Below are 223,360 nucleotides of genomic sequence, written 5' to 3'. Positions count from 1 at the left end.
TCGCTAATGTCCATCTCCACCGCCACGGGCTCAGACATGACCAGCGGTTCGCTTTTCAGCAAAGGCAGGCCAAGGATCGCCAGCAGCAGCAGCGCGACGTGCAGGACGACTGAAAAGATGATGGCCGGACGCATGGGATCGGTCTGGCTTCCTGCTAGCGACGGGCCGGGGTGTCAGGCAATTGCGCGATCAGCGACACCTTCTTGTAGCCGGCGCTGCTGATCGCCCCCATGACCTCGACGATGCGGCCATAGGCCAGGGACTTGTCGCCCCGCACGAAAATGCGCGCGTCGGGGTTGTTCTGGCTGATGGCGGCCAGGCGCGGCACCAGGTCGGTCAGGTCCGTCTTGGTCTCGTTGAGGTAGACGTCGCCGTTGTCGCGGATGGACACGACCAGCGGTTCATCCTGGCCCGGGACGGCCGGGGCCTTGCTTTTGGGCAGGTCGACCGGCACGCCCACGGTCAGCAGGGGTGCCGTCACCATGAAGATGATGAGCAGCACCAGCATGACGTCCACCATGGGCGTCACGTTGATGTCGGCCATGGGGCGCGCGCGGCGGCGCCCCCGGCCGGTGGACTGCTTTCCCGATAGCGACGCGCCCATGTCAGCCCCGCTCTTCCAGGTGGCGCTGCAGGATGGCGCTGAATTCTGTCACGAATGAGTCCAGCCGGTCGCCGAAGCGGGCGATGTCGGAGGAGAACTTGTTGTAGGCGATGCTGGCCGGGATGGCCGCCACCAGGCCCAGGGCCGTGGCGAACAGCGCCTCGGCGATGGAGGGGGCCACGACCGCCAGGCTGGTGTTGCCGGCCGCCGCGATGCTGGTGAAGCTGTGCATGATGCCCCACACCGTGCCCAACAGGCCGACGAAGGGGGCGTTGGACCCGACGGTGGCCAGCACGGTGATGTAGCGTTCCGTCTGGGCCATTTCGCGGCTGACGGTCACGGACATGACGCGCTCGATGCGCTGGGCCAGGTTGGCGCGCATGGCGCCGGAGGAGGTCAGCCCGCGTTCATTGGCGTGACGCCATTCACGCATGCCGGCGGCGAAGGTGGCGGACAGCGGATCGCCGGGGGCCTTGCCCACCTCTTCATACAGCTGATCCAGCGAACCGCCGGACCAGAACTGCTCCTCGAAATCGGCGGCGGCGGCCTTCATGCGGCGCAGCTTGATCGACTTGTCGAAGATGATGGCCCACACCCAGACCGAGGCCGCCAACAGCCCCAGCATGATGGCCTTGACCAGCCAGTTGGCCGTCATGAACAGGCTGAGGGCCGACAGGTCCGCCGCCGGATTGGCGCCCAGGGCCACGAAATTCATGATCTGATGCTGCATCGCCACTCTCACTCTTCAGACGGGGCGTCCGCCGACGCGCCGTCACCCTTCGAATTGATCTTTTCGCCGGCGCCGCGGTCCTTTTCCTCGCCGCTTTCGCGGCTGGCACCCAAACGGGCGAAGGCCTGCGCCACAGGCGTTGGGACCCGCACCGCCCGGCCTTGGGCGTTGATGCAGGCCAGTGTCAAAGTCAGCCGGACCAGGACCTGATCGTCTTCCGTGGCCTGGCCGGCTGTCACGATGCCACCACTTTGTGGCCGGTATATGGTCTGTTCCGCTAAAACCGTGGCACCGGTGACACTGATGATGCGGCTGCGCACCAGAAGTGTGTCCTCCAGGCGGGCCGGGGCCAGGAAATCCATGGTGCAGCGGCGCACGGCGAAGGCGACGCCGGTCGTCGCCACTTGCTCCGCATGCGGCACGCCCAGCACCCGCAGCATCTCCGTCCGCGCCCGCTCGGCATAGCGCAGGTAGTTGGCGTGGTAGACGATGCCGCCGGCGTCCGTGTCCTCGTAATAGACACGGACGGGGAAGTGGTGGACGTCGCCCACCATGTGGCCGGAGAGATGGCCCCCAAGCAGGTCAAGGGCCTCAGACATCCAGCCCCTCCTCCGCATCCGGCCCTTCCACATCCATGGGGCCCAGCAGGTCCAACTGGCGCGCCGGGGTGGCAGGGGCGGGCAGGCCCAGATAGCGATAGCCCATGTCGGTCAGCAGGCGGCCGCGCGGGGTGCGCTGCAGCAGGCCCTGCTGGATCAGATAGGGCTCGATCACCTCTTCCAGCACGTCGCGCTGTTCCGACAGGGCGGCCGCCAGCGTCTCCACCCCCACCGGGCCGCCGCCGTAATTGTTGGCGATGCAGTTGAGATAGCGCCGGTCCATGGCGTCGAAGCCCAGCCGGTCGACCTCCAGCCGAGTCAAGGCGATGTCGGCCGCGCGGGCGTCGATCTCGGTGGCGCCGGCCACGGCGGCGAAGTCGCGCACCCGGCGCAGCAGGCGGCCGGCCACGCGCGGCGTACCGCGCGAGCGGCGCGCGATTTCCAGCGCCCCTTCCGGCAACAGCGTCATGTCCAGCAGGCGGGCAGCGCGGCCGACGATCAGCTGCAGCTCCTCCGGCTCATAGAACTGCATGCGCAGGGGAATGCCGAATCGCTCCCGCAAGGGGCGGGTGATGAGGCCGGAGCGGGTGGTGGCGCCCACCAGGGTGAAGGGCGGCAGGTCGATGCGGACGGAGCGCGCGGCCGGCCCCTCACCGATGATGAGGTCCAGGTGGAAATCCTCCATGGCCGGATAGAGGATCTCCTCCACCGCCGGCGACAGGCGGTGGATCTCATCGATGAACAGCACATCGTGCGGCTGCAGATTGGTCAGCAGGGCCGCCAGGTCGCCCGCCTTGGCGATGACCGGGCCGGAGGTGGCGCGGAACCCCGCCCCCATCTCCTTCGCCACGATCTGGGCCAGCGTGGTCTTGCCCAGGCCGGGCGGGCCGAACAGCAGCACATGGTCCAGCGACTCGCCCCGTGAGCGGGCGGCCTGGATGAAGATGGACAGGTTCTCACGCACCTGTTTCTGGCCGGTGAAGTCGGCCAGGGACAAGGGACGCAGCGAAACGTCCTGCCCATCGCCCGCGGCCCGTTCGCGGCTCACCAGACGGTCCGACTCCGGGCCGCTCATGCGCTCAGTTCCTTGAGGCCAGCGCGAATCAGTTCGGAAACGCCGGCCTCAGGGCCCAGACGGGCGGCGCAGGTGGTGACGGCGGCGAAGGCCTCCAGCCGCTTGTAGCCCAGGTTGACCAGGGCGGAGACGGCATCAGCTACGGCGCCGTTGGCGGCGGGCGCGGCGGCCGCGTCCGTCTTGCCGGCCGGCGTGCCGGCCAAGGTGGGGGCCAGCGCCAGCGACGGCACCTTGTCCTTCAGTTCGCTGATCATGCGGGTGGCGAGCTTGGGCCCCACGCCGTCGGCCTGGGTCAGCGCGGTCTTGTCCTGGGCCATCAGCGCCTGGGCGATCTGCTCCGGCGACAGCACGGACAGCACGGCCAGGGCGACGCGGGCGCCCACCCCCTGCACCGTGGTCAGCAGGCGGAACCAGTCCCGCTCCGCCACGTCGGCGAAGGCGAACAACTGCATCTTGTCTTCCGACACCCACATCTCGGTCAGGACCGAGACGGCCTCCCCCACCCCGCCCAGGCGGCGCAAGGTGCGCGAGGAGGCGGAGACGAGATAGCCCACCCCACCCACGTCGATGATGGCCCAGTCCAGGCCGGTGCTGTCGAGCAGACCCTTGAGTTTCGCGATCATCTTGCCGCCCCCGCCATGATGCCGCCCACCAGGCGCCGGGTCTGGCTGTGGTGGGCGTGGCAGATGGCCACGGCCAGGGCGTCGGCCGCGTCCGCCTTGGACAGTTGGAAGCCCGGCAGCAGCATGCGTACCATGGCCTGCACCTGCGTCTTGTCGGCGTGACCGGCGCCCACCACCGACTTCTTCACCAGGTTGGGCGGGTACTCCGACACGGGCAGCCCCTCGCGCGCCGGGGCCAGCAGGGCGATGCCCCGCGCCTGCCCCAGCTTCAGGGTTGAGACGGGGTTCTTGTTCACGAAGGTCTCTTCCACCGCCGCCTCGTCCGGCGTCCAGGTCCGGATGACGTCTTGGAGCCCCTCATAAAGGGTGACGAGACGGCGGGCCAGGTCGTCCCGGTCGTCGGAATGCACGACCCCGTCGGCGACATGCGTCAACCGGTTGCCGGAAACGTCGATGACGCCCCAGCCCATGTTGCGCAAGCCCGGATCAAGGCCCAGCACGCGGATCGACCGATCCCCCATGGCCGCCGTCCCCCTTCCCGTCCGGCTTAGCCCAGCTTCTCCAGAAGCTCCGGCGACAGCTCGAAGTTGCCGATGACGTTCTGCACGTCGTCGCTGTCGTCCAGCACGTCCAGCAGCTTCAGCAGGCTCTGCGCCGCGTCTTCCGATGGGGCCACCGTGTTCAGCGGCTGCCAGGTCAGCTTGGCGCCTTCCGGCGCGCCGAACTTGGCTTCCAGCGCGTCGCGCACCTCGCCCAGGCTGTCGATGCCGGTGATGATGGAGTGGCTCTCCTCATCGCTGCTGACATCGTCGGCGCCCGCCTCGATGGCGGCCTCCAGCACGGTGTCGGCATCCGCCACGCTGGCCGGATAGGTGATCAGGCCGATGCGGTTGAACATGAAGCTGACCGAGTTGGTCTCACCCAGCGTGCCGCCGTGCTTGGAGAAGGCGGAACGCACTTCCGAGGCGGTGCGGTTGCGGTTGTCGGTCAGCGCCTCGACGATCAGCGCGACGCCGCCGGGGCCGTAGCCCTCATACCGCACCTCATCGTAATTGGTGTCGTCACCGGCGCCGGGCGTGCCCTGCTTGATGGCGCGGTCGATGCGGTCGCGCGGCATGTTCTGCACGCGGGCAGCCTGGATGGCGGCGCGCAGGCGCGGGTTATGGTTGGGATCGGGCAGGCCCGCCTTGGCGGCCACGGTGATTTCACGCGCAAGCTTGTTGAACAGCTTGGACCGCTTGACGTCCTGGGCGCCCTTGCGGTGCATGATGTTCTTGAACTGTGAATGTCCAGCCATGGGACCCTGAACTCTATATGGGGTTGAGCGGGGGTATATCCGGGCAGCTTGTACCACATGTTGTGGCATCAGGCACGCCCAGGGACAGGCCTGGGGGCGAAGCTTGCCACAGGCTTGTCACAGGACCGTGCTTTCCGTCCGAGTTACGGCCGCTTTATGGCGGAATTCCGGCGGCGGCGCCAAGGAGGTTTCTGCAATGCTAACCGGAAAGGCGGCAGGCAACAGGGCGAAAGTGCGGCCGACTCAGGCCAGCTTGGGCATCGCCTGCGACAGGCGGCCGCCCACGCGCACCGCCTCGGCCCGCAGGGCCAGGCCGGTGCGATCATCCGTTTCCACGAACACGCCGCAAACGCTGACGGTGGCATCGTTTTCCGCCGGAGTCAGGCGGTCGGTCGGCAGCTTGCGCGTCAGGCGCAGCACCGCCGCCTCCTTCTTCATGCCGATGACGCTGTCATAGTCGCCACACATGCCGGCGTCGGTCTGATAGGCGGTGCGGCCGTTCAGGATCTGGGTGTCGGCCGTGGGCGTGTGGGTGTGGGTGCCCACCACCAGGGTGACGCGGCCGTCGCAGAAATGGCCCATGGCCATCTTCTCCGACGAGGCCTCGCCATGCACGTCGATGACAATGGCATCGGCGGCGTTGGGACCCAGGCGATAGGTGCGCAGCACCTTCTCCACCGCGGCGAAGGGGTCGTCCAGGGCATCCATGAACAGGCGGGCCATGACGTTGACCACCAGCACCTTGCGCCGGCCGTCACGGGTGGGCAGCAGCGAGGCGCCGCGACCGGGCGTGCCCTCCGGATAGTTCAGAGGGCGCAACACGTTGGGCAGGCGGTCGATCTGACCCACCAGTTCCTTCTGGTCCCAGACGTGGTTGCCGGTGGTCAGGCAATCGACGCCGGCGGCGAAGAACTCCTGCGCGATCTTCTCGGTGATGCCAAAGCCGCCGGCCGCGTTCTCGCCGTTCACGATGACGAAGTCCAGCGCCAGCGCCTTGCGCAAGTCCGGCAGATGCCGCAACACGCCGTCACGGCCGCTGCGGCCCACCACGTCACCCAGGAACAACAGACGCATGACTTCCTCAACCCCGAAAGCGGTCAGCGCTTGCGCCGCTGCCCGGCCCGAACGGCGTAGCGCTCGGTGACGATCCAATCCAAACCCTGGTCATGCGCGTCGCAGGGCACCTTGTCCAGTTCCTGATCGGCGAAGGCAATGCCCACCGCCTGGATGGCATGCTCGCGCCGCAGCAGAGCCAGGGTACGATCATAGAAACCGGCGCCATAGCCCAGGCGCCGCCCCCGGCGGTCGAAGGCCAACAAGGGCACCAGCACCACGTCGGGCACCACGGCACCGCCACCGGGCGCCGCCTCTTCCATCGGCGCCGGCACGCCCATCACGTCGGGCGACAGCAGGGTGCCGGGCAGCCAGCGGCGGAACAGCAAGGGCTGGCCCTTGGCCTGGCAAACGGGCAGCGCCGCCTTCACCCCGGCCGCGACCACCCGGTGCATAAGCGGGCGGGGATCGATCTCATCCCCCACAGGCCAATAGAAGGCGATGGTGAGGCCCACCGGGGCTAGGCCGTCGGTGATCCGGGGCAGCGCGCCCAGGAAATTGTCGGCCAGCGCCTTGGACGCCGCGGCACGGTCCAGTTCCAGCTCCGCACGCACCCGGCGGGCCGAAACCCGCACCGCCTTCTTGGCGGCGCGCGCCGCCTCCTCCGTCAGCAGGGCCGCCGGACCCGTGGCCGATGTAGCGGTACCAGGGGCCGGGGAAACGTCGTGGGTACGGGAGGGTGTGGCGGTCACGGGCGGATAGGGTCCCTCGAAGGACAGGCCCCGGCATCATGCGGGGCAAGAGGGGGAAGGGTCTGGAAGGAGCCGCGACGGCCGATGGACAAGCGTATCCTCCACGGCCTGCCAAGGCAGGTGGGAGCCATATGTCCGACACCACGGCGTCGGCAGGGACAGCCCCCTAGAGGATTGGGTATCGGCCCTGGGGATAAAGCATCCTGTCGAACCGCGCAGCCCCGTTCCAGAAAGCTAATTTAGGAGCGATCAAGCCGCGCTGCAATGTCTTCGATGCGTTTGGCCAAGCTATCGACGGCCGCGATGACGCTATCGTCCTCTGCGCGGGGCGCAGGGGTCGCCTCCTGCACCGGGGCCGGCACGGGCCGGCGCGGCCCCCCCAACTCGGCGCGCAGGTCGAAAATCTCATCCGCCAGCATAAGGGCGGTCAGCACCAGCAGCTGCGTCTCGCTGCCGCCGGAGGCGTCATGCGCCACCTCACGCAGGCGGGCATCGACATAGGAGCCAAGCTCGCGCAGGCGCTGTTCCTGGCCATCGTCGCAGGCCAGGCCATAGGGGCGTCCATTCAGGATGATGTCCACGCGGGCCATCTTCTAATCAGTCCTCCAGCACCGCACGCAACTGGCCGATGGTCCGGTCCAGCCGCTCCGACAAGGCCGCGGTCGCGGCCTTGGCACCCTGCTCCCGCCCTTCCGCCGCCGCCAGCGCCCGTTCCAGCTGGGCGATGCGGGCCTTGGCCGCCTCATCGACATCACTGGGAACGACCGCGGGCTGCGCCAGGCGTCGTTCCAGCGCCCCGTCCAGCACAAGGACGGCGGCATCCAGACGTTCCAGCGCGGTCTTCAGTCGTTCCATGGGACGAGACGGGTCCGATAGCCAATGGAAGGGAGGTCGGGTGCAAATAAGATGGATAAGCTCTGGCGTCGAATAAAGAAAGAAAGCGGTCGGGACCAGCGAAAAAACCGCGCCGACAGACGATTAGGCGCCGGCGCGGGGGCGACAGGATCATGAATGGCAAAGCGCGGCGGGAAAGACCCGCCGGATACAGGCGTTAACGCTGGCCGCGCTTGCAGTTTTTGGAGGGCCCCGGACCTTGACGCGGCAGGCGGTGGCGGTCATGGTGCCGCCCGCCCCTCGCGCCTGGACTGTGCGCGCACGACGCCCTTAAAGAAGGCGGTGCGGCGGCGCAACTCATCGGGAGCATCGGGCCCTGGATCGTCTCCCGGGAATGCCCTTCCCGTGGCAGTCGTCCCGGTTGAATCCGCCGGAGCAGGCGCCCTGTCGGCTGCCCTTCCGGCCTTCTGAGCACAGCGCATCCGCTTGATGAAAGGCCCTCTGCCCATGTCGTCCCAGCCCGCAACCGGAGATGTCGTCGGGGGCGTTCCCCACAAGGATCTCGCCACCGCCATCCGCGTCCTGGCCATGGATGCCGTGGAAGCGGCCAAGTCGGGCCATCCCGGCATGCCCATGGGCATGGCCGATGTCGCCACCGTGCTGTTCACCCAGTTCCTGAAGTTCGATCCCAAGCGCCCGGACTGGGCCGACCGCGACCGCTTCGTGCTGTCGGCCGGCCATGGCTCCATGCTGATCTACGCGCTGCTCTACCTCACGGGGTATGAGGACATCGACCTGGAGCAGATCAAGAAGTTCCGCCAGCTGGGCGCCCGCACAGCCGGCCACCCGGAATACGGCATGGCCCGCGGCATCGAGATGACCACCGGCCCGCTGGGCCAGGGCATTGCCACGGCCGTGGGCATGGCCCTGGCGGAGCGTCATCTGAACGCCCGCTTCGGCGACGCGCTGGTCGACCATCACACCTATGTCATCGCCGGTGACGGATGCCTGCAGGAAGGTGTGAGCCATGAGGCCGCCTCGCTGGCCGGCCACCTGGGCCTGGGCCGCCTGATCGTCCTGTGGGACGACAACAGCATCTCCATCGACGGCCCCACCAACCTGTCCCTGTCCGAGGACGTGAAGGCCCGCTTCGTCGCCTATGGCTGGGACGTGCAGGCCGTGGATGGCCATGACCCGGTGGCGGTCGCGGCAGCCATCGCCCAGGCCAAAACCACCAGCACCCCGTCGCTGATCGCCTGCCGCACCACCATCGGCCTGGGTGCCCCGACCAAGGCCGGCAAGAACTCCAGCCACGGCTCACCCCTGGGGGCGGCCGAGATCGCCGGCGCCCGCGCCGCCTACGGCTGGGAGCACGGCCCCTTCGAAATCCCGGCCCCCATCCTTGACACCTGGCGCCAATACGGCGCTCGGGGCGCCGCCGCCGCCGGCGCCTGGGACCAGCGCCTGGCCGCCGCCGACAACAGCCTGGGCACCGCCTTCAAGGCCGCCCAGTCGGGTGACGCGCCGGCCGAGCTGGACACCGTCATCGCCGCCTTCAAGCGCGCCACCAGCGAGGCCCGCCCCAGCGTGGCCACCCGCCAGGCCTCGGGCAACGTGCTGGACGCCATCTTCGACGTGGTGCCGGAACTGATCAGCGGCTCCGCCGACCTGACCGGGTCCAACAACACCCGCACCAAGGGTGTCGTCAGCCTGCAGCGCGACAAGTACGAGGGCCGCTACATCCACTATGGCGTGCGTGAGCACGCCATGGCCGCCGCCATGAACGGCATGGCCCTGCACGGCGGCCTGATCCCGCTGAGCGGCACCTTCCTGTGCTTCGCCGACTACAGCCGCCCGGCCATCCGCCTGGGCGCCCTGATGAAGCAGCGCGTGGTGCATGTCATGACCCATGACAGCATCGGCCTGGGCGAGGACGGCCCCACCCACCAGCCGGTGGAGCATATGGCGGCACTGCGCGCCATCCCCAACCTGCTGGTCTTCCGCCCCGCCGACCAGGTGGAGACGGCGGAGTGCTGGCAACTGGCGCTGCAGTCCAAGACCCGCCCGTCGGTCCTGGCGCTGACCCGCCAGAACCTGGCGACCCTGCGTGTCGAGCACACGGACGAGAACCTGGCCGCCAAGGGCGCCTATATCCTGCGCGAGGCCGAAGGCGGGGTGGCCAAGGTTGTGCTGCTGGCCACCGGCTCGGAAGTGGAGATCGCGGTGCAGGCGCGCGACGTGCTGCAGGCCGAGGGCGTGCCCACCCGCGTCGTCTCCATGCCCAGCTGGGAGCTGTTCGTGGAGCAGGGCGAGGCCTACCAGGCCCAGGTGCTGGGCGGTGATGACGTGGTCCGCGTCGGCGTCGAAGCCATGGTGCGCATGGGCTGGGACCGCTGGATCGGCCCCAAGGGCGGCTTCGTCGGCATGCCGGGCTTCGGCGAGTCGGGCCCGTACAAGGAGCTGTACCAGCACTTCGGCATCACCGTCGACGGCGTGGTCGCGGCCGCCAAGGCCCGTCTCTGAGTGAGTATCCAAGGCGGGGCCCAGGGAACCCAACCGGGAACCAATCCCGGGTCCCCGCTTTGACACGAGCGTCCGGATGAGACGTCCCACTATGGTAGGCCTGCCATGCAAGCCCCATAGCGCCTAAAACGACGGCATGACGTTTACCATCTTCAAGGTTTCAGCATAGCCGGCCCGGTCCCTCGGGCGGTTCAACGATGTCGGAGGAAGACACATGGCTGTTCGTGTTGCCATCAACGGGTTCGGGCGCATTGGCCGTCTGGTGCTGCGCGCCATTTACGAGAGCGGCCGCAAGGACGTCGAGGTGGTCGCCATCAACGACCTGGCCGACGCCAAGACCAACGCCCACCTGCTGAAGTACGACAGCGTGCACGGCCGCTTCCCCGGAACGGTCGAGGTGGTCGACGGCAACCTGGTGGTCAACGGCCACACGATCAAGGTGGTGCAGGAACGCGATCCGACCAAGCTGCCCTGGGGCGACCTGGACATCGACGTGGCCATGGAATGCTCGGGCATCTTCACCTCGCGCGAAGGCGCCTCCAAGCACCTGGCCGCCGGCGCCAAGAAGGTGCTGATCTCCGCCCCCGGCACGGATGAGGACATCACCGTCGTCTATGGCGTGAACCACGACAAGCTGACGCCGGAACACAAGATCGTCTCCAACGCCAGTTGCACCACCAACTGCCTGGCCCCGGTGGCCTACGTGCTGAACAATGCCATCGGCATCGAGCACGGCTTCATGACCACCATCCACAGCTACACCGGCGACCAGAACACGGTCGACACGATGCACAAGGACCTGCATCGCGCCCGCGCCGCCGCCCTGAACATCATCCCGACCTCCACCGGCGCCGCCAAGGCCGTGGGCAAGGTGCTGCCGGAGCTGAAGGGCAAGCTGGACGGCACCTCGCTGCGCGTCCCCACCCCCAACGTCTCGGTCGTGGACTTCAAGTTCGTGGCCAAGAAGGCCACCTCGGTCGAGGAAGTCTCGGCCGCCATCAAGGCCGCCGCTTCCGAGGGCCCGCTGAAGGGCATCCTCGGCGTCTATGCCGAGCCGCTGGTGTCCACCGACTTCAACCACGACCCGCACTCGTCCATCTTCGCCCTGAACGAGACCAAAGTCATCGACGGCACTTTCGTGCGCATCATGACCTGGTACGATAACGAGTGGGGCTTCTCCAACCGCATGAGCGACACCGCCGTCGCCCTGCACAAGGTTGGCTGATCCCAACCGGGATCGCGTAGGATGGGGCGCCGCGGCCATGCCGCGGCGCCCTTTTTCTTTCAGGATTTGAACCGCCGTGAGCCGCCCGATCCGCGTCCTGTGCCTGGATGACGCCCGCGCCGCCGTGGCGGCGGCCGATGGCGCGCCCGTGCGTCTGGTCAGCGCGCCGGACGCCGGCGGGGCGCTGGGCGCCGGGGGCTGGCGCGCCCTGCTGGATGCCATCACGGCGGAGTTTCCCGGCGCGCGCGTAACGGCCGTACTGGATTGCGGCGATGCCGCCGGCCATGCCATCGCCGCGCTGGCGCTGGGCATCCCCGACGTCGCCTTTTCCGGCGACGCGGCCGCCGCCGCGCGCCTGGCCGACATCGCCCAGTCCCTGGGCGCCCATCTGCATCCAGCGGAAGGGGTCGAAGCCCTGGACCTGAGGGGCCGGCGCGACCCGGTGGCGGCCAGCCGGGCGTGGCTGACGAGGATCTAACATTCAGCCCTTAGAACCAGATTACTATTATTGTCACTCGCCAATATTGAGCGAATTCACTTTCTGTTAAGGGCCGTCCATTTAAAATTGGTGGCAGCGGCCCCAGTCTCCATATCGACGCGCGCCTAGTCATCAACCTGGCGATTCATCGTCAATCGACCTATCCGGAAGGCTTGGCCGCGTGTACATCTAGCAGCGTGCCGGATGATGCCGGGATTTAGGGACCTGTTGTGCGGCAATTACGACAAATCCTGACCATTCTTGCGGTAACGCCCCTGGTCATTGCCACCACCGCCGGCGCGGCGCCCACGGGATGGGAACGGCTGCACGCAACCCTGTTCACCAACACCGGTCGCGAGGCCGGCCTGCCCCATCCCATCGCCATGGCCCTGGCGCAGGACAGTGACGGCTTCGTCTGGGTGGGTACCCAGGGCGGCCTGTCCCGCTATGACGGCTACCGCTTCCGCACCTTCCAACACCAGGACGGCATAGCCGGCAGCCTGCCAGGCAACGTCATCACCGCCCTGGTTCCCGCCGCCGGCGGCCGGCTTTGGGTATCCACCGCCACAGGCGGCATCGCGCGCTACGATCCGGCCACCGGGCAGTTCCAGGAGTTTCCGGAGCCGGCGGGCCTACCCGCGCGCGGCGGCGTGCTGAGCATGGTCGGTGATGGCGGCGACGGCGTGTGGGCCGGCACCAACTCGGGGCTGGAACATGTGGACGCCGCCGGCACGGTGACGCCGGAGGCGCACCATGCCGGGGACGCCACCTCGGCCCCCGGCGACCGCGTGCGCGCCCTGCTGCGCACCAGTGACGGCAGCCTATGGGTCAGTACCGTCACCGGCCTGATGCGCCGGGGACCCGGCGCCGCCGCCTTCACCCCCGTCCCCCTGTTGGACGCCCATGACCATGCGGTGACGGACGAGGTCATCGCCCTGACGCAGGACAGCGCCGGACGGGTGTGGTTCGCCACCGTACGCTCCGGCCTGGGCCGGGTACTGCCCGTCTCCGCCACCGCCTGGGGGCCCGCCCGCCTGGTGCCGGAGGCCAGCCCCCAAGCCCTGGGCGGTCCGCTGGTGTTCTGCCTGACCGAGGGGCGGCCGGGCGAGATCTGGGTGGGCCGGGTGGCCGGCGGCATCACCATCATCGACGCCGCCACCGGTGCGCTGCGCACCTTGCGCCACAATCCCCTGACCCCCACCAGCCTGGGGGACGACAGCGTCCACGCGCTGATGCGCGACCGCACGGGACTGTTGTGGGCGGCTACCAACGTGGGTGTCAGCCGCACCGATCTGCGCATCGACGCCGTCGATACCCTGCTGCCCGACTCAAGCGCGGGTGGCCTGCCCGACGCGAACGTCCTGGGCATCACAACCACCCCCGACGGCCGGGCCTGGATGGGATTCAAGGACCACGGCGCCGCCCTGCTGGATCCGGCCGCCGGCGTGGTCACGCCGCTGCCCCACGTGGCCGACCTGCCGGCGGGTGGTGTCGTCAGCATCACCAGCGCGCCGGATGGCGGGGTCTGGCTGGGGGCTGGCGCGGGGCGCGCCCTGTTCCGCCATGACCCCAGCAGCGGCCGGCTGGAGCAGCACCCCTTCCCCGGCCAGGTCGTCAGCCCCATGATCTATGGGTTGGCGGAAGGCGATGGCCTCTGGTTCGGCGCTGGCCCCCTGGTGCGCTATGCGCCCGCGACGGGAGAGGCCAAGGTGTTCCGGCACAGCGCCGACGACCCGGCCTCGCTGGTCGATGACAGCGTCAACGTCCTGCTGCCGGATGGCGCCGGCGGCCTGTGGGTAGGTACGCGGCGCGGCCTGGACCGCATGGATGGGGCCACCGGCGCCTTCAGCCACTACCTGCACGACCCGGCCGATCCCCACTCCCTGCCGGCGGATCTGATCACCACGCTGCTGATCGACCGCCGTGGCCGGCTGTGGCTGGGGACCCTGGGCGGGGGCATCGGCGTGCTGGAACGGCCGGCGGACCCGGACCATCCGCGTGGCGTCTTCCGGCGCCTGACCATGGCCGATGGCCTGCCCAACGACAATATCGGGACCCTTCTGATGGACGGCGGCGGCCGGGTGTGGGCCAGCACGGCCGATGGCCTGGCCGTCATCGATCCCGACACCTGGGCCACCCGGGCGTTGGGGCGAGCCGATGGCATCGCCATCCCCGCCTATTGGATTCACTCCGGCGCCGCCCTGCGGGACGGCAGCCTGATCTTCGGCGGCGGCGGCGGCGCGACCGTGGTGCATCCCGACCGTTTCAAGCCGAAAACCGAGCGGCCCCCAATCGTCGTCACCGCGGTGCGCATCGCCGGCCGGGCCGTGCCCACCGGCACCATGGCGGCGCCCGCGCCCATCCGCCTGGCCCCCGGCGACCGCAGCGTGGAGATCTCCTTCGCCGCCCTGGACTACACCGCGCCCGAGGAGGCCCGCTATGCCTACTCGCTGAGCGGTTTCGACGAGGATTGGACGGAAGCCGATGCCACACAGCGCACGGCCGCGTACACCAACCTGCCGCCGGGCCGCTACACCCTGCTGATCAAGGCGGGCGACCGGGCGGGCAACTGGTCCACCCCGGTCAAGGTGTCCATCAAGGTGCAACCCGCCTGGTGGCAGACACTGTGGGCCAAGCTGGCTGCCGTCGCGCTGGCGCTGGCCGGCGTCGTGGCCCTGGTGCAGGTCCGCACCGCCTACCTGCGCCGCCGCCGCGCCGTGTTGGAGGAGCAGGTGGCCCGCCAGACCCGGGATCTGCTGGCCGCGAACGAGCGGCTGAAGGATCTGGCCAACCGCGACCCGCTGACGGAAATCCACAACCGCCGCCATTTCATGGAATTGGCGGAGGCGGCGCTGACCCTGGCCCGGCCGATGGGCACGCCCGCCGCCCTGCTGATGATGGACATCGACCACTTCAAGCAGGTGAACGACACGCTGGGCCACAGCGCGGGGGACGAGGTGCTGCTGGCCGTGGTGGCCCGCATCCGCGCCCTGCTGCGCAAGACCGACGTCTTCGCCCGGCTGGGCGGGGAGGAACTGGCGCTGTTCATGCCGGATGCGGACGAGACCACAGCCCTGGCGGTGGCGGAGCGGTTGCGCCGGGCCGTGGGCGACACGCCCTATGACATCGAGGGGGCGGGCGTCATCGCCGTGACGGTCAGCATCGGCGTGGCCGCGGGCCCGCCCACCCTGCCGCTGAAAGAGCTGCTGGACCGGGCGGACCATGGCCTGTACGCCGCCAAACGGGCTGGCCGCGACCGGGTGGCGGCCGGCCACGCGAAAAACAAGGGGCCGGATGGCAACCGGCAATAACGCGGCGCGCGGCCCCAGCAAAATCACTAGTCGCTCATCGCTTTTGGCGGAAATCTGCCATGATCTCGCCCCGACCCTGGGGCAGATTGCCAAGCACCCGATGCTGGGATATCAACCCGGCATCACGCGTACAATAAACACAAACACTCAAAACAGACTCGGGGATACCGTAACCATGAAGCTGACCCGCCGCGTTAAGGAAATCCTTTCCTGGTACGAGAGCGACAATCCCGGCACCAAGGCCAACCTGGCCCGCATCCTGATGGAAGGCCGCCTGGGCGGCACCGGCAAGATGGTCATCCTGCCCGTCGACCAGGGCTTTGAGCATGGCCCCGCGCGCAGCTTCGCGCCCAACCCGCCGGCTTACGACCCGCACTACCATTTCCAGCTGGCCATCGACGCGGGCCTGAACGCCTACGCCGCCCCCCTGGGCATGCTGGAGCAGGGTGCTGCCACCTTCGCGGGCGCCATCCCCACCATCCTGAAGATGAACAGCTCCAACAGCCTGTCGCGCGGCGGCGACGCACCGGATCAGGCGGTGACCGCCACCGTGGCCGACGCCCTGCGCCTGGGCTGCTCCGCCATCGGCTTCACCATCTACCCCGGCTCCGACGCCATGTTCGACCAGTTCGAGGAGTTCCGCGAACTGTCGGCCGAGGCCAAGGCCTGCGGCCTCGCCACCGTGCTGTGGTCCTACCCGCGCGGCGGCGACCTGGACAAGGACGCCGAACTGGCGATCGACATCAGCACCTATGCCGCCCACATGGCGGCATTGCTGGGCGCCCACATCATCAAGGTGAAGCTGGCCACCGACCACCTGGGCAACAAGGAGTCCAAGAAGGTCTACGAGGCCAAGGGCATCGCCCGGTCCACCCAGGCCGAGCGCGTGGCCGACGTCATGCGCTCCGCCTTCAACGGCAAGCGCCTGGTGGTCTTCTCCGGCGGTGCGGCCAAGGGTGAGGACGCGGTGTTCGACGACGCCCGCGCCATTCGCGACGGCGGCGGCAATGGTTCCATCATCGGCCGCAACAGCTTCCAGCGCAGCCGTGAGGACGCGCTGGCCCTGCTGGACCGGATCGTTCGCATCTACCAGGGCAAGGAATAAGTTTTTGAAGGCTGATTGCCGTCTGTACCTGGTGACGCCGCCGGCCCTGGAGCCGGCGGCGTTCGCCGTAGACCTGGCCGCGGCCCTGGACGCGGGCGACGTCGCCTGCGTCCAGCTGCGCCTGAAGGATGTGGACGACGACACCGTGCGTCGCGCCATCGACGTGCTGCGCCCCATCGCGCAAAGCCGCGAGGTGGCCTTCATCCTGAACGACCATCCCCGCCTGGCCCGCGAGACTGGCTGCGACGGCGTGCATGTCGGCCAGGCCGACACGCCCTATCGCGAGGCGCGCAAGATCATGGGCGCCGAAGCCATCGTCGGCGTCACCTGCCACGACAGCCGGCACCTGGCCATGGTGGCGGGCGAGGACGGGGCGGACTACGTCGCCTTCGGCGCCTTCTTCCCCACCGGCACCAAGGAGACGGAGCACCGGGCCACGCCCGACCTGCTGACCTGGTGGCAGGAGATGATGGAAATCCCCTGCGTCGCCATCGGCGGCATCACGCCGGAGAATTGCGGCGACCTGGTGCGCGCCGGCGCCGACTTCCTGGCCGTGGTCTCCTCCATCTGGCATCACCCGGAGGGGCCGGGTGCTGCGGTGCGGGCCTTCAACAAGGCCATCGCGGAGGCGTGAGGAACACCCGGCGCCTATAGCGCCGGGATCACGTCGGTCTTGGAAAAGTCATCGCCAACGAAAAGCAGCGGCAGGTTGCGTTCCCACGCCAGGGATAGGCGTAACAATCGCCCATGTTCAGCCCCGCCGGGTGGACGCCCTTCCCCCAGCGATCATAGGCATCGGCGACACGGCGCGCCTCATTCGCGGTGATCGGAACCACGGTCATTGCCTGACGGCCAGCCAGGAGTTCCAACAGATCTCCAAGCCCTTTACGCCGCGCAACGATCAACGCCTCCGCCAGAGTTCCCGCGCTGATGAACATTTGATCGGCACGCTCCAGGCAAGCTTCGCATTCATCCGCCCGAGGACCATCCCGGATGATTTCGATCAACGCTGAACTATCCACCACGATGGATATCATCCGGGCAGGCCATCCTCATCGTAGAGAAAATCCTGACTCCGGACGGCATCGAATGCTTCTCCGCTTGAACGGCGCCGGGCTTCTTTCAATATTTCGCGCAGGAAGGCGTTACGCCGTTCCTTTTCCACCTGCCATTCCGCTTCTGACAATTGCGCAGTGACATCAGCTTCCTCTCGCGTGACGTAGTCGGCGATCGCGTCCGCAGCTAAAGCCGACTGCCCCCGCCGGGTCACAGTCGCGAGTCGGCTCAAGCGCGCCGTAACATCGGAAGGAAGCTCGACCACCAGTGTCGCATTAGGTGCCATACCCGACTCCCTCCACTATCGTTGCCCATGGAGCAACTCCACTATACGCCAGCCCTGCCAACGAGTCGAATCACCTCACGGCAGGGCCACCGGCGCCCACAGCACGTCGTCGATGCCGGCGGCGTTGGTGGTCAGCATGACCAGGCGGTCGAAGCCCAGGGCGATGCCGGCGCAGTCGGGCAGGCCGAACTCCAGGGCCGCCAGGAAATCGGCGTCGATGGGATAACGTTCGCCATACAGCGCCTGCTTCAAATCCATATCGGCCTCGAAACGAGCCTGTTGGACAGCCGGGTCTGTCAGCTCACCAAAGGCGTTGGCCAGCTCCACGCCGCAGGCGTACAGCTCGAACCGTTCCGCCACGCGGCCGTCCTCCGGCTTGGGCCGCGACAGGGCGGCCATGGAGACGGGGTAGTCGGTCAGGAAGGTCGGGCGGCCCATGCCCAGGTGCGGCTCGATGCGGTCCAGGCTGATGCGGAAGAACAGATCCTCCCAGCTGTCGCCGGCATGGCTGTGGATGCCCACGGCCGCGGCCGCCTGGGCCAGCAGGGCCACGTCGGGCCGGGCCGGGTCAGGCGCCGTCGCCAGCAGATCAATGCCGACATGACGCCGGAACGCCTCCTGCACCGTCAGCACCTCCCACTCCGCATGCGGATCGCAGCTGAGGTCGCCCCGGCGCAGGGTATCAACGCCGGCGGCGGCGCACAGCGCCCGGGTCAGGCCGATGCAGTCGTCCATCAGGTCGCGGTAACCGGCACCCACCCGATACCACTCCAGCATGGTAAATTCCGGGCTGTGGGTGGGGGAGCGCTCGCCGTTCCTGTAGACATGCGCCAGCTGGAAGATGCGCGGCAAGCCCGCCACCAGCAGCTTCTTCATGGTGAATTCGGGGCTGGTGTGCAGGCGCAGGGTCAGCCGGTCGTCCGGATGGCTGCCCACCAGTTCGGTGGCGAAGGCCACCAGATGCGGCTCCAGCCCCGGGGACACCTGCAGGGCCGGCGTCTCCACCTCCTCAAAGCCCCCATCCTCGAACCAGCGGCGCAGGGCGCGGGTCATGGCGCCGCGCGCCTTCAGGTTGGCGGCGCGCCGGGCCATGCGATCGGGGTGCCACCAGGGCTGGATGGGGGTCTTCATGGCTGGTGGTCCTTCCACGACAAGCGATATGCTGGGCGGCATACCGTTCCCACCTGCCGCTGTCGAGTCCCGTGGCCAAATCCACCCCTGTCAAAAAATCCAAGACCCCGCCCCCGGTGACGCCCAAGCCGGAGCCCAAGGCATCGGGCGCGGCGCCCAATGTCACCCTGCGCTGGGACGGTGCCCGCATCAGCGAATGGAATGCCCTGCTGAAGCGGGTGCCGCGCAGCAGCCTGACGCAATGCTTCGGCTATGCCACCGCCATGATGACGGTGGAGGGATGGAAACCGCGCCTGGGCATCTTCGAGCGGGACGGCCAGCCCATCGGCCTGGTGCTGGTATTGGAAAAGCGGCTGGCCCGGGCTGTGCGCGTCGCCAAGATCCACCGGGGCCCCCTACTGGCGCCGGAGGCTCAGGACTGGGGCATCGTGGGCGTGGCCTGTCGCCTGTTGCGGCAGGCCTACCCCACGGGCCTACTGCAGTGGCCCAGCGTCATCGCCGAGGTACCGGCCGGGCCCTTGGCCACCACGGCCCTGACATGGGCCGGCTGGCGCCACCAGCCCGGGCCCGGCTACCGCACCGTCTGGCTGGACCTGACGCCGGATGAAGCGACCTTGCGCGCGCGGCTGGACCCCAAGTGGCGCAACAAGCTGCGCCAGGGCGAGAAGTCGGGCCTGGTGGTGGAGGTGGACCGCGACGGCGCCACCCTGCCCTGGCTGTTGGAAAAGCATGAGGCGGATCGTAAGGAGCGCAAGTACCGCGCCGCCGGCAGCAAGCTGCTGACCCGCCTGCGCACCGTCATGCACAAGGACGGCGACGTGCTGGTCCTGCGCGCCCTGCTGGACGGCGAGCCGGTGGCCGGCGTGCTGATCTTCGGCCACGGCGTGGCCGCGACCTATCAGGTGGGATGGAGCGGCCCGGAAGGCCGCCGCACCCGTGCCCACCACCTGCTGCTGTGGCGGGCCTGCCTGGAACTGAAAGCCCAAGGCCGCGTCGCCTTCGACCTGGGCGGCCTGACGCCGGACGTGGAGGGCATCAACACCTTCAAGCGCGGCCTGGGCGGGGAGGAAGTGGAACTGGCAGGGGTGTGGAACTGAGGGACGCTGATCACATCGTCAAGACGATGCGGAATTGCGCCTGGTTGCGCATCATGCGGTCATAGGCTTGGCGGGCCTCCGCAAGGGGCACGGTCTCGACCAAGGCGCGGATATCCTGGAGCACGCTAAACGCCAGCGAATCCTCGCTTTCGATGGTCGTACCGGTCAAGGAGCCGCTGACGGAGACATCGTTCTGCACCAGCGCAAAGGGCGATATCTCGACGGGTTCCGCCCCCACCCCCACCACCATCAGCCGCCCATGCGGCGCCAAGCCAGCCACGAGGGGTGAAATGGCTTTGGGCGCCGTAACCGTCGAGACGATGACCCGGGCCCCGCCCAGAACGAGCAGCGCGGCGGCGGCGTCCTCGCCGGCACTGTTGATGTAATGGTGGGCGCCCAACGCCTTGGCCGGCCCTTCCTTCTCCCTACCCCGGGCGATGGCCACCGTGCGGAAGCCCATCTTGCGGGCGAACTGCACCGCCAGGTGGCCCAACCCGCCGACCCCATGGATGGCGACGATGTCGCCCGGCCGGGCGCCGGACTTCTTCAGCGCCTTGAAGACGGTAATGCCCGCACACAACAGGGGTGCCGCCTCGACTGCGGCCAGCGCGTCGGGAATGGAGACCAGGGCGTTCGCCTGCGCCAACATCATCTCGGCATAGCCGCCATCATGATGGACCCCCGTCCAGCGCTGGTCGCGGCAGGCGGTGAAATGACCTCGCCGGCATTCAGCGCAGCTGCCGCAATTTCCCGCCAGGAATCCAACCCCGACCCGCCGGTCGAGGGCCCAGCCGGTCACCCCCTCGCCCAACGCGTCGATGCAGCCCACCACCTCGTGACCCGGCACCCGGGGATAGACGATGTCGGTCACGCCACCCTCCACGGTCATGGCGTCGGTGTGGCAAATCCCGCACGCTTCCACCCGGATGCGGACCTGTCCTGGTCCAGGCGGGACCAGCGGCAGATCGACCATTTCCAGGTACCCGGGCCGGGACACCTGGATAGCCCTGTAAGTCTTGGCACTCATATCGGTCATTGAGGGATGACTCCCGTTCAAAGCGTGAATGGCCGGGGCACGCCCCGGTCCAGGGGTGTGAGGCGGGTGGCGGCGCCCAGGGTCGCGAAGGCGGTCGCCAATTCCGTGGCGCTCTCCTTGAAGTGCACCCATCCCTCGTTATGGACAGCGACCAGCGCAGCATCAGGAAAGGCATGCGCCGCCTCCAAAGCGTCGTTGCTGTCCATGGTCATGTGGAAACGGCCGCGCGGCTCCGCAGCGCCCGTGAACAGCATCACCACCTTGGGTGCGAACCGGCGGGCGACTTCGGCGGTGCCGCCGTACCAGACAGTGTCCCCGGTGACGTAGAGGGTGTCGCCCGGCTGGTCCAAGCCCAGCAGAAAGCCCACGACGTCACCGGAAATGGGCTCGATACCCACGGGTCCGTGGCGCGCCGGCGTGGCGGTGATGAACAGCCGGCGCCCATCGGCGGCCTGTAATTCCCGCGTTTCGAATGGCGCCAAACCCACGGCGTTGCCCTCCAGCCGCCCGGCGCCGGCCAGGGTGGTGTAGGTGACGGGCGTGGTGGGCAGCAGGGCCCGGCCAGCGTTGTCCAGGTTGTCGAAATGCTGGTCGTGGGTCAGGAGGACTCCATCCAGCAGACCAATCTCCCCTGGGGACAAGGCCGGGCCCGACGTCTTCTCGAACCGTACCGGCGCCTCCCGGTACAGGCCCGGCGGGTCGAAGGTCGGGTCGGTGAGCAGGCGAAAGCCGCCCACCTCGATCAGGGCGGTGGGACCGCCGACCAGGGTCAGCGTCAGGGTGTGGGCGGCCATGGGTGGGGGCGTCCTTTAGCAAGCGGGGTCCAGGCATGAATAGGCCATGGGCCCCTGAGAGAAAATTTGCTATTTTCCCACAATGGCTGATCAAATTCGCACAGGGACCGATTGGGAGGACATCCGTGTCTTTGTCGCGCTGGCTCGCCACGGCAGCCTGTCGGCGGCGGCACGCGCCCTGTCGGTAAATCACGCCACGGTGGCACGGCGGGTCGCCTCCCTGGAGCAAACGCTGGGCAATCGGCTGGTGGAACGGCGGCCGGACGGCTATGTCCTGACGCTCGCCGGCCAACGGGCGCTGAACGCCGCCACCGACATGGAAATTGCCGCCGCGACCTTGGGCCGAGATAGCGCCGAGGCGGGGCCGCGAGGGCTGGTGCGGGTCAACGCAACGCCCGGCCTGACGCAGGGCTATCTAGTGGCCCGCCTGGCCACCCTGGCAGCGTGCCATCCCAGCCTGGATATCGAAGTAGCGTCGGATATACGTGCCGTCAGCCTGGAGCGGCGGGAAGCCGACATCGGGCTGCGCTTGGCCAAGCCGCAGGATGGCGATCTGATGGCCCGGCCAGTCGTGTCCATGGGGTTCGGGTTCTATGCTTCCCGGGACTGGTGCCGACAGTTGACGATGGGCGCATCCCCGAACTTCGTCGGCTTCGACGAAGCCAACGCCCATCTACCCGAAGCCATGTGGCTGGCACGCCACTTCCCCCGCGCTCGGATCGCCTTCCGCGCCGGCAACCAATTCGCCCAGGCAGCCGCCGCCCAAGCTGGGGCCGGTGTCGCCCTGCTGCCGCATTTTACCGGCCGGACGACGGAAGGACTGCTTGCCTGCCCTCTGGAACCAGCGCCACCGCCTCGGGAGCTGTGGATGGTAACGCGACGGCAAGATGGCAGGGCCCCCGCCGTCCGCGCGGTGACCGATTTCCTGGCGCAGCGGTTCCAGGAAGACCGGTCCCTGTTCGAGGATGGGGCCGCTTACCGCTGATCCAGCTTCAGCTCGATGCGGCGGTTGCGGGCGCGGACGTCGGGGGTGTCGCCCGGTTCCAGCGGCTGGAACTCACCGAAGCCGGTGGAGGCCAGGCGCTCCGGCGCCACGCCCTGCTGGATCAGGAACTTCACCACCGCCGTGGCGCGGGCCGAGGACAGTTCCCAGTTGCTGGCGAAGGCGGGGGTGTGGATGGGCACGGCATCGGTATGGCCGTCCACGCGCAGGATCCAGTTCAGGTCCTTGGGAAATTTCTTGGAGATGTCCAGCAGGGTCTTGGCCAGGCTGGCCAGCTGCTTGCGGCCCCGGTCGCCCAGCTCAGCACTGCCGCTGTCGAACAGCACCTCGGACTGGAAAACGAAGCGGTCGCCGACGATGCGAATGTCCGGCCGGTCACCCAGCACCTCGCGCAGCTTGCCGAAGAATTCGGAGCGGTAGCGGGCCAGTTCCGCCACCTTGCCGGCCAGCGCGGCGTTCAGGCGTTTGCCCAGATCCACGATCTGGACCTGCTGTTCCTTATCCTTCTGCTCCGACGCGGCCAGCGCGGCGTTCAGCTGCGCCAATTGCTGGCGGAGCGCCGCCAGCTGCTGGTTCAGCAGGTCGACCTGCGCCTTGGCCTGGGCGCTGACGTTCTTCTCGTTGTCCAGTTCCGCCTGCTTGGCGCCGGCGGCATCGGTCAGGGCCTGCACTTGCGCCGCCAGGTCGTCCTTGGCCTTGCCGGCCGCGTCGAGGTCTGCCTGCAGCTGGGTGTTCTTGGCGAGCGACGCCTGCAGCTGCTCCGTCAGGGCCGCCATGTCGGCGGCCAGCTTGGCCTTGTCCGCCTGCTCCATGGCCAGCTGGTCGGCCAGCAGCGCGATACGGCTGTTCAGCTGGGCCAGCGCCTCATCCTTGCCGTGCAGCAGGGAGGTGAGCGCGAACTGCGACAGCACGAACACCATCAGCAGGAAGACAATGACCATGACCAGGGAGGACAGCGCGTCCACCCAGCCGGGCCAGATATCGAGATGGCGGCGCGAGGCCCGCCGGCCGATTCCCGCCATGGCTTAGCGCTCCGCCCCTTCGCCCAGCGCCGCGATGGTGCGGGTCAGGATCTTGATTTCGGTGCGGATTTCCTGGGTGGACTGGACACGGCCGGTGGCCACCTCCTCCACCAGGCGGGCGAGGTAGAGGTCCAGGTTGCGCAGGTGGGCGCGGCTGGCATCGTCCATGCCGCCACCGCCCAGGCCCCCCGCCTGTCCCAGCTGGTCGGCCAGGCGCTGCAGCACGGGCCGCATTTCCATCTGGCCTTCCGCCAGGCGCACCATCAGCTGCTGTTCCGCCTTCATCTGGTCCGACAGGGTGGCCAGCCGTTCCGTCAGCGCCACCAGGTGGTTGTTGGCGTTGCGGCGGTTGTCCTCCCCCTGCGCCATCGTGTACTGCAGCTTCTCGATGTTCTCGGCGGTGGTTTCCAGCAGGGCCTGGATATAGGCCGGCACGGGCTGGTCGCCCACCTCCACCAGGCCGCCGCCGCCAATGCGGGTGGAACCGGCCAGCCAATCCTCCAGATCCATGTAGAAGCGGTTCTGCGCCTGCCCGGCCTGCAGCTCCAGGAAGCCCAGCACCAGTGAGCCGGCCAGGCCGAACAGGCTGGCGCTGAAGGCCGTGCCCATGCCGGCCAGAGGGGCCGCCAAGCCCTGCTGCAGTTCGGAGAAGATGGCGACCGCGTCGCCGTTGCCCATCTTGAGGCCGGAGATGACGCCGCCGATGGTGGAGACGGTCTGCAACAGGCCCCAGAAGGTGCCCAGCAACCCTAAGAAGATCATGAGGCCGATGAGATAGCGGCTGATCTCCCGGCTTTCGTCCAGGCGGGCGCTGACGCCGTCCAGCAGGGACCGGGTGGCGATGGCCGACAGGTTGAGGCGGCTGCCGTTCATGCCGGCCGTCCCGCCCCGGCCGCGGTCCCCCAGCATATGGGCCATGGGAGCCAGCAACCGCGGCTGGGTGGAGGTGGCGCCGCCGCTGCGGAAGGTCTCAAGCCATTCCACCTCCGGCCGCAGCATCAGGGCCTGGCGGAAGATGTAAAGGATGCCGATGGCCAGCGCGCCCAGGATCAGGCCGTTCAAGGCCGGGTTGGCCATGAAGAACCGTTCCACCTGCGGGTAGAGCACCCCCATCACCGCGGCTATGGCCGCCAGGAACACGCACATGCGGAAGAGATAGGGGGTGGGGCGCGACACGTTTTTTCCTTTATCGCTATCGCGGCTTACCCGGGCGGCTGCCACCGTCCCGGACCGCTTGGGAATGCTCAGTGGATGAAGGTCAGCTCCACCCGGTCGAAGGCCTCTGCCGGCAGGTCCGAGCCTTTGGCGGCCCCGCGCACGGCGTTCTTGTCGTCCTCATTGCCGTTGACGGACCCCATGGCGTAGATCACCAGGCGTTCCTTGGCCACGCCCAAGGCCATCAGGCGGTCCCGCACGGCCATGGCGCGGAACAGGGACAGGCGCCGGGCGGCGGCCTCCCTGTCCAAGGCCGGCAGGGGCGCGAACCCCCGGATCTCCAGCCGGCGGTTGGCATCCTGCCCCAGGCGTCCGGCGATGGCCACCAGGGCCGCCTCCTGTTTCTTGTCCAGGGTGGAGGACCCGGCGGCGAAGGGCACGGTCTGGTGATCGGCCTGGGTGGCGGGCGTGCCCTTCTCCACATGGGTGGTGCCGCGTGGGCGGATGTCCGTGGTGACGGGCGGGGCCGCGCCCTCCGGTTCCGCCGCATGACCTGGGATGGGGGTCGCCTCCGGCTTGGTCAGGGGCTTGGGCATGTCCGGCACGGGCACCACCTTGGGCTTGGGCGCCGCCGGCGCCCGGCCGATGGTAGGCACACCCAGCTCGCCGGAGGCGGGCGGCGTGGTCGCCTTGCCCGACTGGCTTTCCGTGGATTGGCCGGGCACGGCCGGCGCCGGGGGTGGCTTGGCCGCCTTCTGCTTGGTGGCCTTGGGCTTGGCGGCCGGCTTCGGCGCGGCCTGCTGGGTCTCGGCCTGGGCCCCTGCGGACGGGGCGGCGTCGGTTTGCGGCCCGGTGGCTTGCGGCGCGGTCGTCTGGGCGTGCACTGGCATCGCCAGCACTGCAACGGCTACGGCAACCACGGCGGGTAAGGAACACATCTTGAAACGACGCATGCGGGTGACGACTTTCAGCAGGCTGACTAGACCTTGGAAATGTGGCCGATCCATGTTCGGCGCAACCTTTTTATCACCCCTTGGTCCCGCCTGCGCTGTTTCGCAGCCCTGCCATACCCGTTCTTTGCCACCTAAACAGGGCTTGACGGATACGCCTAGTTTAGAATAGTTCTAAATTATCGATTGGCGCTGACGCCTATCCCGAAGGCCAGCCCACGCCAGACCACCGGCCAGGAGCCCACCCCATGTTGCCCCAGTCGCAGACCGCCGCCACCACTTCCGCCCACGCCTTCTCCTTCCAGCGCCTGGGCGGCAAGGGCGCCGTTCCGCTGGCCGCCTACGCCGGGCAGCCGGTGCTGGTGGTCAACACCGCCAGCAACTGCCGCTTCACCAACCAGTATGAGGATCTGCAGGCCCTGCACGCCAAGTACGGCCCCCGGGGCCTGGTGGTGCTGGGCGTGCCGTCCAATGATTTCGGCAAGCAGGAGCCAGGCTCGGCTTCGGAAATCGGCGCCTTCTGCCAGCGCAACTACGGGGTTGAGTTCACCATGGCCGATAAGGAAGTGGTGATCGGCGCCGAGGCCCATCCCTTCTTCAACTGGCTGGTCAACGTGGCGGGCGAGGACGCCGCCCCCCGCTGGAACTTCCACAAGTACCTGCTGGGCAAGGACGGCCGCCTGGTGCGCTATTGGTCCTCGGTCTTCCGCCCGTCCAACGAGGCCATCATCCAGGCCGTGGAGGCGCAGCTGGCTTAAGCACCGGCGCGGATGGATCAAAACGCCCCCGGAGCCGCTGGCGCCGGGGGCGTTTCCCTTTCAGAAGCGATAGCCCACCGCCGTGAAGGCGCGGGCGCTGGTGGCGTCGTAGGTGACTGGGCTGTCGGCGGCGTCGCCTAACAAGCGCTTCACCGACACGTCGCCCGTGACGAACCAGTGCTCGTTGAAACGGTACAGGGCGCCGACACCGGCGCTGACATCCTTGAAGCCGGAGCCGGCGGTGTAGGCCGCGAAGCGGGAATGGGCGGCTTGCACCGGCGTGACGCCGAAGTAGGTCTGCATGTAATTGTCATTGGCCCAGGTGGTGCCCACGTGCGGCGTCAGGATCAGATGGTCGGCCAGCTTGAACGGCAGGCCCGCACCGGCCGTCAGTACCACGCCGTCGTTCTGGTCGCCCGTGTACTTGGTGACAGACGCGTCCAGGCTGATGCGGCCCAGCTGATAGGCGCCGAAGAGCTTGACGCCCAGCGACGTGTCGATGTCGCCCAGGCCCTTGAGGCGGTCGTCACCGTTGCTGAAAAGGCCGTTGGTATTGCTGTCGTTCCGGCCGGGATCGAATGTCAGGGCGGCGCCGACACGCACATTGCCCTGGTGCCAATAGGCGCTGAGCCCCTCCGGCCCCAGGGCCAGCATGTCGTCATAGCGGATGGTGACCAGCGGCAACGGTGCCACCCGGTAATGGTCGCTGCCCTCGTAGTTTGGGCGCACGGCGACGCCGCCGCCGACGGTGATGTCCCAGACCGGCGGCTGGCGGGTCTGGGAAGCGGCAGGATCATCAGCCAGGGCCGGAACGGCGGAAAGGGTGGCGCCGGCCAGCAGCGCGGCGCCAAAAACGGAAACGGATGTGCGGGAGAGCATGGGGCGCGTGGCCTCTCGGCTTTGGGGAAACGGCGCCCGGCGGCCAGGCCCCAACCCGTCGGCCGCCGGAACGAGGCTGGACCCTAAGCCCCGATTCTTGACGGCTGATGTCGGCTTTGCTGCCGGACGGGCACAATGTGTCCGGCTTGAAACAATTGCCCGGGACAACGGACACAAAGCGAGGCGCCCGCGCGTGCTAGCATGCGGACCCATGACGTCCCTGCCCGCCCCACTGCCCGCCCCTGCCCAGCAGCCAACCCTGCTGATCGTCGATGACGACGAGGACATCCTGTCCCTGCTGACCCTGTTCTTCCAACGGCACGGCTATGCCGTGCGGGTGGCCGAGGACGGCGCGGGCATGCGGGCGGCCCTGGCGGCGGGCCCCATCGACCTGGTCATCCTGGACATCATGCTGCGCGGCGAGGACGGCTTCAGCCTGTGCCGGACCTTGCGCGCGGCGTCGCGCATGCCGGTCATCATGCTGACCGCCATGGCCGACCATACCGACCGCGTCGTGGGGCTGGAGATCGGCGCCGACGACTACCTGACCAAGCCCTTCGACGCGCGCGAGCTGCTGGCCCGGGTCAAGGCCGTGCTGCGCCGGACCGGCGAGGCCGCCGGCCAGCCCGTTGAAACCCGCCCCTGCCTCAGTTTCGCCGGCTGGCGGCTGGACGTGGCGCGACGGGAACTTCGGTCGGAGGATGGCACCCTGGTGCTGCTGTCGGGCGGGGAGTTCGACCTGCTGCTGGCCTTCGTAGAGCATCCCCAGCGTGTGCTGACCCGCGACCAGCTGCTGGACTTGGCGCGCGGCCAGAGCCACGCGGCTTACGACCGCAGCATCGACGTGCAGGTCAGCCGCCTGCGCCACAAGCTGGAGGATGATCCCAAGAGTCCGGCCTTGATCCGCACCGTGCGCAACGGCGGTTATATCTTTACGCCCCAGGTCCGCCGGCAATGAGATCACCCCCCTGGGAACCGACCTGGTCGCAGGACACCATCGCGCGGCGATTCGCCTTGACCATCATGGCGGCGGTGACCAGCGCAGCGTTGCTGAGTGGCATGGTCGTCAGCTTCGCCGGGGCCTGGCTGCAGCCGCCCGCCAACGACGCCGGGCTGGCACAGGCGGCCATCAGCATCACCCACGCCATCGACGTCGCTCCACCGGCACTACGGCCCGCCCTGGCCGCCGCTACGACCACACCAATCTATCGTGTCGAATGGCACCCGGTGGACGGTCCCCTAGCTGCAATGCTGCGCCAGAGGACCGGTCTGAATGATCTTCAGGAGCCGTTGGCGTGGCTGGCGGACCTGAACCCGCGATCCCTGATGTTCGCGGCGACGGTGGACAGCCCGGCAGCGGCGTACCTGCATCACGACTTCCTGTCCGACCCCCATCCCAGGTTCCTGGCGATACGGCTGAAAGACGACAGCTGGCTCATCTACGCGCACACCCACCGTAGCCGCGATGCCATCATCCGCGCCTTGCGTGCCGGCATCGTCCTGACCTTCCTACTGCTGTCGGCCGCTGCGGTGTCGCTGGTCGCCGCCCGGCAGCTGTCCCGGCCCATCGAGCGCATCGCCGATGCCGCCCGGCAATTTGGCACCAATCCCCAGGCCCCGCCCATCGCCGAGTCGGGTCCGCGCGAACTGCGTGGTGTCATCCGCGCCTTCAACGCCATGCAGGGGCAGATCCAGAAGTTCGTGGGCTATCGCACGGCCATGCTGGCCGCCATCTCCCACGATCTGCGCACGCCGCTGACGCGCATGCGCCTGCGCGGCGAGTTCGTGGAGGACGCGGAACAACAGGCGCGGCTGTTCCGCGACGTGGACGAGATGCAGGCCATGGTCGACGGCGCCCTGGCCTTTTTCCGCGACGACGCGAATGAGGAGGCGGTGACCGCCTTCGACCTGGGCGGCTTGCTGACCACCATTGCCGATGAATATGCCGACCAGGGCGTGGCCGTCGCCTACGAAGGGCCCAGCCATGCCGTCTATCGCGGCCGGCCCTTCGCGCTGAAGCGGGCCGTCACCAACCTGATCGAGAACGCGGTGAAGCACGCTACCCCGCCGGCGGTGACGCTGGAGCGGGTGCCGGGGGAGCAGGTGCCGGGAACGGTGGCCATTGTCGTGCGAGACAATGGCCCGGGTATCCCGGAGGACGCGCTGGAGCAGGTGTTCAGCCCTTTTTTCCGCCTGGACCGGTCACGCAACCGGGTGACCGGCGGCGTTGGCCTGGGCCTGACGGCGGCGCTGGCCATCGTGCGCGGCCACGGCGGCGACATCACTCTGAGCAATCGGCCCGGCGGCGGGCTGGAGGCGCGGGTGACCTTGCCCGCCGCCTGAACGACAATCGGCCCGGACGCTGACGCCCGGGCCGATCGCGAAAACCAGACGAAAACCGCAGGCGCTCAGCCGGCAGCCTTCTTCTTGCCGGCGTTGCGCAGCAGGGTGCCCAGCGGCAGATGCAGGTGGGAATTGGCGGCCAGCACGCTGGCGCCGCTCTGCGGAACCTTGCCGCCGCCGATCTCGGTGGCGAAACCGCCGGCCTCGGTCACCATCAGCAGACCCGCGGCCACGTCCCAGGGCTTCAGGTTGGTTTCGAAGAAGCCGTCGAAGCGGCCGGCGGCGACATAGGCCAGGTCCAGGGCGGCGGCACCCAGGCGGCGGATACCGGCCACCTCGCCCATCACCGCCTGCAGCTGCGGCAGGTAGGCGGCATGGTCGCCATGGCCCTTGAAGGGGATGCCGGTGGCGATCAGCGCGTCGGGCAGGTTGCGGCGGGCAGAGACGCGCAGACGGGTGTGGTTGAGGAAGGCGCCGGCGCCCTTCTCCGTCCAGAACATCTCATCATGCACCGGCTCGTACACCACGCCGGCGACGATCTCGCCTTCCTTTTCCAGCGCGATGGTGACGGCCCAGTGCGGCAGGCCGTGCAGGAAGTTGGTGGTGCCGTCCAGCGGATCGACGATCCAGCGGTGCGACGGGTCGCTGCCGGCCACGCTGCCCGCTTCCTCCAGCAGGAAGCCGAAGCTGGGGCGCGCCTTGGACAACTCCTCGCGGATGATGTTTTCCGACTTGCGGTCGGCGGCGGACACGAAGTCCGCCGGACCCTTGCGGGAAACCTGCAGCTGCTCCACCTCACCGAAGTCGCGCACCAGGGCGCGGCCCGCCTTCTCGGCGGCTTTGGTCATGACGTTGAGGATGGCGGAACGGGCGGCCATGGGGTGTCCCTTTTGATCTCATTACAGGCAGGTCCCCGGGGGACCGCCCTACCATAAAAGCCGAGAGCGAATTCCACCGGAAGGCGGAATTCGCTCTGGCAACGAACCAGCCGCCCGAGGGCGGCGGCGGGAAGGAAGCTTAGTCCTTCGCGCGTTCCATATATTCGCCCTCGGCGGTGCTGACCACCACGCGGGTGCCGGCTTCGATGTGCGGCGGAACCAGGATGCGCACACCGTTTTCCAGCACGGCCGGCTTGTACGAGGAAGAGGCCGTCTGGCCCTTCACCACCGGGTCGGCCTCGGTGATCCGCAGGGTCACGGTCTGCGGCAGCTCGACCGACAGGGGAGCACCCTCGAAGGTCTGCACCGTCACTTCCATGCCGTCGGTCAGGAAGACCTTGCCGTCGCCGACGACATCGCCGGGGATGGAGACCTGCTCGAAGGTTTCCTTGTCCATGAAGGTGTAGCTGTCGCCCTCTTCGGCGAACAGGAAGGTCATCTCATGTTCGTCCAGGCGGGCCCGCTCCACGCTTTCCTGGGTACGGAAGCGCTCGATCGTCTTGGTGCCCGTGCGCACGTCCTTCATCTCGATCTGGATGAAAGCGCCGCCCTTGCCGGGCTGCACGATCTGCGTCTTCACGACCACCCACAGCTTGCCGTTATTCTCCATAACGTGGCCGGGGCGCATGGTGTTGGCGTTAACCTTCATGGTGCTTCAACTTTAACCTGGGTGTTTGCGAGCGGCGCGGACCCTAGCAGCTTGTGGCCGGCCGGACAAGATCGGCCGAAATTCCCCGGGCGCATGCCCCTTCGGCGTTATCCCGCAAACGATGCTGTGGAATGCCCCAACCGCCATGAAACCGGCGCAGAAAAAGCCCGGCGGGTCGAAACCGGCCGGGCTTGGAAAGGTATGGGACGGGAAACAGGGAATGAGAAGAACTACAGGGAAACGAACTGGAACCAGCCTCAGGGCTTGATTCCTTAGGGTTTGATCAGGGCGCCCACGGCCGCACCACCGGCGGCGCCGATGGCGGCACCCGCCAGGACCGGGCCGCCGACGATGGCCGTCAGGGCGGCACCACCCGCGGCGCCGATGGCGCCACCGGACAGGGCGCGCTGCTGGCGGGCATTCAGACCGGAACAGCCGGCCAGCAGGGACCCGGCGACAACGACGACGACAGCTTTCTTCAACATGATGGCCTCACTGCTTCCAAGGCCGGGGCGGAACCAGGCAGGACTCCGCCCCGGGGGCCGGGCTTGATGCCGGCTAAATCATTGGGGTTAAGGGATTAGGGGGGTTAAGGGATTAGCGGATGGGAATGACCACGTTCAGGCCAGCCGACGGATAGTAGACCGGGGGCGGCGGCGGGGGCGCGTAGTACACCGGGGGCGGCACGTACACCGGACGGGGCGGGCCGTAGTAGTACGGCGGGGCCACGTAGACCCGCGGGCCACGATAGTAGTCGTGGTAGCGGTAGTAGTCACCATGGTGGTGACGCCAGTATTCGTCGGCGTTCGCCTTGGTCGCGGTCAGGCCGGATGATGCGGCGACCCCGACCACGACCAGTGCGGCAACCGCGGCAAAGCGCTTCACCTTCGCCAGACGCAGGAAATCGCTCGTCATGATCTTACCTCCAAAAAGGGGATGCTCGCTTGTCGGCTCGTGCCGTCATCGGCTTCCCATGGTTGGTATCCTGGAGGCGGATGTTGACGATTTAAGGGCGATGTTTGCCTTAATGCGACCGTAATTATGAATGGGCCGGGAACTTTACGCGCCCGGCCCATTCCCCAATAAGAACAATAGGTTATGCTCAGCGAACCACCTGTCCCGCGCCGCGTCCGCGCGGGTCGGACGCGGTTTGCAGCTCGGTTCCGATCACCTGCACGGCCTCCACATCGCCCATGTTCCAACCCTGGTTCACCAGCGTGTAGCCCATGGCCTTCAGCTTGTCGGCCTCCGGCCCCGTCAGCGGGGCGTAGGGGTCGTAATAGATGGTGTCCTTGGGCAGCAGTTGATGGTGCACCCGCTGGGCCGCCACCGCCGCCTGCAAGGGCATGTGGAAGTCATAGACGTCGCTCATCACCTGGAAGACGCCGGTGAAGATGCGGGAGCCGCCGGGCGTGCCCAGCACCAGGCTGACCTTGCCATCGCGGGTGACGATGGTGGGGGTCATGGAGGACAGCATGCGCTTGCCCGGCTGGATGGCGTTGGCGTCCTTGCCCACCACACCGAAGCCGTTGGGCACGCCCGGCTTGGCGCTGAAGTCATCCATCTCGTCATTCATCAGGAAGCCGGCGCCGCTGACCACCTCGCCGTTCCCGAACTCGAAATTCAGGGTGTAGGTGTTGGAGACGGCGTTGCCCCATTTGTCGACGACGGAAAAGTGCGTGGTCTCGTTGGGCTCCAGCCCCGGCTTCACGTCGGGTGTGGGGGAAATGGCGGTCGGGTTGACCTCCCCGGCCCGCTTGGCCAGGTAGTCGTCGCTGATCAGCTTTTCCACCGGCACCTTGTAGAAGTCCGGGTCGCCCAGGTATTCGGCGCGGTCGGCGAACACCCGCTTCTCGATCTCCGCCAGCAGGTGGATGTACTTGGCGGAGTTCAGCGGCACGTCCTTGAAATCCGCGGCGCGCAGTTCCTTCATCTTCAGCAGCTGGGCCAGCGCCTCCCCGCCCGAACTGGGCGGCGGGGCGGTGTAGACGACGTTGCCCTGCCAGGTGAACCGGATGGGCTCCCGCCACTTGGCCTTATAGTCCGCCAGGTCCTGCGCCGTGATCAGGCCGCCGTCCTTTTTCATTTGCGCGACCAGCAGCTGCGCCGTCTTGCCGGTGTAGAACTCCTTGGGCCCGTCCTTGGCGATGCGCTTCAGCGTCTCGGCCAGTTCCGGCTGGGTGAAGATCTTGCCCGGTTCCATCTTGCCGAAATACTGGGCGAAGTTGGTGCCCGCGAACTGCGCCATCATGTCGGTGCGGTAGGCGATGATCTTGTCGGACGGCAGGAAGCCCTTCTCCGCCAAGGTGATGGCCGGTTGGATGACCCGCTCCCAGGGCAGCGTGCCGAAGCGGTGGTGCGCCTCCCACAGGCCCATGACGGTGCCAGGCACGCCGGCGGCCTTGGCGCCCACCAGGCTGAGCTTGGGAATCACGTTGCCCTGGGCGTCCAGGTACATGGTGCGCGTCGCGGCCTTGGGCGCCACCTCACGGTAGTCGATGAAGTAGGGCTTGCCGTCCACGAACAGGGTCATGAAGCCGCCACCGCCGATGTTGCCGGCCTCGGGATAAGTGACGGCCAGGGCGAAGGCGGTGGCCACGGCGGCGTCCACGGCGTTGCCGCCGGCCCTCAGGATCTCCGCCCCGGCGCCCGTGCCGAAGGTGTCGGCCGAGGCCACGGCGCCACCCGACAGCAGGGCGGCCGGCGCGGTCGCCATGTCCTTGGCCTGGACCAGCGGCACGCCCCCAAACAGCGCGACGCCCAATACCGCCGCGCCCACCGCATTGACCCAACGCCGCGTGATGCCCTCGCCACTCTGCCGAGACCCCATCGGTCACCCCTCTTGTTCTGGAATCGTTGCCCGCCTGCCGGCTGGAAGGAACCAGCATGCCCAGGTCGCAGGCGAAAGATAAGATGATTTTGCGCTGCGGCATGATAAGCAGGGCTTGACGATTTTCTCATATATGGGAAATATTCCCATTATGGAACAGACGCCCGATCCCTTCGACCAACGTCTGGCTGCCCGCCTCGCCGGCCTGCGCCTGGAACGCGGCTGGACTCTGGAGACATTGGCGGAGCGTAGCGGCATCAGCCGCGCCACCCTGTCCCGGCTGGAGCGGGGGGAAACCAGCCCCACCGCCGCCTTGCTGGGGCGGCTGTGCACCGCCTACGAACGGCCTATGTCCCGCCTGCTGGCGGAGGTGGAGGCCGACCCGCAACAGTTCATCCCCCGCGAGTCCCAGCCCGTCTGGACCGACCCGGAAACGGGCTTCCACCGCCGGGGCGTCTCCCCACCCGCCAGCGGCTACATGACGGAGATGGTGGAGGGCACCCTGCCGTCCGGCGCCGTCATCGCCTACCAGGCGCCGCCGGTGGCGGGGCTGGAGCATCATTTGTGGATGCTGGCCGGGCGGCTCGACCTGGCCTTGGACGGTGTCACCCACGCGCTGTCGACAGGGGACACGCTGCGCTATCGCCTGATGGGCGGCAGCCGCTTCCACTGCCCCGGCCCGGACGCCGCGCATTACGTCATCGCCATTACCCGCCCCTGAGAAAGCCACTCGAGCCACCATGACCGCCCTGGCCATCCGCGAAATCCCCGCCGCCGAGTTGGACGCCCAGATCCCCGCCCTCAGCCGCATCCTGCATGCCTGCGTCCTGGGCGGGGCCAGCGTCGGCTTCATCCTGCCCTTCGCCGAGGACGAGGCCACCGCCTTTTGGCAAGGGCTGAGACCCGGCCTGGAGGCCGGCGGCCGGCGCCTGCTGGGCGCGTGGTTGGGGGACCGCCTGATGGGCACGGTGCAGTTGCTGCTGGCCGGCCCGCCCAATGGCCGCCACCGGGCAGAGGTGGCCAAGATGCTGGTCCATCCCGACGCCCGCCAACGCGGCATCGGCCGTGCGTTGATGGCCGCCGTCGAGGCGCTGGCCCAAACGGAGGGGCGCACCCTGCTGCTGCTGGACACCGGCAGTGATGAAGGCCGGGCGCTGTACCGCTCCGCCGGGTTCCAGGTCGCGGGCGACATCCCGGGCTATGCCATCCATGTCGATGGCTCGGCCCTGGCGACGACCATTCTGTACAAGCATTTAACAGGACCAATGCCGGAGAATTACGCGCACTGACGCGTGCCTAGCCGGCCAATTACCGGTATCCGCCAGTAAAAAATGTTGCGGTGCGTGCGTTTTCACCCCCGCACCCCCCGCCCCCGCCTTGCCGCCCCTGCGCACTAGGGTTAAGGTCGCAGCCGGTCCCGGCATGGCGGACCCGCGCCAAGGCCGGCGCGGGAATCGGCCCGAAGCACGCCGGACAGCCATGGATAGGGGCGGTTAAGGCGGCAATGGGTTTCACGCTGGCAGTCGGCACATTCCTACAGCATTTGATCAACGGCCTGACCCTGGGCGCCATCTACGGACTGATCGCCATCGGCTACACCATGGTGTACGGCATCATCCGCATGATCAATTTCGCCCATGGCGAGATTTACATGATCGGCGCCTTCATCGCCGTCACCACCTTCACCCTGTTGCTGGGGGCGGGCGTGACCTCGGTCCCGCTGGCCTTGGTCATCGTGCTGGCCATCTCCTGCACCTTCACCGCCGCCTATGGCTGGACCATCGAGCGCGTGGCCTATCGCCCGCTGCGCACGGCGCCCAAGCTGGCGCCCTTCATCTCCGCCATCGGCATGTCCATCCTGCTGCAGAACTTCGTCATGCTGACCCAGGGGGCGCGGTCGAAGTCGCTGCCGCCGGTCATGACGGGTGGCGTCACCCTGTGGCATGACGGCGACTTCAGCCTGGGCCTGACCAACATCCAGATGTTCATCATCCTGCTGACCGTGGCGCTGATGGCCGGGTTCACCCTGGTCATCAACCGCACCGCCCTGGGCCGTGCCCAGCGGGCGTGCGAGCAGGACCGGACCATGGCGGCCTTGCTGGGGATCAACGTCGACCGCACCATCTCCCTCACCTTCGTGCTCGGGGCCGGGCTGGCGGCGGTGGCCGGCGTCATGGTCACCCTCTATTACGGCGTCATCGACTTCTACATCGGCTTCCTGGCCGGCATGAAGGCCTTCACCGCCGCCGTGCTGGGCGGCATCGGCAGCCTGCCGGGCGCCATGCTGGGCGGCCTGCTGATCGGCCTGATCGAGGCCTTCTTCTCCGGCTACGTCTCCAGCGCCTACAAGGACGTGGCGGCGTTTTCCATCCTGATCCTGGTGCTGGTGGTCCGCCCCTCGGGCCTGCTGGGCCGTCCTGACATCGAGAAGGTGTGAGGTCATGGCCGCACCCATTCCCTCCCCCACTGGCCCCGCCATGCCCTTCGTGCACCGTCTGCGTGAGGCCGGCATCGCCGGCCTGGTCGCCATGGCGCTGGCCGTGCCCTTCCTGGGCCTGCGCACCGTCAACCTGGACCAGGGCCTGGTGGTGCAGGCCAACCTGGCCTATGTGCCCCTGGCCGGTGCCGTCGTCTTCCTGGGCCGGTTGATCCTCGGCCTGCTGGCGGCACCGCTGGCCAAGGCCGCGGCCCCCCTGGCAACGTGGCGCCAGCCGGCGGGCGCCCAGCGCCTGCGCCCTTGGGGCGGGCCGCTGCTGGTGCTGGCCGCCGCGGCCCTGCCCTTCCTGCCCTTCGCCAACCGCTATGTCATCGACCTGGGCACCACAGCGCTGATCTACATCCTGCTGGCGACGGGCCTGAACATCACCGTGGGCCTGGCCGGGCTGCTGGATCTGGGCTTCGCCGCCTTCTACGCCATCGGCGCCTATACCTGCGCCCTGACCACCACGCAGCTGCACTGGGGGTTCTGGCCGGCACTGGCGGCGGGAGGGCTGGCGTCCAGCCTGTTCGCGGTGCTGCTGTCCCTGCCCATCCTGCGGCTACGCGGCGATTATCTCGCCATCGTCACCCTGGGGTTTGGTGAGATCACCCGCATCGTCATCCTGAACTGGCAGGGCCTGACCGGCGGGCCCAACGGCGTGTCGGGCATCGCCCGGCCCACCCTGTTCGGCCTGACCTTCGACCGTCGCGCGCCGGCCGGCGGCCACACCTTCAGCGAGGTGACGGGCATCGCCTATGCCCCCGAACACCGGCTGATCTTCCTCTACCTGGTCATCCTGGCGCTGACCGCGCTGGCGGCCTACACCGTGGCCCGCCTGCGCCGCCTGCCCATCGGCCGCGCCTGGGAGGCGTTGCGCGAGGATGAGATCGCCTGCCGCTCGCTGGGCATCAACCCCACCATGGTGAAGGTTTCCGCCTATGCCACCGGCGCCCTGATGGGTGGCCTGGCCGGCTGCTTCTTCGCCGCCCGCCAGGGCTTCGTCAGCCCGGAAAGCTTCGGCTTCATGGAATCGGCCACCATCCTGGCCATCGTCGTGCTGGGCGGCATGGGCAGCCAGGCGGGCGTGATCATCGCCGCCTTGTTCATCGTCGTGCTGCCGGAACTGGCGCGCGGCTTCGCCGACTACCGCATGCTGGCCTTCGGCCTGGCCATGATCCTGATCATGATCTGGAAGCCCGGTGGCCTGCTGTCCGGCCGGCTGCCGACCATCCGGCTGTCCACCGCCAAGCCCAAGCCTGTGGCGGAGGCCGCCTGAAATGACCGAACCCCTTCTGGACGTTCAGGGCCTGACCATGCGATTCGGCGGCCTGTTGGCCGTGGACGGCGTGGACCTGACGGCGGAAAGCAACCGCATCACCGCTTTGATCGGACCCAACGGCGCGGGCAAGACTACCATCTTCAACTGCCTGACCGGCTTCTATAAACCCACGGCCGGCCGGCTGCTGCTGCGCCACCCGACCCGGGGGGCGATCGAGCTGCAGACGCTGAAGGGCTACGGCGTCGCCCGCACCGGCGTGGTGCGCACCTTTCAGAACATCCGCCTGTTCCCCAGCATGACCGTGCTGGAAAATCTGCTGGTGGCCCAGCACCAGGCGCTGATGCCCAGGTCCGTCTTCTCGCTGGCCGGCCTGCTGAACCTGAAGGGCTGGCGCGCCGCGGAAGAGGCGGCGGTGGACACCGCCCGCGACTGGCTGCGCCGTCTGGACCTGCTGGCGGTGGCGGATGAGGCGGCGGGCAACCTGTCCTACGGCATGCAGCGCCGGGTGGAGATCGCCCGTGCCATGAGCACCAACCCGCTGTTGCTGTGCCTGGATGAGCCGGCCGCCGGCCTGAACCCGCGCGAAACCCGGGCGCTGGCCGAGTTGCTGGCCGGCATCCGCGCCGAACACGGCATCGGCATCCTGCTGATCGAACATGACATGGGCCTGGTCATGGATATCTCCGACCACATCTTCGTCGTCGACCATGGCGCCCGCATCGCCGCCGGCACACCGGCCGAAATCCGCAATGACGAGCGGGTGATCAAGGCCTATCTGGGCGAGCCCGACGCAGATGACGCTGCCACCGCCGGCGGGGACGCGCACTGATGGCCGGCCCGCTGCTGCAACTGTCCGACGTCCACGCCAGCTATGGTCCCGTGCACGCCCTGCGCGGCGTCAACCTCACGGTGAACGAGGGGGAGATCGTCACCCTGATCGGCGCCAATGGTGCCGGCAAGTCCACCCTGCTGATGACCATTTGCGGCAACCCGAAGCCGACTCAGGGCCAGATCCTGTTCCAGGACAGAAGCCTGGTGGGTATCCCCCCGCACCTGATCGCGACCCAAGGCATCGCCCAGGTGCCGGAGGGGCGGCGCATCTTCCCGCGCATGACGGTGCTGGAGAACCTGCAGCTGGGCGCCACCCTGGCCGACCCCGCCCATTTCGCTGAGGATCTGGCCACCTGCTACGGCCTGTTCCCCATCCTGGAGAAGCGCCAGGCCCAGCGCGCCGGCACCCTGTCGGGCGGGGAGCAGCAGATGCTGGCCATCTCCCGCGCGCTGATGAGCCGCCCGCGCATGCTGCTGCTGGACGAGCCCTCGCTGGGCCTCGCCCCTCTCATCATCCGCCAGATCTTCCAGGTCATCGAACAGCTGAACCGGGAGCGCGGCATGACCATCCTGCTGGTGGAACAGAACGCCTATCACGCCCTGAAGCTGGCCCATCGCGCCTATGTCCTGGCCTCGGGCGAGGTGGTGCTGACGGGCTCAGGGCGCGAACTGCTGGCCAACGAGCAGGTGCGCGCGGCCTACCTGGAGGGCGGGGCGCATTGAGGAAAGGAAGCGGAATGAACATCGCCAGGACCTTCTTGAAGGTCGTTCTTTCTGTGATCGTCATTCTTCCGCTTACAGCAGGCCCCAAGAATGCCCGTGCTGAAACTTGGAGCAAGGAGGGCCTCACCATCATGCTACCCAGCGGCTATTCCCGGGGCACGGGCCGGCTGGCGGACTTATTCATAGGCGACGACGGCACGTCCTTTACCCTGAACGTGATGGCGGCGGAAAAAAGTGAGCCCCCAGAAGTCGCCGTGAAGAACCTTCACGATGGGGCATATCTCATGACAATCCCCATGTTCATTCATGGCCAGACAATTACCTCCCCGACCAAGGAGGAAACACTCCCGGACAAGTCTCTACTCATCTCAGTCGGCGGTGAGCAGCAACTCGGTGGTCAGCAACGATTTGGCCTATTCTTTCTCATCATTAGCCCTGATGGCAGGGGAGGACTGATCATGGCCTACGGGCCCGGTTCCGCCTCGGGGCAAATGGAAAAATTCAGGCAGATGGTCGTTAGTGCCCAATGGGCTAACTGACGACTTTCATCATTCGGACGCGTCGCCGATCCCCTTGGCTGCGTCGAACTGTAGCGCGGCCAAGCGGGCGTAGAGGCCGCCCTGGCGGATCAGTTCCTCATGCCGGCCGCTGGCGACAATCTTGCCCTTGTCCAGGACAATGATGCGGTCGGCGTTCAGCACGGTGGCCAGGCGGTGGGCGATGATGAGGGTGGTGCGGTCCTTCATCAGGGTTTCCAAGGCCAACTGCACCCCGCGTTCGCTCTCCGCGTCCAGGGCGGAGGTCGCCTCGTCCAGCAGCAGGATCTTCGGATTGCGCAGGATGGCGCGGGCGATGGCGATGCGCTGGCGCTGGCCACCGGAGAGGCGCACGCCCTTCTCACCCAGATAGGTGCCCAGCCCATCCGGCAAGGCCTCCAGGAAGTCCAGCGCGTGGGCGGCGCGGGCGGCGGCGCGCACCTCCTCGTCCGTCGCCTCAGGGCGGCCGTAGCGGATATTCTCCCACGCGTTGGTGGAGAAGATCACCGCCTCCTGCGGGACTATCCCTAAGCGGGCGCGCACATCCGCCGGGGTGGCCGTGCGCACGTCCACGCCGTCCACCAGCACGCGGCCGTCCTGCGGGTCGTAGAAGCGCAGCAGCAGCTGGAACAGCGTGGTCTTGCCAGCACCGCTGGGGCCGACGATGGCCACCGTCTCGCCCGGCGCCACCGTCAGGTCCAGGCCCTCCAGCGCGGCATGGTCGGGCCGGGCCGGATAATGAAAGCGCACACCCTCGAACGCCACGGTGCCGATGGCCGGGGTGGGCAGCGCCACCGGGTTGGGCGGAGCGACGATATCCGCCTTGGTCTCCAGCAGGTCCACCAGCCGCTCCATGGCACCGGCCGCCCGCTGCAGCTCACCCGTGACCTCGGAGATGGCGCCCACGGCGCCGGCGACCAGCACGGAATAGAAAATGAAGGCGGAGAGCTGGCCGGCGGAGATGCGGCCGGCCAGCACGTCGTGCCCGCCGATCCACAGGATGACGCCGATGGCCCCCATGACCAGGGAGATGATGATCATGGCCATCAAGGCCCGCACACGGATGCGGCGCACGGCGGTGGTGAAGGCGTCCTCCACCCGCTCGCCAAAGCGCGCCGTCTCTATGGCCTCATGCCCGAAGGCCTGGACGATGCGGATGCCGCCCAGCGTCTCATCCACCTGGGCGCCCACGTCGGCCACGCGGTCCTGGCTGGCCTTGCTGAGCTTACGCAAGGACCGGCCCAGGATGACGATGGGCAGCACCACCAGGGGCACGACGATCAGCACCAGGCCCGTCAGCTTGGCGCTGGTGATGGCCAGCATGATCAGGCCACCCATCAGCATCAGCGTGTTGCGCAGGGCGATGGAAACGGTGGAGCCCACCACCGTCTGCAGCAGCGTGGTGTCCGTGGTCAGGCGCGACAGCACCTCACCCGTGCGGGTCGATTCGAAAAATCCGGGCGACAGGGTCACCAGATGGTCGAAAACCGCCCGGCGGATATCGGCCACCACTCGCTCGCCCACCCAGGAAACGAGGGAGAATCGCACATAGGTGGACCCGGCCAGTACCAGGATGACACCCAGCATGACCAGCAGCGCGTGGTCAAGCAGCTGCGGATTGCTGGTGACGAAGCCCTGGTCCACCACGGCCTGGAGGCCGCGCCCCATGCCGATGGTGGTGGCCGCCGCCAACAGCAGGGCGATGCCGGCCCCCACCGAGTGCCAGATGTAGGGCCGCACGAAGGGCAGCAGAAAGGCCAGGGGCCGCAGGGACTTGCGCCCCGGGGCGGGTGTGCCCGGGGTGGGTGTCATGGTGGCGTCGGTCACCGGCGATGTTCCCAATCTGTCTGAGCGGGGCGCGGAACCGTCCCATTATTCAAGCGTCCCCGAACAATCAGCTTGGCCCCACGCGCGTGATGGCTTAGGTAATGCGTCCAAGGCCGTGGGGCAACCATCGCCAACCCTTTCCTTCATCGCCACGTGGCGTCAGCCATGCGTGGTTGTGGTGTCGTGCGCATGGGAAGCGCACGATCGGGTGTTGATCCCGGGGACGGTTTTGGCTATAAGCCCGGCTTCGCATTTCGAGATTTTTGTTTTGGGACTTGGGCGATCATGAAAGCTGACATTCACCCGGACTACCATGAGATCACCGTCGTCATGACCGACGGCACCTCGTTCAAGACCCGGAGCACCATGGGCAAGGCCGGCGACACGCTGCGCCTGGACATCGACCCGAAGTCGCACCCGGCGTGGACGGGCGTGCAGAAGCTGGTCGACACCGGCGGCCAGATCGCCAAGTTCAACCGTCGCTTCTCGGGCCTGGGCCTGAAGTAAGCCGCGGGCGGCCCACGCCGCGCGCTGTTGAGCTTTCAAAAAGAGCGTCCCATCCGGGGCGCTCTTTTTTGCTGCTTACGCGCCGCCCTTGCCTTAAGCCGGAAGTGCCCGCTGGCCTGCGACCGCAGGCCCCGGAGCTTTCTGGGGAGTGAAGCGGACTGGAAATCGAGGATAGCCAAGGCGCCGGATAGCGGCGCCCGGCGATTGAGGGAATAGGCCCAACTAAGCCACGCTGCGCCGGTACTGGTCTTCCAGACGCTCGGCGCGCATGTACAGGCTGTGGCTGCGTTGCAGCAGGGAGCGCAGGCCGGATGGCAGCTCACCGTTGTCGGGCCCCGAGGGGTCGCTGCAGATGGCCCCGCCGGACAGGGCGAACTGTTCGCCCAGCACCTGGTCGGCCGTCAGCTCATGGGCGTGCACGGCCTTCAGGGCCAGCAGCCAGGCCATGACCTGCGTCAGCCGGCTGGTGACACGCAGCGATTCGTAGCTGATCTGCAATCGGACCTGGGGCGGCAGCCCCCGCTGGTCCTTGGCTTCCTGGAATGCCACGTAATTGCGCGCCTCAACCAGGAGGGCCATCGTCTCCTCGTACGTCCGGTCGAAAAAGGCATTGGACTCGAGCAACGAGGAACCTTTCTCCGGGCTGGACCTGGATACCGCACGGGGGTGGTCCCATGGGCGTAACTCAGGCGGGGGCAACCCGGGCACGGACGACAACTGTAGGGTCGAAATGCCCAAACCCGCAATACGCGGCGGGCTGGGGTCACCTTCTGATCACAGACGGTGACGCTTCAGGGTGCCGCCAAAGGCTTAAATCTTTGGAAATAGGACAGCGGATTTCCAAGCTCGCGCGCCTTCCATTTTTCGGATTCCGGCCCCTATTGAAATCCGCGAAGGGCATTCACAGATGAAACTGCGTCGGCGGGAATGCCCAGGAGGGGTTCCTAGAGCCGGCATGAAACCCCACCCAACGGGACGGCCAGGATGGCGCCCAAGGGGCCCAGGGGTGATCGCTCTACCGGAGGATTATCATGCGCAGTTACGACCTGTCCCCGCTGTTCCGTTCCACCGTCGGTTTCGACCGCCTGACCCGTCTGATGGAGTCGGCGCTGAAGACCGAGGACCAGGGCAACGCCTACCCGCCCTACAACATCGAGAAGCGCGGGGACGACGATTATCGCATCACCATGGCGGTCGCGGGCTTCAGCCAGGAAGAGATCGACATCGTGACGCAGGAGAACGCGCTGACGGTCATCGGCAAGTCCCGCAAGGATGATCAAGCCGCCCCGCAGACACAGTACCTGCACCGGGGCATCGCCGCCCGCGCCTTCGAGCGGCGCTTCCAGCTGGCCGAGCATATCCGGGTGACGGGTGCGGCGCTGGAAAATGGCCTGCTGCACATCGACCTGGTGCGGGAGGTGCCGGAAACGGCCAAGCCGCGCCATATCCCGATCGCCAACCTGGGCCAGGCTTCGACCGCCCTGCCCACCGGGCAGACGGCCAACTAAGTCCTGTTCCAACCAGTTCCTGGCAAGGCTGGAAGGGTCCGGACGGGTGACCGCCCGGGCCTTGCAGCCAGCGTGATTTCAGGACGTAAAAATGGAAAGGGCCGCAGCTATTGCGCTGCGGCCCTTTCGCATTCCCAGCGGCGCCGGTTTTCCGGCTGCCTGATTTTGCCCGCCCGTTCAACCCGTACCAAACTTCGAAACGGACGGTATGCAGGGCACGCGGGCCAGTCAACCCACTTCCGCAACAAAGACCGCAGATCAGTCAACGCACCGTCACAATTTTGCCACATGGGAGGTACCCCAAAGCGGCAGGGGCAGGCTCATATTCTATTGATTCCAAATCGTTTTTCGCCCAAATCCAGCAGCGGTCAGGGCCGCCCCGATTTCCTCGAGAACAGCCGGATCATCGATGGTGGCCGGCATCGCCCAGGCCTCCTGGTCCGCGATCTTTTGCATGGTCGCCCGCAGGATTTTCCCTGAACGGGTTTTGGGCAGCCGCTCCACCACCAGGGCCTGGCGGAAGGCGGCGACGGGGCCGATGACCTCCCGCACCCGCTGCACCACCTCGGCCACGATGGTCTCGTGATGGCGGGTCACGCCCGCCTTCAGCACCAGGAAGCCCAGGGGTAGCTGGCCCTTCAGCGCATCGTGCACGCCGATGACGGCGCACTCCGCCACATCGGGGTGACCGGCCAGCACTTCTTCCATGGCGCCGGTGGACAGGCGGTGGCCGGCGACGTTGATGATGTCGTCGGTGCGGGCCATGATGAACAGGTAGCCGTCCTCATCGACATAGCCGGCGTCCGAAGTCTGGTAGAAACCCGGATATTCGGAGAGGTAACTGCGGATGAAGCGCTCCTCCGCGTTCCACAGCGTCGGCAGGGTACCCGGCGGCAGCGGCAGGCGTATGGTAACCGCCCCCAGGGTGCCCGCCGGCACCTCGTGCCCCTGCCCGTCCAGCACCCGCACATCCCAACCCGGCAGCGGCCGGGTGACGGAGCCATGCTTGACCGGCATCAGGCCCAGCCCTACGGGGTTGCCGGCGACCGGCCAGCCGGTTTCCGTCTGCCACCAATTGTCGATGACCGGCACCTTCAGGTGGGCTTCCGCCCAGCGCAGGGTGTCGCTGTCCGACCGTTCCCCCGCCAGATACAGCTGGCGGAAATAGCTGAGGTCATGCCCTTTGAGCAGCAGGCCCTCCGGATCCTCGCGCTTGATGGCGCGAAGGGCGGTGGGGGCGGTGAACAGCATGGCCACCTTGTGCTGGCTGATCACCCGCCAGTAGACGCTGGCGTCCGGCGTCCCCACGGGCTTTCCCTCATACAACACGGTGGTGGCGCCGTGCAGCAGCGGGCCATAGACGATATAGCTGTGCCCGACCACCCAGCCCACGTCGCTGGCGGCCCAGAACACCTCCCCCGGCTTTAGCCCATAAAAATGTTCCATGGTCCATTTCAGGGCCACGGCATGGCCGCCGTTGTCGCGGACCACGCCCTTGGGCTGGCCCGTCGTGCCGGAGGTGTACAGGATGTACAGCGGATCCGTGGCCGCCACCGGCACGCAATCGTGCGGCGTCGCCGTTTCGACCTCTGTCCAGTCGATGTCCCGGCCCGGTTTCAGGGGCGCCTGTTCCTGCGGCCGCTGCAGGATGATGCAGCGGGCCGGCTTGTGCGCCGCCTGGTCGATGGCGCTGTCCAGCAGGGGCTTGTAGGGAATGACGCGGGCGCCCTCGATTCCGCAGGAGGCGGAAACCACCACCTTGGGCTTGGCGTCGTCCAGGCGGGTGGCCAGTTCACGCGCGGCGAATCCACCGAAGACGACGGAATGGATGGCGCCCAGCCGGGCGCAGGCCAGCATGGCGACGACGGCCTCGGCCACCATGGGCATGTAGAGGATGACCCGGTCCCCCTTCCCCACCCCCTGGGCCGCCAACAGGCCGGCGAAGCGCGCCGTCAGGTCCAGCAATTCGCGATAGGTGTATGTGACCACGGTGTTGGTGATGGGCCGGTCATGGATCAGCGCCACCTGGTCCCCCCGCCCCGCCGCCACATGGCGGTCCAGCGCGTTCCAGCAGGTGTTCAGCTGCCCGCCGGCGAACCAGCGGAATAGGGGCGCGCGGCTATCATCCAGCACATGGTCCCAGGGGCGGATCCAGTCGATGGCCTGGGCCGCCTCCCCCCAGAAGCCTTCGGGGTCTTCCAGGGACCGGTTGTACACTTCCGCATAGCGTCCGCTCATCCACCTACCCCCCTTTGGGGGCCCCGTGGGACCCCTATTCTTGCTTGGTCCCGCCACCATCGCAGGACGCCCAGGGGACGACCATGAGACAGATCAACGGCCTGCGTTCATCCTACCGGCTCGGAGGCGCGGGCCAACACGAAACCGCCCCGCCCACCCGAAAGGACAGGGGGGTGCGGCAGCGGGCGGCATAGGGCGGGCGTGCATGTGGGATAGGGGCCCCGGCAACAAAGGACTTGAAAGGTAAGGCGATTCGGCCGGACGGCCTAGCCAGGCCTCCGCCACCCTCCATTTAAGAAGGGGAACGGCGCCATCTTGACGTCCAAGGTGGTGCCCCGTCAGACGGCACGTCAGATGATCGCCCGCCCCGCCGCGAAGCTGCTTTCGCGGCCCACCTGGCCATAGCAGCGGGTGAGCCAATCGCCGGCCGCGGCGCGTCCCATGTCACGCAGCTCGGTCAGGAAGCCCCAGTCGGCGTTCAGCTTGCTGGAGACGCCCAGGTCCGCCATGCCGGGCCCCGGCTCCACCAGGTGCAGGTAAACGGGACGCACGCCGGCCTCCGCCGGGTCGATGCCGTGGTCCGCGCACAGGCGGTTCACCAGCTCCAGCGACTTGAGCTCGCGCAACAGGGTGGCGTTGAAGCCGATCTCGCTCATGCGATCGACGATGGCGCTCGGTGCTGTGGGCACGGCGGGCCGCTGCAGCGGCGTCACCTGCACCACCAGGATGTCGGTCGCCGTGCAGTCATGCAGCAGGGGGTAGAGCGTGGGGTTACCCATATAACCGCCATCCCAGTACGGCTCGCCTTCGATTTCCACCGCCTGGAACAGGATGGGCACGCAGGCCGAGGCCAACAGCGCCTCGATGGACAGGTCCGCGCCCTTGAACACCCGTAGCTGGCCACGGTTGACGTTGGTGGCGCTGACGAACAGGCGCACGGTGTCGGACCGGCGCAGCACGTCGAAGTCGATCAGGCCGTCCAGCACATCGCGCATGGGGTTCAGGCCCAGCGGGTTGAACTGATAGGGCGACATCATGCGCACCATCATGTCCAGCCCAGCGTAGATGGGGGAATGGTCCAGGTTGCGCCGCCCGGCGCCGCCCGTCATCCAGTCCAGCCAGGTGGGCTGCAGCGGGCCGGTGGCGGAGCTTTTGGCCATGCGCCGCCATAGCCGGTGCAACAGGGCGCGCGCGCCCTCCGCCCCGCCGGTCAGCAGGCCATAGGCCAGCAGCGCGCCGTTGACGGCGCCGGCACTGGTGCCGCTGATGCCCTCGACATCCAGCCGGCCATCCTCCAACAGGCGGTCCAGCACGCCCCAGGTGAACGCGCCGTGGGATCCGCCGCCCTGCAGCGCCAGATTTAGGGTGCGCCGCGCCGGCGCCTCGGTTACCGGAGGGGCCGCCGGAGCCGGAGACACCGGTGTCGCCCGCCGCCGCCGCTTGGCCACATCGCCCGCAGAACCGTCCATACCGCCCCGACCCTCGAAGAAAAAGCGGCCCGGCATTGAAGGCGAAGCACAGAATTCACCGGTCCGCCGGGACCAACATGGTTAACAACTGCCTGGGCGTGTCGATAAAATGCCGCCCAATTCGTGAGGCAATTCATACCTCGATACGGGGGGCGGAACAAACCCGTCTTGAACAATGCTGAACCTGGGTTAAGGTTAGGTTAGTGACTTGGGACGCAATGGCATCCGGGCCCGCCCTCAGCAGGTGATGTCCGCCCGCCATCCTCAGCGATCAGGCGCTCCCGAGCATCATGACGAGGGAAAGACGGCCGTGGGCGACGTAGTCAACCTGAACCGGTTCCGTAAGCAGAAGGCCAAGGAAGAGCGGGCGGCCAAGGCGGCCGAGAACCGCGTCGTCCATGGCCGCACCAAGGCCGAGCGCACGGCCGAGCAGAAGCGCCACGACAGCCAGACGGCAGACCTGGACGGCAAGAAGCTGGAACCTGCGGACCAGGACGACTAGGGACAGTAGCCCGAATGGGTTCCACGCATCCCAGCCCAGGCGGCGATTGGCTCAGCTGTTCGCGGCAAAGGGCCGGAAGAAATTGATCGTGTTGCCATCAGGGTCGCGGAACAGCATGGAACGGTTGCCCCAAGGCATGTCCTTGGGCTGCTGCAGCCAGTGGGTTACAAGGGCGTCGATACGGTCACGCTCCCGATCGACGTCATCGACCTGAAATTCCAGGATCGCCGACCGGTTGGCACCGGCGACCCAGTTCCCACCATGCATGAATTCACAGGCCTTCCGGCTCACCAGCGCCAGGATCGCGCCCCCTGGCCGGAACTCCACATAATCGTCGTTTCCGACCGACGGGGTTGCCAGCAGCTTCTCGTAAAAAGCCGCGAGCCGCGGCACGTCATCGCTCACCAGGCGCGTATAGGCGAACTTCATGGGGGCTTCCTTTCGACTTGCAGGGTGGGCTCCGGGTCACGATAGTGGACGCAATCGTTCTTCTGGTACGCTACGGTAGCGTAGCGTTTCTTGTCAAGGAAGGAAGGGAGCCCCGTGTCGGTACCAACACAGACCGTGGACAAGAGGGTCGAGCGCTCAAAAGCGAAGGTGCTGGCCGAGACCTACCGGCAACTGGTGCAAAGCGGGATCGCCGGGGTGAGCGTCGATGAAGTCTCACGCATCTCAGGCATTTCGAAGACGACAATTTATCGCCACTGGCCTTCGCGGTCGGCCCTGCTGATCGATGCCTGTTCCCGGCTGGGGGGCACGCCCGTCGCGCCCGATACCGGCAGCCTGCGGGGGGATGCCCGGGCGCTGCTCTCCCATCTCGCCCATCAGCTGCAGACGGCGAACTGGGGTTCCGTTTATCCCTCGATCATTGACGCGGCGGAGCGCGACGGCGAGCTGAGCACCATGCAGGCAGCGCTGCACAAAACCTTCATGGCACCATTTGAGGCCATCATAGAACGCGCCAAGGCTAAAGGAGAAATCCCCCCGGGCCGCCTCACCAACGATGTCGTCGCCCTGCTGGTTGGGCCTTTCTTCTTTCGCCGCTGGTTCGCCAAGGAGGGGATGGACGACCGTTTCATCGACGCGGTCATCGAAGCGGCAATCCGGTAGTCACAGCCTAGGTAAACGCCCGCCCACGTCACCGCGGGCGGTTCACGTGCCCCATCTTGCGGCCTGGCCGCGCCTCCGCCTTGCCGTAGAGGTGCAGGCGGGCGCCGGGTTCGGCTAGCAGATCGTGCCACCGGTCGGCGTCGTCGCCGATCAGGTTCTTCATCATGCAGGGCGCCATGATGTCGGTGGCGCCCAGGGGCAGGCCGCAGACGGCGCGCACCAGCTGCTCGAACTGGCTGGTGGCGCAGAAATCCATGGTCCAGTGACCGGAGTTATGTGGTCGGGGCGCCACCTCGTTCACCAGCACCTGGCCGTCCGGCGTCACGAACATCTCCACCGCCAGCAGGCCGACGACGCCCAGCGCCTCCGTCAGCGTCCGGGCGATGCGCGCGGCCTCGGCCGCCACCGCCGGGGTCACGGCCGCCGGCACCAGCGTCTCATCCAGGATGCCCTTGGCGTGGCGGTTCTCCACCACCGGGAAGGCGGCCATGACGCCATCGGCGCGGCGCGCGACAATGACTGAAACCTCGCAGGCGAAGGTGACGAACCCCTCCAGCACGGCGCTGTCGGTGCGCAGCGCCTCCCAGGCCGCGACCAGGTCGCTGTCGGGCCCCAGGCGCACCTGGCCCTTGCCGTCGTAGCCCATGCGGGCGGACTTGAGGATCGACGGCGTGCCCAGGTCGGCCACGGCGGCGCGCAGGGAATCGACGCCGGTCACCGCACGGAAGGGCGCAGTGCCGATGCCGAGATTGTTGGCGAAGGTCTTCTCTTCCAGGCGGTCCTGGGCCACGGCCAGGACGTGGGCGCCGGGGAAGGTCGGCACCCGGGCTGCCAGGAAATCGATGGTGGCCGTGGGGATGTTCTCCCACTCCAGCGTCACGACGTCGACGGCCTTGGCGAAGGCCTCCAGCGCCGCCCAGTCATCGAAGGCCGCCAGGGTTTCAATCGATACCACCTGGGCGCAGGGGCTGTCCCCGTCCGGCCCGTAGGCATGGGTGCGATAACCCAGGTTGGCGGCGGCCAGCGCCGTCATGCGGCCCAGCTGGCCGTTGCCCAGCATGCCGATGGTCGAACCCGGCGGGACGACGGTGAGGGGGGAAAGGGTCATTCCTCGTCCCGGGGTTCCAGGGCCACGCGATCGGTCTGGGCGGCGCGCCAGGCGTCCAGGGCATCGGCCAGGCGCTTGTCGTTCAGCGCCAGCACGGCGGCGGCCAGCAAGGCGGCGTTGATGGCGCCGGCCTTGCCGATGGCCAGGGTGCCCACAGGGATGCCGCCCGGCATCTGCGCGATGGACAGCAGACTGTCCATGCCCTTCAGCGCGTGGCTTTCCACCGGCACGCCGAACACGGGCAGCGGGGTCATGGCGGCCGCCATGCCCGGCAGGTGCGCGGCGCCACCGGCGCCGGCGACGATGACCTTAAGACCGCGGTCGCGGGCGGTGGTGGCGTAGTCGACCAGGCGGTGGGGGGTGCGGTGGGCGGAGACGATGCGCGTCTCGAACGGGACGCCCAATTCCTCAAGCACGGCGGCGCCGTGGCGCATGGTCGCCCAATCGGACTGGCTACCCATGATGATGCCGACCAGCGGCGCGCTTTCAGGCTTCTGGCTCACCGGTGTTGCTCCCCCCGGACTAAAAGGAAGCGCCGGATTATAGGAACGGGAAGCGGCCTTGCAAGTGCCGGCACCGCATGCCGGCCACGCCCGGACGGGGCCTGTCCAGGATGGGAAATGACATCAAGCGATGATGTCGGGCAGCAGTTCGCTCTCCAGGCGCGCGATCAAGTCCTTGAGCAGCAGCTTGCGCTTCTTCAGCCGCTGAATCTGCAACTGATCCACCGGGAACTGGCCCGTCAGGCGGGTGATGATGTCGTCGAGGTCACGATGCTCCACCCGAAGCGTCGCCAGCTTCTCCTTCAGGGTGTGTTGTTCAGTCATCCGTGCCTTTTAGCGTTCGCTGATCTCGATCACCGGGCGATCTATACCAGAAATCCGGCGATAGGGGTGCTGCCTTTCGGCATGCCTCTCGGCGATTGCGGGCAGGTCCGGTTTTCCTCAAACTCACGTCTCGATCATCATTTCGTCAAGGGATGGGCACGGGTATGAGCAGCGGCAAGCGCATCGGCATCCTGACCAGCGGCGGTGATTGCGCCGGCCTGAACGCCGTCATCCGCGCCGTGGTCCACCGCGCCGTCACCACCTACAGCTGGCAGGTGCTGGGCATCGAGGAGGGCACACACGGGCTGCTGGACCGGCCGGTGCGCCACCGCGTGCTGTTGCCGGCGCATGTGGACGGGAACATCCTGCGCCAGGGCGGCACCGTGCTGGGCACGACCAACAAGGGCGATCCCTTCGCCTACCCCATGCCCGACGGAACGAAGAAGGACCGGTCGCAGGAAATCATCAGCGGCTGCAAGGAACTGGGCCTGGACGCGCTGATCGGCATCGGCGGCGACGGCAGCCTGGCCATCCTGCGCCGCCTGGCGCAGGAGGGCGGCCTGAACCTGGTGGGCATCCCCAAGACCATCGACAACGATCTGGGCCTGACCGAAGTCTCGGTCGGCTACGACACCGCCGTGGCCGTGGCGACGGAGGCGCTGGACCGCCTGCAGCCCACGGCCGCCAGCCACGCCCGCGTCATGGTGCTGGAGGTCATGGGCCGGGACGCCGGCCACATCGCGCTGGCCGCCGGTATCGCCGGCGGCGCCGACGTCATCCTGCTGCCGGAGATCCCCTGGACGGTGGACGGCGTGGCCAACCGCATCCGCCAGATTCGCGCCCAGGGCCGCAACTTCGCCCTGGTGGTGGTGTCGGAGGCGGCCACCCTGCCGGGCGGCGGCAAGGCCCGGCAGGAATTCACCGACGGACAGAAGCGCTATGGCGGCATCGGCAGCTATATCGGCCATCTGATCGCCGAGGCGACGGGGGCGGAAACCCGCGTCACCGTGCTGGGCCATGTGCAGCGTGGCGGATCGCCCAACCCCCGTGACCGGCTGATCGCGTCGGCCTTCGGCGTGCACGCCGTCGACCTGATCGCCCATGGCAAGTACGACCGTATGGTGGCCTGGTCCAACCGCAAGGTCATCGACGTGCCCATCGCCGATGCTATCAAGGCCTATGCGGCGGTGGAGGTGGACGGCACCCTTGTGCGCACCGCCCGGGGCCTGGGCATCTATGTGGGCGAGCCCATTGCCTAAGCCCCCCGAGTCCTTCTGGCCCTACGCCCTGGACGCCTATGCCCGGCCGGGCGTGGCCGAGGCGTGCCTGGCGGCGCAGGACGCGCACGGCGCCGACGTGCCGCTGCTGCTGTGGGGCGCCTGGGCGGCGGCGCGTGGCCACACCCTGACCGAGGCGGATCTGGCCGCCGCCGCGACAGCCGCCGCCCGCTGGCGCGCACCCGTCATCGCGCCGCTGCGCCAGGCCCGCCGCGCCTTGAAGGCGCTGGCCGCCAGCGCCGCCGAGAACGAGGCCCTGCGCCAGACGGTCAAGGCGGCCGAACTGGAGGCCGAACGGCTGTACATGGCGGCCCTGGAACGGCTGGCCGACGGCTGGCCGGCACCCACCCCATCATGCCAGCGGACCTTGCGCGACAATCTGGCGCGTCTGCTGCCGCCGGAAGCGGCCCCGGTTACAGAGCGGTTACATAAGGCGCTTTCCTGACGACGCGACGCCTATGGTACTGTCGCCTCCATCAAATCATTTCGCCTGTCATCAAATTTTCGGGCGGCCTTGATTTTGACCCCTTCGGGGTCCCTGGCCTGGTTGCCGTGGGCAGCGGCACCGGCCGACGAGGGGACCCCGCAGGGCCCAACGACAACAACAGACGATGGATCACATGTCCGGGGTACGCAGCCTTTCCACATCGGCGGCATTGGCCGCCCTGATCGCCGCCGCCGGCCTGGCCGGCTGCCAATCCACCGACAGCAGGGCACCCGCCCCCCCCACCGCCCAGCCGGCACCACCGGTCCAGGGCGCCAGCGTCCCGGCCGCCCCCGGCCTGCCGGTGGTCGATAACGACGTCAACCCCTGCGAAAACTTCTTCCTGCACGCCTGCAGCGTGTGGAACAAGCGCAACCCCATCCCGGCGGACCAGCCGCGCTGGGGCACCTTCAACAAGCTGGCCGACGACAACCTGGCCCTGCTGCACGACGAGCTGGAGAAGCTGGCGGCCCATCCGACGCCCGAGAGCCAGCGCGTGGGCGATTTCTACGCCGCCTGCATGGACGAGAAAGGCATCGAGGCGCGGGGCCTGGCGCCGCTGCAGCCCCTGCTGGGCCGCATCAACGGCCTGAAGAGCAAGAAGGGCCTGACCAGCCTGCTGGTCGACCTGCACATCGCCGGCGTCAACGCCTTCCACCGCGTGGGCCAGCAGCAGGACTACAAGGACGCGACCCAGGTCATCGCCGGTGTCTACCAGGGCGGCCTGGGCCTGCCGGACAAGCCCTATTATTTCCGCGACGACGAAAAGTCCAAGCAGCAGCGGGCCGCTTATGTCGCCCACATCCAGAAGATGATGGAACTGGCGGGCCTGCCCGACGCGGCCGCCAAGGCCCAGACGGTCATGGGCATCGAGACGCGCCTGGCCGACGCCTCGCTGGACCGCGTCGCCATGCGCGAGCCGGAGAACCGCTATCATCTCAAGACCGTCGCCGAGCTGCGGCAGCTGGACCCGGCCATCGACTGGACGGCCTACATTCACGGCGCGGGCGTGAAGCCGCCGGCCACGCTGAACGTCAGCAATCCCGACTACATGAAGCGGGAAAACGAGCTGATCCACAGCCTGAGCCTGGCCGACATCAAGACTTACCTGACGTGGCGCACCCTCAGCGCCTATGCCAACTGGCTGCCCGACGCCTTCGTGCAGGAGAACTTCAATTTCTATGAGCGCACCATGCGCGGCGCCAAGGAGATGAAGCCCCGGTGGAAGCGCTGCGTCAGCGCCACCGACACCGCCCTGGGCGAGGATCTGGGCAAGTACTTCGTCGCCCGCGCCTTCGGGCCGGAGAAGAAGGCCCGCATGCTGCAGATGGTGGCGGACATCCGCAAGTCGCTGGATGAGACCTTCCCCACCCTGACCTGGATGAGCAAGGAGACCCAAGCCAAGGCGCACGCCAAGCTGGACGCCTTCACCGCCAAGATCGGCTACCCCGACAAGTGGCGGGACTACAGCGCCCTGACGGTCAGCCGCGGCGACGCCCTGGGCAACGCCCTGCGGGCCGAGTCGTTCGAGTTCCACTACGACATGGCCAAGATCGGCAAGCCGGTGGACAAGGGTGAGTGGGGCATGACCCCGCCTACCGTCAACGCCTACTATTCCTCCACCCACAACGACATCAACTTCCCGGCCGGCATTCTGCAGCCGCCCTTCTTCGACAGCGCGGCCGACGATGCCGTGAACTACGGCGCCATCGGCGTGGTCATCGGCCATGAGATCAGCCACGGCTTCGACGACCAGGGCCGCAAGTTCGACGGCGACGGCAACCTGAAGGATTGGTGGACGGCCGACGACGCGGCCCAGTTCAAGACCCGGGCCCAATGCCTGGTCGACCAGTACGGCGGCTATGTCGCCGACGGCGACGTGAAGGAAAACGGCAAGCTGAAGCTGGGTGAGAACACCGCCGACAACGGCGGCATCCGTGTCGCCTACCGCGCCCTGATGGAACGGCTGGGGACGAAGAAGGATGAGAAGATCGGCGGCCTGACCGCGGCCCAGCGCTTCTTCTACGGCTTCGCCCAGGTCTGGTGCGGCGAGGCGCGTCCGGAGTACCGGCGCCTTCAGGCCCAAACCGACCCGCACTCCCTGGGGGAATACCGGGTCAACGGCACCCTCTCGAACATGAAGGAGTTCGCGGAGGCGTTTAACTGCAAGCCCACCGACAAGATGGTGGCCGGCGACAAGGCCTGCCGCGTCTGGTGACGGGCGTCTGACAGGGGCGCCGGTGCCACCCACCGGCGCCCCCTTTCATTTCAAAAAACACAACGAAGGTGGAGCACCCCACATGAGCAAGCCTATCGCGGGGATTCTGAACCGGGCGGCGCCCATCGCCCTGGCCACCGCCCTGGTGGCACTGCCTCTCGCGGCCCGGGCCGCCGACGCACCCAAGAAGGCGTCCGCCACCGAGGCGGCCCTGCCCCAGGTCGACGACTCGGTCGACCCCTGCCAGAACTTCTATCAGTACGCCTGCGGTCCGTGGATCAAGGCCAACCCCATCCCCAGCGACCAGTCGCGCTGGGGCAGCTTCAACGCCCTGCATGAGCGCAACCAGCAGATCCTGAAGACGGCGTTGGAAGACATCGTCGCCCATCCCTCCGCCGATAACCAGCGGGTGGGCGACTTCTACGCCGCCTGCATGGACGAGGCCGGGGCCGATGCCAAGGGCGCCGCCCCCATCCAGCCGCTGCTGGACCAGATCAAGGCCCTGCCGGGCAAGGAGCAGCTGCCGGCCCTGGTGGCCGCGCTGCACGACGTGGGCGTGGATGTGCTCTTCAGCTTTGGCTCGCAGGCGGACTTCCAGGATGCCCGCCAGGACATCGCCGTGATCGACCAGGGCGGCCTGGGCCTGCCCAACCGCGATTATTATGTCCGCGAAGGCGCCAAGTTCGACGGCATCCGCCAGGCCTATGTCGAGCATGTGTCGCGCACTTTCCAGCTGTTGGGCGACGCCAAGGCGGCGGCCGATGCCAAGGCCCAGGTGGTGATGCGCCTGGAAACGGACCTGGCCAAGGCCTCGCTGAGCCTGGCCGACCGCAACGACCCGCAGAAGGTGAACCACAAGGAGCCGGTGGCCACCCTGTCCACCCTGGCGCCGGGCTTCGCCTGGGCCGACTACTTCAAAGCCACAGGCGCGCCGGCGTTCCAGACCCTGAACGTGACGGAGCCCGACTTCTTCAAGGCGCTGCAAACCGTGCTGGCCGGCGCCTCGGCCGACGACGTGAAGACCTATCTGTCCTGGCATGTCGCCCACGCCTTCTCCAGCCGCCTGTCCAAGGCCTTCGTGGATGAGCGCTTCAGCTTCTATTCCAAGAAGCTGCGCGGCGTGGAACAGAACCTGCCGCGTTGGAAGCGCTGCGTCATGGAGACGGACAACGCGCTGGGCGAGGATCTGGGCAAGTATTATGTGAAGACCGCGTTCGGCGCCGGCCAGAAGGCCAAGATGCTGACGATGGTGAAGAACCTGAAGGCGGCGTACTCGGTCGATATCGACCAGCTGGACTGGATGAGCGCCGAAACCAAGAAGCGCGCGCACGAGAAGCTGGACGCCATCGTCGACAAGATCGGCTACCCCGACAAGTGGCGCGACTATTCCTCGGTCGTGACCAAGAAGGACGACCTGGTGGGCAACGTGGAACGCGCCACCGAGTTCGAGACCAAGCGCCAGCTGGCCAAGATCGGCAAGCCGCACGACCGGGCGGAATGGCTGATGAGCCCGCCGACCGTGAACGCCTATTACGACCCGACCGAGAACGACATCAATTTCCCGGCCGGCATCCTGCAGCCGCCCTTCTATTTCGCGGGTGCCGACGACGCCATCAACTACGGCGCCATCGGCGCGGTCATCGGCCATGAGATGACCCACGGCTTCGACGACCAGGGCCGCCAGTACGACAAGGACGGCAACCTGAAGGACTGGTGGACGGCCGATGACGCCAAGAAGTTCGAAGCCCGCGCCCAGTGCGTGGTGGATGAGTACGACGGATTCGTCGCCATCGACGACGTGCACCTGAACGGCAAGGCCACGCTGGGCGAGAACCTGGCCGACAATGGCGGCCACGCCATCGCCCTGAAGGCCCTGATGGCCACCCTGAAGGGCAAGGGCGCCAAGAAGGACGGCCGCTTCACCACCGAGCAGAAGTTCTTCCTGGGCTACGCACAGGTGTGGTGCAGCAACCAGCGCGACGACGCAAAGCGCGACCAGGCGATAACCGACGTCCATTCCCTGTCGGAGTACCGGGTGAACGGCGTCGTCTCCAACAATCCGGAGTTCGCCAAGGCCTTCAACTGCAAGGCCGACGCCCCCATGAACCGCGGCGCCAAGGCCTGCAAGGTCTGGTAAACGGCCGGGACCCCCGTGGCTTCCCCGGAAGCCACGGGCCGATTCTCCAAGGAAGAGCCCCGCCGGCCTGTGCTGGCGGGGCTTTTTCATGGCTGGGCGGCGATCACAGCCGAATCGCGCTCAAGCCGCAACAAATCCCAAAACCCCAAAACAAAAACCGCGCCTTCATTCAGGCGCGGTTTTTGGTTCCGATGGCCGGTGAACCGGCCACGGGGCAGAAACGCTTTATTAGCCCTGGCGGGCCTTGAAGCGCGGGTTCTGCTTGTTGATGACGTACACGCGACCCTTGCGGCGGATAACGCGGCAAGCCTTGTGGCGGGTCTTCATCGACTTCAGGGAGTTCACGATCTTCATGATTTGGACTCGGGCACTTGGATTGGATCACGGTTCGAGGCCGGGAAAATAGTAAGGGCCGGCCCCGCTGTCAACCTGAGTCATATCGTAAAATCGATCAGCTGATATCCGCCGGCTTCAACACGTAAAAACGATAGAGGCGGATGCCGGCATCCAGCACCGCCACGCGGCGGGCCCACAGCTCCACCTCCTCCACCACCGCGATCTTGGTCTCGTGATCCATGCTGTGCTGTTCCAGATGGGTCACCAGCCCCTGGATGGCGGTCAGGATCAGGCTGCGGTGCAGGTCGGACAGATCTTCGGTGATGCGGATGTCCAGGTTGCGCTGCTGCAGGCCCTGCGCGTACTGGTCCACCGTCCAGGGATGCGGCTCAACCGGTTCATGATCCAGCCAGCCCTTGAAGACGGGGCCGCTGGCCTTGGCCTTGTCCAGGACGTAGTCGGTGAACAGGAAATGGCCGCGCGGCTTCAGCGCCGCCTCCACCGCATCCAGCAGGCCGTCCTTGTTGCGGACGGTGTAGAAGCCCTCTTTGGCGAACACGGCGTCCACGCGCTTGGGCCAGGAGAAGGTTTCCGGGTCGAAGGGCTGGATGGGCGCCTGGCGGGCCATGCCGGCCTTGTGCGAGCGGAACATGCCGGCTTCCGCCAGCACGGGATTGGATTCCAGGCCCGTCACCCAGGCGCCGAACTGCGAGGCCATGCTGCGGGTGGACCCGCCCAGGCCGGCGGCCAAGTCCAGCACGCTCATGGCCGGGTTCAGGCCCAGGGGCTTGACCAGGGTGGGAATGTGTTCGTTGCCGCCGGGGGTGGCGTAGCCATCGCCCCAAATCTTTTCCGCCACCTGTACGCGGGTGGCCGTCCACAGGGGTTTGCCGGAGCGGTTCAGGGTGCGCCGGTCGGTGGAGGACTGGGGCGACTGCTTGGCGGAACCGCCCTGGGTGCCCGCCTCCCCCTGTTCCTCGTCGGCACGCGGACGGCGGCTGAGCACCGCAGCCAGGTCGTAGCCTTCCCACCAGGCGACAAAGCGATCCTTCAGGGTCGCTTGCGGCAAGGTCGCCGGTGGCAGCGCCGCACCCTTGGAGCCCTGCTGGGCAGACATGCGTGGAACCAGCCCCGTGGAACATTAATGCGGAAACATATTGTACAGTCATTGCGTGACGGTTGAAATGGCTATGCTGAAACGCGCGCCCGGTTTGAGGACGCCTGGACAGGGCGGGAATTGGCCCACCTTCCGCCGGCCCACGCCGCCAGCATCGCGAATACGCTACGGTTCCAGGCACTTGCGTTGCACACATGTTCTTCGCCCCGGGCGTTCCACCCGCCATACCAGGTAGGCCCATGACCGAGTCGGATCTCAACCGGGTGCTGCTCGTCGAGGACACCGCACCCCTGGCGCGGGTCTACACCGAATACCTGCATAGCGAGGGGTACGAGGTGGAGCACCAGGAGACGGGCACCCGGGCGCTGGAAAGCCTGCGCCTGCGGCAGCCGGGCGCCCTGGTGCTGGACCTGAAGCTGCCGGACATCGATGGGCTGGAGGTGCTGCGCGCCGCCCGGGAGAGCCACCCGGACCTGCCGGTCATCGTGGTGACGGCCCACGGCTCCATCAGCGTGGCGGTGGAGGCCATGCGCGACGGCGCCTTCGATTTCCTGGTGAAGCCCTTCACCGCCGCCCGCCTGATCGTCACCGTGCGCAACGCGCTGGAGCGGCGGCGCCTGACCCGCATCGTCGCCCATTACCGGCGGGAGTTGGACCGGGGCAGCTTTCATTCCTTCGTCGGCGCCTCCACCCCCATGCAGACGGTCTACCGCCTGATCGAAAGCGTGGCGCCCAGCCGGGCCAGCGTCTTCCTCACGGGCGAGAGCGGCACGGGCAAGGAGCTGGCGGCCGACGCCATCCACCGCTGCAGCCCCCGCCGCGACCATCCCTTCATTGCCATCAACTGCGCCGCCATCCCCAAGGATCTTCTCGAAAGCGAGATCTTCGGCCATGTGAAGGGCGCCTTCACGGGGGCGGTCAGCGACCGCGCGGGCGCCGCGCGCCAGGCCGACGGCGGCACCCTGTTCCTGGACGAGGTGTGCGAGATGCCAATGGAGCTGCAGGCCAAGATCCTGCGCTTCGTCCAGACCGGCACCTTCCAGCCGGTGGGCGCCACGCAGATGGAGAAGGTGGACGTCCGCTTCATCTCCGCCACCAACCGCGACCCGCTGGCCGAGGTGGCGGCCGGCCGGTTCCGCGAGGATTTGTACTATCGCCTGCACGTGGTTCCCATCCACCTGCCGCCCTTGCGGGAGCGGGAGGGCGACGTCTGCCTGATCGCCCGCCACTTCCTGGCGGACATGGCGAAGGAGGAGGGCAAGGCCTTTCAGCGCCTGGACGCTGACGCCGAATCGGCGCTGATGGCCTATGACTTTCCCGGCAACGTCCGCCAGTTGCAGAACATCCTGCGCAACGTGATCGTCCTGAATGACGGGGCCGCCGTCACCCGCGCCATGCTGCCGGAACCGCTGCGCAGCGCCACGGCGGATGCCGCCGTGCGCCGGAACCTGCCTGAGTCCGCCGTCACACCGTCCCCGGAGAGGCCGCCGGCCGCGCAGGCCGCCGCGGACCCGCTGGCCTCCTCAACTGAGATCGTGCCCTTGTGGCAGCTGGAAAAGCAGGCGATTCAACGTGCGCTTGCGCTGACGGGCGACGACGTGCCCCGGGCTGCCGCGCTGTTGGAAATCAGCCCATCGACCATTTATCGCAAGCTTCAGCAGTGGAAAATTAAGATCACCGGCTGATCAAAGAAGGGCCCCTATATCTTGGGCCCGGGCGTCAGAATTGCTACCCGTTATTGCGGCGCGTTCAGGTTGATGGCGCAAGTGCGCCCAGCGGGGCCCAGCTCCCTCCGAAATGACTTGAGCATCCGGCATCGCATGGCTGGTGCAGTCCCGTTTTTTTCGGTATAAGCTCCCACACAGGAGAGAATCCTGCGCAGCCAGATCCGGCTTGGGAGGGGCGCGTGTTAGGGCCTTTCCTTGCGACCGGTGCCCCCGGCCAAGCACTTTATCGACTACATTCGAGTTCAAATCACATGTATGAGCGCCGTTCTCCGCAGAGCCCGCAGATCACCCGCCGGGGCGTCAACGCCACCGTCAAGTGGTACAACCCCACGAAAGGTTTTGGTTTCGTGACCCTGTCCGACGGGTCGCCGGACGCCTTCTTGCACGCTTCCGTCGTGCAGGCCTTCGGCCATGACAGCCTGGCGGACGGCACCACCATCAATTGCGACCTGTCCCAGGGCCAGAAGGGCCCGCAGGTTGCCGCCATCCACAGCGTGGATGAGTCCACCGCCACCCCCGGTGGTGGCGGCGGCGGCATGGGCGGTGGCATGGGCGGCGGTCGCCGCGACAGCTTCGGTGGTGGCGCCCCGCGCCGCGCCGGCGGCTGGGAAGCCAGCGGCCCGACCGAGACCGTCGAAGGCACTGTGAAGTTCTACAGCGCCGACAAGGGCTTCGGTTTCGTGACCCCCGATGGCGGCGGGAAGGACGTGTTCGTCCACATCACCGCGCTGGAGCGTTCGGGCGTCCGCGCCCTGACGCCGGAGCAGCGGGTGCGCCTGACGACCAGCATGGGTCAGAAGGGTCCGCAGGCCAATCGCGTGGAAGTCCTCTGATCCATCCGATCTGGTAGAACGGGATTGACGGCGCCGGGAAGCCCCGGCGCCGGATTTCCTGTTTCCTGACAGATGGGTTCGTCCTCGACCCGCTGGCATCTGGCAATATCCATTTCGGGATCAGCCGGGCGCCGGCGTTGGGGAGCTTAATTCGCGGGCCGGAGACACGGAACGCGCCGTCCAACCGGACGGCGCGTTTTGTTTTGCCCGCATGGTAGCGGTAGCAGGGCGCGACGGCGTGACGCCCCCTCCCCTGGCCGCCTCTCCCCTGTTCCCTGGCCGGCGGCGGCATGCCATTGTTGCGGCATGCATAAAAAGCCCCGGCAGCCCGCCCCCGCCTTCACCCGCCGCCCATTCACCGCCGCCCTTCTGGCCGGCGCACTGGTCCTGGCACCGCTGGCGGCCGTCGGCCCGGCCCATGCCCAGGGTGGCGATCCGGAACTGGCCTCGCCCTTCACGCCACGGCCGGTGGTGCGCACCAAGTCAGACATGGTGGTGGCAGCCAACCCGCTGGCGGCGGAGGCCGGGCACGCCATGCTGCGGCAGGGCGGCAGCGCCGTGGACGCGGCTATCGCCGTGCAGCTGGTGCTGGGCCTGGTGGAGCCGCAATCTTCCGGACTGGGCGGTGGCGGCTATATGCTGATCTGGGATCCCAAGGCCAAGAAGCTGGTGTCCCTGGATGGACGGGAAACCGCGCCCGCGGGATCAACCCCCGACCGCTTCGTCGGCCCCGACGGCCGCCCCATGCCGTTGATGCGCGCCTTCGATGGCGGCCGCGCCGTGGGTACGCCGGGCATCCCCGCCCTGCTGGCGGAGGCGCACAAACGGTATGGCAAGCTGCCCTGGACCACCCTGTTCCAGCCGGCCATCCAGCTGGCCCGCGACGGCTTCGTCGTCAGCCCGCGCCTGGCCCTGTTGCTGAAGGGCCTGACGCCGCAGCTGAAGGACCGGCCCGACATGCTGGCCCTGTTCTTCCATACCGGGCCCGACGGCAGCCTGACGCCGCTGCAGGCGGGGGAGACTTTCCGCAACCCCGCCATGGCCCACACGCTGGAGGTGTTGGCCGCGCAGGGCCCCGACGCCTATTACCACGGCATCCTGGGCCAGGATCTGGCCAAGCACTTGGCTGACAGTGCCCTTCCGGCCAACACACCCGGGGGGGCTCCGGCCCTGGTCACCGCCCAGGATCTGGCAGCCTATAAGGTCGAGGAACGCGATCCCCTGTGCACGCCCTACCGCCAGTGGAAGGTGTGCAGCATGGGCCCCAGCAGTTCCGGCGGCATCGCCATCGTGGAGATGCTGGGCCTGCTGGAACATTTCGACATGAAGGGCCTGGGCAAGGACTCCCCCACCGCCTGGCACCTGATGGTGGAGGCCAGCCGCCTGGCCTACGCCGACCGCGACCTCTATGTCGGCGATCCCGCCTTCGTCACCGTGCCCAAGGGGCTGCTGGACAAGGGCTACCTGGCCGAGCGCGCCAGGCTGATCGACCCGGCGCACGCGGCCAAGGGCCCCGTGGCCGCCGGCGTGCCGCCGCAGAAGCTGGGCGCGCTGTACGGCCCCGGCTGGCAGGCGGATATTCCATCGACCTCGCACATGTCCCTAATGGACGACAGCGGCATGGCCGTGTCCTTCACCACCTCGGTGGAATTCGCCTTCGGCTCGGGCATGGCGGTGGACGGCTATGTGCTGAACAACCAGCTGACCGACTTCTCCTTCATCCCCACCAGCCCGGGCACAGGCCTGCCCGTGGCCAACGCTGTGGCGGCGGGCAAGCGTCCGCGATCCTCCATGGCGCCCACCATCGTCTTCGACGAGACTGGCAAGCCCATGCTGCTGGTCGGCTCGCCCGGCGGGCCAGCCATCATCGGCTATGTCGCGGAAACCATCGTGGCGGCGCTGGATTGGGGCCTGGATGCGCAGGAAGCCGTCAGCCTGCCGCGCATCGTCAACCGCAACGGCACCACCGCCCTGGAAAGCGGCCCCTGGGCCCCGTCCCTGAAGGCCGGGCTGGAAGCGCTGGGCCAGACGGTGGAGCTTAAGTCCATGCCCAGCGGCCTGCACGTCATCAAGCGCACGGCCACCGGCCTGGAAGGCGGCGTCGACCCCCGTCGCGAGGGTCTCGCCGCAGGTGATTGATTAAGGCTGATTTTTTAACTAGGCCGCGACTGCGGCCGCCGGAGCGAGCACCGAAGGGCGCAGCGAGGACAAGGCAAGCGGGCGCATGCCCGCGCCCGCCGCTTGAGGGGACTCAGATCAAACCTCAAGCCGCCGAGCGGGCGGCCTGGGCCATGATGTCGTTGGCGGTGGGCACGCGGCCCATGCCGGACTTCGCGCGCTTGGCCGCCATGGGCAGGATGGGGGCGGTGATGGTGCCGCCCTCGGCCGCACGGCGCACGCTGCGCGCCACCTTGCTGTAGGCGCCGGTCTCGATCTGGCGGATGCGTTCCTTGCTGACGCCGTAATGCTGGGCCAGCCGCTCCAGCGTCACCGGCTCATCCGCCAGGTTGCGGGAAATGAAGATGTGGCGCTCACGGTCGCCCAGCGCCTTCAGCGCATCCAGCATCAGGCCCTTGCGCTGGCGCAGCTCACTGCCTTCGGCCAGGCGGCTTTCCACCGATTCGGTGTCGTCCGCCAGCAGATCCATGGCCTCCTGGTCATTATCCTCGCCCATGGAGACATTCAGGGAGGCGACGGGTGTCGCGAAGCGATGCTCCATCTCGCGCACTTCCTCCACCGTGGCGTCCATCTCCACCGCGATGCGCTCCGCCTCCTCGTCCGTCATCATGCGGTCGTGGACGCCCAGCCGGCGCTGGGCCTGGCGCAGGTTGAAGAACAAGCGCTTCAGGGCGGCGGTGTTGCCCCCCTTCAGCATGGACCAATTGTGCAGGACGTAGGACTGCACCTCCGCCCGGATCCACCACAACGCGTAGGTGGCGAGGCGGAAGCCGCGCGACGGGTCGAAGCGCTGCACCGCCTTCACCAGGCCGATGTTGGCCTCCGACACCAGGTCGCCGACCGGCAGACCGGAGCGGGCATAACGGGAGGCGATCTTGATGGCCAGGCGCATATGGCTGTGCACCAGTTCATCGGCGGCGCGCTGGTCCTGGCTGGCGGTCCAGCGGTTGGCAAGCTCAAGCTCTCGCTCGGGCGACAGCATGGGGTAGCGGTTGGCCTGGGCCGTGTAGGCCCGCAGCAGGTCGACCGACTCAGAAGAGAATGAACCCATCGCCCGTCCCCTTTCAGTACCGTCCTGGCCGCATATCGGCGCCGGACTTGGCCCAGAGTGAGGTGATTGGGGCAGCAAATCCGACGCGCCCCGTTCACCATGCTGTCATCTTTTGCCGGGACATCTAAAGATTGGGTTAACAGCCTTGAACAAGCACGCGGCGTACCCAACGCCCTTTCCAACCGCCGCCGCGAACGGATGGTTCCGGCGCGCTTGGCCCCTGCGGCGGGCCATCCGAAGTGAATGTCATCATGCAAGCCTTGCCCGCCGTGCCCAGCTGCGGCAGCATCCCGGGATAAGCAATCACTAACCGCCGGGCCGGACGCCGCAGCGCCGCCGCCGGGGACACCTTGGGAGATGAGAAGATGAGTCAAGCCGCGGTCCTGGTGGAGGACGGGAACGGGGTCCGCACCCTGGTGCTGAACCGGCCGGAGAAGCGCAACGCCCTGACCGGAGCCATGTATTCGGCCCTGGCCGAGGCGCTGACCGGCGCCGCCACGGATGACGCCGTGGGCGCGGTGCTGATCCAGGGATCGGGCGGCAGCTTCACCGCCGGCAACGACCTGGCGGACTTCCTGGCCGGACCGCCGCTGTCGGCCGATACGCCGGTGATGCGCTTCCTGCGCGCGCTGGCCACATTCCCCAAACCCGTGGTGGCGGCCGTGGAAGGCCACGCGGTGGGCGTCGGCACCACCCTGCTGATGCATTGCGACCTGGTCTACGCCGCCCCCAGCGCGCACTTCGCCATGCCCTTCGTCAGCCTGGGCCTGGTGCCGGAGGCGGGATCCAGCGTGCTGGCCGCCCGCCTGCTGGGCCATCCCCGCGCCGCCGCCATGCTGATGGCGGGTGAGGCGCTGACGGCCGACGCGGCGGAGGCGGCGGGCCTCATCAACGCCGTCATCCCCACTGAAACGCTGTATGAGCATGCGGCGGCCAAGGCGGCGGCGCTGGCGGCCAAGCCTCGCGCGGCCATGGCCAACACCAAGGCGCTGATGCGCCATGACACGCCCCAGGTGCTGGAGGCCATGGCGCGTGAGGCAACCCTTTTCGCCCAGGCGCTGACCAGTCCCGAGGCCAAGGCCGCCTTCCTGGCCTTCCTGTCCAAGGGCCGCTGATCGGGGCTATCCCGCCCGTGTCCCTGAGCGTCGGGGATGCGGGCGGGCCACGCGCCGCAGGGCAACGTCGGTCGTGCTCGAACCAGAAACACAAAAGCCGCGCCCGGTTGCCCGTCGCGGCTCTAACGTATTGATTTTTCTGGGGAAGGATGGTGGGCGCGACAGGGATTGAACCTGTGACCCCTACCATGTCAAGGTAGTGCTCTCCCGCTGAGCTACGCGCCCATCCTTCGAAATCCGCCGATTTTTGCGGGGCCCCGTTGCCGGGGTCATCGGCGTGGGCGGCTGTGTAGCATCGCCCGCACCGGCTGGCAACCCTTCTGTTTCATCAAATCGAAAATTTTCTTCCCCGTGCCGCTGATGGGCGCAACGGTGCAGGGGAATGACGCATTCCAATGGAGCGGTGGGGTTCGCCTTCCCCGGCGGCGGGGGCGATACCGGCGACCGGGGCGGTTTACCGGCTGCGTGAAAGCCAGGGCGCGAAAACAGTACGCGTCGTTTGGGGCGCAGGATAGTCGGGTAGTCGAGCTTCCGCCCAGCGGACGGCGGCGGGAGGCCCGAGACCCGGAAATAAAGAAGGCCGCGCCTATCGGCGCGGCCTTGAGTTTAGGGAGGAAACGCCCAAGAAGTGCGTTACGACAGAACCACAATCGCGGCCATGTCGCACTGCACAATATGCCGATCGAGGGCCGGTTGATCAAGCGGAAAATGCACCACGGGCGAAGAATCTTGATTATTCAGTCCATTGCCCTGGTCCGGCGAAAATCGGCTTACCCCAACCGTTGTGCGACGCAACACATTGATTCAAGAGAACATCATGTAATTGCGTTACATCGCAGGAGGGGCCTATGCCCCAATTTTCTTACACCAATGATATTGACAGCGCTGTCGCCGCCACGCTCTAAGTCGGTGGCGGAAAACGCGCGCGGGCGGGGTTTGACCCCGGGCGCACACCCTATCTGTATAATGGGGTACGCACCCCGGCGGCCGGGCATAAGGCCGCCGGGTCGTTGGAACGGGAAGGAAACGGAAAAGGAAGGCGTCACCCATGCAGGGCCTCTCGCTCTTGGCGGACATCGGCGGCACCAACGCCCGGTTTGCCCTCTCCGAGTCCTCGGAAACGGCGCCGCACGACGCCCACGCCGCCAGCATCTCGGGCGTGCGCATCCTGCCCTGCGCCGACTATCCCTCACTGGAAGCAGCGGCGGAGGCCTATCTGGCGCTGGAAGCGCCGGGCGCCCGGCCCAAGCAGGCCGCCATCGCCCTGGCGGGCCCCGTGACCGGCGACCGCATCCGCATGACCAACCTGCCGTGGGAATTCTCGATCGACGGCGTGCGCCGCTCGCTGTCGCTGGACCGGCTGGAGGTGGTCAACGACTTCACCGCCGTCGCCCTGTCCATTCCCGCCCTGGGCCCCGACGACCGGGCGCAGGTGGGGGACGGTGCGCCCGTGGCGGACGCGCCCATCGCCGTCCTGGGCCCGGGCAGCGGCCTAGGCGTCTCGTCCCTGATCCCGCGCAAGCGCAGCAACGGTCAGCCCGGCTGGACCGCGCTGGCAACGGAAGGCGGCCACGTCACCATGGCCCCGGTGAATGACCGGGAATCGGCAATCCTGGCGGTGCTGCGCAAGCAGTTCGACCATGTGTCGGCGGAGCGCGTGCTGTCCGGTCCCGGCCTGGTGAACCTGTATGAGGCCGTGTGCCTGGCCGACGGCCGGGAGCCGGCGCGCCTGACCGCCGCCCAGGTCACGGCCGCCGCCACCACCCATGCCGGCGACCCGGCGTGCATCGAGGCGCTGGAGACCTTCTGCGGCATGCTGGGCACCGTGGCCGGCAACCTGGCCCTGTCCATCGGCGCGCGCGGCGGCGTCTACATCGCCGGCGGCATCGCGCCGCGCATCCTGTCCTTCTTCACCCACAGCCGCTTCCGCAAGCGCTTTGTGGAAAAGGGCCGCATGCGCGACTATCTGGGTCCCATCCCCACCTACGTGGTGACCCACCCGCTGCCCGCTTTCCTGGGCCTGACGGCCAAGCTGGACGGCTAAACAAACGAGCGCCACGGACCCCGCGGCGCTCGTTTGTTTTGGGCTCGGGGGCCCGCTTATCCGATCTCTGCATCCTCGGGCGGCGCCTCGCCCCAGCGGCGCAGGCGACCGCTGTCGATGTCGAACAGGTCCAGGATTCGGCCGACGGTGTGATCCACCAGGTCGTCCACGCTGGCCGGCCGGATGTACATGGCCGGCACCGGCGGGGCGATGATGGCCCCCATCTCGGCCAGCGCCGTCAGGGTGCGCAAATGGCCCAGGTGCAGGGGCGTCTCGCGCACCATCAGCACCAGGCGCCGCCGTTCCTTCAGCACCACGTCCGCCGCCCGGGTCAGCAGGCTGGAGGTCACGCCGGTGGCGATCTCGCTCATGGTGCGGATGGAACAGGGCGCGATGACCATGCCCAGGGTGCGGAAGCTGCCGCTGGAGATGGATGCCCCCACGTCGGCGATGGCGTGGTTGACGTCCGCCAGGGCCCGCACCTCGGCGGGCTTCATATCCGTCTCATGCGCCAGCGTCATCTCCGCCGACCGGCTCATCACCAGGTGGGTTTCGATGGGCAGGGGGCGCAGGATTTCCAGCAGGCGCACGCCGTATCGCACGCCGGAGGCGCCGCTGATGCCGACGATGAGGCGGGAGGGGGCGTTGGTCATGATGCTGGGATGTAGCGCCGCCCCGGCGCCGCCGTCCACCGGAATTGTTTTTGGATGAAACGAGGCCGATCAGGACGAACCCGCCATTATTTCCCGATCGCGAAGGGTCATGTCACGACAGCGGGCTAAAAGCGCCGCCATCGTGGACCTATGTTCATGGGCGTGCCGTTAACCATGGCCTCTCAAGCCATCCCCAGAAGGAACGGGTTCGACCATGACCACCACTCCCGATCTTTTCGCGCCCGCCCATATCGGCGCCATCCCCGTCGCCAACCGCATCGCCATGGCGCCCCTGACGCGGGCACGTGCCGGCATGGACGGGGTGCACACCCCCCTGGCTGTGGACTATTACCGCCAGCGCGCCACCGCCGGCCTCATCATCACCGAGGCCACCAACATCTCGCGCCAGGGGCGCGGCTACGCCTATACGCCCGGCATCTACACGCCGGAGCATGTGACGGCGTGGAAGGCGGTGACGGACGCCGTGCACCAGGCCGGCGGCCACATCGTGCTGCAGCTGTGGCACGTGGGCCGCATCTCCCACACCAGCCTGCAGGAAGGCGGGGCCGCGCCGGTGGCGCCCAGCGCCCTGCAGGCGGGCGGCGAGACCTATGTCGAGAACGGCTTCGCCCAGCCCTCACCGCCCCGAGCCCTGGAGACGGCGGAAATCGCCGGCATCATCGACGACTATCGCAACGCCGCCCGCAACGCCAAGGCCGCCGGCTTCGACGGGGTGGAGGTGCACTCCGCCAACAACTACCTGCTGGAGCAGTTCATCCGCGACAGCACCAACCACCGCACCGACCGCTATGGCGGCAGTGTGGAGAACCGCACCCGCCTGACGGTGGAGGTGGCCCAAGCCGTGGCCGAAATCTGGGGATCGGACCGTGTGGGCGTGCGCCTGTCGCCCATCACCCAGGCGGCGGGCAACACCCCCCTGGACAGCGACCCCAACGGCACCTATGGCTTCCTGGCCGAGCGTCTGGGCGAGCTGAACCTGGCCTATCTGCATTGCGTGGAAGGGCAGACGCGCGGGCCCAACGGCGCCCAGAACTTCGACTTCCAAGCCCTGCGCCGGAAGTTCGGCGGCGGCTATATCGCCAACAACGGCTATGACCGCGACCTGGCGGCCCGCACCATCGCCGAAGGTCGCGCCAACATGGTGGCCTTCGGCCGCCCCTTCATCGCCAACCCCGACCTGGTGCACCGCCTGAAAACCGGCGCGCCCCTGGCCCAGGCCCCGCAGGAGGCGTTCTACGGCGGCGGCGCCAAGGGTTACACGGACTGGCCGAGCGCGGCTTGATGCCGTTTGCCTCAAACACCGGCATGACATCCTCATGCCGGTGGGGTGGGCGCGAAAGGAAAAAGGGCGGCCTCGCTTGGGGCCGCCCTTTTCATTCACTTGAAGAAAGGGATCAGAGGATCAATCCTCGATCTCCTCGTGTTCCTCATCCTCCAGGGCCGCCTGCTCAGCGGCCAGGGCGCGATCCTCGGCGGTTTCCAGCAGGGTGGTGGTCTCCAGCTCCGGCTCGGGCAGGCCACGGCGGGCGCGGGACAGCGCCGCCTCCAGCTCACGCTGGCTGCACAAGCCCAGCAGCACGGGGCTGCGCGGCTTGATGTTGCTGGTGTTCCAGTGGGTCTTGTCGCGCACCGCAGCGATGGTCGGCTTGGTGGTGCCGATCAGGCGGGAAATGGCAGCGTCCGACAGTTCCGGATGATTCTTCAGCAGCCAGGCGATACCGTCGGGCTTGTCGCCACGCTTGGTCACCGGGGTGTAGCGCGGGCCCTTGGCGCGCGCGATCGGCTGCGGCAGGTCGTGGATGCGAATCTGCAGCTTCAGGTCCGGGTTCTTCTCGCAGCGCTCGATCTCATCCTTGGTCAACTCGCCGTTGCCCACCGGATCGCGCCCGACCATGCCGATCGCCACCTCGCCATCGGCGATGGCCTGCACTTCCAGCGAGTGCATGCCGCAGAATTCGGCGATCTGCTCAAAGGACAGCGCGGTGTTCTCAACCAGCCAGACCGCGGTCGCCTTCGGCATCAAGGGCAGTGCCATGCTTCCTCCTAACCCGTGGCGGAATGTCCCGCCAACACGCATCAAAACCCGTGAACAAGGTCGCGAAAAGCAATATCCGCCCGTCGCGCGGGCTGAAGGCCCCACGCAGCCGGACGGAAAACTGTGACGCGTACATGAGCTATATAGAGGCACGCGACGGGCGAGGCCACGCCTTTTTATGGGCTGGGCCTCACTTGTCGCGGCCTTTTCCCGACCTTAAACTGTCAAAACGATCTTCCCGACATGGCCGCTGCTTTCCATCAGCGCGTGCGCCGCCGCCGCCTCTTCCAAGGGGAAGGTCTTGAAGATGACCGGGCGAACCTCTCCTCGCGCCAGCAGCGGCCACACCTTTTCCGCCAAGCTGGCGGCGATGGCCGCCTTCTCCTCCGCCGAACGCGGGCGCAGCGTCGATCCGGTCAGGATCAGGCGCTTGGTCATCACCGGCGCCATGTTCAGCGTCACCTTGGCCCCGCGCAGGAAGGCGATGGTCACGTGGCGGCCCTGGTCGGCCAGGGCGTCGATGTTGCGCGGCACATAGTCGCCGCCCACCATGTCTAGGATGACGTCCACACCCCGGCCGCCCGTCGCCTCCTTCACCACGGCGACGAAATCCTCCGCCTCATAGTCGATGCCGCGCTCGGCGCCGATGTCCTCACAGGCCTTGGCCTTGTCCGGCCCGCCGGCGGTGGCGAAGACGCGGGCGCCGAAGGCCTTGGCCAGCTGGATGGCCGTGGTGCCGATGCCGCTGGTGCCACCATGGACCAGGAAGCTTTCCCCCGCCGCCAGCCGGCCGCGGTCGAAGACATTGGTCCAGACGGTGAAGAAGGTTTCCGGCAGGGCGGCCGCCTCCACCATGCTGAAGCCTTCCGGCACGGGCAGGCACTGGCCGGCCGGCGCCACGGCATGGTCGGCATAGCCGCCACCGTTGACCAAGGCGCAGACCGCGTCGCCCACGGTCCAGCCCGTCACCCCCTCGCCCAGCGCGGCGACGGTGCCCGCCACCTCCAACCCCGGCAGGTCGGATGCACCAGGGGGTGGCGGATAGCTGCCGGCGCGCTGCAGGCAATCCGGCCGGTTGACGCCGGCGGCGGCCACCCGGATCAGGATTTGGCCTGGGCCCGGCTGCGGCGTCGGCCGTTCGATGGGCTTCAGAACCTCGGGACCGCCGGGTTGGGTGATGGCGATGGCACGCATGGTTGCAGGATCTCCGCGACTACGTCCGGCGGGGGATGGTCCCCTCGCCGCTTGGGGTCTTGCACCATGTAGGCCCCCGGCGGCACAGTGACAACCGACACGCCGGAGGGCATACCCTCCACAGGAAAGGCAGCCGCCCCATGGACACCGACGACATCGCCCCGCCGCCGAGCCGCCCCAGCAGCTTCCTGGACATCGCCCGCCTGTCGGTGGGCGAACTGCGCGAATACCGCAACAGCCTGGAGGCGGAGATCGCGCGGGTGGACGACGCCATCAAGGCCAAGCAGGCCTCGCTGAACGCCGCCGCCGCGTTTTTCAAAAGCTAGCGGCGGCATGAGCTTTCGCCTCATGCCGCCGTAGGATGCGACCGCATCCGCCGGAGCTTTCCGGGAAGCCGAAGGCGAACTGGAAAACGAGGAAGCCAAGCCCGCGGATGCGGGCGCCCGGCGACTGAGGACTTTCCAATAATCAAACCGGGACGGCCTCGAACGTCGCTGTATCCAGGGTGAAGGTGCCGTCGGCCTCGATGGCGAAATGGCTGCGCACCATGTCCGCCATGCGGTCTTGCAGGGACCGGATGGCCGCCACGTGGCTGTCTGGCGGACTCATGCGGGCGATCCAGCTGGCGAACTCCAGGCGCAGGCGCCGCTGCGTCACGCGGCCCACCTCGAACCGCGCGTCAGCCAGTGCAGCCCGCCATTCCGCCACCGAATAATTGCGCACGTGCGACGGGTCGCGCAGCAGTTCGATCGACTGCAGGAAGGTGTCCAGCAGCGGCTGACCCGGCGTCACCACATCCATGAAGACGGCGATGCCGCGCGGCTTCACCACCCGCCGCGCCTCCCTCAGGCCCGCCCCCAGGTCCGGCCAGTGGTGGGCGCTGTATCGGCTGAACACCGCGCAAAAATGCGCCTCTGGCGCTGGCACGGCATCGGCCCGGCCCACCCGGGTCTCGATATTGGCCAGGCCCCGCCGTCCGGCCTCCACCGCCACGGCGTCCAGCATGTCGGGCGAAAGGTCGCAGGCAGCCACCTGGCCCACGTGCGGCGCCACGGTGAAGGCGACATGGCCGCCGCCACATCCCAGGTCCAGCGCCGTCTTATAGCCCTTGCCCGCCACCAGGTCGGCCAGCTGGCGCAAATCCTCGCCCTGGGCGTGGACGGCGCTGGCGACATAAGCGGCGGCCTGTGGCCCGAACTGGCCAGCCACCAGCGATTCCTGGTCGCGGCTCCCAACCGTTTGAGACGCGTGCTGGGTGGTCATTCCCTACTCCATTTCTTAGTCAAAGCTGCCCCGGTTCGGCGGGGTGGAGCGCCAGGGTGACAGAACCTTAAACTGGTACCAGATCCAGGTTTATACTGGTATCAATCGCTACCACCTTACCTTAAAGGCCCGCGCCCATGGACATCCTGGACACCTCGAAACGGCGCGAGCTGGGGGAGTTCGTGCGGGCGCAGCGGGAACGGCTGTCACCGGCGGCCCTGGGCCTGGCGCCCGGGCCCCGCCGCCGCACGCCCGGCCTGCGGCGGGAGGAACTGGCGCAGCTGAGCGGCGTCAGCGTCACCTGGTACACCTGGATCGAGCAGGGCCGCGACGTCTCCATCTCTCCCGCCGCCCTTGGCCGCCTGGCGGTGGCCCTGCGCCTGTCGGCGGCGGAGCGGGCCTATCTGTTCGACCTGGCGGGCAAGCGCGACCCGGACGGGGCCGCCGCCGGGGAAGACGCGCCGGTGCCGGCGGCGCTGGACGCCCTGGTCCGGGGCGTCCCATACCCGGCCTATCTGCTGGACCGGCAATGGAACGCTCTGGCCTGGAACGCGGCGGCGGCCCGCCTGGTCATCGGCTGGCTGGATCACGGCGAGGATCGCAATCAACTGCGCTACCTGTTCCTGGCCCCCGCCGCCCAGGCCCTGATCCCCGACTGGGCGGAACGGGCGCGGCGGGTGGTGGCGGAGTTCCGCGTGGACTACAGCCATCACCTGAACGATCCCGGCATGCGGGCCCTGGTGACGGACCTCAGCCAGCGCAGCCCCCTGTTCGCCGACCTCTGGCACGCCCATACCGTCACCGCCCGCGCCGGTGGCGAGCGCGCCTTCGAACACCCGACCGACGGCCCCCTGCGCTATGAGCAGCTGACCTTCGCCCTGGCAGGGCAGACGGATGTGAAGCTGGTGACGTTGGTGCCCATTGGGGTGCCCACCGGGCCGCCCATTGGGGTGGCGGCCGGTTGATCAGGCCGGGACCTTCCCCTTCACCCACAGCAGCGCCGCGACGCGCAGGGCGCTGGATAGGTTGCCGTCGCGGTTGCCGTCGATCTCCTCCACCAGGGCGTTGATCGACAGGCTGCGCGCCACGGCCATGTCCTTCAGCGTTTCCCAGAACGGCTCCTCCAGCGTGACACTGGTGGGGTGGCCGGCGATCAGGACGGAACGCTTGCGCAGGGTCATGCGGTGGCTCGCTGATGCTCGGTCACGGCGTCGACCACGGCATGGGTGAGGAAGGCCAGGTCGTCGGCGTCCATGGTGTAGGACGGGGTAAGGTAGACAATGCGGCCGAAGGGCCGCACCCAGACGCCCCGGTCGATCAGGCGCCGCTTCAGCCCGTTCATGTCGGCGATGCGCTCCAGCTCCACCACGCCGATGGCGCCCAGGGTGCGCACGTCCATCACGCCGGGCAGATCGCGGCAGGGCTCCAGGCCCACCGCCAGGCCCCGGGAGAGAGCGGCCACCTGGGCCAGCCTGGGCTCGCTCTCGAACAGGTCAAGGGAGGCGTTGGCGGCGGCACAGGCGAGCGGGTTGGCCATGTAGGTGGGGCCATGCATCAGGGCCGCCTGTGCGTTGTCCGACCAGAAGGCCTGAAACACCCGGTCGCTGGCCACGGTGGCGGCCAGGGCCATGGTGCCGCCGGTCAGGGCCTTGGACAGGGTGATGATGTCGGGCACCACGCCGGCGGCCTCGCACGCGAACATAGTGCCGGTGCGGCCGAAGCCGGTGAAAATCTCATCGAAGATCAGCAGCAGGCCATGGCGGTCGGCGGCGGCGCGCAGGGTGCGCAGCACCCGGGCGTCATGGAACAGCATGCCGCCCGCCCCCTGCACCAGGGGCTCCACCAGGATGGCGGACAGGGTGTGGGCGTGGGCGGCCAGATCACGCTCGAACCGCGCCGTCGACTCCTCGTCCACCGGCAGGTCCAGGATGAGATGTTCGGGCAGCAAGCCGGCGAACAGGCTGTGCATGCCTTCCTCCGGGTCGCACACCGCCATGGTGGCGATGGTGTCGCCGTGATAGCCGCCGCGGAAGGCCGCCAGCTTGGTGCGGCCGGGCACGCCCCGGTTCAGCCAATACTGCGTCGCCATCTTCATGGCGATCTCAACGGAGACGGAGCCGCTATCGCAGAAGAAGACGCGGTTGAGGTCGCCCGGCAGCATGGCGGCCAGGCGGCTGGCCAAGGTATAGGCCGGCTCATGCGCCAGGCCGCCGAACATGACGTGCGGCATGCGCGCCATCTGTTCGGCCACCTTCTCGCGGATGTGGGGGTGGTTGTAGCCGTGGCAGGCCGTCCACCAGCTGGCCACCCCATCCACCAGCCGCCGTCCATCGGCCAGGGTCAGGCGCACCCCCTCCGTCGCCACCACGGGCAGGGGCGGCAAGGCCGTCTTCATCTGGGTGTAGGGCAGCCAGACGTGCTGGCCGCCCCGCTCGAACCAATCGTTCCGGTCAGGAAACGATCCATGTGTGCCCATGATCAGTGGCCACACGCCCCGGAGCAGGCATCCGCGGCGTGGTGGGCGTGGTCCTCGTCGGTGCCGCCCTCTTCCACCACGTCCATGGTGGTCATGCCCAGGCGGGCCAGCAGCCGCTTGTCGTGGTCGGCCACCGGGTTGGCAGTGGTCAGCAACTTCGGCCCGTAGAAGATGGAGTTGGCGCCAGCCAGGAAGCACAGGGCCTGGGTCTCGTCGCTCATGCCCTCGCGGCCGGCCGACAAACGCACCATGGAGGCCGGCATGGTGATGCGGGCCACGGCGATGGTGCGCACGAAATCAAGGGCGTCCAGCGCGTCCTTGCCGCCCAAGGGCGTGCCGTCCACCTTCATCAGCATGTTGATCGGCACGCTTTCGGGATGCTGCGGCAGGGTGGCCAGGGTGTGGATCATGCCCACGCGGTCGGTCAGATCCTCGCCCATGCCCACGATGCCACCGCAGCAGACGTTGATGCCGGCCTCACGCACATTGGCCAGGGTATCCAGCCGATCCTGGTAGGTGCGGGTGGTGATGACGTTGCCGTAGTACTCGGGCGAGGTGTCGATGTTGTGGTTGTAATAGTCCAGGCCCGCCTCCTTCAGGCGCAGGGCCTGGCCGGCATTCAGCATGCCCAGCGTGACGCAGGATTCCATGCCCAGCGCCTTCACACCCTCGACCATGGCGCAGACCGATTCCAGATCCTGGTCCTTGGGGCTGCGCCAGGCCGCCCCCATGCAGAAGCGGGTGGCGCCGGCGTCCTTGGCGGCCTTGGCCTCGGCCAGCACCTTCTTCACCTCTATGAGCTTGGACGCCTTCAGGCCCGTCTCATGGTGCGCGCTCTGCGAGCAGTAGCCGCAGTCCTCCGGGCAGCCACCGGTCTTGATGGACAGCAGGGTGGAGATTTGGACCTGGGTGGGGTCGAAGCGACGGCGATGCACGGCGGCAGCCCGGAACACCAGCTCGGTGAAGGGCAGGTCGAACAGCGCCTGGATCTCGGCGCGCGTCCAGTCGGTGCGCACGTCGTCGCTCTCCAGGGCCGGGACGGAAAAAGCGGCGGGGCGGCTGATGTCGATGGCGGTCACGGGTGCGTTTCCTTGGGGGATACCGGGGCAATACCGGGGCCGGGCCGAAGCTCAAGGCCAGCCCGCACCTAACGGCAGCGGCGGGGACCGGTCAAGAAAAACCGGGGCGGCGCCGGCCGCCGGCGGATCTTGGGGAAACTTGGTGAGAGGCGACAGGCCCGGCGCGACAGATGATTGCGCGGCGGTGCTAGACCAGCGCCGTGAACACCGTTTCAAGAATTGAGATCACCACCTGGCCGATAATCTCGACCAGCCAGGACCAATCGTTCAGGCGTTCAGCCAGCCGGGACTCTTCCTCAGCCACAGGTGCCCCCCTTTACGCCCGCGCATCAAAATAGGGCGAGCAACAGCCCAAGCGTATTCGTAGGCTGAAATGGGCACGGAATTTGACACCCGCAACCCAGGCTCGGCACTTTCGCACGCGTATCGCGGACTCTTGCGGCTAAGCTCCGCCCAATCTGATCCGAACCGATGGCGCCTTCATGCAGTCCCTGACCGAATTCGCCGAGGCCAAGCTGGCCGAGATGGACGACGCCTCGCTGCGCCGCCGGCTGGTGGACAGCGACCGCGATGGCGAGGGCGGTCTGTGGATCACCCGCGGCGGCCGGCGCCTGCTGTCCTTCTCCTGCAACGACTACCTGAACCTGGCCCACGACCCCCGGGTGAAGGCGGCGGCCTTGGCGGCGGTGGAGCGGTACGGCGTGGGGGCCGCCGCCTCGCGCCTGGTGACCGGCAACCACCCGCTCTACACCGTGCTGGAGCAAAAGCTGGCGGCCTTGAAGGGAACGGAGGCGGCCTGCGTCTTCGGTTCCGGCTATCTGGCCAACGCCGGCATCATTCCCACCTTCGTGGGCCCCAAAGACCTGGTGGTGGTGGATGAGCTGGCGCACGCCTGCATCTGGGCCGGCGCCAAGCTGTCGGGCGCCACCCTGCGCATCTTCCGCCATAACGATGTGGACCATGCCGCCCAGGTGCTGGCCACCTACCGGCCGCGCCATGGCCGTGCCCTGCTGGTGACGGACGGCGTCTTTTCCATGGATGGGGATCTCGCCCCCCTGCCCGCCCTGGCCAGCCTGTGCGAACAGCATGACACCTGGCTGATGACCGACGACGCCCACGGCATCGGCGTGCTGGCGGAGGGCCGGGGCTCCAGCTTCGCCTTCGGCGACAAGCCGCTGGTACCGCTGCAGATGGGCACCTTGAGCAAGGCGGTGGGGGGCTATGGCGGCTATCTCTGCGCCTCCCAGGCGGTCATCGACCTGGTGAAGACGCGGGCGCGCACCCTGATCTATTCCACCGGCCTGCCACCCGCCACGGTGGCCGGCGCCATCGCATCGCTGGACATCATCCAGGGCGACCCCGACCTATGCGCCCTGCCCGTGGCCAAGGCCCGGCGATTCACCGCCCTGTTGAACCTGCCTTCCGCCGAAAGCCCCATCGTGCCCATCGTGCTGGGCGGCGCCGAAGTCACCTTGCAGGCCCAGCGCCTGCTGGAGGACGAGGGCCTGCTGGTCACCGCCATCCGCCCGCCCACCGTGCCGGCCGGCACCGCCCGCCTGCGCGTCACCTTCACCGCCCGCACGCCGGATGCGGAGATCGAGCGCCTGGCCGGCCTGATCCGCGACCGCGTGCTGCCGCTCAAGAGTGTCGAGAGCCCCAAATGACCGTCCCCGCTTTCTTCGTCACCGCCACCGGCACCGACATCGGTAAGACCTTCGTGACATCCGGCCTGGTGCGCCGCCTGCGCGCCAAGGGCATCGCCGCCACCGCCCTGAAACCCGTGGTCAGCGGGATCGACCTGGAGGATGCCGCCAGCCTGGCGGCCAGCGACCCCGCGCAACTGCTGTCCGCCATGGGCCGGCCGGTGACACCGGCCGAGGTGGCGCGCATCAGCCCGCACCGTTATGCCGCCCCCCTGTCACCCGACATGGCGGCGGCGCGCGAGGGCCGTCCCCTGGACGTGGACGGCATGATCGAATGGTGCCGGGAAAAGGCCGCCTTCGCCGCCGCCCCGCTGTTCGTTGAGGGTGTCGGCGGCGCTATGGTGCCGCTGGACGACAGCCGCACGGTGCTGGACTGGATGGTGGCGCTGGACCTGCCCTTGCTGCTGGTCACCGGCAGCTATCTCGGCACCCTCAGCCACACCCTGACCGCCCTGGACGTCCTGGCCCGCCGGGAATTGCGGGTCGCCGCCATCGCCGTCAGCGCCACCCCCGGCGCCACCGTGCCCCTGGCCGAGACGCTCACCACCCTCGCCCGCTTCGCCCCCGGCATCCCCCTGACGGCGATACCGAGGGTGGAGTGGGTGGAAGAGGCCGATGCGGCGTTCGATGCGCTACTGGCGGCGCTGGGGCTGTAGTTGGACCGATTGCCACAAACACCCACCTGTGGCATATTTATATTTAATGCCACCGGAGTTTAACGATGACGCTAAAATCGCAGCCAGCGACCATGGCCGCCAATGGGCGGCTGGTCGTCCCCTTGGAAGTTCGCCGGGCGGTGGGGCTGGAAGCCGGCGGTAAGTTGCTGGCCCGGGTCGAGGATGGGCGCATCGTTTTGGAAACCGTCGAAGCCGCCGTAGCCAGAGTACAAAAATTGGCGCGTCGTTATGGTTCACCCGACCGCAGCCTAGCTGATGAGTTGATTACAGAGCGTCGCGCAGAAGCTGCCCATGACTGACCAGCTTTTTGTTCTGGATGCATCTGCCGTTCTGGCTCTGATCAAAGCCGAACCTGGCGCTGATCAGGTTTTAGCCGCTCTATCCAATGCCTTAATCACCTCCGTCAATTTTGCGGAAGTGGTAACAAAACTACATGAAGAAGGCTGGCCCGCAGGGGACGCGGCAGATGCGGTACTATCGCTGGGCATTACCCTGGTCGATTTCACCGCCGATCATGCTGTTTTGACGGCCCAATTACGCCGCACAACCAAAGCTGCCGGCCTTTCCCTTGGCGACAGGGCTTGCTTGGCACTGGGACAGTTGCATCACGCCATAGTGCTGACCGCCGATACCGCCTGGCTTAAAGTGGCGCCTTCCCTGAATGTGGAAATCGTCGCCATTCGCCAGCCCCGCAGCTGACAATCTTTTTCGGCACCGCCTCAGCTCAGCGCCGTCTCCGCCCTGATCTCACGGATCAGGTTTTCCATGCGGCGCAGCAGGGCTTCGGCCACCTTGAGCGGCACGACCACCACGTCGTCCTCGGCATCGAAACCGCCCTGGCGGCGGATGACGATCTCATCGCGGGGGTTGGCGTAGACCGCCACGGCGGTGGCCATGTCAGCCACGATATTCCCCTGGTCCAAATGCCCCCATTGAAACGCGCCGGCCATATCGTCCTCCATCGCTGAGAATGCGAAAGAACAAACTAGGAACGATCAAGGCACAGAACAGGAATACAGGCAAGGGAAATTTTGCATTCCCCCTTTGCCCGCATCTCTGGATCAGCTGGGATGAATCATATCCTCAGGCTTCACCCAGGCGTCGAACTCCGCCTCGGTCAGGAAGCCCAGGGCCAGGCCGGCGGCCTTCAGGGTGGTGCCTTCGGCGTGGGCCTTCTTGGCGATCTTGGCGGCCTTGTCATAGCCGATATGCGGGTTGAGCGCCGTCACCAGCATCAGGCTTTCGTGCAGCGACCTGGCGATGCGATCCTCGTTCACCGTGATGCCCACCACGCAATTGTCGGTGAAGCTGACGGCGGCGTCGGCCAGCAGGCGGATGGACTGGGCCACGTTGTAGATGATGACGGGCTTGAAGACGTTCAGTTCGAAATGCCCGGTGGCGCCGGCGATGGTGACGGTGGTGTGGTTGCCCATCACCTGGGCGCACACCATGGTCATGGCCTCCGACTGCGTGGGGTTGACCTTGCCGGGCATGATGGAACTGCCGGGCTCGTTCTCCGGCAGGCTCAGCTCCCCGATGCCGCAGCGGGGGCCGGAGCCCAGCAGGCGGATGTCGTTCGCCACCTTCATGAGCGAGGCCGCCAGGGTGTTGAGCACGCCCGACACCTCCACCAGGCTGTCATGCGTCGCCAGCGCCTCGAACTTGTTGGGGGCGGTGACGAAGGGCAGGCCGGTCAGATCCGCCACCTCGGCCGCGAAGGCGGCATCAAAGCCCTTCTTGGCGTTCAGGCCGGTGCCCACCGCCGTGCCACCCTGGGCTAGGCGCAGCAACGCCGGCAGCGCCGCCTTAATCCGTTCCACCCCATAGGCCAGTTGCTGGGCATAGCCGGAGAATTCCTGGCCCAGGGTCAGGGGTGTCGCGTCCTGCAGATGGGTGCGGCCGATCTTGACGATGGCCTTGAACGCGTCGGCCTTGGCGGCCAGGGCGTCGCGCAGATGCTCCAGCGCCGGCACCAGGGTGCGGTGCAGTTCCACCGCCGCCGCGATGTGCATGGCGGTGGGGAAGCTGTCGTTGGACGACTGGCCCCGGTTCACATGGTCGTTGGGGTGCACCGGCTTCTTGGACCCCATCTCCCCGCCCAGCAACTCGATGGCGCGGTTGGAGATGACCTCGTTGGCGTTCATGTTGGTCTGGGTGCCGGAACCGGTCTGCCACACCACCAGGGGGAAGTGGTCGTCCAGCTTGCCGGCCGCCACCTCCGCCGCCGCCTGGATGATGGCCCGGCCCAGCGCCTCGTCCAGTTCGCCCAGCTTCACGTTGGCCTGGGCCGCCGCCTGCTTCTGGATGCCCAGGGCGTGGACCAGGGCCGGCGGCATGCGCTCCCCCCCGATCTTGAAGTTGCCCAGGGACCGCTGGGTCTGGGCGCCCCAGTAGCGGTCGGACGGCACCTCCAACGGGCCGAAGCTGTCGGTTTCGGTGCGGGTGCCCTGTTTGGCTTCAAGGACCATTTCGATGCTCTCCAGGCTGGTGAGGGGCGGAGTTTACCCGGATCCCCTCGGACCCCGCCATGTCAGCGCTTGTCGAGGATGTTGCCTATGGCGCCAAACACACCCCCCTCTTCCCGGGTTCCCACCAGGGAGGAGGCCAGCATGCGGCCGGCAAGCCTTGAGAAGGGCAAGCTTTGCAGCCACACCTTGCCGGGGCCCCGCAGCCGGGCGAAGAACAGGCCCTCGCCGCCGAACAGCATGGACTTGATGCCGCCCACCTGCTCGACATCGAAGTCGATGTCGGCGGTCATGGCGGCCAGGCAGCCCGTGTCCACGTGGATGACCTCCCCCGGCTGCAACGTGCGTTCCACCAGGGTGCCGCCCATGTGGATGAAGACAATGCCGTCGCCTTCCAGCTTCTGCATGATGAACCCGTCGCCACCGAACAGGCCGGTCAGGATGCGGCGCTGGAAATAGATGCCGATGGCGACACCGCGCGCCGCCGCCAGGAAGCTGTCCTTGTGGCAGATCAGGCGGCCACCGTAGTCGGCCAGCTTGAGGGCGGAGATGGTGCCGGGATAGGGCGCGGAAAAGGCCACCGTGCCCGGACCGCTGCCACGCTGGGTGAAGACGGTGGTGAACAGGGTGGAGCCGGAGAGCACGCGCTTGCCCGCGCCCCACAGCTGGTCCAGCACGCTGCCGCCGTCGCGGCTGGAACCGTCACCGAAGATGGTGTTCATGTCCACGCTGGCGTCCTTGTACAGCAGGGCACCTGCCTCGGCGATGGCGCTGTCGCCGGGTGCCAGGCTCACCGACACATACTGCATCTCATGGCCGTGGATGGTGTAGTCCAGGGCGCTGGCCGTGCCGGGCGGCGGCGGGGTGAACGGGTTGCCACCGCCGGCGAAGGCGCCCCAGATGCCGCCACCGCCCGGCGGAGGCGGGGGCGGCGCGGACGAGGCGGTGCCGCCATACAGCTCCGCCACCTGGCCCACGGGCAGCCAGTCGGTGAAGCCCTCCCGCCAGCAATGGGCGCCCGGATTGGCGCGGGCGAAGTTGCGCGCCGCCGCGTCATCCAGGGGACCCGCCTGTTGCTGACCGTTGTGGAAGAACCATTCCGTCATGGCAACGCACCCCTTCTCTGTTCAACCGGGCCGTTCGTGTCCCCCGCGGACCGGCCCCTTGGTATCGACCCCTTTTACCAAGATGGTGCCACCCTCACCAGCGCTGGCCCCATTCCCGCCGGCCATCTGGCCCCCTTTGCCGCAGGTTCGCGGCGTGACGGCGCCTTTGGGAATATTCCACCGGCCTGGGCGTCTTTCCAATAGGGCCGGCCCCGCGCCGGTCCTTCCCTGCTGAAGGACGCGCACATCATGATCACGGTCGGTTCGGGGCATTGGCGGGAATGGATGGGGCAGCTATGGTGCGGCCCGGCCCCCCGCTTCCGGTGGAGCCGGCTATGGCCGAGGCTGAAAGCGATGAGCATCTGGGGCAAGGTGGTGGGGGGTGTCGCGGGCTTTGCCATTGGCGGCCCGCTGGGCGCGTTGCTGGGCGTGGCCGCCGGCCATGCCGCCGATGCCTGGGCGTCGCAGCCGCCAGCCCCCCCGGGTCCGGACGGCCAGCCGGACCAGACCCGCAGCATGGCTTTCACCATCGGCGTCATCGTGCTGGGCGCCAAGATGGCCAAGGCCGATGGCGTGGTGGACCGCGCGGAAATCGACGCCTTCAAACGCGTGTTCCAAATTCCGGCGGAGGAGGCGCGGAACGTCGGCCGCATCTTCGACCTGGCCAAGCGCGACAGCGCGGGATTCGAACCTTACGCCCGCCAACTGGCCGGCATGTTCCGCGACCGGCCGACGGTGCTGGAGGATCTGCTGGGCTGCCTGTTCCACATAGCGTCGGCCGACGGCAGCCTGCACCCGGCGGAGCTGACCTTCCTGGCCGACGTCGCCCGCATCTTCGGCATTTCCGAAGCGACGTTCGAGGGCATCCGCCGCATCCACGGCGGCGCCGCCTGCGGGTATGAGGACCCGCTGGACGACCCTTACGCCGTGCTGGGTGTGCCCCGTACCGCCAGCGATGCGGAAATCAAGCTGGCCTGGCGCCAGGCCTTGCGCGACAACCATCCCGACACCGTCATGGCCCAAGGCCTGCCGGCGGAGTTCGTGGACGTCGCCACGAGCAAGACGGCCGCGCTGAACGCCGCCTATGACAAGATCCAGAGCCAGCGGGCCGGTGCGCCCGCCGGCCCGTACCCGTAACCCCGTATCCCCCAGTAACCCGTACCCTAGAGCTTATCGCTTCCATGGCCCCCACCCCGCCCATCGTCGCCCTGAAGAACGCCCACATCACCCTGGGCGCCACCATCCTGTTCGAGGGCGTGGACGTCGCCATCGGTCGCGGGGACAAGATCGCCCTGGTCGGCCGCAACGGCAGCGGCAAGTCCACCCTGCTGAAGGCCCTGGCCGGCGTCGTCGACCTGGACAAGGGCGAACGCTACATCCAGCCGGGTGCCCGCATCGGCTACCTGCATCAGGAACCGGACTTCAGCGGCCACGCCACGGTGGCGGACTTCGTCAGCGCCGGACTGGTGGAGGATGCGCCCTATCGCGTGCAGGCGGTGCTGGATGAACTGAACCTGCCCGGCGACCGCGCGGCCGCCACCTTGTCAGGCGGTGAGGCGCGCCGCGCCGCCATCGCCCAGGCCCTGGTCAGCGACCCCGACGTCCTGCTGATGGACGAGCCGACCAACCACCTGGATCTACCCACCATCGAATACCTGGAAAAGGCGCTGCAGGCCTTCCGCGGCGGGTTGCTGCTGATCAGCCACGACCGCGCCTTCCTGAACACCCTGGCGCGCAAGACCATGTGGCTGGACCGGGGCACCATGCGCGAGACGGAACGCCCCTTCGCCGAGTTTGAAGCCTGGCGGGACGAGGTGTTCGCCGCCGAGGACCTGGCCTACGCCAAGCTGGACCGCAAGATCGCGGTGGAGATGAAGTGGCTGCGCGAGGGCATCAGCGCCCGGCGCACCCGCAACATGGGCCGCGTCCGGGCGCTGCAGGGCTTGCGCAAGGAGCGGTCGGACCGCAACCGCCAGGGCCAGGTGAAGCTGGCGGTGTCGGACGCCGAGAACTCAGGCCGGCTGGTGATCGAGGCGACCAACATCGCCAAGAGCTTCCAGGATGGGGAAGGCAACACCCGAATCATCGCCCGCGACTTTTCCACCCGCATCCTGCGCGGCGACCGGGTAGGCCTGATCGGCCCCAACGGTGCGGGCAAGACCACCATCCTGAAGATGCTGATGGGCGAACTGGCGCCGGACAGCGGCACCATCCGCCTGGGCACCAACCTGGAGACGGTGGTGTTCGACCAGCGCCGGGCGCAGCTGGACCCCAACCAGACCATCCGCCAGGTGCTGCTGCCCTTCGGCGGCGACAGCGTGGTGGTGGGCGGCACGCCGCGCCATGTCGCCTCCTACATGCGGGACTTCCTGTTCGACGGCGGCATGCTGGAACAGCCGACCCGCGCGCTGTCAGGTGGCGAGCGCAACCGCCTGCTGCTGGCCAAGCTGTTCGCCCAGCCCAGCAACCTGATGGTGCTGGACGAACCGACCAACGACCTGGACATGGACACGCTGGACCTGTTGGAAGAGGTCTTGAGCGACTATCCCGGCACCCTGCTGCTGGTCAGCCACGACCGTGACTTCCTGGACCGGCTGGTCACCTCCACCATCGCGGTGGAGGGCGACGGCGTGGTGGCGGAATACGCCGGCGGCTACAGCGACTATCTGGTCCAGCGTCCGGCTCGCACGCCCGCCGCCAGCGCCACCTCCAGGGCGGCCGATGCCCCCAAGGCGGCGGAAGCGCCCAAAGCCAAGCGCAAGCTGGGTTACAAGGAGCAGCGCGAGCTGGACCAGCTGCCGGCCCTGATGGACAAGCTGGGCGACCAGGTGAAGAAGCTGGAGGCGAAGCTGGCCGACGCCACCCTCTACGCCCGCGATCCCGCCGCCTTCCAAAAGACCTCGTCCGACCTGGACAAGGCCCACCAGGACCTGGCCACGGCCGAGGAACGTTGGCTGGAACTGGAGGCGCTGAAGGAGGAGCTGGAGAGCGGCGCGTAAGGTTCTTCCTTGCATACCCGGCCATTGGCCGTACAATGCGGGAACGGAGAACATGATGGCCAGCCCTGCGACAGATACCCCTCAGCGCCGTGCCCGCAGCGAACGGCTGGAGGCGCGCGTCACCGCCGAGCAGAAGGATATGATTGAGCGCGCGGCGGCACTCCAAGGTCGGTCGATCACTGACTTCGTCCTGACCAGCGTGCAGGACGCGGCCCGACGCGCCATCGATGAACACCAGCGCCTGGAACTATCGCTGCGGGACAGCCGGGCTTTCGTCGAGGCGCTAAGCAAGCCGCAGCTTGTGAATGACCGGCTGCGCGACACAATTCGCCGGTATCGCGACGCTACCGGCGCCTGACGGTCGGAATGACGGCTTCCGATCCTGTCCTGCGTTCCCTGCGGATCGACGTGCTCGGCCCGCAGCATGACCGACGCCACTTTGCCAGCGGCGTAGATGCGCTTGACCGCTATTTCCAAACGCAAATAGGACAGGACGCCCGCAAGAACATTGCGGCGCCATTTGTTCTCCTTCTGCCAGACGGGACAGTCGCCGGCTATTACACCTTATCCGCCACCTCTGTGCACTTGGCGGATCTACCGCCGGAGACGGCTCGGAAACTGCCACGCTATCCGCTGGTGCCGGCCACGCTGCTGGGCCGACTGGCGGTGGATAGGCGTTTTCATGGCCATGGATATGGAGGATATCTGCTGGCGGATGCGCTGCGCCGTTGTCTGCGTAGTGAAATCGCGTCGTTTGCCGTGATCGTGGACGCCTATGACGACAACGCCCGCCGCTTTTATGAGGCCATGAGTTTTCTCGCCCTGCCCGATACACCCCGGAAATTGTTTCGGCCCTTGGCCGACATCGCGCCGCTGTTCCAGGAGAGCGGCGCGTGAGGCCGCTGGACGTCCTGCGGGCGCTGGTCGTGGTGGCCATCTGGGGAATCAATTTCTCCGTCTCGAAATTTGCGCTGCGCCAGTTCCATCCCATTACCGCCATGGCCATCCGCTTCGCGCTGGTGGCGCTGGTGCTGGTGCCCTGGCGGCGGCTGCCTTGGGCCCATGTGCGGCCGGTGCTGGCCTATTCCGTCGTGCTGGGCGGCCTGCATTTCCCCCTGGTGTTCAGCGGCCTGATGGGGTGCAGCGCCGCCGCGGCCTCCGTCGCCATCCAGTTGCAGGTGCCCTTCGCGTCGCTGATGGCGGCGGCGTTCTTCAAGGACAGGCTGGGCTGGCGGCGGGCGGTGGGCATGGCGGCGGCCATCGCCGGCGTCGGCATCATCGCCTACCATCCCGGCGGGACCGACGACCCCGCCCATCTGGGGCTGGTGGTGCTGGCGGCGGCGGCCTTCGCGTTTTCCAGCATTCAGCTGAAATGGATGCCGGCCATGGACCCGTTCACGCTGAACGGCTACATGGCCCTGTTCGCGGTGCCGCAGCTGGTGCTGATGTCCGCGGTGCTGGAGGATGGGCAATGGGCGGCCATCCAAGCGGCGCCGCCGGCGGCCTGGGCCTCGATCCTGTTCATGGCGCTGGTCTCCACCATCCTGGCCTATGTGCTGTGGTTCCCGCTGGTGCAGCGCTACGCCGTCAACCAGACCATGCCCTTCATGTTGCTGGTGCCGGTGTTCGGGGTGGCCGGCGGCGTCATCCTGCTGGGTGAGCCCTTGTCCTGGCACCTGGCGGCGGGCACGCTGGTGACCATCGCCGGCGTGGGCGTGGTTCTGCTGCGCCGCCCCCGCCTGGTGACGGCCCGAACGGCAAGTTGAGGACCCATGGCCCTGCGTGACCGCCCCTCCCCCAACCACGGCCCCCGGCCGGAGGGGACCAGCGTCGACATCCTGGTGCTGCACTACACCGGCATGCTGTCGGCCGAGGCGGCGCTGGATCGGTTGTGCGATCCGGCGGCGGAGGTCAGCGCCCATTATGTGGTGGAGGAGGACGGCACGGTCTGGCGCCTGGTGGGCGAGGGCCGCCGCGCCTGGCACGCCGGCCGGGGCGCCTGGGGCGGTGCCCAGGACGTCAACAATCGCTCCATCGGGGTGGAAATCGTTAACCCGGGCCACGAGTACGGCTACCGCCCCTTCCCGCAAGCCCAGATGCAGGCGGTCATTGAGCTGTGCCGGGGCATCCTGGCCCGCCAGCCCATCCCAGCCGGCAACGTGATCGCCCATTCTGACATGGCGCCCGCCCGCAAGCAGGACCCGGGCGAACTGTTCGATTGGCCGGGCCTGGCCCGCGCCGGCATCGGCCTGTGGCCAGCCACCGATGCCCGTGGGACGGCATGGGACGGGGGCGAGGCGCAGGTCGCGGCCTTGCTCGCGCGCCTGGGCTATGATCCGGCCATCGCATCCTTCACCGAGACGCTGATCGCCTTCCAGCGCCATTGGCACCCGGAAGCGCTGGGCCAACCGGCGGATGCTGAGACCGTGCGCCGGTTGCATAGCCTGCTGGCTCAATCCGGGCGCTGACCCCCGCCATCGGCGCTTGCATCGCCCGGTCGATGCGCCTAGGGTCGCCGCCTGCCAGACGGCCGGATGGCCGCCTTCCGACAATGGCGAAAGCCGTCGGGGGGAGGAAAGTCCGGGCTCCACGGAAGAACGGTGTCAGGTAACGCCTGGCGGGGGCGACCCTAGGGAAAGTGCCACAGAAAGCAAACCGCCTGCCGACCATCGCCTTCGGGGGATGATCGCCGGGTAAGGGTGAAAGGGTGCGGTAAGAGCGCACCGCGCCCCTGGCAACAGGGGCGGCACGGTAAACCCCACCGGGAGCAAGATCGAATAGGGGCGGCACGGCCGGGCAACCGGCCAAGCATCTTCCGAGCCGCCGCCCGGGTAGGTCGCGCGAGGCGCCTGGCGACAGGCGTCCCAGATGAATGGCCATCCCACGGCCGCCGCCCCTTCACGGGGGGACGGGCCGGAGGACAGAACCCGGCTTACAGGCCGTCTGGCAGATTCCCGTCCGGGCGGGCGGGGAAGGTGTTTCCCGGCGCCACCGCTTCCAGGAACAGCGGCACCAGCACGGGGTCGAAATGGCGACCCGCCTGGTCCTCAAGATACGCGGTGACCGCCTCCAGCGACCATGCCGGTTTGTACGGCCGGGGCGACAGCAAGGCGTCGTAAACGTCAACCAGGGCGACGATCCGTCCTTCCAGGGGAATGGCGGTGCCGGCCAAGCCCCGCGGATAACCGCTTCCGTCCCATTTCTCGTGATGCGTCATCGCGATGCTGGCGGCCAGTCGCAGCAGGGACGACCCGTTCGACCCGATGATTGCCGCCCCCCGTTCCGGATGGGTGCGCATGATGGCCAGTTCCTCGGCATCCAGCTTGCCGTTCTTGAGCAGGATGCGGTCGGGAATGGCGATCTTGCCGATGTCATGCATGGGCGCCGCCAGCCGGATGGCGCGGCACGCGTCATCGCTCCAGCCCAACGCGTGGGCCAGCGCCTCGGCAAGAAGGCCGATGCGCCGCACGTGCCCGCCGGTTTCCTGATCCTTGTATTCGCCGGCCACGCACAGCCGGTCCAGTATGGACGCCTGATCGACCAGGGCGATGTGGGTTCGCACCCGCGCACGCACCAGGGCGGCTGAAATCGGTTTGGTAAGGTAGTCGGTAGCGCCGGCCTCAAACCCCTTGGCCTCGTCCTCGACCGTGCCCATGGCGGACACGAAGATGATGGGGATGTGGCGCAGGTCGGGCTCGGCTTTAAGGCGGCGGCAAACCTCATAGCCGTCCATGTCCGGCATCATGATGTCCAGCAGGATCAGATCCGGCCGGTGCCTGCGCGCGGTGTCCAACGCCTGCTGCCCGCTTTTGGCGTACACCAGGGCGTAGTTGGCCGAAAGGATGTCCCGCAGCACGTGGAGGTTCACTGCCTCATCATCCACCACCAGGACTTTCCAGAGCTTATCCACGAGCGCCCTCCCCTTGATGACCGCCCTCGGCGGCCGCGCCCGCCATCGCGCCGGCCATGCCGGTGGCCAGGGCCCGCGCCTGCGCGAACTCGAAATCGGCCACCAAGCGGCGCAGCGGCAACAAGGCTTTCAGTTCCAACCCCGCTGGGCCCAGCCGATCCAGCACCGGCTCGATCAAATCGGGGTCGTCACTTTCCAGCACCTGGCACAACGCCGTCATTTCCTGGGCAAGCTGAGGCGTCGCCCTGGCCAGTGGCCCGACGCGGAGCCCCGGCGCCGGCATCGGTTCACCGCCGTCATGGGGCACCAGCTGCTGGGCCAAAGCACCCAGCGCGTCGAAATCGAGCGGCTTGGTCATGTAGGCCGTCATGCCCGCTTCCAGGCATTCCCTGCGTTCAGCGGGGCAGTCATTGGCGCTGAGCGCGATGACGGGCACGTGCCGGCCCGTCTCCCGTTCGAATTCCCGGATCAGGCGCACGGCGGCCTTTCCGCTCAGGCGCGGCATCTGCACATCCATGAGGATGATGTCGAACGCGTGCTGACGGGCCTTGTCCACCGCCTCCCGTCCGTCATGGGCCCGCGTCACGTCATGGCCTTGCGCCAACAGATAGATTTCGGCCAGTTCCAGGTTCTCCGGCACGTCGTCGGCCAACAATACCTTGAATCGCCTATAGGGCATTGCGTCGGGCCGCATCGCCACTTCCGGACAAAGGGACGATGGCGCGGAAAGCGCCGCCATCCGCGACGATGCGGCGGGCAAGGGGAGGCGCGCGCGGAATGTGCTGCCCACGCCCGGCTCACTTTCGACACCGACCGTGCCGCCCATCAAATCCGCCAGTTCCTTGCAGATGGATACACCCAGCCCCAAGCCACTGAAGCGGCGGGTCGCGGCATCGTCCATTTGATGGAAGCGATCAAAGACATGAGCCGCCTGCTGGGCCGTCAGGCCGACGCCGGTGTCGGCCACCGCGATTTCGACCATGCCGTGGGCCACGGGGCGGGCCTTCAGCAGGATCCGGCCAGCCTGCGTGAACTTGATGGCGTTCGCCAAAAGGTTGGTCACGATCTGGCGGACGCGGACAGGGTCGCCCAAGTGGGACAGGGGCAGATCGTCGGCATAGTCGAATTGCAGGCTGATATCTTTTTCGCGGGCCTTTTCCCGCATGAGATCGATGCAGGCCCGCAACTCACCCCGCAGATCGAATATCATCGGCTCTAGAGTCAGGCCGCCGCTCTGCAGCCGGGACAGGTCCAGGATGTCGTTGATCAGCGCCAGCAGGGACTTGGCGGCCTTGTGCGCCATCAGAAGCTGGCGCCGCGTCTCCATCCCCGTCTCCCGCTCCAGCACGAGGCCGATGAAGCCCAGCACGGCGTTCATGGGGGTCCGGATCTCGTGGCTCATATTGGCCAGGAAGCGGGTCTTGGCCTCGTTGGCCGCGCGCGCTTCCTTCAGCGCCCCCTCCAGCATGCGGTTGGCGGTGGCGATTTCGCGGGTCCGTTCAGCCACCTGGGCTTCAAGGTCGAGGCGATAGCGCTCAAGCTCTTGGGTTGCCCGCTTCCGCTCCCCGATGTCGCGGGCGATTTTGGACGCGCCGACGATCACGCCGCGGGTATCGCGGACGGGCGAGACCGTGAGGGAGACATCGACCCGCCGTCCGCCCTTATGACACCGCACAGTATCGAAGTGCCCGACGATCTCACCCTTGCGGATGCGATCCAGAATGCCCGCTTCTTCCGGCAGGAGCTCGGGCGGGAACAGGGCCGTTACCGGCCGGCCGATCACTTCCGCGGCCGTGTAACCGAACATGCGCTCCGCGCCGGGATTCCAGCTGGTGATCAGGCCGTCCAGGGTCTTGCTGACGATGGCATCGTCGGAGGAGGTCACTATCGCGGCCAATATGGCGCCGTCCCGCTGCGCGTCCGCCATCTCCTTCACCTTCCGCCGCCAGCCCGCCTCCATCTTTTCCTGGCGCCGCAGGATCGCGCGCCAAACGGCGGCACCGAGAACAGCGGACAGGAAAAATGCGGCCAATGGCATATACGTCCAGGCAGACAGCATAGGGACATGGGCACGCTCGTGCCCGGCCACAAAGGCCACGGCTATAGCCAAGCCCGCCACCGGCCAAGCAAAGAAACGGACCTTCCGCGTCGGCGGCACGCGCCCGTCCAACCCATCGGTTTCGATTTTCGTCTTGTCCATGGATCAGCCGTCCGTCCCTGGCGCCTTCAAAGGCGGTCGCCGGCCAATTGGTCGCACCTCTTTGCTTAATTTTATATTTCCGCCCTTTCCGTCAGAGCCCCATTGTTACTGGTTCAATGGCATAGGTTTGCTTAACCCACCAAAATTATGGGGTTCAAAGCACTCCAATCCTCCCCCCCGCCATCACATCACTGAAGACCGCCTGGGCGGGTCGCGAAAAAGCAGATCACCGTGGAGCGCGGCGCCACGCGCCAAGGACACGAGGCGGGGGAACATACCCCCGCCCGGCCCCGCCGCTCGGTGGGGCCAGCCAGCTGCGCCAACGAGATGGGCCGGTATGGGAAAACGCGCCGCGAATCCCGTGACTCCGTCCCGGGATGGGACGCCATGGGATTTCCGGCCGGTTTTGGGTGCCGTATGGGAATTTATGGGAAAGGGCGGTGAAAGCACCCTCGGCGCCTATATATCGCGGCCTATGACCTTTCCCTTACCATATTTGGTGCTGGGTCCTGAACCAACGAGTACTTGGGCCTAAAACTGGCCCCTGAATAACCAAGGTGGCTTATCCAAAAGATTTGGGCGCCGTTTCACTAACGGTTGCGCGGCCGACCCCCTTATCCACAGGATAGGTATCCCCTATCCGAAGGCTATTAGATTCGGCGGAAACCCACGAATATATGGGGGCGAGACCTACCCGTTCGATTTAGAGGCGCCGGCAAGAAGAACGTTTTCCACAACTGTGGAAAAACGCTGTGTGGACAAGCATTGAGCCGAGTCCTCCCATTGACGCCCATAAGTTCCCATGCTACCCCATATGGACCCAAAAACAGGGCGCGCATGCCTATCCGGTCTTACCCGGACGGGCGGCGCATTCTGAAACTGGGGCTGGTGCCGGATCGGGTGGGGCGCGGAGGCGCTGGAGACGCGGGGATCAATGGGCTTGTTCCTGTCCACATATGTGAACAAGGTCGACAAGAAGGGTCGGGTTTCAGTCCCGTCTTCCTTCCGCGGCGTCCTTGGTGGACAGACGGAGCTGATCGTCTTCCGGTCCCTGCAGGCCAACGCCATCGATGCCTGCAGCGTGGACTATATGGATCGCCTGTCCGAGGCGCTGGATAACCCCAACATGCCCGACGACATGCGCGACCTGATCGAGACCACGGTGTTCGGCGGCTCCGTCCGCCTGGCCCTGGATCCGGAGGGCCGCATCGTCCTGCCGGAAAACTTCCTGGCCTTCGCCGGCATCACCGAAGGTGCCGCCTTCGTCGGCCGCCGCCACACCTTCCAGATTTGGGATCCCGACGCCCTGTCCGCCCATGAGGCCGCCAGCCGCGACCGCAGCCGCGCCCAGAACATCTCGCTGTCCACCATCCTGGCCCGCACCAACTCGGTCCTGGCGGCCGGATCCAACGGCGGGGGTGCGCAATGAGCGAGACGACCACTTCCGCTGAGCCCCAGGTTCACATCTCCGTCCTGCTGGCCGAGGTGCTGGCGGCCCTGGCCGTACGCGACGGCGGCGTTTATGTCGATGGGACCTTCGGCGCCGGCGGCTATACCCGCGCCATCCTGGAAGCGGCGGATTGCCAGGTCATCGGCATCGACCGCGACCCCGCCGCCATCAAGCGGGCGGAGCCCCTGCTGGCCCGCTTCCCCGGCCGCCTGCGCATCATCGAGGGCCGGTTCGGCGACATGGCCGAGCTGCTAGCCGCCCACGGCATCGGCCCGGTGGACGGCGTGGCGCTGGACATCGGCGTCTCCTCCCCCCAGATCGACGACCCGGCGCGCGGCTTCTCCTTCCGCTTCGACGGCCCGCTGGACATGCGCATGAGCCTGAGCGGCCCCACCGCCGCCGACGTGGTCAACGACTACGCCGAAGCTGACATCGCCAACATCCTGTGGCGCCTGGGCGAGGAGCGCCTGTCCCGCCGCGTGGCCCGCGCCATCGTGGCCGCTCGCGCCACATCCCGAATCGAGACCACGGCGCAGCTGGCGGACATCATCCGCGGCGTCGTTCCCCGCTCCAAGAAGGACGGCATCGACCCCGCCACCCGCAGCTTCCAGGCCCTGCGCCTGCACGTGAATGACGAGCTGGGGGAGCTGGACCGTGGCCTGGCCGGGGCCGAACGGGTGCTGGCGCCCGGCGGCCACCTGGCGGTCGTCTCCTTCCATTCCCTGGAAGACCGGCGGGTCAAGGACTTCCTGCGCCAGCGCAGCGGGTCGGAGGGCGCGCCGTCGCGCCATATGCCGGCCGCCCACAGCGGCCCCGCCCCCACCTTCCGCCTTCTGGGCCGCAGCGGGGTTACCCCGGGCGAACCTGAACTTCGCCACAATCCGCGCGCCCGATCCGCTCGGTTGCGCGCCGCCGAACGCACCGACGCCCCCGCCTGGCCCATGGGAGAAGCAGCATGATAGGCAAGTCCACGCTCGTCTGGCTGTGCCTCGCCACCGTCGCCAGCGGCATCCTCTATCACACCAGCTACCGCGTGCAGGAGGAGCAGGAGCACCTGGCCTCCCTCAACCGGCAGATCGCGCAGGAGCAGCAGTCCATCCAGGTGCTGCGCGCCGAATGGGCCTACCTGAACGATCCCACCCGGCTGGAGCGCCTGGCGACCGAGCATTCCACCCTGCGCCCCACCAAGGCGGAGCAGATGGTGGCCCTGGCCGCCGTGCCCGTGAAGCCGGAGGCGCCCGCCCCGGTTCCCGGCGCGCCGGCGGATCAGGCGAAGCCTGTCCCGGCGCCGGAGTCCACCTACGTCGCCAGCGCAGCCCCGGCCGCCCCCACCGTGCAGGTCGCCATCGCCCAGGCCGCCCCGGCGCCCCTGCCCAAGGCCCAGGTCGTGGCGCTGAAGGCGCCGGACGTGCAGGCATCCGCCCCGGTGAAGGCCGCCGCCACCAAGCCGGCCCCCACCGTGAAGACGGCGAAGCAGCCTGAGCGGGTGGACAGCATCGGCGCCCTGATGGCCAGCCTGGACGCCGCCGACAAGGCCGGCGGCAAGGTCACCCTCGCCTCCGCCTCCGGCAGCGCCGCCAAGTCCAAGGCCAAGCCCATCCTGATGGCGGAGCAGACCTTGAGCGCCAAGCTGGGGGCCGCCCGATGAGTGACGCGCCCTTTTCGCTGACCGGTTTCGACATCGCGGGCATGGAGCGCATCCAGGCCCCCAGGTCGGAAGGCAGGGTCCGCCTGAACAACCCCACCAGCCACGCCTTGGAACAGGGCCGGTCGCGCCTTCTGGTGACGGCCGCCCTGTTCGCCTTGGTGCTGGGCGCCATCGGCGTGCGCCTGGCCGACACCATGGTGTTCAGCCGCGAGGCGGAACCGCCGGTGGCGGAGAACACCACCGCCCGCCCCCTGCCCGTCACCCGGGCGGAGATCACCGACCGCAACGGCGTGCTGCTGGCGACCTCGCTGGCCACCGCATCCGCCTATGCCGACCCCAAGCTGGTGATCGACGCGGAGGAGGCCGCCCGCAAGCTGGTGGCCACCCTGCCGGACCTCGACTACCGCCAGGTGCTGAAGGACCTGAAGGGCGACAAGCGCTTCGTCTGGATCAAGCGCAACCTGACGCCCCGCCAGGAATTCGAGGTCAACAAGCTGGGCATCCCCGGCGTGTTCTTCCAGCAGGAGGAGCACCGCATCTATCCGCAGGGCAGCCTGACCGCCCACCTGATCGGCCTGACCGGCATCGACAACAACGGCCTGATGGGCATCGAGCAGTCGTTCGACAAGCGCCTGCGCGAGAATTCGGAGCCGTTGCGCCTGTCCGTCGATGTGCGCCTGCAGCACATCGTGCGCAAGGAAATCACCCAGGCCATGCAGGACTTCAACGCCATCGGCGGCGCTGGCCTGATCATGGACATCAAGACGGGCGAAATCCTGTCGATGGTCAGCCTGCCGGACTTCGACCCGCAGAACCCCGGGGAGATGCACGACGAGTCGAAGTTCAACCGCGCCACCCTGGGCGTCTATGAGATGGGCTCGGTGTTCAAGATCCTGAACACCGCCATCGCCCTGGAAACCGGCACGGTGAAGCTGCACGAAACCTTCGACACCAGCCACCCGCTGAAGATCGGCCGCTTCACCATTCACGACGACGAGCCGGTCAACTACTGGATGGATGTGGTCGACATCTTCCGCAAGTCGTCCAACATCGGCTCCGCCAAGATGGCGGAGAAGTTCGGCATTGACGTGCAGCGGGAGTACATGGGCCGCTTCGGCATGCTGAAGGCCCCGTCGCTGGAGATCCCCGAGGTGGGCGGCCCGCTGGTGCCCAACCCCTGGCGCCCCACCACCCTGCTGACCGTCGCCTTCGGGCACGGCATCTCCGTCAGCCCCATCCAGATGTCCTCGGCCGTGGCCGCCGTGGTCGATGGTGGCATCATGCGCCCGGCCACCCTGCTGAAGCGCGACCCCAACGCCGAGATTCCCGAGACGCGGGTGATCTCGCCCCAGACCTCCGCCATCCTGCGCAAGCTCATGCGCCTGGTGGTAACCGAGGGCACGGGCAAGACCGCCTTCGGCACCGGTGAGCTGAAGGCGGCGGACACGCTGGACTATCTGGTGGGCGGCAAGACCGGCACCGCCGAGAAGGTCAGCGGCAAGGGCTACGCCCACAAGTCGCTGCGCACCTCCTTCGCCGGCGCCTTCCCCATGACCGACCCGCGCTATGTGGTGTTCGTCATGGTGGATGAGCCGCACGGCACCAAGAAGAGCTTCGGCTTCGCCACCGCCGGCTGGGTCGCCGCCCCCGCGGTGCAGCGCATCGTCTGGCAGGCGGCACCCCTGCTGGGGGTGAAGCCGGTGGTCCGCAACGATCCCGAGATTTTGCAGGCCATGACCATCAACTAACCAGCCCCCCCTGAAACCCACACGACAGGGCACCGCAAGGTGGGGGTCGACCGATGCCGGGCAGCGCGCTATCAACCCGCCCCGGCATCACGTGTGAGAGGGACCCTTGCGTCTGACCGATCTGATGGCATCGCGCACCGAAATCGCCGTATCGGCGCTGGCCCTGGAACGGGACCCCGAGATCACCGGCCTGACCGCCGACAGCCGCGCGGTCAAGCCGGGCATGCTCTTTGCCGCCATGCCGGGCAGCGCCCGGGACGGGCGGGACTTCATTCCCCAGGCGGTGGCCGCCGGCGCCGTGGCCGTGCTGGCGCCCAAGGGCACCAAGCTGCCCGAAGACCTGCCCCATCCCGTCAGCCTGATCGAGGACGCCAATCCCCGGCGGCGCTTCGCCCTGCTGGCGGCCGCCTTTTACAAGCGCCAGCCCGCCACCATCGCCGCCGTCACCGGCACCAACGGCAAGACCTCCACCGCGCAGTTCACCCGCCAGCTGTGGTCGCTGCAGGGGCACCAGGCCGGCGCCATGGGGACCCTGGGCCTGATCGCCCCCGGCTTCCCGCGTGAGGACAGCCTGACCACGCCCGACCCGGTGGCCCTGCACAGCACGCTGTCGCGCCTGGCCGAGGGCGGCATTACCCACCTGGCCATGGAAGCCAGCAGCCACGGCCTGGACCAGTTCCGCCTGGACGGGGTGCTGGTCACCGTGGGCGGCTTCACCAACCTGACCCGCGACCATCTGGATTACCACGGCACCATGGAGGCCTACTTCAAGGCCAAGGCCATGCTGTTCGACCGGGTGATGCCGCGTGGTGCTACCGCCGTGGTCAATGCCGACATCCCCGAGTTCCAGGCCCTTGCCGACCTGGCGCGCGCCCGCAAGCAGACCTTGATCGGCTTCGGCGAGCAAGGTCGCGAACTGGCGGTGAAGGCCCTGCGTCCCCTGCCCCAGGGCCAGGCCCTGACCCTGGAGGTCATGGGCACCCGTCACGACATCGTCCTGCCGCTGGTGGGCCGCTTCCAGGTGTGGAACGCCCTGTGCGCGCTGGGCATGGTCATCGGCAGCGGTGCCGAGCCGCAGGCCGCCGCTGGCCTGCTGTCGCAGCTGGACGGCGTGCGCGGCCGGCTGGAACTGGTGGCGACGCTGGACAACGGCGCCGCCGTCTATGTCGATTACGCCCACACCCCTGATGGGCTGGAGACGGTGCTGAACAGCGTGCGCCCCCATGCAGAGGGCCGCCTGTCCGTGGTCTTCGGCTGCGGCGGCGACCGCGACCGGGGCAAGCGCCCCATGATGGGTTCCATCGCCGCCCGACTGGCCGACCGCGTCATCGTCACCGACGACAACCCGCGCACCGAGATCCCCGGCGCCATCCGGGCCGAGGTGCTGGCCGGCTGCCCCGGTGCCACGGAGGTGGACGACCGCGCCGCCGCCATCGCGCTGGCCATTGGCGAGCTGAAGGCCGGTGACGTGCTGGTCATCGCCGGCAAGGGTCATGAGCAGGGCCAGATCGTGGGCAAGGAGGTGCGCCCCTTCGACGACGCCGCCGTTGCCCGGGGCGTCCTGGGCCTGAGTGGGGGCATGTCCCCGGGGGGTGCGGCATGACCGCGGCCCCGACCAAGACCGTGCTGTGGACGGCGGCCGATGCCGCCGCCGCCGCCAACGGGCGTGCTCAAGGCGCCGACTGGGCCGCCACCGGTGTGTCCATCAACACCCGCACCCTGAGCCCCGGCGACCTGTTCGTGGCGCTGAAGGGCCCCAACTTCGACGGCCACGCCTTCGTCGGGACGGCGCTGGAGCGCGGGGCCGCCGCCTGCCTGGTGAGCCAGGTACCGGATGGCCTCTCCGCCGACGCGCCCCTGCTGGTGGTCGACGACACGCTGGCGGCGCTGGAGGACTTGGGGCGGGTGGCGCGGCTGAACACCACCGCCAAGGTCATCGCCGTCACCGGGTCCGTCGGCAAGACCAGCACCAAGGAATTCCTGCGCACGGCGCTGGGCGGCCTGGGCCCCACCTTCGCCACTGAAGGCAACCTGAACAACCATCTGGGCCTGCCCCTGTCGCTCGCTAGCCTGCCGGCCGACGTGCGCTTCGGCGTGTTCGAGCTGGGCATGAACCACGCGGGTGAGATCGGCCCCCTGTCGCGCATGGCGCGGCCGGACATCGCCATCATCACCACGGTGGAGGCGGTGCACCTGGAGTTCTTCGCCTCCATCGAGGGCATCGCCGACGCCAAGGCCGAGATATTCGAGGGCATGTCCCGCCAGGGCACGGCCATCCTGAACCGTGACAACCCGCAATATGCCCGCCTGCTGGCCGCCGCCCGCACCCAGGGCATCGGCCACGTGCTGAGCTTCGGCGCCACCGCCGGGGCGGACGCCCGCCTGATCGACCTGGATCTGGGCCCGACCGGCAGCGACGTGACGGCCGAGATCCAGGGCCAGGTCATCCGCTACACCCTGGCCGTCCCCGGCCGCCATCAGGCGCTGAACAGCCTGGCCGTGCTGTTGGCCGTGTCGGCGGCCGGTGGCGATCTGGCCACCGCCGCCCAGGCCCTGGCCACGCTGGCGCCCGTCAAGGGCCGGGGGGTGCGCCAGACCGTGCCGCTGCCCACCCATCCGCATGGGGGCGGCAGCCTGATCCTGATCGACGAAAGCTACAACGCCAGCCCCGTGTCGGTGGCCGCCTCCACCGACGTGCTGGGCCATACCCAGCCGGGCCCCGGCGGCCGCCGCGTGGCGGTGCTAGGCGACATGCTGGAACTGGGCCCGGACTCTCCCAAGCTGCACGCCGGCCTGGCCGATGCGCTGGCGGCCGCCGACGTCCACCTGGTCTTCACCTGCGGCCCCAACATGCGCCATCTGTTCGACCGCCTGCCGCCTGAACGCCGGGGCGCCCATGCCCACACCAGCGCCGAGCTGGCGCCGCTGGTGGGCGCGGCGGTCCGCGCCAACGACATCGTCATGGTCAAGGGTTCCGCCGGCAGCCGCATGGCGCTGGTGGTCGATGCCCTGAAGGCTCTCGACAATCCGCCGCCTTCCTCTTCCTCACCCGCCGTCTCCGGGAGCTAAGACCCGCCCCATGTTGTTCAATCTGCTGTTCCCGCTGGCCGACGACTTCCAGCTTTTCAACCTGTTCCGGTACATCACGTTCCGGACGGGCGGGGCCATGCTGACGGCACTGATCATCAGCTTCGTCATCGGCCCGGGCGTCATCCGCTGGCTGAAGTCCATGCAGGGGTCGGGGCAGCCCATCCGCACCGACGGGCCGGAGACGCACCTGAAGAAGAAGGGCACGCCCACCATGGGCGGCCTGATGATCATGATCTCGGTCCTGATCTCCACCATTCTGTGGGTGGATGTGACCAACGCCTACACCTGGATCGTGCTGCTGGTGACGGTGGGCTTCGGCCTGGTCGGCTTCGGCGACGACTTCCTGAAGCTGACCAAGCGCAACACCAAGGGCCTGTCCGGCCGGGGCAAGATGGTGGCCATGATCGCCGTCTCCGGTGTCGCCACCGCCTGGTACCTGCATGTGGCGCAGAGCCCGCTGGACACCAGCCTGGCTGTGCCCTTCCTCAAGGACGTGCTGATCCCCCTGGGCTTCCTGTTCGGCCCCTGGGCGGTGTTCGTCATCGTCGGGTCCAGCCATTCGGTGAACCTGACGGACGGGCTGGACGGCTTGGCCATCGTGCCCATCATGATCGCCGCCGCCAGCTTCGGCCTGATCGCCTACCTCTCGGGCAACGCCGTCTTCGCCAACTACCTGCAGATCCATCACGTGCCCGGCACGGGTGAACTGGCGGTGTTCTGCGGCGCCCTGGTGGGTGCCGGCCTGGGCTTCCTGTGGTTCAACGCGCCGCCGGCCATGGTGTTCATGGGCGACACGGGCTCGCTGGCCATGGGCGGCGCGCTCGGCACCGTCGCCGTCATCACCAAGCATGAGCTGGTGCTGGCCATCATCGGCGGCCTGTTCGTGCTGGAAACCGTGTCGGTCATCGTACAGGTCGCCAGCTTCAAGATGACGGGCAAGCGGGTGTTCCGCATGGCGCCGCTGCACCACCACTTCGAAAAGAAGGGCTGGTCGGAGCCCACCGTCGTCATCCGCTTCTGGATCATCGCCGTCATCCTGGCCCTGGCCGGCCTGTCCACCCTGAAGCTGCGTTAAGCCCCGCCCATGTCCCAGCCCATCCTCCTCCCCTCCTTCAAAGGCCGCCGCGTGGCGGTGATGGGCTTGGCGCGTTCCGGCCTGGCGGCGGCGCGCGTGCTGGCCGCCAGCGGGGCCGACGTGCTGGCCTGGGACGATGGCGCCGGGGGCCAGAAGGCGGCGGAGGCCGCCGGCATCCCCCTGACCAACCTGCATGAGGCGGATCTTTCGGGTGTCGCCGCCCTGGTGCTGTCGCCTGGGATCCCCCACACCTTCCCGGCACCACATCCGGTGGCGGCCAGCGCCAAGGCCGCCGGCGTACCCATCATCGGCGACGTGGAACTGCTGCGCCTGGCCCAGCCGGACGCGGCCTACGTCGGCATCACCGGCACCAACGGCAAGTCCACCACCACCGCCCTGACCGGCCACATCCTGGCCCATGCCGGCCGCACCCTGGCCGTGGGCGGCAACCTGGGCATCCCCGTCCTGACCTTCCCGGCACTGGGTGAGGGCGACGTCTATGTTCTGGAGATGTCCAGCTATCAGCTGGAGCTGACGCCCTCCCTGGGTTTCGACGCCGCCGTGCTGCTGAACATCACGCCCGACCACCTGGACCGGCACGGCGGCATGGACGGCTACATCGCCGCCAAGCGCCTGATCTTCCAGGCGGATGCCCGCGACCCGTCCAAACCCCCGGCCGTCGCCATCCTCGGCGTCGATGAGCCCAACACCGCCACCATGGCCGACAGCCTGGAGAGGGAAGGCGGCCGCAAGGTCGTGCGCATCTCATCGGAACGCGTGGTCGCAGGCGGCGTGCACGCGGCGGACGGCGTGCTGGTGGACGACACCGATGGCCAAGCCCGAGCCGTGGTCGATCTGCGCCAGTGCGCCGCCTTGCCCGGCCGCCACAACTGGCAGAACGCCTGCGCCGCCTACGCCGCCACCCGCGCCGTGGGCGTGGCGCCCGAGGTGATCGCCGAGGCGATGCGCACTTTCCCCGGCCTGGTCCACCGCCAGCAGACCATCGCCACCCTCGACGGCATCCGCTTCGTCAACGACAGCAAGGCCACCAACGCCGACGCCGCGTCCAAGGCCCTGGGCTGTTACGAGGACATGTACTGGATCGTCGGCGGCAAGGCCAAGGAGGGCGGGCTCAGCGGCCTGGAACCCTTCATGGGCCGGGTGCGCCACGCTTTCCTGATCGGCGAGGCGACCGAGGAATTCGCCCCCTGGCTGGAGGGCAAGGTCAGCTATGGCCGCTACGGCACGCTGGACCAGGCCGTGCCCGCCGCCTACGCCATGGCCAGGGAAGCCATGAAAGCGAATGAGGCCGGCGGCACGGTGCTGCTATCGCCCGCCTGCGCCAGCTTCGACCAGTATCCCAATTTCGAGGTGCGGGGCGACGCCTTCGTCCGCATCGTGCGCCAGTTGGCCGACCAGTTGGAAACCGGAAAGGACGGGGCGTCATGATCACGCTGTCGCGTACCGACCAATCCGTCATCGGCCGCTGGTGGTGGACCGTCGACCGCTGGACCCTGGCCACCGTCTTCCTCATCGCCACCATCGGCGTGGTGCTGATCCAGGCCGCCAGCCCACCGGTGGCGGAGCGCATCGGCCTGGATAACTTCCACTTCATCCAGCATCACGTGATGATGCTGATCCCCACCCTGATCATCATGGTGGGCGTGTCGCTGCTGTCGCCCAAGGGCGTGCGGCGCATGGCCATGATCATGTTCCTGCTGTCGCTGGTGGGTGTGGCCCTGACCCTGGTGTCGGGCGTGCAGATCAAGGGCGCCACGCGCTGGATCCACCTGCCCGGCCTGTCGGTCCAGCCCTCGGAATTCATCAAGCCCGCCTTCGCCGTGGTCGCCGCCTGGCTGTTCGCCCAGGCCCGGCACACCAACAACGTGGTCTATTTCGGCGTCTGCATCGTCTTCTACCTGATGATCGTGGCCCTGCTGCTGATGCAGCCGGACCTGGGCATGACCTTCGTGGTCAGCGCCGTGTGGTTCGGCCAGTTCTTCATCGCCGGCCTGCCCATCCTGCTGGTGGCGGTGCTGGTGGTCTGCGGCCTGTCCGGCCTGGTGGGCGCCTATTTCCTGTTCCCGCATGTGCAGAGCCGCGTGAACCGCTTCCTGGATCCCGCCGCCGGCGACAACTATCAGGTCCAGCGCGCGCTGGACGCCTTCCAGCACGGCGGCCTGTGGGGCACCGGCCCCGGGCAGGGCACCGTCAAGATGACCATCCCCGACGCCCATGCCGACTTCATCTTCGCCGTGGCGGGGGAGGAGCTGGGCATGCTGTGGTGCCTGTTCATCGTGCTGCTGTTCGGCGTGGTGGTGATGCGCAGCTTCGCCCGGGCGTATGGCGAGCAGAGCCTGTTCGTCATGCTGGGCTCGGCGGGCCTGGCCATGCAGTTCGGCCTGCAGGCCTGCATCAATATGGCGTCCAGCCTGCACATGATGCCGACCAAGGGCATGACCCTGCCCTTCATCAGCTATGGCGGTTCCTCCCTGATCGCGCTGGGCATCGGCGTCGGCATGCTGCTGGCCCTGACCCGCAAGCGCTTCGGCCAGGGGGACCTGCCGTGACCGCTTCCACCATGGGCCCGATCGTCCTGGCGGCCGGCGGCACCGGCGGCCACCTGTTTCCGGCGGAAGCGCTGGCCCGCACCCTGCGCGCCCGGGGCCTGCCCGTCGTGCTGGTGACCGACACGCGCGGCCATGCCTTCGGCGAGGGACTGTCCGACATCCCGGTGCACCGGGTCAGCGCCGGCACGCCCGGCCGGGGACTGGTGTCCAAGGCGCGCACCGCCCTGTCCCTGCTGGCCGGCACGATGCAGGCCCGCCGTATTCTGAAGGATCTGAAGCCGGCCGCTGTGGTGGGCTTCGGCGGCTACCCCTCCGTCCCCACCGTGTTCGCGGCCCAGCGCCTGGGCATCCCCGTGGTGCTGCATGAGCAGAACGCCGTGATGGGCCGGGCCAACAAGATGCTGGCCGGCGGCGCGCGGCTGATCGCCACCTCCTTCCCCCAGGTCAGCGGCCTGCCCCGCCACGTGGCCAGCGTGCGCACCGGCAACCCCGTGCGCCCGGCCATCCTGGACCTGGCCAGCCGGCCCTACACGCCTCCCACCAGCACCCTGTCCGTCCTGGTGACGGGGGGCAGCCAGGGCGCCTCCGTCTTCAGCACCATCCTGCCCGCCGCCGTCGCCCGCCTGTCACCGGAGCATCGCCTGCGCCTGAGCATCAAGCAGCAGGCCCGGCCGGAGACCATGGAGCAGGCGCGGGAGGGGTACGCCGGCCTGGGCGTTGACGTGGAGTTGGCCCCCTTCTTCCGCGATATGGCCGGCCGGCTGGATGCCTGCCACCTGGCCGTTTGTCGTTCCGGTGCCGGAACGGTGGCGGAATTGGCCGTCGCTGGCCGTCCCGCCATCCTGGTGCCCTACCCCCAGGCCATGGACGACCACCAGACCGCCAACGCCAAGGCCCTGGTCGAGGCCGGCGGCGCCTGGCTGATGCCGCACGCCCAATTCACGGCCGAGGCCCTGGCCCAGCGCCTGGCCGCCTTCCTGGACGACCCGGCGCCGCTGGTGCTGGCGGCCGCCGGTTCCCGCTCCTTCGCCATTCCGGACGCGGCCGAGCGCCTGGCCGACGCGGTGCTGAACGTCGCCCGGGGCGGGAGGGTCGCCGCATGAGCACCCCTCGTAAGACAGGCTTCCCCAGGGTGCTGCCCTTCGCCTATGGTCCCGCCGCCGCGGGCTGGACCCGCGCGCATTCCCCCTATCGCAGCGGAGACGGCCAATGAGGGCGATGCCCCTGTCCATCGGCACCATTCATTTCGTGGGCATCGGCGGCATCGGCATGTCCGGCATCGCCGAAGTGCTGCACAATCTGGGCTATTCGGTCCAGGGCAGCGACCTGGCCGACAATTACAACGTCAAGCGCCTGCGCGACCTGGGCATTCCCGTGTCCATCGGCCAGCGGGCGGAGAATTTGGGCGACGCCGCCGTCGTCTGCATCTCCTCCGCCGTGAAGCGTGACAACCCCGAGGTCATGGCCGCCCGCGCGGCCCTGATCCCCGTGGTGCGGCGCGCCGAGATGCTGGCGGAACTGATGCGCCTGAAGTGGTCGGTGGCCATCGCCGGCACGCATGGGAAAACCACCACCACCTCGCTGGTGTCGGCCCTGCTGGACGGCGCCGGCTTCGACCCCACCATCATCAACGGCGGCATCATCAACGCGCTCGGCACCAACGCCAAGCTGGGCTCCGGCGACTGGATGGTGGTCGAGGCGGATGAGAGCGACGGCACCTTCACCAAGCTGCCGTCCACCATCGCCGTCGTCACCAACATCGATCCCGAGCACCTGGATTTCTACGGCACCTTCGACAAGGCCCGTGAGGCCTTCGACCAGTTCGTGCAGAACATCCCGTTCTACGGCTTCGCGGCGCTGTGCATCGACCATCCCGAGGTGCAGGCCCTGATCAGCCGGGTGGACCGCCGCATCGTCACCTACGGCTTCAATCCCCAGGCCGACCTGCGCGCCACCAACCTGCAGACCACGGTACAGGGCGCCTTCTATGACGTCGTCGTTTCCGACCGCGTGGCGGGGGAGGAGCGGACCATCACCGGCCTGCACCTGCCCATGTATGGCCTGCATAACGTCCAGAACTCGCTGGCCGCCATCGCCGTCGCCCTGAATATGGGCATCAACGACGACAGCATCCGCCAGAGCCTGGCCAAGTTCAGCGGCGTGAAGCGTCGCTTCACCAAGACAGGCGAGAGCAACGGCATCGTCGTCATCGACGATTACGGCCATCACCCGGTGGAGATCGCGGCGGTGCTGAGTGCCGCGCGCACCGCCGGCAATGGCCGCACCATCGCCGTGGTCCAGCCCCACCGCTACACCCGGCTGCAGAGCCTGTTCGAGGAATTCTGCACCTGCTTCAACGACGCCGACGCCGTCATCGTCGCCGACGTCTATGCCGCCGGCGAGACGCCCATCCCCGGCGTCGCCAAGGAAGCGCTGGTCGATGGCCTGCGCACCCACGGCCACCGCCACGCCCTGCCCCTGCCCTCGCCCGAGGCGCTGCCGTCCATGATCCGCGACATGGCGCGGCCGGGCGATCTGGTTGTTTGCCTGGGCGCCGGCAGCATCACCACCTGGGCCAACGCCCTGCCGGCGGAGTTGGACCGCCTGTTCGGCACCGCGATCCCCGGTTCACGCAACGGGGGGAGCCAGGGCTGACATGATGGCGGAACGGCGCATGACGGACGAGGGGGAAATCAGCCGGGGCACCGCCCTGCTGCGCCGCCTGCCGTCCGTGCGCGGCCGCCTGACGCCCGACGCCCCGCTGGGCCCCCTGACTTGGTTCCGCGTGGGCGGCCCGGCCGACGTGCTGTTCCGCCCGGCGGACGAGGACGACCTGGCCCAATTCCTGGCCGGCTGCCCGGCCGACGTGCCGGTCACCGTCATCGGTGTCGCCAGCAACCTGCTGGTTCGCGACGGCGGCGTGCGCGGCGTGGTCATCCGCCTGGGCGGCAGCTTCGCCCAGGTCTCCGTCGACGGTGGTCGGGTCCACGCCGGCGCCGGCGCCCTGGACCTGACCGTGGCGCAGACGGCGCAAGCGGCCGGCCTGTCGGGGCTGGAGTTCCTGTCCGGCATCCCGGGCACCATCGGCGGCGCCATCCGCATGAACGGCGGCGCCTATGGCGGCGAGACGGTGGACGTGATCGAGACGGCGGTGGGCATCGACCGCCAGGGCCGCCGCCGTGTCTACAGCCGCGACGACCTGCACCTGACCTACCGCCACTGCGGCGTGCCCGAGGACGTGATCTTCGCCGCCGCCACTCTGCGCGGAACGGCTGGCGACAAGGCCACCATCCAGGCCCGCATGGACGAGATCGCGGCCGCCCGGGCCGCCAGCCAACCCGTGCGCGCCCGCACCGGCGGCTCCACCTTCGCCAATCCGCCGGGCGAGAAGGCCTGGGCCCTGGTGGACAAGGCCGGCTGCCGCGGCCTGGTGGTCGGCGGCGCCCAGATGTCGGAAAAGCACGCCAATTTCATGCTGAACCTGGGCGACGCCACCGCGGCCGATATCGAGGCCCTGGGCGAGGAAGTGCGGCGCCGCGTTCTGGAGACGTCGGGCATCACCCTGCGCTGGGAAATACGCCGCATCGGGGTGCCCTTGGACCAGGGTTGAGCCGCCCGCGAATCAGTCCTGAGCGGGTGCGGCAATCGCTAAAGGCCGAGTCGATTTTCGACCCGTCCGGAGGACATAGGGAAGGACTACGGGTAGTTATACCCCGGTTGCACCGGCCTGGACATTTCAACGCTATAGCTAGCGGTTTTCAAAAAGAGGCGCCAAAAAACTCACAAAATGTTGCGTTTCCCAGCGGTTCTGCAAAGGTGGGCTATCCTCTAGGGATTGTGTCGCCTGGCTGAACCGCCTCAGCCGATAGGGAGCCGTTTGATGAGTGGTCACCAGCCTAAGCATGTCACCGTCCTGATGGGCGGGTGGTCTGCCGAGCGCGAGGTGTCGCTTGTCAGTGGCGCGTCCATCGTCACCGCCTTGGAATCCAAGGGTTATGTCGTACGCGCCGTGGATGTGCAGCGCGACCTGGCCGGCCTGCTGGCCGCGCTGACGCCCAAGCCCGACGTGATTTTCAACGCCCTGCACGGCCGGGGCGGCGAGGACGGCATGATCCAGGGCGTGCTGGAATATCTGGGCGTGCCCTACACCCATTCCGGCGTCATGGCCTCCGCCGTCGCCATGGACAAGGCCATGACCAAGCGCGTGCTGGGCACGGTGGGCATGCCCATCGCCCAGGACGTCATCGCCACCCGCGAGGCGGTGCTGGCCGGTCATGTCATGGAACCGCCCTACGTCATCAAGCCGGTGGACGAGGGCTCCAGCGTCGGCGTGCGCATCGTGCGCGCCGGCCACAACGGCCCCGCCATCGAGGCGGAGCACTGGGTCTATGGCGACACCGTCATGGTGGAGAAGTTCATCCCCGGCCGCGAGCTGACCGTGGGCGTGGTGGGCGACCGCGCCTTGACCGTGACCGAGATCGTGGCCAGCACCGAGTTCTTCGACTATACGGCCAAATACACCGAGGGCCACGCCGTCCACGTCTGCCCGGCCCAGATCCCGGCAGAGGTGGCGGAAGAAGCCAAGCGCCTGGCCCTGCTGGCCCACCAGACCCTGGGCTGCAGCGGCGTCAGCCGCAGCGACTTCCGCTGGGACGATGGCAAGCCCGGCGTCACCGGGCTGTGCTTCCTGGAGACCAACACCCAGCCGGGCTTCACGCCCCTGTCGCTGCTGCCGGAACAAGCGGCCTACGTTGGCCTCAGCTACGCCGACCTGTGCGGCTGGATTGTGGAGCACGCGGCATGCCACGGGTGACCCATCCCTCCAGCCCCGGCTTGTTCCCCGAGGGCGACAGCCCGCGCAGCCGCATCGCTTATGAGACGCGGCGGACGACGCAGAAGGCCGCCCAGGCCGCCAACCGCCGCCGCGCCGTGCCGCGCTGGCAGCAGTTCCTGGGCCGCCGGGCCACCGTCATCGTGCCGCTGGCCCTGGTCGGCGGCCTTGTGCTTTGGGGCTGGGCCAGCGGCAAGCTGGCCGCGGCCGGCAACGCGGTGGATTCCGCCTTCCTGGACGTGACCGCGCGCGGCGGCCTGCGCGTGCAGGAGGTGCTGGTCAAGGGCCGCAAGGAAACCGACGGCGCCCAGGTGCTGGCCGCCCTGGGGGTGGAGCGCGGGTCGCCCATCCTGGGCTTCGACCCGCACGCGGCTCGCAAGCAGCTGGAGCAGATCCCCTGGATCGCCAGCGCCCGCATCGAGCGGCGCCTGCCCGACACCCTGTTCGTCGTGCTGACGGAACGCCAGCCCATGGCCATCTGGCAGCACGAGCAGAAGCTGGCCCTGGTGGATGCCGAGGGCACGGTGCTGACCGACCATAACCTGGACCACTTCCCCAACCTGCCCATCCTGGTGGGCGAGGGCGCGCCCAAGCAGGGCCGCGCCCTGCTGGCGGCGCTGGCGTCAGAGCCCACCATCCAGTCACGCGTCGACGCCGCCGTGCTGGTGGGCGCCCGCCGTTGGGATCTGCACCTGAAGGGCGGCCTGGAAGTGCGGCTGCCGGAAGTGAATTTCGAGGCGGCCGTGCACCAGCTGGCCGCGCTTGAGGCGTCGGACAAGATTTTGGAGCGCGACGTCGTCGCCATCGACCTGCGTGTGCCGGACCGGCTTGTTGTCCAATCCTCGCCCGCCGCGATCGCGGCCAAGGCGGCGGCGAAGGCCGCGGACAAGAAGCGCCAGGCGGCGGCCCAGGCCGCGGCAAAGAAGAACTGAGGGCGGACCAGACCATGGCATTCACCGTAACCGGCCGGTCCAAGCCCAAGCGCGTGGCGCGCGGCGGCACCATCGCCGCCCTCGACGTGGGCAGCAGCAAGGTCGTGTGTTTCATCGCCCGGGTGGAGGAGCCCGGCTCCATCCGTGTGGTCGGCATCGGCCACCAAGTGTCACGCGGCGTGCGCGCTGGCGCCATCGTGGACATGGAGGCGGCGGAGACCGCCATCGGCACGGCCGTGCACGCGGCCGAGACCATGGCCGGCGAGCAGATCCGCGAGGTGCTGGTGGGCCTGTCCGGCGGGCAGCCGGAAAGCCAGACCTTGACCGTAGAGACGGGCATCTCCGGTTCCGAGATCACCGACCACGACCTGCGCCGCGCCCTGGCCCATGCCCGCAACCTGAACGTCTCGGCGGATGCGGAGCTGATCCATTCCATCCCCGTGGGCTATACGGTGGACGGATCCAGCGGCATCCGCGACCCGCGCGGCATGGTGGGGGAGCGGCTGGGCGTGCGCCTGCATGTGGTGACGGCCGCCGCCGGCCCGGTGCGCAACCTGAATTCCTGCGTTGGCCGCTGCCACCTGGGCGTGGAAGGCTTCGTCATGTCCCCCTTCGCCGCGGGCCTGTCCTGCCTGGTCGAGGATGAGATGGACCTGGGCGTCACCCTGATCGACATGGGCGGTGGCACCACCAGCATCTCCGTCTTCTTCGACGGCAAGATGGTGTGGACCGACAGCGTGCCCATCGGCGGCAGCCACGTCACCAGCGACATCGCCCGCGGCCTGACCACGCCGCTGGCCCATGCCGAGCGGTTGAAGACCCTGTACGGCAGCGCCCTGCCCGCCCCATCGGACGAGCGCGAGATCATCGACGTGCCGCAGATCGGGGAGGAGGACCGGGCCCAGGCCCACCATGTGCCGAAGTCCCTGCTGGTCGGCATCATCCAGCCCCGGCTGGAAGAGGTGTTCGAGTTCGTGCGCGGCCGCCTGGACGCCTCGGGCTTCGCCAAGCTGGCCGGCCGGCGCGTCGTCTTGACCGGTGGCGCCAGCCAGCTGCCCGGCATGCGCGAGCTGGCCCAGCAGGTGCTGGACAAGCAGGTGCGCCTCGGCCGCCCCTTGCGCATCGGCGGTCTGGCGGAATCCGTGGGCGGTCCCGCCTTCTCTGCCGCCGCGGGCCTGCTGGCCTACGCCGTCCAGCAACATGCCGAGGCCCCGGCCCTGGCGCCCCTGATGGAGCCCAGCGGCGGCGGCTGGCTGGGCCGCATGGGCAACTGGCTGAGGGACAATTTATGACCCCGGCAACCGCCCTCAAAAGATTCAGGCCCCCGCCATTGCGAACGCGATGTCCCGGCCGAAGACCGACGAACCCGACCCAAGACCTAACCGCACCGTATTCCGGACGCTCCGCAGAGGGGACAACGCCATGACCATCAAAGTCACCATTCCGCCGGTGGAAGTGCTGACCCGCCCGCGCATCACCGTGTTCGGTGTCGGCGGCGCCGGCGGCAACGCCGTCAACAACATGATCCGCTCCAACCTGGAAGGGGTGGAGTTTGTGGTCGCCAACACCGACGCGCAGGCGTTGACCGGCAGCGAGGCCACCAAGCGCCTGCAGCTGGGCAGCACCATCACCCGTGGCCTGGGCGCCGGTTCGCGCCCCGACGTGGGCCGCGCCGCCGCCGAGGAACAGCTGGAGGAGATCCTCTCCTACCTGGAAGGCACCAACATGTGCTTCATCACCGCCGGCATGGGCGGTGGCACGGGCACGGGTGCCGCCCCGGTGATCGCGCGCGCCGCGCGGGAACAGGGCATCCTGACCGTGGGCGTGGTGACCAAGCCCTTCCATTTCGAAGGCGCGCACCGCATGCGCATCGCGGAGCAGGGCATCAACGAGCTGGCCGGCTATGTCGATACGCTGATCATCATTCCCAACCAGAACCTGTTCCGGGTGGCGAATGAGAAGACCACGTTCGCCGACGCCTTCAAAATGGCCGACGACGTGCTGCACTCCGGTGTGCGCGGCGTGACCGACCTGATGGTCATGCCTGGCCTGATCAACCTGGACTTCGCCGACATCCGCACCGTGATGACGGAGATGGGCAAGGCCATGATGGGCACGGGCGAGGCCACCGGCGAGCGCCGGGCCGTGGAGGCCGCCGAGGCCGCCATCAGCAACCCGCTGCTGGACGATGTGTCGATGAAGGGCGCCCGCGGCGTCCTGATCAACATCACCGGCGGCTATGACATGACCCTGTTCGAGGTGGACGAGGCGGCCAACCGCATCCGCGACGAGGTCGACCCCGACGCCAACATCATCTTCGGCTCCACCTTCGACGCCCAGCTGGACGGCAAGATGCGCGTCTCCGTGGTGGCGACGGGCATCGAGACCCTGGCCGGCCAGCAGCCGCGCCAGCAGGCGGCCGCCCCGCAGCTGTCGGTGGTCAGCACCAACGCCGTGCGCCGTGCGCCCGCCCCGGCGGCCACGCCCTCGGTCAGCACGCCCGTCCGCCCGGCTGGCGCCAGCTACCACGCCGCCCTGACCCCCGCGCCGGTGGCGCCGACGGCTGCCGCCCCGGCGGTCCCGGCCCCCATGGCGGCGCCGCAGGTGGCGCAACCCGCGCCGCAGATGGCCGTTCCCACCCCGGCGCCCTTCACCCCGGCGGTCGAGCCGTCCCCCGCCCCGGTGGCGGCTCCGGCTGCCGAGGCGGCGCCGGAGCCGGTGGCCGAGCAGCCGGCCCCGCGGACGGAGGTGCCGATACGCGCCCCTGCCCCCGGCGCCCTGCGGGGTGAGCGCAGCGGTGCCGGCTTCATCCCGCCGCGCCCTGCCGACGCCGGCCCGCGTCTGGGCGCGCCCAACCCGGACCGCTACACCCCGCCACAGGCGGAGCCGCGCAAGAAGGGCATCTTCCAGCGCATGTTCGGTTTCGGCGGCGATGAGCCAGCCCCGGCTCCGCAGGTCCAGCACCCGCAGCCGGCGCCGCGGCAGCACGCCCCCGCTGCGCACTACGCCCCGCAGCAGCACGCGCCGCAGGTCCAGCACCCGCAGCCGGCGCAGCAGCACGCCCCGGCCCCGCAGGCGGCCCCCCGCCAGCAGCCGGCCGTGCATCAGGAACCCGGCCTGGGCCGCGCCCCGGGTGAAGACAGCTCGCTGGACATCCCGGCGTTCCTGCGCCGCCAGGCAAACTGACGGTATCGAATTGCCGTCACGCGTGTGACTGGCGTCACTGCATTGCATCATGTGAAGGGCCGCTTCCCGCAGGAAAGCGGCCCTTTTCATTTGCGGCAGAAAGAAGGCAAAATTGCATTTGTGCTCAAATAGATACGCATGCCCTCACGTAACATTCGGTAACAAAGAGTGATTTGAAGCCTGGCGCATCCATTGTTACTTAGGCAGCGTGACGTTCGGCTTTGGATGCACCGCAACACGCGGTTAAACACCGGGGCCAGCGTCACAGCCCAAGGCGGCAAGGCGGCGGGGTCGATCATTCGACCGCAAGCCGGACCGGTCGCCGGACGTGGAAGGCAAGGCACGCACATCGCGATTGAGGTGGTCACGGTTGGACCGCCCCGCCAGCCTCCCCCCGTCCGAACGCAAAGTCCCCGGTGGATATAACCCTGGGGCGCACGTGATGCAGGAAAGGCCCCGGCCCGACCGTATCACGGCCGAATAAGGAAGTTGGAACCGTGTACGCCGATCGTGAACCCACCACCGCCGCCCGCCAGCAGACGCTGAAGGCCCCCATCAACTGCACCGGTGTCGGTCTGCATTCCGGCCTGCCCGTTGCCATGACGATGCGCCCGGCGCCGGTGAACACCGGCATCGTCTTCCGTCGGGTGGACCTGTTGCGCGGTGGTGCCACCGAAGCCCAGGCGGCCGTGCCGGCCCGTTGGGACGCGGTGGTGGACACCCGCCTGTGCACGGTGGTCGCCAACGCCACCGGCGCCACGGTGGGCACGGTTGAGCATGTCATGTCGGCCCTGCGCGGCTGCGGCATCGACAACCTGTTCATCGACCTGGACGGGGCCGAGGTTCCCATCATGGACGGCAGCGCCGCCCCCTTCGTCTTCCTCATCGAGTGCGCGGGCATCATCCAGCAGGAGGCCGCGCGCCGTATCATCCGCGTGCTGCGCCCCGTGTCGGTGGTGGAGGGCGAGAAGGTCGCCACCCTGACCCCGGCCTCAGGCTCCAGCTTCGCGTTCGAGATCGACTTCGCCAGCGCCGCCGTCCGCCGTCAGGAAGGCTTCGTCCGCCTGGAAGCCGACAGCTTCAAGGATGAGGTGGCCGAGGCCCGCACCTTCGGCTTCCTGCAGGAGGTGGACATGCTGCGCCGCGCCGGCCTGGCCCGGGGCGGCTCCATGGACAACGCCATCGTCATCGACGGTGACCGCGTCCTGAACGAGGGCGGCCTGCGCTTCGATGACGAATTCGTGCGCCACAAGATCCTGGACGCCGTGGGCGACCTGTACATGGCGGGCTACGCCATCGTCGGCCACTACTCCGGCATCCGCTCCGGCCACGCGCTGAACAACAAGCTGCTGCACGCCCTGTTCGCCGACGCCTCAGCCTACGAGATCGTCGAGGAAATGGACGCCGCCTTCGTCCCGGCCTGGGAGCAGCCGCTGCTGGCCACCGCCTGATACTCGAATACCTGATACTCGAATAGACGAATCACGCCGCCGTCCGTCCGGCCAACAAGCACCAAAAACCAAACAAACACCAATCACTGAGCCTCAAACGAAAAGGCCTTCTTCCCCATCCGGGAAGAAGGCCTTTTCCGTTTCCGGCCGGGAAACCCGGCCGTCGGGTCTGGACAGTATTGGCGCCTCACAGCATGGCGTTGATGCACAGGGCCATGACGGCGGCGACGGACAGCATGCCGGCGGCCTCAACGAAGGCGGACAGGCGGGCGGCAAAACCGGTGGTGACGGTAGCGGCGGTCTGGTTAGCGGTAACGGTGGTCATGATCTTAATCCCCTTCTGAATGATGATCGCCGGTCGGGCGATGGTCGTTGATGAGAAGCGCGTGAGGTTTGGGTTCGGCTTACAGCATGGCGTTGATGCTGGCGGCGATCAGCAGGGCCACGGCCATCATGGCCACGCCCTCGACAACGGCGATGTCGGGCAACACCTTGAAAAAGCGGAAGGAAGCGGTGCGGCTGGAAGCGGCGAAGGCGGTCATTTCTCTCTCCATCAGGATCGTTGGTCGGTGATGTCCCTGTAAGAGCAAGGGCCGTGCCAACTCATCAAAATGGCGGAAATCCTGGGGTACGGGCCTTCACGCACCACCGCCGCGCCATCACACCGCCAGAATTTGGCCGCAATGACGATTTAGTGTTGAAATGGGCCATTTTATACTGTGCGGCGGTGAACACTGTCCGTTTGCGTACATCCCCACCTGTCCGCTGACGTACGGTTTGAGACGGGGCGCCGAGCGCTGTCACGGGTAAGCTGCTTGATCCCAAAGGCCGCGCGGGCCACTCCACCTATCGCATTCGCCCAGCCCAGAAGACGAGGATTCAGGACTTCCGGCGTCATTGGCAAGCCATCCGGGCGCTAGGAGGACCGGGGCATCTGGATTTTTGAAGAGGCTCACTACGGCGCCCCTGATGCGTAATGTCCCAAAAGCGAAAGGCCCTCTTCCCACGGGGGAAGAAGGCCTTTTCGTTTAAGCCGGAACCCCGGCCGGCGCGCCCCATCACGGCAGGGCGCGCAGATGATCTCAGGCATCACAGCATGGCGTTGATGCACAGGGCCATGACGGCGGCGACGGACAGCATGCCGGCAGCCTCGACGAAAGCGGACAGGCGGGCGGCAAAACCGGTGGTGACGGTAGCGGCGGTCTGGTTAGCGGTAACGGTGGTCATGATCTTAATCCCCTTCTGAATGATGATCGCTGGTCAGGCGACGGTCGTTGATGAGAAGCGCGTGAGGTTTGGGTTCGGCTTACAGCATGGCGTTGATGCTGGCGGCGATCAGCAGGGCCACGGCTATCATGGCCACGCCCTCGACGGCGGCGGTATCGGGCAACACCTTGAAAAAGCGGAAGGAAGCGGTGCGGCTGGAAGCGGCGAAGGCGGTCATTTCTTTCTCCATCAGGATCGTTGGTCGGTGATGTCCCTGTAAGAGCAAGGGCCGTGCCAACTCATCAAAATGGCGGAAATCCTGGGGTGCGGGCCTTCACGCACCACCGCCGCGCCATCACACCACCAGAATTTGGTCGTAAAGGCGATTTAGTGTTTAAATAGGTGATTCCATCTTGTGCGGTGGCGGACACTGTCCATTTCCGGACACCTGCAACCGTCCACCCCCGGACACCCACGCCGCTGGCCGAATGGAAGCCGGCCGCCCCTACCAACAGGCGGGCGGACGAGGGAAAGAACAGGCGATATATAGCCCAACAAGATGAACGCCGAGAAAAGCGAAAGGCCCTCTTCCCGTCTGGAAAGAAGGCCTTTTCGATTGCGCCGGAACCCCGGCTGGCGCGCCCATCACAGGGGGACGCGCGTTCCGATCAGCGATGTCACAGCATGGCGTTGATGCACAGGGCCATGGCACCGGCGACGGTCAGCATGCCGGCAGCCTCGACCAGGCTGGTCAGGCGGGCCATCAGGCCGGCGGTGGCGGTGCGGCGGGTGGCGGGCCGGTTGGCGGTAACGGTGGTCATGATTACTATCCCCTTTTCTTATGGACGGCCGCTGGTCAGACGGCAGCGATTGAATGGTTCCGGCTTAGAGCATGGCGTTGATGCTGGCGGCGATCAGCAGGGCCACAGCCGTCATGGCGACGGCCTCGATGGCGTCAATGCTGGGCAAGCCCTTGAAGAAGCGGAAAGAAGCGGTGCGGCTGGCGGTGGCGTAGGCGGTCATTGTCATCTCCATCAGGGTCGGTGTTTGGCGATGTCCCCATAAGAGCAAGGGGCGTGCCAATACATATGAATCTATTTATTTCAATGACTTATGCTGGAGCTCATCAACCAATAACGACGTCATCGTCATTAAATGGCGGCATCTGCAATTTATTGCCAAAATACACGACACCATCCTGTTCACCTCCGAACACTGTTCGTTTACGGACACTCATTCCGATCCGCACCAGCGACCCCAAAAAGCGAAAGGCCCTCTTCCCCGCGAGGGAAGAAGGCCTTTTCGGTTGTGCCGGCGATCCGGCCAGCGCCGCTCCCTTTATGACGCACAGGAGCGGCGCGCGTATCCCAGAGGGCGTTTACAGCATGGCGTTGATGCACAGCGCGATGACGGCGGCGACGGCCAGCATGCCAGCGGTTTCGACCACGGCGGCAGCGCGCGGCAAGACGGCGCTCAGGCGGTCGGCGAAGCTGGTGACGTTGCTGTTCGGGGCGCTGACGGTCCGGGTGCTCATGATTGCGTATCCCTATCTTCGTTCAATGTGTCTGGATCAAAGCATCGTGTTCACGCTGACGCTGATCACCAGCGCCACGGCCAGCATGGCGACGGTCTCGACCATCTCGGTGCTGGGCAGATACTTGAAGAAACGGAAGGAAGCGGTGCGGGGCGCGGCATTGAAGGACGACATCTTGATCTCCATCGGAGCGTGGTGGGTTGATGCCTGCCTTATCAGCAAGGGGTGTGCCAACCGCCGGAAGCCGCGGGATTCCGTCGTTCTTGGTTAAGGGTTTATGGATCGTTGACCAAGTCGCGCCATTAATTGGCCGCATTCGCCACATTTAGCGAATATGACTACCATTTCAGCGTCCGGAATCGCCCACTGTCCGTTTTCGGACAGATGGACCCGTCCATCGCCGCACAGCGGACCGCTGTCGACAGCCGCCGTCAGCCGCCGAACCACACCTTGGTATCGAGGTAGCGCGACGCCAGGAAGCGATAGAGGCGGCCGATCTCAAGCATCGCCTCGTCCTTCGCCGGATCCAGGGTCTTCCAGCGCTGGGGCAGGTCCTCCCAGGCCAGGGTTTCGAAGTGCAGGTTGTCCCGGTGCCGGCGCAGCATGGCGACAGTGCCCTCGAACTGCTTCAGCGCCGCCACGGCCTCGCCCGTGCCGGCCTCCACCTCATCGAACCAGGCGCGATACTTTTCCACCGGCACCTTCAGCAACGACTGGATGCGGCGCAGCTGGTGGTCCAGCTCGCGATCACCACGTGCCAGCTTCTGCATCTCGCGCAGCTTGCGGCCTATGTCGAACACCGGTTTGAAGTACTCCCGCAGCGCCTCCAGGAAGGCCAACTCGTTGGCCAGCACCTCCACCCTGTCCACCACCTCCTGCTTGCGCTCGGCGGCCACGCCGACCAGGGCGGCGATTTCGGCCGCCTGTTCGCGCATGCGGCGCTTGGCCTCCTCGCTCTCATCCAAGGCGGCGGTGGCGTCGGCGCGGGCGCCGGCGATGGCCTTCAGCAGCGACCCGCCGATCTTGATGAAGGCCAGGTCGCGGTGGCGGGACTCGATGGTCCAGGAGGCCGTTCCGTCCACGATTTCCGACGGGATGCGATCCCCGTTATGGATGATGCGCACGAAACGCAGGCTCTGCGCGATCATGCCCAGGAGCTGGCCGTCACCGCTTTCCGGAGAGATGGAAAACATCTGCGCCACCTGCCGCAGGGGAATGGCGCCCCGGGCATCGCCCAGGTCGATCTGCAGCACCGGCTCGCCATGGCTGAGCGTGAAAAAGGAATTGGGCAGGCACAACGCCGGATGCGCGAAGTTGAATTCCGTGATGCTGAGCTTGGCCGTCTTGTCGGGCATGGTGGTGAAAGGGTGTCCTGGAAAGGCGACTTAATAAAGTATCTAGCGGTTGCCCTGCCGTACATCCACCCCCGAACGCGGTCGGGTGTCGATGCCAAAATGCCCCGCCAGCCCCCATCCTATACACCCGTGTAGGTGACCTCAGAACGGAATGAATAGGGATCAGAACCATCTATTTCGCGGCCTCGAATTTTCTGGTTGATGGACATGGCCACTCATGCAACCTTCTGAACCATTCTCAATCCCAAAATTTTGGAGGCCTCCTTGATTCGTAACGTATCATCCCGCGCCCTGTATGCGCTGACCCTGCTTGCCGCGACGTTCCTTTTCGCCACCGCTTCCGAAGCAGGGGCCGCCACCTGGAACGGCTACATACCAAGCCCATACGTGTCTGATCTTGTCGCCCTATTTCACTTTATTTCCTGATAGTCCCTCAATTATTTAGAAACCGGGACGAAGCAGGATCAACGCAGGAAGTCTTTGGCCTGCTTCTTCATTTCCATTAAAGTCGCAGGCTCGCCTATTAGGCCAATACACCATAGGCATAAGGCGACAGCGGGCTCACCCATCCGCTTGCCACAAAAAAAATCGCTATTCGGTCGACAATGTGCCGCTTGGCGACGGGCGGTTGACCCGTGCTATAACACGCCGTCGCGCATCCCGCCGCCTATTCCGCTCCGAGAAGATGCCCTTGTCCTTCCTTCGCATTGCCTTGTCGCCCCGTCGCCTCCGCCGCCTGGTCCCGCTCACCGCCCCCCTGGCGCTGCTCGCGGTTGCGGCTTGCTCCAGCGACGAGAAGGAGGCGCCCTACATCGAACGCCCGGTGGAGCAGATCTACTCCGAGGCGGGCAACGCCATCGATCGCGGCGAATACCAGAAGGCGGCCCTGCTGTTCGGCGCCGTGGAACAGCAGCACCCCTATTCCACCTGGGCCATGCGCGCCGAGCTGATGGCCGCCTACGCCTATTACCAGGCCAACAAGTATGAAGAGGCCATCGGCTCGCTGGACCGTTTCATCAGCCTGCACCCCGGCAACCCCAACGTCGCCTACGCCTATTACCTGAAGGGCCTCTGCTATTATGAGCAGATCTCCGACGTGCGGCGCGACCAGACCCCGACCGTGCAGTCGCTGAAGTCCCTGGAAGAGGTCATCCGCCGCTTCCCCACCAGCCCTTACGCCCGCGACGCCAAGCTGAAGATCGACCTGACCCGCGACCATCTGGCGGGTAAGGAGATGGACATTGGGCGCTATTACCAGAGCGTGGGCCTGAACCTGGCCGCCATGAAGCGCTTCCGCCAGGTGGTGGACCAGTACCAGAGCACCAGCCACGTGCCGGAGGCCCTGCACCGCCTGGTGGAGGTCTACCTGTCGCTGGGCATGCTGGATGAGGCGCGCAAGGCCGCCGCCGTGCTGGGCTACAACTACCCGGGCAGCGACTGGTACCAGAACACCTACGACCTGGTGAAGGACCTGCCCAAGCCGCGCGTCATCCCGGTCAACCTGACGGCCCAGCCCGCCGATACGCCGGCGGCCACCCCGGCGGCCGGCCCCCGCGCCGGCGCGCCGGTCGCGGCCCCCGAGGGCCAGACGGCACCAGCTGTGGACAAGCCGGACGCCAAGCCGGCCGACCTGAAGGCGCCGGAGCAGAAGACGACAGACCAGAAGGCCGACGACAAGGGCGAGAAGCCCCGCCAGGAAAGCAAGGACCGCGGCTTCTTGGGTTGGCTTTTCGGCGATTAAGTCCTAGAAAAATCATATCCCGACAGCGGGGCTCCGGATCGGCGACAGACCAGTCCGGGGCCCTTGTCGTCTAAAGAGCGCCGTCTGAAGAGTATCGTCCCCAAGGCTCGCAAAACCGGGTGAGTTGCCATGCTGGCGTCCCTCTCGATCCGTGACGTGGTCCTGATCGAACGGCTGAACCTGTCGTTCGGCCAAGGCTTGTGCGTGCTGACCGGTGAGACCGGCGCCGGCAAGTCCATCCTGCTGGACGCGCTGGGCCTGGCCCTGGGCGGCCGGGGCGACAGCGGCCTGGTGCGCCACGGCGCCGACCAGGCGACGGTGGTGGCCGAGTTCGATCTGGCCGCGCGCGGGGCCAATGGGGGATCGGACCACCCCGCCCTGGCCCTGCTGCGCGAGCAGGACCTGGATGCCGACACCACCCTGGTCTTGCGCCGCACCGTCACCGCCGACGGTCGTTCCCGCGCCTTCATCAACGACCAGCCGGTGGGCGTGGCCCTGCTGCGCCGCGTGGGTGAGACGCTGGTGGAGGTGCACGGCCAATTCGACACCCACGGCCTGCTGAACCCCCTGACCCACCGCGACCTGCTGGACGACTACGCCGGGCTGGCGCCCAAGCGCGCGCAGTTGTCCGGCCTTTACCGCGCCTGGCAGGCGGCGGAGGCGGCCCGTGCCGATGCGGACCGCGAGGCCGCCCGTGCGCGCGAGGAAGAGGAATACGTCCGCCACGCGCTGTCCGAACTGGATGCGCTGGATCCCAAGGACAATGAGGAAGAGGCGCTGGCGGAAAAGCGCGCCGTCATGATGCACCGGGAAAAGCTGGTTGAAGCGCTGACGGGTGCGGCCGGCGACATCTCCGGCGAGCGGGGGGCCGAGCGCGCCATCGCCAACGCCCTGCGCCACCTGACCCGCGTGGCCGACAAGGCCGCCGGCCAGCTGGACCCGCTGATCGCCGTCCTGGACCAGGCGGCCGCCGAGATTGGGGAGGCCGCGCGCACCCTTCAGGTCATGGCCGGCGACATGGACCACGACGGCGCCAGCCTGGAAAAGCTGGAGGAGCGGCTGTTCGCCCTGCGCGCCTGCGCCCGCAAGCACGGCATCGGCGTGAGCGGCCTTGCCACCTTGCGCGCCGACTTCGCCCGCCGCCTGTCGCTGATCGAGGACCAGGGCGACCTGCTGACCCGCCTGGCCAAGGACGCCGCCGAGGCGAAGCAGGCCTACGCCGCCGCCGCGTCGTCCCTGACGGAGGAGCGGCGCCGGGTGGCCGGCAAGCTGGACCGGGCCGTCATGGCCGAGCTGGCGCCCCTGAAGCTGGAAAAGGCGCGCTTCGTCACCGCGGTCGAGCCGGTGGGTGAGGCCGAGTGGGGCCCCGGCGGCAGCGACCGCGTGGCCTTCACCGTCGCCACCAATCCCGGCGCCCCGCCGGGCCCGTTGGCCAAGATCGCGTCCGGCGGCGAACTCGCCCGCTTCATGTTGGCGCTGAAGGTGATCCTGGCCCAGGTCGGCACCGTGCCCACCCTGGTGTTCGACGAGGTCGACACCGGCATCGGCGGTGCCGTGGCCAATGCCGTGGGTGAACGCCTGGCCCGTTTGGGCGCCGGCCTGCAGGTTCTGGTGGTGACGCACAGCCCGCAGGTGGCGGCGCGCGGCCAGCAGCACCTGAACGTGCGCAAGCGCGTGGCCGCCGGCAAAACCACCACCGACGTGGTCATCCTGTCACCGGAGGAGCGGCGGGAAGAGATCGCCCGCATGCTGTCGGGCGCCGAGATCACCGCCGCCGCCCGCGCCGCCGCGTCCGAGCTGATGGCCGCCGGCTGAGCCGGCGCCGTTCCCTTCCGCCTTTCATCCCGAGTACTGCCATGGCCGCCAAGCAAGCCATCGACGCCCTGACCCCAGAGGATGCCCGGGCGGAACACGCCCAGCTGGTGGCGGAGATCGGCCACCACCGTGCCCTCTATTACCAGAAGGACGCGCCGGAAATTTCCGACGCCGACTACGACGCCCTGGAACGGCGGCTGGTGGCCATCGAGCAGCGCTTCCCTGAACTGGCCGGCGCCCACAGTCCCACGGCCACGGTGGGGGCCGCCCCCGCCGCCGGCTTCGGCAAGGTGAAGCACAAGGTGCCCATGCTGTCGCTGGGCAACGCCTTCGAGGATGAGGACGTCACCGATTTCGTCGCCAGCATCCGCCGCTTTCTGGTGCTGGACGAGGCCGCCCCGCTGGATTTCGTGGCCGAGCCCAAGATCGACGGCCTGTCCCTGTCCATCCGCTATGAGGACGGCCAGCTGGTGCAGGCCGCCACGCGCGGCGACGGGGCGGAGGGCGAGGACGTCACCGCCAACGTCCGCACCATCGACGACATCCCCAACACGCTGACGGGGCCAGTTTCCGGAAAGGGGGCCCCGGCCGTCCTGGAAGTGCGGGGCGAGGTCTATATGCGGCGCGAGGACTTCCTGGCGCTGAACAAGGCGCAGGCGGAGAAGGGCGAGAAGGTCTTCGCCAACCCGCGCAACGCCGCCGCCGGCAGCCTTCGCCAGCTGGACGCCAGCATCACGGCGGGCCGGCCCCTGCGCTTCTTCGCCTATACCTGGGGTGAGCTGTCGGAGCCGCTGGGCGCCACCCAGTCGGAGAGCCGCCAACGCCTGGCCGACCTGGGCTTCACCATCAGCGAGCCGTCGCGCCTGTGCCGCACGGCAGACGAGCTGCTGGACTATTACCGCTGGATCGGCGGCCAGCGCGCCACCCTGCCCTTCGACATCGACGGCGTGGTCTACAAGGTGGACCGGCTGGATCTGCAGGAACGCCTGGGCTTCCGCACCCGCACGCCGCGCTGGGCCACCGCTCACAAATACCCGGCGGAGAAGGCGCAAACCCTGCTGAAGGCCATCAGCATCCAGGTGGGACGCACCGGCGCCCTGACCCCGGTGGCGGAGCTGGAGCCCATCACCGTGGGCGGCGTGGTCGTCTCGCGCGCCACCTTGCACAACGAGGATGAGATCCGCCGCAAGGACGTGCGGGTGGGCGACACCGTCATCGTCCAGCGCGCCGGCGACGTGATCCCCCAGATCGTCGGCGTCGTGCCCAACCTGCGTCCGGCCGACAGCCATCCCTTCGAATTCCCCACCCACTGCCCCGCCTGCGGCAGCCTGGCCGTGCGCTCCGCCGCCGAGAAGGCGGACGCGGCGGCGGAAGTGGTGGCGGTGGAAAGCGGCCCCCCGGATGACGGCGCCGCCGTCGAGGGTGCGGAAGCGCCCGCCCCCGAGGAAACGGTGGCCGAGCCGGACGGCGTGGTGCGGCGCTGCACCGGCGGCCTGATCTGCCCCGCCCAGGCGGTGGAACGCCTGATCCACTTCACCAGCCGCCTGGCCTTCGACATCGAGGGCCTGGGCATCGAGCGCATGCGCCTGTTCCACAGCCAAGGCCGCATCCGCGAGCCGGCCGACATCTTCACCTTGGAGAAGCGCGAGAGCGAGCGCCTGGACCGCATCGTCACCATGACCGGCTTCGGCAAGAAGTCGGTGGAGAAGCTGTTCGCCGCCATCGAGGCCCGCCGCACCATAGGCCTGGACCGCCTGATCTACGCCCTGGGCATCCGCCAGGTGGGCGAGGCCACGGCCAAGCTGCTGGCCCGCCACTATCTGACGGTGGACCACTGGCGGGATGCCATGATCAAGGCGGCGGAGGAGCGGGCCGGCCAACCGACCGAGCGCAAGCCGGAGCTGGTGGGCGAGGCCTATGCCGAGCTGTGCGCCATCGAGCAGATCGGCGTGGGCGTGGCCGACGACATGATGGCCTTCTTCCGCGAGGAGCATAACCGCGCCCTGCTGGACCGCCTGCTGGCCCAGATCACCGTGGAGACCTACCAGCGGCCCACCACCACCGGGTCGCCGGTCGTGGGCAAGACCGTGGTCTTCACCGGCACGCTGGAGACCATGGGCCGCAGCGAGGCCAAGGCCAAAGCCGAGGGCCTGGGCGCCAAGGTAGCCGGCTCCGTCAGCGCCAAGACCGACTATGTCGTCGTCGGCGCCGACGCCGGCTCCAAGGCCACCAAGGCCCGCGAGCTGGGCCTGACCATCCTGACGGAACAGGAGTGGGTGGACCTGATCAGCGGCAAGACCGGTGCCCCGGAATAGTGGCGAAATCCACCACCCACCTGGCGTGAAGGACGATTAAATCGCCGTTCACGTTGGGTGGCCCCAGGGACGCCTCAGGATTCCTGCGGGTTTTGCAATTGGCACACCCCTTGCGACTAAGGCCGCAACCGGCCCGGCACGATGGGCCGGACCGACCCTGAAGCCCCCCGACATCATCCCGGGCGGCGCTTCCCGCCTTATCGTCAGGGAGACCCCGCTTATGTTCCGTATGCCCCACCGCCTGGCCACCCTGTCCCTGGCGCCGCTGGCCGCCGCCCCCCTGACCGCCGCGATCATCGCCTTCACCGCCAGCCCGGCCTACGCCGGCACCATCGGCCCGCAGACCCTGCATGGCCGCTCGCTGGAGCTGGAAGGCCTGGTGGCCAATGTCGAGATCACGGTGTCGTCCTCCGCCAAGGAAATCACCGTCACCGCCACCGGCGACGACGATCAGGTCAACCGCCTGTCCTTCCACAGCGAGGGTGACAAGGCCAAGGTGGAGCAGGAGCACCGACACCACGAGCATTACAGCGACCGCGACTTCATGAAGGTCAGCGTCACCATGCCCGCCGGCACCAGCCTGGCGATTGACGATTTCGTCGGTGACCTGACCGCGGGCGACCTGAACGCCGACCTGGCGATCGAGGACCTGCATTCCGGTTCCGTGACGGTCGGGCGGGTGCAGTCCGCCGCCCTGGACGTGACCGGCAGCGGCAACATCACCGTGGGCGACGTCGCCAAGGCCGTCTCGGTGGAGATCAAGGGCTCCGGCAAGGTGCGCACCGGCAAGACCAATGGCGAGGTGTCGCTGGAGATCAGCGGCTCCGGCAATGTCGACATGGCCTCGGTCAACGGCGCGGTGTCGGCCGAAATCCACGGTAGCGGTAACGTCACCATTCATGCCGGCAAGGCCGACCCGCTGTCGGTGGATATCGCCGGCTCGGGCGACTTCATCATGGACGGCGTCGCCACCAACCAGTCCATCAGCCAGCACGGCTCCGGCCAGGTGCGCATCCGCAACGCCGGGCATTGAGCCTCGTCCCATCCACGGGGTGGCGCTGCGCGGGGCAGCCCCACCCCATCAGGAAGCCCGCCGGGAAACCGGCGGGCTTTCGTCTTTGGCGCCAAGGGCCTAAGGTCGGCTTCCGCATACATGGCCACCCGGGAACCCCGCCGATGAAATACCTGCACACCATGGTCCGCGTCACCGACCTGGACGCCTCGCTGGACTTCTACGTCAACAAGCTGGGGCTGGAACTGGTGCGCCGCCGCGACTACGAGAAGGGCCGTTTCACCCTGGTCTACCTGGCGGCGCCCGGCTCGCCGGAGTCGGAGGTGGAGCTGACCTGGAACTGGGATCCGGAGGTCTATACCGGCGGCCGCAACTTCGGCCACCTGGCCTTCGCCGTTGACGACATCTACGCCACCTGCCAGCGGCTGATGGACGCGGGCGTCACCATCAACCGCCCGCCGCGCGACGGTCACATGGCCTTCGTCCGCTCCCCCGACCAGATCTCCATCGAGCTGCTGCAGGCGGGCGACGCCCTGCCCCCGCAGGAGCCCTGGGCCTCCATGCCCAACACCGGCACCTGGTAAATCACGTCACCGCCGCCGGCCCCGCAGCGCGCGGTTGCGGGGCCGGCCCGTTCATTCTATCCCTAGCCCATGCTGCTGCTGATCGTCCTGGCTGTGATGGGGGTGGGCCTGGCCCTGGCGCTGGTCGCCTGGCTGGCCACGCGCGGCCCGTCCGAAGCCGAAATCTTCCGCCGCTTCGACGCGCTGGAAGGCTTCACCATCACGGAACGCCACGCCCATGAGGGCACCGGCATCGCCGCCGACGAGGCACGCGGCCGCGTGGCCGTGATCGGCAAGGGCCTGGACAAGCGCCCGCCCGTGCTGCTGGCCGCCAAGGACCTGACGGCCTGGCGCTACCAGGCCAAGGACCAGCATTTTGAAATGACGCTGAAGACGCGCCGCTTCCCGCAACCCCTGGTCGTCAGTTTCCGCAAGCGCGCCACCGCCGACGAATGGCTGAAGATTTTCCGCAACATCGTCGAGGAGCGTTGACCTATCCCACAGCGCGGCCCGTACGGAAGTGCGAGACTCTGGGACCCCATACGTCTTAAGGTCATGATGAGGCGGTTGTACCGCCCGCTGTTTTGAACGCCCCGCGACCTAAAGGTTGGCATGACGCCCCCACCGTCCTCCGAGGCATCGTCGTCGTCCCGTACCCTGGCACAGTTCGGGAACGCATCGTCCGTCACCGGCGGAACGCCCCGCGATGGGAACGGCCAAGGAGGCGGCGCCCAGGCGCCGGGCATGGGGCCGGAGGATGGCAAGGCGGCCGCGCGCAAGAAGGTGCGGCTGCCGCTGCGCAAGCGCCTGTCCTACAAGCAGGCGCGCAACACCGCCCTGCTGACCCTGGCGCTGGGCATCATCCTGAACACCGCCCAGATCACCTACGACCTGTTCAACGTCGAGCAGCAGACCGACCAGCTGGTGCAGCAGGTGCTGAGCACGGCGCGCCAGCCGGCGGCGGAGGCGGCCTACGCCTTCGACCAGGCGCTGGCGGAACGGGTGCTGACCGGCCTGTTCGAGTACCGCCCCCTGTACCATGCCGTGATCTATGAGGATTTCGGCAACCAGCTGGCCGCCAAGGACCGGCCCGAGGCGGAGGGCGGCCTGAAGTGGCTGGCGGAAATCCTGCTGCCCCAGGAAAAGACCTTCTCCATCCAGCTGGTTATCGAGCGCCACCACCAGAACGTGGGCGTGCTGAAGGTCAGCGTCGACCGCTACCTGATCGCACTGGACTTCTTCCGCCGCTCGGCCATCGTACTGGGCGTGGGCCTGGTGTGGACGGTGGCGCTGGCCCTGATCCTGGTCGTGGTCTTCTACATCTCGCTGTCCAAGCCCTTCCTGCGGCTGACGCGCGGCATCGCCGCCGTGGACGCCCGCCGGCCGGCCGATCTGCTGCTGACCGTGCCGCCGCAGCACGCGGATGACGAGCTGGGCCTGCTGGCCAGCACCACCAACGAGTTGCTGCTGGAGTTCGACCGCGCCCTGGTGGAGCGCGAGCGGGTGGAGGCCCGGCTGCGCGAGCGCGAGACCCACCTGTCCGGCATCATGGACAACGTGGCCGATGGCATCATCACCCTGGATGAGGATCTGCGCGTCGCCACCATGAACCGCGCCGCCCACCAGCTGTTCGGGTATGAGCCCGGCCAGGCGGCGGGGCAGCCCTTCGTCAGCTTCATCGCCGACGAGGACTGGCCGCGGGTATCGATGGAGCTGATGACCAGCCTGCGGCGCCAGGGCGGCAGTCACGGCGGGGAGCAGCGGTCGGAGGTGCAGGGCCGCCGGCGCGACGGCACCGTCTTCGCCATGGCCTTCGGCGTCAGCCAGATGCGCCTGGGCAACCGCCGCACCGCCATCTGCGTCATCCAGGACATCACCCAGCGCAAGCGGTCGGAACGCGCCGTGCGCGAAAGCGAGGAGCGGCTGAAGCAGGCCGTCAGCGCCACCCGGTCCGGCGTGTTCGACGCCGACTTCGCCACCGGCCTGACGTGGTGGAGCCCCGAGTTCCTGGAGATGCTGGGCTACCCCGGCGGCGCCAGCCCGTGGCATGACAAGCCGCTGGAGGCCCTGCTGCACCCCGACGATGCGCCCGCCACCATGGGCACCATCGAGCGTTACCTGTCGGGCGAGAGCGGCGACTACCTCAGCGTCTTCCGCCTGCGCAAAAACGACGGCAGCTGGCTGTGGATCGAAGCGCGCGGCTTGGCCATCCGCGATGAACGGGGCCGCCCCCTGCGCTTCACCGGCACCATGACCGACGTGACCGACCGCAAGCGCTTCGAGGAGCAGTTGCTGTACGTCAGCACCCACGACCCGCTGACCGGCCTGGCCAACCGCACCCTGCTGCAGGACCGTCTGCAGCACGCCATCGCCCATGGCGCCCGCAAGGGCACCTCCGTCGCCGTGCTGGTCATGGATCTGGACCGGTTCAAGCTGGTGAACGACAGCCTGGGCAGCCAGGTGGGGGATAAGCTGCTGCGCGCCCTGGGGCAGCGCCTGGTGTCCTGCGTGCGCGCCGCCGACACCGTGGGCCGCATGGGCGCCGACGAGTTCATGGTGATCGCCGAGGATCTGCCGGAACCGCAGGTCGCCGCCCGCATCGCCGAGGCCATCCTGGTGGGCCTGACCCGGCCCTTCGCCATCGACGGCCAGCAGCTGTTCATCACCACCTCCATCGGCATCAGCCTGTTCCCCGGCGACGCGTCGGATACCGACGCCTTGCTGCGCGACGCCGCCACCGCCATGGACAACGCCAAGGCGGCGGGCGGCAACAGCTACCAGTTCTTCACCCCCCGCATGAACGAGGAGGCGGTGGCGCGGCTGTCCATGGAGCACGCGCTGCGCGAGGCCCTGGACCTGAACCAGTTCACGCTGCACTACCAGCCCAAGATCGACCTGGAGACGCTGCAGCCGGTGGGGACCGAGGCGCTGATCCGCTGGCACCATCCGGAGATGGGCTCCGTTTCCCCCGCCCGCTTCATCCCCATGGCGGAGGAGAACGGCCTGATCGTCCCCATCGGCGAATGGGTCATGCGCACCGCCCTGGCCCAGATCCGCGCCTGGCAGGAACAGGGGCTGCAGCCCCTGCCCGTGGCCGTCAACGTCTCCGTCCGCCAGGTCTCCTCCGGCCAGTTCGCGGAGCGGGTGCGCCAGCTGTTGCAGGAATACGGCGTGGGGCCCGAATTCCTGGAGCTGGAGATCACCGAGACGGCGATGATGTCCAACCTGGCCTATATCGCCGACACGCTGGCGGAACTGCGCTCCCAGGGCATTTCCATCGCCATCGACGACTTCGGCACGGGCTATTCCTCGCTGTCCTACCTGCGGCGCCTGCCCATCACCACGCTGAAGATCGATCGCTCCTTCGTGTCGGAGGCGACGTCCAACACCGACACGGCCGCCATCGCCGCCACCATCATCGCCATGGGCCGGCAACTGGGCCTGACCGTGGTGGCGGAGGGAATCGAGACCGAAGAGCAGCTGGACTTCCTGCGCCGGCACCAGTGCGACCAGCTTCAGGGCTTCTTCTTCTCAAAACCCCGCCCGGCGGACGACTTCTGCAAAACTTTTTTGAAGCCGACAAAGATGCACGCGGTCGCCTCCTGAACCCGGCTTGACGCCTACTGGCAACCCGGCAAACACCCCCTCGGAACGCCCCCGAGTCCGAGTTGAACGGCGTTGCAGATTTGCCCTATTGGGCGCGGAATCCCTTGATCCTGTTCATCAATGCTTGACGGCAACGCCCGGAAAACCGAGGCTTGGCGACAGAGGCTGGACGCGAGTCCCAGGCAAGAATGCCAGGGACGGTCGTGTCTTAAAAAAAACGTACAGGGAGGAAAGACGCATGGTGGCGAACGTCTTTGGGAAGTCGTGCCTGAAATCTCGTATTCTGGCGGGTGTGAGCGTCGCGGCGCTGGGCACATCGCTGTTCACCTCATCGCCGGCGCGCGCCCTGGACTTCAACAGCGGCGATCTTCAAGGCAGCTTCAACACCACCTTGACCTTCGGCGGCCTGATCCGCGTTCAGGAGCGTGACAAGAACCTGGTGGGCAAGGCCAACGGCGGCAACGCCTCCTCCATCAACCAGGACAACGGCGACCTGAACTATGGCACCGGCCTGGTGTCGACGACTGGCCGCATGACCAACGAACTGAAGCTGGACTACGACAACATCGGCTTCTTCGGCCGCGCGACCTTCTTCTACGACCCGATCAACAACGACGCCAACAGCACCTCGGCCGCCCGCACCGGCGCCTTCACGCTGAGTTCCACCGCGCGCGACCAGTCGGCGGCCTACGCCCGGCTGCTGGACGCCTACGCCTATGGCAATTTCGACCTGGGTGGCGGCACCTCGCTCAGCATGCGCGTCGGCAACCAGGTGCTGAGCTGGGGTGAAAGCACCTTCATCCCGAACGGCATCAACGCCATCAACCCGGTGGACGTCTCCGCCCTGCACCAGCCGGGCACGGAACTGAAGGAAGTCTTCCTGCCGGTGCCGATGATCAGCGCCAACCTGGGTCTGACCAACAATCTCAGCGTGGAGGCCTTCTACCAGTTCAAGTGGGAGAAGACGCTGCTGGATCCGGCCGGCACCTACTTCAGCAGCGACGACGCGCTGTCGCCGGGCGCCCGCTACCTGTCCCTGCCCTTCGGCAACCCGCTGGCCAAGGACAGCCCTTTCCAGGGCGCCATCGAGGCCAACGGCACGGTCAAGAACCCCATCCTGGGCCAGGTCACGCCCATCGCGCCCTTCGGCACCAACGTGCCGCGGCTGAACGATCACAACGGCCGCGACGACGGCCAGTTCGGCTTCGGCGTCCATTATTCCGTGCCGGAACTGGACGACACCGACTTCGGCATCTTCTTCCTGAAGTACAACAACCGGGTGCCGGACCTGTCGGTCAAGGTGGGCAGTTTCGGCGACTTCGCGTCCAATCCGGAAACGTTCAGCAACCACAGCGGCTACTTCGCCGACTACGTCAACGACATCAAGATGTATGGCGTCAGCTTCAGCACCAGTGTTGAAGGCGTCGCCATCCAGGGTGAATACTCGTACCGTCAGGGCCAGCCCCTGCAGTATGACGCCGTGGATGTCTTGCAGGCCATGCTGGCCGCCCCCTCGGTCTTCGGCTTCATCCAGACCGGCGGCCAGCAGGGCGCGGCCCTGGGTGCTCAGCAGGGTGCCGCCGCCGGCGCCGCGCAGGGCTTGGCCGCCGCCACCACCGCCTACCAGACGGCTGTGAACCAGGTGCTGGCGGTCGCCGCCCCGGCGCTGGTCGGCACCAACTTCACAGCGCTGCCGGCCCCGGTGCAGGCCGCCGTCCAGTCCGCCATCGCCGCCGCCGGCGGCCCGGCCTCGCTGGCTGCGGCCCAGGCCGCGGGCCAGGCCCAGGGTGCCGCCGCCGGCGCCAAGGCCGGTGCCACCGCCGGCGCCACCGCCGGCGCGCAACAGGCCGCCACGGCCGCCGCCCATATCTTCAACACCAATGCGCTGATCCAGCGCCTGGGTGGCATCCAGGGCACCACCACGGCGCAGATCGAGCAGAGCGCGTCGCGCCTGTTCGGGACCACCATCCAGGGCTATGGCCGCTACGACATCAGCCAGGTCCAGATGACCTTCACCAAGGACCTGCCGCCGATGATGGGTGCCAACCAGGTCATCCTGGTGGGCGAAGTCGGCGCCGATATCGTGCACAACATGCCGGATGGCGTGCACTTCAGCGGCACGGGCACCAACGTGGGCGGCAACGCCAACTTCCTGGGCCTGGGCGGCATGGAGAGCGTGGCCACCAGCGGCTTCGGCACCGAGTTCTCATGGGGCTATCGCCTGGTCGCCCGCTTCGACTACCTGAACGCCATCGGTGGCATCAACCTGATGCCCCGTGTGGTCTGGGAACATGACGTGCACGGCACCACGCCCCTGCCCGTGGGCACCTTCATCGACGGCCGCAAGGCCGTGTCGGTGGGCCTGACCGCCACCTTCCTGGACAAATGGTCGGCCGACGTGAACTACACCAACTTCTTCGGCGGTGGTGACTTCAACCTCATCAACGATCGTGACTTCATCAGCTTCAGCCTGAAGTACTCCTTCTAATCCTGCCGCCCCGTCACGGGACCGCTGGATTTCCCCCGGCGGCCCGTGACAGGGTCAGCATCCCTTTCCCGGTTTTATGGGCGCTGGCCACCGAGAGGCGGTCCGCGACTTGAATGATGAAATGCCGCCCCCTCGCCGCCCGGCTCGCCGCTGGCGCCCTGTCCCTGGCCCTGGCCTCCAGCCTCGCCCCCGGGGACAACCTAAGAGCGAGGGAGATGGCGGCCGGCGACAGCCCCTCATCATCCAACCTTAAGGTCACCGCACCCATCGCCGGGAAGACCCCGGCCGCCAATGCCCCCATCCCGGCGCTGCTGGCCCCTCTCGCCCCGCGCTCCCTGATCCTGGCCGGCACTCTCGCGGGCACGCGGCTGGTGGCGGTGGGGGAACGCGGGCATATCCTGCTGTCAGACGACAATGGCCACAGCTGGCGCCAGGTGCCCGCCCCGGCCAACGCCACCCTGACCGGCGTGCGCTTCATCGACGCCAGGCAGGGCTGGGCCGTGGGCCATGACGCCACCATCCTGCACACCGCCGACGGCGGTGAAAGCTGGACCCTGCAGAACTTCGCGCCCGATTGGGAACAGCCCCTGATGGATGTGCTGTTCGACGACGCCGACCACGGTATCGCGGTGGGCGCCTACGGTCTATTCCTGGAGACGGCCGACGGTGGCAAGACCTGGACCAAGCGCCGCATCACCGATGACGACCTGCACCTGAACGCCATCTTCGCCACCGGCGGCGACACCCGCATGGTGGTGGGGGAGGCCGGCGGCGTCTACACCAGCGCCGACAGGGGCCGCACCTGGACCAAGCGCCCCCTGCCCTATGAGGGCTCGCTGTTCAGCGGCGTGACGGTGGGCGACGGGACCGTGGTGGTCTTCGGCCTTCAGGGCCACGCCTTCCGCTCCACCGATGGCGGCCAGAATTGGCAGACCATAGACACCGGCACCAAGGCCGGCCTGATGGGCGGCGTCGCCACCCCCGATGGCCATGTCGTCCTGGTGGGCGCGTTGGGCACCGTGCTGAGCAGCAGCGACGGCGGCGCCAGCTTCAAGCTGACCTACCGCCCCGACCGCCTGGCGCTGGCCGATGCGGTCCGCGGCGCCGACGGCACCTTGATCCTGTTGGGCGATGAGGGCCCCAAGCTGATGGGCGCGCTGCCCTGACCGCCAGCGCTGCCCCGAACGGCGCGCCCTAGACCGCCTTTCCCCGGTTCCCCCGTTGCCCCCGAGTGCCCGATGACGTCCCTGCCCCGCATCCTCGACGCCCTGATCTTCCGCCACCGGCAGGTGGTGCTGGTGCTGTTCGCGCTGGCCACGGCCTTCTTCGCCTGGCAGGCCAGCCACCTGGCGGTGGACACGGCCTATGAGAAGCAGCTGCCGCAAGAACACCCCTATATGAAGACCTTCCTGCAGTATCAGAAGGAATTCGGCGGGGCCAACCGGGTCGTGGTGGCGCTGAGCGTCAAGAAGGGCGACATTTACACGCCGGAATTCTTCACCAAGCTAAAGCAGGTGACGGACGAGGTGTTCTTCATCCCCGGCGTGGACCGGGCCAGCGTCACCTCCCTGTTCACCCCCAATGTCCGCTTCATCGAGATCGTGGAGGATGGGTTCAGCGGCGGCAACGTCATCCCAGCGGAGTTCAAGGCCACGCCGGACTGGCTGAACGTGGTGCGCGGCAACGTGCTGAAGTCCGGTCAGGTGGGCCGTCTGGTGGCCGAGGACTTCACCGCGGCCCTGGTCAGCATCCAACTGCTGGACCGCGACCCCAGCACCGGCGCCAAGCTGAACTACATGGACGTGGCCAAGAAGCTGGAGGCCATCCGGGGCAAGTACGCCGATGACGCCGTGGACATCCACATCATCGGCTTCGCCAAGGCCATGGGCGACGTGGCCGACGGCACGGTGGGCGTCATCGGCTTCTTCGGCGTCGCCTTCGTCATCACCGCCATCCTGGTCTATGTCTACGGGCGGTCGTTCCGCATGACCGCCGTGCTGCTGGCCCTGTCGGTCGTCACCGTCATCTGGCAGCTGGGGCTGCTGGTGCTGATGGGCCTGGCCATGGACCCGATGTCCATCCTGGTGCCCTTCCTGGTGTTCGCCATCGCCATCAGCCATGGCGTGCAGAACGTAGGCACCATCACGCAAGAGATCGGCAAAGGGGCCGACGCCTTCTCCGCCGCCCGCATCAGTTTCCAGCGCCTGCTGGTGCCCGGCGCCAGCGCCCTGGTGGCCGACGCCATCGCCTTCCTGACCATCCGCATCGTCAAGATCCAGATGATCCAGGAACTGGCACTGTCTGCCTCGGTCGGCATGGTCATCATTGTCATCACCCACCTGATGATCCTGCCGGTGGCCCTGTCCTTCCTAACCTTGGGTGACAGCTACCGCCGCCGCGTTTCCGGCCAGGTGGACCGTTTCGACGCCGTGTGGAAGGTCTTCACCGTCTTCGCCCGGCCCAAGGGCGCCATCCCGGCCCTGATGATCGGCCTGGCCGTCTTCGCCTGGGCGCACCATGAGTCCGGCCGCCGCGTCATCGGCGATGCCGAGGCCGGAGTGCCCGAACTGTGGCCGGACAGCCGCTACAACAAGGATGCGGATTTCATCGCCGCCCATTTCGCCATCGGCGTGGACATCATCCAGGTCATCGCCGAGGCGCCGGCCAACGGCTGCATCGATTACAATGTCGCGTCCCAGGTGGACGATTTCGCCTGGCAGATGCGCAATGTGGACGGCGTGCAGTCCACGCTGTCGCTACCCCAGGTGATGAAGACCGTCAACATGGGCTGGAACGAGGGCAACCTGAACTGGCGGGTCCTGCCCCGCAACAGCCAGGTGCTGGTGCGCGCCGTCTCACCCGTCGAGACCTCAACCGGCCTGTTGAACGCCGACTGCTCCGTCATGCCCATCATGATCTTCACCAAGGACCATAGGGCGGAGACCATCGACCGCGTGGTCAAGGCGGTGGAGACCTACAACAAGGCCCATGGCACCGACGCCAAGGATAAGGGGCCCATCCACTTCCGCTTGGCCACCGGCAACGTCGGCGTCATGGCCGCCACCAACCAGGCGGTGACGGCGGCCGAGACACCCATGCTGCTGTGGGTCTACGGCACCGTGCTGGTGTTCTGTGCCCTCACCTTCCGTTCCGTCGTCGGCACCATTGCCACCGTGCTACCGCTGGTCGTCGTCTCTGTGTTGTGCGACGCGCTGATGGCCGAGCTGAAGATCGGCCTGAAGACCAGCACCCTGCCGGTCACCGCCCTGGGCGTGGGCATCGGCGTGGACTACGGCCTTTACATCTTCAACCGGCTGCAGTCCTACCTGAAGCACGGCCTGGGCTTCGCCGAGGCCTACTACAAGACCCTGCAGGAAACCGGCAGCTCCATCCTCTTCACCGCGCTGACCCTGGCGGTGGGCGTTGCCACCTGGTCCTTCTCCGCCCTGAAATTCCAGGCCAACATGGGCGAGCTGCTGACCTTCGTCTTCATCGCCAACATGTTGGGCGCCATCATCCTGCTGCCCGCCATTGCCGCCACGCTCTATCGCCTGTTCCCCCGCCTGTTCGAGAGCGAGGTCAAGCGGGCGCAGAAGCGGACCTTCGCGGCGCACTAGATCGTTTGCCTCAGGCGAAACAAGCCCCCGTCCGGTCCGTCCGGCGGGGGTTTTTCTTTGAGGGCGGACTACTGCCCCTTGGGCTGCGCCGCTTCCCATTCCGGGTCCACGGTGCCGCCGTCGAAGACGAAGCGCCAGGGGGCGTCCTTGGTGGCGCGGCGCCAGATGGTGACGTAGCGGACGGGCGGACGCTCCACTACCGTGCCGTCGGGCTTTTTGAGGCGGGAGCGGGCCTTGCCCCAGCTGTAGCCCAGCGTGCCATCGGCCGAGACCGAGGCATCTTCCGGCGCCCACTCCAGCTCCAGCCCCGCCGGGAACAGGGTGGCCAGCGCCGCCCGGTCCACCTTGGCCTGCGGACGGTTCAGCAAGGTGACCTCATCGGCGGCAAAGGCCTGGAAGGCAGCCCCCACGCCCACCTCCCGCGCCTTGGCGGCGAAGGCGCGATCCGCGTCCAGGATGGCCTGAGCAGGGTTGGCGGCGGCGGGGTTGCCGGGGCTGGGCAGCGGACCGGCACCCGCCAGCACGGGTGCCGCCAGGACGCAGGCGGCCAGGCCCAAGGGGAACCGCAAACGGAACATGATCTTGTTCTCCCTCGCGTCATTGTTCTTGGCCGCCAGGGTAGCAATAAAAGGGGCGCGAGAATATCCCGCGCCCCCAGTCAACCTTGCACTGTTGCTTATAGCCTTAGAAGCCGACGCGGATATGGCCCATGACGGCGTGGTCGGTACGATCACCGTTATCGAACGTCCCCTGGTAAGAGACGGCGAGGTTGAAGCCGTTGGCCTGGATGGCGATGCCGCCTCCGCCATAGTAGGAGGTGCGCTTGCCGGCACCCGCGTCCGTCTCCGCCACCTGGCCGCCCGGCAGGGTGGCCTGGAAGATGCGGCCGGAGTTCAGGAACTCATGCTGCACGCCGGCCTGGATCTGCGGCGCCACCACCACGTCGCCCATGACGAAGGGGATGGCCAGCTGGCCGCCCGCCTGGGCGCGGAAGCTTTCGGCGTCGAAGTCCGGCACGCTCAGCGCCAGGGCACCCGCGTCCTTTTCCGTGTAGCTGTGGATGCTGGCACGGGTGTAGCGCAGGCCCGCCGTGGGCCCCAGGGCCACATTGCCCAGCGTCACATTGTAGCCGCCGGACAGGCTGGCGCCATAGGTGCTGCCGTTGGGCGTGGCGTTGCCCCAGGGCTGCGGCGCGAAGCCGGTCTGGCGCTGCATCTGGGTGAACTCGTCATAGCCGTAGCTGATCATGCCGTCGGCGTAGAAGGCGCCCATGTTGGCGGTGGCGTAAGCCATCAGGTTATAGGCGTGCAGTTCATCCTTGCCGAAGCCACCCTGGAAACGCATGCGGTTGTCGCCATAGCCCAGGGCGACACCGGTGGTGACATAGTCGGATACCCGATAGTCCACACCCAGGGCACCGGTGTAGCTGTCGTAGGTGTAGCCCATCTGGCCGGCAATGGCGTCCCGGTCGCCGGTGCCGTAGTTGCCATAGAGGAAGATGCCGACGCGGCCGTCGCGGCCCGTCGAGGTGCCGGTCCCCATGCCGCCGCCCACGCCGGCGACAGCCGTGCCGGAGCGGATGCCGTTCAGGCGGGCGCGCACGGACCCCGTCATGCCGTCATCGGCGATGAAGTTCAGCTGCGTGGCCGCCACCGCCGCCTGCGGCGCCTGAAGCACGGTGGTCAGGGTGCCCGCCACATATTCCGCCACCAGGGTATGGCCGGTGGTGGTGGGATGCACGTCGTCCCAGAACAGCATGGTGTTGATGTTGGCGGGGGTGCAATAGCCCGTGGCCTTGCCGCCCAGCAGGCATGAATGGGTGGCATCGGTGATGCCGTAGGCCGACGGGTTGGCCTGGATCATGCTGAAGATGGTGTTCACGTCCACCAGGATGACCCGGGCGCCGCTGGTGCCATTCAGGCTTTTGGTCAGGGCCAGTACGTCCGCGTTATGGATGGCCGTCAGCTGGTTGGCCTGCAGCGAGGCATCCGCCCCTTCCGCCGAGATGGACGGGGTGTTGCCCAGGTTGGGCAGGTTGAAGACCAGGAAATTGCGGGCGCCGGCAGCGATCAGCTTGTTGGCGCCGGTGCCGATGTTGCCCACGACGGTGGCCGCCTCCGTCGCCGCGTCCACCGATGAACCGCTGGTGGCGTACTGGAAGTAGTCGTTGGCGCCGATCCACAAGGAATACAGCTGGCTGCCGGTGATGGTGGGCTTGGCCGCCAGGAACGCGTTGATCTGGTTCAGGAAGTCGATGGGCCGTTCCGCCGTGGAGCGGGCGCCGCCATAGGCGTAGCTCTTGAACGGCACGCCACCGATCAGCGCGCCCACCTTCTCATCCCACAACGGGCCGTTGGAGAAGCGGCCGTTGTAATAGGGCGGCGGCGGCGCCAGGCCCAGGGGCACCAGATTGCCCGGGTCGCTGAGGCTGTCACCGAAGACGATACCGGCGGAATATTGCTGCGCGTGCGCGGTGAAACCGACGAAAGACGCCATCAGCGCCACCGCCATGGCGGTGGTCGTGCGTAACATCCGGCTGGTCATGGGCTCCCTCTATCCCTTCACGGCGGACCGTTCAGGCGGCCCGCTCGTTCTTGACGCGAGGGCAGAGTCCCACGAAAGCATCCCCCGCCGTCAAGGGCCCAAAAGTCACAAGACGGCGAATGTCACCGGTTGTGTCGTGACGGCAGCAGGTGGGGGATTGCAACGATCCGGCCCCACACTTGGGGGCGAGGCCGGATCCTAAAGCGCTTACTTCAAGCCGGACAGGTAGGCGATGACATCGGCCCGGTCCTGGGCGGAGGGGATGCCGGGGAAGGCCATGCGGGTGCCGGGCACCAGGGCCGCCGGCTTGGTCAGGTAGACGTCCAGCGTGGCGGCGTCCCAGGTCTTGTTGGCGGCCTTCATGGCCGGGGAATAATTGAAGCCGTCCTCGCTGGCCGACTTGCGGCCGACCACACCCCACAGGTTGGGGCCCAGCTTGTCGGCGCCATCCTTCTCGGCGCTGTGGCAGGCCTTGCAGCGCTGGAACACCTTTTCCCCCTTCACAGGGTCACCGGCCGTCTGGGCGGCGGCGGTGCCAGCGACGGCGATGGCCAGGACGGTGATGGCGGCGGCAATCTTCATGGAACGACCCCTGTTGTTCTTCGTGTGAGCACATTTCCCGAAGCCATGCGGGACCCGGGCTGAAGTGGCGCGACGGTAGGGGGCGGCCGATGACGCTGTCAATCGGACGGACTGTCCCGATTCGTAAAAAGGCGGGCCAAATTAGGGGGATAACACAGCCAGGGGAGGACGGCGGCGCGCCGTCCTCCACCCCAGGCTTCAGTCGCCCACATCCAGGGTGGGCTGGCCGGGCAAGGCGCCGCCGTTGAAGCGCCCACCGTTGAGGCGACCCCCGTTCAGGCGGCCCATGTGGTCGGCGGCGCGCTGAGCCGCCTGGGCGCCCCGCTGCACCAGGGTGGTCTTGGCGGGCTGGGCCAGGGGCGCCGCATAGACCCGCACCGGGCGGTTGGGCCGCAGGACCCATAGCACCGCCAGGGCCGCAACCGCGCCCACTGCCGCCGGCAGCAGCGAGACGGCGGCGGCTACCAACCCGGAAACCACGGTCAGGTCGAACAGCATGCCAGGCCGGGCGGGGGTGACCACGTGGGCCAGCAGCACGCCCACGCCGATGACCAGAACCCAGACACCCCACTGGCGGGGGGCGGCGACCGACAGCAGGAAACCGGCGATGGCCAGCATCACCAGGGTGCCGTCCAGACTGGCGGAGGTCAGGTCCCACAAGCCGGCGGCGGCACCGAAGCCGGCGGCCGTCAGGGGGAGAAGGACAGTCTTGAGCAACATGGCGACACGCTGATCCCGAAGGAGGAACATCCGTCCGGCGCCCCCTACCCCCATTGGCAGTTGCCATCGGGGGGAAGGCGTCCGGCGATGGTGCTATTCAACACCGGGATTACGGCGGAAGCCGGGCAACGCTGGGACCATGACGGGGCGATTGCCGCCAAATGCCACGTGTCACCATGCGGCGGCGGCCTCTTGAACAGGCGCCCAGGCCGCCCATGGAGGCGGCCATCGCGGCTCACAACTCCTCGGGATCGGAGGGGTAGGGGTCGCCGCCCTTGACCACGTAGCCACGTTCAGGGGGAAAGCGTTGGAGGGTCTTGGACACGGCCAGCTTGGTGCTGGAGGCCCACACCAGATAGCGCCGGCCCATGCGCCACGACGACACCACCGGCTCCGGCGCGCCGCGCGACACCGTCTGGAAACTGGAATGGGTGATGGTGACGGTGAAGGCGCTGTCGTTGGGCATGCGGCGCTCGTCATAGACGTACAGCAGCGCCTCGTCCGCGCGGCGCGCCTCGGCCAGGCGATCATGCTCGGTGACGCTGCTGCGCAGCTCCTCCAGCTCCGCCGTCATCTTGCGCTCCTCGCGCTTCAGATCCAGGGTCAGCTTGGCCTTGTCCCGCACCGCCTGGAACAGCTCATCCACCTGGCGGCGGCGGGCGCGGGTATCGCGGCGCATGCGGCGGATACGCCGGGCGGTGGAGCTGGCGACCTGCCCCGCGGCGGTGAGGCCGGCGGCGATGCCGAACAGCAGGGAAAAGCTGATGGCCATGGCGCTCAGCCCCGCGGGGCGGAGGTGTCGGCCTCCGCCAGATGGATATCGCCGTCATCCATGCCCGGGCCATGGTCCCCCGGGCCGTCTTGCGAGGGCTCGCGAATCTCGATGATGTGGAAGCCCATGGAGTGGGGGTAGTAGCTCTCCACCAGGGTCTTGGCGTCACCCACATTGGGCGCCCAGGCATGGACGTTCTGGGTGCGCGCCCAGCTGCGCGACAGGCCCATCACGTCCTTCTGCTCCATCACCGCGCGCTGCACATGGCGGTTGATCACGGCCGCCACGAAATGGCGCGCGGGCCGGCCAGGGCGGGTAAAGGCGTCCTCCTCCCCCAGCACGCGGATCAGCTGATCGCGCTTGGCCTCCAGGTCGGCCACGCGGCGGGTGGACATATAGTTCTGCCGGCGGGCGGATTTCAGCGCATTGTCCAGGCGGGCCACACGCGGCATGATCTTGCCGCCCCGGTCCTCAAACTTGCGGAACAGGATGTTGGCCTCCTGGAAGCGCTCATCCACCCGGTCCACGCCTTCGCTCATGTGCAGATGCCGCTCAACCAGATGCGAAATGGCCAGGGCGGCGAGGTAGGACAGCCCCGCCACCATCATAAAGATCGCCACCGCCGTCAGCAGATCGCTCATAAGCCCGTTTTTAACCGGATATGGTTGGTGAACTCCCCCACCCGCAAGGCAATCCCGGAGATCGGGGCGCTGTCAAGCGATGGTGGATCCAACCATTAGCATTACCCCCGCCGCTGCGATAGGTTTGCCGCCATGACCCCGCCCGCCCCCACCGCCCCCCGGCGCCTTGACGTGACCCTGGTCCCGGCGCTCAGCGACAACTACATCCACCTGCTGCGCTGCGCCGCCACGGCCAAGGTCGCCGTTGTGGACCCGGCGGAGGCCGCCCCGGTGGTGGCCGCGCTGGAGCAGCGGGGCTGGAGGCTGGACCTGATCATCAACACCCACCACCATGGCGACCATGTCGGCGGCAATCTGGAACTGAAGGCCCGTTACGGCGCCGCCATCGTCGGCCCCGCCGCCGACCGCGACCGCATCCCCGGCATCGACCGCGCCGTCGCGGATGGGGAAAGCATCACCCTGGGTGCCTGCCCCCTCACCGGCATCGACGTGCCGGGCCACACGCGCGGGCACATCGCCTTCCATGGGGCGGAGGACGCCGTGCTGTTCTCCGGCGACACCCTGTTCTCCATGGGCTGCGGCCGCCTGTTCGAAGGCACGCCGGACCAGATGTGGCATTCCCTGAACCGCCTGCGCGCCCTGCCGGATGATACCGCCGTCTATTGCGGCCACGAATACACCGCCGGCAACGGCCGTTTCGCCCTGACCTTGGAACCGGACAACGCCGACCTCGTGGCCCGCATGGCGGAGGTCACGGCCCTGCGCGCCCAGGACCGCCCCACCCTGCCCACCACCATCGGCGTGGAGCGCGCCACCAACCCCTTCCTGCGGGCGGACCTGCCGGCGCTGGCCGCCGCCGTGGGCCTGGACGATCAGGATCCGGTGGCCGTCTTCACCGAAATACGCCGCCGGAAAGACAATTTCCGGGGATAAACAATCCTTGGCTCCCCCGCGTCTCTCGAAAGCCTGACCGTCCCATGAAGCTATTCTACAGCCAGACCTCCCCCTTCGTGCGCAAGGCGCTGATGGTCGCCCATGAGCGGGGCCTGGTTTCCCGGATCGAACTGTCGCCCACCGATGTCTGGTCGCCGGAAACGGTGGTGCCGACCCTGAACCCCCTGGGCAAGATCCCCACCCTGGTGACCGATGACGGCGTGACCCTGTTCGACAGCCCGGTCATCGCCGAGTACCTGGACAGCCAGGGCACACAGGGCCAGCCCCTGTTCCCCGCCGCCGGGCCGGAGCGCTGGCGCGCCCTGCGCCAGCAGGCCATCGCCGACGGCATCTGCGACGCCGCCATCCTGCGCCGGCTGGAGGGTTTGCGGCCGGAGAACCTGCGCTCCGCCAACTGGACGGACCGCCAGCGCCAGGCCATGACCCGCGCCATCGAGCTGCTGGAGGCGGAGGCCGACCAGCTGCAAGGTCTGACCATCGGGACGATCTCGGTCATGATCGCGCTGGCCTATCTGGACCTGCGGTGGGAGTGCGATCACTGGCGCCAGCGGGCACCCAAGCTGGCCGCCTGGTTCGCCCAGGCCAGCGACCGGGAAAGCTTCCGCCTGACCGTGCCGCCGCGGGGCTGAGCGATGGACGCTGACGCCATCATCCACCTGCTGGGCCTGCGGCCCCATCCTGAGGGCGGGCACTATGTGGAGACCTACCGCCATGTCCCGGCGGACGCTGGCCGGGGTGCTTCCACCGCCATCTACTTCCTGCTGAAGGCGGGGGAGCGATCGCACTGGCACCGGGTGCGTGATGCGGACGAGGTGTGGCATTGGCATGCCGGCGCGCCCCTGCGCCTGTCCCTGTCCGCCGACGGCGTCACCGCCACCCATCTGACCCTGGGTGCGGACCTCGCCGCTGGGCAGCGGCCCCAGGGCGTGGTGCCGGCCGGCCAGTGGCAGGTGGCGGAGTCCTTGGATGACTGGACCCTGGTGGGCTGCACCGTGGCCCCGTCCTTCGAGTTCCGCGCCTTCGAGATGGCGCCGCCGGACTGGGCGCCAGGGGCGGGTCATCCGGCCTGATGGCGGCCCCCTGATGGCGGACCTGCGTAACGGCGGTTTGCAATCCGGCCGTCTTTGCCCGATAAACGCGGCCAAAGCGGCCCCTTAGACCTAGAGTATTCCCATGGGATTCAATTGCGGCATCGTCGGCCTGCCCAACGTCGGCAAGTCGACCCTGTTCAACGCGCTGACCAGCACGGCGGCGGCGGAAGCGGCCAACTACCCCTTCTGCACCATCGAGCCCAATGTGGGCCGCGTCGGCGTGCCCGACCCGCGCCTGGACAAGCTGGCGGCCATCGCCAAGTCGCAGAAGATCGTCCCCACCCAGCTGGAATTCGTGGACATCGCCGGCCTGGTGCGTGGCGCCTCCAAGGGTGAAGGCCTGGGCAACCAGTTCCTGGCCAACATCCGCGAGGTGGACGCCATCGTCCACGTGCTGCGCTGCTTCGAGGACGGCGACATCACCCACGTGGAAGGCTCCATCCACCCCACCCGCGACGCGGAGACGGTGGAGACCGAGCTGATGCTGGCCGACATGGACAGCCTGGAAAAGCGCCTGCCCGCCCTGCAGAAGAAGGCCAAGGGCGGCGACAAGGAATCCAAGATTTTCGCCGACCTGATCGAGCAGGCGCTGGCCGTGCTGCGCGACGGCAAGCCGGCCCGCGTGGTCCAGGTGTCGGATGAGGACCGCCCCTACTGGCGCCAGCTGCAGCTGCTGACCGCCAAGCCGGTGCTGTACGTCTGCAACGTGGAGGAAGCCTCGGCCGCCACCGGCAACAGCCTGTCGGCCCAGGTGGCCGAGATGGCCAAGGCCCAGGGTGCCGTGTCCGTCGTCATCTCCGCCGCCATCGAATCGGAACTGGCCCAGCTGAGCGATGAGGACAAGACCGAGTACCTGTCCTCCCTGGGGCTGGAGGAGCCGGGCCTGAACCGCCTGATCCGCGCCGGGTATGGCCTGCTGAACCTGCTGACCTTCTTCACCGTCGGCCCGAAGGAAGCCCGCGCCTGGACCGTGCGCCGCGGCGCCAAGGCCCCCGAGGCCGCCGGCGTCATCCACACCGACTTCGAACGCGGCTTCATCAAGGCCGAGACGGTGGACTTCGACAGCTACGTCGCCCTGGGTGGCGAGGCCGGCGCCAAGGATGCCGGCAAGCTGCGCATCGAAGGCAAGGAATACGTCGTCCACGACGGCGACATCTTCCACTTCCGGTTTAATGTCTGATAGCGAGGCCCGCCGTTGAGGGCCATGGTTACGCGACCGAAATGAAAAAGGCGGCCAGGGTGACCCGGCCGCCTTTTGCTTTATCAGCGCTCGCTGTCCAGCGAGGCCATGGCGTGCGCGTTGTAGCGGTCGCCGGCGGCGCTGTCCTTGGGCACTGCCCGCTCGATGGCGGCCAGGTCGTCGGGCGTCAGCGTCACGTCCAGGGCCCCCAGCGATTCCGCCAGCCGGTCGCGGCGGCGGGCGCCGATCAGGGGAACGATGTCCTGGCCCTGGGCCAGCACCCAGGCGATGGCGATCTGGGCGACTGTGACGCCCTTTTCCGCCGCCACCCGCCGCAGTTCCTCCACCAGCGTCAGGTTGTGGTCCAGGTTGTCGCCCTGGAAGCGGGGGCTATGGGCCCGAAAATCCGCACCCTTGCCCTTGTCTTTTGTCCAATGCCCGCTGATCAAGCCGCGCGACAGCACGCCATAGGCGGTGATGCCGATGCCCAGTTCCCGGCAGGTGGGCAGGATGTCCCGCTCCAACCCGCGCGAGATCAGCGAGTATTCGATCTGCAGATCGACGATGGGGTGCACGGCCGCCGCCCGGCGCAGGGTGTCCGACCCCACCTCGGACAGGCCGATGTGGCGGACATAGCCGGCCTTCACCAGGTCGGCGATGGCGCCCACCGTGTCCTCGATGGGCACATTGGGGTCCAGGCGGGCGGGACGGTAGATGTCGATATGGTCCACCCGCAGGCGCCGCAGGGTGTAGGACAGCGCGGTCTTCACCGCCGACGGCCGGGCGTCAAAGCCGATCCAGTTGCCGGCCGGGTCGCGCTGGGCCCCGAACTTCACACTGATCTGAACATCGTCCCGCTTGTTGGCCCGGGTGAACCCGGCATCGGCCAGCGCGTCGCCGATTAGCATTTCGTTATGGCCCATGCCGTAGAAGTCGCCGGTATCCAGCAGGACCACGCCGGCATCCGCCGCCGCGTGCAGGGTGGCGATGCTCTCTGCCCGGTCGCTGGGGCCGTACATGTCGGACATGCCCATGCAGCCCAGGCCCAGGGCGGAGGTGGCGGGGCCTTTGGCGCCTAACATACGCTGCAGCATCGTTTTTTCCTCAAATGGCGGGAAGCTTGGAAACGGCGTCGGGCCGTTGGTGAGGTGGACTATGCCGCCGACGGCACCGCGTGATAATCTGGGCAATCATCAATGCGCTGTTCGATATTTCGAACAATGGTGCCCCATGCCCGCCCCCAATCTCGCCGACCTGGACCTTTTCCTGGCAGTGGCCCGCCACCGCAGTTTCCGCCGCGCCGCCAAGGAGCGGGGCGTGGCGCCCAGCACCCTCAGCCTGGCGCTGAAGCGGCTGGAGGAGGATCTGGGCGTACGCCTGCTGAACCGCACCACCCGCAGCGTCACGCCCACGGAGGCCGGACAGCGCCTGGTGGCACGGCTGGCGCCGGTGTTCAGCGAGGTGGCGGAATCGCTGGACGAGGTGAACAGCTTTCGCGACACGCCCACCGGCCTGCTGCGTCTGAACGTTCCCATCGTCGTGTCCTGGCTGATCCTGGCACCCCTGGTGCCGCGCTTCCTGGCGACCTACCCCGGCATCACGCTGGAGATCATCGAGAACAACGCCTTCGTCGACGTCTTCGCCCAGGGCTTCGACGCCGGCATCCGCTATGGCGAGGCCCTGGCCCAGGACGTGGTGGCCGTGCCCATCAGCCCGCCGCAGCGTTACGTGCTGGCGGCTTCGCCGGAGCTGATCGCGCGCGAGGGCATGCCCGGCCATCCGCGGGACCTGATCGGCCGCCCCTGCCTGTGCCACCGCTTCGCCGACAGCGCCGTGCAGCCCTGGGAGTTCGAGCGGGGGGATGAGGTGGTGCGCATCCAGCCCGACGGCCGCCTGGTGGGGAATGGCGTGCACATCGCCATCAGCGCGGCGGAGGCGGGCCTGGGCTGGTTCTGCACCTTCGAGGGATTCCTTGCACCTTCGCTGGCCGCCGGGCGGCTGGTGCCGGCGCTGCAGGACTGGCTGCCCCCCTTCCCCGGCCCCTATCTCTACTACCCCAGCCGCCGTCACGTGCCGGCGCCGCTGCGCGCCTTCATCGACTTCATGAGGGCCCACTATGAGGCGGAGATGGGCGCCCGGTAGCGCGCCGGCGTCACGCCCAGGCGGCGGCGGAACGCGCTGACGAACGCGCTGGTGCTGCTGTAGCCGGCCTCCAGCCCGGCTTGCGTCACCGACAGGCCGGTGCCCAGCAGGCTGGCCGCGTGCAGCAGGCGCAGTTGCTGGCGCCATTCACCGAAGCGCAGGCCCGTCTCCTCCTTGAACAGGCGCTGCAGGGTGCGGGCGCTGGCGCCCACGGCGGCGCCCAACGCCTCCAGGTCCGACTCGTCCGCCGGGTCTTGGCGCAGCCGCTCCGCCAAGGCCAGGGCGCGGCGGTCGCGCGGCCAGAGAAGCGACAGGGGCAGCCGCTCCGCCGCCGCCAGACGATCCATCAGCACGCCGGCCAGCCGCGCCTGGTCCACCTTGTCGGCCCGCAGCATGCCCACCGCCACGACATGCAGGATCAGCTCACGCAGCAGCGGCGCCACGCCCAGCACTTGGCAGCCAGCGGGCATGGCGCCCGTTGCTGCGGCAAGGGCCGGCGCGATGTAGAGCGTGCGCATGGCGACCCCGCCCCGCATCTCCACCGTGTGCGGCGCGCCCGGCGGCAGCCATACCGCCTGAGCGGGCGGCACCAGCCAGGCGACCCCATCCGCCACCACCCGCATGACACCGCGCGCTGCGTACAGCAGCTGACCCCACTCGTGTTTGTGGCTGTGCAGCCGGTGGCCGTCGCTGAAGGTCAGCGCTAGGCTGCGAATGAGGAAAGGGTCGGCCATCTTGGCGCCTTTGCGACAAAGATCGTCATCCTAGCGCAAGACGGCCACGGCCCGATACGGCATCATCCGGTCATTCCCCATCACGCCCCCTACCCCGGAGGTCATCATGGCCAACCACCTGCGCTTCTTCGCCATCCATGCCGAGGATGTGGAGCGCGCCAAGACGTTCTATGAGGCGGTGTTCGATTGGCGCATCACCCCCTGGGGGCCGCCGGGCTTCTACCTGATCCAGACCGGGGCCGAGGGCGAGAAACACGTGGGCGGTGCGCTGCAGCAGCGGCACGAGCCCGTGACCGGCACGGGCATGAAGGGCTTCGAATGCACCGTGGGCGTGGACGATCTGGACGCCATCATGGCCAAGGTCACCGCCAACGGCGGCACCATCGTCATGCAGCCCTACACCATCGACGGGGTGGGCCGCCTGATCTACCTGCATGATACGGAAGGCAACCGGGTCGGCGCCATGCAGTACGACCCGGCCTATGCGGCGGCTTTCTTTTAGCCCTCAAACGGCGGGCGGTCGCAGCCTGTGGTCGCCTAGGCGTCGCCAGATCACCAGCTGCTGTTGTCGCCGCCGGAGCTGCCGCTGTCGAAGCTGCTGGACGAAGACCCACCGTCGGACGAGCCGCCCCAGCCGTCGTTGGACGATGAGCTGCTGCCGGAATCGTAATCCGGATCGGGGCGGCGTTCGTTCTCGTACACCCGGTTCTCGGTGACGTTGTTGATCACCGTTTCGTGCACCACGGTGTCGCGATGGCCACCACCGGCCATCAATTCGCCGGCCAGCACGCCGGTAAGGAAGCCGGTGCCCAGGCCCGGCTCCTGCACCACCACCGGGGCGTAGCCGGGTTGGCCATAGGCCGGCGGGTAGGGCGGCGGCACCGGACCGGCGGGGGCGGGACGATAGCCGCCGCCGTAAGCGGGACTGGCGCGCCGAAAAACCAGGTAGATGGCCAGGGCCGCCAACAGCAGGCCGCCCACGACCAGGATGACGGTCAGGCCGCTGTCTCCCTCGGCGCGCGGGGGCGGTGCGGCCTGCACGGCGGTGTGGGACGGCGGCGCGGGCTGGGCCGGGACGGCCTGGGCGGCCGGCTTGAGGAAGGATTGCTCGCGCGCCAGGTGCTGCTGGAAGGTCTCCGGGCTGCGGGCGAAGCGCAGGCTGGGGTCGATCTTGCGCGCCAACTCCAGCTCGCCCACCGCGTCCTGATGGCGGCCTTCCAGGCCCAGCACCTCACCCAGGTCGTAATGGGCGCGGGCGCTATCGCCATGCTCCCGCACCACCTCGCGCAGCATGTGCTCCGCGGCCGGCAGGTCCCCCGCGTCCACCGCCTTCTTCACCTGTTCCGGCGACGGGGCCGCCCATGACGGTGTGACCCCGGCCAGCATGAGCCCCATGGCCAATCCCAGCAGTAAACCAGCCTTATTGGCCGCCTTGGCGTGTGTGGTCATGTCCCGCTCCCCGCGATGAATATCCAGACCGTTCAAGATGGTAGCGGCGATCGGCCGGCGGCGATAGCACCCTCTTTGGGGTGCGGCCATCGGCCGGGGCGACAGGCCCGCGGCCAAAACACCGCTGCCAGAACCCCGCCGTTAGAAACCCGCCCCCGGTTGGTCCAGGTACTCCCGCTCCGCCGCCGTGCTGGCGCGGCCCAGGACGCCGTTGCGGTGGGGGAAGCGGCCGAAGCGGCGGATGACCTCGCGATGACGCTCGGCATAGTCCAGGTGACGGCCGGCGCCGATGCGCTCCGCCACCAGGGCGACGCAGCAATCCTGCAGCACGATCTCTTCCGCATGCTCGAACGGCAGGTAGAAGAACAGGCGCCGCTCCACCGGCTGTTCCAGGTCCTGTGCGCGGGCCACCGCCCGGGTGGCCAATTCCTGGGCCCGCGCGTCGGTGGCGAAGGCCAGGGCGTCGCCCCGGAACAGGTTGCGCGGCACCTGGTCCAGCAGGATCAGCAGGGCCAGCGCCCCGTCCGAGGTATCGGCCCAGGCGTCCAGCGCGCCTTCGGCGGCGGCGTGATAGCTGTCGGCCAGCCGGTCGCGGATGCGTGCGTCGATGTCCGCCCCGCCACTGAACCAATCGTCCGGCGTCAGTTCCCCGAACCAGAAGGCCAGAACCTCCGCCGCCGTCACCACGCCCATGCCGCCCACCCTTGACAGGATTGCCAAATCCGCAACATCGCATCCATTGCGTGTGTTGTTTACCAAAATTTCAGCTACAGTAATGACGCGGCCTACCGGGGAACAGGCCGCGCTACCGCATGGGGGAACAATGCCTGACTCTGTCGATGTGTCCAACGCCGCGGACAGCCCGGCGCATGGTGGTTCGCATGCCTTCCGTTTCCACGGCACGGGTCGCGAGTATTTCCCGATCTGGATCGTGAACCTGCTGCTGACCATCGTCACCCTGGGCATCTACTCGCCCTGGGCCAAGGTGCGCAGCCAGCGCTATTTCCATGAGGCGACCGAACTGGCAGGCGCCCGATTCGGCTATCACGCCCGCCCGCTGTCCATCCTGATCGGGCGCATCATCGTCCTGGTCCTGTTCGTGCCCTACGCCATCCTGGCCAAGATCCAGTCGCCCTATGCGCTGGTGTACGTCCCCGTCCTGCTGGTGGCGGGCCCTTGGATCATCGTCAAGGCGCTGCGCTTTCGCCTGCGCGTCACCTCCTACCGGGGCGTTCGCTTCAGCTTCTCGCATGAGGCCGGCGTCATGAGCGGGGCCTACATCAACTTCCTGGGCCTGCCCATCCTGGGCGGGCTGACACTGGGCCTGCTTTATCCCTACGTCCTGCATCAGCAGTACCGTTGGATGGTGGACAACAGCCGCTACGGCGCCACGCCGCTGCGCATGGCGCCTGCCGTGGGCCGCTTCTATCTGCTGGGCCTCATTCTGGCCGCGGCTCTGCTGGCGTTCGCCGCCGCGGCGTTCGCCATGCTCTATCCCTTGATGGACGCGGTGGCCAATCACCGGCCGGCGCCGGCCAGCGCGCAGATGGCCCCCTTCCTGATGTTGGTGCTGTACGCTGGGCTTTTGCTGGTGACCCTTCTGGTCGCCCTGTGGCTGGCCAAGACGGTGGTGCAGCGCCTCTCCCTGGCGGACGTCACCCTGTCCGCTGGTTGGCAACTGGGCCCGGTGTTGTGGCTGTACGTCAGCAACGGCCTGCTGCTGCTCTTGACCCTGGGCTTCGCCTACCCCTGGGTCCGCTGCCGCACTGCCCGCTATGTGCTGGAACATCTGACGGTCCACGCCCCGACGGGCCTGGACAGCTTCGTCGCTGGCGCGCAGAGCGAGACCGGCGCGTTTGGCGACCAGGCGGCGGCCTTCTTCGACATCGACGTCGGGATCGGCTTTTGACGGCCGACGCCCCACACGCCACCGGGACGGGCCGGCTGTACCGCGCCGGCCTGTCGCGGGCAGAGACGGTCACCGTGCGCGCCGGCCCCCAGGGGCTGGTCCTGTCCGGCACGGACGAGGATGAGGCGCGCACGGTGCCCCGGCACACCCTGACCATCATCCCACCCGTCGGCGGCGATTATTGGCGGTTCGACTTCGCCAACGGCGACACGCTGGAGGTCATCGGCGGCGGCCCGCTGGCGGCGGCGCTGGGCCACAGGCCCGGCCTGCTGTCCCGGCTGGAGGGGTCGTGGCGCCTGGCGCTGGCCAGCGTGCCCGTGCTGCTCGGCCTGGGGGCCGCCACCTGGTATTGGGGCGTGCCCAAAGCCGCCGACCTGGCGGCGGCGCACACCCCACCTTGGGTGGAGCGCAAGCTGACGGACGCCGGGCTGAGCCTGATCTTCCGGGATGAGAAGGAGCGGACGACCGTCGACCCCGCCCGCCAGAAGCGGTTGGCCGGCATCCTGGCCGACATGGTGGGTGCCCAGGATGGCGAGGCCTACCGCCTGCATTTCCTGAACAGCCCCCTGATCGGTCCCAACGCCTTCGCCCTGCCCGGCGGCGACATCATCGTCACCGACCAGCTGCTGAAGATTCTGGACGATGAGGAGGTGGCGGCCGTGCTGGCGCATGAGGTGGGTCACGTGCGCCACCGCCACGGCCTGCGCCTGGCCCTGCGCGCTAGCGGTCTGTCCGTGCTGGCCGCCGTGGCCGTGGGCGATGCCAGCACCGCCGGCCATTTCCTGGTGGGGGCGCCCGTGCTGTTGCTGAACCTGCGCTTCACCCGGGAATTCGAGGCGGAGGCCGACGCCGACGCCCTGGCCTGGCTGTCGCGGGACCCGGGCTCACACGGCCCCCCTCGCAGCCCCTGCGCCTTCGCCCGGGCCCTGCGCAAGATCGTGGACAGCCCGGAGGTGAAGCAGGCAGCGGCCATCGCCGGCCACATTCCCAGCTGGCTGGCGACCCACCCCATGACGGAGGAACGGCTGCGCCCCTTCGATGCCGCCTGCCCCGCCAAGATCTGATCGACATCACGCCAAATGGAAAGGGCGCCCCGGCCATCCCGGAGCGCCCTTTTTCAATCCCGCAAGGGATGACCCGCTTAGTGCTGGTCCGCCCACACGGCGCGCTTGGCGGCATAGAGGATGCCGGCCAGCACGATCAGGAAGATCATGACCTTCAGGCCCATCTGGTGGCGGGCTTCCAGGTTGGGCTCGGCCGCCCAGGCCAGGAAGGTCGCCACGTCCTTGGCCTGCTGCTCCACCGTGGCCTTGGTGCCGTCGGCGAAGGTCACGCCACCGTCCGACAGGGGCGGCGGCATGGCGATGACATGGCCGGGGAAGGCCTTGTTGTAATTGCCGCCCGACGGGACGGTGAAGCCGGCGGGGGCCGGCTCGAAGCCCGTCATCAGGGCGACGATGTAATCCTCACCCCCCTTGCGCGCCTTCACGATCAGCGACAGATCCGGCGGGGCCTTGCCGCCGTTGGCGGCGGCGGCGGCCTTCTCGTTGGGGAACGGGGCCTTGAAGTGGTCGGCCGGCACGCCCTTGCGGGTGAACATCTCACCCTCGTCATTGGGCCCGTCGGTCATGTCGTAGCCGGCGGCGATGGCGGTGATCTCCGCCTCGTTGTACCCCAGCGCGCTGAGATTGCGGTACGACAGCAGGTTCATGGAATGGCAGGCGGAGCAGACTTCCTTATAGACCTGGAAGCCGCGCTGCAGCGCCTTGCGGTCGAAGGTGCCGAAGATGTTGCTGAAACCGCGGGTGACGGCACCGTGGCTCCATTCGTTCTTCGGGTACTCCATCTCTTCGCTGGCGACCGCGGGGGCGGCCGCAGCGACGGCGACGAGACCGGCGAGGATCAGGGACCGAAGACGACGCATCAGGCTTTCTCCATCGGCTTGGCGGTAGCACCAGCGGCCGAGGCCCCACCGCCCAGAACGGGCTTGGCGATGCTGGCCGGCAGCGGCAGGGGCTTCTCGATCAGGCCGACGAACGGCAGCGACAGGAAGAAGCCGAAGTAAACGAGGGTGGCGAACTGGCCGACATAGACCAGCGGGATTTCCAGGCCGCCCAGGTGCCAGGCGGCGTCGGCCGTCTGGGCGCCCACGTACATCAGCAGGAAGAAGGCGACCAGGAAGGCCAGTATGCCCTTCTTGAAGATGGGACGGAAGCGGGCGCTGCGCACCGGCGAGGTGTCCAGCCAGGGCAGGATGAACAGAATGGCGATGGAGCCGAACATGGCGATGACGCCGCCCAGCTTGGCCTCGATCAGCTTCAGCCCGGTGAAGGGGATGGAGATGTCGAAGGTGATGGAGCGCAGGATCGCGTAGTAAGGCAGGAAGTACCACTCCGGCACGATATGCGGCGGGGTCACCATCGGGTTCGCCTGGATGTAGTTGTCCGGCTCACCGAAGAAGTTGGGGGCGTAGAAGACGAAGGCGGCGAAGATGGCCAGGTACACCACCGTGCCGAAGCTGTCCTTCACCGTGTAGTAGGGGTGGAAGGGCAGCGTGTCCTGCGGACCCTTGGGCTCGACGCCCAGCGGGTTGTTGGAACCGGTGACGTGCAACGCGGCCACGTGCAGGAACACGACGGCGGCGATGACGAAAGGCAGCAGGTAGTGCAGGGCGAAGAAGCGGTTCAGCGTCGGGTTGTCGACGGAGAAGCCGCCCCACAGCAGGGTCACGATGTCCTGGCCCACCAGCGGCAGGGCCGAGAACAGGTTGGTGATGACGGTGGCGCCCCAGAAACTCATCTGGCCCCACGGCAGCACATAGCCCATGAAGGCGGTGGCCATCATCAGCAGGAAGATCACCACGCCGATCATCCACAGCAACTCACGCGGCTTCTTGTAGGAACCGTAGTAGAGGCCGCGGAAGATGTGGATATAAACGGCGATGAAGAAGAACGACGCGCCGTTCATGTGGATGTAGCGGATCAACCAGCCGAAGTTCACGTCGCGCATGATGCGCTCGACGGAGTTGAAGGCCAGGTTGGTGTTGGGCGTGTAGTGCATCGCCAGCACGATGCCGGAGACGATCATCGTCACCAGCATGATCATGGCGATGGCGCCGAAGTTCCAGAAGTAGTTGAAGTTGCGCGGGGTGGGGAACACCCCGTATTCCTTCTGGATCATCGTGAAGATCGGCAGGCGCTGGTCGAGCCAGTTGACCACCGGATTCTTGAAAGAGGATGAAGGGCCGTGAGCCATTTCTCGCTCCCTGGGGGTCCGGCTTAGCCGATACGGATCGAAGTGTCGGTCTTGAACGCGTAGCTGGGCACTTCCAGGTTACGCGGCGCGGGACCCTTGCGGATGCGGCCGGATGTGTCGTAGACCGAACCATGGCAGGGGCAGAACCAGCCGCCGTACTCGCCGCGGGGATCGGAATTCTTCTGCCCCAGCGGGATGCAGCCCAGGTGGGTGCAGATGCCGACGACCACCAGCCATTCCGGCTTCTTGGCGCGGTCCGCGTCCTTCTGCGGGTCGCGCAATTCGGACACGTTCACGTCGGTGGCGGACTTGATTTCCTCGGGCGTCCGGTGGCGGATGAACACCGGCTTGCCGCGCCAGGTCACGGTGATGGACTGACCCACCTGCACCGGCGCCAGGTCCACGTCGGTGCTGGCCAGCGCCAGGGTGTCGGCCGCGGGGTTCAGGCTGTCGATGAAGGGCCAAACGGTGACGGCGGCGCCCACGACACCGGTCGCGGCGGCAGCCAAGTATATGAAATCGCGGCGCGAGGGATCCCCGCCGCTGTGAGAGCCGCTCCCCGGCCCGTGCCCGGCCGTCTGGGTCGTGTCCGCCATACCAAGCTTCTCCTCGAAGTCAGGGGGCACCTGAAAACGCCCCGGCGCCCGCCTCACAAGGGTTTCCCAATGTTCTTATATCCTTACCCAAGCGGACCAGCCTTGCGCAGGCCCACGGCGAATAAGGTTGACGGCCGGCGTCTTGTCCGGTCGCGGTAAATCCATATACATGCCGCCTACGGCCTTGGGAAGCGTATGAATGTGCCCTCAACGCTATTCTTAGCTGCACAAGCGAAAGGTTTGGCGGCTTAAGAGCTAGTCTTTCCAATAACTTATCGGACTACTTTCCCGTGCGGATCGCCCTTTACCAACCCGACATCCCCCAGAACGCCGGAACCTTGATGCGCCTTGGCGCCTGCCTGAATGTGGGCATCGACATCATCGAGCCGTGTGGATTCGTTCTGGACGATAAACGCCTGCGCCGGTCGGGCATGGACTACCTGGAGGGTGTGGATCTGGTGCGCCACACCTCCTGGACCGCGTTCGAGACGCGTCGGCGGGCGAACGGTCAATCCCAGGGCGACGCAGGGCAGCCCTCCCCCGGGCGGGGCGGGTCCGTGCCCCGTCTGCTGCTGCTGACCACCCGCGCAGCCTTGTGCTACACCGATTTCGTCTTCCAGCCGGACGACATCCTGCTGCTGGGCCGGGAATCGGCCGGTGTGCCGGAGGAGGTGCACGCCGCCGCCGATGCCCGCCTCGCCATCCCCTTGCGCCCGGGCTTGCGCTCGCTCAACGTTGCCATGGCCGCCGCCATGGTGGTGGGCGAGGCCGTCCGCCAGCTGGACGCCTGGCCCCGTTGACCTCTGGAACCTGCCTACCTGGAACCCCATTGATGACCGACATTCCCCTGTCCTCGAGCCTGCTGCCCGCCGAAGCGCTGGCCGGCGACGCCCCTCTGGCGGAGGAGCGCAAGGCCCGGGCATCCGCCTGGTTCCAGGATCTGCGCGACCGCATCTGCGCCGCCTTCGAGGCCATCGAGGATGAGGCGGCCGCCCTGCCCGCCTATGGCGAAGGCGCGCCGGGCCGGTTCGAACGCAAAAGCTGGGATCGACCGGATAGCGATGGCGAGACCAAGGGCGGCGGCGGCATCATGTCGCTGATGCGCGGCCGGGTGTTCGAGAAGGTGGGCGTCAACATCTCCACCGTCCACGGCACCTTTTCCGAGGAATTTCGCGCCCAGATTCCGGGGGCGGCCGCCACCGGCCGCTTCTGGGCCAGCGGCATCAGCCTGGTGGCGCACATGCGCAGCCCTCTGGTGCCGGCGGTGCACATGAACACCCGCCACCTGGTGACGGAGCAGGCCTGGTTCGGCGGCGGCGCCGACCTGACACCCATGTTTCTGGACAGTGCCGAGACGGCGGAGGACGCCGCCACCTTCCACACGGCGCTGAAGGCTGCCTGCGATGCCCACGGCGCCGACTATTACGCCCGCTTCAAGGAATGGTGCGACCGCTACTTCTTCCTGCCCCACCGCAACGAGCCGCGCGGCGTGGGTGGCATCTTCTACGACCGGCACGACACCGGCGACTGGGAGGCCGACTTCGCCTTCACCAAGGCCGTCGGCCAGGCCTTCCTGGACGTCTACCCCCTGATCGTGCGCCGGCGCCTGGGGCTGCCCTGGACGGATGCGCAGCGCCACCACCAGCTGGTACGCCGGGGCCGGTACGTGGAATTCAACCTGCTGCACGACCGGGGCACCCTGTTCGGCCTGAAGACCGGCGGCAACATCGAGGCCATCCTGATGAGCCTGCCGCCCGAGGTGAAGTGGCCTTGATGCGGTGACGGACGGCGAGCGGATCATGAAAAATGTGATGGGCGCCGTCGCGGCGATCTTTACGTTTTCACCGCTGGCCGCCTTGGCGTGGGTGATTGTCTGCGCCCCGAACTGGCCCATGGTCGGCACAATGCCACTGCCTCTCGTGGTGGCGATGTCCTGTGTGCCGTTGGGTATAATCGGCTTCACGCTGGCTTGGACTGGCGGTCCGTTCCTCAAACGGACGGCTGACACCAATGCGGTATTGTTCGCCGTCTCGCCCTTCGGTGCTCTCATCTGGCTGCTTGCCGGCGCCCCGGACTGGCCCATGGTCGGCAAAACGCCGCTTCCCGCGATCATGGCGGTCTGCTGCCTGCCGCTTTTTGTGATTGGCTTGTCTTGGGGCATATCCAGGGCCATCGTTTTAAATCGACCGACCTCCTGAGTCTGGCTTCGAGGAAGAAAAACTGAGGCCCCGGAGATGAACCCCGGGGCCCGATAAAAAGAGCCGGTCGGCGGAAGGGGAAAGGAGGCCGCCATTCCACCCGTCGCGCCACACGACTAGCGCGCCGCCGACCGGCTGTACGGTGCCCTGTCTGAACGGGGGCGAGGGCTCCGCATCGCCCAGGCCCCAGGCACCGATAGGAAATCGAAACTCAGGGCGCCTTGCCAGCGGCGGCCGTCTTGTCGGACTGGGCCTTGTCCAGCAAGGGCTTGAAGGCGGCGGCCAGGGCCACGTCGGCCTGGTCCACCTTCTGGTCGCCGTTCTTGTCGTGGAAGCCGAACATGCGCCAGCCGGACGCCATGAACTCCTCCCGCGACATTTTCTGGTCGCCGTCCAGGTCGATGGCGACGAAGCGGACGTGGGTCTGCTTCAGTTGCTGGGCTTTGCGCTCCGGCGTCCCGTTCTCCTTGTTCAGCCGCGCCTCGAACTCCGCGGTGTATTCCGCCTCGCTCACCCAGCCGTCGCCGTTGGTGTCCAGCGCCGTGAACTGCTGGGCGCGCACCGCCTGGTATTCCTGGGCGGTGACCACGCCGTCGCCGTTCCGGTCATGCTCCTTGATGAAGCTGGCGATATCATGCGACGCGGCCCAAGCGACGCGAACAGGGGCCACACCGGTGGCCAGCAGCGCGGCGCCGACCAGCGTGGTCGCGGCGAAGCGGGCGGGGCTGCGGGCAAAAGCAAGGCGGTTGGGGGCCATGATGGAAATCCTCGGAAATGGGTATCGGTAATGGGTGTCGGCGTCCCACGCAGGCCCCACGCCACGTCCCTCGGCGTCTGCAACAGCAGTAATGATAGTCATTCTCATTTGCAAGCTGAAAAATAGCCCATGCCGCGGGGGGCCGCTGCCTCTCTCGGCAAAGATTGCCTGCTATTCTTAAGAGAAAATCTCAGGGCAAAGCGCTCGTGTATATATCCTATGGCAAAGCAACCTTTGGGGGAGATATCCATGACGAGCCCAACCATCACCTACAACGACATCCTGCCGCCCAACTCCTTCGTGACCGGCATCCGCCAGGATGGCGGCGACGGCCAGCCGGTGGTGCTGTCCGGCAATTACCAGCCGACCGGCGGCGGCAAGCCGCAGGCGATGCTGTATCGCGGGCCGCTATATCCCACGGACGGCAACGGCATCTTCCCGTTCGTGCCCGCCTTCCCCGGACAGACCATCGTCACCTCGACCTTCTACGGCCCCAACACCGCCCTGTTCGACCCGAGCCTGGGCCAGGGCAACGTGCGGGCGGTTGGCAGCTATCAGTATGAAGGCGGCCAGGGCGACCATGGCATGATCTACCAGGGGCCGCTGGACGGGTCGGGCACCTGGACCCAGATCGACGTGCCCGCCGACGTGGCCGGCGGCACCGTGGCCAACACGCTGGCGCACAGCACCATGGGCGACCTGGTGGTGGGCAACTACGACCTGGCGGACAAGCCCGGTTCCGGCAACGGCTTCATCTACAACGTGAAGACCGGCACCTTCCAGGTGCTGGACATCGGCGCCCTGGCCACCCTGTACGGCATCTGGCAGAACGGCCCCAAGGACCCGGCCCCCTACACGCTGGCCGGCGGCTACAAGCAGGGACACGACCTGAACACCGGCCTGCTGGCGGACTACGACCCCGTCACCGGCGAACTCAGCCGCCTCACCGCGCTGAGCTATGAGGGCAAGCCCGGCGTGGTCACCCATTTCGAGGGCATCAGCGGCGTACCCGGCGGTTATGCCCTGGCGGCCACCACCGACGCCGGCGGCGCGTTCGTCCATGTCGACCGCCTGGCGGATGGCGGCTTCGGTCCGGCGCGCTGGCTGGCCGCCGCCAATCCGGCCAGCACCAGCATCAGCACCGCCAACTCCATCCTGCGCAACAATCTGGTCGGCATCTACCACCCCGCCAGCGGCGGCGTGCAAAGCTACGTGGCCACGCTGGCGGACTGACCCACGGCTGAGTGGCGCCCAGACGGAATGGCGCCCATCGGATTGACAGCCCCGCCGGCCCATGCAACGCTGATTGGCCGTCGGTTGATCTCGGTTTCACCGGACCGGCGGGGCATCAAACAACGGGCATTTATATCAACAAATTCAATCAGCTGAGTGGGGAATCCGAATTGGGCCCGCGCCATCGCGCGTGGAACGGGCGACCGGGTGGCCTCAATCACTTTCGGGCCAGTTTTCACAAGAACGGGAACCGGCGCCACCAAGGCCGCCGGAGCGATAAAACGGGGAGACTCGCCGCACTTCAAAAATAATGGAGGCGGAACGGGCATGGGTTTTAGGGACATGAAAAGGCGCGACCTGCTGAGCCTGATCGGCACGGTGGCGGGCAGCGCCGTGATGTATCAGGCGGCCACCAGCCTGGGCCTGGCGGCGGAAACCACCTATAAGGGCCCCATCAAGCTGGACGGCGACGCGAAGGGCGCGTCCATCCTGATCCTGGGCGCCGGCGTGGCCGGCCTGGTGGCGGCGATCGAGCTGCGCAAGGCGGGATACAAGGTCCAGGTACTGGAGTACCGGGAGAAGGCCGGCGGCCGCAGCTGGTCCCTGCGCGGCGGCGATACCTACACCGAGCTGGGCGGCTTCAAGCAGACGGTCGGCTTCGACCCGGGGCTGTACATCAACCCCGGCCCCTGGCGCATCCCCTACCACCACCGCGCCGTGCTGGACTACTGCCACCGCTACGGCGTGGCGCTGGAGCCGTTCAACCAGGTCAACTACAACGCCTATCTCCATTCCGCCAAGGCCTACGGCGGCAAGCCGCAGCGCTTCCGGGAGATCCAGGCCGACTATCACGGCCACGTGGCGGAGCTGCTGGCCAAGCTGACCCACCAGAACGCCCTGGACGGCACGGTCACCAAGGAAGACCAGGAAAAGCTGCTGGAATCGCTGCGTGCCTGGGGCGGGCTGGACAAGAACTACGCCTATGCCGCCAGCCTGGACTCCAGCAACGTGCGCGGCTACGAGAAGGCGCCCGGCGGCGGCATGAACGGCGCGCCGGTGCCCTCCACCCCCGCCAGCCTCAGCGACGTCATGCAGGGCGGCCTGTGGCGTTTCCTGGGCATGGGCCTGAGGGATGAGTTCCAGTCGACCATCTTCCAGCCGGTGGGCGGCATGGACCAGTTCCCCGCCGCCCTGGCGCGGCAGGTGAAGGACCTGATCCGCTTCAACACCAAGGTGACGGAGATCCACCAGGACGACCATGGCGTCACCGTCACCTATACCGACACGGTGAAGGGCGGCGCGCCGCAGACGGCCAAGGCGGACTGGTGCCTGTGCACCATTCCCCTGTCGGTGCTGAGCCAGATCAAGCTGAACGTGGGACCCAAGATGGCCAACGCCATCAGCGCCGTGCCCTATGAGGCCGCCGCCAAGGTGGGCCTGCAGTTCAAGCGCCGCTTCTGGGAACAGGATGAGGCCATCTACGGCGGCATCAGCTTCACCGACCTGCCCATCGCCATGATCGGCTACCCCAACAGCGGGTATGGCAGCCCGGGCAAGGGCGTGCTGCTGGGGACCTACGTCTTCGGCGCCTACGCCATGGAATACACCGCCATGCCGCCGGAGGAGCGTATCAAGCGCGCCCTGGCCTATGGCGCCCAGATCCATCCGCAATACGCCAAGGAGTTCGACACCGGCGTGGCCGTGGGCTGGCATCGCGTGCCCTGGACCCTGGGCTGCCACGCCTCATGGACCGAGGAGACGCGGGCCGCGCATTACCAGGATCTGTGCCAGGTGGACGGGCGCATCGCCCTGGCGGGCGAGCATGCCAGCTACATCACCGGCTGGCAGGAGGGGGCGGTCCTGTCCTCCCTCGACGCCATCACCCGCCTGCACCAGCGGGTCGTGACGGCCTGACGCCCCCTATCCCGAGAGACAAACCATGACGATCTTCAAGTCATTCACGGCGAAGGCGGCCGGCGTGACGGCGCTGCTGACCGCCCTCTATGTCGCGGTGGGGGCCCTGCCCCATCCGGCCCATGCCCAGGCGTCGGACGCCAGCTCCGCCGCCTTCGCCAGCCCTCGCCACTTCGGCCAGAAGGACGGCGCCGCGCTGTACCAGGCCATCTGCCAGGGCTGCCACATGCCGGACGCCAAGGGCGCCACCGGCGCCGGCACCTACCCCGCCCTGGCCGGCAACCCCAACCTGGAAGCGGCGGGCTATCCCGTCGCCATGGTGGTGCACGGCCAGAAGGCCATGCCCCCCATCGGGGAGTTCCTGGACGACGACCAGGTGGCGGCGGTGGTGAACTACGTCCGCACCCACTTCGGCAACCATTATACCGACGCGGTCTCGGCGGCCGATGTGAAGGCGGCGCGTTAGGCATCCCCTCAATCGCCGGGCGCCCGCATCCGCGGGCTTGGCTATCCTCCCTTTCCGGTCCACTTCGTTACCCGGAAAGGTCCGGCGGCCACGGTCGTGGCCTACAGCGGCATGAGCGGTAAGGCTCATGCCGCTGCCATCAGCTCCCGCTCGGCGACGATGATGATTGAACCAGCCGCCGCTCCAGCTCCGCCAGGCAGGCATCGCGGTCGGGCTGGAAGTCGTGGGCGATCCACCAGCGCTCCAGTTCGCCCATCAGGCGGCCGACCTCCGGCCCAGGCGGCAAACCCCGGTCCAGGATGTCCTGGCCGCGCAGAGGAAAGGGGATCTCCTGCCAGGCCGACGCCTCGGCCAGGGGCTCGAACAGCTCGAAGGCCGGGGTGCCCATGGCGGCCGCCGACAGCAGCAGCACGGCGCGGTAGATCTCCGGCCCAAGGCGGTGCAAGGCAATACGCCGCGATTTGAACGGCAGGTCGGGGTGCACGTCCACCACCGGGGCGGCGATGGCCGCCAGCCGGTCGCGCTGGAAGTTGGAGAAGCGCAACCGGTCGGCCACCGCCTCCGCCGCGCTGTGGGCCAGGGGACCGGCAGGCAGCAATGCCGCCAGGCGGGCCAGCGGCTCCGTCTCCCCCACCATCCATTCCAGCCGGTCCAGCGCCGCCAGGCGGTCCACCGCTACGGCCTGGGGCAGCACGTGCTCCATGATCCCCTGGTCGACCATGATGCGCCAGACCTCGGCGGCCCGGTCGGTGGCCAGCAGCTTCAACAGCTCTTCCCGCACGCGCTCCCCCGACAGGCCGCCGACCAGGGGCGCCAGGCGGGTGCAGGCGTCCAGCGCCGCCGTGTCCGGCGGGCCCTTGCCCAGGCGCGCATAGAAGCGGAAGAAGCGCAGCAGGCGCAGTACGTCCTCGCGGATGCGGGTCTCGGCATCGCCGATGAAGCGCACGCGCCCCGCCGTCAGGTCGGGCACGCCGCCGAAGGGGTCGTACAGCTCGCCATCCACGGTCAGCGACATGGCGTTGAAGGTGAAGTCGCGGCGGGCGGCATCGGCCAGCCAGTCGTCGGTGAAGGCCACCCGCGCGCTGCGCCCGAAGGTCTCAACATCCTGGCGCAGGGTAGTGATCTCGAACGTCTCGTTGCCGATGATGGCGGTGACGGTGCCATGCTTCAGGCCGGTGGGCACGACGCGGATGCCGTCGGCTTTCAGCCGGCGCATCACCTCCTCCGGCGGCAGGGGGGTGGCGATGTCGATGTCGGCAGCCTGGATTTCCAGCAGGCAATCCCGCACGCAGCCACCGACGAATCGCGCCTCCTGCCCGGTGCGCATCAGGGATTGCAGGACACGGCGGCTAGCCACGGAAGCCAGCGGGCCCGTGGGCACCAGGGAGCGGACGGAGGTCATGACGCCTTAGGGTTGTATTTTATCGCAATTTTATCAAGGACCCGCGCCCAGGGCAACGACCGCGCCCCAGGGTTGGCGGCCCGGCGGCGGCGTCAGCCGGGCAATCCCAGCACATCGCAAAGGTTCACCAGCATCCCGGCCGTGGCCCCCCAGATGTAGCGGTCGTTGTAGGGGAAGACCCAGAAGTGCCGCAGCGCGCCCTTGAACTCGCGGGACTGCCGCTGGCGGCTGCCGGGATCCAGGATGAAGCTGAGCGGCACCTCGAACACCTCCTGCACCTCGAACGGGTCGGGCTGCAGGAAAAACGGCGGGTTGACCAAGCCGACCACCGGCACCACGCGGAAGCCGGTGCGGGTGTAGTAGGTGTCCAACCGGCCCACTACCTCCACCTGGGTGGGGGCCAGCCCCACCTCCTCCTCCGTCTCGCGCAGCGCGGTGGCGATGGCGTCGGTGTCCTCAGGCTCCACCCGGCCGCCGGGGAAGCTGATCTGGCCGCCATGCGCCGCCAGGTGGGCGCTACGCTGGGTCAGCAGCACGGTCATGCCTTCCGGCCGGTCGACCAGGGGCACCAGCACGGCTGCGTCGCGCACCGTCGGCGGCGGATCGAACACGCCGCCCACATCAACCTCGTTGCCGTCGCGGTCGCCCCGGGCGCCGATGCCCGGCCCCTCGAACGCGAAGGCGCCTCCGTGCCGGCCCCCTTGGGGGCCATGGGCGAAAGCGCGGCGGATCGCCGCCGCCGCCGTCATGCCGGCTCCAATCGGAAGAACACGCCCTGGCTCCATACCCCGGCCGGCCCGGCGCCTGCCCCCTCTGCGGCCCCCTCTGCTGCCCCCTCGGCTGCCAAGGCCATGCCGGCCAGCTCATAGAACACCGGGCGGTTCAAGCGCGCCTCCAACCCGCGGCCGATGTCGCCGCGCACGTGAATGTAGGGGCTGGGCTCCCCCGTCGCCGGATCGATCACCACCCGAATCGGATGCTCCGCCCCGGCCGTGATCCAGTGGTCCAGGTTGGTGCGGAAGGACAGGGCCTGGCCCCGCCCCTCACCCTCGCGCCGCATCTCCACCGCCACGAAGGGTGCGTCGTCGACGCGGATGCGGCCCCGCTCCGCCGGGGTGATCAGCCAATAGTCCCCCGCCTCGTCCCGCCGCAGGACGGTGGAGAACAGCTTGACCAGGGGCAGCCGGCCGATGGGGCTGCCGTGATAAAACCAGGTGCCGTCGCGGGCGATGCGGATGTCGTAGCCTTCATCCGGCCGGGTGTCGGGCGTATCGTCGCCGGGCGCGCGCGCCGCGCGCAGGCCGGCCAGATCGGCAGGACCTTCCGAGGCGGTGGCGGGTTTGTCCGCGGCGTCCTGGCCGGTTCCAGGACCGGCATCGGGCTTGCTTTCCGTCATGACGCAATTAACCATCAAGCCAAAGGTCCGTCCCATCAGCCTATCGGCCGATGCGGGGGGACCGGAAATTTTTCCGATTTCGGCCACAAAGCTAGCATAAAGGGGGCTGGCATAAAGGCCCGGAGCCGGCGTTCTGGCATCGCTGGTGAACAATTGCACTCTTGGGAGACCCCGCGTTGAGCATCACCGACCTGCCCCGTGACCAGGTTTACCCGGATGCGAGCCTGGCTTTGGACATCGAGAACACGGGCCTGAAGCTGGCCAGCGTGCGCGCCATGATCGGCCAGGCCATCTTCGGTCAGGAAGAGGTGATCGACCTCAGCCTTGTCACCCTGCTGGCGGGCGGTCACTTGCTGCTGGTGGGCGTGCCGGGCCTGGCCAAGACCCGCTTGGTGGAAACCCTGGGCATCGTGCTGGGCCTGGACGAACGCCGGGTGCAATGCACCCCCGACCTGATGCCCGCCGACATCCTGGGCTCCGAAGTGCTGGAGGAGGGGGAGCACGGCCGCCGCGCCTTCCGCTTCATCCCCGGCCCCGTCTTCGCCCAGCTGCTGATGGCGGATGAGATCAACCGCGCCAGCCCGCGCACCCAGTCGGCCCTGCTGCAGGCCATGCAGGAAGGCCGGGTTTCGGTGGCCGGGCAATACCATCCCCTGCCCCGCCCCTTCCATGTGCTGGCGACCCAGAACCCGTTGGAGCAGGAGGGTACCTATCCCCTGCCGGAGGCGCAGCTGGACCGATTCCTGCTGCAGGTGGATGTCACCTATCCCGAGCGTGACGCCGAACGGCTGATGATGATCGCCACCACCGGCGCCACCGCCGCCGCCGTGCGCCCGGTGCTGACGGCGGCGGAACTGCAGGCGGCGCAGGAGCTGGTGCGCCGGGTGCCGGTGGGCGACAGCGTGGTCGACGGCATCCTGGACCTGGTGCGCAGCGGCCGGCCGGAGACCAGCGACGTAGCGGAGGTGCGCCGCCACGTCGCCTGGGGGCCCGGCCCCCGTGCCGCCCAGGCCCTGATGCTGGCCAGCCGTGCCCGCGCCTTGATGGACGGGCGCTACACCCCCTCCCTCGACGACGTGGTGGCCCTGGCCAAACCGGTGCTGCGCCACCGCATGGCGCTGAACTTCAGCGCGCGGGCGGAGGGCGTCACGCTGGACGCCGTCATCGACCGCCTGTGCGCGCCGCTGGCCTGATGTCCCCCAAGGCTCCCCAGAATCCAACGGATCCCGCGCCGGCGGCCAGCCGCCTGCGCGACCGCGCCGACGCCCTGGCCCAGCGCCTGCCGCCGCTGCTGGTGGCGGCGGAGCGGGTGGCCGCCGCGGTGACGCCCGGCCTGCACGGCCGCCGCCGCGTGGGCACGGGTGAGGCCTTCTGGCAGTTCCGCCGCTATCAGCAGGGCGACGATACCGACCAGATCGATTGGCGCCAGTCGGCCAAGGGCGATCATGTCTATGTGCGGGAAAACGAGTGGGAGGCGGCCCAGACCGTCTGGCTGTGGCGCGACGCCGGCCCGTCGATGGACTGGCGGTCGGACCGTGAGCTGCCGCTGAAGCGGGAGCGCGCCGACCTGCTGGCCCTGGCGCTGGCCTGCCTGCTGGTGCGCGGTGGCGAGCGCGTGGGTCTTATGGGCGGCCCCCGCCCGCTGCCCGGCCGCTCGGCGCTGGAGCCCCTGGCCCTGGCGCTGACGCGGGTCCCCTCCGCGCCGCCCCCGCCGGTGCCGCCGGCCCAGCCCCTGGCCCGCCACGCGCGGTTGGTGGTGATGGGGGATCTGCTGGCACCCCTGGACGACATCCAGGCCGCTGTCGCCTTCCACGCCGGCCACGGCGTGCGCGGCCACCTGCTGCAGATCCTGGACCCGGCGGAGGAGACCCTGCCTTATGAAGGCCGTGTCGAATTCCGTGCCGTCCATGGGGCGGTGGAGGGAGAACAGCGCCTGCTGGTGCCCCGGGTGGACGGCCTCCGCGGCGCCTATCAGGAACGGCTGGCCGCCCACCGCGCCGGCCTGGCCCAGATCGCGCGGGCCAGCGGCTGGTCCTTCTCCCTGCACCACACCGACAAGCCGCCGCAGGCCGCGCTGCTGGGCCTGTGGGGTGCCCTGTCGCAGGAAAGCGTGAGGACCGCGGCCGCCCATTCCGGCGTCACCCACGCGCCCACCAGTTGGACAAACGAGGGGGGCGTCTGATGGCCTTCGCCAGCCCGCTGGTGCTGTGGGCCCTGGTCCTGCTGCCGGGGCTGTGGTGGCTGTTGCGCCTGACGCCACCGGCACCCAAGCGCGTCACCTTTCCGGCCTTGCGCCTGCTGCTGGGCCTGGCGGCGAAGGAGGAGACGCCGGCGCGCACGCCCTGGTGGCTGCTGGTGCTGCGCCTGGCCCTCTGCGCGTTGCTGATCATCGGCCTGGCCCGGCCGCTGCTGCACCCCGACGCCACGTCGGCCGCCGGCACCGCCCCCTTGCTGCTGGTGGTGGACACCGGCTGGGCGGCGGGGCGTGACTGGCCGGAGCGGCAGCAGGCGCTGGATCGGCTGGTGACCCAGGCGGAACGCCAGGACCGCCCCGTCCTGCTGCTGGCCACCGCCGCCGGCGCCGGCGGCGAAGCGCCACAGGTGCAGGGCCCCATGAACGCCACGGCCGCGCGCCGGCTGGTGCAGGCCCTGGCACCGCAGCCCTGGCCCACCGACCGCGCAGCGGCCCTGGGCGCCCTGGATATCGCACAGAAAAGCGGCCCCCTGGCCGGGAGCGCCGCCGACAGCTATTGGCTGGCCGACGGTCTGAACGACGGCAGCGTGGCCACGCTGGCCGGCCGCCTGCGCGCCCTGGGCCGTGTCACGGTAATGACGGCCGGCGCCGACCATGGCCCCCTGCTGCTGCGGACGCCCAACAGCAACGCCAGTGGCAGCGACGGGGGCACGCTGATGGTGCCGGTGGAGCGGGCCGAAGGGGCCCAGGCCCAGCCCATCGCCGTGGAGGCGCTGGGTGAGGACGGCCGCGCCCTGGGCCGGGCGGACGGCATCTTCGCCCCCGGCCAGCGCCAGCTGACCCTGCCCCTGACGCTGCCCGGCGAGCTGCGCAACGCCGCCGTCCGCCTGCACCTGGAGGACCGCGCGGGCGTGGGCACCAGCCTGCTGCTGGACGACCGCTGGCGCCGCCGCCCCGTGGGCCTGGCCACAGCCGGCCCCGGCGGCGACAACCAGCCCCTGCTGTCCAGCCCCTACTATTTGGACCGGGCCCTGGCCCCCTATGCCGAGGTGCGGCGCGGTACCATTTCCGCGCTGCTGGACGGCGGCGTCTCCATCCTGGTGCTGCCCGACAGCGGCGCCCTGAGCGACAGCGACACCGCCCGCCTGGCCCGCTGGATAGACCAAGGCGGCGTGCTGGTGCGCTTCGGTGGCACCCGCCTGGCCCATGAGGCGGAGCCCATCGGCGCGGAAACACTGCTGCCCGTGCGCCTGCGCGGCGGCGACCGCTCGCTGGGTGGCGCCCTGTCCTGGACGACGCCCGCCCACCTGGCGCCCTTCGACGACAAGAGCCCCTTCGCCGGCCTGGCGGTACCGCCCGATGTGACCGTGAGCCGCCAGGTGTTGGCGGAACCCGGGCCCGACATGGGCGACAAGGTCTGGGCGCGGCTGGAGGACGGCACGCCCCTGGTAACGGGCGAGCGGCGCGGCAAGGGCTGGCTGGCGCTGGTGCACACCAGCGCCGATCCCGCTTGGTCCAACCTGGCACTGTCGGGCCTTTACGTCGACATGCTGCGCCGCCTGGTGGCCCTCAGCGACGGCTTGCCCGGCGGCATCGGCGGCAATGCCGGCGGCGCCCTGCCGCCCCTATCGCTGCTGGACGGCCAGGGCCGGCTTGTCGCCCCCTCCGCCGTGGCCCAACCGCTGGAGCCGGAGGGCAAGGATGAGGCCGCCGGCACCCCGGTGGGGCCGCTGCACCCGCCGGGCTATTACGGCGTGGGCGACCGGCGCCGCGCCCTGAACCTGGCTGGCTCCGTGGCGCCGCTGGTGCCTATGGAGCCGCTGGCCGGCGTCGCCTACCAGGGCTTCGGCGGCACGCGGGAAACGGACCTGCGCCCCTGGTTCCTGGGCCTCGCGGCGGCGCTGTGGGTGGCCGACCTGCTCCTGTCGCTGCTGGTACGGGGCCTGCTGCCCACCTCGCTGCGGCCCAAAGCGCGCTGGCGCCGGGGCGCCGCCGCGGCGGCACTGGCGCTGGCAACGGTGCTGGCCGCCACGCGCGGGCATGCCGCCACGCCGGACGATGAGATCGTGAAGGCCACCACCGCCAACTGGCTGGCCTATGTCGAGACGGGCGACCGCGCCGCCGACGCCACCACCAAGGCCGGCCTGCTGGGACTGGGCGAGCAGCTGAACCGCCGCACGGCGGTGGAGGTGGCGGGCGCCATGAGCGTGAACGTGGAAAAGGACGACCTGGCCCTGTTCCCCCTGCTGTACTGGGTGGTAACGCCGGGCCAAGCCGCCCCGTCCGACGCGGCGGTGGCCAAGCTGAACCAGTACCTCCACGCCGGCGGCATGATCCTGTTCGACACCCGAGACCAGGGCGCCCCGGACGCCGGCATCCAGGCGCGCCTGCGCGACCTGACCCATGGACTGGACATCCCGCCCCTGGCCCCGGTGGGGCCGGAGCACGTGCTGGGCCGCACCTTCTTCCTAATGCAGGACTTTCCCGGCCGCCAAGCGGGGGGCCAGGTGTGGGCGGAAGCCTCCGAGGGCCGAGTGAACGACGGCGTCTCACCCGTGCTGGTGGGCGGCAACGACTGGGCCGGCGCCTGGGCCATTGACGGCCAGGGACGGCCACTGAACGCCGTGGTGCCTGGGGGGGAGCGCCAGCGCGAGATGGCCTACCGCTTCGGCATCAACCTGGTGATGTACGCCCTGACCGGCAACTACAAGGCCGACCAAGTGCATGTGCCGGCGATCCTGGAGCGGCTGGGCCAATGATGAACCTGTTCGCCGGCCTCAGCATCAGTTTCGAACCCTTGCTGCCCGCGTGGCTGCTGATCCTGCTGGGCGCGCTGTCGCTGCTGGGCCTGGCACTCATGGCCTGGCGCCGGGCGCGCGGTCTGACCTGGCGCGCGGTCACCCTGGCGGCGCTGGCCCTGCTGTTGCTGGACCCCGCGCTGGTGCGGGAGGACCGCCACCCGCTGAAGGACGTGGCCGTGGTGGTGGTCGACACGTCCGCCAGCCAGAACGTGGGCCACCGCAAGCAGCGCACGGACGCGGCCCTGGCCGCCCTCAAGGCCAAGCTGTCCCAGGTGCCCGACCTGGACCTGCGGGTGGTCGAGACCGGCACCTCCACCGCCGGCGGCAAGGGGGAGGAGACGCGGGCCATCGACGCCCTGACCCAGGCTGTGGCCGACGTGCCCCGCCGCCGTCTGGCCGGCGCCATCCTGCTGACCGACGGCCAGGTGCACGACGTGCCGGAAAAGCCGGAAAGCCTGGCCGACCTGGGCCCCGTGCACACCCTGCTGACGGGTGAGCATGGCGAGGGCGACCGCCGCCTGGTGCTGGTGCGCGGCCCCAGCTATGGCATCGTCGGCAAGACGGTCACCGCCACCGTGCGGGTGGAGGATCTGCCGGCGGGAAAGGGTGCGGACAGCGCCCTGCTGACCATCCGCCAGGACGGCCAGCCCGAGCGGCAGGTGCAGGTGCCGGTGGGGGAGGACGTTCCCCTGACCATCACCGTGGGCCATGGCGGGCCCAATCTGCTGGAACTGTCGGTCAACGCCGGCCCGGCCGAGCTGTCCATGGCCAACAACCGCACCGCCTTCATCGTTAATGGCGTGCGCGACCGCCTGCGCGTGCTGCTGGTATCGGGCGAGCCGCACGCGGGCGAACGCACCTGGCGCGACCTGCTGAAGGCCGACCCGGCGGTGGACCTGGTGCATTTCACCATCCTGCGCTCGCAGGAGAAGTCCGACAGCACGCCCATCCGCGAGCTGTCGCTGATCCAGTTCCCCATCCGCGAGCTGTTCGAGGTGAAGCTGAACGACTTCGACCTCGTCATCTTCGACCGCTATCGCCAGCGCAACGTCCTGCCCATGGGCTATCTCGCCAACATCGCGGAATATGTGCGCAACGGCGGCGCCTTCCTGGAGGCCAGCGGCCCCGCCTACGCCACGCCGCTGTCGCTGTACCGCACGCCTCTGGGTGATATCCTGCCGGGCGAGCCCACGGGGACGGTGACCGAGCAACCCTATACCCCCACCCTGACCGAGGCCGGCCGCCGCCATCCCGTCACGGCCGGCCTGGACGGTTATGGCGAAACGGCGCCGGCTCAGGGAAACCAGCAGAAAGCCCCCTGGGGGCGCTGGTTCCGCCAGATCGACATCGTGCCGCGCCAGGGCACGGTGGTGATGAACGGCGCCAACAACCAGCCGCTGGTGGTGCTGGACCGCGTGGGCAAGGGGCGCGTGGCCCAGATCGCATCCGACCATATGTGGCTGTGGTCGCGCGGCTTCGAGGGCGGCGGCCCGGCGGCGGAACTGCTACGCCGCCTGGCCCACTGGCTGATGAAGGAGCCGGCGCTGGAGGAGGATGACCTCAAGGCACATGTCGATGGCGACCGCTTGGTGGTGGAACGCCGCTCCTTGAAGCCGGACGCCGACCCAGTGGAGGTACGGTCCCCCAGCGACGCCGTCACCAGCCTGCCCCTGGCCGACAGCCCCGATGGCGTCGCGCGCGGCAGCCTGGAGGCGACCGAGCCCGGCCTGTGGCGGGTGAAGGATGGCGACCGAACCGCCCTGGCGGTGGTGGGCGCCCTGAACCCGCCGGAACTGGCCGACATGCGCACCACCCCCGACCGCCTGGCCCCGCTGGCCAAGGCCACCGGCGGCGGCGTGTTCTGGCTGGTGGATGGATCCGGTGCTGGCGGCCTGCCCGACCTTCGCCGGGTCAGTCCCGGCCAGAATGCCGCCGGCGGCAGCTGGCTGGGCCTGCGCGCCAATGGTGACTACACCGTCACCGGCGTCGCCCGCGTCCCCCTGGTGCCCGCCTGGCTGGCCCTGCTGGTGGTGGCCGCCCTGCTGGTCCTGGGCTGGCGCCGCGAGGGCCGCTGAAGGGTTTATCAGCACCTTAACTGACATTTATCAACGTAAATGCCCTCAAGCGCCCCGCCTCAAGCGCCCCTCTGCCAGACCTTGGTCACCAGGAAGTGCTGGGCCAGGAACTGGTAGGTCTTCTTCAGGCGCGCCTCCAGCTCGGGGCCGCGCTCCAGCGGTTCGCCGTCCCAGGCGTAGATGAGGTCGTCCCAGAGCATGAGGCGGGTGTGAAGTTCATCGCGCATCCGGCGGATGAAGGCCACCTGGCTGTCGTGGGATTTCAGCACCGCCATGATCTCGCCGGTCTGGGCATCCAGCTGGCCGAAGATATCCTCGAAATCCAGGATGGGCTGCTTGACCAGGGCCATCATGCGCGTCATGTCGGCCTGCAGCTGGCGGTCGGTCTTGTAGATGCGGCCGGCCTGGGCCACGCCGGCGATGATCTGCTGCACCTGGCCGTAACGGTCGCGCAGCGCCTCGATGTAGGACAGCTCGCGGGCGATCGACTCGACCTTGTCCACGATCTCCTGCTTGCGGTCATCGGGCAGGCCGAAGCGGCGGGCCAGCTCGCTGAAGGCCTGCTGGGCGCGCTGCTTGGTTTGCGGATCCTCCACCACCTGTTCCAGCTGACCACGGTCGGTGACCAAGGTTTCCTTGCCCGTGATCCAGGACACCAGCTGCACGGTGATTCGGCCGCGCGCGATCTGCAGATGGCTGTCCTCCACCCGCCAGGACGCGCTGCCGTCCAGCAGTTCGCGCGGGATGCTGTCGCCAGGCCGGATGGTCTTCACATATTTCAGGCCGCGCTCGACCACGCCCAGCAGGGTGGCGTCGGCGCTGTTATCGTCGATGCCGAAGGCCTCGCGCAGGGTGCGGAAGGGTATCTTGCCCCACACGTCGCCCAGCTGGACGTTATAGACGGCCTCATTGGTGTCGCGGGTGAAGGAGAAAAAGGCGCCGGGGACAGCGAATACCTTGTTCTCGAACATGAAATGCGTGCTGCGGCTGGCTTCCGGATCACCGGAGGCGGCACCGTCGCCAGCGCCTTCCTCGGCCGCGGCCGCCTGCACCGGATAGTCGCGTCCCAACATCGTCTCCGGCCAGTTCCGCCCCATACGCCGTCCTGCTACCAGCCCAGGGGGAACGACCCTGCGCTCCCCGGCTGCAACCGGATGGCCCTGGCAGAAGGTGACACAGATTTGCGGGCCCGGCGATAACCTCGTTCTAATGAGGCAAGCTTACCAGGTGGTTAAGGCGCCGGCGGCAATCGCCGGTCCGGCGTACCCTATCAGTCGTCGTTCATCACCTGCGCCGTCTTCAGCGCGTCCCGCACCAGGACGCTCTTGCGCAGGATGTTGTCGATGACGCGGCCCTGCACCAGGCTGATGCCCATCTTCTCGGCCCAGATGAGGCCGGAAACGGTGCCGCAGCGGGCCAGGATGTAACGGCAGTTTTCCTGCTGCCGCACCTTTTCCTGCAGGGCCTCGATCTCCTCCTCCGTCATGCTTTCCATGTCGGGGGACCAGATGATCTTGGCGTAGTCGCAGGCCATGTATTCCAGGTCCATGTGGGTGACCCAGAAATCGTTCAGCCCGTCGATGCAAATCTTGTAGCCACGGGTGGCGGCGAAATCGACGACCTCCTTGTACATCGAGACGTTCTCGATCAGGTCGGTCTTGTTGATTTCCAGGACGACGTTGCCGCGCAGGTCGGTCGTCAGCCGCTCATCGAACTTCACGAAGCTGGCCGACAGGATGGTGGCCAGGTTCAGGTTCAGGCCCAGCCGCTTGCCGCGCAGGAAGTCCACGCCGTAGTTCAGTGCACGCAGGACCGACAGGTCCAACTGCGAGGTGAAGTAGCTGAACAGCCAGCGGTTGGCGGTGATGTCGAACTCGGGCGACAGCCGCTCCTCCAACGCCTTGATGGCGATGTAGAGCTCGAAATACTCGTACTCGTTCTCGGTGGGGTTCTGGATGTTCACCACCGGCTGGTTCAGCATGAAGGGCGACAGGTCGAACATCTGCACGGCGCGTTCGATCTTGCCCAGTTCCTCCAGCGTGATGGGGGGCTTGGTCTGCTCGACCGGCGCGTCGCCGCTCTCGCCCTTCTGCAAGCCTTCAATGAAGCGGATGACGCTCACGAAGTTGAGCGACAGCTCCATGATCGAATAGAGGCTGTCTTCCCGGTAGGGATTCTGCTTCGTCATCGTCGTGCGCGACAGCAGCAGCTTTTCGATCTTCGAGCAGACGTCGCTGATCAGCGAGAACTTGATGCCCTTGTACAGGACGATGACATCATCGTTGGACAGGTTGAAGACCTGCAGGTACGACGAATTGTCCGCCGTCTCCTGCATGGCGCGCTTGATGGAGATAAGGTCGAGGTTGCTCTTGTCCTTCAGCAGGGACAGATGCAGGTGGATGAGGCGCAGGCCCTGCAGTTCCCGCTTGGCGGACTGCAGCAGGGTCAACAGCTTTTGATCGTCGTATTCCGGCTTTTCAGGCAACGCCACCGGACGCTCGCCCGGCTTTACCCGGACCCAATCCCGTTTCGGCGCATTCGGACGATTCATCTCATCTCCGCAACCGGATGCTTCCAAGGCCCCGGGCAACAACTAGGGCGCGCAACTTTTCCACAGTGGACCGGGCCCACGCCCCCGAGCCCGAAGCAACCCGACACATCTTCGTCGCTGGCGCCAACGGGCCGGGGCCGCCTTGCCGCCGCGTTCCCCGGGCCATCCGCGCACAACCTTCCCTGACAGGATATCATGGCCGATACTTTGGCCAATTCAATATCCCGCTATCCCTCAGGATGGCGCCCCCGACAGGCAAACCTATCCTTGCGGCAATAATACTTTGGAAGAGGCGGTGACGATACCTAAAATTTGACGAATCCTGACATTGCGCCCCACCGCCACGGCGCGCCCCTCGAATCGCGCAGTATAGGCGAACCCCGCACCAGTGGCGCTGGCGGGCCCGGCAGTAATACACGCCGAAGTGGCGCGCCTAACCTTGGAATCGCGAGAATAGCCGGGAGAGATGGCTGGGGCGGGAGGGATCGAACCTCCGCATGGCGGAATCAAAATCCGCTGCCTTACCGCTTGGCGACGCCCCATCACCGGGCCTCCCGTCAGGGAGGGCGGCACCATAATCAGAAAGCCCGGCGGACGCAACGCCCCAAATCGCCCAGACCTTTTCCGCGAAACGCTGGCGCCTATCCCCCGCCGTGGCACTATGGCGGCACGATCCTTCGCCCGGCCATTCCATGCCCCTCCCCTCGCCTATTCCCGCCCTGGCCATCCTGCTGCTGGCCACCCAGCTGACCGGGACCGCCCTGGCGGCCCCGCTGGCTGCCCCGGACGCCCCGCCGCCGCCCGCCGGTGCCGACGCCGCCCTGCTGGCGCTGGACGCCCAGGCGCGTGCCGGCGATGCCCAGGCGCAGCTGGATCTGGCGGACGCCTATGGCGACATCCCTTTCGACCGCCCCGCCGACGTGGCCCGGGCCAGTGCCTGGTACCGGCTGGCGGCCGCCACGCCGGACCCCGTCCTCCGCCGGCAGGCTTGCGCCGCCCTGGGCACGCTGGAGGCCGGCGGCATGGGCTGGCCGGAGAACGTCACGGCCGCCCTGCCCTGGTACCGCTGCGCCGCCGATCTGGGCGACGTGCAGTCGCAGTTCAATCTGGGCCTGCTGTATGACGAGGGCGTGGACGTGCCGGCGGACGCGGCCCAGGCAAAGGCCTGGTACCGCCGCGCGGCTGAGGGGGGCCTGGTGCTGGCGCTGGAGCGGCTGGGGGCGCTGGCCGAGCGCGATCATGACCGGGACGCCGCCGCGCGCCTGTACGGTGAGGCTGCGGCCAAAGGCGACCTGGCGGCAGCCCAGGCCTTGGCCCGTCTCAAGCGCGGCGGGCCGTCACCACAGGTGGCGGGCATCGGCTTGGCAGCGCAGTCGCAGGATCCCGCCACCGTCAAGCCGGCGCCCAAGCCCGTCCCCGGCCAGCCGCGCAAGCCGCCGGCCGCCGTCGGCGCGGATGGACTGCGCCTGATCCAGCAGCGCCTGCGCGACCTGGGATACCTGCTGGGGCCGGCGGATGGCCGCCTGGGGGCCCGCACGGCCAACGCCATCCTGGCCTATGAGGTGGCGCACCCGGTAATCTGGGATGAGACGGCGCCACCGCCGGACGGCTGGCCGAGCCGCGACCTGCTCGCGCGCCTCTCCCGGCCCTGAGTCTCAGGCGTCCGCGACCACCTCGGCCGCCGGCACCTCGGGCAGCAGGGCGGTGGCCTTGACCCACCAGGTCGGGCGCACGCGGTTGATCAGGGCGGCGGCCGAGGCCGCCGCCGCGACGTCGGCATAGAGGCCGATGCAGGTGGCGCCGCTGCCCGACATGCGGGCCAGCAGGCAGCCTGGCGTGGCATCCAGGGCGGCCAGCACGTCGGTGATGGCGGGCGACAGGCTTTCGGCGGCCGCCCCCAGATCATTGCCCCGCGCCCGCAGCAGCTGGGCGAAGTCGGCCACGTCCACGGGGTCGCGTTCCAGCCGGCCGGCGGTGGACCAGGCCCCCGTGCGGGCGGCGAAGACGTCCTTGGTCGGCATGTGCACACCCGGGTTCACCAGCAGCAGGGCGGCCGGCGGCAGGGTGGGGCCCGCCACCACCTGCTCCCCGGCCCCGCCGAAATAGGCGGTGCGGCCGAACAGGCATACGGGCACATCGGCGCCCAGCGTGGGGGCCAGCTCCACCAGGCGGGCATCATCCTGCGCCACGCCCCACAGCTCGGCCAGCGCCTTCAGCGTGGCGGCGGCATCGGCCGAACCGCCGCCGATGCCGGACGCCACCGGCAGGTTCTTGGTCAGGCGGATGGCGACATGCGGGTCGCGGCCCAGGGCGTCGGCCAGGGCATGGGCGGCACGGGACACCAGGTTGCGGCCCGTGCCCTCGGCCACCAGGGTGCTGCCGAAGGGACCGTCGATGGCCAGGCTGAAACCCGGCGCCTCGGTCACTGTGATCAGGTCGTGGGCGGTGGCGAACACCACCAGGCTGTCCAGCTCATGATAGCCGTCGGGCCGCTTGCCCAGCACATGCAGGTACAGGTTCAGCTTGGCGGCGGCGGCGGCGCTTACCGTGGTCACGGGGATCGGTCCTTCAGCAAATCTTGGGTATCGGAATTATTGGGGTGCTGCGGGGTCGCGCTTCAGCTTTTCATCCAAGGCCGCCTTCAGGCTGTCCTCCGGATTCTCGCGCGCGGCGCGCTGCCACTGATAGTGCGCCTCCAGCCGGCGGCCGGTGGCCCAGTAGGCGTCGCCCAGATGGTCGTTGATGGCCGGATCGCGGGACTTCAGCTCCGCCGCGCGTTCCAGCAGGTCAACCGCGCCAGGGATGTCGCCCGCACGGTACTTGGCCCAACCCAGGCTGTCGATGATGGCGCCGTCGTTGGGGCGCAGCTTCACCGCCTGCTCCAGCAGCTGGCGCGCCTGGTCCAGCTTCACGCCCTTTTCCGACCAGGCATAGCCCAGGTAATTCAGGACGCCCGGCTGGTTGGGCTGCAGTTGCAGGGCGCGCAGCAGGTCGGACTCCGCCTCCGGCCAATGCCCCATCTGGTCCTGCACGGTGGCGCGGGCATAGTAGAGGAACCAGTCGCCGCCATTCGGGCGACCACCCAGGCGTTCGATGGCCTGGTTATAGGCGGTCAGGGCCTCGGGCAGCTTATGGTCGGCGCGCAGCAAATCACCCAGGCGCACCAGGGCATCGCTGCGGTCCGGCCGCTCGGACGCCATGGCCCGCAGGATGCCGGCCGCCTCCTGCGTCTTGTTCAGGCGGGCCAGGGCGTCGGCCTGGCGCAGGCGCGCCGCCCACAGCAGGCCCACGTCCGCCTTCTCCCCCATCTTCATGCCCAGATCGGCGACGACGGCGGCGTATTCGGCCGCCGCCTCCTGGTCCCGGTTCATTTCCGTCAGCGTTTCGCCCGCCAGCATGCGGGCGGGGGCCAGCGACGGGTCCAGGTGCAGGGCCAGCCGGCTATAGAGCAAAGCCACCTCCGCCACCTTTTCCTGGTTGATGGCGGCGGCCACGTCGAACAACGCCTCCGCCAAGCCTTCGGTGGCATTGGCCACCATGCGGCCCGGGTGGGGGCGGGACAGCAGGGCGCGAGCGGCGTCGCCCATGGGGCCCTTGGGGTCCGCCTGCAGGATGGCCGCCACCGCCGCCTGCGCCAGGTCGGCGTGGCCCATGCGCATTTCGAAATTGGCGCGCAGCATGGCGACGCGCAGCACCTGGCCACCGTCCGAGGCCTGGGCGTACCAGCTGCGAGCCGCATCCTCGTGGCCCGCCAGATCCTCGATCAGGGCGGCGTGCAGGGCGGCCATGGCGCGGAAGGACGGCTGCGCCTCCAGCGGTTCCAGCGCCGTCTTGGCGGCGGCCCAATCACCCTTGCGAGCCTTGACCCAGGCGGTCACCAGCGGCCGCATGAAAGTGCCCAGACCGTCCTGGGGCAGGGCGTCGATGGCGCGCAGGGCGCCCGGCTCATCCCCCGCCGCCACGGCGTCGGCCGCCAGCAGGGTCAAGGCCACCGGGTTGCCGTCCTTGGCCGCCACCAGACGCTTGGCCAGGGGCAGCGCCACCTTGGTGCGGCCCAGGCCGACATTGATCAGCACGGCGCGGCGCAGCAGGGTCAGGTCATCGGGGTCGGACTTGAGGCTGAGGGCCAGGAAGTCGGCCGCCGCCGTCCAGTCGCCCGCCCCTTGCGCCACCTTGCCGGCGACGAAGGCCGCCAGCGGGTCGGGGCCGCCCGCCTGATCCGTCGCCTTGGCCGCCCAGGCGGAATGCCCCCAAGCCCCTGTCAGGCCCGCCGTCAGCAGGCCCGTCATGACCACCGTTGATGTCCGCCGCAAAAACCGCACGAGATCGCCGCCGTCTATTCTTAAAGTCCAGGCCCTCAAGCTAATCGGGAAACGCGGCCGGAACAACCGCGCCGGTCGGACCCGGGCGGAAACAAAAAAGGCGCCCGGTGCGGGGCGCCTTTTCCTGAAGCGGGCTTACATGTTGGGATAATTGGGACCCCCGCCGCCCTCCGGCACCGTCCAGTTGATGTTCTGGGTCGGGTCCTTGATGTCGCAGGTCTTACAGTGCACGCAGTTCTGCGCGTTGATGACGAAGCGCGGGTTCTGGCCGTTGTCGTCGCGCGTCACCTCGTACACCCCGGCGGGGCAGTAGCGCTGCGCCGGCTCGTCATACGTGGGCAGGTTGAAGGCGATGGGGACGGTCGGGTCCTTCAGCTTCAGGTGCGACGGCTGGTCTTCCTCATGGTTGGTGTTGGAGATGAACACCGAGGACAGGCGGTCGAAGCTGATGACGCCGTCGGCCTTGGGATAGGCGATCTTCTTGGCGTTGGCCGCCGGCACCAGGCTTTCATGGTCCGGCTTGCCATGATGCTGGGTCCAGCCCACCAGGAAGCCCAGCTTCAGGTCGTTCAGCCACATGTGCAGGCCGCCCAGGGCCGTGCCCAGCCACATGCCGTGCTTCAGGCTGGGCTTCACGTTGCGCACCTTGTACAGGTCCTGGAAGACCCAGCTCTGGCGCCACTTGGCTTCAAGCGCCGTCAGCTCGTCATGGCCCTCGCTGCCCGCCGCCAGGCGCTCGAACGCCGCCTCGGCCGCCAGCATGCCGGTCTTCATGGCGTTGTGGCTGCCCTTGATGCGGGGCAGGTTGACGAAGCCGGCGGCGCAGCCGATCAGCGCCCCACCGGGGAAGGTCAGCTTCGGCACGGACTGCAACCCGCCCTCGTTGATGGCGCGGGCGCCGTAGGACAGGCGCTTGCCCCCCTCCAGGTAGGGACGGATCAGCGGGTGCTGCTTGAAGCGCTGGAATTCCTCGAACGGCGACAGGTAGGGGTTGCTGTAGTTCAGGTGGACGACGAAGCCGATGGCCACCTGATTGTCCTCCAGGTGGTACATGAAGGACCCGCCGCCGGTCTTGCTGTCCAGCGGCCAGCCCTGGCTGTGCAACACCAGGCCCTGCTTATGCTTAGCGGGGTCGATCTGCCACAGCTCCTTGATGCCGATGCCGTACTTCTGCGGGTCCACGCCGTCGCGCAGGTTGAAGCGGGCCATCAGCTCCTTCGACAGGTTGCCGCGCACGCCCTCGGCGAACAGCGTGTACTTGCCGTGCAGCTCCATGCCCGGGGTGTAGCGGTCCGTTGGCTCCCCATCCTTGCCGATGCCCATGTCGCCGGTGGCGATGCCCTTGACCGAGCCATCGTCGTGGTACAGCACCTCGGCCGCGGCGAAGCCGGGGTAGATTTCAACGCCCAATTCCTCGGCCTGCTGCGCCAGCCAGCGGCAGACGTTGCCCAAGCTGACGATGTAGTTGCCGTGGTTGTTCATCAGCGGCGGCAGCAGCGCATTGGGAATGCGCATGGAGCCGACCTCGGTCAGGACGTAGAAGCGGTCGTCGGTGACGGGGGTGTTGAGCGGCGCGCCCTTCTCTTTCCAGTCGGGGATCAGCTCATTCAGGGCGATGGGATCGATGACGGCGCCCGACAGGATGTGGGCCCCGACCTCGGACCCCTTTTCGATGACGCAGACGCTGATTTCCTTGTCCGCGGCGGCGGCCAGCTGCTTCAGCCGTATCGCGGCCGACAACCCCGAGGGGCCGGCGCCAACGACGACGACGTCATACTCCATCGACTCCCGTTCCATGTCCTGTCGCCTTCTTCTTCCTGGTTACCGGTTCGGTGGCTTGATGCGGGCCCTTGCGGACGAACCCTAAAGGGAGCGCGTCATTTTCGCGCGCGCTCGCCCCATGCGGTTGATGAAGAAACACAACGGCGATGGTAGGGTCAAATCATGATTGACACGGCAAAAGCCGTCGCGGATCTGGCCTGGCTGGTCGAGATCGGTGCCGACGAAGCGATCAACGACCAGCCGACGGACTGGACCCAGGTGGCCAGCCGCAGGACGCCTACTGCGCGCGACGCCGGCCCAGGCCGCCCGCCGGCCGGCGCCCCATCCGCCGCCGCCCCTGGCCGTTCCGCCACACCGCCGGAAAAAAGTTTCGGTGGCCCGCCTCCCGTCGCTGCCCTGGCCGGGAGCGATGGCCCCCTAGGTAGCAACGAGGCCCGGGCCAGCGCCCGCGGCGCCGCCATGGCCGCCACCACGCTGGAGGAACTGCACAAGGCCCTGCTGGCCTTCGACGGCTGCCCCCTGAAGCAAACCGCCAGTTCCACCGTCTTCGCCGACGGCAACCCCAAGGCGCGCGTCATGCTGGTGGGCGAGGCGCCGGGCGAGCAAGAGGACAGGCAGGGCAAGCCTTTCGTCGGGCCGGCCGGCGCGCTGCTGGACAAGATGCTGGCCGCCATCGGTCTGGACCGCCATGCCGAAGCGCCGGACAAGGCGGTCTACATCAGCAACATCCTGCCCTGGCGCCCGCCCGGCAACCGCAACCCCACGGACAGCGAGATCGCCGCCTGCCTGCCCTTCATCCAGCGGCATGTGGAGATCGCGGACCCCGACATCCTGGTCTTCCTGGGCGGCATCTCGGCCAAGACCCTGCTGGCCAAGACGGAGGGCATCACCCGCCTGCGTGGCCGCTGGTTCGATTACGGCAGCCCCGGCCTGACCCGGCCCCTGCCCGCCCTGGCCCTGCTGCACCCCGCCTATCTGCTGCGCAACCCGGGCGCCAAGCGCGAGACGTGGCGGGACCTGCTGTCGCTGCGCCAGAAGCTGCTGGCCCTGCCGCCGCGAGGCTGAAAGGTTTAGCTCTTCAGACGGCTGTTAGTATGAGACTACCAACTCAACTTGAGTGACACAGGTGTTGTTGCGTTTGTGGCTGTCTCCGGTATGCCAAGTGCCGGATATAACTCTAACATTCGATATTTCTGCAACACGCATGCATCGCCACTCCCCGCCTGGCGGCAAGCCGCTATCCGAACCACCACCATATTGGAACGCCATAACATTATAATCATGATTATTGGCGTAACCTAGCGCATGTGGGCATATATCTCTGAAATGTCCATGATACGTGATAGAAAGGCATAGCTTATTTCTTATGGCATCTCTGATCAGATCCAATTCTGCAGGCGTCATTACTTCCCCCCCCTTTATGAGCTTGTGCATATTTTACAACAACGCAACCATATGGGGATTCACAAAGTGTCATATGTAACCCTCAGTATGTTATTTGCCTCAACTTGCCTTTCACACCTCACTTGTGTTCTATCTATGTTCCCAGGCCAATGATTGACGGGCCGGATCGCGATAGGCAGCATGGCCCCATGACTTCCCCCCTGGATTCCTCCCCCGCTCAGCCCGATCTGGACCCGGCGCGCGACCTGTTGGCCGTGGCCGGCAAGAAGCGTTTCGCCACCGTGCTGGCGGACCCGCCCTGGCGATTCGTGAACCGTACCGGCAAGATGGCGCCAGAGCATCACCGCCTGTCGCGCTACGGCACCCTATCGGTGGAGGAGATTTGCGCCCTGCCGGTGGCCAAGGTGCTGGCCGACACGGCGCATCTGTACCTGTGGGTGCCCAACGCCCTGCTGCCGGAGGGGCTGCAGGTCATGCAGGCCTGGGGCTTCCAGTACAAGACCAACCTGGTGTGGCATAAGCTGCGCAAGGACGGCGGTTCCGACGGGCGCGGCGTGGGCTTCTACTTCCGCAACGTCACCGAGCTGATCCTGTTCGGCGTGCGCGGCAAGAATGCCCGGACCCTGGACCCCGGCCGCACCCAGGTGAACTACCTGGGCACGCGCAAGCGCGAGCATTCGCGCAAGCCCGATGAGCAGTATGAGCTGATCGAGGCCTGCAGCCCCGGCCCCTATCTGGAGATGTTCGCCCGCGGCGCCCGGCCCAAATGGACCGTGTGGGGCAACCAGGCCGACGACAGCTACGAGCCCACCTGGGACACCTACGCCCACAACTCCGCCACCCAGCGCCGCGTGGCGGCGGCGGAATAATCGAAAGTCCCTATCGGCGCCATCGTCTTGGATGACGCCGCATATGAACGCACCCTGTGACATAGACGTTGCCGCCACTCACCTTGAAATACAGCGCATAGGGAAAACCATTGATGATCGCTCGCCGGGATACCGCCCGGACGACGGGGAATTGCTGCGGATTTTCCTGAATGCGAGCCAGCACACCATCGACGGCGATCAGGAAGCGTGTTCCCAAATCCGGAAGCTGATCATCATACCACTGCCGCGCCGCCTCGATTTCCGACTGCGCGACGGGCAGGAAATAGAGATTCAGCATTTCACCGGTCAGGTCCGGTTCCGCCACAAACTTGCCCGCACCTCCGACCAAGGAACAGCATGCCGCTTGTCTTCCTCAAAAGTCGCATCGCGGCGATCGAGTTCAGCGGCCAGCGCTTCCGATATCGGTAGCGCCTCATTTTCCAAGCTGTCGCAAAGCTCCCCGATCAGATCGAGACGCTCCTCAACAGTCAGATGGCTGAAGTCTATGGCGGACATGGGCACCGGTCCTAAGCAAGTCGCCCATTAAAGATGGCAGCCGGCCTTCCTCATGTCGAGGTCCCCCGAAAATTTCACCGCCCGCGGCGCCCCCAGAAGGTGCGGCCCTTGCGGCTGGTCTGGGCTTCCAGGAAAGATTCCTCCAGCGCCGCCATCTGCTCGGCCGTCAGGCCCAAGGGCAGATAGTCGATGCCCGACAATTCACGCAAGGCCTCATCGTCCATTCCCCCCTGAAGGGCGGTCCGCTTACCGTCAGCATCGAACAGACGCCGCATCGCCTAACCTCAAGCCAAACTGCCAAACATTCGAACGGCATCCCAATTCCGGGCACCGATTTCACGGGCGCGATCACCCAGGCAACATCGCATGGAATGCCGCTTTTTCGCGGCAAAGGCCACGTGGCAAAAGGTTAGGCTGTTACAACCGACAAGCCTAGGCGCCGGTTTAGGCCAGAGGATTAGGCCAGGGTAGTGCTAAGGGCGGCGTCCAGGTCGGCGATCAGGTCGTCCACGTCCTCGATGCCCACCGACAGGCGCACCAGGCCGTCGTCGATGCCGGCCGCGGCCCGCAGATCCGCCGGAATCGAGGCATGGGTCATGATGGCCGGATGCTCGATCAGGCTTTCCACCCCGCCCAGGCTTTCCGCCAGGGAGAACAGCTCCGTCCGTTCCAGCAGGCGCTTGGCGGCGTCCAGTCCGCCCTTCAGGCTGACGGAGACCATGCCACCGGCGCCGCGCATCTGGCGCTTGGCCAGTTCGTGCTGCGGATGGCTGGCGAGGCCGGGATAGCGCACCCCCGCCACGGCCGGGTGGCGTTCCAGCCACTGGGCGATGGCGGCGGCGTTGGCGCTGTGCCGCTCCATGCGCAGGGACAGGGTCTTCAGGCCGCGCAGGGCCAGGAAGCTGTCGAAGGGGCCGGCCACAGCCCCCACCGCGTTTTGCAGGAAGCCCAGGCGGTCAGCCAGTTCCCCCTCCTCCCGCACCACGGCGACGCCGCCCACCATGTCGCAATGGCCGTTCAGGTACTTGGTGGCCGAATGCACGACGATGTCGAAGCCCAGCTCCAGCGGCCGCTGGGCATAGGGCGTGGCGAAGGTGTTGTCGCACACGGAAATCAGCCCATGCCGCCGGGCGAAGGCGGCCACTGCCTCCAGATCCACCAGTTTCAGCAGCGGGTTGGTCGGCGTCTCCACCCACAGCAGGCGGGTATCGGGGGTCAGCGCCGCCTCCAGCTTGGCCGGGTCCGTCATGTCGACGAAGCGGGAGGTGAGGCCCATGGAGCGCTTGCGCACCCGTTCCAGCAGGCGGTAGCTGCCGCCGTAGAGGTCGTCCATGGCGATGATGTGGCTGCCGGCGTCCAGCAGTTCCAGGATGGTGGCCTCCGCCGCCAGGCCGGAGGCGAAGGCATAGCCCCGCGCCCCGCCCTCCAGGTCGGCCACGCAGCGCTCATAGGCCATGCGGGTGGGGTTCTGGCTACGGCTGTATTCATAGCCCTTATGGACACCGGGGCTTTCCTGCACATAGGTGGAGGTGGCGTAGATGGGCACGGTGATGGCGCCGGTGCTGGGGTCCGGCTCCTGCCCCGCGTGCACGGTGCGGGTGGCGAAAGCCCGTTGATTGGACAGGGGACGGTTGTGGCTGCGGTCGGCCATGGGGATTCCTTGGGGATGAAAGCGAGGGCGCGGGACAGAGGGCGGGCGTCAGCCCAGCTGCCGGCGCAAATGGTTCAGCAGGTCGACGCGGGTCAGCAATCCTAGGAAGGCGTCACCCTCCGTGACCAGGGCCACCATGTTGCGGCTGAAGATGGCGTCCAGCGCGCTGATGGGTGCGGTCACCGGCACGGTTTCCAGGCGCGAGGTCATGGCCTCCCGCACCGCCTCGCGGAAGCGTGACGGGTCGGGCTCGACATGCAGCAGCAGGTCGGACTCGTCCAGCAGGCCCACCACCCGGCCACCCTGCATCACCGGCAGCTGCGAGACGTCGGAGATGCGCATGCGCTTATACGCCGTCAGCAGGGTGTCGTCGGGCGAGACGGTCACCACTTGGCCCTTGTCCACCCGCCGGGTGATAAGGTCGCGCAGATCGCCGGTGCGGGCGCTGGGCAGGAAGCCCTGGTCGGCCATCCAGCCGTCGTTGAACATCTTGGACAGGTACTTGTTGCCCGTGTCGCAGACCAGGGTGACCACGCGCTTCGGAAGCGTCTGCGCCCGGCAATAGCGCAGGGCGGCGGCGAACAAGGTGCCGCTGGAGGAACCACCCAGGATGCCCTCCCGACGCAGCAGTTCGCGCGCCGCGTTCAGGCTCTCGGCATCGGGGATGGTGTAGGCGTCCTCCACATACTGCAGGTCGCAGTTGGGCGGCACGAAGTCCTCGCCGATGCCCTCCACCACCCAGCTGCCGGGCTCATCATGCCGGCCGGTCTTCACCAGGTCGCGCAGGATGGAGCCCTGGGGGTCGGCCAGCACCATGCGGGTGCGCGGGCTGGCGGCGCGAAAATAGCGGCCCAGGCCGGTCAGCGTGCCGCCGGAGCCCACGCCCACCACCACGGCGTCCAGGCGCCCGTCCATCTGGCGCAGCAGCTCGGGCCCCGTCCAGCGCTCATGCGCCGCCGGGTTGTCGGGGTTGGCGAACTGGTTCATGTAGACCGCACCGGGGATCTCGGCGGCCAGCCGCTCCGCGATGTCCTGGTAATAGTCGGGATGGCCCTTGCCCACGTCGCTGCGCGTCACGTGGATGTCGGCCCCCAGAGCGCGCAGGTGGTTGATCTTCTCCGCCGCCATCTTGTCGGGGATGACCAGCACCAGGCGATAGCCCTTGGCGGCGCAGACCAGGGCCAGGCCCAGGCCGGTGTTGCCGGCCGTGGCCTCCACCACCGTGCCGCCGGGCTTCAGGCGGCCCGCCTTCTCCGCCCCCTCGACCATGGCGAGGCCGATGCGGTCCTTGATGGAGCCGCCGGGGTTCTGGTTTTCCAGCTTCAGGTACAGTTCACACGGGCCGGTATCGATCTTGGTGACGCGAACCAGCGGCGTGTTGCCGATCAGGGACAGGATGGCGGGGCCATCCGGGGTGTTCTCGGTTGACGGAATGGGGGCGGACGACGCGTGCGCGATCGACATGGAAACCCTCTCGGTCTGTTCGTTAAGCAAAACAGTGACCGATGGGCGGGGCACTTACAATCCCCCGTCAGTATAGACCCTGGCGACGCTTCCTGTTGGCCAGCGCCCGGCGGAAAGTCTTATTGCCTTTGCCGCAACGCACAATATTACAAGCTTGCGACGCGCCGCTTTACTTCGAAATGTTCTGGCGGAATTGGGCGGTAATTCGCATCAATCAATCCACGACGATGCAAATTGGCCAAATTGTCGGCCAGGTTGTCGATGCAGGCGGCGCGGTCCCAGCCTTCCAGCCAGTTCTGCTCCAGGAAGGCCATGATGGCGGGCTGGCCCAGTTCCACCTCCCACAGGATGCCGATGAGGGAGGACAGGGCCTCCTCCTCGATCTGGGTTTCCTGGTCGACGCAGATGGCGGCGTTGGCCTCATTCACCCGGCCTGTCTCCGGCCCGGCGCCCAGGCCGAAATCGACCAGGCCCCGCCGCTCCGGCGGCGCCACCAGCCAGTGGCCGATCTCATGGATCAGCACATAGGACTCGCTCCGGGTACGGATGGCGCGGCCGTCCCAGCTATAGGCCGCCATGGGCAGCTCATCCATGGTCTCGATGCCGAAGCGGTGGGCCAACGCGACGCCGTCCGCCCGATGCTGGGGCGTGTCCACGCCCAGCGGCACCAGATCCAGGGTGGCGGCGATGCGCTCGAACACCTCCGCGACCAGCGGATCGGCGCCCGCCAGGCGGCCGCGCAGGTCGGCCAGGATGGCCGGCAACTCCTCCAGGGCGATGGGGGTGAGGATCATGCCCGCTCCAGCACCACGAAGCTGTGCGCCGGGGCGGGGTCGACCTCCACCTCCAGCGCCGGCACGTCGCGCCGCGACACCTCGCGCCACTCCGCCCGGTCGAAGGTGGGGAAGAAGGCGTCGCCCTCCGGGCTGGCGTGCACCTCGGTCAGGTACAGGCGGTGCGCGGTCTTCAGCGCGGTGGCAAACAGCAGCTCCCCGCCGATCACCATGACCTCCGGCGCGCCGTCGGCCACCGCGATCAGGCGGGCCTGCTCGATGGCGGCGTCCAGGCTGTGGCAGACCACGCCGCCGTGGGCGCGGTAGTCCTTCTTGTGCGTCACGACGATGTTGGTGCGGCCGGGCAGCGGCTTGGCCCCGATGCTCTCCCACGTCCGCCGGCCCATGACCACCGGCTTGCCCAGGGTCATCTCCTTGAAATACTTCAGGTCGCCCTTCAATCGCCACGGCAGGCGGTTCTCCACGCCGATGACGTTGTTGGTCGACACGGCGGCGATGAGGGCCAAGGGAATGGGCGCGGACTCGGGCATGGGATCAAGGGGCCTGGCTGATGAACGCTCAAGGCCTGCGGTTTTACGGCAAACGGGGGATGGTGAGAATGCGGAAGATCAAAGGGCGGGGGTGCGTGGAGATATGTCGCAATTGTTGGCTGCATGCTAGAATGCAGCACCATGGAGTTAAGAAGAATTAATTTACTAATTTGTCAGTAACAATGAAATGATGGTGCGCAGATGGCCGTTAACATATTCTATATGCACAGAATCGTGCAAGATATGATCAGTAAAGCGCGCAATAGCAATGGCGCTTTTCAAGCGGCCATAGATAACGACGGACGCATAAAAGCAGAATTTTCTACAATAAATAAATCAGCACACATAAATTGGAAAAAAGAGAGAAAGTGCCTGTACCCAGGATGCCCAAATAAGACCATTGGCTCTCATACCATACAAGCGAGAGGTCCTATATATAAGATATCAGAGTCAGGACACGTATTGTCACCTTCCGCAACCATGAGAGGAATTGAAATAAAACATGTCGGCGTGAATGATGCCTCAAAATTTCCGGGATTTTGTGAAACACATGACACGACCCTGTTCTCCGCGTTTGAGAATAAAGCAAAAATAGAGAACAATCACGATGCCGCTCTACAAATGTACAGATCTGCATGCCGCGAACAATCTCGTCTCGAGTTTATTATAAAGCACGATGAAATTTCTATTAATAATATTAAGAACGTTATAATCGATTCTTCATTTGAATATGCCCTCCAGCATGACGACATTGCTAGAGAAGTATATTTATTCTCACCAAGCACAATGAAGGAGGAATTCAGAACGCAAATGGAGCTAGATGGTCGCAATCTATTTAATAGGCTGGAATATCATATTAATATTAGAAAAAACATGCTTAGCGGAATCAGCAATATTTCCGTAAATCTCGAGAATTATATATGCGGAGCAAAAAAATTTATAGAAAATATAATTATACTTGACGCATCACTTCCAATGGAACTGCCATTTGCATTTTCATCGTCAAGAGCTTTCGATGAAATAGATCAGAATGGATACGTTTCTAATTCTCATACGGTCGTTATGTATGCCGCCCCTCAAGACGGTCAGACAAAAATTTTAATATGCCTACAGGACGCATCGCGAGACCTATTCCAAAAGGGCCTAGAGGAAAGAAATATAGAACTATTATCAAATTCACCGCAATCTCATGCAAATCTCTATGATCTTCTGGAAGAATTTATGTTCTCTGGATCGGACAATTGGTACATGAGCCCAAAATACTGGGGAGAATTGTCGGAAACTACAAAGCACAAAATCATAAGTCATATCAACGGGCAGGGATTCTCGCAGAATATTCCGATAGAAAAGCCGGTATTTCCTGAATTAAGAAAATCTATACTCACAATTTTATAGATCTAATTACTGGAATCGGCGATCACCCCCCCGCCCTCAATGCCACCAGCCGCCGCTCCGCGTTCTGGTTCTTCGGGTCCAGCTCCAGCGCGCGCTGGTAGGCCAGGATGGCGGCTGGCTTGTCGCCGGTCGCCGCCAGCGCCTCGGCCAGGCTGTCCTGGGCGTTGCCGCTGTCGGGGTAGAGGTCGGCGGCCAGCTTCAGGATGGCCAGGGCGTTCCGGGGCTGGCCGTTGCTGAGCAGGCGATAGCCCCAGTCGTTCAGCTCCGCCTCCTGCAGCGTCACGCCCGGCTCGCGCGCCTTCAGGTCGGCATAGAGGGCCGGCACCTGGTCGAAGCCGTGGCGCTGAATGTCCACGCGCAGGGCAGCCAGGCCGGTCAGCTTGGCGCCGTAAAAGGCGGCCACCTGGTCGATCATGTCCTCAGGAAACGCGCCGGACAGGTTGGTCAGGATGACCACGCCGACATCATCCTCGGGATAGAGGAAGAAGGCGGAGCGGCCGCCGCCGGTCATGCCCACGGCGCGGTGGCCGCCATGGTCCAGCACCTCCCAGCCCAGGCCCCACTGGCCCGGGCGGCCATCGTTGAAGGCGGCGGGCGTCCACAGCAGGCGCAGGCTGTCGGCGTCCAGCAATTGGCCCTGGCTAATGGCGATCATCCAGCGCGCCATGTCCTCCGCCGTGCTGTCCAGGCCGGAGGAGGCGCGGTGCATGGGGCGGAACAGCTCATAGACCGGGTGGGGGGTGGCCACCGGGGCGCCATCCGGCCCCCCAGCGGGATTGGGCGCGAAACTGTTGCGGTAGCCGGCGGCCTTGCCGGGCTTGACCATGCTGCTGTCGCCAAAGGCGGTGTGGGTCATGCCCGCCGCCTCGATCTCCCAGCCGATGATGGGCGTGTCCGGCGCCTGGCCGGTCAGCTTGTCCACCACCCGCTGCACCAGGGTGTAGTTGGTCTGGCAGTAGTCGAAGCGCTCGCCGGGCGTGAACTTCATGGGCTGGGCCTGCACCCAGGCCCAGATGGCGTCACCCCCCACCCGCTCGTCCCGGTCGCCCGGCGCGCGGTTGATGTCGGGCAGGCCGGACATGTGGGTCAGCAGCTGGCGGATGGTGACGGGGCGCCAGGCGGCGGGCAGGTCGTCAAGATACTGGCCGACGGTCGCGTCCAGATCCAGCCGCCCGGCCTGGACCTGCCGCATCGCGGCCACGCCGGTGAAGGCCTTGGTGATGGAATTGACGGCGAAGATGGTCTCATTCGTCACCGGCACCGGCGTCTGAAGGTTGGCCACGCCATAGCTGCGCGACAGCACCAGGCGCCCGTGCTGGATGACCGCCACCTGCAGGCCGGGGATGCCCAGCGCCCGCATCTGCTCCTGCAGGAAGGCGTCCACCTGTGCCGCCGCCAGGGCCGCCACCGGATCCGCCGCGACAGCGGCCGGCGGCGCCCGGTTGGCGGCCACCACCGCCTTGCCCGTGGCCGCATGGGCCAGCATCGGCGCCCCCGTCAGCAGCAGCAGCAGCGCCGCCAGCCCCCTCATCCCGCGCATGATCCATCCCCGCATCAACACCTGAGCGGCGGCATGCTAGCAGGCGGTTGGCGGGGCGCTCAGAGCCACTCCGGTGGCACCAATCCCGTCATACTTCCTGCAAGGTCAGCAGTATCTGCTGCCAGTCCTGATAGCCCGAGAGCGGGTTGGTGGCATCGCCCCGCTGTTCGATGGCGTTGATGACCTGCTTGGTCTGGTCGACATAGTCGACCGGCTGGCTGTCCAGGCTGGCGCGCTCCTCATCCGTGAAGGCCTGGAACTGCCCGTTCGGCCCCACCTTGCCTAGGGGCCCCATCATCTCCAGCTTGCCCATCTGCTCCAGGCTGATCTTGCCGGACTGATAGAGGCCGCTGGCGGCCCCCATCATCTGGCTGCGGGACATATGGGTGAAATCCGGCGCGCCGCCGGATGCCGCGCTAATCATCGTCACGTCTGTTCCCCCTCTGAACACGAGTAGACCGCGGCGGGGGCAAGCACCGGGCATGCCAGGCGCGACGGACGCCCCAAGGCCAAGGCGGCCGCGGCGGAGCGGAAGGCGACGGAATGGGAATCGCAACCCGATGGGAAAATATTGCCTATATATACATGCAAAAGTTGCCGACCTTCACCGTCCCGGACATGGCGGCGGGGCCGAAGCCTCCTCATCCGTGGCCGGCGTCCACACCAGGTCGGGCAGGACCGTCAGGCTGATGGCCCGGGTGGCCGGATGGAAAATCACCAGCGTCTCGACCCGGCCGTCATCCGTGACGGACACGACGCTCCTTTGCCCCGTCGCGGGGTCGATGTGGACAGGGGCCTTGCGCTCCTCCCGCTGCACGCGGATGCGCAGGGTGCCATCCTGATCCTCCAGGTCCCGGATGTGCACATGGGTACGGCCGTTCCCCGCCATGGCGATCGCCACCGCCTCGAACCCCTCCGGCAGATCGGCGGGTGGCGTCACACCGGCCCCACCCCCCTTCGCATCCCACCACAGGGCCTGCCATGCCGCCGGGGTGCCGGCCACGCGGACGGTTCCAGGGGACAGCGGCGCCGGTGAGGGCGGCAGGGTGGCCATCGCGCCGCGCAGGGCACGGAAGCAGGTATAGTCCGCCTCCCGCGTCAGCCGGCTTTCCCAGGGCGGGCCGCCCGCCAGGGCCGGCGTGGCCAGCATCATCCCCACCACCAGCCGCCACCGCATCGCGCCCTCCCCCACTGTCCTGATCAGATCGCCACGTCGGCCTTGATGTGCGGGTGCGGGTCGTAGCCGGTGATCTCGAAATCCTCGAAACGATAGTCGAACAGGCTGTCCGGCTTGCGCTTGATCACCAGCTGGGGGAAGGGCCGCGGCTCGCGCGTCAGCTGCTCTTCCGCCTGGGGGATGTGGTTGAGGTAGAGGTGCACGTCCCCGCCCTGCCACACCAGGTCGCCCACGCCCAGGCCGCACTGGTGGGCCAGCATGTGGATCAGCAGCGCGCCCTCGCACAGGTTCCAGGGAAGGCCCAGTAGGGTGTCGGCGCTGCGCTGGAAGATGAGGCCGGACAGCTTTCCGTCCGCCACGAAGAACTGATAGGTCATGTGGCAGGGCGGCAGCGCCATGTCGGGCAGATCGGCCACGTTCCAGCCGGTGAACAGCAGGCGCCGGCTGGTGGGGTTGGTGCGGATGCCGTCCACCAGTTCCTGGATCTGGTCGATGACCTTGCCGTCCGGCCCCTGCCACCGCCGCCACTGCTTGCCATAGACGGGGCCCAGGTCGCCCCACTGGGCGGCGAAGGCGTCATCGGCCAGCACGCGGGCCTCGAAATCCTCCTGGCTGATGTCCTCGCCCGATTTCTTGCGGTAATTGGCCAGCGGCCAGTCCGTCCAGATGCGCACCTTGTTGGCCAGCAGGGGGCGGATGCTGGTGTCGCCCGACAGGAACCACAGCATCTCGTGGATGGCTTGGCGGTGGAAAATCTTCTTGGTGGTCAGCAGGGGAAAACCGGCCGACAGGTCGAAGCGCATCTGCTCGCCGAACAGCGCCTTGGTGCCCACGCCCGTGCGATCCACCCGGGCGGCCCCGTGGTCGATCAGGCGGCGCAGCAGCGACAGGTACTGATATTCCGGATGCGCCATGGCGGCCCTCAACAAACGATCGCCGGGCGGCCCGACGCGGAAACGGTATCACTACATAATGTAGCGCCCGGGCCTGCGGAACCCCATATCTCAAGAAGCGATACGCACCGGCGGGCCCCAGGCCACGGTCGGTGCCGACCAACCGGTTCCCCGGAAAGGTCGCGGGCCTGCCATTCGCCGAAGGACTTTCACTTTCGTGCCCGCGTCCCTATATTAGGAGTGTCGGGCTTGCCCGACTATGGCGATAAACGCCTTGCGGAATAAGCGTTGCGGACCCGGGGGCGGTACCCGGCGCCTCCACCATCATGGGGGCGAATCAGGATCGACGTGCGTGGTAAAGGCATGGTTTTCGCTCGGCATGGTTCCGCCGTTATCGGGCCGTTTCATAGGTGCCAACGATAATTCGGCGCCTGCTCTTCGCATGGCCGCCTAATACCCTCAACGGGGTATTAGCGGAAAGCTAAGAACGGGGTTCGGGGGGCACCCGGCAACAGAAGCCCCCCACTGAACGGCCCCGATTGGCGGATGTCCAACCCGCCGGTCGGCCCGTCCTTTGGCCCACCCGCTGGCGTTTTCGCGCGCCCAAGCTTGCAAATCGCGCGCCGGGCGGGTCTATTGGTGACGTTGTACCCCGCTACCGGAGCGTTTTGCCTGCCATGTCCACCGATCTCCTTCGCTACGACCGTATGGTCGAGGCCGCCCTGCGCCGCGTCGTGCGCGATGCGCTGAAGGAAGTGCAGGAGCATGGCCTGCCCGGCGAGCATCATTTCTTCATCAGCTTCCGCACCCAGTATCCGGGTGTGCGCATGCCGGAATTCCTGCGCGCCAAGTACCCGGATGAGATCACCATCGTCCTGCAGTACCAGTTCTATGGCCTGGACGTGAATGACGAGCGGGTGGAAGTGACGCTGAGCTTCAACGGCAGTCATGAGCGCCTGGTGGTGCCCATGGCCGCCATCACCACCTTCGCCGACCCCTCGGTCAACTTCGCCCTGCAGTTCCAGCCCCCCGACGAGGAAGAGGGCGAGGACGTGGTGGACGAAGCCGCCGAGGAAGAAGAGGCCGCCCCCGAGGGCGAGGACGACGACACGCCCAAACAGGGCGGCACCGTCGTGGCGCTGGACGCCTTTCGCAAGAAGTAAGCCAAGCCCGCGCGGGGGGAGCAGCGACCATGCCCGTCTCCCCCGATTTCCTGGACTACATCCTGGATCTACTGGCCCCGTTAGGCCCGGTTGAGGCGCCACGCCTGTTTGGCGGCCGGGGCCTGACCCTGCACGGGCGCAACTTCGGCCTCATCACCCGCGACGACACCCTCTACCTGAAGGCCGATGCCGTCAGCCAGCCCCAGTTCGAGGCCGCCGGCTGCATCCGCTTCGCCCCCTGGGCCGACAAGCCGCACCGCTCGCTGGGCTACTACACCCCACCCGAGGGCGCCATGGACGACCCCGACGAATTGCTGCGCTGGGCCCGCCTGGCGGTGGACGCCGCCCTGCGCGCCCCAGCCAAGGCGCCGAAGAAGGCCAAGGCGCCGATGGCAGCGAAAAAGAAGAACCTGGCGGACATGCTGCTGGAGTAGAGAGGCTTCCTTGGGACCGCCTCGACAGTTCATCGGCGCCATGGCACTGTAACCGTATGAACAGCCCAACCAAACACACGCTGTCCGAAGTCGAGGCGGTTCTTGCGGCCAGCGAAGCCGAGACCGCGCGCGGCGAGACCGTGCCACTGGCCCCCGTACTCAGCCGGATCAGGGCGAGCATTGCCAGAATGGAAGCGCGGCAGGGCAAATCACAGGCTCAGCCCCGTAAAGCCTGACCGTGACCGTCCGCCTCAGTTCTCGAGCCGAAGCACAGGTGGACGCACTGATCGCACACTATGAGGGGCTGGGTCGGTTGGCGGCCGCCCGCAATCTCCTGGCTGCCCTGGAAACGGCCGCTCAGCGCATTGAGGCTAATCCCTTCGCGGGACTGCCGGCACCACGTCCCTATCCCACCCTGGCCAAACCTGGGCGCCTATGGCTGCACGCTGGCGCATATTGGATTGCCTACACACTTACCGAACCGGCCGTCATCCAGGCCGTGATCTACGATACAGCCAACATCCCTCGCCGCCTGTAGCCTCACCAAGACAAAAAGGGCGGCCCCAGCGGGACCGCCCTTCTCGCTACTCAGTGCCCAATCCCTGACGGGATCAGGTGTCCAGGAAGCTGCGCAGCTTGCGCGAGCGGGACGGGTGCTTCAGCTTGCGCAGCGCCTTCGCCTCGATCTGGCGGATACGCTCGCGGGTCACGCTGAACTGCTGGCCCACCTCTTCCAGGGTGTGGTCGGTGTTCATGCCGATGCCGAAGCGCATGCGCAGCACACGCTCCTCACGCGGGGTCAGCGAGGCCAGGACGCGGGTGGTCGTCTCGCGCAGGTTCGCCTGGATGGCAGCGTCCAGCGGCAGGACGGCGTTCTTGTCCTCGATGAAGTCGCCCAAGTGGCTGTCTTCCTCGTCGCCGATCGGCGTCTCGAGGCTGATGGGCTCCTTGGCGATCTTCAGGACCTTGCGCACCTTCTCCAGCGGCATCATCAGCCGCTCGGCCAATTCCTCCGGCGTCGGCTCGCGGCCGATCTCGTGCAGCATCTGGCGCGAGGTGCGCACCAGCTTGTTGATCGTCTCGATCATGTGCACGGGGATGCGGATGGTGCGGGCCTGGTCGGCGATGGACCGGGTGATGGCCTGGCGAATCCACCAGGTGGCGTAGGTCGAGAACTTGTAGCCGCGGCGGTATTCGAACTTATCAACGGCCTTCATCAGGCCGATGTTGCCTTCCTGGATGAGGTCCAGGAACTGCAGGCCGCGGTTGGTGTACTTCTTGGCGATGGAGATGACGAGGCGCAGGTTGGCCTCCACCATTTCCTTCTTGGCGCGGCTGGCTTCCTTCTCGCCCTTCTGCACCGTGGAGACGATGCGGCGGAATTCGCTGATGGGCAGGCGCACGCCTTCCGCGATCTCGTTGATGCCCTCGCGGACCTTCACGATCTCGGTGGCGCTGCGCTCGGCGAACTTGGCCCAGGCCTTGGAGTTGCCCTTCACCCGGTCCAGCCAGTTGGGGTCCAGCTCGCTGCCGTAGTAGTGGTGCAGGAAGTCCTCGCGCTTGACCTTGCAGTCGGTCGCCAGGCGCAGCAGCTTGCCCTCGAAGCCCATGAGGCGGCGGTTCATGCCGTACAGCTGCTCGACCAGTGCCTCGATGCGGCTGTTGTTCAGCCGCACGGAGTTGACCAGCTCCGTCAGCTCGGCCTTCAGCTTGTCGTACTTCTTGTCCTGGGCCTTGCCCAGATCCTCGCCGCGCTGGATGGCCGCCAGCCGCAGCTCCTGCATCTTGTGCAGCTTGTCGTAAGTGTCCTCGATGGTCTGGAAGGTTTCCAGCACCATGGGCTTCAGTTCGGCTTCCATGGCGGCCAGCGAAATGCCGGCCTCTTCCTCGCCGCCTTCGCCGGGCTCACCGCCCTCGCCACCCTCGGGGCGCTCACCGCCCTCGCCGTCGCCAGCGCCTTCGCCACCCTCGGCCGCCCCTTCCTCGCGCGGGGCCTCCTCGGCGCCCAGCACGGCCTCGGTCAGCTCACCCGACTCCGGATCGACGCCATAGGTCGCGTCCAGGTCGATGATGTCGCGCAGCAGCATCTTCCCTTCGTTCAGGGCCTCATGCCACTGGATGATGGCGCGGATGGTCAGGGGCGATTCGCAGATCGCGCCGATCATCATCTCGCGGCCGGCCTCGATGCGCTTGGCGATGGCGATTTCGCCCTCGCGCGACAACAGCTCCACCGAGCCCATCTCGCGCAGGTACATGCGCACCGGGTCGTCGGTGCGGCCGATGTCGTCGTCGTCCAGATTGCCGGAGACGCGACCCTCGCCGTCGCCGCCGCCTTCGCCGCTGGCCTCGGAATCCTGCTCTTCCGATTCGATGACGTTGATGCCCATCTCATTGAGCATGGCCATCGTGTCCTCGATCTGCTCGGAGGAGGACTGGTCGGGGGGCAGGGCCGCGTTCAGTTCGTCATAGGTGACGAACCCCCGCTCCTTGCCGCGCTGGATCATCTTCTTGACGGCCAGGCCCATGCCATCCATCAGCGGGCCGTCCACCTGTTCCTCACGCGCCTCGGAAACGTCCGCACTCTGCGCTGCTTTCGTGGCCATTCGCTCAATGTCCCCGACTAACTGAAATGCAAACCAACTGAACGCCGGTTCAACCCTGACGGCCGGCCTTCATGGGCGCCGGCCCATACCCTTCACTCACAGACACGCAATCCGGGGCCCGATCCGTCTGCACAGGGGGCCGTCGACACCGGGTGCCGGACTAAACTGGTGCTTCCGATACCCAAAGAAAGCGGCGGTTCCCACCAAAAACAGGGGCTGGGACGAAAAAAAGGCGCCGCACCGGATGAAAATCCCGGTAACGCCACCCCTCATCATCCCTAACCGTCCGTCCTGGCCGGACCCGCGTCGCCTTTTCGCGTAATCGTCGCTCCCCAGCGCAACCTCACTTCCAACCTCCTCCGGCCGGGCCGTCCGTGGAACGCGCCGCGAAGGGCGTGCCGACTGGAGGAACCGTCCGCCCCCGTCCGGTGCGGGGGTACCTCGGGGTGGCGGCGTCAGACGCCCTCACCTTCCGGATCCAGGGCATGGCCCCGGCGTATCAACTCTTCCCGTTTAAGGGCCATCAGCCGAGCCAGGGTCTCCTCACTGGGATCCTCGGCCAGGCGTCTTTCCGCCTCGCGCAGCTCGGTCTGGAACACCAATTCCTGGGAATTGAGCCAAACCTCCTGCCAGCCCGCGCGGGCGGATTCGGGCGTCGCCTCCGGACGGGCGTAAGAGGGCAGGTCCGCCCCCAGCGTCTCATCCAGTTCCTCGGCGAAGCCGCAAGCTGACAAGTGGCGTCGTAAACCCTCGGCGTCAAGTCCCGAATCGTGGAACAGGCGTTCGACCAGCGCCTGGCGCAGCCGTTCCAGCCCCTCGGTGGCGAAGCTGATCATGGCCAGCGTCTCGCCCAGGGTCTCGAACAGCACGGGGTGGTTCAGCACCACGGCCAGCAACAGGCGTTCGCGCCAGCGCGCCGACCCGGTCTCCACGCCGGCGCGGAACCGCTTGTCCCATTGCCGCGCCACAGGAAAGGGCAAGGCGCCGGGCCGCTGGCCACGGTTGAAGCCACCCCCCTGGCCGCCCCCTTGGCCGCCCTGGAAGGCGGGGCGCGCGGCGCGGCCCAATTGGTACAGCCGATCCTTGAAGGCGCGGTGATAGGCGTTGCGCACCCGGGCGTCCGGAATGCGCTCCAGCTGCGCTTCCAGGGCCGCCTGCATGCCGGCCTGGGCGTCGGGCTGGGTAAGGTCGCGGTCCGCCGCCTCCATATCCCACAGCACGTCCGTCAGCGGCCGCGCGCGGTCCAGCACCGCCTGGAAGGCGGCGGCACCGCCGGCGCGGATCAGGCTGTCGGGATCCTCCTTCTCCGGCATGAAGGCGACGCGCACGGAATGGTCGGGCATCAGCAGGGGCAGAACCCGCTCCACCGCGCGGAAGGCGGCGCGCCGGCCGGCGTTGTCACCGTCGAAACAGAGGATGGGCATGCGCTGCCCCTCGGGCGCCAGCTTCCACAGGGCCTGGATCTGCGTCTCCGTCAGCGCGGTGCCCAGCGGCGCCACAGCCCCCTCGAACCCGGCCATGACGCTGGCGATGACGTCCATATAGCCTTCGGTGACGATCACCGGCTTGCCGTCCGCCGCCGCCTGGCGCGCGCGGCTCATGCCGTAGAGGATGTCGCCCTTGTGGAACAGGGGGTTCTCGGCCGAATTGATGTACTTCGGCCCCTCCCCCTCCAGGATGCGGCCGCCGAAGGCCACCACCCGGCCGCGCCGGTCGGTGACGGGGAACAGCACCCGGTTGCGGAAGAAGGGGAAGGGCGCGCGGCCGTCGTCCGGCCGCTTGAACAGCCCGGCCTCCACCATGTCGGCCTCGGTGTAGCCGGCGGTCACCAGTTCCCCACGCAGGCCCGTGCCGTCGCTGGGCGCGTAGCCCAGGCGGAAGCGGGCCATGGCCTCGTCATCCAGGCCGCGGCCGCGCAGGTAGGCCAGGCCGTGGCGGCCCGCCGGCGCGCGCAGTTGCGCCTCGAACCAGCGGGTGGCGCGCTCCACCAGGTCATACAGCGACTTCTCGCGCTCGAACCGTTCCCGCTCTTGCGGGCTGGCCTTGGGCACGGTCAAACCGGCCTCGGGCGCCAGCGCCTCCACCGCCTCCATGAACGACAGATTGTCGTTGCGCATGATGAAGCCGATGACGTCGCCGTGCGCGCCGCAGCCGAAGCAGTGGAAGAAGCCCTTCTGGTCGTTGACGTAGAAGCTGGGCGTCTTTTCGTTATGGAAGGGACAGGGCGCGCGGAACTCCCGCCCCGCCCGCTGCAGGCGCACGCGCCGCATCACCACGTCCGACAGGGTCAGCCGGTTCCGCAGCTCTTCCAGGAATTGGGGCGGCAGGGCCATGGGCGGTGGCGGGGTCCGAAGGGTGGTCTGTCAGGATGGGGGCCGGGCGGCGCCGCCCGGCCCCGGGAAGGGTGAACCTCAGCCGTTCAGCGCGGCCTTGACCAGCGGACCGACGGTGGAGAAATCCATCTGGCCGGTGTACTTGTCCTTCAGCACAGCCATGACCTTGCCCATGTCCTTGATGCTGGCGGCGCCGGTGTCGGTCACCGCCTGGGCGATGGCGGCCTTGGTCTCCTCCTCGGTCAGCTGCTTGGGCAGGAAGGACATGATGACGGCGATCTCCGCCTCTTCCTGGGCGGCCAGCTCCTCACGGCCGCCCTGGCGGTAGAGGGCCACGGATTCGCGGCGCTGCTTCACCATGGTCTGCAGCATGCTGCCGATCTCGGCCTCGGGGATGCCGTCCATCTGGCCCTTGGGGCGCGCGTCGATATCCCGCTTCTTCAGTTCCGCCATGATCATCCGGACGGCGGACAGCGTCTGCGTGTCCTTCGCCTTCATGGCGTCCTTCATGGCCTGGGTGAAACGCTCGCGCAGCATGGGTCGGCTTCCTCAAGAGGCTTCATGGCAACCGGCAAGCCATCCGCCTGCCCCAGGTTTTGGGGGCGCACGCGGGATGGTAGCCAATCAATGGGGAAGGACGAACCTTACCCGCCCAACCCCTTGAGCGCCAGCGCCCAGATGACAGAGGCGCCCCCGCGCCCCGAGCATGGGGGCCATCGCTTGACCCGGCCGCCCGTGTTCTCTATGTGACAGAAGAATTTCCGACGACATTGGGGCGGCCCTCGCGGCATGCCCACGTTCCAGGGGGCGGCTCCCGCCCCGTGCTCAAGCGCGCGCCCACAAGGTCGAACCGGATGAGATGAGAGGGCACCTTCAAGGCCGGCAGCCGCGAATGCCGTCCGGGGAGTGCCCCGCAGCGAATGGAATGAAGCGATGACCGCAGCCGCCCCCACCCACCCCCCGCAGCCTGAGGGCGCCACCGGCGTGCTGGTTCTGGCGGACGGCAGCATCCATTGGGGCAAGGGCATCGGCGCCGCCGGCCACTCGGTGGGCGAGGTCTGCTTCAACACCTCCATGACCGGCTACCAGGAAATCCTGACCGATCCGTCCTACGCCGGCCAGATCATCACCTTCACCTTCCCGCACATCGGCAACGTCGGCACCAACGACGAGGACATCGAAACGGTGACCCCGGCGGCCCGGGGCCTGATCCTGCGCGTCGACATCACCGAGCCGTCGAACTGGCGCGCCACGCGCAACCTGGACGCCTGGCTGAAAAGCCACGGCCTGGTGGGCCTGGGCGGCCTGGACACCCGCGCCCTGACCCGCCGCATCCGCGATGGCGGCGCCCCCAACGGCGTCATCGCCCATTCCCCCGACGGTAAGTTCGACCTGGACGCCCTGCTGGCGCAGGCCAAGGCCTGGCCCGGGCTGGAAGGCATGGACCTGGCCAAGGACGTGACCTGTGGCCAGACCTTCACCTGGGATGAAAGCGCCTGGACCATCGCCGGCGGCTATGGCCGACAGACCGATCCCAAGCACCACGTGGTGGCCGTCGATTTCGGCGCCAAGCGCAACATCCTGCGCTGCCTGGCCAACGCTGGCTGCCGCGTGACGGTGGTGCCCGCCACCGCCACGGCCGAGGAAATCCTGGCGCACAAGCCCGACGGCGTCTTCCTGTCCAACGGCCCCGGCGACCCGGCCGCCACCGGCACCTATGCCGTGCCCATGATCCAGGAGATCGTGGCCAGCGGCCTGCCCCTGTTCGGCATCTGCCTGGGCCACCAGCTGCTGGCCCTGGCCCTGGGCGGCCAGACCACCAAGATGGAAAAGGGCCACCGCGGCGCCAACCATCCGGTGAAGGATCTGGCCACCGGCCGGGTTGAGATCACCAGCCAGAACCACGGCTTCGTCGTGCTGCCCGAAAGCCTGCCGGACACGGTGGAGGTGACCCATGTGTCCCTGTTCGACGGCACCAACGAGGGCATCCGCCTGAAGGACAAGCCGGTGTTCTCCGTCCAGTATCACCCGGAGGCCAGCCCCGGCCCGGAGGACAGTCATTACCTGTTCGACCGGTTCATCGAGAACATCGCCGCCCGCTGACGCGGCAATATTGACCGAAGTACTGATGAACGCGCCTGGAGGGCCGGTGGAGAACGCTTCACCGGCCCTCACCTTTTGAGTATCCGACACCCTCTCGAAAAAATCTTGCGCCGCTGCTATAAAAATCATTCGCGGGCGGCATGAGGCCAATAATGGGCGTGTTCGATTTCCTGAAAAAAGATGTGGTGGAAAAGGTGAAGGTGCCCGCGCTGGCTGCCAGCGTGGTCATCAATTCGAAGACCTATCCCATCAACAACATGGCGGCCAACAGCTTTACCGCCACGGGGGCCGCCGGCCTCGGCCAGGGGACGAGCTTCAAGATGAAGGTCGCCTTCAAGGACAGCAAAGAGAACATCGCCTTCATCTGCGACGGCCAAGTGGCCGCCATTATTGGCAAGGACGCCAAGATCACCTTCGTCAACCTGGACGAGGCGCGGCGCCTGAAGGTCGCGGGCTTCCTGACGCGCTACCTGCGTTCCCGCTGAGCGGGCTCCAGGAACGGGCAAATACCAGTAAAATTTTAAATAATTCCCGTTAATAGCTTTTTCATCACTTGCGATGCCGACTCCCCAGCCGGGGTTGATCGATGGTATTCTCAAGTGATGCGGCTCTCTTCTGTCCCGCTTCCGGCTTTCCTGGCGACAGCCATTTCGGCTGCGGCGCCCCTGCATGCGCAGACCGCGCCGGCCACGCCCACGCAGTGGATGGTGCGCCCCACCCCGCCGCATGACGGGCTCAAGCTGGCGCAGCCCCAGGCGGGCCACTTGGGCGCCGGCCCCTACGACCCCAGCCCGCCGCCGGCCGTGGCCCTGCCCCTGCCGCCGCGCTATACCCAGCCGCGCATCGTCTATGCCTTCGCCGGCCCGGCGTCGCGCATGATGACGGTGTCGCGCGAGCTGTCGGACGCCTGCCGGCGCGGCCGCTTCATCCAGCGCGTCGACATGCTGTACCGCGCCTTCGGCCCCAAGGAGAACCCACTGGGCGTGGCCTATGGCACCTGGGCCATCAACCTGGTGGACCCCGACCGCAAGCGCGAGGCCGGCACGGTCTATTTCTTCGACAAGCAAGATACGGCCCGCTGCACCGTCTACACCGCCCGGCAGGACGTGCTGCTGCCCTGGTACTACGGACCCGGCGGCGGCTACGGCAAGGACCCGGCCGCGCCGAATCCTGCCGCCAACGGCGTCACTCCGGTCTCGGCCCCCGCGCCCCAGGCCCCCTAAGTCGCTGGTTTCCATAGGATCAAGCCCTGGTTTGACCCCGCGGGTTGCGGTAGGCGCACCCCCCCACCCCATATGCAGCGCTTCCCCCCGGGGCGGGGGCCCTTTATATAAGCGGCTCAGCCGAACAATCCCCCGCGCCACCATTCCAGGGCGGGGGATTGTTTTGTGTGGCCGGAGTCTGGAGCCCCCGTCGGGTTGGGCCGGACTGACCGGACGGTAGAATTCAAAAAATGGCGGCTGACCCTCATGCCTAAACGCACAGACATCAAGTCCATCTGCATCATCGGCGCCGGCCCGATCATCATCGGCCAGGCTTGCGAATTCGATTATTCCGGTGTGCAGGCGTGCAAGGCGCTGAAGGAAGAGGGGTACCGGGTCATCCTGGTCAACTCCAACCCCGCCACCATCATGACCGACCCGGGCCTGGCCGACGCCACCTACGTCGAGCCCATCACCCCCGCCATCGTCGCCAAGATCCTGGAGAAGGAACGCCCCGACGCCCTGCTGCCCACCATGGGCGGCCAGACGGCGCTGAACACGGCGCTGAAGCTGTTCCACGACGGCACGCTGGATCGGCTGGGGGTCAAGCTGATCGGCGCCAAGGCCGACGTCATCGAGAAGGCGGAGGACCGCCTGCTGTTCCGTGACGCCATGGACAAGATCGGCCTGGAAAGCCCCAAGTCGCGCATGGTGAAGTCGGAGGCCGAGGCCGCCGACGCCCTGGCCTATGTCGGCCTGCCCGCCATCATCCGCCCCAGCTTCACCCTGGCCGGCACCGGCGGCGGCATCGCCTACAACAAGGCGGAATACGTCGACATCGTCCGCGGCGGCCTGCGCGCCAGCCCGGTGGGCGAGGTCCTGGTCGAGGAATCGGTCCTGGGCTGGAAGGAGTATGAGATGGAGGTTGTGCGCGACTGCCGCGACAACTGCATCATCATCTGCTCCATCGAAAACATCGACCCCATGGGCATCCACACCGGTGACAGCGTCACCGTGGCGCCCGCGCTGACGCTGACCGACAAGGAATACCAGCTGATGCGCAACGCCTCGATCGCCGTGCTGCGCGAGATCGGGGTCGACACCGGCGGGTCCAACGTCCAGTTCGCCGTGAACCCGGAGAACGGCCGCGTCGTCGTCATCGAGATGAACCCGCGCGTCAGCCGCTCGTCCGCGCTGGCGTCCAAGGCCACCGGCTTCCCCATCGCCAAGATCGCCGCCAAGCTGGCCGTGGGCTATACCCTGGACGAGCTGGACAACGACATCACCGGGTCCACGCCGGCCAGCTTCGAGCCGACGATCGATTATGTCGTCACCAAGATGCCGCGCTTCGCGTTCGAGAAGTTCCCCGGCGCCGACGCCCTGCTGACCACGTCCATGAAGTCGGTGGGCGAGGCCATGTCCATCGGCCGCAGCTTCGCCGAATCGGTGCAGAAGGCCCTGCGCTCCATGGAAACCGGGCTGACCGGCTTCGACGAGGTGGATCTGACCGGCGGCACCGGCGTGGTCGATCCGCTGAAGATCCGGGCCGCCCTGTCCAAGCCCACGCACGACCGCATCCTGGTCATTGCCCAGGCCTTCCGCCATGGCCTGACGGTGGAGGAAATCCACGCCGCCTGCCGTGTCGACCCCTGGTTCCTGCGCCAGATCGAAGAGGTCGTGCAGGCTGAGGCCGGTGTGAAGGCCGCCGTCCAGAAGGGGGGCTTGGCCGCCCTGACCCAGCGCGACTTCGCCAAGCTGAAGGCCCAGGGTTTCTCCGACGCCCGCCTGGCCACCCTGACCGGCGCCACCGAGGCCGCCGTGGCCGCAGCCCGCCGGGGCTTCAACATCCGCCCGGTGTTCAAGCGCATCGATACCTGCGCCGCCGAATTCGCCAGCAAGACGCCCTACATGTACTCCACGTACGAGGGTGACGGCAGCGTGGCCGGCGAGTGCGAATCCGAGCCGACGGACAAGAAGAAGGTTGTCATCCTGGGCGGCGGTCCCAACCGCATCGGCCAGGGCATCGAGTTCGACTATTGCTGCGTCCATGCCGTCTACGCCCTGCGCGAGGCCGGCTATGAGACCATCATGGTCAACTGCAACCCCGAGACCGTCTCCACCGACTACGACACCGCCGATCGCCTGTACTTCGAGCCGCTGACGGCCGAGGACGTGATCGAGCTGGTGCGGACGGAGCAGGCCAACGGCGAGGTGCTGGGCGTCATCGTGCAGCTGGGCGGCCAGACGCCGCTGAAGCTGGCCCGCGACCTGGAAGAGGCCGGCATCCCCATCCTGGGCACCAGCCCGGACGCCATCGACCTGGCCGAGGACCGCGAGCGTTTCCAGCAGTTGCTGCACAAGCTGAACCTGCGCCAGCCGGCCAACGGCCTGGCCCGCTCCCTGGAAGAGGCGGAGAAGGTGGCGGAGCAGATCGGCTTCCCCGTCGTCATCCGCCCGTCCTATGTGCTGGGCGGCCGCGCCATGGAGATCGTCCATGACCAGGCCGGCCTGAAGCGCTACATGGGCAACGCCGTGAAGGTGTCGGGCAAGAACCCCGTGCTGATCGACAGCTACCTTCAGGACGCCATCGAGGTGGATGTGGACGCCGTCTGCGACGGCACCCAGGTCTACGTCGCCGGCGTGATGGAGCACATCGAGGAAGCCGGTATCCATTCCGGCGACAGCGCCTGCGCCCTGCCCCCTTACACCTTGCCCAAGCCGGTGGTGGACGAGCTGTCCCGCCAGGCCGAGGCCCTGGCCCACGGCCTGAACGTCGTCGGCCTGATGAACATCCAGTTCGCCATCAAGGCGAATCCGGACGGCAACGGCCCGGCCGGCCAGGACATCTACATCCTGGAAGTGAACCCGCGCGCCTCGCGCACCGTGCCCTTCGTCGCCAAGGCCACCGGCACCGCCATCGCCAAGATCGCCGCCCGCGTCATGGCCGGCGAAAAATTGGCTGACTTCAAGCTGGGCGGCGCCTTCCCGTCGCACACGGCGGTGAAGGAGGCGGTGTTCCCCTTCAACCGTTTCCCCGGCGTCGACATCCTGCTGGGGCCGGAGATGCGGTCCACCGGTGAGGTCATGGGCCTGGATCCCAACTTCGCCATGGCTTTCGCCAAGGCCCAGCTGGGCGCCGGCGTGACCCTGCCGACCACCGGCACGGTGTTCATTTCGGTTCGGGAACGAGACAAGCCGCACCTGGTTCCGGTGGCCCGTCGCCTGGTCGACATGGGCTTCAGGATCGTCGCCACCTGCGGCACCGCCAAGGTGCTGTCGGCGGCCGGCATCCCCGTCAGCCAGATCAACAAGGTGCTGGAAGGCCAGCCCCACATCGTCGACGCCATGATCGACGGTGAGGTGCAGCTGGTGTTCAACACCACGGAAGGCGCACAAGCCGTCTCCGACAGCTTCAGCTTGCGCCGCACCGCACTCGTCAATAACATTCCCTATTACACGACGGTCGCGGGGGCCCGCGCCGCCGTGGACGCCATCTCGGCGCTGCGCACCGGCAGCCTTGAGGTTGCGCCGCTTCAGTCCTATCTGAGCGGGACTTACTAACCTGCGGGTGATCGATCGACCAGGGGATGACGGCCGACCGGCCGCCATCCCGGGATCAAGATCACCCTCGGGAGGGTTTCTCGTTGTCGCGATGCGGCCCCTCGGGGCTCGCCCCAGGGCAAGATCCCCTGGGTTCTGAGTAACGGAATATCGAAGGCTATGGAAAAAATCCCGATGACGTTTGCGGGTTACACCCGCCTCCAGGAAGAACTGAAGCATCTGAAGGTCATCGAGCGGCCGGCCGTGATCAAGGCCATCGCCGAGGCGCGCGAGCACGGCGACCTGTCGGAAAACGCGGAGTACCATGCCGCCCGTGAGCGCCAGAGCTTCATCGAAGGCCGCGTCATGGAGCTGGAAGACAAGATCAGCCGGGCCGAGGTGATCGACGTCAGCAAGCTGACCGGCAATGCCGTGAAGTTCGGGGCCACCATCCGTTTGGCGGATGAGGACACGGACGAGGAGTCCACCTACCAGATCGTGGGCGCCGACGAGAGCGACATCAAGAACGGCTTCCTGTCGATCACCAGCCCGCTGGCGCGTGCGCTGATCGGCAAGCATGTCGGCGACAATGTCGAGGTGACCACGCCCGGCGGCTCCAAGAGCTACGAGATCGTGGAAATCGCCTTCCGCTGACGCGGAACTCCCGCGCTGAAAAGAAAGGCCCCCGCTGGACGATCCGGCGGGGGCCTTTCTTTATGGCTATCGGCAGGACCGAAAGACGGGGCTTATTCCTCGTCTTCCTCGTCGTCCAGGACCTCAGGGCCCACGTCGACGTCGATGGGAACGCCGGGGGTATACTTGGACTGGCGGATGGCCAGGGCCGACTTCACGTGGCTGACGTTGGGGGCCGCGGTCAGCTTGGTCGTCAGGAAGCGCTGGTAGCTGTCCCAGTCCGCGGCCACGATCTTCAGCAGGAAGTCGGTTTCGCCGGCCAGCATGCTGCATTCCCGAACCTCGGGCCAGCTGTTGACCATGCCTTCGAACTTCTTCAGGTCCGCTTCCGCCTGGGAAGACAGGCCCACCTGCGCGAACACCGTGACGCCAAAGCCCAGGGCCTCGGGGTTGATGTCCGCATGGTAGCCCCGGATGAAGCCCGCCTCTTCCAGCGCGCGGACGCGCCGCAGGCAGGGGGGCGCAGAAATGCCGGCCCGCCGGGCGAGTTCCACGTTGGTCATTCGGCCGTCCGCCTGCAAGTCGCGCAGGATACGCCGATCAATTCGGTCGAGTTTGACCCGCCGCATGGTATTGTCTTGTGCTCCCGGGAGGGGTGGGGTTGAAAGGATATTACATAGATTGCCCGCCGCCCCCAGGCAAGAAAGATTGTTGCGCGCGAAACGGTCCCATCCTTTGGTGTTGCGCGGTACACTGGCGCCATGAACGCCCAGAGCCCAATTGCGGCCCCCGCCGCCGCCCCAGCCCCACAGCCCGCAACCCCGCCCACCTGCTGGGTTTTATCCGATGGCAAGGCCGGCATGGAAAACCAGTGCCTGGGCCTGGCGGAGGCCGTGGGCGCCACGCCGACGGTCAAGCGCATCCGCCTTCAGACGCCCTGGCGCCAGCTCAGCCCCTACCTGCCGCTGAGCCTCAACCACGGCCTCACCCCCGACTCCGACACCCTGGCGCCGCCCTGGCCGGATCTGCTGATCACCTCCGGCCGGCAGGCGGTGGGCGCCGCCCTGGCCATTCGCCGGCGAAGTGCCGGTGGGGGGAATGGGCGCCGCACTTTCTGCGTCCACATCCAGAACCCAGGCGTGCCCTTCGGCTGGCTGGACCTGGTGGTCATGCCGGCCCATGACCGCAAGACCGGGCCCAACGTGATGGAGAGCCTGGGCGCCCTGCACCGGGTGACGGCGGGGCGCCTGGCGGCGGAGGCGGCCAAGTTCGCGCCCCTGCTGGATCACCTGCCCCGCCCGCGCGTGGCCGTGCTGGTGGGTGGCTCCAACGGTGTCTACCAGCTGACGCCGGCAGTGACCGCGCAGTTGGCCGACCGGCTGGCCGCCCTTGCCCGCCAGGGTTTGGGGCTGATGGTGACGCCCTCGCGCCGCACGGGAGCTGAAAACGAAGCGGTGCTGCGCCAGCACCTGCAGGGATTGCCAGCCGTGGTCTGGGACGGTGCCGGCGCCAACCCCTATTTCGGCTATCTGGGCCTGGCCGACGCCGTGCTGTGCACCGGCGACAGCGTGTCCATGGTGTCGGAGGCGGCCAGCACCGGCAAACCCGTCTATGTCATCGCCCTGGAAGGCAAGTCGGCCAAGTTCGACCGATTCCACCAGCTGATGGTGGAGCGCGGCGTCACCCGCCCCTTCACCGGCGCGGTGGAAAACTGGACGCCCACGCCCCTGGACGACACGCCCCGCGTGGCGGCCGAGGTGCTGCGGCGCATGGCCGCCCGGCACTGAAACCCCGACGGGGCGCGGGGACGCAGCCCGTGCTATGGTGGGCCTGTCCATTGCTGGGGTGGGCCAATCGCGTGGTACCGGCATTGACCCCGATGCGCCGCCGCCCCATCTGGGGTGAGGTATTTGCGAGCCAGTCTCAGCAAGAACGATTCTAACGTACGATCCAACCCCGGTGCCCATCAGGCGCCAGCCTTGGAAGAAGCAGGACCATGATCGGCACCCCCGCCACCTCCTCCCCCGCGACGGTCCCGGGCCGCGCCATCGACCTGGACGCCTTTCGCGCCACCCCCCTGTCCCACGACCCCTTCGACCACCTGATCATCCCCGGCTTCGTGCGCGCGGAGGCGCGCGAGGCCATCCACCGCGATTTCCCCGAGATCGAGCAGGCCGGCAGCTTCCCCTCGCGGGAGCTTAACTTTGGCCCGGCCTTCGCAGCGCTGCTGGAGGAAATTCAGGGCCCGGCCATGACGGCGGCGTTCGAGGAGAAGTTCGGAATCGACCTGACCGGGCATCCCACCATGGTGACGGTGCGCGGCCGGGCCAAGGCCCAGGACGGCCAGATCCACGTGGATAGCAAGAGCAAGATCATCACCGTCCTGCTCTACATGAACCCGTCCTGGGAAACGTCGGACGGTCGCCTGCGCCTGCTGCGCGGGCCGGAAAGCCTGGATAACGCGGTGACCGAGATCCCACCGGCCGAGGGCACCCTGTTGGCCTTCCTCAACGGTCCCAACGCCTGGCACGGCCACACCAGCTTCGTCGGCCCGCGCCGCGTCATCCAGCTGAACTGGGTCCAGGATGACGGCGTGGTGAAGCGGGAACAATTCCGCCACGCCCTATCGGCCAAGATGAAGCGCCTGAACCCCTTCCGCTGAATCTGTGAAAACGGCCCATCTGCCCGTATAACGCCCTGATGTGTCACCGCCGGCCTGCTTGAGGGCCGGCGGTTCCCTTGTCATTTGGACCCGTCCATGCCCCTCAAGATCGAAACCTTCAGCAACGTCACCGGCGGCAGCAGCTATTTCAAGGCCATCGGCCATCCGCTGGCGGCGGAACCGGCCCAGGCGCTGCTCGCCGATCTGCGGGCCGCCGGCCGGGTCGCCGTCTACGATCCGCTGAACATGCTGGAGCCGTTCGACGAGATTCACCACCTCAGTGGTGTCGACGTGGCGGCGGTCTACGCCCAGAACGTGGACAAGATCGGCGAACCGCTGCTGGGTCGACCGGCCCAGCCGGTGACCGCTCTGGCCGGTACCGAGGTGGACGCCGTGTTCGTGGCGGCCTTCGACGCCGATCGCCTGGTGACCCATATCCAGCACCTGATCCCCGCGGGTGCCAAGGTCTACTCCCTGGACCCGCTGAAGCTGCCGGCCGACCTGCTGACCGACCGCCGCACCTATCTGGCGCCCCTGAATTTCGCCACCAACTACGCCTTCTTCCGCGATGGCGCCGGCCACCACACCCGGGTGGTCACGGCCAACTACTGGTCCAGCTACGGCGCCGCCGAGCCCTATCTGTGGCTCTGCCTGTTCGGCGAGCACGGCCAGGTGCTGGCGCGCTGGACCCAGGAGCTGCCGGGCGCCGACGGCACCGTGGTCATCGACAGCGCGGCTGTGCGCAAAAAGTTCGACCTGCCGGAATTCACGGGCCAGCTGTTCATCCATGTGGTGGGCGCCGCCGGCCACGATGTGGTGAAGTACGCGCTGGACACTTATGGCGACACCGCCGACACCCTGTCTTGTACCCATGATGCCAACGCCTGGCCGTCGGACTTCTACGCCGGCCTGCCCGCCCCGCGCGCGGATGAGCGCGTGATCCTGTGGGTGCAGAACAGCCACCCCTGCCCCATCCCCGCCGGGGCCGTGGCCCTGAACCTCATGGGCCATGACACGGCGGTGGAACTGGACCGCGAGGTGCCGCCTTACGCCACCTTCGCCCTGGACGTGGCGAGCCTGCTGCCCGACGCCCGCTGGCCACAGCAGGTGGAAATCCGCGCCGGCAAGCACTTCGTCCGCCCCCGCTACGAGGTCATCCGCACCGACGCCGCCGGCGCCACCCGCCACCGCATCGCCCACCCGAACGTGGAACGCGTGGACCTGAAGCCGGACCCCAAGCTGGCCACCCTGACCAACCTGATGGGCAAGGGCTTCATCCTGCCCGCCCCCATCTTCCCGGCCGGCCGCTTCCGCACCATCGCCCTGCCCACCCCGATGGGCACCACGCAAGATCACCTGCCGCTGACCGCCATCGTCTATGACGCCGACGGCACGGAAGTGGCGCGCCGCGACCTGGGCCGCCTGCCGCGCGACCATGAGACGGTGTTCGAGGCGGCCGACATCCTGGATGGCAGGAGCCTGCCCTCCGGCTATGGCCATCTGGAGCTGATCTACGACTTCGCCGCCGGCGAGAACGACGCCGACGGCTGGCTGCACGCCCTGTTCCGCTATGAGGACGGTGTCAGCGGCCACGCGGCGGAGACCAGCTTCGGCGCCCATATGTTCAACACGGTGCTGACTTATAAGAACGAGCCGCAGTCCTATTCCGGCCGGGCGCCGGGCCTGTCCACCCGCCTGTTCCTGCGCACCGGCATGGCGGCCGACGTGGATACGCTGTGCCACCTGATCTACCCGGCCAGCACGCCGTGGAACGCACGCTCCAACACCGCCTTGATCCTGATGACCAAGGATGGGGAGGAGGTCGCCCGCCGCACGGTGACCATCGCCTGCTCCGGCAGTTTCCACTTCCGCGTGGGCCAGACCTTCACCAGCAGTGAGGTCAAGGAAGCGGGCCGCGACGCCTATGTCCTGATTCGCGACACCACCTGCCGCCTGTTCGGCTATCACGGCCTGATCCGCGACGGCGCGAATGGAGCCTTCGCGCTGGATCATATGTTCGGGTTCTAAAACCACGATGCGCTTTGAAAGCGCATCAGATTGCCGTTCACCCTCTCTTCGTGATACAAACGATGATCATGAAGAGAGGGACTGACCGCCATGCCTCGGGCAAGCGTTGACGACAACGGCCGGTTCTCGATGGATATTCCACCGCTGGAGAAGGCGCGCCTTGTCCGGGCGGCCGCGCTGGAACACACGACCCTCAAGGATTTCCTGCTTCGCAATTCGTTGCGGGCGGCGGACTTGGTGATCGAACGCGCGGAACGGATCGCGCTATCGGAGCGTGACACCCGGAAGGTACTTGACCTCCTGGACAATCCGCGTGAGCCCAATCCGCATATGGTCGCCATCTTGAAGGACCGGCAGGCCAAGTGACCGGGCTTCCAGCTTGGCGCGAAGAGGCCATCGATAAAAAGCACGACCGCAAGGGCTTTGACTGCGGACAGACGGACCTCAATCTCTTCATCGCTCAATACGCCCGCCAGTCGCATGAGAATGGCGCGGCGAAGACCTATTGCGCGATCAAGGCAACCGACGGAAAGACCATTCTCGGCTTCTACACCATCAGCCCGGGCCATGTGGATTTGCACCAGGTACCCCTCGCCGCCCGGCCGAGCGGCGGGGGCCGTTATGCATTAGGTGGCTTTCGCCTCGCGCGCTTGGCCGTGGCCAAGGCCCATCAGGGCCGGAGTCTGGGCGGCCACCTGCTGGCATGTGCGATGGAACGCTGCATGCTTGTTTCGGCCCAGGTGGGCGGCACCGCCCTGCTGATTGACGCCAAGGACGCAGCGGCGGCGGCGTGGTACGCCCGTTATGGCGCCCTGCCGCTGGACGACCAGCCGCTTTCCCTTGTCATGTCCTACGCGGAATACAACAAAGCTCGTGTCGCCGCCGGACTGCCACCGTTGTAGGCAGCGCGGGGCCCTGCAAGCCCCCTGAACCGGGAAGCCCCCGCCCTTACTGCGCGCTGGCGCTCTGCTTCGGCAGGTTGCCCACGGCTTCCAGCACCTGCGCCTCGGTCAGGATCTGCGGCCAGACGTCCGGCTCGGCCTGGCCGGGGCGGTAGAATAGGTAAAGGGGCACGCCGCTGCGGCCGTGGGCCTGCAGCACGCGGGTGATTTCGGCGTCGCGGTTGGTCCAATCGCCCTTCAGCAGGGCTACGTTGTGGCCCTTCAGCGCCTGGTGCACCGTGTCGCTGGATAGGGCCACGCGCTCGTTCACCAGGCAGGTGATGCACCAGGCGGCGGTGAAGTCCACCAGCACCGGCCGGCCGTCGGCGCGCAGCTTGTCCAGGGTGGCCGGGGAGAAGGCCTCGAACCCGTCGGTCATCGCCACAGCCTTGCCGCCCGCCGCCGGCGCAGCGTTGCCCCCCGCCTGCGGCACCACGGCCGCCACCGCCAGCACCAGGGCCACCAGGGCCGCCAGGGCGCCGCCGCGCCGGCCCCAGCCCTCGGCATAATGCGTGACGCCATAGAGCCAGGCGGCAAAGCCCACCAGCACCAGGCCGACCAGGATGCCGGTCATGCCGGGCGCCCCCACCTGCACCGCGAACACCCAGACCAGCCAGGCGGCGGAGCCGTACAGGGGGAAGGCCAGCACCTGCTTCAGCCGCTCCATCCACGCGCCGGGCTTGGGCAGGTGGCGCAGCAGCCATGGGCTGCAGGCCAGCGCCAGGAAGGGCAAGGCCATGCCGAAGCCCAGCGCCAGGAAGACAGCCAGCGCCACATACCAGGGCTGGACCAGGGCGTAGCCTACGGCCGCCCCCATGAAGGGCGCCGTGCACGGCGTGGCGACGACGGAGGCCAGCACGCCGGTGAAGAAGGAGCCGGCATAGCCGTCCCCCTGGGTCAGCCCCTGCCCCACACCCATGAACTGGTCGCCCACGGTGAAGACGCCCGACATGCTGAGGCCCAGCAGCAGCATGACATAGGCCAGCACCGCCACCACCAGGGGGGACTGCAGCTGGAAGCCCCAGCCGATCTCCTGCCCACCGGCGCGCAAGGCCATCAGTACGATGGCGATGGCGGCGAAGCAAGCCAGCACGCCCGCGGTGTAGACCAGGCCGTGCAGCCGGGCGTGAGCGCCCTGGTGGCGCACCAGGGCCATGGCCTTCATCGACAGCACGGGGAAGACGCAGGGCATCAGGTTCAGGACCATGCCCCCCAGGCAGGCGAACAGCACGGCCTGCCACAGGGGCAGGACGGGCGCGTTGCCGGTGTCCGCCGCCACGCCACCGCCGGCCGGCGCAGCCCCCACGCCATCGGCGGGGATGGCGATGGCCAGCGCCTGGGTGGTGGGCTGGCCGTTCACCAGTTCCGTCACCTCCAGGATGCCATTTACCGGGCCGGGCGTGGCGCGGCCGGTAGGTTTCAGGGTCAGGGTCAGGCCGTCCTTGGTGACGGCCAGCTGCTGCGGCGCGCCCGCCTCCACCAGGTCGGGGTTCTCGGCGAAGAAGTAGGCGTCCTTGACCTGGTCTGCCGTCAGGCCGGGGGCGGCCAAGCGCACGGTGACGGCGGTCTTGGTGGCGCTAACGCTGGCGGCGTAGGGGCTGGGCACCGGCAGGGCCGCCCGCGCCTCCGCGAACAGCGGTGCCACGGCCGGGTCGGGGGTACCGCCGGCGCCCCCTGAGGCAGCGACCGGCACCTCCAGGGTCAGGGTGGCGTCCTCGGGCACGCAGACGTCGGCGCAGATCAGCCAGTTGGCGGCGGCCGTCAGGGTGACGGTGTCGCCCGGCTTGGCATCGGCCGGCACGTCCAGGCGGGCCAGCACGCGGGTGGCCTTTTCATAGCCGTAGTTGACCAGCGGGCCGGTGGTGAAACGGTGCGGGGCCGGGAAGTTCAGCGGACCGGCCTTCCAGCCGGTCGGCAGGGTCCAGTTGACCTCTGTCGGCAGGCCCGAGTCGCCAGGATTGATCCAATAGGTATGCCAGCCATCCTGCAGCTTCTGGTCCAGCGCCACCCACAGCGGCTGGCCCGGAACGGCGGGGCCCTCCGCCACCAGCTGGCTGACGGTGTGCTCGGTCTGTACCGGGGCGGCCGACGCGGACGCGGCCGTGAAGCCGGCGAGCGCCACGAGATACACCGCCCATTTCCTGAAACCGCCCATCACCGCCGCCGTCTTCCATCGTTCATCCGCAAACCCTTCCCCCTCATGTAGTGCATGAGGGCGGCTGCCGCCATGGGGGAATGGCCGCACCCTTGACGCCCCCCAGCCCCCACACCTTCGCAGGGCTGCATGGTCTTATCTGTGACGTCTGGCGTTGAGCCCAGGGCCGCTTGCCGGTATCGTCCCGCGTCTGAGAGAAACATCACGCCTGCCCCACCATATCTAGAGGGCGGCGAGGGCCCGGCCCCCAATCAAGAGGGTCCCCTTCCCTGCCAGGAACAGTTCCCATGACCACCCATCGCACCAAGGTCCTGATCATCGGCGGCGGCCCCGCCGGCTACACCGCCGGCATCTATGCCGCCCGCGCCAACCTCCAGCCCATCCTGGTCCAGGGCATGCAGCCGGGCGGCCAGCTGATGATCACCACGGAGGTGGAGAACTACCCGGGCTTCGCCCAGGCGGTGCAGGGCCCCGACCTGATGGAGCAGATGCGCCAGCAGGCGGAGCATGTGGGCACCACCCTGGTCTACGACGTCATCACCTCCGTCGACTTCAGCCAGCGCCCCTTCGTTGCCAAGGCCGACAGCGGCGACGAGTTCGTGGCCGACACCGTCATCATCGCCACCGGCGCCCAGGCGCGCTGGCTGGGCGTGGCCGGTGAGCAGGAATTCCAGGGCGCCGGTGTCTCGGCCTGCGCCACCTGCGACGGCTTCTTCTTCCGGGGCAAGGAGGTGGCGGTCATCGGCGGCGGCAACACCGCCCTGGAAGAGGCGCTGTACCTGACCCACCACGCGTCCAAGGTCACCCTGATCCACCGCCGAGACGCCTTCCGGGGTGAGAAGATCCTGCACGACCGCGTCTTCGCCAACCCGAAGATCGAGGTGCTGTGGAACCACAAGGTGGACCGGGTGCTGGGCAAGGGCGGGGCGGCCGACGGCGGCTTCGACCTCAACAACCCCAAGCAGGTCACCGGCCTGGCGCTCAGCAACACCGTCACCGGCGAGGGGCGTGAGTTGCCGCTGGACGGCGTGTTCGTCGCCATCGGCCACGACCCCGCCACGGCCATCTTCAAGGGCCATGTCGAGATGGACGACGAGGGCTACGTCATCACCGCCCCGGACAGCACCCGCACCAACGTGCCCGGCGTGTTCGCGGCCGGCGACGTGAAGGACAAGATCTTCCGCCAGGCCGTCACCGCCGCCGGCATGGGCTGCATGGCGGCACTGGAGGCCGAGCGCTTCCTGGGCGGCCATTGAGCCGCCCGCGGCCCCTCCCGAGTCACCGAAGCGGGCGCCGCCGTCTTGGTACGGCGGTGCCCTTCTTTGTACTAATTCGCGGTATCCATTCGGGAATTCGCCACCGGGGCGTTGCCAAAACGGCACGATGCGGTGCTAAAATGCCTTATCAGTCTATGGCCTAACCGTGTGGACACCCACAATCGGTAGCGTCTTGGACAAGCTGGGTATATATTCTTTGCATGGCGGCCCGCTTGAGGCCGTCATTTCCGACGGTCCCGCCCTGCGGGGCCGCAACGTCTTTGACGCATAAGGACCGGGAATGGACTGGGACAAGCTTCGCGTTTTCCACGCGGTGGCGGAGGCCGGCAGCTTCACGCATGCTGGCGAGACCCTGAACCTCAGCCAATCGGCCGTCAGCCGGCAGATCAGCGCGCTGGAGGAAAGCCTCCACGTGCCGCTGTTTCATCGCCACGCCCGCGGCCTGATCCTCACCGAACAGGGCGAGCTGCTGTACCGCACCGCCCGCGAGGTGTTCGCCAAGCTGTCCATGACAGAGGCGATGCTCTCGGAAAGCAAGGAGCACCCGAAGGGCCCGCTCAAGGTGACGACCACCGTCGCCTTCGGTTCCACGTGGCTGACCCCGCGCATCCGGGAATTCCTGTCGATCTACCCCGACGTGCAGCTGACCCTGCTGCTGGACGATAACGAGCTGGACCTGTCCATGCGTGAGGCGGACATCGCCATCCGCATGGTGCCGCCGCGCCAGCCCGACCTGATCCAGCGCCACCTGATGACGGTGCGCACGCACCTCTACGGTCATCGCACCTATCTGGAGAAGCGCGGCACCCCGGAAACGGTGGAGGAGTTGCAGAAGCACGACCTCATCGCCTATCCGTCCGACGCCAAGGCGCCGGTGCCCAACATCAACTGGCTGCTGGCCCTGGGTGATCCGCCGGGCGGCGAGCGCGACACCATCTTCCGCGTCAACAGCCTGTACGCCCTGTACAAGGCGGTGGAGAGCGGCCTGGGCATCGCGGCCATCCCCGACTACATCATTTCCGAGAGCAACCCTGACCTGGTCCGCATCCTGCCGGACGTGACGGGCCCACGCATCGACGCCTACTTCGTCTATGCCGAGGAATTGCGCCATTCCAAGCGCATCGCGGTCTTCCGCGACTTCCTGGTGAAGAAGGTCGCCGAAACATTCCCCGCGACGCATGCGCCCACCGCATAGCTGAGACGGCTAATCACCCCTTTAAACGGGGCATCAAAAGATTAAATATTGGCCATCGGATGTTGCGACGCAGCATCCGATGTTTCCTCCAGGATGCCCGTCCTGGAGTGGGCCTTCGGGCCCAACGTCTCCCAGACGTGAAGCCTCCCTGTTCAACTCGCCGGTAAGTCATCGACTTACCGGCAGTTTTTTTACTTGGTGGTTGCGAAGTACCCCGTTGGGGTTACTCCCAGGATAACTGCGACGCGCAGGCCTGGGCTCTCTGGTTTTATCTGCCTGATCCATTCCAGCCGTCGCGCATTCCATGCCGGGATGAGGACGGGTCATTGCCGTTTTGCGTCCCGTCCGGGCTCAAATGTTATAGCCCCATCGACTTGCGACGCTCATGTAGAACGTAAGGATGGGAGACGAGAATGACTGGACCTGCCACCCGGGGCGCGACCTCAATCTCCCGCTTCCCTTTACAAATCCAGAATTCGACCTTGCGCCTCCTGCATGACTATTGGGACATCCTGCGCGGCGACCGCGCCTTTCCCAACAGTTCCGAGGTCGAGGTGGTGGATCTGCCAGTCTCGCCCGGCGGCGTCATGCTGGTGGACGTGGCGCCCAACCAGATGGCCTTCACCCTGCACTGGGTGGGCACCGACTATGTTTTGTGGCTGCGCCGCGAGTCCACCGGCCTGCAGCTGGAGGATCTGCCCCCCTCCCCTAACACCGTGCCCTTCGCCCAGATGTTGCGCCGGTCCGCCGACAACGGCCTGCCCCAGACCCGCAGCCTGCCGGCCATCCCCTCCATGACCGTTCCCGCCGCCGAACTGGTGGTGCTGCCCCTGGGTGGGCCGGATGGGAAGGTTTCCCGCCTATTGGTCGGCTGCGCCTTTGACCGCAAGCGCCGGGGTCTGCAGGTCGTCGGCTGAATCGCTTTTTTTTGCGCCGCAGCTGGTAGCGCTAACGGCCTTAAAAACGGCCAACCGGCCCAATGGAATTTTTGCCTCCAACGGTACTGCCTATGGTACCATTCGTCGCATCACATAGGTTGAGTGGATCCTGGGATCAAGATGCGCGTCGTCTTCGATACCGATGTCATGGTCGCCGCTCTGGAAAGCGCCAGCGGTGCTTCGCATCAGTTGCTGCTGCGGGCTGGCCGGGGAGAGCTGCAACCGCTTCTATCGACCAGTCTTGTCCTGGAATACGAGGCTGTCCTAACGCGGCAGGCCTACCTGCAACGTACTGGCCTGACGGCGGAAGACATTCAGGCGGCATTGGATGACATGATTCGTCTGTGCCATAGGGTTTCTATCCAAATTCGATGGCGGCCCGCAGCCGGTGATCCAGATGACGACCATGTACTCGAGACAGCCTTGAACGGTCGCGCCGACGCCGTCGTGACGTTCAATCACCGCGACATGGCGAAAGCGGGAGAGCGATTTGGCCTACTTATTCTTAGACCTGGTGAATTGCTGAGGAGATTGAGATGACCAACGTGAATCTCCGCCTGCCCGACAGCACCCATGAAGCCGCCGTGAGGAAAGCTAAGCAGGAAGGTGAGTCCCTCAACGCCTTCATTGTGCGGGCGGTAACGGCCCAGTTGGCTTCAACCGGCGAAGCGGACCGCTACTTCGAATTGCGAGCTGGCAGGGCCAAGCCAGGCGCCTTGCTGGAAGTCCTGGGTAAGGTGCGGAACACCCTTCCGCGCGATGGTGACGAGGTGGCATGAGCCCTCGGCTCATCGCCCAAAGAATTCCTTCAGCCGCATCACCGCGCTGTCCAGGATGGCGTCCTGCTTGCTGAAGCAGAAGCGGATGAGGTGCGTGGGCGCCCCTTCCTCATAGAAGGCGCTGACCGGAATGGCGGCCACGCCGGCATCCGTCGTCAGGCGTCGGCAGAAATCGGCGTCGTCCTCGCCCCGGCGCAGGCCGCGCGCGCCGGTGATGTCGGCCACCACGAAATAGGTCCCTTCCGAGGGCAGAACGGGCAGGCCGGCGGAGACTAGGCCCGCAGCCAGACGGTCGCGCTTGGCCTCTAGCGCTGCCGCCAGCAGGCCAAAATAGGCGTCATCCTTGGCCAGGCCATAGGCCACGGCCGCCTGCAGGTTGGGCGGGGTGCTGAAGGTCAGGTACTGGTGCGCCTTGGCCACCGGCTGCAACAGGTCCGGAGCGGCCGTGACGTACCCCACCTTCCATCCCGTCAGCGAGAAGGTCTTGCCGGCGGATCCGATGCGCAGCGTGCGCCCGCGCATGCCGGGGAGGGTCATCAGCGGCACATGCCGGCGGCCGTCGAACACCAAGTGCTCATAGACCTCGTCGCACACGGCCAGGCAATCGTGGGCGATGACCTGGTCCGCCAGCAGCCGCAACTCCTCCGCCGACCAGACCTTGGCCGCCGGGTTCAGGGGGTTGTTCAGCACCACCAGCTTGGTGCGGGGGCTGAAGGCGGCGGCCAGTTCGTCCGGGTCCACGGTCCAGCCTGGCGGCTGCAGGCGCACGAAGCGGGGAATGCCGCCGGCCCGGCGGATGATGGGAACGTAGCTGTCGTAGAGCGGCTGGAACAGCACCACCTCGTCGCCCGGCTCGATCAGACCGAACAGGCAGGCGGCCAACGCCTCAGTCGCGCCGGAGGTCACCATCACCTCGCGCTCCCAATCCACGTCCAGGCCGTAGAAGCGCGCCGCGTGGGCCGCCACGGCCTGGCGCAGGGCCGGCAGGCCCATCATGGGCGGATACTGGTTGTTGCCCTCCAGCAGTGCGCGGGCCGCCACCTGCAGCACATCCTCCGCCCCCCGGTCGTCGGGGAAGCCCTGGCCCAGGTTGATGGCGTTGTGCGCGCCCGCCAGCCGCGACATGGCCTCGAAGATGGTCGTCCCGTATCCCGACAGGATAGCGTTACCCGATCGCACCGACGTTCCTCCCACTCTTCTCCGAGCCGCCTTCGCACGCCCCGCGCCCGGCTCCAGATTCAGCCCATGCGCGATGACCATGGTCCTGGTCAATCAAGGAATGGTCAAGGCGTTGAAAAGACAAAGGGCCGTAGCGTGGCATCCACGCTACGGCCCTTGCCTCGAACTTGGGAACTCAGGTCTTTCAGGCGTTGCCAGCCACGGTCACCGACGCCAGCTCGGCCTGGTCGTTGGCGGCGACGTCGTTGGCGGCGGCCAGCACCTTGGCGGGCACCCGAACCGGGGCGCGGTGGCGATGGCGCCAGGCGTCGAAGCGGCCGAACAGCGGACGCACCAGCCGGGGGGCGTGGTCGCGGGCGCGCACGTAATGGCGGCGGGCCGAGACAGAGCTGCGCAGCACCATCAGGCCGCCCACCGCCAGCAGCGGCGTGGAGACGGGCCCGGGTATGGGCAGCGACAGCACGCCCAGGCCCATGACCAGCCAGCCGGACGCCTGCAGCGCCGGACGGCGCAGGCGGGCGATCTCAACCCTGGGCAAGCTGGCAACGGTCAACATGGGGGATGGTCCCGGCGGAAGGTCGCGGCGTCGGATCGGCCGCGTGGTGAGTGATGACGGGAGATTTGGCCGAAATTGAGATGTAAGCTAGGCCCCCCTGGGGCAATGCCGATTTGTGTGCGTTGCAACCCGATTGGGTAAGCCAACGGCGCGGGCCCCGAAACAGGTCAAACCTAAAAGGAAAAAGGGCGGAACCCAAGGATTCCGCCCTTTTCCCCACGATGCCCCGGGGACCGAAACGACCGCCCCAAACCGCTTTACACCGCCGACGGCGTCCAGCGCAGGACTGGCTTGCGCGCTGCGGCAGTCTCATCCAGACGGCGCCGGGGGGTGTAGCGGGGGGCCGCCAGGAAGTGGGCGGCATCGCCCGCCTTGGCCTTGCCCGCCAGGTGCCGCATGGCGCCGACGAACTGGTCCAGCGTGGCCTTGGACTCGGTCTCCGTCGGCTCGATCAGGAAGGCGCCGTGCACGACCAGAGGGAAATACATGGTCATGGGATGGAAGCCTTCGTCGATCATCGCCTTGGCGAAGTCGAGGGTGGTGACGCCCGTGTCCTTCAGGAAGCGGTCGTCGAACAGGGCCTCATGCATGCAGTAGCCGTCGAACGGCACGCTCATCAGGTCCTGCAACCGCGCCTTCAGGTAGTTGGCGTTCAGCACGGCGTCGCTGGAGGCCTGGCGCAGGCCGTCGGCGCCGTGGCTCATGATATAGGCCAGGGCGCGGACGAACATGCCCATCTGGCCGTGGAAGGCCTTCATGCGGCCGAAGGGCTGGGCGCCCTGCTCCACCTCGCCCTCATGCTCCACCAAGCGGAAGCCGTCGGCCCCGTGCACCACGTAGGGCAGTGGGGCGTAGGGCGCCAGCGCGTCCGACAGGACCACCGGGCCGGAGCCCGGACCGCCACCGCCGTGCGGGGTGGAGAAGGTCTTGTGCAGGTTGATGTGCATGGCGTCCACGCCCAGGTCCGCCGGGCGCACCCGGCCGACGATGGCGTTGTAGTTGGCGCCGTCGCAGTAGAAATAGCCCCCGGCGGCATGCACCGCGTCCGCGATCTCCTTCACCTGGGGCTCGAACAGGCCGCAGGTGTTGGGGTTGGTCAGCATGATGCAGGCGACATCGGGGCCCAGCTTGGCCTTCACCGCCTCGACACTGACGCGGCCGTTGGCCTCGGCCGGGATGGCGTCCACGGTGAAGCCGCAGAAGGCCGCCGTGGCCGGGTTGGTGCCGTGCGCCGATTCCGGCACCAGCACGCGGGTGCGGCCGGCCTCGCCCCGGGCCTGCAGCGCGGCGCGGATGGCCATGAGGCCGCACAGCTCGCCATGGGCGCCGGCGGCGGGCGACATGGCCACGGCCGGCATGCCGGTCAGGGTCTTCAGCCAGTGGGCCAGCTGGTCGATCAGCTCCAAGGCGCCCTGGACGGTGGACTGCGGCTGCATCGGGTGGATGTCGCCGAAGCCCGGCAGGCGCGCCAGCTTCTCGTTCAGGCGGGGGTTGTGCTTCATGGTGCACGAGCCCAGCGGGTACATCGTGCTATCGATGCCCAGGTTCTTCTGACTGAGGCGCGTGTAATGGCGCACCACCGTCGGTTCCGACAGGCCGGGCAGGCCGATGCCCTCACGGGCCTTCAGACCGCCCAGGCGGCTGGCGACGGCCGGGACCGCCTCCAGGTCCACGCCGGTGACGCCGGGGTTATCCAGTTCGAAGATCAGCGGCTCTTCATGCACCAAGGCACGGTTGCCGGTGTAGGTGCCCACGTCGGTGGCCGCCGCCGACTCGACGTCGGGCGTGGTCTTGCGTCCTTGGGTGTTCATCACTGCTTGCCTCCCAGGGCCTGAACGAGGGCGTCCATGTCGTCTTCCGTGGTCGTCTCCGTCACCGCCACCAGCAGCAGGTCGGCGAGGTCCGCCTGACCGGGGTGGAGACGGGAGACGGGCACGCCGGCCAGGATGGGTTCCGCCGCCAGCCTGTCCACCAGGGCGGCGGCATCTCCCGCCACCTGCACGGTGAATTCGTTGAAGAAGCCCTGGTTCAGCACGGACAAGCCGGCCGCGGCCAGCTTGTCCGCCAACTGCACCGCCTTGGCGTGGTTCAACCGCGCCAGGCCGGTGAAGCCCACCTCGCCCAGCAGCGACAGGTGCATGGTGAAGGCCAGCGCGCAGAGGCCGGAGTTGGTGCAGATGTTGGAGGTGGCCTTCTCGCGGCGGATGTGCTGCTCACGCGTGGACAGGGTCAGCACGAAGCCGCGCTTGCCATCCGCGTCCACCGTCTCGCCGCACAGGCGGCCGGGCATCTGGCGCACGAACTTGTCGCGGGTGGCGAACAGGCCCAGGTAGGGCCCGCCGAAGTTCAGGCCGTTGCCGATGCTCTGGCCCTCGGCCACCACGATGTCGGCGCCCATGGAGCCGGGCGACGGCATCAGGCCCAGGCTCACCACCTCGGTCACCACCACGACCAGCAGGGCGCCCTTGGCGTGGCAGGCCTCGGCCAGCGCGGTCAGGTCGGCGACATGGCCGAACAGGGTGGGGTTCTGCACGACGACGCAGGACGTCTTGTCGTCGATGGCCGCCGCCAGGTCCTCGATCCCCTTCGGATCGGCCGGCAGGGTCACCAGGTCCACGCCCAGCACGCCGGTGGTGGTGGCGGTGACGTCGCGATAGTGCGGGTGCAGGCCACCCGACAGCACGGCACGGTTGCGGCGCGTGACGCGGTTGGCCATCAGCACCGCCTCGGCGCAGGCCGTGGCGCCGTCGTACATGGAGGCGTTGGCCACATCCATGCCGGTGATCAGCGCCACCTGGGTTTGGAACTCGAACAGGTATTGCAGGGTGCCTTGCGTCACCTCGGGCTGATAAGGCGTGTAGCTGGTGAGGAACTCACCACGCGTCAGCAGCTGGTCCACCGAGGCCGGGACATGATGGCGATAGGCGCCGGCGCCCAGGAAACTGGGGCAGCTGCCGGCGGGCACGTTGCGGGCGGCCAGTCGCGACAGGGCACGTTCCACCTGCAACTCGCCCTGGTGCGGGGCCAGGCCGGCGATGGGCTGATCCAAGTGGGCCGCCGCCGGGACGTCGCCGAACAGCGCATCCACCGACGGGGCGCCGATGGCCGCCAGCATCTCCTGCCGGTCGGCCTCGGTCAGGGGCAGATAGCGCATCAGTGCTGACCTTCCACGAAGGCGTCGTAGGCGGATTGGTCCATCAGGCCGTCCAGCTGGGCCGGGTTGGCCAGCGTCATCTTGAAGAACCAGCCGGCACCCTGCGGGTCGCTGTTGACCAGGGACGGGTCATCGACCACGGCCTGGTTGCCCTCGACCACCGTGCCGTCGACGGGGGCGAACACCTCGCTGGCGGCCTTCACCGATTCCACCACGGCGGCGTCCTTGCCCTTGGTCAGGGCGCGGCCGGCCTCGGGCACCTCGACGAACACCACGTCGCCCAGCTGGCTCTGGGCGAAGGTGGTGATGCCGACGGTGGCGACGTCGCCGTCGACGCTGATCCACTCATGGTCTTCGGTGAAACGGATGGTCATGGTTCTGCTCCTCGGGGGAAGGCGTTCATCAAGGAAAGGCGGGCATCAAGGAAAGGCGCGCCCGGCGCTGGCCGGGCCGCGCGATGGGGATCAGCCGCGGTAGTAGCGCTGCGGCACGAACGGCAGGCTGGCAACCTTGGCCGGCAGGGCCTTGCCGCGCACGATCAGCGACAGCGGCGTGCCCACCGCGGCGTTGGCGGCGGTGACATAGCCCATGGCGACGGGGGCGTTGGCGCTGGGGCCGAAGCCGCCGGAGGTGACCTCGCCCACCGCCTGGCCGTTGGCGTCCTGGATTTCGGTATGCTCACGCGCCGGCGCCCGGCCCTCGGGCTGGATGCCGACGCGGTAGCGCGCGGCGCCCTCGGCCAGCTGGCGGCGGACGATGGCGTCGCCGGGGTAGCCCCCCTCCTCCCGCCGGCGCTTGGAGATGGCCCAGGTCAGGCCGGCTTCCACGGGCGTGGTGGTGGTGTCGATGTCGTGGCCGTAGAGACAGAGCCCGGCCTCCAGGCGCAGGCTGTCGCGGGCGCCCAGGCCGATGGCCGCCACCTCGGGCTCCGCCAACAGCAGGCGGGCCACATCCTCGGTGCGGTCGGCATCGATGCCGATCTCATACCCGTCCTCGCCGGTGTAGCCGGAGCGGGCGATGGTCACGGGAATACCCTTCAGGCTGGCGGTCACCATGGACATGAAGGGCATGGTAGCGACCTCTGGCAGGAAGCGCGCCAGCACGGTGGCGGCCACGGGACCCTGCAGGGCCAGCAGGCCCCGGTCGTCGCCCAGGTATTCCACCTCGATGCCCGGCAGCCCCGCCGTCAGGTGCGCAATGTCCGGCACCTTGCAGGCGGCGTTCACCACCACGAACAGATGGTCGCCCCGGTTGGCGATCATCAGGTCGTCAAGGATGCCGCCCTGGTCGTTGGTGAAGAAGCTATAGCGAATGCGCCCTTCCTTCAGGGCCTTCAGCTCGCCGGGCACCAGCTTTTCCAGGGCATCGACGACACCGTCGCCACGCAGGATAACCTGGCCCATGTGCGACACGTCGAACAGGCCCGCCTGTTCCCGGGTGTGCAGATGCTCCTTCAGCACGCCCAGGGGGTACTGCACCGGCATGTCATAGCCGGCGAAGGGCACCATCTTGGCGCCCAGCTCGCGGTGCAGGGCGTTCAGGGGAGTAACAAGCAGGGGCGAATCGGTTTCACTGGACATAGGCGCTGGGACTCCCGGCGGACGAGTTCCTCCCGCGCGGACGGATTCCGTGCGGGCTCGCCCCCCTCTGTCCCGGACCCTGAGAGATTCACGGGGTGCCCAAATCCTGTCACCAGGAAGGTCCCGCTTACTCCGTCGGTGGGCTTGTGGCCTCGAACACCGGAAATCCACCCCAATAAGGGTGGCTCAGGCGTTGCTATGAGGCCGGGCCGCTTTCCAGATGCGCTTCTTTCTCGCGGTCCTTTTGCCTGAGAGTTTCCGGGGGCGGTTGCTCCTTCGGCGCCGGTCCAAGCGGGTAGCCCACAGGGGGCCGGTCTCTCCCGCGAGATGTCATCAGCTTCGCGAGCGCACCCTAATCCAACGGGCCCCAAAAAGTAAAGGCGGGCCGCTGCCCCGCGACC

The 223,360-nt window shown here is 67.6% G+C and carries 211 protein-coding genes, 2 tRNA genes, 3 other RNA genes, 2 pseudogenes and 1 riboswitch (1 of these 219 cut by a window edge); of the genes and pseudogenes, 113 read left to right on the top strand and 105 right to left on the bottom strand.

The genetic code is table 11. From position 1 onward, the window contains the following. The 13 genes from FBZ88_RS12945 to FBZ88_RS12885 all read right to left on the bottom strand — a co-directional run. Positions 1-134: the 5' portion of a hypothetical protein gene (locus tag FBZ88_RS12945; protein WP_145617359.1), read on the bottom strand. It extends 823 nt beyond the left edge of the window; only the first 134 of its 957 coding nucleotides appear in the window; its start codon is at positions 132-134; its stop codon lies beyond the left edge, outside the window. A gap of 20 nt (positions 135-154) precedes the next feature. After that, positions 155-604 (bottom strand): protein TolR, encoded by a 450-nt coding sequence (tolR, locus tag FBZ88_RS12940; protein WP_088871795.1) that lies wholly within the window; start codon positions 602-604, stop codon positions 155-157. 1 nt (position 605) lies between these two features. Continuing rightward, complete coding sequence (tolQ, locus tag FBZ88_RS12935) at positions 606-1,334, bottom strand: protein TolQ (RefSeq protein WP_044564671.1); 729 nt, start codon at positions 1,332-1,334, stop codon at positions 606-608. 8 nt (positions 1,335-1,342) lie between these two features. After that, positions 1,343-1,933 (bottom strand): YbgC/FadM family acyl-CoA thioesterase, encoded by a 591-nt coding sequence (locus FBZ88_RS12930; RefSeq protein ID WP_281290130.1) that lies wholly within the window; start codon positions 1,931-1,933, stop codon positions 1,343-1,345. Next, a complete protein-coding gene (ruvB, locus tag FBZ88_RS12925) occupies positions 1,926-3,008 on the bottom strand; it encodes a Holliday junction branch migration DNA helicase RuvB (RefSeq protein WP_145617357.1) in 1,083 nt (360 codons plus the stop codon). Before ruvB ends, FBZ88_RS12930 begins: the two co-directional genes overlap by 8 nt. Continuing rightward, the gene (ruvA, locus tag FBZ88_RS12920; protein WP_145611628.1) at positions 3,005-3,631 is read right to left on the bottom strand and encodes a Holliday junction branch migration protein RuvA; all 627 of its coding nucleotides are present in this window, start codon (positions 3,629-3,631) and stop codon (positions 3,005-3,007) included. The genes ruvB and ruvA overlap by 4 nt, the downstream gene beginning before the upstream one ends. Further along, positions 3,628-4,152: a crossover junction endodeoxyribonuclease RuvC gene (ruvC, locus tag FBZ88_RS12915; protein WP_085940158.1), complete on the bottom strand. Its 525-nt coding sequence runs from the start codon at positions 4,150-4,152 to the stop codon at positions 3,628-3,630. Before ruvC ends, ruvA begins: the two co-directional genes overlap by 4 nt. Positions 4,153-4,178: 26 nt before the next feature. After that, entirely contained in the window at positions 4,179-4,928 is a 750-nt protein-coding gene (locus tag FBZ88_RS12910) for a YebC/PmpR family DNA-binding transcriptional regulator (RefSeq protein ID WP_145617355.1), read from the bottom strand. Between the two features lie 243 nt (positions 4,929-5,171). After that, entirely contained in the window at positions 5,172-6,002 is an 831-nt protein-coding gene (locus tag FBZ88_RS12905; RefSeq protein ID WP_040846143.1) for a TIGR00282 family metallophosphoesterase, read from the bottom strand. Between the two features lie 23 nt (positions 6,003-6,025). Continuing rightward, positions 6,026-6,733, bottom strand: a complete 708-nt coding sequence (locus tag FBZ88_RS12900; RefSeq protein ID WP_246138639.1) for a 5-formyltetrahydrofolate cyclo-ligase — start codon at positions 6,731-6,733, stop codon at positions 6,026-6,028. 65 nt (positions 6,734-6,798) lie between these two features. After that, positions 6,799-6,958: non-coding RNA, 6S RNA (gene ssrS, locus FBZ88_RS12895), on the bottom strand. Positions 6,959-6,972: 14 nt separating this feature from the next. Then, complete coding sequence (locus tag FBZ88_RS12890) at positions 6,973-7,323, bottom strand: cell division protein ZapA (RefSeq protein WP_145611620.1); 351 nt, start codon at positions 7,321-7,323, stop codon at positions 6,973-6,975. Positions 7,324-7,330: 7 nt separating this feature from the next. Beyond that, the gene (locus tag FBZ88_RS12885; protein ID WP_145617353.1) at positions 7,331-7,588 is read right to left on the bottom strand and encodes a hypothetical protein; all 258 of its coding nucleotides are present in this window, start codon (positions 7,586-7,588) and stop codon (positions 7,331-7,333) included. A gap of 486 nt (positions 7,589-8,074) precedes the next feature. Here FBZ88_RS12885 and tkt point away from each other — a divergent pair, with 486 nt between their 5' ends. From tkt to thiE, 6 genes are all read left to right on the top strand, one after another. Further along, positions 8,075-10,090 (top strand): transketolase, encoded by a 2,016-nt coding sequence (gene tkt / locus FBZ88_RS12880; protein WP_211102634.1) that lies wholly within the window; start codon positions 8,075-8,077, stop codon positions 10,088-10,090. Between the two features lie 214 nt (positions 10,091-10,304). Beyond that, on the top strand, positions 10,305-11,315 hold the full coding sequence (gene gap / locus FBZ88_RS12875; RefSeq protein WP_145617351.1) for a type I glyceraldehyde-3-phosphate dehydrogenase: 1,011 nt from the start codon (positions 10,305-10,307) through the stop codon (positions 11,313-11,315). A 76-nt stretch (positions 11,316-11,391) separates the two neighbouring features. Then, positions 11,392-11,793 carry a hypothetical protein gene (locus FBZ88_RS12870; RefSeq protein ID WP_145617349.1) on the top strand — a complete coding sequence of 134 codons (402 nt, stop codon included), beginning with the start codon at positions 11,392-11,394 and terminating at the stop codon, positions 11,791-11,793. Between the two features lie 230 nt (positions 11,794-12,023). Further along, positions 12,024-15,104 carry a ligand-binding sensor domain-containing diguanylate cyclase gene (locus FBZ88_RS12865; protein WP_145617347.1) on the top strand — a complete coding sequence of 1,027 codons (3,081 nt, stop codon included), beginning with the start codon at positions 12,024-12,026 and terminating at the stop codon, positions 15,102-15,104. A gap of 175 nt (positions 15,105-15,279) precedes the next feature. Continuing rightward, positions 15,280-16,209, top strand: coding sequence for a class I fructose-bisphosphate aldolase (locus FBZ88_RS12860; RefSeq protein WP_004271867.1), 930 nt, complete (start codon positions 15,280-15,282; stop codon positions 16,207-16,209). A gap of 4 nt (positions 16,210-16,213) precedes the next feature. Next, a complete protein-coding gene (thiE, locus tag FBZ88_RS12855; RefSeq protein ID WP_145617345.1) occupies positions 16,214-16,843 on the top strand; it encodes a thiamine phosphate synthase in 630 nt (209 codons plus the stop codon). Positions 16,844-16,871: 28 nt separating this feature from the next. On the opposite strand, the gene FBZ88_RS12850 is transcribed toward thiE, so the two are convergent. The 3 genes from FBZ88_RS12850 to epmA all read right to left on the bottom strand — a co-directional run bounded on the left by FBZ88_RS12850 (position 16,872) and on the right by epmA (position 18,682). Further along, on the bottom strand, positions 16,872-17,246 hold the full coding sequence (locus FBZ88_RS12850; RefSeq protein ID WP_246138638.1) for a type II toxin-antitoxin system VapC family toxin: 375 nt from the start codon (positions 17,244-17,246) through the stop codon (positions 16,872-16,874). Beyond that, positions 17,243-17,551 carry a hypothetical protein gene (locus FBZ88_RS12845; protein ID WP_145617343.1) on the bottom strand — a complete coding sequence of 103 codons (309 nt, stop codon included), beginning with the start codon at positions 17,549-17,551 and terminating at the stop codon, positions 17,243-17,245. Before FBZ88_RS12845 ends, FBZ88_RS12850 begins: the two co-directional genes overlap by 4 nt. 75 nt (positions 17,552-17,626) lie before the next feature. Next, positions 17,627-18,682, bottom strand: a complete 1,056-nt coding sequence (gene epmA, locus FBZ88_RS12840; RefSeq protein ID WP_145617341.1) for an EF-P lysine aminoacylase EpmA — start codon at positions 18,680-18,682, stop codon at positions 17,627-17,629. Positions 18,683-18,798: 116 nt separating this feature from the next. Here epmA and FBZ88_RS12835 point away from each other — a divergent pair, with 116 nt between their 5' ends. Next, positions 18,799-19,779: a lipid II:glycine glycyltransferase FemX gene (locus FBZ88_RS12835; protein ID WP_246138637.1), complete on the top strand. Its 981-nt coding sequence runs from the start codon at positions 18,799-18,801 to the stop codon at positions 19,777-19,779. A 10-nt stretch (positions 19,780-19,789) separates the two neighbouring features. Here the strand turns inward: FBZ88_RS12835 and FBZ88_RS12830 are convergent, their stop codons facing one another. After that, positions 19,790-20,815, bottom strand: coding sequence for an alcohol dehydrogenase (locus FBZ88_RS12830; protein WP_145617337.1), 1,026 nt, complete (start codon positions 20,813-20,815; stop codon positions 19,790-19,792). Positions 20,816-20,832: 17 nt separating this feature from the next. Beyond that, positions 20,833-21,609: an MBL fold metallo-hydrolase gene (locus FBZ88_RS12825; RefSeq protein WP_145617335.1), complete on the bottom strand. Its 777-nt coding sequence runs from the start codon at positions 21,607-21,609 to the stop codon at positions 20,833-20,835. Between the two features lie 82 nt (positions 21,610-21,691). Between FBZ88_RS12825 and FBZ88_RS12820 the strand changes: the two genes are divergently transcribed. Continuing rightward, positions 21,692-22,594, top strand: a complete 903-nt coding sequence (locus FBZ88_RS12820; RefSeq protein WP_145617333.1) for a LysR family transcriptional regulator — start codon at positions 21,692-21,694, stop codon at positions 22,592-22,594. Here FBZ88_RS12820 and FBZ88_RS12815 read toward each other — a convergent pair. The 3 genes from FBZ88_RS12815 to FBZ88_RS12805 form a co-directional block, all read right to left on the bottom strand. Then, complete coding sequence (locus FBZ88_RS12815; RefSeq protein WP_004271871.1) at positions 22,585-23,634, bottom strand: peptidoglycan -binding protein; 1,050 nt, start codon at positions 23,632-23,634, stop codon at positions 22,585-22,587. The genes FBZ88_RS12820 and FBZ88_RS12815 overlap by 10 nt on opposite strands. 3 nt (positions 23,635-23,637) lie before the next feature. Further along, a complete protein-coding gene (locus FBZ88_RS12810) occupies positions 23,638-24,810 on the bottom strand; it encodes a flagellar motor protein MotA (protein WP_088871810.1) in 1,173 nt (390 codons plus the stop codon). Positions 24,811-24,878: 68 nt separating this feature from the next. Continuing rightward, positions 24,879-25,673 (bottom strand): OmpA family protein, encoded by a 795-nt coding sequence (locus tag FBZ88_RS12805; RefSeq protein WP_145617331.1) that lies wholly within the window; start codon positions 25,671-25,673, stop codon positions 24,879-24,881. Positions 25,674-25,987: 314 nt separating this feature from the next. Here FBZ88_RS12805 and FBZ88_RS12800 point away from each other — a divergent pair, with 314 nt between their 5' ends. Next, entirely contained in the window at positions 25,988-26,497 is a 510-nt protein-coding gene (locus tag FBZ88_RS12800) for a glutathione peroxidase (protein WP_088871812.1), read from the top strand. A gap of 60 nt (positions 26,498-26,557) precedes the next feature. Here FBZ88_RS12800 and FBZ88_RS12795 read toward each other — a convergent pair whose 3' ends face one another. Continuing rightward, on the bottom strand, positions 26,558-27,376 hold the full coding sequence (locus FBZ88_RS12795; RefSeq protein ID WP_186464368.1) for a MipA/OmpV family protein: 819 nt from the start codon (positions 27,374-27,376) through the stop codon (positions 26,558-26,560). Between the two features lie 211 nt (positions 27,377-27,587). Here FBZ88_RS12795 and FBZ88_RS12790 point away from each other — a divergent pair, with 211 nt between their 5' ends. Together FBZ88_RS12790 and FBZ88_RS12785 are read left to right on the top strand one after the other, a co-directional pair. Then, the gene (locus FBZ88_RS12790) at positions 27,588-28,334 is read left to right on the top strand and encodes a response regulator (RefSeq protein ID WP_145617327.1); all 747 of its coding nucleotides are present in this window, start codon (positions 27,588-27,590) and stop codon (positions 28,332-28,334) included. Further along, a complete protein-coding gene (locus tag FBZ88_RS12785) occupies positions 28,331-29,719 on the top strand; it encodes an ATP-binding protein (protein ID WP_145617325.1) in 1,389 nt (462 codons plus the stop codon). Before FBZ88_RS12790 ends, FBZ88_RS12785 begins: the two co-directional genes overlap by 4 nt. A 65-nt stretch (positions 29,720-29,784) precedes the next feature. On the opposite strand, the gene FBZ88_RS12780 is transcribed toward FBZ88_RS12785, so the two are convergent. From FBZ88_RS12780 to ggt (FBZ88_RS12760), 5 genes are all read right to left on the bottom strand, one after another. Continuing rightward, positions 29,785-30,597 (bottom strand): inositol monophosphatase family protein, encoded by an 813-nt coding sequence (locus tag FBZ88_RS12780; RefSeq protein WP_145611583.1) that lies wholly within the window; start codon positions 30,595-30,597, stop codon positions 29,785-29,787. Positions 30,598-30,736: 139 nt separating this feature from the next. Then, positions 30,737-31,306 carry an elongation factor P gene (efp, locus tag FBZ88_RS12775; RefSeq protein ID WP_004271878.1) on the bottom strand — a complete coding sequence of 190 codons (570 nt, stop codon included), beginning with the start codon at positions 31,304-31,306 and terminating at the stop codon, positions 30,737-30,739. A gap of 272 nt (positions 31,307-31,578) precedes the next feature. Then, positions 31,579-31,791: a hypothetical protein gene (locus FBZ88_RS12770; RefSeq protein ID WP_088871815.1), complete on the bottom strand. Its 213-nt coding sequence runs from the start codon at positions 31,789-31,791 to the stop codon at positions 31,579-31,581. A 112-nt stretch (positions 31,792-31,903) separates the two neighbouring features. Further along, positions 31,904-32,221: a hypothetical protein gene (locus FBZ88_RS12765; protein ID WP_186464367.1), complete on the bottom strand. Its 318-nt coding sequence runs from the start codon at positions 32,219-32,221 to the stop codon at positions 31,904-31,906. 187 nt (positions 32,222-32,408) lie between these two features. After that, positions 32,409-34,136: a gamma-glutamyltransferase gene (gene ggt, locus FBZ88_RS12760; RefSeq protein ID WP_246138636.1), complete on the bottom strand. Its 1,728-nt coding sequence runs from the start codon at positions 34,134-34,136 to the stop codon at positions 32,409-32,411. A 151-nt stretch (positions 34,137-34,287) separates the two neighbouring features. Between ggt (FBZ88_RS12760) and FBZ88_RS12755 the strand changes: the two genes are divergently transcribed. From FBZ88_RS12755 to FBZ88_RS12725, 7 genes are all read left to right on the top strand, one after another. Beyond that, positions 34,288-34,857 (top strand): helix-turn-helix domain-containing protein, encoded by a 570-nt coding sequence (locus FBZ88_RS12755; RefSeq protein ID WP_186464366.1) that lies wholly within the window; start codon positions 34,288-34,290, stop codon positions 34,855-34,857. A gap of 19 nt (positions 34,858-34,876) precedes the next feature. Then, complete coding sequence (locus FBZ88_RS12750; RefSeq protein ID WP_145617323.1) at positions 34,877-35,425, top strand: GNAT family N-acetyltransferase; 549 nt, start codon at positions 34,877-34,879, stop codon at positions 35,423-35,425. 215 nt (positions 35,426-35,640) lie between these two features. Then, entirely contained in the window at positions 35,641-36,573 is a 933-nt protein-coding gene (locus FBZ88_RS12745) for an ABC transporter permease subunit (RefSeq protein WP_004273582.1), read from the top strand. 4 nt (positions 36,574-36,577) lie between these two features. After that, positions 36,578-37,891, top strand: a complete 1,314-nt coding sequence (livM, locus tag FBZ88_RS12740; protein ID WP_145617321.1) for a high-affinity branched-chain amino acid ABC transporter permease LivM — start codon at positions 36,578-36,580, stop codon at positions 37,889-37,891. Between the two features lies 1 nt (position 37,892). Beyond that, entirely contained in the window at positions 37,893-38,723 is an 831-nt protein-coding gene (gene livG, locus FBZ88_RS12735; protein WP_145617319.1) for a high-affinity branched-chain amino acid ABC transporter ATP-binding protein LivG, read from the top strand. Continuing rightward, a complete protein-coding gene (locus FBZ88_RS12730) occupies positions 38,723-39,448 on the top strand; it encodes an ABC transporter ATP-binding protein (RefSeq protein WP_145617317.1) in 726 nt (241 codons plus the stop codon). Before livG ends, FBZ88_RS12730 begins: the two co-directional genes overlap by 1 nt. A gap of 14 nt (positions 39,449-39,462) precedes the next feature. Continuing rightward, positions 39,463-39,987 (top strand): hypothetical protein, encoded by a 525-nt coding sequence (locus tag FBZ88_RS12725; RefSeq protein ID WP_145617315.1) that lies wholly within the window; start codon positions 39,463-39,465, stop codon positions 39,985-39,987. 9 nt (positions 39,988-39,996) lie between these two features. Here FBZ88_RS12725 and FBZ88_RS12720 read toward each other — a convergent pair whose 3' ends face one another. Continuing rightward, positions 39,997-41,796, bottom strand: coding sequence for an ABC transporter transmembrane domain-containing protein (locus FBZ88_RS12720; RefSeq protein WP_145617438.1), 1,800 nt, complete (start codon positions 41,794-41,796; stop codon positions 39,997-39,999). A 300-nt stretch (positions 41,797-42,096) separates the two neighbouring features. Between FBZ88_RS12720 and rpmE the strand changes: the two genes are divergently transcribed. Next, positions 42,097-42,318, top strand: a complete 222-nt coding sequence (gene rpmE, locus FBZ88_RS12715; RefSeq protein ID WP_040848326.1) for a 50S ribosomal protein L31 — start codon at positions 42,097-42,099, stop codon at positions 42,316-42,318. 222 nt (positions 42,319-42,540) lie between these two features. Here the strand turns inward: rpmE and FBZ88_RS12710 are convergent, their stop codons facing one another. Beyond that, positions 42,541-42,942: a DUF1465 family protein gene (locus FBZ88_RS12710; protein WP_145617313.1), complete on the bottom strand. Its 402-nt coding sequence runs from the start codon at positions 42,940-42,942 to the stop codon at positions 42,541-42,543. Positions 42,943-43,349: 407 nt separating this feature from the next. Between FBZ88_RS12710 and FBZ88_RS12705 the strand changes: the two genes are divergently transcribed. Further along, the gene (locus FBZ88_RS12705) at positions 43,350-43,826 is read left to right on the top strand and encodes an Hsp20 family protein (protein ID WP_145617311.1); all 477 of its coding nucleotides are present in this window, start codon (positions 43,350-43,352) and stop codon (positions 43,824-43,826) included. A 327-nt stretch (positions 43,827-44,153) separates the two neighbouring features. Here FBZ88_RS12705 and FBZ88_RS12700 read toward each other — a convergent pair whose 3' ends face one another. Together FBZ88_RS12700 and FBZ88_RS12695 are read right to left on the bottom strand one after the other, a co-directional pair. Further along, positions 44,154-46,064, bottom strand: coding sequence for a propionyl-CoA synthetase (locus FBZ88_RS12700; RefSeq protein WP_145617309.1), 1,911 nt, complete (start codon positions 46,062-46,064; stop codon positions 44,154-44,156). Positions 46,065-46,414: 350 nt separating this feature from the next. Further along, the gene (locus FBZ88_RS12695) at positions 46,415-47,533 is read right to left on the bottom strand and encodes a patatin-like phospholipase family protein (RefSeq protein ID WP_145617307.1); all 1,119 of its coding nucleotides are present in this window, start codon (positions 47,531-47,533) and stop codon (positions 46,415-46,417) included. Between the two features lie 310 nt (positions 47,534-47,843). Between FBZ88_RS12695 and FBZ88_RS12690 the strand changes: the two genes are divergently transcribed. Then, positions 47,844-48,035 carry a DUF4169 family protein gene (locus FBZ88_RS12690; protein WP_145617305.1) on the top strand — a complete coding sequence of 64 codons (192 nt, stop codon included), beginning with the start codon at positions 47,844-47,846 and terminating at the stop codon, positions 48,033-48,035. A gap of 51 nt (positions 48,036-48,086) precedes the next feature. Here FBZ88_RS12690 and FBZ88_RS12685 read toward each other — a convergent pair whose 3' ends face one another. Next, positions 48,087-48,464: a VOC family protein gene (locus tag FBZ88_RS12685; RefSeq protein ID WP_145617303.1), complete on the bottom strand. Its 378-nt coding sequence runs from the start codon at positions 48,462-48,464 to the stop codon at positions 48,087-48,089. Positions 48,465-48,578: 114 nt separating this feature from the next. Here FBZ88_RS12685 and FBZ88_RS12680 point away from each other — a divergent pair, with 114 nt between their 5' ends. After that, positions 48,579-49,145: a TetR/AcrR family transcriptional regulator gene (locus tag FBZ88_RS12680; protein WP_246138634.1), complete on the top strand. Its 567-nt coding sequence runs from the start codon at positions 48,579-48,581 to the stop codon at positions 49,143-49,145. A 28-nt stretch (positions 49,146-49,173) separates the two neighbouring features. Here the strand turns inward: FBZ88_RS12680 and FBZ88_RS12675 are convergent, their stop codons facing one another. The 3 genes from FBZ88_RS12675 to FBZ88_RS12665 all read right to left on the bottom strand — a co-directional run bounded on the left by FBZ88_RS12675 (position 49,174) and on the right by FBZ88_RS12665 (position 51,080). Beyond that, a complete protein-coding gene (locus FBZ88_RS12675) occupies positions 49,174-50,253 on the bottom strand; it encodes a 5-(carboxyamino)imidazole ribonucleotide synthase (RefSeq protein ID WP_145617302.1) in 1,080 nt (359 codons plus the stop codon). Further along, positions 50,250-50,714, bottom strand: coding sequence for a 5-(carboxyamino)imidazole ribonucleotide mutase (gene purE, locus FBZ88_RS12670; protein WP_040848330.1), 465 nt, complete (start codon positions 50,712-50,714; stop codon positions 50,250-50,252). The genes FBZ88_RS12675 and purE overlap by 4 nt, the downstream gene beginning before the upstream one ends. A 165-nt stretch (positions 50,715-50,879) precedes the next feature. Then, entirely contained in the window at positions 50,880-51,080 is a 201-nt protein-coding gene (locus FBZ88_RS12665) for a YdcH family protein (RefSeq protein ID WP_040848320.1), read from the bottom strand. Positions 51,081-51,244: 164 nt separating this feature from the next. Here FBZ88_RS12665 and FBZ88_RS12655 point away from each other — a divergent pair, with 164 nt between their 5' ends. The 4 genes from FBZ88_RS12655 (at position 51,245) to FBZ88_RS12640 (ending at position 57,196) form a co-directional block, all read left to right on the top strand. After that, positions 51,245-52,339: an ATP-dependent 6-phosphofructokinase gene (locus FBZ88_RS12655; protein ID WP_145617299.1), complete on the top strand. Its 1,095-nt coding sequence runs from the start codon at positions 51,245-51,247 to the stop codon at positions 52,337-52,339. After that, positions 52,332-52,802 carry a TIGR02444 family protein gene (locus FBZ88_RS12650; RefSeq protein WP_186464365.1) on the top strand — a complete coding sequence of 157 codons (471 nt, stop codon included), beginning with the start codon at positions 52,332-52,334 and terminating at the stop codon, positions 52,800-52,802. Before FBZ88_RS12655 ends, FBZ88_RS12650 begins: the two co-directional genes overlap by 8 nt. A 175-nt stretch (positions 52,803-52,977) precedes the next feature. Then, a complete protein-coding gene (locus FBZ88_RS12645; protein WP_246138633.1) occupies positions 52,978-55,059 on the top strand; it encodes a M13 family metallopeptidase in 2,082 nt (693 codons plus the stop codon). A gap of 82 nt (positions 55,060-55,141) precedes the next feature. After that, positions 55,142-57,196, top strand: coding sequence for a M13 family metallopeptidase (locus FBZ88_RS12640; RefSeq protein ID WP_246138632.1), 2,055 nt, complete (start codon positions 55,142-55,144; stop codon positions 57,194-57,196). A gap of 228 nt (positions 57,197-57,424) precedes the next feature. Here FBZ88_RS12640 and ykgO read toward each other — a convergent pair whose 3' ends face one another. After that, entirely contained in the window at positions 57,425-57,550 is a 126-nt protein-coding gene (ykgO, locus tag FBZ88_RS12635; RefSeq protein ID WP_012973122.1) for a type B 50S ribosomal protein L36, read from the bottom strand. A gap of 97 nt (positions 57,551-57,647) precedes the next feature. After that, positions 57,648-58,649, bottom strand: a complete 1,002-nt coding sequence (locus tag FBZ88_RS12630) for an SAM-dependent methyltransferase (RefSeq protein WP_145617295.1) — start codon at positions 58,647-58,649, stop codon at positions 57,648-57,650. 239 nt (positions 58,650-58,888) lie between these two features. Here FBZ88_RS12630 and FBZ88_RS12625 point away from each other — a divergent pair, with 239 nt between their 5' ends. The 3 genes from FBZ88_RS12625 to ggt (FBZ88_RS12615) all read left to right on the top strand — a co-directional run bounded on the left by FBZ88_RS12625 (position 58,889) and on the right by ggt (FBZ88_RS12615) (position 63,348). Beyond that, entirely contained in the window at positions 58,889-60,334 is a 1,446-nt protein-coding gene (locus FBZ88_RS12625; protein ID WP_145617293.1) for a sigma-54-dependent transcriptional regulator, read from the top strand. A 293-nt stretch (positions 60,335-60,627) separates the two neighbouring features. Beyond that, positions 60,628-61,209, top strand: a complete 582-nt coding sequence (locus tag FBZ88_RS12620; protein ID WP_145617292.1) for a cold-shock protein — start codon at positions 60,628-60,630, stop codon at positions 61,207-61,209. 306 nt (positions 61,210-61,515) lie between these two features. Then, positions 61,516-63,348 (top strand): gamma-glutamyltransferase, encoded by a 1,833-nt coding sequence (ggt, locus tag FBZ88_RS12615; RefSeq protein WP_246138631.1) that lies wholly within the window; start codon positions 61,516-61,518, stop codon positions 63,346-63,348. Between the two features lie 124 nt (positions 63,349-63,472). On the opposite strand, the gene FBZ88_RS12610 is transcribed toward ggt (FBZ88_RS12615), so the two are convergent. Continuing rightward, positions 63,473-64,438, bottom strand: a complete 966-nt coding sequence (locus tag FBZ88_RS12610; RefSeq protein WP_145611545.1) for an RNA polymerase factor sigma-32 — start codon at positions 64,436-64,438, stop codon at positions 63,473-63,475. A 365-nt stretch (positions 64,439-64,803) separates the two neighbouring features. On the opposite strand from FBZ88_RS12610, the gene FBZ88_RS12605 reads away from it, so the two are divergent. After that, positions 64,804-65,553, top strand: a complete 750-nt coding sequence (locus FBZ88_RS12605) for an enoyl-CoA hydratase-related protein (RefSeq protein WP_145617290.1) — start codon at positions 64,804-64,806, stop codon at positions 65,551-65,553. Between the two features lie 150 nt (positions 65,554-65,703). Here FBZ88_RS12605 and FBZ88_RS12600 read toward each other — a convergent pair. Continuing rightward, positions 65,704-65,778 (bottom strand) — tRNA-Val (locus FBZ88_RS12600). 820 nt (positions 65,779-66,598) lie between these two features. Here FBZ88_RS12600 and FBZ88_RS12595 point away from each other — a divergent pair. Then, positions 66,599-67,597, top strand: a pseudogene (locus FBZ88_RS12595) (glucokinase); the annotation flags it as partial. 56 nt (positions 67,598-67,653) lie between these two features. Here the strand turns inward: FBZ88_RS12595 and FBZ88_RS12590 are convergent. Beyond that, positions 67,654-68,250, bottom strand: a complete 597-nt coding sequence (locus tag FBZ88_RS12590) for a UbiX family flavin prenyltransferase (protein ID WP_145617286.1) — start codon at positions 68,248-68,250, stop codon at positions 67,654-67,656. 214 nt (positions 68,251-68,464) lie between these two features. Here FBZ88_RS12590 and FBZ88_RS12585 point away from each other — a divergent pair, with 214 nt between their 5' ends. Continuing rightward, positions 68,465-69,553, top strand: coding sequence for an alkene reductase (locus FBZ88_RS12585; protein WP_145617284.1), 1,089 nt, complete (start codon positions 68,465-68,467; stop codon positions 69,551-69,553). A 120-nt stretch (positions 69,554-69,673) separates the two neighbouring features. On the opposite strand, the gene FBZ88_RS12580 is transcribed toward FBZ88_RS12585, so the two are convergent. Beyond that, a complete protein-coding gene (locus FBZ88_RS12580; protein ID WP_145617282.1) occupies positions 69,674-70,306 on the bottom strand; it encodes a DUF1013 domain-containing protein in 633 nt (210 codons plus the stop codon). Between the two features lie 216 nt (positions 70,307-70,522). Next, positions 70,523-71,500 (bottom strand): NAD(P)H-quinone oxidoreductase, encoded by a 978-nt coding sequence (locus FBZ88_RS12575; RefSeq protein ID WP_145617280.1) that lies wholly within the window; start codon positions 71,498-71,500, stop codon positions 70,523-70,525. 140 nt (positions 71,501-71,640) lie between these two features. Between FBZ88_RS12575 and FBZ88_RS12570 the strand changes: the two genes are divergently transcribed. After that, entirely contained in the window at positions 71,641-71,826 is a 186-nt protein-coding gene (locus tag FBZ88_RS12570; RefSeq protein ID WP_040847295.1) for a DUF1192 domain-containing protein, read from the top strand. A gap of 142 nt (positions 71,827-71,968) precedes the next feature. Here the strand turns inward: FBZ88_RS12570 and FBZ88_RS12565 are convergent, their stop codons facing one another. After that, positions 71,969-72,763 (bottom strand): class I SAM-dependent methyltransferase, encoded by a 795-nt coding sequence (locus FBZ88_RS12565; RefSeq protein ID WP_145617278.1) that lies wholly within the window; start codon positions 72,761-72,763, stop codon positions 71,969-71,971. Positions 72,764-72,900: 137 nt separating this feature from the next. On the opposite strand from FBZ88_RS12565, the gene FBZ88_RS12560 reads away from it, so the two are divergent. Continuing rightward, entirely contained in the window at positions 72,901-73,728 is an 828-nt protein-coding gene (locus tag FBZ88_RS12560) for a helix-turn-helix transcriptional regulator (protein WP_145617276.1), read from the top strand. Here FBZ88_RS12560 and FBZ88_RS12555 read toward each other — a convergent pair whose 3' ends face one another. The 3 genes from FBZ88_RS12555 to bioB are packed head-to-tail and all read right to left on the bottom strand — an operon-like array spanning position 73,729 to position 76,318. Beyond that, positions 73,729-73,944, bottom strand: coding sequence for a ribbon-helix-helix domain-containing protein (locus FBZ88_RS12555; RefSeq protein WP_088871844.1), 216 nt, complete (start codon positions 73,942-73,944; stop codon positions 73,729-73,731). After that, on the bottom strand, positions 73,941-75,239 hold the full coding sequence (locus FBZ88_RS12550) for an adenosylmethionine--8-amino-7-oxononanoate transaminase (RefSeq protein ID WP_088871845.1): 1,299 nt from the start codon (positions 75,237-75,239) through the stop codon (positions 73,941-73,943). The genes FBZ88_RS12555 and FBZ88_RS12550 overlap by 4 nt, the downstream gene beginning before the upstream one ends. Positions 75,240-75,241: 2 nt before the next feature. Beyond that, the gene (gene bioB, locus FBZ88_RS12545) at positions 75,242-76,318 is read right to left on the bottom strand and encodes a biotin synthase BioB (protein ID WP_411861185.1); all 1,077 of its coding nucleotides are present in this window, start codon (positions 76,316-76,318) and stop codon (positions 75,242-75,244) included. A 482-nt stretch (positions 76,319-76,800) separates the two neighbouring features. Between bioB and FBZ88_RS12540 the strand changes: the two genes are divergently transcribed. The 4 genes from FBZ88_RS12540 (at position 76,801) to FBZ88_RS12525 (ending at position 79,397) form a co-directional block, all read left to right on the top strand. After that, positions 76,801-77,982, top strand: a complete 1,182-nt coding sequence (locus FBZ88_RS12540; protein ID WP_145617273.1) for an aminotransferase class I/II-fold pyridoxal phosphate-dependent enzyme — start codon at positions 76,801-76,803, stop codon at positions 77,980-77,982. Next, the gene (gene bioD, locus FBZ88_RS12535) at positions 77,979-78,677 is read left to right on the top strand and encodes a dethiobiotin synthase (RefSeq protein ID WP_145617272.1); all 699 of its coding nucleotides are present in this window, start codon (positions 77,979-77,981) and stop codon (positions 78,675-78,677) included. Before FBZ88_RS12540 ends, bioD begins: the two co-directional genes overlap by 4 nt. A gap of 65 nt (positions 78,678-78,742) precedes the next feature. Next, positions 78,743-78,997 carry an AbrB/MazE/SpoVT family DNA-binding domain-containing protein gene (locus FBZ88_RS12530; RefSeq protein ID WP_211102633.1) on the top strand — a complete coding sequence of 85 codons (255 nt, stop codon included), beginning with the start codon at positions 78,743-78,745 and terminating at the stop codon, positions 78,995-78,997. Continuing rightward, positions 78,990-79,397 (top strand): type II toxin-antitoxin system VapC family toxin, encoded by a 408-nt coding sequence (locus FBZ88_RS12525; RefSeq protein WP_145617270.1) that lies wholly within the window; start codon positions 78,990-78,992, stop codon positions 79,395-79,397. Before FBZ88_RS12530 ends, FBZ88_RS12525 begins: the two co-directional genes overlap by 8 nt. A 20-nt stretch (positions 79,398-79,417) precedes the next feature. Here the strand turns inward: FBZ88_RS12525 and FBZ88_RS12520 are convergent, their stop codons facing one another. The 3 genes from FBZ88_RS12520 to FBZ88_RS12510 all read right to left on the bottom strand — a co-directional run bounded on the left by FBZ88_RS12520 (position 79,418) and on the right by FBZ88_RS12510 (position 82,269). After that, the gene (locus FBZ88_RS12520; RefSeq protein ID WP_145617268.1) at positions 79,418-79,603 is read right to left on the bottom strand and encodes a hypothetical protein; all 186 of its coding nucleotides are present in this window, start codon (positions 79,601-79,603) and stop codon (positions 79,418-79,420) included. A gap of 156 nt (positions 79,604-79,759) precedes the next feature. Then, positions 79,760-81,166 carry a class II fumarate hydratase gene (gene fumC / locus FBZ88_RS12515; protein ID WP_145617266.1) on the bottom strand — a complete coding sequence of 469 codons (1,407 nt, stop codon included), beginning with the start codon at positions 81,164-81,166 and terminating at the stop codon, positions 79,760-79,762. A 62-nt stretch (positions 81,167-81,228) separates the two neighbouring features. Then, positions 81,229-82,269 (bottom strand): AIM24 family protein, encoded by a 1,041-nt coding sequence (locus FBZ88_RS12510; RefSeq protein ID WP_145617263.1) that lies wholly within the window; start codon positions 82,267-82,269, stop codon positions 81,229-81,231. A 354-nt stretch (positions 82,270-82,623) separates the two neighbouring features. On the opposite strand from FBZ88_RS12510, the gene FBZ88_RS12505 reads away from it, so the two are divergent. From FBZ88_RS12505 to rnpB, 7 genes are all read left to right on the top strand, one after another. Next, a complete protein-coding gene (locus tag FBZ88_RS12505; RefSeq protein WP_145617260.1) occupies positions 82,624-83,406 on the top strand; it encodes a TerB family tellurite resistance protein in 783 nt (260 codons plus the stop codon). 44 nt (positions 83,407-83,450) lie between these two features. Next, a complete protein-coding gene (locus FBZ88_RS12500; protein ID WP_145617257.1) occupies positions 83,451-85,268 on the top strand; it encodes an ABC-F family ATP-binding cassette domain-containing protein in 1,818 nt (605 codons plus the stop codon). 52 nt (positions 85,269-85,320) lie between these two features. Further along, positions 85,321-85,626: a type II toxin-antitoxin system TacA family antitoxin gene (locus FBZ88_RS12495; protein WP_211102632.1), complete on the top strand. Its 306-nt coding sequence runs from the start codon at positions 85,321-85,323 to the stop codon at positions 85,624-85,626. A gap of 8 nt (positions 85,627-85,634) precedes the next feature. Beyond that, positions 85,635-86,165: a GNAT family N-acetyltransferase gene (locus FBZ88_RS12490; protein ID WP_145617255.1), complete on the top strand. Its 531-nt coding sequence runs from the start codon at positions 85,635-85,637 to the stop codon at positions 86,163-86,165. After that, positions 86,162-87,034: a DMT family transporter gene (locus FBZ88_RS12485; RefSeq protein WP_145617253.1), complete on the top strand. Its 873-nt coding sequence runs from the start codon at positions 86,162-86,164 to the stop codon at positions 87,032-87,034. Before FBZ88_RS12490 ends, FBZ88_RS12485 begins: the two co-directional genes overlap by 4 nt. A gap of 6 nt (positions 87,035-87,040) precedes the next feature. Continuing rightward, on the top strand, positions 87,041-87,736 hold the full coding sequence (locus tag FBZ88_RS12480; protein ID WP_145617251.1) for an N-acetylmuramoyl-L-alanine amidase: 696 nt from the start codon (positions 87,041-87,043) through the stop codon (positions 87,734-87,736). A 54-nt stretch (positions 87,737-87,790) separates the two neighbouring features. Continuing rightward, an RNA gene (gene rnpB / locus FBZ88_RS12475) (RNase P RNA component class A) lies at positions 87,791-88,219 on the top strand. A 125-nt stretch (positions 88,220-88,344) separates the two neighbouring features. Here the strand turns inward: rnpB and FBZ88_RS12470 are convergent. Both FBZ88_RS12470 and FBZ88_RS12465 read right to left on the bottom strand, forming a co-directional pair. After that, positions 88,345-89,124: pseudogene (locus tag FBZ88_RS12470) on the bottom strand (response regulator); the annotation flags it as partial. 46 nt (positions 89,125-89,170) lie between these two features. Beyond that, a complete protein-coding gene (locus tag FBZ88_RS12465) occupies positions 89,171-91,378 on the bottom strand; it encodes a PAS domain-containing sensor histidine kinase (protein WP_145617249.1) in 2,208 nt (735 codons plus the stop codon). A gap of 934 nt (positions 91,379-92,312) precedes the next feature. Between FBZ88_RS12465 and FBZ88_RS12460 the strand changes: the two genes are divergently transcribed. The 17 genes from FBZ88_RS12460 to lpxC all read left to right on the top strand — a co-directional run bounded on the left by FBZ88_RS12460 (position 92,313) and on the right by lpxC (position 113,359). Then, positions 92,313-92,807 (top strand): division/cell wall cluster transcriptional repressor MraZ, encoded by a 495-nt coding sequence (locus tag FBZ88_RS12460; protein ID WP_088871857.1) that lies wholly within the window; start codon positions 92,313-92,315, stop codon positions 92,805-92,807. Further along, positions 92,804-93,787, top strand: coding sequence for a 16S rRNA (cytosine(1402)-N(4))-methyltransferase RsmH (rsmH, locus tag FBZ88_RS12455; protein ID WP_145617247.1), 984 nt, complete (start codon positions 92,804-92,806; stop codon positions 93,785-93,787). Before FBZ88_RS12460 ends, rsmH begins: the two co-directional genes overlap by 4 nt. Then, a complete protein-coding gene (gene ftsL / locus FBZ88_RS30245) occupies positions 93,784-94,476 on the top strand; it encodes a cell division protein FtsL (RefSeq protein ID WP_186464364.1) in 693 nt (230 codons plus the stop codon). The genes rsmH and ftsL overlap by 4 nt, the downstream gene beginning before the upstream one ends. Further along, entirely contained in the window at positions 94,473-96,224 is a 1,752-nt protein-coding gene (locus tag FBZ88_RS12445; RefSeq protein ID WP_145617246.1) for a peptidoglycan D,D-transpeptidase FtsI family protein, read from the top strand. The genes ftsL and FBZ88_RS12445 overlap by 4 nt, the downstream gene beginning before the upstream one ends. Positions 96,225-96,330: 106 nt before the next feature. Then, positions 96,331-97,827, top strand: a complete 1,497-nt coding sequence (locus tag FBZ88_RS12440; RefSeq protein ID WP_246138630.1) for a UDP-N-acetylmuramoyl-L-alanyl-D-glutamate--2,6-diaminopimelate ligase — start codon at positions 96,331-96,333, stop codon at positions 97,825-97,827. Then, positions 97,824-99,293, top strand: coding sequence for a UDP-N-acetylmuramoylalanyl-D-glutamyl-2,6-diaminopimelate--D-alanyl-D-alanine ligase (locus tag FBZ88_RS12435; protein ID WP_145617243.1), 1,470 nt, complete (start codon positions 97,824-97,826; stop codon positions 99,291-99,293). The genes FBZ88_RS12440 and FBZ88_RS12435 overlap by 4 nt, the downstream gene beginning before the upstream one ends. Before the next feature lie 13 nt (positions 99,294-99,306). Beyond that, positions 99,307-100,389 (top strand): phospho-N-acetylmuramoyl-pentapeptide-transferase, encoded by a 1,083-nt coding sequence (gene mraY, locus FBZ88_RS12430; protein WP_425465787.1) that lies wholly within the window; start codon positions 99,307-99,309, stop codon positions 100,387-100,389. Between the two features lie 9 nt (positions 100,390-100,398). Beyond that, positions 100,399-101,838 carry a UDP-N-acetylmuramoyl-L-alanine--D-glutamate ligase gene (gene murD / locus FBZ88_RS12425; RefSeq protein WP_145617240.1) on the top strand — a complete coding sequence of 480 codons (1,440 nt, stop codon included), beginning with the start codon at positions 100,399-100,401 and terminating at the stop codon, positions 101,836-101,838. Continuing rightward, entirely contained in the window at positions 101,835-102,959 is a 1,125-nt protein-coding gene (locus FBZ88_RS12420; RefSeq protein WP_145617238.1) for an FtsW/RodA/SpoVE family cell cycle protein, read from the top strand. Before murD ends, FBZ88_RS12420 begins: the two co-directional genes overlap by 4 nt. Positions 102,960-102,970: 11 nt before the next feature. Further along, positions 102,971-104,062 (top strand): undecaprenyldiphospho-muramoylpentapeptide beta-N-acetylglucosaminyltransferase, encoded by a 1,092-nt coding sequence (gene murG, locus FBZ88_RS12415; RefSeq protein ID WP_145617424.1) that lies wholly within the window; start codon positions 102,971-102,973, stop codon positions 104,060-104,062. A 106-nt stretch (positions 104,063-104,168) separates the two neighbouring features. After that, positions 104,169-105,614 (top strand): UDP-N-acetylmuramate--L-alanine ligase, encoded by a 1,446-nt coding sequence (gene murC / locus FBZ88_RS12410; protein WP_145617236.1) that lies wholly within the window; start codon positions 104,169-104,171, stop codon positions 105,612-105,614. Between the two features lies 1 nt (position 105,615). Beyond that, on the top strand, positions 105,616-106,569 hold the full coding sequence (gene murB, locus FBZ88_RS12405) for a UDP-N-acetylmuramate dehydrogenase (protein ID WP_326485901.1): 954 nt from the start codon (positions 105,616-105,618) through the stop codon (positions 106,567-106,569). A 270-nt stretch (positions 106,570-106,839) separates the two neighbouring features. Then, positions 106,840-107,772: a D-alanine--D-alanine ligase gene (locus FBZ88_RS12400; RefSeq protein ID WP_088871866.1), complete on the top strand. Its 933-nt coding sequence runs from the start codon at positions 106,840-106,842 to the stop codon at positions 107,770-107,772. Then, positions 107,760-108,722, top strand: coding sequence for a cell division protein FtsQ/DivIB (locus FBZ88_RS12395; protein ID WP_145617234.1), 963 nt, complete (start codon positions 107,760-107,762; stop codon positions 108,720-108,722). The genes FBZ88_RS12400 and FBZ88_RS12395 overlap by 13 nt, the downstream gene beginning before the upstream one ends. 14 nt (positions 108,723-108,736) lie before the next feature. Beyond that, positions 108,737-110,014 (top strand): cell division protein FtsA, encoded by a 1,278-nt coding sequence (gene ftsA, locus FBZ88_RS12390; RefSeq protein WP_145611491.1) that lies wholly within the window; start codon positions 108,737-108,739, stop codon positions 110,012-110,014. A 130-nt stretch (positions 110,015-110,144) separates the two neighbouring features. Further along, complete coding sequence (ftsZ, locus tag FBZ88_RS12385; RefSeq protein WP_145617232.1) at positions 110,145-111,908, top strand: cell division protein FtsZ; 1,764 nt, start codon at positions 110,145-110,147, stop codon at positions 111,906-111,908. A 497-nt stretch (positions 111,909-112,405) separates the two neighbouring features. After that, positions 112,406-113,359 carry a UDP-3-O-acyl-N-acetylglucosamine deacetylase gene (lpxC, locus tag FBZ88_RS12380; protein ID WP_145617230.1) on the top strand — a complete coding sequence of 318 codons (954 nt, stop codon included), beginning with the start codon at positions 112,406-112,408 and terminating at the stop codon, positions 113,357-113,359. Between the two features lie 187 nt (positions 113,360-113,546). On the opposite strand, the gene FBZ88_RS30240 is transcribed toward lpxC, so the two are convergent. The 9 genes from FBZ88_RS30240 to FBZ88_RS12375 all read right to left on the bottom strand — a co-directional run bounded on the left by FBZ88_RS30240 (position 113,547) and on the right by FBZ88_RS12375 (position 117,454). After that, positions 113,547-113,684 (bottom strand): hypothetical protein, encoded by a 138-nt coding sequence (locus FBZ88_RS30240; RefSeq protein ID WP_186291145.1) that lies wholly within the window; start codon positions 113,682-113,684, stop codon positions 113,547-113,549. A gap of 79 nt (positions 113,685-113,763) precedes the next feature. Continuing rightward, positions 113,764-113,901, bottom strand: coding sequence for a hypothetical protein (locus FBZ88_RS30235; protein ID WP_186455583.1), 138 nt, complete (start codon positions 113,899-113,901; stop codon positions 113,764-113,766). Positions 113,902-114,448: 547 nt separating this feature from the next. Continuing rightward, positions 114,449-114,586: a hypothetical protein gene (locus FBZ88_RS30230; protein WP_186291145.1), complete on the bottom strand. Its 138-nt coding sequence runs from the start codon at positions 114,584-114,586 to the stop codon at positions 114,449-114,451. A 79-nt stretch (positions 114,587-114,665) separates the two neighbouring features. Then, positions 114,666-114,803 (bottom strand): hypothetical protein, encoded by a 138-nt coding sequence (locus tag FBZ88_RS30225; RefSeq protein WP_186464363.1) that lies wholly within the window; start codon positions 114,801-114,803, stop codon positions 114,666-114,668. A gap of 439 nt (positions 114,804-115,242) precedes the next feature. Further along, positions 115,243-115,386, bottom strand: a complete 144-nt coding sequence (locus FBZ88_RS30220) for a hypothetical protein (RefSeq protein ID WP_186464362.1) — start codon at positions 115,384-115,386, stop codon at positions 115,243-115,245. Positions 115,387-115,450: 64 nt separating this feature from the next. After that, positions 115,451-115,588, bottom strand: coding sequence for a hypothetical protein (locus FBZ88_RS30215; protein WP_186464361.1), 138 nt, complete (start codon positions 115,586-115,588; stop codon positions 115,451-115,453). Between the two features lie 355 nt (positions 115,589-115,943). Then, positions 115,944-116,099, bottom strand: a complete 156-nt coding sequence (locus FBZ88_RS30210; RefSeq protein ID WP_186454805.1) for a hypothetical protein — start codon at positions 116,097-116,099, stop codon at positions 115,944-115,946. Positions 116,100-116,135: 36 nt separating this feature from the next. Then, complete coding sequence (locus tag FBZ88_RS30205; RefSeq protein ID WP_157999494.1) at positions 116,136-116,273, bottom strand: hypothetical protein; 138 nt, start codon at positions 116,271-116,273, stop codon at positions 116,136-116,138. 257 nt (positions 116,274-116,530) lie between these two features. Next, positions 116,531-117,454, bottom strand: coding sequence for a hypothetical protein (locus FBZ88_RS12375; protein ID WP_145617228.1), 924 nt, complete (start codon positions 117,452-117,454; stop codon positions 116,531-116,533). 691 nt (positions 117,455-118,145) lie between these two features. Here FBZ88_RS12375 and FBZ88_RS12370 point away from each other — a divergent pair. From FBZ88_RS12370 to FBZ88_RS12325, 10 genes are all read left to right on the top strand, one after another. After that, on the top strand, positions 118,146-119,195 hold the full coding sequence (locus FBZ88_RS12370; RefSeq protein ID WP_326487191.1) for an outer membrane protein assembly factor BamD: 1,050 nt from the start codon (positions 118,146-118,148) through the stop codon (positions 119,193-119,195). Positions 119,196-119,324: 129 nt separating this feature from the next. After that, a complete protein-coding gene (gene recN, locus FBZ88_RS12365) occupies positions 119,325-121,010 on the top strand; it encodes a DNA repair protein RecN (protein WP_145617224.1) in 1,686 nt (561 codons plus the stop codon). A 41-nt stretch (positions 121,011-121,051) separates the two neighbouring features. Next, positions 121,052-123,325, top strand: coding sequence for an NAD-dependent DNA ligase LigA (gene ligA, locus FBZ88_RS12360; protein ID WP_145617222.1), 2,274 nt, complete (start codon positions 121,052-121,054; stop codon positions 123,323-123,325). Between the two features lie 220 nt (positions 123,326-123,545). Beyond that, positions 123,546-124,358, top strand: a complete 813-nt coding sequence (locus FBZ88_RS12355; protein WP_145617219.1) for a GIN domain-containing protein — start codon at positions 123,546-123,548, stop codon at positions 124,356-124,358. A 143-nt stretch (positions 124,359-124,501) separates the two neighbouring features. Beyond that, positions 124,502-124,921, top strand: a complete 420-nt coding sequence (locus FBZ88_RS12350) for a VOC family protein (protein ID WP_145617217.1) — start codon at positions 124,502-124,504, stop codon at positions 124,919-124,921. A gap of 69 nt (positions 124,922-124,990) precedes the next feature. After that, entirely contained in the window at positions 124,991-125,392 is a 402-nt protein-coding gene (locus FBZ88_RS12345; RefSeq protein WP_145611471.1) for a hypothetical protein, read from the top strand. Positions 125,393-125,512: 120 nt separating this feature from the next. Next, positions 125,513-128,506 carry an EAL domain-containing protein gene (locus tag FBZ88_RS12340; RefSeq protein WP_145617215.1) on the top strand — a complete coding sequence of 998 codons (2,994 nt, stop codon included), beginning with the start codon at positions 125,513-125,515 and terminating at the stop codon, positions 128,504-128,506. 238 nt (positions 128,507-128,744) lie between these two features. Continuing rightward, on the top strand, positions 128,745-130,994 hold the full coding sequence (locus FBZ88_RS12335) for a DUF1302 domain-containing protein (protein WP_145617213.1): 2,250 nt from the start codon (positions 128,745-128,747) through the stop codon (positions 130,992-130,994). Positions 130,995-131,107: 113 nt separating this feature from the next. Beyond that, a complete protein-coding gene (locus FBZ88_RS12330; protein ID WP_145617211.1) occupies positions 131,108-132,160 on the top strand; it encodes a WD40/YVTN/BNR-like repeat-containing protein in 1,053 nt (350 codons plus the stop codon). Between the two features lie 72 nt (positions 132,161-132,232). After that, positions 132,233-134,611: an efflux RND transporter permease subunit gene (locus FBZ88_RS12325; RefSeq protein WP_145617209.1), complete on the top strand. Its 2,379-nt coding sequence runs from the start codon at positions 132,233-132,235 to the stop codon at positions 134,609-134,611. A 68-nt stretch (positions 134,612-134,679) separates the two neighbouring features. On the opposite strand, the gene FBZ88_RS12320 is transcribed toward FBZ88_RS12325, so the two are convergent. The 6 genes from FBZ88_RS12320 to FBZ88_RS12295 form a co-directional block, all read right to left on the bottom strand. Continuing rightward, positions 134,680-135,189, bottom strand: a complete 510-nt coding sequence (locus FBZ88_RS12320) for a hypothetical protein (protein WP_145617207.1) — start codon at positions 135,187-135,189, stop codon at positions 134,680-134,682. 106 nt (positions 135,190-135,295) lie between these two features. Further along, positions 135,296-137,155: an autotransporter domain-containing protein gene (locus FBZ88_RS12315; RefSeq protein ID WP_145617205.1), complete on the bottom strand. Its 1,860-nt coding sequence runs from the start codon at positions 137,153-137,155 to the stop codon at positions 135,296-135,298. A gap of 207 nt (positions 137,156-137,362) precedes the next feature. Then, positions 137,363-137,737 carry a c-type cytochrome gene (locus tag FBZ88_RS12310; RefSeq protein WP_145617202.1) on the bottom strand — a complete coding sequence of 125 codons (375 nt, stop codon included), beginning with the start codon at positions 137,735-137,737 and terminating at the stop codon, positions 137,363-137,365. 198 nt (positions 137,738-137,935) lie between these two features. Then, entirely contained in the window at positions 137,936-138,457 is a 522-nt protein-coding gene (locus FBZ88_RS12305) for a hypothetical protein (protein ID WP_088871888.1), read from the bottom strand. Positions 138,458-138,692: 235 nt separating this feature from the next. After that, positions 138,693-139,229: a hypothetical protein gene (locus tag FBZ88_RS12300; RefSeq protein WP_088871889.1), complete on the bottom strand. Its 537-nt coding sequence runs from the start codon at positions 139,227-139,229 to the stop codon at positions 138,693-138,695. Positions 139,230-139,234: 5 nt separating this feature from the next. Further along, positions 139,235-139,870, bottom strand: coding sequence for a hypothetical protein (locus tag FBZ88_RS12295; protein ID WP_145617199.1), 636 nt, complete (start codon positions 139,868-139,870; stop codon positions 139,235-139,237). A gap of 132 nt (positions 139,871-140,002) precedes the next feature. Between FBZ88_RS12295 and gloB the strand changes: the two genes are divergently transcribed. The 4 genes from gloB to ychF all read left to right on the top strand — a co-directional run bounded on the left by gloB (position 140,003) and on the right by ychF (position 143,095). Further along, positions 140,003-140,803 carry a hydroxyacylglutathione hydrolase gene (gene gloB / locus FBZ88_RS12290; RefSeq protein ID WP_186464360.1) on the top strand — a complete coding sequence of 267 codons (801 nt, stop codon included), beginning with the start codon at positions 140,003-140,005 and terminating at the stop codon, positions 140,801-140,803. Between the two features lie 44 nt (positions 140,804-140,847). Further along, a complete protein-coding gene (locus tag FBZ88_RS30865) occupies positions 140,848-141,453 on the top strand; it encodes a glutathione S-transferase N-terminal domain-containing protein (RefSeq protein WP_145617198.1) in 606 nt (201 codons plus the stop codon). Positions 141,454-141,456: 3 nt separating this feature from the next. Further along, the gene (locus tag FBZ88_RS30860; protein ID WP_145617197.1) at positions 141,457-141,894 is read left to right on the top strand and encodes a cupin domain-containing protein; all 438 of its coding nucleotides are present in this window, start codon (positions 141,457-141,459) and stop codon (positions 141,892-141,894) included. A gap of 103 nt (positions 141,895-141,997) precedes the next feature. Beyond that, a complete protein-coding gene (gene ychF, locus FBZ88_RS12275; protein WP_145617195.1) occupies positions 141,998-143,095 on the top strand; it encodes a redox-regulated ATPase YchF in 1,098 nt (365 codons plus the stop codon). Between the two features lie 83 nt (positions 143,096-143,178). On the opposite strand, the gene FBZ88_RS12270 is transcribed toward ychF, so the two are convergent. Next, positions 143,179-144,189 carry an aldo/keto reductase gene (locus tag FBZ88_RS12270; protein WP_145617192.1) on the bottom strand — a complete coding sequence of 337 codons (1,011 nt, stop codon included), beginning with the start codon at positions 144,187-144,189 and terminating at the stop codon, positions 143,179-143,181. Between the two features lie 136 nt (positions 144,190-144,325). Between FBZ88_RS12270 and FBZ88_RS12265 the strand changes: the two genes are divergently transcribed. Continuing rightward, positions 144,326-145,237, top strand: a complete 912-nt coding sequence (locus tag FBZ88_RS12265) for a LysR family transcriptional regulator (RefSeq protein WP_145617189.1) — start codon at positions 144,326-144,328, stop codon at positions 145,235-145,237. On the opposite strand, the gene FBZ88_RS12260 is transcribed toward FBZ88_RS12265, so the two are convergent. Beyond that, complete coding sequence (locus tag FBZ88_RS12260) at positions 145,210-145,971, bottom strand: AraC family transcriptional regulator (RefSeq protein WP_145617187.1); 762 nt, start codon at positions 145,969-145,971, stop codon at positions 145,210-145,212. The two genes, FBZ88_RS12265 and FBZ88_RS12260, sit on opposite strands and share 28 nt — an antisense overlap. A 106-nt stretch (positions 145,972-146,077) precedes the next feature. On the opposite strand from FBZ88_RS12260, the gene FBZ88_RS12255 reads away from it, so the two are divergent. Then, a complete protein-coding gene (locus tag FBZ88_RS12255; RefSeq protein WP_145617185.1) occupies positions 146,078-146,473 on the top strand; it encodes a VOC family protein in 396 nt (131 codons plus the stop codon). Positions 146,474-146,523: 50 nt separating this feature from the next. Here FBZ88_RS12255 and FBZ88_RS12250 read toward each other — a convergent pair whose 3' ends face one another. Continuing rightward, positions 146,524-147,420 (bottom strand): tetratricopeptide repeat protein, encoded by an 897-nt coding sequence (locus tag FBZ88_RS12250; RefSeq protein ID WP_145617183.1) that lies wholly within the window; start codon positions 147,418-147,420, stop codon positions 146,524-146,526. A gap of 141 nt (positions 147,421-147,561) precedes the next feature. Beyond that, complete coding sequence (locus FBZ88_RS12245) at positions 147,562-148,113, bottom strand: DUF924 family protein (protein WP_145617180.1); 552 nt, start codon at positions 148,111-148,113, stop codon at positions 147,562-147,564. A 130-nt stretch (positions 148,114-148,243) separates the two neighbouring features. Between FBZ88_RS12245 and FBZ88_RS12240 the strand changes: the two genes are divergently transcribed. Together FBZ88_RS12240 and FBZ88_RS12235 are read left to right on the top strand one after the other, a co-directional pair. Further along, complete coding sequence (locus tag FBZ88_RS12240) at positions 148,244-149,329, top strand: YjgN family protein (protein ID WP_186464359.1); 1,086 nt, start codon at positions 148,244-148,246, stop codon at positions 149,327-149,329. Beyond that, the gene (locus tag FBZ88_RS12235; protein WP_145617175.1) at positions 149,326-150,393 is read left to right on the top strand and encodes a M48 family metallopeptidase; all 1,068 of its coding nucleotides are present in this window, start codon (positions 149,326-149,328) and stop codon (positions 150,391-150,393) included. Before FBZ88_RS12240 ends, FBZ88_RS12235 begins: the two co-directional genes overlap by 4 nt. 77 nt (positions 150,394-150,470) lie before the next feature. On the opposite strand, the gene FBZ88_RS12230 is transcribed toward FBZ88_RS12235, so the two are convergent. The 3 genes from FBZ88_RS12230 to petA are packed head-to-tail and all read right to left on the bottom strand — an operon-like array spanning position 150,471 to position 153,180. After that, a complete protein-coding gene (locus tag FBZ88_RS12230) occupies positions 150,471-151,253 on the bottom strand; it encodes a cytochrome c1 (protein ID WP_211102631.1) in 783 nt (260 codons plus the stop codon). Continuing rightward, a complete protein-coding gene (locus FBZ88_RS12225; protein WP_145611435.1) occupies positions 151,253-152,584 on the bottom strand; it encodes a cytochrome b in 1,332 nt (443 codons plus the stop codon). Before FBZ88_RS12225 ends, FBZ88_RS12230 begins: the two co-directional genes overlap by 1 nt. A 23-nt stretch (positions 152,585-152,607) precedes the next feature. Then, positions 152,608-153,180: a ubiquinol-cytochrome c reductase iron-sulfur subunit gene (gene petA / locus FBZ88_RS12220; protein WP_040843154.1), complete on the bottom strand. Its 573-nt coding sequence runs from the start codon at positions 153,178-153,180 to the stop codon at positions 152,608-152,610. Between the two features lie 290 nt (positions 153,181-153,470). On the opposite strand from petA, the gene FBZ88_RS12215 reads away from it, so the two are divergent. From FBZ88_RS12215 to FBZ88_RS12205, 3 genes are read left to right on the top strand one after another with little or no spacing between them, the layout of a single operon-like run. After that, complete coding sequence (locus FBZ88_RS12215; protein WP_145617174.1) at positions 153,471-153,980, top strand: tRNA (cytidine(34)-2'-O)-methyltransferase; 510 nt, start codon at positions 153,471-153,473, stop codon at positions 153,978-153,980. Between the two features lie 32 nt (positions 153,981-154,012). Next, a complete protein-coding gene (gene hemF, locus FBZ88_RS12210) occupies positions 154,013-154,954 on the top strand; it encodes an oxygen-dependent coproporphyrinogen oxidase (RefSeq protein WP_211102630.1) in 942 nt (313 codons plus the stop codon). Positions 154,955-154,979: 25 nt separating this feature from the next. Next, a complete protein-coding gene (locus FBZ88_RS12205) occupies positions 154,980-155,378 on the top strand; it encodes a hypothetical protein (RefSeq protein WP_211102629.1) in 399 nt (132 codons plus the stop codon). A gap of 211 nt (positions 155,379-155,589) precedes the next feature. Here FBZ88_RS12205 and FBZ88_RS12200 read toward each other — a convergent pair whose 3' ends face one another. After that, positions 155,590-156,135: an EF-hand domain-containing protein gene (locus FBZ88_RS12200; RefSeq protein ID WP_145617170.1), complete on the bottom strand. Its 546-nt coding sequence runs from the start codon at positions 156,133-156,135 to the stop codon at positions 155,590-155,592. A 249-nt stretch (positions 156,136-156,384) separates the two neighbouring features. Between FBZ88_RS12200 and FBZ88_RS12195 the strand changes: the two genes are divergently transcribed. From FBZ88_RS12195 to FBZ88_RS12185, 3 genes are all read left to right on the top strand, one after another. Continuing rightward, positions 156,385-157,368 (top strand): hypothetical protein, encoded by a 984-nt coding sequence (locus FBZ88_RS12195; protein ID WP_145617168.1) that lies wholly within the window; start codon positions 156,385-156,387, stop codon positions 157,366-157,368. A gap of 342 nt (positions 157,369-157,710) precedes the next feature. Beyond that, complete coding sequence (locus FBZ88_RS12190; RefSeq protein ID WP_145617166.1) at positions 157,711-159,282, top strand: NAD(P)/FAD-dependent oxidoreductase; 1,572 nt, start codon at positions 157,711-157,713, stop codon at positions 159,280-159,282. Positions 159,283-159,307: 25 nt separating this feature from the next. After that, the gene (locus tag FBZ88_RS12185) at positions 159,308-159,748 is read left to right on the top strand and encodes a c-type cytochrome (protein ID WP_145617164.1); all 441 of its coding nucleotides are present in this window, start codon (positions 159,308-159,310) and stop codon (positions 159,746-159,748) included. Positions 159,749-159,887: 139 nt separating this feature from the next. Here FBZ88_RS12185 and FBZ88_RS12180 read toward each other — a convergent pair whose 3' ends face one another. From FBZ88_RS12180 to FBZ88_RS12170, 3 genes are all read right to left on the bottom strand, one after another. Continuing rightward, positions 159,888-161,150: a CCA tRNA nucleotidyltransferase gene (locus tag FBZ88_RS12180; RefSeq protein WP_145617161.1), complete on the bottom strand. Its 1,263-nt coding sequence runs from the start codon at positions 161,148-161,150 to the stop codon at positions 159,888-159,890. A 92-nt stretch (positions 161,151-161,242) separates the two neighbouring features. Beyond that, a complete protein-coding gene (locus FBZ88_RS12175) occupies positions 161,243-161,899 on the bottom strand; it encodes a CoA pyrophosphatase (RefSeq protein WP_145617159.1) in 657 nt (218 codons plus the stop codon). Next, positions 161,896-162,546, bottom strand: a complete 651-nt coding sequence (locus tag FBZ88_RS12170) for a DUF1285 domain-containing protein (RefSeq protein WP_145617157.1) — start codon at positions 162,544-162,546, stop codon at positions 161,896-161,898. Before FBZ88_RS12170 ends, FBZ88_RS12175 begins: the two co-directional genes overlap by 4 nt. 176 nt (positions 162,547-162,722) lie before the next feature. On the opposite strand from FBZ88_RS12170, the gene FBZ88_RS12165 reads away from it, so the two are divergent. Genes FBZ88_RS12165 through FBZ88_RS12150 form a run of 4 tightly spaced genes read left to right on the top strand, consistent with a single transcriptional unit; the run spans position 162,723 to position 169,616 of the window. Continuing rightward, positions 162,723-163,739 carry an AAA family ATPase gene (locus tag FBZ88_RS12165; protein WP_411861219.1) on the top strand — a complete coding sequence of 339 codons (1,017 nt, stop codon included), beginning with the start codon at positions 162,723-162,725 and terminating at the stop codon, positions 163,737-163,739. After that, positions 163,739-164,728: a DUF58 domain-containing protein gene (locus tag FBZ88_RS12160; RefSeq protein WP_145617155.1), complete on the top strand. Its 990-nt coding sequence runs from the start codon at positions 163,739-163,741 to the stop codon at positions 164,726-164,728. Before FBZ88_RS12165 ends, FBZ88_RS12160 begins: the two co-directional genes overlap by 1 nt. Continuing rightward, positions 164,728-167,499, top strand: coding sequence for a DUF4159 domain-containing protein (locus FBZ88_RS12155; RefSeq protein WP_145617153.1), 2,772 nt, complete (start codon positions 164,728-164,730; stop codon positions 167,497-167,499). Before FBZ88_RS12160 ends, FBZ88_RS12155 begins: the two co-directional genes overlap by 1 nt. Beyond that, positions 167,496-169,616, top strand: coding sequence for a hypothetical protein (locus FBZ88_RS12150; RefSeq protein WP_211102627.1), 2,121 nt, complete (start codon positions 167,496-167,498; stop codon positions 169,614-169,616). The genes FBZ88_RS12155 and FBZ88_RS12150 overlap by 4 nt, the downstream gene beginning before the upstream one ends. A gap of 59 nt (positions 169,617-169,675) precedes the next feature. Here FBZ88_RS12150 and FBZ88_RS12145 read toward each other — a convergent pair whose 3' ends face one another. From FBZ88_RS12145 to FBZ88_RS12135, 3 genes are all read right to left on the bottom strand, one after another. Further along, positions 169,676-170,689 carry a hypothetical protein gene (locus FBZ88_RS12145; RefSeq protein ID WP_145617151.1) on the bottom strand — a complete coding sequence of 338 codons (1,014 nt, stop codon included), beginning with the start codon at positions 170,687-170,689 and terminating at the stop codon, positions 169,676-169,678. 197 nt (positions 170,690-170,886) lie between these two features. Beyond that, positions 170,887-172,167 (bottom strand): EAL domain-containing protein, encoded by a 1,281-nt coding sequence (locus tag FBZ88_RS12140; protein ID WP_145617148.1) that lies wholly within the window; start codon positions 172,165-172,167, stop codon positions 170,887-170,889. Between the two features lie 467 nt (positions 172,168-172,634). After that, positions 172,635-172,709: transfer RNA gene (locus tag FBZ88_RS12135), tRNA-Gln, on the bottom strand. A gap of 150 nt (positions 172,710-172,859) precedes the next feature. Here FBZ88_RS12135 and FBZ88_RS12130 point away from each other — a divergent pair. Then, positions 172,860-173,819, top strand: coding sequence for an SEL1-like repeat protein (locus FBZ88_RS12130; RefSeq protein ID WP_145617146.1), 960 nt, complete (start codon positions 172,860-172,862; stop codon positions 173,817-173,819). A gap of 3 nt (positions 173,820-173,822) precedes the next feature. Here FBZ88_RS12130 and FBZ88_RS12125 read toward each other — a convergent pair whose 3' ends face one another. The 3 genes from FBZ88_RS12125 to FBZ88_RS12115 all read right to left on the bottom strand — a co-directional run bounded on the left by FBZ88_RS12125 (position 173,823) and on the right by FBZ88_RS12115 (position 178,286). Further along, positions 173,823-174,722, bottom strand: coding sequence for a 4-(cytidine 5'-diphospho)-2-C-methyl-D-erythritol kinase (locus tag FBZ88_RS12125; RefSeq protein ID WP_145617144.1), 900 nt, complete (start codon positions 174,720-174,722; stop codon positions 173,823-173,825). Between the two features lie 36 nt (positions 174,723-174,758). After that, entirely contained in the window at positions 174,759-176,456 is a 1,698-nt protein-coding gene (locus tag FBZ88_RS30855) for a tetratricopeptide repeat protein (protein ID WP_246138629.1), read from the bottom strand. A 168-nt stretch (positions 176,457-176,624) separates the two neighbouring features. Next, on the bottom strand, positions 176,625-178,286 hold the full coding sequence (locus FBZ88_RS12115) for an electron transfer flavoprotein-ubiquinone oxidoreductase (protein ID WP_145617142.1): 1,662 nt from the start codon (positions 178,284-178,286) through the stop codon (positions 176,625-176,627). 147 nt (positions 178,287-178,433) lie between these two features. On the opposite strand from FBZ88_RS12115, the gene FBZ88_RS12110 reads away from it, so the two are divergent. Further along, positions 178,434-179,336, top strand: coding sequence for a uracil-DNA glycosylase (locus FBZ88_RS12110; RefSeq protein ID WP_145617140.1), 903 nt, complete (start codon positions 178,434-178,436; stop codon positions 179,334-179,336). A gap of 527 nt (positions 179,337-179,863) precedes the next feature. Next, entirely contained in the window at positions 179,864-180,544 is a 681-nt protein-coding gene (locus tag FBZ88_RS12105) for an MT-A70 family methyltransferase (protein WP_145617137.1), read from the top strand. A 10-nt stretch (positions 180,545-180,554) separates the two neighbouring features. On the opposite strand, the gene FBZ88_RS12100 is transcribed toward FBZ88_RS12105, so the two are convergent. The 7 genes from FBZ88_RS12100 to FBZ88_RS12075 form a co-directional block, all read right to left on the bottom strand. After that, positions 180,555-180,842 (bottom strand): type II toxin-antitoxin system RelE/ParE family toxin, encoded by a 288-nt coding sequence (locus FBZ88_RS12100; protein WP_145617136.1) that lies wholly within the window; start codon positions 180,840-180,842, stop codon positions 180,555-180,557. A gap of 8 nt (positions 180,843-180,850) precedes the next feature. Continuing rightward, the gene (locus FBZ88_RS12095; protein WP_145611394.1) at positions 180,851-181,060 is read right to left on the bottom strand and encodes an addiction module protein; all 210 of its coding nucleotides are present in this window, start codon (positions 181,058-181,060) and stop codon (positions 180,851-180,853) included. A gap of 74 nt (positions 181,061-181,134) precedes the next feature. After that, positions 181,135-181,284, bottom strand: a complete 150-nt coding sequence (locus FBZ88_RS30200) for a hypothetical protein (RefSeq protein WP_186464357.1) — start codon at positions 181,282-181,284, stop codon at positions 181,135-181,137. A 233-nt stretch (positions 181,285-181,517) separates the two neighbouring features. After that, complete coding sequence (locus FBZ88_RS12090; protein ID WP_145617135.1) at positions 181,518-182,711, bottom strand: cystathionine gamma-synthase; 1,194 nt, start codon at positions 182,709-182,711, stop codon at positions 181,518-181,520. Between the two features lie 48 nt (positions 182,712-182,759). Continuing rightward, positions 182,760-184,175, bottom strand: coding sequence for a pyridoxal-phosphate dependent enzyme (locus FBZ88_RS12085; protein ID WP_246138628.1), 1,416 nt, complete (start codon positions 184,173-184,175; stop codon positions 182,760-182,762). A gap of 146 nt (positions 184,176-184,321) precedes the next feature. After that, positions 184,322-184,969 (bottom strand): elongation factor P hydroxylase, encoded by a 648-nt coding sequence (locus FBZ88_RS12080; RefSeq protein ID WP_145617133.1) that lies wholly within the window; start codon positions 184,967-184,969, stop codon positions 184,322-184,324. After that, positions 184,966-185,499 carry a dihydrofolate reductase gene (locus tag FBZ88_RS12075; protein WP_145617131.1) on the bottom strand — a complete coding sequence of 178 codons (534 nt, stop codon included), beginning with the start codon at positions 185,497-185,499 and terminating at the stop codon, positions 184,966-184,968. The genes FBZ88_RS12080 and FBZ88_RS12075 overlap by 4 nt, the downstream gene beginning before the upstream one ends. A 243-nt stretch (positions 185,500-185,742) precedes the next feature. Here FBZ88_RS12075 and FBZ88_RS12070 point away from each other — a divergent pair, with 243 nt between their 5' ends. Next, a complete protein-coding gene (locus tag FBZ88_RS12070) occupies positions 185,743-186,894 on the top strand; it encodes a hypothetical protein (protein WP_145617129.1) in 1,152 nt (383 codons plus the stop codon). Positions 186,895-186,916: 22 nt separating this feature from the next. Here FBZ88_RS12070 and FBZ88_RS12065 read toward each other — a convergent pair whose 3' ends face one another. From FBZ88_RS12065 to thyA, 4 genes are all read right to left on the bottom strand, one after another. Next, positions 186,917-188,434, bottom strand: a complete 1,518-nt coding sequence (locus FBZ88_RS12065) for a serine hydrolase domain-containing protein (protein ID WP_246138627.1) — start codon at positions 188,432-188,434, stop codon at positions 186,917-186,919. An 88-nt stretch (positions 188,435-188,522) separates the two neighbouring features. Further along, positions 188,523-188,864: a hypothetical protein gene (locus tag FBZ88_RS12060; RefSeq protein WP_145617128.1), complete on the bottom strand. Its 342-nt coding sequence runs from the start codon at positions 188,862-188,864 to the stop codon at positions 188,523-188,525. A gap of 174 nt (positions 188,865-189,038) precedes the next feature. Continuing rightward, a complete protein-coding gene (locus tag FBZ88_RS12055; protein WP_145617126.1) occupies positions 189,039-189,611 on the bottom strand; it encodes a hypothetical protein in 573 nt (190 codons plus the stop codon). Between the two features lie 23 nt (positions 189,612-189,634). Further along, complete coding sequence (gene thyA / locus FBZ88_RS12050; protein WP_145617124.1) at positions 189,635-190,525, bottom strand: thymidylate synthase; 891 nt, start codon at positions 190,523-190,525, stop codon at positions 189,635-189,637. Between the two features lie 182 nt (positions 190,526-190,707). On the opposite strand from thyA, the gene ssrA reads away from it, so the two are divergent. The 4 genes from ssrA to FBZ88_RS31570 all read left to right on the top strand — a co-directional run bounded on the left by ssrA (position 190,708) and on the right by FBZ88_RS31570 (position 192,639). Next, positions 190,708-191,031, top strand: a transfer-messenger RNA (tmRNA) gene (gene ssrA, locus FBZ88_RS12045). A gap of 150 nt (positions 191,032-191,181) precedes the next feature. Further along, entirely contained in the window at positions 191,182-191,667 is a 486-nt protein-coding gene (locus FBZ88_RS12040) for an SspB family protein (RefSeq protein ID WP_088871921.1), read from the top strand. 29 nt (positions 191,668-191,696) lie between these two features. After that, on the top strand, positions 191,697-192,101 hold the full coding sequence (locus FBZ88_RS12035; protein ID WP_145617122.1) for a TfoX/Sxy family protein: 405 nt from the start codon (positions 191,697-191,699) through the stop codon (positions 192,099-192,101). A gap of 238 nt (positions 192,102-192,339) precedes the next feature. Next, positions 192,340-192,639 (top strand): type II toxin-antitoxin system RelE/ParE family toxin, encoded by a 300-nt coding sequence (locus FBZ88_RS31570; RefSeq protein ID WP_411861196.1) that lies wholly within the window; start codon positions 192,340-192,342, stop codon positions 192,637-192,639. A 73-nt stretch (positions 192,640-192,712) separates the two neighbouring features. Here FBZ88_RS31570 and rpoD read toward each other — a convergent pair whose 3' ends face one another. The 3 genes from rpoD to FBZ88_RS12015 form a co-directional block, all read right to left on the bottom strand. After that, positions 192,713-194,704, bottom strand: a complete 1,992-nt coding sequence (rpoD, locus tag FBZ88_RS12025; protein WP_145611379.1) for an RNA polymerase sigma factor RpoD — start codon at positions 194,702-194,704, stop codon at positions 192,713-192,715. A gap of 455 nt (positions 194,705-195,159) precedes the next feature. Then, positions 195,160-197,037, bottom strand: a complete 1,878-nt coding sequence (gene dnaG, locus FBZ88_RS12020; protein ID WP_145617121.1) for a DNA primase — start codon at positions 197,035-197,037, stop codon at positions 195,160-195,162. A gap of 78 nt (positions 197,038-197,115) precedes the next feature. Beyond that, entirely contained in the window at positions 197,116-197,574 is a 459-nt protein-coding gene (locus FBZ88_RS12015; RefSeq protein ID WP_145611377.1) for a GatB/YqeY domain-containing protein, read from the bottom strand. Between the two features lie 396 nt (positions 197,575-197,970). On the opposite strand from FBZ88_RS12015, the gene carA reads away from it, so the two are divergent. The 5 genes from carA (at position 197,971) to greA (ending at position 204,536) form a co-directional block, all read left to right on the top strand. Further along, on the top strand, positions 197,971-199,140 hold the full coding sequence (carA, locus tag FBZ88_RS12010; RefSeq protein ID WP_145617119.1) for a glutamine-hydrolyzing carbamoyl-phosphate synthase small subunit: 1,170 nt from the start codon (positions 197,971-197,973) through the stop codon (positions 199,138-199,140). Between the two features lie 152 nt (positions 199,141-199,292). After that, the gene (locus tag FBZ88_RS12005; protein ID WP_145617117.1) at positions 199,293-199,625 is read left to right on the top strand and encodes a hypothetical protein; all 333 of its coding nucleotides are present in this window, start codon (positions 199,293-199,295) and stop codon (positions 199,623-199,625) included. 117 nt (positions 199,626-199,742) lie between these two features. After that, on the top strand, positions 199,743-200,363 hold the full coding sequence (locus FBZ88_RS12000; protein WP_145617116.1) for a hypothetical protein: 621 nt from the start codon (positions 199,743-199,745) through the stop codon (positions 200,361-200,363). A 246-nt stretch (positions 200,364-200,609) separates the two neighbouring features. Then, positions 200,610-203,903: a carbamoyl-phosphate synthase large subunit gene (carB, locus tag FBZ88_RS11995; RefSeq protein WP_145617114.1), complete on the top strand. Its 3,294-nt coding sequence runs from the start codon at positions 200,610-200,612 to the stop codon at positions 203,901-203,903. 159 nt (positions 203,904-204,062) lie between these two features. Continuing rightward, on the top strand, positions 204,063-204,536 hold the full coding sequence (gene greA, locus FBZ88_RS11990) for a transcription elongation factor GreA (RefSeq protein ID WP_145617113.1): 474 nt from the start codon (positions 204,063-204,065) through the stop codon (positions 204,534-204,536). A 92-nt stretch (positions 204,537-204,628) separates the two neighbouring features. Here greA and FBZ88_RS11985 read toward each other — a convergent pair whose 3' ends face one another. Next, positions 204,629-205,144: an Lrp/AsnC family transcriptional regulator gene (locus tag FBZ88_RS11985; protein ID WP_145617111.1), complete on the bottom strand. Its 516-nt coding sequence runs from the start codon at positions 205,142-205,144 to the stop codon at positions 204,629-204,631. A gap of 231 nt (positions 205,145-205,375) precedes the next feature. On the opposite strand from FBZ88_RS11985, the gene FBZ88_RS11980 reads away from it, so the two are divergent. The 5 genes from FBZ88_RS11980 (at position 205,376) to FBZ88_RS11960 (ending at position 210,107) form a co-directional block, all read left to right on the top strand. After that, on the top strand, positions 205,376-206,302 hold the full coding sequence (locus FBZ88_RS11980) for a mitochondrial fission ELM1 family protein (protein WP_145617110.1): 927 nt from the start codon (positions 205,376-205,378) through the stop codon (positions 206,300-206,302). 209 nt (positions 206,303-206,511) lie between these two features. Beyond that, entirely contained in the window at positions 206,512-207,177 is a 666-nt protein-coding gene (locus FBZ88_RS11975; RefSeq protein ID WP_145617108.1) for a 2OG-Fe(II) oxygenase family protein, read from the top strand. A gap of 96 nt (positions 207,178-207,273) precedes the next feature. Further along, on the top strand, positions 207,274-209,205 hold the full coding sequence (locus FBZ88_RS11970) for a hypothetical protein (RefSeq protein ID WP_145617105.1): 1,932 nt from the start codon (positions 207,274-207,276) through the stop codon (positions 209,203-209,205). A gap of 90 nt (positions 209,206-209,295) precedes the next feature. Next, positions 209,296-209,571, top strand: a complete 276-nt coding sequence (locus tag FBZ88_RS11965) for a type II toxin-antitoxin system TacA family antitoxin (RefSeq protein ID WP_145617103.1) — start codon at positions 209,296-209,298, stop codon at positions 209,569-209,571. Further along, entirely contained in the window at positions 209,568-210,107 is a 540-nt protein-coding gene (locus FBZ88_RS11960) for a GNAT family N-acetyltransferase (protein ID WP_145617101.1), read from the top strand. Before FBZ88_RS11965 ends, FBZ88_RS11960 begins: the two co-directional genes overlap by 4 nt. 46 nt (positions 210,108-210,153) lie before the next feature. Here FBZ88_RS11960 and FBZ88_RS11955 read toward each other — a convergent pair whose 3' ends face one another. Next, positions 210,154-212,277: a protein-disulfide reductase DsbD family protein gene (locus tag FBZ88_RS11955; RefSeq protein WP_211102625.1), complete on the bottom strand. Its 2,124-nt coding sequence runs from the start codon at positions 212,275-212,277 to the stop codon at positions 210,154-210,156. A 311-nt stretch (positions 212,278-212,588) separates the two neighbouring features. Here FBZ88_RS11955 and trxB point away from each other — a divergent pair, with 311 nt between their 5' ends. The 5 genes from trxB (at position 212,589) to FBZ88_RS11930 (ending at position 216,490) form a co-directional block, all read left to right on the top strand. Beyond that, entirely contained in the window at positions 212,589-213,557 is a 969-nt protein-coding gene (gene trxB, locus FBZ88_RS11950) for a thioredoxin-disulfide reductase (RefSeq protein WP_145617097.1), read from the top strand. A 301-nt stretch (positions 213,558-213,858) separates the two neighbouring features. Then, on the top strand, positions 213,859-214,773 hold the full coding sequence (locus tag FBZ88_RS11945; RefSeq protein WP_145617095.1) for a LysR family transcriptional regulator: 915 nt from the start codon (positions 213,859-213,861) through the stop codon (positions 214,771-214,773). A 413-nt stretch (positions 214,774-215,186) separates the two neighbouring features. After that, complete coding sequence (locus FBZ88_RS11940; protein WP_211102624.1) at positions 215,187-215,690, top strand: PAS domain-containing protein; 504 nt, start codon at positions 215,187-215,189, stop codon at positions 215,688-215,690. A gap of 141 nt (positions 215,691-215,831) precedes the next feature. After that, a complete protein-coding gene (locus FBZ88_RS11935; protein ID WP_088871936.1) occupies positions 215,832-216,251 on the top strand; it encodes a putative toxin-antitoxin system toxin component, PIN family in 420 nt (139 codons plus the stop codon). Beyond that, entirely contained in the window at positions 216,248-216,490 is a 243-nt protein-coding gene (locus FBZ88_RS11930) for a YlcI/YnfO family protein (RefSeq protein ID WP_088871937.1), read from the top strand. The genes FBZ88_RS11935 and FBZ88_RS11930 overlap by 4 nt, the downstream gene beginning before the upstream one ends. 9 nt (positions 216,491-216,499) lie before the next feature. Here FBZ88_RS11930 and FBZ88_RS11925 read toward each other — a convergent pair whose 3' ends face one another. The 6 genes from FBZ88_RS11925 to gcvT form a co-directional block, all read right to left on the bottom strand. Then, positions 216,500-217,669 (bottom strand): aminotransferase, encoded by a 1,170-nt coding sequence (locus FBZ88_RS11925; RefSeq protein WP_145617091.1) that lies wholly within the window; start codon positions 217,667-217,669, stop codon positions 216,500-216,502. Between the two features lie 184 nt (positions 217,670-217,853). Next, positions 217,854-218,225, bottom strand: coding sequence for a hypothetical protein (locus tag FBZ88_RS11920; RefSeq protein ID WP_145617090.1), 372 nt, complete (start codon positions 218,223-218,225; stop codon positions 217,854-217,856). Positions 218,226-218,482: 257 nt separating this feature from the next. Then, complete coding sequence (gene gcvPB, locus FBZ88_RS11915) at positions 218,483-220,036, bottom strand: aminomethyl-transferring glycine dehydrogenase subunit GcvPB (RefSeq protein ID WP_145617088.1); 1,554 nt, start codon at positions 220,034-220,036, stop codon at positions 218,483-218,485. Continuing rightward, the gene (gcvPA, locus tag FBZ88_RS11910; protein ID WP_145617086.1) at positions 220,036-221,379 is read right to left on the bottom strand and encodes an aminomethyl-transferring glycine dehydrogenase subunit GcvPA; all 1,344 of its coding nucleotides are present in this window, start codon (positions 221,377-221,379) and stop codon (positions 220,036-220,038) included. The genes gcvPB and gcvPA overlap by 1 nt, the downstream gene beginning before the upstream one ends. Continuing rightward, entirely contained in the window at positions 221,379-221,753 is a 375-nt protein-coding gene (gcvH, locus tag FBZ88_RS11905; protein ID WP_145617084.1) for a glycine cleavage system protein GcvH, read from the bottom strand. The genes gcvPA and gcvH overlap by 1 nt, the downstream gene beginning before the upstream one ends. A 90-nt stretch (positions 221,754-221,843) precedes the next feature. Continuing rightward, positions 221,844-222,959, bottom strand: a complete 1,116-nt coding sequence (gcvT, locus tag FBZ88_RS11900) for a glycine cleavage system aminomethyltransferase GcvT (protein WP_145617082.1) — start codon at positions 222,957-222,959, stop codon at positions 221,844-221,846. Between the two features lie 226 nt (positions 222,960-223,185). Beyond that, a riboswitch (glycine riboswitch) is annotated at positions 223,186-223,292 on the bottom strand. Between the last annotated feature and the right edge of the window lie 68 nt (positions 223,293-223,360).

The organism is Nitrospirillum bahiense (genome assembly GCF_007828025.1).
Taxonomy (GTDB): Bacteria; Pseudomonadota; Alphaproteobacteria; order Azospirillales; family Azospirillaceae; genus Nitrospirillum; species Nitrospirillum amazonense.
The sequence above is the reverse complement of the archived record's forward strand: the minus strand, read 5'-3'. Positions and strand labels throughout refer to the sequence as shown.

Bases quoted from the DNA above. Each gene is read 5' to 3' on its own strand.
- tolR (WP_088871795.1), bottom strand. From the start codon at position 604: ATGGGCGCGTCGCTATCGGGAAAGCAGTCCACCGGCCGGGGGCGCCGC.
- tolQ (WP_044564671.1), bottom strand. From the start codon at position 1,334: ATGCAGCATCAGATCATGAATTTCGTGGCCCTGGGCGCCAATCCGGCG.
- FBZ88_RS12930 (WP_281290130.1), bottom strand. From the start codon at position 1,933: ATGTCTGAGGCCCTTGACCTGCTTGGGGGCCATCTCTCCGGCCACATG.
- ruvB (WP_145617357.1), bottom strand. From the start codon at position 3,008: ATGAGCGGCCCGGAGTCGGACCGTCTGGTGAGCCGCGAACGGGCCGCG.
- ruvA (WP_145611628.1), bottom strand. From the start codon at position 3,631: ATGATCGCGAAACTCAAGGGTCTGCTCGACAGCACCGGCCTGGACTGG.
- ruvC (WP_085940158.1), bottom strand. From the start codon at position 4,152: ATGGGGGATCGGTCGATCCGCGTGCTGGGCCTTGATCCGGGCTTGCGC.
- FBZ88_RS12910 (WP_145617355.1), bottom strand. From the start codon at position 4,928: ATGGCTGGACATTCACAGTTCAAGAACATCATGCACCGCAAGGGCGCC.
- FBZ88_RS12905 (WP_040846143.1), bottom strand. From the start codon at position 6,002: ATGCGTCTGTTGTTCCTGGGTGACGTGGTGGGCCGCAGCGGCCGTGAC.
- FBZ88_RS12890 (WP_145611620.1), bottom strand. From the start codon at position 7,323: ATGGCCCGCGTGGACATCATCCTGAATGGACGCCCCTATGGCCTGGCC.
- FBZ88_RS12885 (WP_145617353.1), bottom strand. From the start codon at position 7,588: ATGGAACGACTGAAGACCGCGCTGGAACGTCTGGATGCCGCCGTCCTT.
- tkt (WP_211102634.1), top strand. From the start codon at position 8,075: ATGTCGTCCCAGCCCGCAACCGGAGATGTCGTCGGGGGCGTTCCCCAC.
- gap (WP_145617351.1), top strand. From the start codon at position 10,305: ATGGCTGTTCGTGTTGCCATCAACGGGTTCGGGCGCATTGGCCGTCTG.
- FBZ88_RS12860 (WP_004271867.1), top strand. From the start codon at position 15,280: ATGAAGCTGACCCGCCGCGTTAAGGAAATCCTTTCCTGGTACGAGAGC.
- FBZ88_RS12850 (WP_246138638.1), bottom strand. From the start codon at position 17,246: ATGATATCCATCGTGGTGGATAGTTCAGCGTTGATCGAAATCATCCGG.
- FBZ88_RS12845 (WP_145617343.1), bottom strand. From the start codon at position 17,551: ATGGCACCTAATGCGACACTGGTGGTCGAGCTTCCTTCCGATGTTACG.
- epmA (WP_145617341.1), bottom strand. From the start codon at position 18,682: ATGAAGACCCCCATCCAGCCCTGGTGGCACCCCGATCGCATGGCCCGG.
- FBZ88_RS12830 (WP_145617337.1), bottom strand. From the start codon at position 20,815: ATGACCGATATGAGTGCCAAGACTTACAGGGCTATCCAGGTGTCCCGG.
- FBZ88_RS12825 (WP_145617335.1), bottom strand. From the start codon at position 21,609: ATGGCCGCCCACACCCTGACGCTGACCCTGGTCGGCGGTCCCACCGCC.
- FBZ88_RS12820 (WP_145617333.1), top strand. From the start codon at position 21,692: ATGGCTGATCAAATTCGCACAGGGACCGATTGGGAGGACATCCGTGTC.
- FBZ88_RS12815 (WP_004271871.1), bottom strand. From the start codon at position 23,634: ATGGCGGGAATCGGCCGGCGGGCCTCGCGCCGCCATCTCGATATCTGG.
- FBZ88_RS12800 (WP_088871812.1), top strand. From the start codon at position 25,988: ATGTTGCCCCAGTCGCAGACCGCCGCCACCACTTCCGCCCACGCCTTC.
- FBZ88_RS12795 (WP_186464368.1), bottom strand. From the start codon at position 27,376: ATGCTCTCCCGCACATCCGTTTCCGTTTTTGGCGCCGCGCTGCTGGCC.
- FBZ88_RS12790 (WP_145617327.1), top strand. From the start codon at position 27,588: ATGACGTCCCTGCCCGCCCCACTGCCCGCCCCTGCCCAGCAGCCAACC.
- FBZ88_RS12785 (WP_145617325.1), top strand. From the start codon at position 28,331: ATGAGATCACCCCCCTGGGAACCGACCTGGTCGCAGGACACCATCGCG.
- FBZ88_RS12780 (WP_145611583.1), bottom strand. From the start codon at position 30,597: ATGGCCGCCCGTTCCGCCATCCTCAACGTCATGACCAAAGCCGCCGAG.
- efp (WP_004271878.1), bottom strand. From the start codon at position 31,306: ATGAAGGTTAACGCCAACACCATGCGCCCCGGCCACGTTATGGAGAAT.
- FBZ88_RS12770 (WP_088871815.1), bottom strand. From the start codon at position 31,791: ATGTTGAAGAAAGCTGTCGTCGTCGTTGTCGCCGGGTCCCTGCTGGCC.
- FBZ88_RS12765 (WP_186464367.1), bottom strand. From the start codon at position 32,221: ATGACGAGCGATTTCCTGCGTCTGGCGAAGGTGAAGCGCTTTGCCGCG.
- ggt (WP_246138636.1), bottom strand. From the start codon at position 34,136: ATGGGGTCTCGGCAGAGTGGCGAGGGCATCACGCGGCGTTGGGTCAAT.
- FBZ88_RS12755 (WP_186464366.1), top strand. From the start codon at position 34,288: ATGGAACAGACGCCCGATCCCTTCGACCAACGTCTGGCTGCCCGCCTC.
- FBZ88_RS12750 (WP_145617323.1), top strand. From the start codon at position 34,877: ATGACCGCCCTGGCCATCCGCGAAATCCCCGCCGCCGAGTTGGACGCC.
- FBZ88_RS12745 (WP_004273582.1), top strand. From the start codon at position 35,641: ATGGGTTTCACGCTGGCAGTCGGCACATTCCTACAGCATTTGATCAAC.
- livM (WP_145617321.1), top strand. From the start codon at position 36,578: ATGGCCGCACCCATTCCCTCCCCCACTGGCCCCGCCATGCCCTTCGTG.
- livG (WP_145617319.1), top strand. From the start codon at position 37,893: ATGACCGAACCCCTTCTGGACGTTCAGGGCCTGACCATGCGATTCGGC.
- FBZ88_RS12730 (WP_145617317.1), top strand. From the start codon at position 38,723: ATGGCCGGCCCGCTGCTGCAACTGTCCGACGTCCACGCCAGCTATGGT.
- FBZ88_RS12725 (WP_145617315.1), top strand. From the start codon at position 39,463: ATGAACATCGCCAGGACCTTCTTGAAGGTCGTTCTTTCTGTGATCGTC.
- FBZ88_RS12720 (WP_145617438.1), bottom strand. From the start codon at position 41,796: ATGACACCCACCCCGGGCACACCCGCCCCGGGGCGCAAGTCCCTGCGG.
- rpmE (WP_040848326.1), top strand. From the start codon at position 42,097: ATGAAAGCTGACATTCACCCGGACTACCATGAGATCACCGTCGTCATG.
- FBZ88_RS12705 (WP_145617311.1), top strand. From the start codon at position 43,350: ATGCGCAGTTACGACCTGTCCCCGCTGTTCCGTTCCACCGTCGGTTTC.
- FBZ88_RS12700 (WP_145617309.1), bottom strand. From the start codon at position 46,064: ATGAGCGGACGCTATGCGGAAGTGTACAACCGGTCCCTGGAAGACCCC.
- FBZ88_RS12695 (WP_145617307.1), bottom strand. From the start codon at position 47,533: ATGGACGGTTCTGCGGGCGATGTGGCCAAGCGGCGGCGGCGGGCGACA.
- FBZ88_RS12685 (WP_145617303.1), bottom strand. From the start codon at position 48,464: ATGAAGTTCGCCTATACGCGCCTGGTGAGCGATGACGTGCCGCGGCTC.
- FBZ88_RS12675 (WP_145617302.1), bottom strand. From the start codon at position 50,253: ATGACCCTTTCCCCCCTCACCGTCGTCCCGCCGGGTTCGACCATCGGC.
- purE (WP_040848330.1), bottom strand. From the start codon at position 50,714: ATGGGTAGCCAGTCCGATTGGGCGACCATGCGCCACGGCGCCGCCGTG.
- FBZ88_RS12665 (WP_040848320.1), bottom strand. From the start codon at position 51,080: ATGACTGAACAACACACCCTGAAGGAGAAGCTGGCGACGCTTCGGGTG.
- FBZ88_RS12655 (WP_145617299.1), top strand. From the start codon at position 51,245: ATGAGCAGCGGCAAGCGCATCGGCATCCTGACCAGCGGCGGTGATTGC.
- FBZ88_RS12645 (WP_246138633.1), top strand. From the start codon at position 52,978: ATGTCCGGGGTACGCAGCCTTTCCACATCGGCGGCATTGGCCGCCCTG.
- FBZ88_RS12640 (WP_246138632.1), top strand. From the start codon at position 55,142: ATGAGCAAGCCTATCGCGGGGATTCTGAACCGGGCGGCGCCCATCGCC.
- ykgO (WP_012973122.1), bottom strand. From the start codon at position 57,550: ATGAAGATCGTGAACTCCCTGAAGTCGATGAAGACCCGCCACAAGGCT.
- FBZ88_RS12630 (WP_145617295.1), bottom strand. From the start codon at position 58,649: ATGTCTGCCCAGCAGGGCTCCAAGGGTGCGGCGCTGCCACCGGCGACC.
- FBZ88_RS12625 (WP_145617293.1), top strand. From the start codon at position 58,889: ATGACCGAGTCGGATCTCAACCGGGTGCTGCTCGTCGAGGACACCGCA.
- FBZ88_RS12620 (WP_145617292.1), top strand. From the start codon at position 60,628: ATGTATGAGCGCCGTTCTCCGCAGAGCCCGCAGATCACCCGCCGGGGC.
- ggt (WP_246138631.1), top strand. From the start codon at position 61,516: ATGCATAAAAAGCCCCGGCAGCCCGCCCCCGCCTTCACCCGCCGCCCA.
- FBZ88_RS12610 (WP_145611545.1), bottom strand. From the start codon at position 64,438: ATGGGTTCATTCTCTTCTGAGTCGGTCGACCTGCTGCGGGCCTACACG.
- FBZ88_RS12605 (WP_145617290.1), top strand. From the start codon at position 64,804: ATGAGTCAAGCCGCGGTCCTGGTGGAGGACGGGAACGGGGTCCGCACC.
- FBZ88_RS12590 (WP_145617286.1), bottom strand. From the start codon at position 68,250: ATGACCAACGCCCCCTCCCGCCTCATCGTCGGCATCAGCGGCGCCTCC.
- FBZ88_RS12585 (WP_145617284.1), top strand. From the start codon at position 68,465: ATGACCACCACTCCCGATCTTTTCGCGCCCGCCCATATCGGCGCCATC.
- FBZ88_RS12580 (WP_145617282.1), bottom strand. From the start codon at position 70,306: ATGGCACTGCCCTTGATGCCGAAGGCGACCGCGGTCTGGCTGGTTGAG.
- FBZ88_RS12575 (WP_145617280.1), bottom strand. From the start codon at position 71,500: ATGCGTGCCATCGCCATCACCCAACCCGGCGGTCCCGAGGTTCTGAAG.
- FBZ88_RS12570 (WP_040847295.1), top strand. From the start codon at position 71,641: ATGGACACCGACGACATCGCCCCGCCGCCGAGCCGCCCCAGCAGCTTC.
- FBZ88_RS12565 (WP_145617278.1), bottom strand. From the start codon at position 72,763: ATGACCACCCAGCACGCGTCTCAAACGGTTGGGAGCCGCGACCAGGAA.
- FBZ88_RS12560 (WP_145617276.1), top strand. From the start codon at position 72,901: ATGGACATCCTGGACACCTCGAAACGGCGCGAGCTGGGGGAGTTCGTG.
- FBZ88_RS12555 (WP_088871844.1), bottom strand. From the start codon at position 73,944: ATGACCCTGCGCAAGCGTTCCGTCCTGATCGCCGGCCACCCCACCAGT.
- FBZ88_RS12550 (WP_088871845.1), bottom strand. From the start codon at position 75,239: ATGGGCACACATGGATCGTTTCCTGACCGGAACGATTGGTTCGAGCGG.
- FBZ88_RS12540 (WP_145617273.1), top strand. From the start codon at position 76,801: ATGCAGTCCCTGACCGAATTCGCCGAGGCCAAGCTGGCCGAGATGGAC.
- bioD (WP_145617272.1), top strand. From the start codon at position 77,979: ATGACCGTCCCCGCTTTCTTCGTCACCGCCACCGGCACCGACATCGGT.
- FBZ88_RS12530 (WP_211102633.1), top strand. From the start codon at position 78,743: ATGACGCTAAAATCGCAGCCAGCGACCATGGCCGCCAATGGGCGGCTG.
- FBZ88_RS12525 (WP_145617270.1), top strand. From the start codon at position 78,990: ATGACTGACCAGCTTTTTGTTCTGGATGCATCTGCCGTTCTGGCTCTG.
- fumC (WP_145617266.1), bottom strand. From the start codon at position 81,166: ATGGTCCTTGAAGCCAAACAGGGCACCCGCACCGAAACCGACAGCTTC.
- FBZ88_RS12510 (WP_145617263.1), bottom strand. From the start codon at position 82,269: ATGACGGAATGGTTCTTCCACAACGGTCAGCAACAGGCGGGTCCCCTG.
- FBZ88_RS12505 (WP_145617260.1), top strand. From the start codon at position 82,624: ATGAGCATCTGGGGCAAGGTGGTGGGGGGTGTCGCGGGCTTTGCCATT.
- FBZ88_RS12500 (WP_145617257.1), top strand. From the start codon at position 83,451: ATGGCCCCCACCCCGCCCATCGTCGCCCTGAAGAACGCCCACATCACC.
- FBZ88_RS12495 (WP_211102632.1), top strand. From the start codon at position 85,321: ATGATGGCCAGCCCTGCGACAGATACCCCTCAGCGCCGTGCCCGCAGC.
- FBZ88_RS12490 (WP_145617255.1), top strand. From the start codon at position 85,635: ATGACGGCTTCCGATCCTGTCCTGCGTTCCCTGCGGATCGACGTGCTC.
- FBZ88_RS12480 (WP_145617251.1), top strand. From the start codon at position 87,041: ATGGCCCTGCGTGACCGCCCCTCCCCCAACCACGGCCCCCGGCCGGAG.
- FBZ88_RS12465 (WP_145617249.1), bottom strand. From the start codon at position 91,378: ATGGACAAGACGAAAATCGAAACCGATGGGTTGGACGGGCGCGTGCCG.
- FBZ88_RS12460 (WP_088871857.1), top strand. From the start codon at position 92,313: ATGGGCTTGTTCCTGTCCACATATGTGAACAAGGTCGACAAGAAGGGT.
- rsmH (WP_145617247.1), top strand. From the start codon at position 92,804: ATGAGCGAGACGACCACTTCCGCTGAGCCCCAGGTTCACATCTCCGTC.
- ftsL (WP_186464364.1), top strand. From the start codon at position 93,784: ATGATAGGCAAGTCCACGCTCGTCTGGCTGTGCCTCGCCACCGTCGCC.
- FBZ88_RS12445 (WP_145617246.1), top strand. From the start codon at position 94,473: ATGAGTGACGCGCCCTTTTCGCTGACCGGTTTCGACATCGCGGGCATG.
- FBZ88_RS12435 (WP_145617243.1), top strand. From the start codon at position 97,824: ATGACCGCGGCCCCGACCAAGACCGTGCTGTGGACGGCGGCCGATGCC.
- murD (WP_145617240.1), top strand. From the start codon at position 100,399: ATGTCCCAGCCCATCCTCCTCCCCTCCTTCAAAGGCCGCCGCGTGGCG.
- FBZ88_RS12420 (WP_145617238.1), top strand. From the start codon at position 101,835: ATGATCACGCTGTCGCGTACCGACCAATCCGTCATCGGCCGCTGGTGG.
- murG (WP_145617424.1), top strand. From the start codon at position 102,971: ATGGGCCCGATCGTCCTGGCGGCCGGCGGCACCGGCGGCCACCTGTTT.
- murC (WP_145617236.1), top strand. From the start codon at position 104,169: ATGAGGGCGATGCCCCTGTCCATCGGCACCATTCATTTCGTGGGCATC.
- murB (WP_326485901.1), top strand. From the start codon at position 105,616: ATGATGGCGGAACGGCGCATGACGGACGAGGGGGAAATCAGCCGGGGC.
- FBZ88_RS12400 (WP_088871866.1), top strand. From the start codon at position 106,840: ATGAGTGGTCACCAGCCTAAGCATGTCACCGTCCTGATGGGCGGGTGG.
- FBZ88_RS12395 (WP_145617234.1), top strand. From the start codon at position 107,760: ATGCCACGGGTGACCCATCCCTCCAGCCCCGGCTTGTTCCCCGAGGGC.
- ftsA (WP_145611491.1), top strand. From the start codon at position 108,737: ATGGCATTCACCGTAACCGGCCGGTCCAAGCCCAAGCGCGTGGCGCGC.
- ftsZ (WP_145617232.1), top strand. From the start codon at position 110,145: ATGACCATCAAAGTCACCATTCCGCCGGTGGAAGTGCTGACCCGCCCG.
- FBZ88_RS30240 (WP_186291145.1), bottom strand. From the start codon at position 113,684: ATGACCACCGTTACCGCTAACCAGACCGCCGCTACCGTCACCACCGGT.
- FBZ88_RS30235 (WP_186455583.1), bottom strand. From the start codon at position 113,901: ATGACCGCCTTCGCCGCTTCCAGCCGCACCGCTTCCTTCCGCTTTTTC.
- FBZ88_RS30230 (WP_186291145.1), bottom strand. From the start codon at position 114,586: ATGACCACCGTTACCGCTAACCAGACCGCCGCTACCGTCACCACCGGT.
- FBZ88_RS30225 (WP_186464363.1), bottom strand. From the start codon at position 114,803: ATGACCGCCTTCGCCGCTTCCAGCCGCACCGCTTCCTTCCGCTTTTTC.
- FBZ88_RS30220 (WP_186464362.1), bottom strand. From the start codon at position 115,386: ATGACCACCGTTACCGCCAACCGGCCCGCCACCCGCCGCACCGCCACC.
- FBZ88_RS30215 (WP_186464361.1), bottom strand. From the start codon at position 115,588: ATGACCGCCTACGCCACCGCCAGCCGCACCGCTTCTTTCCGCTTCTTC.
- FBZ88_RS30210 (WP_186454805.1), bottom strand. From the start codon at position 116,099: ATGAGCACCCGGACCGTCAGCGCCCCGAACAGCAACGTCACCAGCTTC.
- FBZ88_RS30205 (WP_157999494.1), bottom strand. From the start codon at position 116,273: ATGTCGTCCTTCAATGCCGCGCCCCGCACCGCTTCCTTCCGTTTCTTC.
- FBZ88_RS12375 (WP_145617228.1), bottom strand. From the start codon at position 117,454: ATGCCCGACAAGACGGCCAAGCTCAGCATCACGGAATTCAACTTCGCG.
- recN (WP_145617224.1), top strand. From the start codon at position 119,325: ATGCTGGCGTCCCTCTCGATCCGTGACGTGGTCCTGATCGAACGGCTG.
- ligA (WP_145617222.1), top strand. From the start codon at position 121,052: ATGGCCGCCAAGCAAGCCATCGACGCCCTGACCCCAGAGGATGCCCGG.
- FBZ88_RS12355 (WP_145617219.1), top strand. From the start codon at position 123,546: ATGTTCCGTATGCCCCACCGCCTGGCCACCCTGTCCCTGGCGCCGCTG.
- FBZ88_RS12350 (WP_145617217.1), top strand. From the start codon at position 124,502: ATGAAATACCTGCACACCATGGTCCGCGTCACCGACCTGGACGCCTCG.
- FBZ88_RS12345 (WP_145611471.1), top strand. From the start codon at position 124,991: ATGCTGCTGCTGATCGTCCTGGCTGTGATGGGGGTGGGCCTGGCCCTG.
- FBZ88_RS12340 (WP_145617215.1), top strand. From the start codon at position 125,513: ATGACGCCCCCACCGTCCTCCGAGGCATCGTCGTCGTCCCGTACCCTG.
- FBZ88_RS12335 (WP_145617213.1), top strand. From the start codon at position 128,745: ATGGTGGCGAACGTCTTTGGGAAGTCGTGCCTGAAATCTCGTATTCTG.
- FBZ88_RS12330 (WP_145617211.1), top strand. From the start codon at position 131,108: ATGATGAAATGCCGCCCCCTCGCCGCCCGGCTCGCCGCTGGCGCCCTG.
- FBZ88_RS12325 (WP_145617209.1), top strand. From the start codon at position 132,233: ATGACGTCCCTGCCCCGCATCCTCGACGCCCTGATCTTCCGCCACCGG.
- FBZ88_RS12320 (WP_145617207.1), bottom strand. From the start codon at position 135,189: ATGTTCCGTTTGCGGTTCCCCTTGGGCCTGGCCGCCTGCGTCCTGGCG.
- FBZ88_RS12315 (WP_145617205.1), bottom strand. From the start codon at position 137,155: ATGACCAGCCGGATGTTACGCACGACCACCGCCATGGCGGTGGCGCTG.
- FBZ88_RS12310 (WP_145617202.1), bottom strand. From the start codon at position 137,737: ATGAAGATTGCCGCCGCCATCACCGTCCTGGCCATCGCCGTCGCTGGC.
- FBZ88_RS12305 (WP_088871888.1), bottom strand. From the start codon at position 138,457: ATGTTGCTCAAGACTGTCCTTCTCCCCCTGACGGCCGCCGGCTTCGGT.
- FBZ88_RS12300 (WP_088871889.1), bottom strand. From the start codon at position 139,229: ATGGCCATCAGCTTTTCCCTGCTGTTCGGCATCGCCGCCGGCCTCACC.
- FBZ88_RS12295 (WP_145617199.1), bottom strand. From the start codon at position 139,870: ATGAGCGATCTGCTGACGGCGGTGGCGATCTTTATGATGGTGGCGGGG.
- gloB (WP_186464360.1), top strand. From the start codon at position 140,003: ATGACCCCGCCCGCCCCCACCGCCCCCCGGCGCCTTGACGTGACCCTG.
- FBZ88_RS30865 (WP_145617198.1), top strand. From the start codon at position 140,848: ATGAAGCTATTCTACAGCCAGACCTCCCCCTTCGTGCGCAAGGCGCTG.
- FBZ88_RS30860 (WP_145617197.1), top strand. From the start codon at position 141,457: ATGGACGCTGACGCCATCATCCACCTGCTGGGCCTGCGGCCCCATCCT.
- ychF (WP_145617195.1), top strand. From the start codon at position 141,998: ATGGGATTCAATTGCGGCATCGTCGGCCTGCCCAACGTCGGCAAGTCG.
- FBZ88_RS12270 (WP_145617192.1), bottom strand. From the start codon at position 144,189: ATGCTGCAGCGTATGTTAGGCGCCAAAGGCCCCGCCACCTCCGCCCTG.
- FBZ88_RS12265 (WP_145617189.1), top strand. From the start codon at position 144,326: ATGCCCGCCCCCAATCTCGCCGACCTGGACCTTTTCCTGGCAGTGGCC.
- FBZ88_RS12260 (WP_145617187.1), bottom strand. From the start codon at position 145,971: ATGGCCGACCCTTTCCTCATTCGCAGCCTAGCGCTGACCTTCAGCGAC.
- FBZ88_RS12255 (WP_145617185.1), top strand. From the start codon at position 146,078: ATGGCCAACCACCTGCGCTTCTTCGCCATCCATGCCGAGGATGTGGAG.
- FBZ88_RS12250 (WP_145617183.1), bottom strand. From the start codon at position 147,420: ATGACCACACACGCCAAGGCGGCCAATAAGGCTGGTTTACTGCTGGGA.
- FBZ88_RS12245 (WP_145617180.1), bottom strand. From the start codon at position 148,113: ATGGGCGTGGTGACGGCGGCGGAGGTTCTGGCCTTCTGGTTCGGGGAA.
- FBZ88_RS12240 (WP_186464359.1), top strand. From the start codon at position 148,244: ATGCCTGACTCTGTCGATGTGTCCAACGCCGCGGACAGCCCGGCGCAT.
- FBZ88_RS12230 (WP_211102631.1), bottom strand. From the start codon at position 151,253: ATGCGTCGTCTTCGGTCCCTGATCCTCGCCGGTCTCGTCGCCGTCGCT.
- FBZ88_RS12225 (WP_145611435.1), bottom strand. From the start codon at position 152,584: ATGGCTCACGGCCCTTCATCCTCTTTCAAGAATCCGGTGGTCAACTGG.
- petA (WP_040843154.1), bottom strand. From the start codon at position 153,180: ATGGCGGACACGACCCAGACGGCCGGGCACGGGCCGGGGAGCGGCTCT.
- hemF (WP_211102630.1), top strand. From the start codon at position 154,013: ATGACCGACATTCCCCTGTCCTCGAGCCTGCTGCCCGCCGAAGCGCTG.
- FBZ88_RS12205 (WP_211102629.1), top strand. From the start codon at position 154,980: ATGAAAAATGTGATGGGCGCCGTCGCGGCGATCTTTACGTTTTCACCG.
- FBZ88_RS12200 (WP_145617170.1), bottom strand. From the start codon at position 156,135: ATGGCCCCCAACCGCCTTGCTTTTGCCCGCAGCCCCGCCCGCTTCGCC.
- FBZ88_RS12195 (WP_145617168.1), top strand. From the start codon at position 156,385: ATGACGAGCCCAACCATCACCTACAACGACATCCTGCCGCCCAACTCC.
- FBZ88_RS12190 (WP_145617166.1), top strand. From the start codon at position 157,711: ATGAAAAGGCGCGACCTGCTGAGCCTGATCGGCACGGTGGCGGGCAGC.
- FBZ88_RS12185 (WP_145617164.1), top strand. From the start codon at position 159,308: ATGACGATCTTCAAGTCATTCACGGCGAAGGCGGCCGGCGTGACGGCG.
- FBZ88_RS12180 (WP_145617161.1), bottom strand. From the start codon at position 161,150: ATGACCTCCGTCCGCTCCCTGGTGCCCACGGGCCCGCTGGCTTCCGTG.
- FBZ88_RS12175 (WP_145617159.1), bottom strand. From the start codon at position 161,899: ATGACGGCGGCGGCGGCGATCCGCCGCGCTTTCGCCCATGGCCCCCAA.
- FBZ88_RS12170 (WP_145617157.1), bottom strand. From the start codon at position 162,546: ATGACGGAAAGCAAGCCCGATGCCGGTCCTGGAACCGGCCAGGACGCC.
- FBZ88_RS12160 (WP_145617155.1), top strand. From the start codon at position 163,739: ATGTCCCCCAAGGCTCCCCAGAATCCAACGGATCCCGCGCCGGCGGCC.
- FBZ88_RS12155 (WP_145617153.1), top strand. From the start codon at position 164,728: ATGGCCTTCGCCAGCCCGCTGGTGCTGTGGGCCCTGGTCCTGCTGCCG.
- FBZ88_RS12150 (WP_211102627.1), top strand. From the start codon at position 167,496: ATGATGAACCTGTTCGCCGGCCTCAGCATCAGTTTCGAACCCTTGCTG.
- FBZ88_RS12145 (WP_145617151.1), bottom strand. From the start codon at position 170,689: ATGTTGGGACGCGACTATCCGGTGCAGGCGGCCGCGGCCGAGGAAGGC.
- FBZ88_RS12140 (WP_145617148.1), bottom strand. From the start codon at position 172,167: ATGAATCGTCCGAATGCGCCGAAACGGGATTGGGTCCGGGTAAAGCCG.
- FBZ88_RS12130 (WP_145617146.1), top strand. From the start codon at position 172,860: ATGCCCCTCCCCTCGCCTATTCCCGCCCTGGCCATCCTGCTGCTGGCC.
- FBZ88_RS30855 (WP_246138629.1), bottom strand. From the start codon at position 176,456: ATGACGGGCCTGCTGACGGCGGGCCTGACAGGGGCTTGGGGGCATTCC.
- FBZ88_RS12115 (WP_145617142.1), bottom strand. From the start codon at position 178,286: ATGGAACGGGAGTCGATGGAGTATGACGTCGTCGTCGTTGGCGCCGGC.
- FBZ88_RS12110 (WP_145617140.1), top strand. From the start codon at position 178,434: ATGATTGACACGGCAAAAGCCGTCGCGGATCTGGCCTGGCTGGTCGAG.
- FBZ88_RS12105 (WP_145617137.1), top strand. From the start codon at position 179,864: ATGACTTCCCCCCTGGATTCCTCCCCCGCTCAGCCCGATCTGGACCCG.
- FBZ88_RS12100 (WP_145617136.1), bottom strand. From the start codon at position 180,842: ATGCTGAATCTCTATTTCCTGCCCGTCGCGCAGTCGGAAATCGAGGCG.
- FBZ88_RS12095 (WP_145611394.1), bottom strand. From the start codon at position 181,060: ATGTCCGCCATAGACTTCAGCCATCTGACTGTTGAGGAGCGTCTCGAT.
- FBZ88_RS30200 (WP_186464357.1), bottom strand. From the start codon at position 181,284: ATGGACGATGAGGCCTTGCGTGAATTGTCGGGCATCGACTATCTGCCC.
- FBZ88_RS12090 (WP_145617135.1), bottom strand. From the start codon at position 182,711: ATGGCCGACCGCAGCCACAACCGTCCCCTGTCCAATCAACGGGCTTTC.
- FBZ88_RS12085 (WP_246138628.1), bottom strand. From the start codon at position 184,175: ATGTCGATCGCGCACGCGTCGTCCGCCCCCATTCCGTCAACCGAGAAC.
- FBZ88_RS12080 (WP_145617133.1), bottom strand. From the start codon at position 184,969: ATGATCCTCACCCCCATCGCCCTGGAGGAGTTGCCGGCCATCCTGGCC.
- FBZ88_RS12075 (WP_145617131.1), bottom strand. From the start codon at position 185,499: ATGCCCGAGTCCGCGCCCATTCCCTTGGCCCTCATCGCCGCCGTGTCG.
- FBZ88_RS12070 (WP_145617129.1), top strand. From the start codon at position 185,743: ATGATCAGTAAAGCGCGCAATAGCAATGGCGCTTTTCAAGCGGCCATA.
- FBZ88_RS12065 (WP_246138627.1), bottom strand. From the start codon at position 188,434: ATGCGCGGGATGAGGGGGCTGGCGGCGCTGCTGCTGCTGCTGACGGGG.
- FBZ88_RS12055 (WP_145617126.1), bottom strand. From the start codon at position 189,611: ATGCGGTGGCGGCTGGTGGTGGGGATGATGCTGGCCACGCCGGCCCTG.
- thyA (WP_145617124.1), bottom strand. From the start codon at position 190,525: ATGGCGCATCCGGAATATCAGTACCTGTCGCTGCTGCGCCGCCTGATC.
- FBZ88_RS12040 (WP_088871921.1), top strand. From the start codon at position 191,182: ATGTCCACCGATCTCCTTCGCTACGACCGTATGGTCGAGGCCGCCCTG.
- FBZ88_RS12035 (WP_145617122.1), top strand. From the start codon at position 191,697: ATGCCCGTCTCCCCCGATTTCCTGGACTACATCCTGGATCTACTGGCC.
- rpoD (WP_145611379.1), bottom strand. From the start codon at position 194,704: ATGGCCACGAAAGCAGCGCAGAGTGCGGACGTTTCCGAGGCGCGTGAG.
- dnaG (WP_145617121.1), bottom strand. From the start codon at position 197,037: ATGGCCCTGCCGCCCCAATTCCTGGAAGAGCTGCGGAACCGGCTGACC.
- FBZ88_RS12015 (WP_145611377.1), bottom strand. From the start codon at position 197,574: ATGCTGCGCGAGCGTTTCACCCAGGCCATGAAGGACGCCATGAAGGCG.
- carA (WP_145617119.1), top strand. From the start codon at position 197,971: ATGACCGCAGCCGCCCCCACCCACCCCCCGCAGCCTGAGGGCGCCACC.
- FBZ88_RS12005 (WP_145617117.1), top strand. From the start codon at position 199,293: ATGGGCGTGTTCGATTTCCTGAAAAAAGATGTGGTGGAAAAGGTGAAG.
- FBZ88_RS12000 (WP_145617116.1), top strand. From the start codon at position 199,743: ATGCGGCTCTCTTCTGTCCCGCTTCCGGCTTTCCTGGCGACAGCCATT.
- carB (WP_145617114.1), top strand. From the start codon at position 200,610: ATGCCTAAACGCACAGACATCAAGTCCATCTGCATCATCGGCGCCGGC.
- greA (WP_145617113.1), top strand. From the start codon at position 204,063: ATGGAAAAAATCCCGATGACGTTTGCGGGTTACACCCGCCTCCAGGAA.
- FBZ88_RS11985 (WP_145617111.1), bottom strand. From the start codon at position 205,144: ATGCGGCGGGTCAAACTCGACCGAATTGATCGGCGTATCCTGCGCGAC.
- FBZ88_RS11980 (WP_145617110.1), top strand. From the start codon at position 205,376: ATGGAAAACCAGTGCCTGGGCCTGGCGGAGGCCGTGGGCGCCACGCCG.
- FBZ88_RS11975 (WP_145617108.1), top strand. From the start codon at position 206,512: ATGATCGGCACCCCCGCCACCTCCTCCCCCGCGACGGTCCCGGGCCGC.
- FBZ88_RS11970 (WP_145617105.1), top strand. From the start codon at position 207,274: ATGCCCCTCAAGATCGAAACCTTCAGCAACGTCACCGGCGGCAGCAGC.
- FBZ88_RS11965 (WP_145617103.1), top strand. From the start codon at position 209,296: ATGCCTCGGGCAAGCGTTGACGACAACGGCCGGTTCTCGATGGATATT.
- trxB (WP_145617097.1), top strand. From the start codon at position 212,589: ATGACCACCCATCGCACCAAGGTCCTGATCATCGGCGGCGGCCCCGCC.
- FBZ88_RS11945 (WP_145617095.1), top strand. From the start codon at position 213,859: ATGGACTGGGACAAGCTTCGCGTTTTCCACGCGGTGGCGGAGGCCGGC.
- FBZ88_RS11940 (WP_211102624.1), top strand. From the start codon at position 215,187: ATGACTGGACCTGCCACCCGGGGCGCGACCTCAATCTCCCGCTTCCCT.
- FBZ88_RS11935 (WP_088871936.1), top strand. From the start codon at position 215,832: ATGCGCGTCGTCTTCGATACCGATGTCATGGTCGCCGCTCTGGAAAGC.
- FBZ88_RS11930 (WP_088871937.1), top strand. From the start codon at position 216,248: ATGACCAACGTGAATCTCCGCCTGCCCGACAGCACCCATGAAGCCGCC.
- FBZ88_RS11920 (WP_145617090.1), bottom strand. From the start codon at position 218,225: ATGTTGACCGTTGCCAGCTTGCCCAGGGTTGAGATCGCCCGCCTGCGC.
- gcvPB (WP_145617088.1), bottom strand. From the start codon at position 220,036: ATGAACACCCAAGGACGCAAGACCACGCCCGACGTCGAGTCGGCGGCG.
- gcvPA (WP_145617086.1), bottom strand. From the start codon at position 221,379: ATGCGCTATCTGCCCCTGACCGAGGCCGACCGGCAGGAGATGCTGGCG.
- gcvH (WP_145617084.1), bottom strand. From the start codon at position 221,753: ATGACCATCCGTTTCACCGAAGACCATGAGTGGATCAGCGTCGACGGC.
- gcvT (WP_145617082.1), bottom strand. From the start codon at position 222,959: ATGTCCAGTGAAACCGATTCGCCCCTGCTTGTTACTCCCCTGAACGCC.